At 55.9% G+C, this 228958-nt stretch carries 227 protein-coding genes, 1 tRNA gene, 1 pseudogene and 2 riboswitches (2 of these 231 cut by a window edge); of the genes and pseudogenes, 88 read left to right on the top strand and 141 right to left on the bottom strand.

Annotated features, from left to right (window positions below; translation table 11 throughout):
- The 6 genes from ACJAXR_RS00550 to ACJAXR_RS00575 all read left to right on the top strand — a co-directional run.
- On the top strand, positions 1-71 hold the end of the coding sequence (locus tag ACJAXR_RS00550; RefSeq protein WP_415056306.1) for an efflux transporter outer membrane subunit. 1312 nt of this gene lie to the left of the window's left edge; only the last 71 of its 1383 coding nucleotides appear in the window; the start codon falls outside the window, past its left edge; its stop codon occupies positions 69-71.
- 34 nt (positions 72-105) lie between these two features.
- Entirely contained in the window at positions 106-552 is a 447-nt protein-coding gene (locus tag ACJAXR_RS00555; protein WP_415056307.1) for a hypothetical protein, read from the top strand.
- A gap of 138 nt (positions 553-690) precedes the next feature.
- A complete protein-coding gene (locus ACJAXR_RS00560) occupies positions 691-1305 on the top strand; it encodes a BLUF domain-containing protein (protein WP_415056308.1) in 615 nt (204 codons plus the stop codon).
- 143 nt (positions 1306-1448) lie between these two features.
- On the top strand, positions 1449-2429 hold the full coding sequence (locus ACJAXR_RS00565; protein ID WP_415056309.1) for an alpha/beta fold hydrolase: 981 nt from the start codon (positions 1449-1451) through the stop codon (positions 2427-2429).
- Positions 2426-3106 (top strand): SDR family NAD(P)-dependent oxidoreductase, encoded by a 681-nt coding sequence (locus ACJAXR_RS00570; RefSeq protein WP_415056310.1) that lies wholly within the window; start codon positions 2426-2428, stop codon positions 3104-3106. Before ACJAXR_RS00565 ends, ACJAXR_RS00570 begins: the two co-directional genes overlap by 4 nt.
- Before the next feature lie 181 nt (positions 3107-3287).
- Positions 3288-3986: a GGDEF domain-containing protein gene (locus tag ACJAXR_RS00575; RefSeq protein WP_415056311.1), complete on the top strand. Its 699-nt coding sequence runs from the start codon at positions 3288-3290 to the stop codon at positions 3984-3986.
- 45 nt (positions 3987-4031) lie between these two features.
- Here ACJAXR_RS00575 and speA read toward each other — a convergent pair whose 3' ends face one another.
- On the bottom strand, positions 4032-5948 hold the full coding sequence (gene speA / locus ACJAXR_RS00580; RefSeq protein ID WP_415056943.1) for an arginine decarboxylase: 1917 nt from the start codon (positions 5946-5948) through the stop codon (positions 4032-4034).
- 233 nt (positions 5949-6181) lie between these two features.
- Here speA and ACJAXR_RS00585 point away from each other — a divergent pair, with 233 nt between their 5' ends.
- A complete protein-coding gene (locus ACJAXR_RS00585) occupies positions 6182-6952 on the top strand; it encodes an SDR family oxidoreductase (protein ID WP_415056312.1) in 771 nt (256 codons plus the stop codon).
- A 43-nt stretch (positions 6953-6995) separates the two neighbouring features.
- Here the strand turns inward: ACJAXR_RS00585 and ACJAXR_RS00590 are convergent, their stop codons facing one another.
- Positions 6996-7325 carry a GGDEF domain-containing protein gene (locus tag ACJAXR_RS00590; RefSeq protein ID WP_415056313.1) on the bottom strand — a complete coding sequence of 110 codons (330 nt, stop codon included), beginning with the start codon at positions 7323-7325 and terminating at the stop codon, positions 6996-6998.
- Positions 7326-7377: 52 nt separating this feature from the next.
- Between ACJAXR_RS00590 and ACJAXR_RS00595 the strand changes: the two genes are divergently transcribed.
- The gene (locus ACJAXR_RS00595; protein ID WP_415056314.1) at positions 7378-7626 is read left to right on the top strand and encodes a hypothetical protein; all 249 of its coding nucleotides are present in this window, start codon (positions 7378-7380) and stop codon (positions 7624-7626) included.
- Here the strand turns inward: ACJAXR_RS00595 and ACJAXR_RS00600 are convergent.
- Together ACJAXR_RS00600 and ACJAXR_RS00605 are read right to left on the bottom strand one after the other, a co-directional pair.
- A complete protein-coding gene (locus ACJAXR_RS00600) occupies positions 7607-7750 on the bottom strand; it encodes a hypothetical protein (protein WP_415056315.1) in 144 nt (47 codons plus the stop codon). The genes ACJAXR_RS00595 and ACJAXR_RS00600 overlap by 20 nt on opposite strands.
- Before the next feature lie 3 nt (positions 7751-7753).
- Positions 7754-7930 carry a hypothetical protein gene (locus ACJAXR_RS00605; protein WP_415056316.1) on the bottom strand — a complete coding sequence of 59 codons (177 nt, stop codon included), beginning with the start codon at positions 7928-7930 and terminating at the stop codon, positions 7754-7756.
- 288 nt (positions 7931-8218) lie between these two features.
- Between ACJAXR_RS00605 and ectA the strand changes: the two genes are divergently transcribed.
- From ectA to ACJAXR_RS00630, 5 genes are all read left to right on the top strand, one after another.
- Entirely contained in the window at positions 8219-8725 is a 507-nt protein-coding gene (gene ectA / locus ACJAXR_RS00610; protein ID WP_415056317.1) for a diaminobutyrate acetyltransferase, read from the top strand.
- A 22-nt stretch (positions 8726-8747) separates the two neighbouring features.
- Complete coding sequence (gene ectB / locus ACJAXR_RS00615) at positions 8748-10034, top strand: diaminobutyrate--2-oxoglutarate transaminase (RefSeq protein ID WP_415056318.1); 1287 nt, start codon at positions 8748-8750, stop codon at positions 10032-10034.
- Positions 10035-10045: 11 nt separating this feature from the next.
- Positions 10046-10444 (top strand): ectoine synthase, encoded by a 399-nt coding sequence (locus tag ACJAXR_RS00620; RefSeq protein WP_415056319.1) that lies wholly within the window; start codon positions 10046-10048, stop codon positions 10442-10444.
- 137 nt (positions 10445-10581) lie between these two features.
- Positions 10582-12012, top strand: coding sequence for an aspartate kinase (locus ACJAXR_RS00625; RefSeq protein WP_415056320.1), 1431 nt, complete (start codon positions 10582-10584; stop codon positions 12010-12012).
- Positions 12013-12144: 132 nt separating this feature from the next.
- Positions 12145-13719 carry a cation:proton antiporter gene (locus tag ACJAXR_RS00630; protein ID WP_415056321.1) on the top strand — a complete coding sequence of 525 codons (1575 nt, stop codon included), beginning with the start codon at positions 12145-12147 and terminating at the stop codon, positions 13717-13719.
- 1 nt (position 13720) lies between these two features.
- On the opposite strand, the gene ACJAXR_RS00635 is transcribed toward ACJAXR_RS00630, so the two are convergent.
- The 3 genes from ACJAXR_RS00635 to zigA form a co-directional block, all read right to left on the bottom strand.
- Positions 13721-14596, bottom strand: coding sequence for an alpha/beta fold hydrolase (locus ACJAXR_RS00635; protein ID WP_415056322.1), 876 nt, complete (start codon positions 14594-14596; stop codon positions 13721-13723).
- A gap of 102 nt (positions 14597-14698) precedes the next feature.
- Complete coding sequence (locus tag ACJAXR_RS00640; RefSeq protein WP_415056323.1) at positions 14699-15355, bottom strand: DUF1826 domain-containing protein; 657 nt, start codon at positions 15353-15355, stop codon at positions 14699-14701.
- A complete protein-coding gene (zigA, locus tag ACJAXR_RS00645; RefSeq protein ID WP_415056324.1) occupies positions 15355-16572 on the bottom strand; it encodes a zinc metallochaperone GTPase ZigA in 1218 nt (405 codons plus the stop codon). The genes ACJAXR_RS00640 and zigA overlap by 1 nt, the downstream gene beginning before the upstream one ends.
- A 158-nt stretch (positions 16573-16730) precedes the next feature.
- Between zigA and ACJAXR_RS00650 the strand changes: the two genes are divergently transcribed.
- On the top strand, positions 16731-17129 hold the full coding sequence (locus tag ACJAXR_RS00650; protein ID WP_415056325.1) for a hypothetical protein: 399 nt from the start codon (positions 16731-16733) through the stop codon (positions 17127-17129).
- Here ACJAXR_RS00650 and ACJAXR_RS00655 read toward each other — a convergent pair.
- The 28 genes from ACJAXR_RS00655 to ACJAXR_RS00790 all read right to left on the bottom strand — a co-directional run bounded on the left by ACJAXR_RS00655 (position 17114) and on the right by ACJAXR_RS00790 (position 42745).
- A complete protein-coding gene (locus tag ACJAXR_RS00655; RefSeq protein WP_415056326.1) occupies positions 17114-17779 on the bottom strand; it encodes an SIMPL domain-containing protein in 666 nt (221 codons plus the stop codon). The genes ACJAXR_RS00650 and ACJAXR_RS00655 overlap by 16 nt on opposite strands.
- A gap of 70 nt (positions 17780-17849) precedes the next feature.
- Complete coding sequence (gene flhB / locus ACJAXR_RS00660) at positions 17850-18989, bottom strand: flagellar biosynthesis protein FlhB (RefSeq protein WP_415056327.1); 1140 nt, start codon at positions 18987-18989, stop codon at positions 17850-17852.
- The gene (gene fliR, locus ACJAXR_RS00665) at positions 18989-19765 is read right to left on the bottom strand and encodes a flagellar biosynthetic protein FliR (RefSeq protein ID WP_415056328.1); all 777 of its coding nucleotides are present in this window, start codon (positions 19763-19765) and stop codon (positions 18989-18991) included. Before fliR ends, flhB begins: the two co-directional genes overlap by 1 nt.
- Positions 19765-20034, bottom strand: a complete 270-nt coding sequence (gene fliQ, locus ACJAXR_RS00670) for a flagellar biosynthesis protein FliQ (protein ID WP_415056329.1) — start codon at positions 20032-20034, stop codon at positions 19765-19767. The genes fliR and fliQ overlap by 1 nt, the downstream gene beginning before the upstream one ends.
- A 10-nt stretch (positions 20035-20044) precedes the next feature.
- Positions 20045-20797: a flagellar type III secretion system pore protein FliP gene (fliP, locus tag ACJAXR_RS00675; protein ID WP_415056330.1), complete on the bottom strand. Its 753-nt coding sequence runs from the start codon at positions 20795-20797 to the stop codon at positions 20045-20047.
- Positions 20794-21222, bottom strand: coding sequence for a flagellar biosynthetic protein FliO (fliO, locus tag ACJAXR_RS00680; RefSeq protein WP_415056331.1), 429 nt, complete (start codon positions 21220-21222; stop codon positions 20794-20796). Before fliO ends, fliP begins: the two co-directional genes overlap by 4 nt.
- Entirely contained in the window at positions 21222-21692 is a 471-nt protein-coding gene (gene fliN / locus ACJAXR_RS00685; protein ID WP_415056332.1) for a flagellar motor switch protein FliN, read from the bottom strand. Before fliN ends, fliO begins: the two co-directional genes overlap by 1 nt.
- Positions 21693-21750: 58 nt before the next feature.
- Positions 21751-22722: a flagellar motor switch protein FliM gene (gene fliM, locus ACJAXR_RS00690; RefSeq protein WP_415056333.1), complete on the bottom strand. Its 972-nt coding sequence runs from the start codon at positions 22720-22722 to the stop codon at positions 21751-21753.
- 9 nt (positions 22723-22731) lie between these two features.
- Positions 22732-23346 carry a flagellar basal body-associated FliL family protein gene (locus ACJAXR_RS00695; RefSeq protein ID WP_415056334.1) on the bottom strand — a complete coding sequence of 205 codons (615 nt, stop codon included), beginning with the start codon at positions 23344-23346 and terminating at the stop codon, positions 22732-22734.
- Positions 23347-23556: 210 nt separating this feature from the next.
- Positions 23557-24906 (bottom strand): flagellar hook-length control protein FliK, encoded by a 1350-nt coding sequence (locus ACJAXR_RS00700; RefSeq protein WP_415056335.1) that lies wholly within the window; start codon positions 24904-24906, stop codon positions 23557-23559.
- Between the two features lie 130 nt (positions 24907-25036).
- The gene (locus ACJAXR_RS00705; protein WP_415056336.1) at positions 25037-25375 is read right to left on the bottom strand and encodes an Hpt domain-containing protein; all 339 of its coding nucleotides are present in this window, start codon (positions 25373-25375) and stop codon (positions 25037-25039) included.
- Between the two features lie 40 nt (positions 25376-25415).
- A complete protein-coding gene (locus ACJAXR_RS00710; RefSeq protein WP_415056337.1) occupies positions 25416-27155 on the bottom strand; it encodes a SpoIIE family protein phosphatase in 1740 nt (579 codons plus the stop codon).
- Positions 27156-27158: 3 nt separating this feature from the next.
- Positions 27159-27464, bottom strand: a complete 306-nt coding sequence (locus ACJAXR_RS00715; RefSeq protein WP_415056338.1) for an STAS domain-containing protein — start codon at positions 27462-27464, stop codon at positions 27159-27161.
- A gap of 158 nt (positions 27465-27622) precedes the next feature.
- Positions 27623-28078, bottom strand: coding sequence for a flagellar export protein FliJ (gene fliJ, locus ACJAXR_RS00720; RefSeq protein ID WP_415056339.1), 456 nt, complete (start codon positions 28076-28078; stop codon positions 27623-27625).
- Positions 28071-29423: a flagellar protein export ATPase FliI gene (gene fliI / locus ACJAXR_RS00725; RefSeq protein WP_415056340.1), complete on the bottom strand. Its 1353-nt coding sequence runs from the start codon at positions 29421-29423 to the stop codon at positions 28071-28073. The genes fliJ and fliI overlap by 8 nt, the downstream gene beginning before the upstream one ends.
- Positions 29410-30231 carry a flagellar assembly protein FliH gene (gene fliH, locus ACJAXR_RS00730; RefSeq protein ID WP_415056341.1) on the bottom strand — a complete coding sequence of 274 codons (822 nt, stop codon included), beginning with the start codon at positions 30229-30231 and terminating at the stop codon, positions 29410-29412. The genes fliI and fliH overlap by 14 nt, the downstream gene beginning before the upstream one ends.
- A gap of 25 nt (positions 30232-30256) precedes the next feature.
- Positions 30257-31279 carry a flagellar motor switch protein FliG gene (fliG, locus tag ACJAXR_RS00735; RefSeq protein WP_415056342.1) on the bottom strand — a complete coding sequence of 341 codons (1023 nt, stop codon included), beginning with the start codon at positions 31277-31279 and terminating at the stop codon, positions 30257-30259.
- On the bottom strand, positions 31272-32996 hold the full coding sequence (fliF, locus tag ACJAXR_RS00740) for a flagellar basal-body MS-ring/collar protein FliF (protein WP_415056343.1): 1725 nt from the start codon (positions 32994-32996) through the stop codon (positions 31272-31274). Before fliF ends, fliG begins: the two co-directional genes overlap by 8 nt.
- Positions 32997-33023: 27 nt before the next feature.
- Positions 33024-33356, bottom strand: a complete 333-nt coding sequence (fliE, locus tag ACJAXR_RS00745; RefSeq protein ID WP_415056344.1) for a flagellar hook-basal body complex protein FliE — start codon at positions 33354-33356, stop codon at positions 33024-33026.
- A gap of 91 nt (positions 33357-33447) precedes the next feature.
- On the bottom strand, positions 33448-34935 hold the full coding sequence (locus ACJAXR_RS00750; protein WP_415056345.1) for a sigma-54-dependent transcriptional regulator: 1488 nt from the start codon (positions 34933-34935) through the stop codon (positions 33448-33450).
- The gene (locus ACJAXR_RS00755; RefSeq protein ID WP_415056346.1) at positions 34932-36179 is read right to left on the bottom strand and encodes a sensor histidine kinase; all 1248 of its coding nucleotides are present in this window, start codon (positions 36177-36179) and stop codon (positions 34932-34934) included. Before ACJAXR_RS00755 ends, ACJAXR_RS00750 begins: the two co-directional genes overlap by 4 nt.
- A 112-nt stretch (positions 36180-36291) precedes the next feature.
- On the bottom strand, positions 36292-37758 hold the full coding sequence (locus ACJAXR_RS00760) for a sigma-54 dependent transcriptional regulator (protein ID WP_415056347.1): 1467 nt from the start codon (positions 37756-37758) through the stop codon (positions 36292-36294).
- A gap of 187 nt (positions 37759-37945) precedes the next feature.
- Positions 37946-38272 (bottom strand): flagellar protein FliT, encoded by a 327-nt coding sequence (gene fliT / locus ACJAXR_RS00765; RefSeq protein WP_415056348.1) that lies wholly within the window; start codon positions 38270-38272, stop codon positions 37946-37948.
- Positions 38253-38636 carry a flagellar export chaperone FliS gene (fliS, locus tag ACJAXR_RS00770; protein ID WP_415056349.1) on the bottom strand — a complete coding sequence of 128 codons (384 nt, stop codon included), beginning with the start codon at positions 38634-38636 and terminating at the stop codon, positions 38253-38255. The genes fliT and fliS (ACJAXR_RS00770) overlap by 20 nt, the downstream gene beginning before the upstream one ends.
- Before the next feature lie 117 nt (positions 38637-38753).
- Entirely contained in the window at positions 38754-39152 is a 399-nt protein-coding gene (fliS, locus tag ACJAXR_RS00775) for a flagellar export chaperone FliS (RefSeq protein WP_415056350.1), read from the bottom strand.
- Positions 39153-40622: a flagellar filament capping protein FliD gene (fliD, locus tag ACJAXR_RS00780; protein ID WP_415056351.1), complete on the bottom strand. Its 1470-nt coding sequence runs from the start codon at positions 40620-40622 to the stop codon at positions 39153-39155.
- Positions 40623-40724: 102 nt separating this feature from the next.
- On the bottom strand, positions 40725-41096 hold the full coding sequence (locus ACJAXR_RS00785) for a flagellar protein FlaG (RefSeq protein WP_415056352.1): 372 nt from the start codon (positions 41094-41096) through the stop codon (positions 40725-40727).
- A gap of 80 nt (positions 41097-41176) precedes the next feature.
- Positions 41177-42745 (bottom strand): flagellin, encoded by a 1569-nt coding sequence (locus ACJAXR_RS00790; RefSeq protein WP_415056353.1) that lies wholly within the window; start codon positions 42743-42745, stop codon positions 41177-41179.
- 338 nt (positions 42746-43083) lie between these two features.
- Between ACJAXR_RS00790 and ACJAXR_RS00795 the strand changes: the two genes are divergently transcribed.
- Positions 43084-43950, top strand: coding sequence for an alpha/beta fold hydrolase (locus ACJAXR_RS00795; RefSeq protein WP_415056354.1), 867 nt, complete (start codon positions 43084-43086; stop codon positions 43948-43950).
- Between the two features lie 81 nt (positions 43951-44031).
- Here the strand turns inward: ACJAXR_RS00795 and ACJAXR_RS00800 are convergent, their stop codons facing one another.
- Positions 44032-44883, bottom strand: coding sequence for an SDR family NAD(P)-dependent oxidoreductase (locus ACJAXR_RS00800; RefSeq protein WP_415056355.1), 852 nt, complete (start codon positions 44881-44883; stop codon positions 44032-44034).
- A 210-nt stretch (positions 44884-45093) separates the two neighbouring features.
- On the opposite strand from ACJAXR_RS00800, the gene ACJAXR_RS00805 reads away from it, so the two are divergent.
- Both ACJAXR_RS00805 and ACJAXR_RS00810 read left to right on the top strand, forming a co-directional pair.
- Complete coding sequence (locus ACJAXR_RS00805; RefSeq protein WP_415056356.1) at positions 45094-46332, top strand: hypothetical protein; 1239 nt, start codon at positions 45094-45096, stop codon at positions 46330-46332.
- Positions 46332-46787, top strand: a complete 456-nt coding sequence (locus ACJAXR_RS00810; RefSeq protein ID WP_415056357.1) for a hypothetical protein — start codon at positions 46332-46334, stop codon at positions 46785-46787. The genes ACJAXR_RS00805 and ACJAXR_RS00810 overlap by 1 nt, the downstream gene beginning before the upstream one ends.
- Here the strand turns inward: ACJAXR_RS00810 and ACJAXR_RS00815 are convergent.
- Positions 46762-47576, bottom strand: a pseudogene (locus ACJAXR_RS00815) (hydroxypyruvate isomerase family protein). The gene ACJAXR_RS00810 and the pseudogene ACJAXR_RS00815 overlap by 26 nt on opposite strands.
- A 169-nt stretch (positions 47577-47745) precedes the next feature.
- On the opposite strand from ACJAXR_RS00815, the gene ACJAXR_RS00820 reads away from it, so the two are divergent.
- Genes ACJAXR_RS00820 through phnE form a run of 4 tightly spaced genes read left to right on the top strand, consistent with a single transcriptional unit; the run spans position 47746 to position 51031 of the window.
- Entirely contained in the window at positions 47746-48612 is an 867-nt protein-coding gene (locus tag ACJAXR_RS00820; RefSeq protein ID WP_415056944.1) for a putative selenate ABC transporter substrate-binding protein, read from the top strand.
- A 3-nt stretch (positions 48613-48615) separates the two neighbouring features.
- Positions 48616-49440 (top strand): phosphonate ABC transporter ATP-binding protein, encoded by an 825-nt coding sequence (locus tag ACJAXR_RS00825; RefSeq protein WP_415056358.1) that lies wholly within the window; start codon positions 48616-48618, stop codon positions 49438-49440.
- Positions 49431-50270 carry a PhnE/PtxC family ABC transporter permease gene (locus tag ACJAXR_RS00830; RefSeq protein ID WP_415056359.1) on the top strand — a complete coding sequence of 280 codons (840 nt, stop codon included), beginning with the start codon at positions 49431-49433 and terminating at the stop codon, positions 50268-50270. The genes ACJAXR_RS00825 and ACJAXR_RS00830 overlap by 10 nt, the downstream gene beginning before the upstream one ends.
- Positions 50267-51031 (top strand): phosphonate ABC transporter, permease protein PhnE, encoded by a 765-nt coding sequence (gene phnE / locus ACJAXR_RS00835; protein ID WP_415056360.1) that lies wholly within the window; start codon positions 50267-50269, stop codon positions 51029-51031. Before ACJAXR_RS00830 ends, phnE begins: the two co-directional genes overlap by 4 nt.
- 15 nt (positions 51032-51046) lie before the next feature.
- Here the strand turns inward: phnE and ACJAXR_RS00840 are convergent, their stop codons facing one another.
- Positions 51047-51355, bottom strand: coding sequence for a DUF2288 domain-containing protein (locus tag ACJAXR_RS00840; protein WP_415056361.1), 309 nt, complete (start codon positions 51353-51355; stop codon positions 51047-51049).
- A gap of 295 nt (positions 51356-51650) precedes the next feature.
- Here ACJAXR_RS00840 and ACJAXR_RS00845 point away from each other — a divergent pair, with 295 nt between their 5' ends.
- From ACJAXR_RS00845 to ACJAXR_RS00865, 5 genes are all read left to right on the top strand, one after another.
- Positions 51651-52772: a branched-chain amino acid ABC transporter substrate-binding protein gene (locus tag ACJAXR_RS00845; protein ID WP_415056945.1), complete on the top strand. Its 1122-nt coding sequence runs from the start codon at positions 51651-51653 to the stop codon at positions 52770-52772.
- A 110-nt stretch (positions 52773-52882) separates the two neighbouring features.
- Positions 52883-53809, top strand: coding sequence for a high-affinity branched-chain amino acid ABC transporter permease LivH (livH, locus tag ACJAXR_RS00850; RefSeq protein ID WP_415056362.1), 927 nt, complete (start codon positions 52883-52885; stop codon positions 53807-53809).
- Positions 53806-55065 (top strand): high-affinity branched-chain amino acid ABC transporter permease LivM, encoded by a 1260-nt coding sequence (locus ACJAXR_RS00855; RefSeq protein ID WP_415056363.1) that lies wholly within the window; start codon positions 53806-53808, stop codon positions 55063-55065. Before livH ends, ACJAXR_RS00855 begins: the two co-directional genes overlap by 4 nt.
- Positions 55062-55835, top strand: a complete 774-nt coding sequence (livG, locus tag ACJAXR_RS00860; RefSeq protein ID WP_415056364.1) for a high-affinity branched-chain amino acid ABC transporter ATP-binding protein LivG — start codon at positions 55062-55064, stop codon at positions 55833-55835. The genes ACJAXR_RS00855 and livG overlap by 4 nt, the downstream gene beginning before the upstream one ends.
- A gap of 12 nt (positions 55836-55847) precedes the next feature.
- Positions 55848-56549: an ABC transporter ATP-binding protein gene (locus ACJAXR_RS00865; protein ID WP_415056365.1), complete on the top strand. Its 702-nt coding sequence runs from the start codon at positions 55848-55850 to the stop codon at positions 56547-56549.
- Here ACJAXR_RS00865 and ACJAXR_RS00870 read toward each other — a convergent pair.
- Entirely contained in the window at positions 56534-57193 is a 660-nt protein-coding gene (locus tag ACJAXR_RS00870) for a hypothetical protein (protein ID WP_415056366.1), read from the bottom strand. The two genes, ACJAXR_RS00865 and ACJAXR_RS00870, sit on opposite strands and share 16 nt — an antisense overlap.
- 149 nt (positions 57194-57342) lie before the next feature.
- Between ACJAXR_RS00870 and ACJAXR_RS00875 the strand changes: the two genes are divergently transcribed.
- Entirely contained in the window at positions 57343-57900 is a 558-nt protein-coding gene (locus ACJAXR_RS00875; protein WP_415056367.1) for an OmpA family protein, read from the top strand.
- Between the two features lie 183 nt (positions 57901-58083).
- Here the strand turns inward: ACJAXR_RS00875 and ACJAXR_RS00880 are convergent, their stop codons facing one another.
- The 14 genes from ACJAXR_RS00880 to ACJAXR_RS00945 all read right to left on the bottom strand — a co-directional run bounded on the left by ACJAXR_RS00880 (position 58084) and on the right by ACJAXR_RS00945 (position 72312).
- Positions 58084-58431 (bottom strand): Na+/H+ antiporter subunit G, encoded by a 348-nt coding sequence (locus tag ACJAXR_RS00880; RefSeq protein ID WP_415056368.1) that lies wholly within the window; start codon positions 58429-58431, stop codon positions 58084-58086.
- Positions 58432-58464: 33 nt separating this feature from the next.
- On the bottom strand, positions 58465-58734 hold the full coding sequence (locus tag ACJAXR_RS00885; protein ID WP_415056369.1) for a K+/H+ antiporter subunit F: 270 nt from the start codon (positions 58732-58734) through the stop codon (positions 58465-58467).
- Positions 58719-59222: a Na+/H+ antiporter subunit E gene (locus tag ACJAXR_RS00890; RefSeq protein ID WP_415056946.1), complete on the bottom strand. Its 504-nt coding sequence runs from the start codon at positions 59220-59222 to the stop codon at positions 58719-58721. The genes ACJAXR_RS00885 and ACJAXR_RS00890 overlap by 16 nt, the downstream gene beginning before the upstream one ends.
- Positions 59222-60745, bottom strand: a complete 1524-nt coding sequence (locus tag ACJAXR_RS00895) for a monovalent cation/H+ antiporter subunit D (RefSeq protein ID WP_415056370.1) — start codon at positions 60743-60745, stop codon at positions 59222-59224. The genes ACJAXR_RS00890 and ACJAXR_RS00895 overlap by 1 nt, the downstream gene beginning before the upstream one ends.
- Positions 60745-61071, bottom strand: a complete 327-nt coding sequence (locus ACJAXR_RS00900) for a Na+/H+ antiporter subunit C (RefSeq protein ID WP_415056371.1) — start codon at positions 61069-61071, stop codon at positions 60745-60747. The genes ACJAXR_RS00895 and ACJAXR_RS00900 overlap by 1 nt, the downstream gene beginning before the upstream one ends.
- A complete protein-coding gene (locus ACJAXR_RS00905) occupies positions 61071-63863 on the bottom strand; it encodes a monovalent cation/H+ antiporter subunit A (RefSeq protein WP_415056372.1) in 2793 nt (930 codons plus the stop codon). The genes ACJAXR_RS00900 and ACJAXR_RS00905 overlap by 1 nt, the downstream gene beginning before the upstream one ends.
- 137 nt (positions 63864-64000) lie before the next feature.
- Entirely contained in the window at positions 64001-64354 is a 354-nt protein-coding gene (mnhG, locus tag ACJAXR_RS00910) for a monovalent cation/H(+) antiporter subunit G (RefSeq protein WP_415056373.1), read from the bottom strand.
- Positions 64347-64742, bottom strand: a complete 396-nt coding sequence (locus ACJAXR_RS00915) for a monovalent cation/H+ antiporter complex subunit F (RefSeq protein ID WP_415056374.1) — start codon at positions 64740-64742, stop codon at positions 64347-64349. The genes mnhG and ACJAXR_RS00915 overlap by 8 nt, the downstream gene beginning before the upstream one ends.
- Positions 64739-65236 carry a Na+/H+ antiporter subunit E gene (locus tag ACJAXR_RS00920; protein ID WP_415056375.1) on the bottom strand — a complete coding sequence of 166 codons (498 nt, stop codon included), beginning with the start codon at positions 65234-65236 and terminating at the stop codon, positions 64739-64741. Before ACJAXR_RS00920 ends, ACJAXR_RS00915 begins: the two co-directional genes overlap by 4 nt.
- Complete coding sequence (locus ACJAXR_RS00925) at positions 65236-66726, bottom strand: proton-conducting transporter membrane subunit (protein ID WP_415056376.1); 1491 nt, start codon at positions 66724-66726, stop codon at positions 65236-65238. Before ACJAXR_RS00925 ends, ACJAXR_RS00920 begins: the two co-directional genes overlap by 1 nt.
- Positions 66723-67124 (bottom strand): sodium:proton antiporter, encoded by a 402-nt coding sequence (locus ACJAXR_RS00930; protein ID WP_415056377.1) that lies wholly within the window; start codon positions 67122-67124, stop codon positions 66723-66725. The genes ACJAXR_RS00925 and ACJAXR_RS00930 overlap by 4 nt, the downstream gene beginning before the upstream one ends.
- Complete coding sequence (gene mbhE, locus ACJAXR_RS00935; RefSeq protein WP_415056378.1) at positions 67124-69847, bottom strand: hydrogen gas-evolving membrane-bound hydrogenase subunit E; 2724 nt, start codon at positions 69845-69847, stop codon at positions 67124-67126. Before mbhE ends, ACJAXR_RS00930 begins: the two co-directional genes overlap by 1 nt.
- A gap of 285 nt (positions 69848-70132) precedes the next feature.
- Positions 70133-70594, bottom strand: coding sequence for a hypothetical protein (locus ACJAXR_RS00940; RefSeq protein ID WP_415056379.1), 462 nt, complete (start codon positions 70592-70594; stop codon positions 70133-70135).
- A gap of 530 nt (positions 70595-71124) precedes the next feature.
- The gene (locus tag ACJAXR_RS00945; protein ID WP_415056380.1) at positions 71125-72312 is read right to left on the bottom strand and encodes a 1-acyl-sn-glycerol-3-phosphate acyltransferase; all 1188 of its coding nucleotides are present in this window, start codon (positions 72310-72312) and stop codon (positions 71125-71127) included.
- 113 nt (positions 72313-72425) lie between these two features.
- On the opposite strand from ACJAXR_RS00945, the gene ACJAXR_RS00950 reads away from it, so the two are divergent.
- Genes ACJAXR_RS00950 through ACJAXR_RS00960 form a run of 3 tightly spaced genes read left to right on the top strand, consistent with a single transcriptional unit; the run spans position 72426 to position 73521 of the window.
- The gene (locus tag ACJAXR_RS00950) at positions 72426-72620 is read left to right on the top strand and encodes a CPXCG motif-containing cysteine-rich protein (protein WP_415056381.1); all 195 of its coding nucleotides are present in this window, start codon (positions 72426-72428) and stop codon (positions 72618-72620) included.
- A gap of 2 nt (positions 72621-72622) precedes the next feature.
- A complete protein-coding gene (locus ACJAXR_RS00955) occupies positions 72623-72862 on the top strand; it encodes a DUF2007 domain-containing protein (protein ID WP_415056382.1) in 240 nt (79 codons plus the stop codon).
- A complete protein-coding gene (locus ACJAXR_RS00960; RefSeq protein ID WP_415056383.1) occupies positions 72859-73521 on the top strand; it encodes an SOS response-associated peptidase in 663 nt (220 codons plus the stop codon). Before ACJAXR_RS00955 ends, ACJAXR_RS00960 begins: the two co-directional genes overlap by 4 nt.
- On the opposite strand, the gene ACJAXR_RS00965 is transcribed toward ACJAXR_RS00960, so the two are convergent.
- Positions 73522-75657 carry a methyl-accepting chemotaxis protein gene (locus ACJAXR_RS00965; RefSeq protein WP_415056384.1) on the bottom strand — a complete coding sequence of 712 codons (2136 nt, stop codon included), beginning with the start codon at positions 75655-75657 and terminating at the stop codon, positions 73522-73524.
- A 186-nt stretch (positions 75658-75843) separates the two neighbouring features.
- Here ACJAXR_RS00965 and ACJAXR_RS00970 point away from each other — a divergent pair, with 186 nt between their 5' ends.
- Together ACJAXR_RS00970 and ACJAXR_RS00975 are read left to right on the top strand one after the other, a co-directional pair.
- On the top strand, positions 75844-76659 hold the full coding sequence (locus ACJAXR_RS00970) for a M48 family metallopeptidase (protein WP_415056385.1): 816 nt from the start codon (positions 75844-75846) through the stop codon (positions 76657-76659).
- 314 nt (positions 76660-76973) lie between these two features.
- Positions 76974-78287, top strand: a complete 1314-nt coding sequence (locus ACJAXR_RS00975; protein ID WP_415056386.1) for an OprD family porin — start codon at positions 76974-76976, stop codon at positions 78285-78287.
- Positions 78288-78378: 91 nt separating this feature from the next.
- On the opposite strand, the gene ACJAXR_RS00980 is transcribed toward ACJAXR_RS00975, so the two are convergent.
- The 4 genes from ACJAXR_RS00980 to hrpB form a co-directional block, all read right to left on the bottom strand.
- Positions 78379-79182 carry a class II glutamine amidotransferase gene (locus ACJAXR_RS00980; RefSeq protein WP_415056387.1) on the bottom strand — a complete coding sequence of 268 codons (804 nt, stop codon included), beginning with the start codon at positions 79180-79182 and terminating at the stop codon, positions 78379-78381.
- A 118-nt stretch (positions 79183-79300) separates the two neighbouring features.
- The gene (locus ACJAXR_RS00985; RefSeq protein WP_415056388.1) at positions 79301-79879 is read right to left on the bottom strand and encodes a TMEM165/GDT1 family protein; all 579 of its coding nucleotides are present in this window, start codon (positions 79877-79879) and stop codon (positions 79301-79303) included.
- Positions 79880-79966: 87 nt separating this feature from the next.
- A riboswitch (yybP-ykoY riboswitch) is annotated at positions 79967-80089 on the bottom strand.
- A 25-nt stretch (positions 80090-80114) separates the two neighbouring features.
- Entirely contained in the window at positions 80115-81134 is a 1020-nt protein-coding gene (locus ACJAXR_RS00990) for a methyltransferase (protein WP_415056389.1), read from the bottom strand.
- 86 nt (positions 81135-81220) lie between these two features.
- Entirely contained in the window at positions 81221-83761 is a 2541-nt protein-coding gene (gene hrpB, locus ACJAXR_RS00995) for an ATP-dependent helicase HrpB (protein WP_415056390.1), read from the bottom strand.
- A 117-nt stretch (positions 83762-83878) separates the two neighbouring features.
- On the opposite strand from hrpB, the gene ACJAXR_RS01000 reads away from it, so the two are divergent.
- The 7 genes from ACJAXR_RS01000 to ACJAXR_RS01030 all read left to right on the top strand — a co-directional run bounded on the left by ACJAXR_RS01000 (position 83879) and on the right by ACJAXR_RS01030 (position 89309).
- Positions 83879-84289, top strand: a complete 411-nt coding sequence (locus ACJAXR_RS01000) for a polyribonucleotide nucleotidyltransferase (RefSeq protein ID WP_415056391.1) — start codon at positions 83879-83881, stop codon at positions 84287-84289.
- A complete protein-coding gene (locus ACJAXR_RS01005; RefSeq protein ID WP_415056392.1) occupies positions 84289-85173 on the top strand; it encodes a cation diffusion facilitator family transporter in 885 nt (294 codons plus the stop codon). The genes ACJAXR_RS01000 and ACJAXR_RS01005 overlap by 1 nt, the downstream gene beginning before the upstream one ends.
- 317 nt (positions 85174-85490) lie before the next feature.
- The gene (locus tag ACJAXR_RS01010) at positions 85491-85979 is read left to right on the top strand and encodes an Lrp/AsnC family transcriptional regulator (RefSeq protein ID WP_415056393.1); all 489 of its coding nucleotides are present in this window, start codon (positions 85491-85493) and stop codon (positions 85977-85979) included.
- 126 nt (positions 85980-86105) lie between these two features.
- On the top strand, positions 86106-86276 hold the full coding sequence (locus tag ACJAXR_RS01015; protein ID WP_415056947.1) for a DUF2788 domain-containing protein: 171 nt from the start codon (positions 86106-86108) through the stop codon (positions 86274-86276).
- 87 nt (positions 86277-86363) lie between these two features.
- Complete coding sequence (locus tag ACJAXR_RS01020) at positions 86364-87014, top strand: TetR/AcrR family transcriptional regulator (protein WP_415056394.1); 651 nt, start codon at positions 86364-86366, stop codon at positions 87012-87014.
- Positions 87001-88677, top strand: coding sequence for an acyl-CoA dehydrogenase family protein (locus ACJAXR_RS01025; RefSeq protein WP_415056395.1), 1677 nt, complete (start codon positions 87001-87003; stop codon positions 88675-88677). The genes ACJAXR_RS01020 and ACJAXR_RS01025 overlap by 14 nt, the downstream gene beginning before the upstream one ends.
- On the top strand, positions 88674-89309 hold the full coding sequence (locus ACJAXR_RS01030; RefSeq protein WP_415056396.1) for a pseudouridine synthase: 636 nt from the start codon (positions 88674-88676) through the stop codon (positions 89307-89309). Before ACJAXR_RS01025 ends, ACJAXR_RS01030 begins: the two co-directional genes overlap by 4 nt.
- 11 nt (positions 89310-89320) lie before the next feature.
- Here ACJAXR_RS01030 and ACJAXR_RS01035 read toward each other — a convergent pair whose 3' ends face one another.
- The gene (locus ACJAXR_RS01035) at positions 89321-89743 is read right to left on the bottom strand and encodes a DUF962 domain-containing protein (protein ID WP_415056397.1); all 423 of its coding nucleotides are present in this window, start codon (positions 89741-89743) and stop codon (positions 89321-89323) included.
- A gap of 99 nt (positions 89744-89842) precedes the next feature.
- On the opposite strand from ACJAXR_RS01035, the gene ACJAXR_RS01040 reads away from it, so the two are divergent.
- The 5 genes from ACJAXR_RS01040 to ACJAXR_RS01060 are packed head-to-tail and all read left to right on the top strand — an operon-like array spanning position 89843 to position 93881.
- Positions 89843-90643 carry a hydroxymethylpyrimidine/phosphomethylpyrimidine kinase gene (locus ACJAXR_RS01040; protein WP_415056398.1) on the top strand — a complete coding sequence of 267 codons (801 nt, stop codon included), beginning with the start codon at positions 89843-89845 and terminating at the stop codon, positions 90641-90643.
- 10 nt (positions 90644-90653) lie between these two features.
- Positions 90654-91289 carry a thiamine phosphate synthase gene (thiE, locus tag ACJAXR_RS01045; RefSeq protein WP_415056399.1) on the top strand — a complete coding sequence of 212 codons (636 nt, stop codon included), beginning with the start codon at positions 90654-90656 and terminating at the stop codon, positions 91287-91289.
- An 11-nt stretch (positions 91290-91300) separates the two neighbouring features.
- Entirely contained in the window at positions 91301-92590 is a 1290-nt protein-coding gene (gene hemL / locus ACJAXR_RS01050; RefSeq protein WP_415056400.1) for a glutamate-1-semialdehyde 2,1-aminomutase, read from the top strand.
- Positions 92587-93258 (top strand): hypothetical protein, encoded by a 672-nt coding sequence (locus ACJAXR_RS01055; RefSeq protein WP_415056401.1) that lies wholly within the window; start codon positions 92587-92589, stop codon positions 93256-93258. The genes hemL and ACJAXR_RS01055 overlap by 4 nt, the downstream gene beginning before the upstream one ends.
- Positions 93255-93881 (top strand): tetratricopeptide repeat protein, encoded by a 627-nt coding sequence (locus tag ACJAXR_RS01060; protein WP_415056402.1) that lies wholly within the window; start codon positions 93255-93257, stop codon positions 93879-93881. Before ACJAXR_RS01055 ends, ACJAXR_RS01060 begins: the two co-directional genes overlap by 4 nt.
- 6 nt (positions 93882-93887) lie before the next feature.
- Here the strand turns inward: ACJAXR_RS01060 and ACJAXR_RS01065 are convergent, their stop codons facing one another.
- The gene (locus ACJAXR_RS01065) at positions 93888-94211 is read right to left on the bottom strand and encodes a DUF1820 family protein (RefSeq protein WP_415056403.1); all 324 of its coding nucleotides are present in this window, start codon (positions 94209-94211) and stop codon (positions 93888-93890) included.
- A 137-nt stretch (positions 94212-94348) separates the two neighbouring features.
- Here ACJAXR_RS01065 and miaB point away from each other — a divergent pair, with 137 nt between their 5' ends.
- From miaB to lnt, 5 genes are all read left to right on the top strand, one after another.
- Positions 94349-95689: a tRNA (N6-isopentenyl adenosine(37)-C2)-methylthiotransferase MiaB gene (gene miaB / locus ACJAXR_RS01070; protein WP_415056404.1), complete on the top strand. Its 1341-nt coding sequence runs from the start codon at positions 94349-94351 to the stop codon at positions 95687-95689.
- Positions 95690-95822: 133 nt separating this feature from the next.
- The gene (locus tag ACJAXR_RS01075; RefSeq protein WP_415056405.1) at positions 95823-96833 is read left to right on the top strand and encodes a PhoH family protein; all 1011 of its coding nucleotides are present in this window, start codon (positions 95823-95825) and stop codon (positions 96831-96833) included.
- On the top strand, positions 96823-97338 hold the full coding sequence (gene ybeY / locus ACJAXR_RS01080; RefSeq protein WP_415056406.1) for an rRNA maturation RNase YbeY: 516 nt from the start codon (positions 96823-96825) through the stop codon (positions 97336-97338). Before ACJAXR_RS01075 ends, ybeY begins: the two co-directional genes overlap by 11 nt.
- A gap of 21 nt (positions 97339-97359) precedes the next feature.
- Complete coding sequence (locus ACJAXR_RS01085) at positions 97360-98199, top strand: HlyC/CorC family transporter (protein ID WP_415056407.1); 840 nt, start codon at positions 97360-97362, stop codon at positions 98197-98199.
- Positions 98200-98206: 7 nt separating this feature from the next.
- The gene (gene lnt, locus ACJAXR_RS01090; protein ID WP_415056408.1) at positions 98207-99766 is read left to right on the top strand and encodes an apolipoprotein N-acyltransferase; all 1560 of its coding nucleotides are present in this window, start codon (positions 98207-98209) and stop codon (positions 99764-99766) included.
- On the opposite strand, the gene ACJAXR_RS01095 is transcribed toward lnt, so the two are convergent.
- Entirely contained in the window at positions 99680-99982 is a 303-nt protein-coding gene (locus ACJAXR_RS01095) for a hypothetical protein (RefSeq protein ID WP_415056409.1), read from the bottom strand. The genes lnt and ACJAXR_RS01095 overlap by 87 nt on opposite strands.
- Before the next feature lie 264 nt (positions 99983-100246).
- On the opposite strand from ACJAXR_RS01095, the gene leuS reads away from it, so the two are divergent.
- The 4 genes from leuS (at position 100247) to ACJAXR_RS01115 (ending at position 105105) form a co-directional block, all read left to right on the top strand.
- Entirely contained in the window at positions 100247-102853 is a 2607-nt protein-coding gene (gene leuS / locus ACJAXR_RS01100; RefSeq protein ID WP_415056410.1) for a leucine--tRNA ligase, read from the top strand.
- Between the two features lie 19 nt (positions 102854-102872).
- A complete protein-coding gene (gene lptE, locus ACJAXR_RS01105) occupies positions 102873-103418 on the top strand; it encodes an LPS assembly lipoprotein LptE (protein ID WP_415056411.1) in 546 nt (181 codons plus the stop codon).
- A 6-nt stretch (positions 103419-103424) separates the two neighbouring features.
- On the top strand, positions 103425-104471 hold the full coding sequence (gene holA, locus ACJAXR_RS01110; protein WP_415056412.1) for a DNA polymerase III subunit delta: 1047 nt from the start codon (positions 103425-103427) through the stop codon (positions 104469-104471).
- A 103-nt stretch (positions 104472-104574) separates the two neighbouring features.
- Positions 104575-105105, top strand: a complete 531-nt coding sequence (locus ACJAXR_RS01115) for an MFS transporter (protein ID WP_415056948.1) — start codon at positions 104575-104577, stop codon at positions 105103-105105.
- Between the two features lie 203 nt (positions 105106-105308).
- Here the strand turns inward: ACJAXR_RS01115 and ACJAXR_RS01120 are convergent, their stop codons facing one another.
- The 8 genes from ACJAXR_RS01120 to ACJAXR_RS01155 form a co-directional block, all read right to left on the bottom strand.
- The gene (locus ACJAXR_RS01120) at positions 105309-106013 is read right to left on the bottom strand and encodes a histidine phosphatase family protein (protein WP_415056413.1); all 705 of its coding nucleotides are present in this window, start codon (positions 106011-106013) and stop codon (positions 105309-105311) included.
- Between the two features lie 30 nt (positions 106014-106043).
- Positions 106044-106235 carry a TraR/DksA family transcriptional regulator gene (locus ACJAXR_RS01125; RefSeq protein WP_415056414.1) on the bottom strand — a complete coding sequence of 64 codons (192 nt, stop codon included), beginning with the start codon at positions 106233-106235 and terminating at the stop codon, positions 106044-106046.
- A complete protein-coding gene (locus ACJAXR_RS01130) occupies positions 106180-106377 on the bottom strand; it encodes a hypothetical protein (RefSeq protein WP_415056987.1) in 198 nt (65 codons plus the stop codon). Before ACJAXR_RS01130 ends, ACJAXR_RS01125 begins: the two co-directional genes overlap by 56 nt.
- Positions 106378-106389: 12 nt before the next feature.
- Positions 106390-107247 carry a universal stress protein gene (locus ACJAXR_RS01135; protein WP_415056415.1) on the bottom strand — a complete coding sequence of 286 codons (858 nt, stop codon included), beginning with the start codon at positions 107245-107247 and terminating at the stop codon, positions 106390-106392.
- 21 nt (positions 107248-107268) lie between these two features.
- On the bottom strand, positions 107269-108762 hold the full coding sequence (locus ACJAXR_RS01140; RefSeq protein WP_415056416.1) for a SulP family inorganic anion transporter: 1494 nt from the start codon (positions 108760-108762) through the stop codon (positions 107269-107271).
- A 415-nt stretch (positions 108763-109177) separates the two neighbouring features.
- Positions 109178-109771 (bottom strand): hypothetical protein, encoded by a 594-nt coding sequence (locus ACJAXR_RS01145; RefSeq protein WP_415056417.1) that lies wholly within the window; start codon positions 109769-109771, stop codon positions 109178-109180.
- Complete coding sequence (locus tag ACJAXR_RS01150) at positions 109768-111066, bottom strand: sialidase family protein (protein ID WP_415056418.1); 1299 nt, start codon at positions 111064-111066, stop codon at positions 109768-109770. Before ACJAXR_RS01150 ends, ACJAXR_RS01145 begins: the two co-directional genes overlap by 4 nt.
- Positions 111067-111203: 137 nt before the next feature.
- Entirely contained in the window at positions 111204-112010 is an 807-nt protein-coding gene (locus ACJAXR_RS01155) for an FkbM family methyltransferase (protein WP_415056419.1), read from the bottom strand.
- Positions 112011-112157: 147 nt separating this feature from the next.
- On the opposite strand from ACJAXR_RS01155, the gene ACJAXR_RS01160 reads away from it, so the two are divergent.
- Together ACJAXR_RS01160 and lipA are read left to right on the top strand one after the other, a co-directional pair.
- Entirely contained in the window at positions 112158-113477 is a 1320-nt protein-coding gene (locus tag ACJAXR_RS01160; RefSeq protein WP_415056420.1) for a lytic murein transglycosylase, read from the top strand.
- A gap of 128 nt (positions 113478-113605) precedes the next feature.
- Positions 113606-114658, top strand: coding sequence for a lipoyl synthase (lipA, locus tag ACJAXR_RS01165; RefSeq protein ID WP_415056421.1), 1053 nt, complete (start codon positions 113606-113608; stop codon positions 114656-114658).
- Here the strand turns inward: lipA and lipB are convergent.
- From lipB to ACJAXR_RS01220, 11 genes are read right to left on the bottom strand one after another with little or no spacing between them, the layout of a single operon-like run.
- Complete coding sequence (lipB, locus tag ACJAXR_RS01170) at positions 114651-115304, bottom strand: lipoyl(octanoyl) transferase LipB (protein WP_415056422.1); 654 nt, start codon at positions 115302-115304, stop codon at positions 114651-114653. The genes lipA and lipB overlap by 8 nt on opposite strands.
- Positions 115301-115576 (bottom strand): YbeD family protein, encoded by a 276-nt coding sequence (locus ACJAXR_RS01175; RefSeq protein WP_415056423.1) that lies wholly within the window; start codon positions 115574-115576, stop codon positions 115301-115303. Before ACJAXR_RS01175 ends, lipB begins: the two co-directional genes overlap by 4 nt.
- A gap of 13 nt (positions 115577-115589) precedes the next feature.
- Positions 115590-116786: a D-alanyl-D-alanine carboxypeptidase family protein gene (locus ACJAXR_RS01180; protein WP_415056424.1), complete on the bottom strand. Its 1197-nt coding sequence runs from the start codon at positions 116784-116786 to the stop codon at positions 115590-115592.
- Positions 116787-116825: 39 nt separating this feature from the next.
- On the bottom strand, positions 116826-117734 hold the full coding sequence (locus tag ACJAXR_RS01185; RefSeq protein WP_415056425.1) for a septal ring lytic transglycosylase RlpA family protein: 909 nt from the start codon (positions 117732-117734) through the stop codon (positions 116826-116828).
- Positions 117727-118701 (bottom strand): lytic murein transglycosylase B, encoded by a 975-nt coding sequence (gene mltB / locus ACJAXR_RS01190; RefSeq protein ID WP_415056426.1) that lies wholly within the window; start codon positions 118699-118701, stop codon positions 117727-117729. Before mltB ends, ACJAXR_RS01185 begins: the two co-directional genes overlap by 8 nt.
- 38 nt (positions 118702-118739) lie before the next feature.
- On the bottom strand, positions 118740-119882 hold the full coding sequence (gene rodA / locus ACJAXR_RS01195; protein ID WP_415056427.1) for a rod shape-determining protein RodA: 1143 nt from the start codon (positions 119880-119882) through the stop codon (positions 118740-118742).
- A complete protein-coding gene (gene mrdA / locus ACJAXR_RS01200; protein ID WP_415056428.1) occupies positions 119879-121747 on the bottom strand; it encodes a penicillin-binding protein 2 in 1869 nt (622 codons plus the stop codon). The genes rodA and mrdA overlap by 4 nt, the downstream gene beginning before the upstream one ends.
- 3 nt (positions 121748-121750) lie before the next feature.
- Positions 121751-122218: a 23S rRNA (pseudouridine(1915)-N(3))-methyltransferase RlmH gene (rlmH, locus tag ACJAXR_RS01205; RefSeq protein ID WP_415056429.1), complete on the bottom strand. Its 468-nt coding sequence runs from the start codon at positions 122216-122218 to the stop codon at positions 121751-121753.
- A 6-nt stretch (positions 122219-122224) separates the two neighbouring features.
- On the bottom strand, positions 122225-122584 hold the full coding sequence (gene rsfS, locus ACJAXR_RS01210; RefSeq protein ID WP_415056430.1) for a ribosome silencing factor: 360 nt from the start codon (positions 122582-122584) through the stop codon (positions 122225-122227).
- A 22-nt stretch (positions 122585-122606) separates the two neighbouring features.
- Entirely contained in the window at positions 122607-123257 is a 651-nt protein-coding gene (nadD, locus tag ACJAXR_RS01215) for a nicotinate-nucleotide adenylyltransferase (RefSeq protein ID WP_415056431.1), read from the bottom strand.
- A gap of 7 nt (positions 123258-123264) precedes the next feature.
- Positions 123265-124530 (bottom strand): glutamate-5-semialdehyde dehydrogenase, encoded by a 1266-nt coding sequence (locus tag ACJAXR_RS01220; RefSeq protein WP_415056432.1) that lies wholly within the window; start codon positions 124528-124530, stop codon positions 123265-123267.
- A 163-nt stretch (positions 124531-124693) separates the two neighbouring features.
- Between ACJAXR_RS01220 and ACJAXR_RS01225 the strand changes: the two genes are divergently transcribed.
- Entirely contained in the window at positions 124694-125941 is a 1248-nt protein-coding gene (locus ACJAXR_RS01225) for a DedA family protein (RefSeq protein WP_415056433.1), read from the top strand.
- Here ACJAXR_RS01225 and ACJAXR_RS01230 read toward each other — a convergent pair.
- Positions 125921-126505 carry an LON peptidase substrate-binding domain-containing protein gene (locus tag ACJAXR_RS01230; protein WP_415056434.1) on the bottom strand — a complete coding sequence of 195 codons (585 nt, stop codon included), beginning with the start codon at positions 126503-126505 and terminating at the stop codon, positions 125921-125923. The genes ACJAXR_RS01225 and ACJAXR_RS01230 overlap by 21 nt on opposite strands.
- A gap of 222 nt (positions 126506-126727) precedes the next feature.
- Here ACJAXR_RS01230 and ACJAXR_RS01235 point away from each other — a divergent pair, with 222 nt between their 5' ends.
- Positions 126728-127183 carry a MaoC family dehydratase gene (locus ACJAXR_RS01235; RefSeq protein ID WP_415056435.1) on the top strand — a complete coding sequence of 152 codons (456 nt, stop codon included), beginning with the start codon at positions 126728-126730 and terminating at the stop codon, positions 127181-127183.
- 43 nt (positions 127184-127226) lie between these two features.
- Here the strand turns inward: ACJAXR_RS01235 and ACJAXR_RS01240 are convergent, their stop codons facing one another.
- Both ACJAXR_RS01240 and mpl read right to left on the bottom strand, forming a co-directional pair.
- The gene (locus ACJAXR_RS01240; protein ID WP_415056436.1) at positions 127227-127832 is read right to left on the bottom strand and encodes a flavin prenyltransferase UbiX; all 606 of its coding nucleotides are present in this window, start codon (positions 127830-127832) and stop codon (positions 127227-127229) included.
- Positions 127825-129186: a UDP-N-acetylmuramate:L-alanyl-gamma-D-glutamyl-meso-diaminopimelate ligase gene (mpl, locus tag ACJAXR_RS01245; RefSeq protein ID WP_415056437.1), complete on the bottom strand. Its 1362-nt coding sequence runs from the start codon at positions 129184-129186 to the stop codon at positions 127825-127827. Before mpl ends, ACJAXR_RS01240 begins: the two co-directional genes overlap by 8 nt.
- Positions 129187-129359: 173 nt before the next feature.
- Between mpl and ACJAXR_RS01250 the strand changes: the two genes are divergently transcribed.
- From ACJAXR_RS01250 to ACJAXR_RS01265, 4 genes are all read left to right on the top strand, one after another.
- Entirely contained in the window at positions 129360-130619 is a 1260-nt protein-coding gene (locus tag ACJAXR_RS01250) for a 6-phosphofructokinase (protein WP_415056438.1), read from the top strand.
- Between the two features lie 157 nt (positions 130620-130776).
- Positions 130777-131223, top strand: coding sequence for a GNAT family N-acetyltransferase (locus tag ACJAXR_RS01255; protein ID WP_415056439.1), 447 nt, complete (start codon positions 130777-130779; stop codon positions 131221-131223).
- A 179-nt stretch (positions 131224-131402) separates the two neighbouring features.
- Positions 131403-131930 (top strand): inorganic diphosphatase, encoded by a 528-nt coding sequence (gene ppa, locus ACJAXR_RS01260; RefSeq protein WP_415056440.1) that lies wholly within the window; start codon positions 131403-131405, stop codon positions 131928-131930.
- A gap of 98 nt (positions 131931-132028) precedes the next feature.
- Positions 132029-132817: a methyltransferase domain-containing protein gene (locus ACJAXR_RS01265; protein WP_415056441.1), complete on the top strand. Its 789-nt coding sequence runs from the start codon at positions 132029-132031 to the stop codon at positions 132815-132817.
- Here the strand turns inward: ACJAXR_RS01265 and ACJAXR_RS01270 are convergent.
- The 4 genes from ACJAXR_RS01270 to ACJAXR_RS01285 form a co-directional block, all read right to left on the bottom strand.
- Positions 132814-133848 (bottom strand): diguanylate cyclase domain-containing protein, encoded by a 1035-nt coding sequence (locus ACJAXR_RS01270; RefSeq protein WP_415056442.1) that lies wholly within the window; start codon positions 133846-133848, stop codon positions 132814-132816. The genes ACJAXR_RS01265 and ACJAXR_RS01270 overlap by 4 nt on opposite strands.
- An 88-nt stretch (positions 133849-133936) precedes the next feature.
- Entirely contained in the window at positions 133937-134308 is a 372-nt protein-coding gene (locus ACJAXR_RS01275) for a translation initiation factor Sui1 (RefSeq protein ID WP_415056949.1), read from the bottom strand.
- Positions 134309-134364: 56 nt separating this feature from the next.
- On the bottom strand, positions 134365-134898 hold the full coding sequence (locus ACJAXR_RS01280; protein ID WP_415056950.1) for an NUDIX hydrolase: 534 nt from the start codon (positions 134896-134898) through the stop codon (positions 134365-134367).
- Positions 134899-134903: 5 nt separating this feature from the next.
- On the bottom strand, positions 134904-135899 hold the full coding sequence (locus ACJAXR_RS01285; protein ID WP_415056443.1) for a DUF2333 family protein: 996 nt from the start codon (positions 135897-135899) through the stop codon (positions 134904-134906).
- Between the two features lie 280 nt (positions 135900-136179).
- Here ACJAXR_RS01285 and dsbD point away from each other — a divergent pair, with 280 nt between their 5' ends.
- The 11 genes from dsbD to ACJAXR_RS01340 all read left to right on the top strand — a co-directional run bounded on the left by dsbD (position 136180) and on the right by ACJAXR_RS01340 (position 150235).
- Positions 136180-137970 carry a protein-disulfide reductase DsbD gene (gene dsbD / locus ACJAXR_RS01290; protein ID WP_415056444.1) on the top strand — a complete coding sequence of 597 codons (1791 nt, stop codon included), beginning with the start codon at positions 136180-136182 and terminating at the stop codon, positions 137968-137970.
- 135 nt (positions 137971-138105) lie between these two features.
- Entirely contained in the window at positions 138106-138558 is a 453-nt protein-coding gene (aroQ, locus tag ACJAXR_RS01295) for a type II 3-dehydroquinate dehydratase (RefSeq protein ID WP_415056445.1), read from the top strand.
- Positions 138559-138582: 24 nt separating this feature from the next.
- Positions 138583-139035, top strand: a complete 453-nt coding sequence (gene accB / locus ACJAXR_RS01300) for an acetyl-CoA carboxylase biotin carboxyl carrier protein (RefSeq protein WP_415056446.1) — start codon at positions 138583-138585, stop codon at positions 139033-139035.
- A 19-nt stretch (positions 139036-139054) separates the two neighbouring features.
- Entirely contained in the window at positions 139055-140395 is a 1341-nt protein-coding gene (accC, locus tag ACJAXR_RS01305; protein WP_415056447.1) for an acetyl-CoA carboxylase biotin carboxylase subunit, read from the top strand.
- 84 nt (positions 140396-140479) lie between these two features.
- On the top strand, positions 140480-141367 hold the full coding sequence (gene prmA / locus ACJAXR_RS01310) for a 50S ribosomal protein L11 methyltransferase (protein WP_415056448.1): 888 nt from the start codon (positions 140480-140482) through the stop codon (positions 141365-141367).
- Positions 141368-141431: 64 nt separating this feature from the next.
- Positions 141432-142820 carry a zinc-ribbon and DUF3426 domain-containing protein gene (locus ACJAXR_RS01315; RefSeq protein ID WP_415056449.1) on the top strand — a complete coding sequence of 463 codons (1389 nt, stop codon included), beginning with the start codon at positions 141432-141434 and terminating at the stop codon, positions 142818-142820.
- 162 nt (positions 142821-142982) lie between these two features.
- Positions 142983-143981 (top strand): tRNA dihydrouridine synthase DusB, encoded by a 999-nt coding sequence (gene dusB, locus ACJAXR_RS01320; protein WP_415056450.1) that lies wholly within the window; start codon positions 142983-142985, stop codon positions 143979-143981.
- On the top strand, positions 143978-144307 hold the full coding sequence (fis, locus tag ACJAXR_RS01325; protein WP_415056451.1) for a DNA-binding transcriptional regulator Fis: 330 nt from the start codon (positions 143978-143980) through the stop codon (positions 144305-144307). The genes dusB and fis overlap by 4 nt, the downstream gene beginning before the upstream one ends.
- A gap of 91 nt (positions 144308-144398) precedes the next feature.
- The gene (gene purH, locus ACJAXR_RS01330) at positions 144399-146006 is read left to right on the top strand and encodes a bifunctional phosphoribosylaminoimidazolecarboxamide formyltransferase/IMP cyclohydrolase (RefSeq protein WP_415056452.1); all 1608 of its coding nucleotides are present in this window, start codon (positions 144399-144401) and stop codon (positions 146004-146006) included.
- Positions 146007-146042: 36 nt separating this feature from the next.
- Positions 146043-147332, top strand: coding sequence for a phosphoribosylamine--glycine ligase (purD, locus tag ACJAXR_RS01335; RefSeq protein WP_415056453.1), 1290 nt, complete (start codon positions 146043-146045; stop codon positions 147330-147332).
- Between the two features lie 164 nt (positions 147333-147496).
- Complete coding sequence (locus tag ACJAXR_RS01340; protein ID WP_415056454.1) at positions 147497-150235, top strand: response regulator; 2739 nt, start codon at positions 147497-147499, stop codon at positions 150233-150235.
- 13 nt (positions 150236-150248) lie between these two features.
- On the opposite strand, the gene ACJAXR_RS01345 is transcribed toward ACJAXR_RS01340, so the two are convergent.
- The 8 genes from ACJAXR_RS01345 to rnr all read right to left on the bottom strand — a co-directional run bounded on the left by ACJAXR_RS01345 (position 150249) and on the right by rnr (position 159673).
- Positions 150249-152489, bottom strand: a complete 2241-nt coding sequence (locus ACJAXR_RS01345) for a YgiQ family radical SAM protein (protein WP_415056951.1) — start codon at positions 152487-152489, stop codon at positions 150249-150251.
- 14 nt (positions 152490-152503) lie between these two features.
- Positions 152504-153895, bottom strand: a complete 1392-nt coding sequence (gene dnaB, locus ACJAXR_RS01350) for a replicative DNA helicase (RefSeq protein WP_415056952.1) — start codon at positions 153893-153895, stop codon at positions 152504-152506.
- 202 nt (positions 153896-154097) lie between these two features.
- On the bottom strand, positions 154098-154544 hold the full coding sequence (gene rplI, locus ACJAXR_RS01355) for a 50S ribosomal protein L9 (RefSeq protein WP_415056455.1): 447 nt from the start codon (positions 154542-154544) through the stop codon (positions 154098-154100).
- An 18-nt stretch (positions 154545-154562) separates the two neighbouring features.
- Entirely contained in the window at positions 154563-155462 is a 900-nt protein-coding gene (locus tag ACJAXR_RS01360; protein WP_415056456.1) for a hypothetical protein, read from the bottom strand.
- Between the two features lie 38 nt (positions 155463-155500).
- Positions 155501-155731 (bottom strand): 30S ribosomal protein S18, encoded by a 231-nt coding sequence (rpsR, locus tag ACJAXR_RS01365; RefSeq protein ID WP_096348409.1) that lies wholly within the window; start codon positions 155729-155731, stop codon positions 155501-155503.
- A 41-nt stretch (positions 155732-155772) separates the two neighbouring features.
- The gene (gene rpsF, locus ACJAXR_RS01370) at positions 155773-156201 is read right to left on the bottom strand and encodes a 30S ribosomal protein S6 (RefSeq protein ID WP_415056457.1); all 429 of its coding nucleotides are present in this window, start codon (positions 156199-156201) and stop codon (positions 155773-155775) included.
- A 144-nt stretch (positions 156202-156345) separates the two neighbouring features.
- Entirely contained in the window at positions 156346-157092 is a 747-nt protein-coding gene (gene rlmB / locus ACJAXR_RS01375; protein ID WP_415056458.1) for a 23S rRNA (guanosine(2251)-2'-O)-methyltransferase RlmB, read from the bottom strand.
- Positions 157093-157111: 19 nt separating this feature from the next.
- Complete coding sequence (gene rnr, locus ACJAXR_RS01380; RefSeq protein WP_415056459.1) at positions 157112-159673, bottom strand: ribonuclease R; 2562 nt, start codon at positions 159671-159673, stop codon at positions 157112-157114.
- 175 nt (positions 159674-159848) lie between these two features.
- Here rnr and ACJAXR_RS01385 point away from each other — a divergent pair.
- A tRNA-Leu gene (locus tag ACJAXR_RS01385) sits at positions 159849-159935 on the top strand.
- A gap of 214 nt (positions 159936-160149) precedes the next feature.
- Here the strand turns inward: ACJAXR_RS01385 and ACJAXR_RS01390 are convergent.
- The 12 genes from ACJAXR_RS01390 to ACJAXR_RS01445 all read right to left on the bottom strand — a co-directional run bounded on the left by ACJAXR_RS01390 (position 160150) and on the right by ACJAXR_RS01445 (position 173228).
- Complete coding sequence (locus tag ACJAXR_RS01390; protein ID WP_415056460.1) at positions 160150-161445, bottom strand: adenylosuccinate synthase; 1296 nt, start codon at positions 161443-161445, stop codon at positions 160150-160152.
- 48 nt (positions 161446-161493) lie between these two features.
- On the bottom strand, positions 161494-162690 hold the full coding sequence (locus ACJAXR_RS01395) for an ATP phosphoribosyltransferase regulatory subunit (protein ID WP_415056461.1): 1197 nt from the start codon (positions 162688-162690) through the stop codon (positions 161494-161496).
- A 50-nt stretch (positions 162691-162740) separates the two neighbouring features.
- A complete protein-coding gene (locus tag ACJAXR_RS01400) occupies positions 162741-162926 on the bottom strand; it encodes a DUF2065 domain-containing protein (RefSeq protein ID WP_415056462.1) in 186 nt (61 codons plus the stop codon).
- A gap of 149 nt (positions 162927-163075) precedes the next feature.
- Positions 163076-163948 carry a protease modulator HflC gene (gene hflC, locus ACJAXR_RS01405; protein ID WP_415056463.1) on the bottom strand — a complete coding sequence of 291 codons (873 nt, stop codon included), beginning with the start codon at positions 163946-163948 and terminating at the stop codon, positions 163076-163078.
- Complete coding sequence (gene hflK, locus ACJAXR_RS01410) at positions 163948-165135, bottom strand: FtsH protease activity modulator HflK (protein WP_415056464.1); 1188 nt, start codon at positions 165133-165135, stop codon at positions 163948-163950. Before hflK ends, hflC begins: the two co-directional genes overlap by 1 nt.
- Before the next feature lie 110 nt (positions 165136-165245).
- Positions 165246-166547: a ribosome rescue GTPase HflX gene (hflX, locus tag ACJAXR_RS01415; RefSeq protein ID WP_415056465.1), complete on the bottom strand. Its 1302-nt coding sequence runs from the start codon at positions 166545-166547 to the stop codon at positions 165246-165248.
- A gap of 17 nt (positions 166548-166564) precedes the next feature.
- Positions 166565-166819, bottom strand: a complete 255-nt coding sequence (gene hfq, locus ACJAXR_RS01420) for an RNA chaperone Hfq (protein ID WP_415056466.1) — start codon at positions 166817-166819, stop codon at positions 166565-166567.
- 137 nt (positions 166820-166956) lie between these two features.
- Positions 166957-167928 carry a tRNA (adenosine(37)-N6)-dimethylallyltransferase MiaA gene (miaA, locus tag ACJAXR_RS01425; RefSeq protein WP_415056467.1) on the bottom strand — a complete coding sequence of 324 codons (972 nt, stop codon included), beginning with the start codon at positions 167926-167928 and terminating at the stop codon, positions 166957-166959.
- 21 nt (positions 167929-167949) lie between these two features.
- Positions 167950-169830, bottom strand: a complete 1881-nt coding sequence (mutL, locus tag ACJAXR_RS01430) for a DNA mismatch repair endonuclease MutL (RefSeq protein ID WP_415056468.1) — start codon at positions 169828-169830, stop codon at positions 167950-167952.
- 1 nt (position 169831) lies between these two features.
- Positions 169832-171253 (bottom strand): N-acetylmuramoyl-L-alanine amidase, encoded by a 1422-nt coding sequence (locus ACJAXR_RS01435; protein ID WP_415056953.1) that lies wholly within the window; start codon positions 171251-171253, stop codon positions 169832-169834.
- Entirely contained in the window at positions 171253-171729 is a 477-nt protein-coding gene (gene tsaE, locus ACJAXR_RS01440) for a tRNA (adenosine(37)-N6)-threonylcarbamoyltransferase complex ATPase subunit type 1 TsaE (RefSeq protein WP_415056469.1), read from the bottom strand. Before tsaE ends, ACJAXR_RS01435 begins: the two co-directional genes overlap by 1 nt.
- Positions 171726-173228, bottom strand: a complete 1503-nt coding sequence (locus ACJAXR_RS01445) for an NAD(P)H-hydrate dehydratase (protein WP_415056470.1) — start codon at positions 173226-173228, stop codon at positions 171726-171728. Before ACJAXR_RS01445 ends, tsaE begins: the two co-directional genes overlap by 4 nt.
- Positions 173229-173307: 79 nt before the next feature.
- Between ACJAXR_RS01445 and queG the strand changes: the two genes are divergently transcribed.
- Positions 173308-174375 carry a tRNA epoxyqueuosine(34) reductase QueG gene (gene queG / locus ACJAXR_RS01450; protein WP_415056471.1) on the top strand — a complete coding sequence of 356 codons (1068 nt, stop codon included), beginning with the start codon at positions 173308-173310 and terminating at the stop codon, positions 174373-174375.
- 10 nt (positions 174376-174385) lie between these two features.
- On the opposite strand, the gene orn is transcribed toward queG, so the two are convergent.
- Positions 174386-174928 carry an oligoribonuclease gene (orn, locus tag ACJAXR_RS01455; protein ID WP_415056472.1) on the bottom strand — a complete coding sequence of 181 codons (543 nt, stop codon included), beginning with the start codon at positions 174926-174928 and terminating at the stop codon, positions 174386-174388.
- Positions 174929-175011: 83 nt separating this feature from the next.
- Here orn and rsgA point away from each other — a divergent pair, with 83 nt between their 5' ends.
- Positions 175012-176043 carry a small ribosomal subunit biogenesis GTPase RsgA gene (gene rsgA, locus ACJAXR_RS01460; RefSeq protein ID WP_415056473.1) on the top strand — a complete coding sequence of 344 codons (1032 nt, stop codon included), beginning with the start codon at positions 175012-175014 and terminating at the stop codon, positions 176041-176043.
- Here rsgA and motB read toward each other — a convergent pair.
- Positions 176037-177101 (bottom strand): flagellar motor protein MotB, encoded by a 1065-nt coding sequence (motB, locus tag ACJAXR_RS01465; RefSeq protein ID WP_415056474.1) that lies wholly within the window; start codon positions 177099-177101, stop codon positions 176037-176039. The two genes, rsgA and motB, sit on opposite strands and share 7 nt — an antisense overlap.
- 3 nt (positions 177102-177104) lie before the next feature.
- On the bottom strand, positions 177105-177959 hold the full coding sequence (motA, locus tag ACJAXR_RS01470; RefSeq protein ID WP_415056954.1) for a flagellar motor stator protein MotA: 855 nt from the start codon (positions 177957-177959) through the stop codon (positions 177105-177107).
- A gap of 146 nt (positions 177960-178105) precedes the next feature.
- Here motA and ACJAXR_RS01475 point away from each other — a divergent pair, with 146 nt between their 5' ends.
- Genes ACJAXR_RS01475 through asd form a run of 3 tightly spaced genes read left to right on the top strand, consistent with a single transcriptional unit; the run spans position 178106 to position 181357 of the window.
- Positions 178106-179647 carry a hypothetical protein gene (locus tag ACJAXR_RS01475; RefSeq protein ID WP_415056475.1) on the top strand — a complete coding sequence of 514 codons (1542 nt, stop codon included), beginning with the start codon at positions 178106-178108 and terminating at the stop codon, positions 179645-179647.
- A 36-nt stretch (positions 179648-179683) separates the two neighbouring features.
- On the top strand, positions 179684-180493 hold the full coding sequence (locus ACJAXR_RS01480; RefSeq protein ID WP_415056476.1) for a rhodanese-like domain-containing protein: 810 nt from the start codon (positions 179684-179686) through the stop codon (positions 180491-180493).
- 9 nt (positions 180494-180502) lie between these two features.
- Positions 180503-181357, top strand: coding sequence for an archaetidylserine decarboxylase (asd, locus tag ACJAXR_RS01485; RefSeq protein WP_415056477.1), 855 nt, complete (start codon positions 180503-180505; stop codon positions 181355-181357).
- A gap of 23 nt (positions 181358-181380) precedes the next feature.
- Here asd and epmA read toward each other — a convergent pair whose 3' ends face one another.
- Positions 181381-182343, bottom strand: a complete 963-nt coding sequence (gene epmA, locus ACJAXR_RS01490; protein ID WP_415056478.1) for an elongation factor P--(R)-beta-lysine ligase — start codon at positions 182341-182343, stop codon at positions 181381-181383.
- Between the two features lie 109 nt (positions 182344-182452).
- Positions 182453-183019 (bottom strand): elongation factor P, encoded by a 567-nt coding sequence (gene efp / locus ACJAXR_RS01495; RefSeq protein ID WP_415056479.1) that lies wholly within the window; start codon positions 183017-183019, stop codon positions 182453-182455.
- 142 nt (positions 183020-183161) lie between these two features.
- On the opposite strand from efp, the gene epmB reads away from it, so the two are divergent.
- The 3 genes from epmB to ACJAXR_RS01510 all read left to right on the top strand — a co-directional run bounded on the left by epmB (position 183162) and on the right by ACJAXR_RS01510 (position 188284).
- A complete protein-coding gene (gene epmB / locus ACJAXR_RS01500; RefSeq protein WP_415056480.1) occupies positions 183162-184187 on the top strand; it encodes an EF-P beta-lysylation protein EpmB in 1026 nt (341 codons plus the stop codon).
- Between the two features lie 186 nt (positions 184188-184373).
- Positions 184374-186164, top strand: a complete 1791-nt coding sequence (locus ACJAXR_RS01505; protein WP_415056481.1) for a molecular chaperone — start codon at positions 184374-184376, stop codon at positions 186162-186164.
- A gap of 50 nt (positions 186165-186214) precedes the next feature.
- Positions 186215-188284, top strand: a complete 2070-nt coding sequence (locus tag ACJAXR_RS01510; RefSeq protein WP_415056482.1) for an EAL domain-containing protein — start codon at positions 186215-186217, stop codon at positions 188282-188284.
- A gap of 40 nt (positions 188285-188324) precedes the next feature.
- Here ACJAXR_RS01510 and serB read toward each other — a convergent pair whose 3' ends face one another.
- On the bottom strand, positions 188325-189536 hold the full coding sequence (gene serB / locus ACJAXR_RS01515) for a phosphoserine phosphatase SerB (RefSeq protein ID WP_415056483.1): 1212 nt from the start codon (positions 189534-189536) through the stop codon (positions 188325-188327).
- 196 nt (positions 189537-189732) lie between these two features.
- On the opposite strand from serB, the gene ACJAXR_RS01520 reads away from it, so the two are divergent.
- The gene (locus ACJAXR_RS01520; protein WP_415056484.1) at positions 189733-191286 is read left to right on the top strand and encodes a hypothetical protein; all 1554 of its coding nucleotides are present in this window, start codon (positions 189733-189735) and stop codon (positions 191284-191286) included.
- Here the strand turns inward: ACJAXR_RS01520 and parC are convergent.
- The 7 genes from parC to thiC all read right to left on the bottom strand — a co-directional run bounded on the left by parC (position 191264) and on the right by thiC (position 200142).
- Positions 191264-193549, bottom strand: a complete 2286-nt coding sequence (gene parC / locus ACJAXR_RS01525; protein WP_415056485.1) for a DNA topoisomerase IV subunit A — start codon at positions 193547-193549, stop codon at positions 191264-191266. The genes ACJAXR_RS01520 and parC overlap by 23 nt on opposite strands.
- Before the next feature lie 49 nt (positions 193550-193598).
- Positions 193599-194117, bottom strand: a complete 519-nt coding sequence (locus ACJAXR_RS01530) for a TIGR02281 family clan AA aspartic protease (RefSeq protein WP_415056486.1) — start codon at positions 194115-194117, stop codon at positions 193599-193601.
- Between the two features lie 45 nt (positions 194118-194162).
- Complete coding sequence (gene parE, locus ACJAXR_RS01535) at positions 194163-196058, bottom strand: DNA topoisomerase IV subunit B (RefSeq protein WP_415056487.1); 1896 nt, start codon at positions 196056-196058, stop codon at positions 194163-194165.
- A gap of 139 nt (positions 196059-196197) precedes the next feature.
- The gene (gene cpdA / locus ACJAXR_RS01540) at positions 196198-197010 is read right to left on the bottom strand and encodes a 3',5'-cyclic-AMP phosphodiesterase (RefSeq protein ID WP_415056488.1); all 813 of its coding nucleotides are present in this window, start codon (positions 197008-197010) and stop codon (positions 196198-196200) included.
- A gap of 106 nt (positions 197011-197116) precedes the next feature.
- Positions 197117-197572 carry a DUF1249 domain-containing protein gene (locus ACJAXR_RS01545; RefSeq protein WP_415056489.1) on the bottom strand — a complete coding sequence of 152 codons (456 nt, stop codon included), beginning with the start codon at positions 197570-197572 and terminating at the stop codon, positions 197117-197119.
- Entirely contained in the window at positions 197569-198186 is a 618-nt protein-coding gene (locus ACJAXR_RS01550; RefSeq protein ID WP_415056490.1) for an NUDIX domain-containing protein, read from the bottom strand. The genes ACJAXR_RS01545 and ACJAXR_RS01550 overlap by 4 nt, the downstream gene beginning before the upstream one ends.
- A 72-nt stretch (positions 198187-198258) precedes the next feature.
- On the bottom strand, positions 198259-200142 hold the full coding sequence (thiC, locus tag ACJAXR_RS01555; RefSeq protein WP_415056491.1) for a phosphomethylpyrimidine synthase ThiC: 1884 nt from the start codon (positions 200140-200142) through the stop codon (positions 198259-198261).
- Between the two features lie 72 nt (positions 200143-200214).
- Positions 200215-200314, bottom strand: a riboswitch (TPP riboswitch).
- A 224-nt stretch (positions 200315-200538) separates the two neighbouring features.
- On the opposite strand from thiC, the gene ACJAXR_RS01560 reads away from it, so the two are divergent.
- Positions 200539-202017 (top strand): TolC family outer membrane protein, encoded by a 1479-nt coding sequence (locus tag ACJAXR_RS01560; RefSeq protein WP_415056492.1) that lies wholly within the window; start codon positions 200539-200541, stop codon positions 202015-202017.
- 25 nt (positions 202018-202042) lie between these two features.
- Here the strand turns inward: ACJAXR_RS01560 and waaA are convergent, their stop codons facing one another.
- Positions 202043-203332 (bottom strand): lipid IV(A) 3-deoxy-D-manno-octulosonic acid transferase, encoded by a 1290-nt coding sequence (gene waaA / locus ACJAXR_RS01565; protein WP_415056493.1) that lies wholly within the window; start codon positions 203330-203332, stop codon positions 202043-202045.
- 150 nt (positions 203333-203482) lie between these two features.
- On the opposite strand from waaA, the gene ACJAXR_RS01570 reads away from it, so the two are divergent.
- From ACJAXR_RS01570 to ACJAXR_RS01580, 3 genes are read left to right on the top strand one after another with little or no spacing between them, the layout of a single operon-like run.
- The gene (locus tag ACJAXR_RS01570) at positions 203483-204658 is read left to right on the top strand and encodes an FAD-dependent oxidoreductase (RefSeq protein ID WP_415056494.1); all 1176 of its coding nucleotides are present in this window, start codon (positions 203483-203485) and stop codon (positions 204656-204658) included.
- Positions 204655-205479, top strand: a complete 825-nt coding sequence (locus ACJAXR_RS01575; protein ID WP_415056495.1) for an aldo/keto reductase — start codon at positions 204655-204657, stop codon at positions 205477-205479. Before ACJAXR_RS01570 ends, ACJAXR_RS01575 begins: the two co-directional genes overlap by 4 nt.
- Complete coding sequence (locus ACJAXR_RS01580) at positions 205464-206339, top strand: metal ABC transporter ATPase (RefSeq protein ID WP_415056496.1); 876 nt, start codon at positions 205464-205466, stop codon at positions 206337-206339. Before ACJAXR_RS01575 ends, ACJAXR_RS01580 begins: the two co-directional genes overlap by 16 nt.
- Positions 206340-206348: 9 nt before the next feature.
- Here ACJAXR_RS01580 and hldE read toward each other — a convergent pair whose 3' ends face one another.
- Complete coding sequence (hldE, locus tag ACJAXR_RS01585; protein WP_415056497.1) at positions 206349-207779, bottom strand: bifunctional D-glycero-beta-D-manno-heptose-7-phosphate kinase/D-glycero-beta-D-manno-heptose 1-phosphate adenylyltransferase HldE; 1431 nt, start codon at positions 207777-207779, stop codon at positions 206349-206351.
- Positions 207780-207823: 44 nt separating this feature from the next.
- A complete protein-coding gene (gene msbA / locus ACJAXR_RS01590; protein WP_415056498.1) occupies positions 207824-209611 on the bottom strand; it encodes a lipid A export permease/ATP-binding protein MsbA in 1788 nt (595 codons plus the stop codon).
- Between the two features lie 108 nt (positions 209612-209719).
- Between msbA and ACJAXR_RS01595 the strand changes: the two genes are divergently transcribed.
- Both ACJAXR_RS01595 and ACJAXR_RS01600 read left to right on the top strand, forming a co-directional pair.
- Positions 209720-210322: a lipopolysaccharide kinase InaA family protein gene (locus ACJAXR_RS01595; RefSeq protein ID WP_415056499.1), complete on the top strand. Its 603-nt coding sequence runs from the start codon at positions 209720-209722 to the stop codon at positions 210320-210322.
- 33 nt (positions 210323-210355) lie between these two features.
- Entirely contained in the window at positions 210356-210910 is a 555-nt protein-coding gene (locus ACJAXR_RS01600; protein WP_415056500.1) for a serine acetyltransferase, read from the top strand.
- Here the strand turns inward: ACJAXR_RS01600 and pseI are convergent.
- From pseI to glnE, 18 genes are all read right to left on the bottom strand, one after another.
- The gene (gene pseI, locus ACJAXR_RS01605; protein ID WP_415056501.1) at positions 210907-211962 is read right to left on the bottom strand and encodes a pseudaminic acid synthase; all 1056 of its coding nucleotides are present in this window, start codon (positions 211960-211962) and stop codon (positions 210907-210909) included. The two genes, ACJAXR_RS01600 and pseI, sit on opposite strands and share 4 nt — an antisense overlap.
- Positions 211959-212492: a UDP-4-amino-4,6-dideoxy-N-acetyl-beta-L-altrosamine N-acetyltransferase gene (gene pseH / locus ACJAXR_RS01610; protein WP_415056502.1), complete on the bottom strand. Its 534-nt coding sequence runs from the start codon at positions 212490-212492 to the stop codon at positions 211959-211961. Before pseH ends, pseI begins: the two co-directional genes overlap by 4 nt.
- Positions 212479-213621, bottom strand: a complete 1143-nt coding sequence (gene pseG, locus ACJAXR_RS01615) for a UDP-2,4-diacetamido-2,4,6-trideoxy-beta-L-altropyranose hydrolase (protein WP_415056503.1) — start codon at positions 213619-213621, stop codon at positions 212479-212481. Before pseG ends, pseH begins: the two co-directional genes overlap by 14 nt.
- Positions 213585-214283: a pseudaminic acid cytidylyltransferase gene (gene pseF / locus ACJAXR_RS01620; protein WP_415056504.1), complete on the bottom strand. Its 699-nt coding sequence runs from the start codon at positions 214281-214283 to the stop codon at positions 213585-213587. Before pseF ends, pseG begins: the two co-directional genes overlap by 37 nt.
- A 20-nt stretch (positions 214284-214303) precedes the next feature.
- Entirely contained in the window at positions 214304-215299 is a 996-nt protein-coding gene (locus ACJAXR_RS01625) for a glycosyltransferase family 2 protein (RefSeq protein ID WP_415056505.1), read from the bottom strand.
- A gap of 1 nt (position 215300) precedes the next feature.
- Positions 215301-216458 carry a UDP-4-amino-4,6-dideoxy-N-acetyl-beta-L-altrosamine transaminase gene (gene pseC, locus ACJAXR_RS01630; protein ID WP_415056506.1) on the bottom strand — a complete coding sequence of 386 codons (1158 nt, stop codon included), beginning with the start codon at positions 216456-216458 and terminating at the stop codon, positions 215301-215303.
- 2 nt (positions 216459-216460) lie between these two features.
- Entirely contained in the window at positions 216461-217459 is a 999-nt protein-coding gene (gene pseB, locus ACJAXR_RS01635) for a UDP-N-acetylglucosamine 4,6-dehydratase (inverting) (protein WP_415056507.1), read from the bottom strand.
- A 10-nt stretch (positions 217460-217469) separates the two neighbouring features.
- Positions 217470-218378 (bottom strand): hypothetical protein, encoded by a 909-nt coding sequence (locus ACJAXR_RS01640; RefSeq protein ID WP_415056508.1) that lies wholly within the window; start codon positions 218376-218378, stop codon positions 217470-217472.
- A gap of 191 nt (positions 218379-218569) precedes the next feature.
- The gene (locus tag ACJAXR_RS01645; RefSeq protein ID WP_415056509.1) at positions 218570-220315 is read right to left on the bottom strand and encodes a carbamoyltransferase; all 1746 of its coding nucleotides are present in this window, start codon (positions 220313-220315) and stop codon (positions 218570-218572) included.
- Positions 220316-220434: 119 nt separating this feature from the next.
- The gene (locus ACJAXR_RS01650; protein ID WP_415056510.1) at positions 220435-221823 is read right to left on the bottom strand and encodes a lipopolysaccharide kinase InaA family protein; all 1389 of its coding nucleotides are present in this window, start codon (positions 221821-221823) and stop codon (positions 220435-220437) included.
- Between the two features lie 53 nt (positions 221824-221876).
- Complete coding sequence (locus ACJAXR_RS01655; RefSeq protein WP_415056511.1) at positions 221877-222644, bottom strand: lipopolysaccharide kinase InaA family protein; 768 nt, start codon at positions 222642-222644, stop codon at positions 221877-221879.
- On the bottom strand, positions 222641-223387 hold the full coding sequence (locus tag ACJAXR_RS01660) for a lipopolysaccharide kinase InaA family protein (RefSeq protein WP_415056512.1): 747 nt from the start codon (positions 223385-223387) through the stop codon (positions 222641-222643). The genes ACJAXR_RS01655 and ACJAXR_RS01660 overlap by 4 nt, the downstream gene beginning before the upstream one ends.
- On the bottom strand, positions 223384-224199 hold the full coding sequence (rfaP, locus tag ACJAXR_RS01665) for a lipopolysaccharide core heptose(I) kinase RfaP (RefSeq protein WP_415056513.1): 816 nt from the start codon (positions 224197-224199) through the stop codon (positions 223384-223386). The genes ACJAXR_RS01660 and rfaP overlap by 4 nt, the downstream gene beginning before the upstream one ends.
- Complete coding sequence (locus tag ACJAXR_RS01670; protein ID WP_415056514.1) at positions 224196-225317, bottom strand: glycosyltransferase family 4 protein; 1122 nt, start codon at positions 225315-225317, stop codon at positions 224196-224198. The genes rfaP and ACJAXR_RS01670 overlap by 4 nt, the downstream gene beginning before the upstream one ends.
- Positions 225317-226378 (bottom strand): lipopolysaccharide heptosyltransferase I, encoded by a 1062-nt coding sequence (gene waaC, locus ACJAXR_RS01675; protein WP_415056515.1) that lies wholly within the window; start codon positions 226376-226378, stop codon positions 225317-225319. Before waaC ends, ACJAXR_RS01670 begins: the two co-directional genes overlap by 1 nt.
- Positions 226379-226381: 3 nt before the next feature.
- Positions 226382-227428 (bottom strand): lipopolysaccharide heptosyltransferase II, encoded by a 1047-nt coding sequence (gene waaF, locus ACJAXR_RS01680; protein WP_415056516.1) that lies wholly within the window; start codon positions 227426-227428, stop codon positions 226382-226384.
- Positions 227429-227446: 18 nt separating this feature from the next.
- Positions 227447-228370, bottom strand: a complete 924-nt coding sequence (locus ACJAXR_RS01685; RefSeq protein ID WP_415056517.1) for a branched-chain amino acid transaminase — start codon at positions 228368-228370, stop codon at positions 227447-227449.
- 105 nt (positions 228371-228475) lie between these two features.
- On the bottom strand, positions 228476-228958 hold the 3' end of the coding sequence (gene glnE / locus ACJAXR_RS01690) for a bifunctional [glutamate--ammonia ligase]-adenylyl-L-tyrosine phosphorylase/[glutamate--ammonia-ligase] adenylyltransferase (protein ID WP_415056518.1). It continues 2442 nt past the right edge of the window; only the last 483 of its 2925 coding nucleotides appear in the window; its start codon lies off the right edge, out of view; its stop codon occupies positions 228476-228478.

The following is a 228958-nucleotide window of genomic DNA, read 5'->3' on the forward strand; positions in this document are numbered from 1 at the left end:
TTGACCTGTTCCGCGTCCTAGGTGGCGGTTGGCGAATGCCCGAGGTTTATGGCAGCGACGGGCTGCGGTAAACTACATGGCTCGACACTTTATCCGGGAAACTCCATGCCCAACCGACTGCAGCTGACGACCCTGCAGGGCCGTCAGTTTGAACAGGCACAACAAAACCTCTGCCAGATACTCGAACACTTGCCTGCCCTGGACGAACTATGCCGCAGTCTTGGTGTAAGTCGCATCAGCGAATTTGTCGACATCAGCCTGCTGGAACTGGATGAAGCGACAACCTTGTTGTCCCGAGACACGCCAGCCGAAACAGAAGCTGATCCCGAAACCGGTATGCTGCTGGCGATTGAAGATCTAGCTTGGCATTCTGCTGCCCTTGGCCTGGCCAGCCTGGAAGCAACCGTGCAGTATCTGGAACAGGGCGTCAGTCCTGTGTTCGAAGGTGCGGATGTACCCACTCTGCTGGCAGAATTGCGAGTGTGTCAGCGCCGGCTACTGCCGCTGGAAGCACAAGGCGGACAATTTCATCTGGCAGCCCGCAACAGCTGATCATAGCCTGGCAGGTATTGACTGGTATCCAGACACGAATCGCTACTGCGGACGTTTCTTGAAATATAACTATTGCCTTTTCAACACGCTAACAGCCTATCCTTCATTAATTATAGAATAGCGCTCCTGGATGCCTGAATGACTGATTTGATCCGTATTGTCTACATAAGCCGAGCTACCTTTCCAATTTCCAGCGCTAATGACGGAATAGAACCGACAGTCGCGCGCATACTGTCGACATCGCGCACCAACAATCGCCGCAATGGACTGGTCGGCATGCTTTACTACGGCGACGGTTGTTTTTTCCAGTGTCTGGAAGGAGAAACATCCAAAGTTCAGGCGCTGTACAAGACTTTGCTCAAGGATCCACGGCACAAAGATCTGAAAATCATTGCCAGCGAGCCAATCAAACGCCTGTCCTTCCCGGATTGGTGTATGAAATACGTTCCGGTGGACCAGCACATGCTCAAGCTTCTGGAAGAACATGGTTTCGATACCTTCGATCCCTACCTCTTCGATCATCACCTGGTCGAGCGCATGATGCAATTGCTTCAGGGTGTCCCAGATCCAACGATACCCGTCGTTGAGGCACGCGCCTCAGCACCGGCACGAACTATACTGGCAGCGTCCGCACCGTTACCCGATATTCAGGATAAGCACGCCAATGGTACCGCCAGGATCAGTCTGGGTATCAGCATTACGGCTTTGATCATCAGCAGCATCGCACTGATTATTGCAATAGGTCCGTTCTGATTTTTTCTGATATCACCGACTTTATGCAAACGTGACTGCCATTGGCTGCACGCATGGTGAATCCTTCGAGTAATGAATGCAGGAGCGCGGCAGGCTGTTGTTTGCGATAGTGAACACCCTGACCTTCACGCACCGGAGCTTTCATGTTTCAACCCGACCATCAGATGCTCGACGTTAATGGGATTCGTCTGAGCCTCTATACAGCAGGGCCTGCTGATGGACTTCCGATCTGGCTGCTGCATGGATTCCCCGAATGCTGGCATTCCTGGCGACACCAGATACGGGCACTGGCAGCAGCCGGGTATCGGGTCCACGTTCCCGAGATGCGCGGCTACGGATACAGCAGCGCACCCAAGGACCCCGCCGCCTACGATCTGATCACGATTTGCGCCGACATTCAGGCTGCCATGGATGCTCTGGGACACCAGCAGGTCGCAATGATCGGACACGACTGGGGCGCGCCAGTGGCCTGGCATCTGGCGCTGCTTGAACCCCAGCGGATCAAGGTAGTTTGCGCCCTGTCGGTGCCATTCGGGGGACGCCCGAAGAGACCGGCGATAGAGGTTATGCGCGAGTTGTATCAGGATCGTTTCCACTACATTCTGTATTTTCAGAAACCGGGTCTGGCTGAAGCAGAAATGGCCGAGAACGTATCACGCACCCTGCGCATCATGATGCACGGGATGTCCGGTACCGATGGTGGCAGTACGCTGGTCCAGGACAAGCCCGCCGACGCACGTTGGCTGGATGACCGGAGCGATCCCGGGGTACCACCGCAGTGGTGCTCTGCCGAAGCCTTCCAGGTATATGTCGATACCTTCGAGCGCAGCGGCTTCCATGGCCCGGTCAACTGGTACCGCAATTTCGAACGCAACTGGGAACGTACTGCCCCTTTAGCCGGCCAGCATATCAATCAGCCCGCCTTGTTTATCATTGGCGATGCAGATCCGGTGGGCGAGCTTGAGAGTTACACCATCAAAAAAATGCCCAGCGTGGTACCGCGCGTCGAGCAACATGTTGTCGCCCATTGCGGCCATTGGATACAGTGCGAAAAACCCGAATCCGTCAATACACTGCTGCTGGAATTCCTGGCACGTGAATTCAACTCGAGTGACAGCAAATGAATGTCTGCGATCTGAGTGGCAAGCGTATTCTCCTGACCCAGGCCGACGCATTCATGGGCCCGGCATTGCACGCGGCATTGAGCAGCTGTGGCGCGCAGGTAATAGCGGATACGGGCAGTCTTGACTCTCGAGATGCCGTTGAGGAGCTGGTCAGCCGCTCCGGGCATATCGATGTGCTAGTAGCCAACCTCGGACTCCCTGCACCCTCCAGTGCCGCGACCGAGGCCAGTGACGAAGAATGGCGCAGCATGTTTACTTGCATGGTTGATCCATTACAGCAGCTCACTCGTGCCATTCTCCCCGCGATGATCGAGCGCCAGCATGGCAAGATACTCTTGATGGGCAGTGCCTCCGCTCTACGCGGCATGAAGCGCGCCTCCAGTTACAGTGCGGCACGCGGGGCACAACTGGCATATGTGCGGGCCGTAGGCGTAGAAGTCGCCAGGCACAACATCCAGGTCAACGCTATCGCGCAAAACTTCGTGGATAATCCGACCTACTTTTCTGCCGACATACAGGCCAACCCTGCATTTCAGGAACGCCTGAAACGCGAAGTACCCCTGGGGCGCCTGGTGTCAGCTGAGGAGGATGCTCAGTTCGCCGCGTATCTGTGCAGTGACGCGGCAAACTGTTTTGTCGGGCAGGTATTCCCCGTATGCGGCGGCTGGGCGGACTGATTTACTGCAATGTTCGCCGGCGGTCGGCTAGTCCATCGCCTCCCCTTGACGTATATCCTCCGACTGGCCATGTTTACAAGGTAAGCAACTTCATGCGACTGGCCTAAATTGCTCCAAACACACGTACTGAATCACGGCCACGCATGCTGCACTGTCTCACTAATCGATGAGTCCGCTGCCTATGAACGCGCAATGGCTTTTGTTATCGCCGATATTGACTCCGGTGTTGCTGGTCTGCCTGATGCTGGCCTGTGCAGGCTGCGCTGGGCTTTTTTACCGCACCCGAATGTTGGTAAACGAGCGCGACGAGGCCAACTCTGCGGCTGAAATGAGCATGATTCAGTTGCGCAAATCGATGCAAATCGATCAGTTAACCGGGCTGTTATCTCGCCAACGCCTAACAGAGATTGCCAAGATCGAAATGGCACGCTGCCGCCGTTATGGCCATCCGCTGAGTGTTGTCTGCATGGATATCGACCATTTCAACCAAATAAATCGAGACTACAGCGACACCGTCGGCGATTCCGTGCTGAACGGTCTGGCACGGATGACCCAAGCACTGATACGTCAATCCGATGTAGTCTGTCGCTGGAATGGTGGGGCCTTTCTACTACTACTGCCGCATACCGGACTCGACCAGGCGCTGGAACTAGCCGAAAAACTGCGCAGGCAGACAGGCGATTCAGCGCTTCTAGTCGACAACCACGTCAGTGTCAGCATCGGTTCCGCCTGCCTGAGCACACAGGAGAGCTTCGAGAGCATGACACGCAGGGCTGAGGACGCCCTGCATCAAGCTAAAAGTGAAGGCCGCAACCGCTCCCTCGGACACCATAGTGCAGAAGATACGATTCGCCTCGGTAGCCACACGGCTGGTAGCTGAACCACACCTCTCAGCCAGCCTGAAAGCCACTCACGAAATGACCACCTATTCGGCGGTCAGGTAGGATGACCGAGTTAGGCCCAGGCGTAACGCATCGACAAAACGCGCCCGCTCCGCTTGCGTCAGACGGGCACCGGCAACCTTGTCGCGGTAGCGGGTAACCAACTCATCAGGCTCGAAGTGGACGTAGCGCAGCATGTCCTCGATAGTGTCGTGCGTCTCAATTCCGCCATGCACGACCTTACCGTCGTTGCGCATATAGACGTTAACCGAGTCCGTGTCGCCAAAGAGGTTGTGCATGTCACCCAGGATCTCCTGATAGGCCCCCACCATGAATATGCCCAACAGATAATCTTCGCCCTCACGCAACTCGTGCACCGGCAGACTGTTCTCGATACTCTGCTCGTCAACGTAGTGCCTGATCTTGCCGTCGGAGTCGCATGTCAGATCCTGCAGAACGGCCCGGCGCATGGGCTCTTCGCCCAACCGGTTGATCGGTATGATCGGCAGCACCTGATCGATAGCCCAGGTATCGGGCAGGCTCTGGAATACCGAGAAGTTGCAGATATACTTGTCAGCCATTTTGTCATTCAGCTCGTCCAACACCTGCCGGTGCGAGCGCTGCCGGGCCTTTAATAGCGCATGCAGACGTGAGCAGAGTGCGAAATAACATTGTTCGGCCAGCGCTTTCTGCGACAGATTGAGCTTGCCTTCAGCGTACTGGGCGGCAACGTCGCTCATGTAGTGCGTAGCACGCCAATAGGTCTCGGTGACCATCTCGATGTCGTTGTGATCCAGCAATCCGACAAGATTGCGCACCACCTGCGGCAAACTGTCGAAGTCGTCAATGGGTGGCACGGTGTCGTTATGCCTTTCGACGTCGGTCACCTGCACCACCAGTACCGCGTGGTGCGCTGTCATCGCCCGGCCGCTTTCAGAAAAGATGTGCGGGTGGGGCAGATCCTGCTCCTCACAAAAATCCCGGAGCATGCTGACAATCGTATGGGCATACTCACCCACGTCGTAGTTGATCGAGCTGGCATTACGCGAATGCGTGCCATCGTAATCGACGCCCAGACCGCCACCCACATCAATGTGGTCCACTGGCAAGCCGAGCGAGCGCAGCTCACCAAAGTAGCGAATGGCTTCACGGAAGCCGTGCTGATAATCAGCCAGGTTGGCGATTTGCGAACCCATGTGAAAATGCAACAGACGCACGCCGTCCTGCAAACCGGCAGCGCGAAACTGCTCTACCACCCGCAACAGCTGCGCGGCGGACAGTCCAAACTTGGACTTCTCGCCACCGGTATCGGCCCATTTGCTGGACGCCAGCGAGGATAACCGAACGCGCAAGCCTACCTGCGGTGTGACGCCGAGCTTCGCGGCTTCCTCGATCACTAGGCCGACTTCAGATTCTTTTTCGATAACGATAAAAACGTTGTGGCCTAGTTTCTGACCGATAAGCGCCAGATTAATAAACTCACGATCTTTGTAGCCATTGCAGACAATGGTGCCGCCCTTGGGTGCCAGTGCGAGCACAGCCATCAGCTCCGGCTTAGAGCCCGCTTCCAGACCAATCGAAACGTTCTCGGTGGCAATAATGTTCTCGACCACCGCCTCCTGTTGATTGACCTTGATCGGGTACAGCGCAGTGTAACCACTGGCGTAATCAAGCTCGGCAATACTGCGGTCGAACGCGCCCGTAAGTTGACGCACTCGGTCCTGCAGAATATCCGGGAAACGTACCAAAAGAGGTAGATCCAGCCCGCTTTCACGCAGTTGCGCGACCAGCTCATGCAGGTCGATGGAACCGCCATTGCTGCCGCGCGGCATGACCTCAACGTGCCCTTGATCATTAATATTGAAATAGCCGGCACCCCAATGACGGATCCCGAAAACGCTGCGGCTGTCTGCAACCGTCCAATCTGTTGCGTCTTCCTTGCGCGAACGTCGTTGTGACACCATCTGTTCAACCTCCTGAAAAGGGCCGCTATAAACCCTGAAACCTCGAAAACAGGCTACAGGATAAAGCAAAATACTGAAGTACGCCTGTCTAGGCTGCCCCATAACCACCTATTTACCGGCTGGATGAAGCCCCGCCCCCGCTGGCCTGAGTCGGCCTCAATGGTTAATGTGCATATCAGCAACAACGGCTGAACGAGCCATCAGATCATTCATGGATAGGGAGCACTAACATGCAGCAATATTTCAGTCTTGCCGGACGCACGGCACTGGTGACAGGCGGTAGCCGTGGGATCGGACGGATGATTGCCAAAGGCTTTCTGCGCGCAGGTGCCCGCGTCATCATCTGTAGCCGCAAGCTGGACGATTGTGAGGCGACCGCAAAGGAACTGAGCGAGTACGGTGAATGCCTCGCACTCAGTGCCGATTTGTCTTCCGAGGAAGGTGCACGAAAGCTCTATCAGGACCTGCAAGCCCATTGCCAGAAACTGGACATTCTGGTGAATAATGCTGGCACAAGCTGGGGGGCGCCCCTAGAAGACTTTCCGGTCAAGGGCTGGGAAAAAGTAATGCAACTGAACGTAACGTCGGTATTCAGCTGCATCCAGCAACTGCTCCCCCTGCTGCGCCTGGCAGGCTCCGAAACCAGTCCAGCGCGGGTGATCAATATCGGTTCGGTTGCCGGCATCAGCGCCTTCGGAGAACAAGCCTATTCCTATGGACCAAGCAAGGCCGCAGTGCACCAGCTTTCACGCATGCTGGCCAAAGAGCTGGTTGGCGAGCACATCAACGTCAACGTGATCGCGCCAGGACGCTTCCCCAGCAAGATGACCAGTCATATTCAGAGCGACCCAGAGGCGCTGGCGGAAGACTGCAAATACATCCCGATGAAGCGCTGGGGCCGAGAAGATGAAATGGCAGCGCTGGCGATTATGCTGGCAAGCACCGCCGGGGCCTACATGACCGGCAATATCATCCCGATCGACGGTGGATTCACCCTCTGAATAAACCTGGGGAGCGGCCTCTGAACTTAGCCGCCGCCCCTGGTCATAGCTCCGGACTGAACACTGCCACATTCTTGCCCTTTGCCTTGGCCCGATACAGGGCCTTGTCAGCGCGCTCGAGCACTGCATCCGGCGTTCTTCCATCCTTGGGCCAGAAAGCACCGCCAATACTGCATTGCACCGGAGCCTGACCCACATCCAGTCGCACTGGCAGACTTACCGCCTTGAGCGTGCGCTTGGCCAGCTGACGGGCGATTAGTTTGATGCCCCCCGAAGCAGGTGTCAGCAGAATGACGAACTCATCACTAGTGGCATGACCCCGCTCATCATTGACCTGTTTAAAACCGTCTAGATCGAGAAACAGTAAAGTCATAGGCCGCACAATTAGCCAACCCGGTGAGGCGATCGGTGAGCGCCAGCGGCTGATGCGCCACAACGACCCATCCCAAACCTTCGTAATCATCATGGCCATCGGCAAAAGCCACGCCAGTCAGATGCTCTGCTTCCTAGGGCCAATCAATGACACGCCAGAAGCCCTCTTCATCCGGCTTGGTCAGGGGCAAAAAATCGCTGGCCGACCGCCCTGCCCGGCTGGCCGGACCCAGGAGCACGGTACCGTCCGCGGCGAGCACACCCACCAACTGACCGCCCGCATCACGAGTCGTGCCAGCTGATATCAACAAATTTCATGGTTTCGCCGGTCGGGTTGGGGAGCAACTTCTCCAACAGCACGGCTTCATGTACATCGCCGATAAACAGGCCGTTAATCGCATCGAGTATGGCCGCGCGCGAGGCCATCTCTCAATCCAGACGGTCGCCCATCTGATAGGCCAACTCAATCAGGCTGCGGCCCGACTCCTCGCGCAGGCGTCTTGATAAATCAGCATTGATAAAGGAGCCAAGTAGCCAGCTGAGCAGGACCGCTATCAACACAATCAGCGCGGCCAAGCGAGTTCGCGGGCTGGTACCAAATCCCATCACTGCATCTTCTGATTAAGGACTAAATTAAAATAAAATTATAACCATATTGCAGTGTCAAATACGACAGCAAGGGTCACCGATAAGGTCACTGAAACCGATCCGATCAATCGTCTACAGCCCTTTAGTGAAGCAGCGATCGGGCTCAATAAGATAAATCTATTTAACAGCTATAAATATTTCATGAGCAAGCAATCTGCCCTGTACGTGCCTTTAACAGTGGGTTGAGATAATTTCTCATATATGTTTATTATGGTTAAAGTATTTACACGTAAATATTGGAACCCCATGACGCAGACACCTGTGACACTCAGAAAACCAGAAGCCACTGATGGCTCCGCCTTGAACGCTTTGGTGGAACGCTGCAAGCCACTTGATACCAATTCGGTCTATTGCAACCTACTGCAGTGCAGCGATTTTAGTGATACCGCCATTGCCGCACTCACCGCAGACGAAGACCTGGTTGGCTTCATTTCGGGCTATCGCCCGCCGACCCGACCGAACACTTTATTTGTGTGGCAGGTCGCGGTAGACAGTCGGATGCGCGGACAAGGCCTGGCACTTAAAATGCTGATGACGTTAGTCCAACGCGTCGCGACTGAAGGCGTTACCCACATCGAAACCACTATTTCCCCCGGTAACGAAGGCTCCGAAGCGCTTTTCAAAAAAGCTTTCCGCGAGCTTGGCGCCGATTACGATACGCATATTCTTTTTTCCAGCGCGGAACACTTCAATGGCAAGCATGACGACGAAATGCTCTATCGCGCCGGACCTTTTACGACAATGACTGTCTAAAATATTGAAATCAGGAGATACCATGAATACTTTCGAACAGTTCGAAAAACATGAATCTGGCATTCGCAGCTACTGCCGTTCTTTCCCCGTGCTCTTTAAGCAAGCGCGCGGCGCGGAACTGATTACCAGCGAAGGCAAGCACTACATCGATTTTCTGGCAGGCGCTGGCACACTGAACTACGGTCATAACCACCCTGTACTTAAAAAGGCTTTGATCGACTATATTGCCGACGACGGCATCACCCACGGTCTGGATATGTATTCAGGCGCCAAGGAGACCTTCCTGGAGGTATTCCATCGGGTTATTCTCGAGCCTCGTGGTTTCGGTGATTACGTCACCCAGTTCAGCGGCCCTACCGGCACCAACTCGGTAGAAGCAGCCCTGAAACTGGCACGCAAGGTAACCGGCCGTAATAACATCATCAGCTTCACCAACGGCTTCCACGGCGTGACAGTAGGTGCTCTTGCGGTAACAGGTAACCAGCATCACCGGGGCGCTGCCGGCGTTCCGCTGACAGATGTCAGTCGCATGCCGTATGCCAATTATTTTGGTGAGGGCGTTAATACCATTGCAATGATGGACAAGTTGCTCAGCGACCCGAGCAGCGGTATCGACAAGCCCGCTGCGGTAATAGTCGAAGTCGTCCAGGGCGAAGGCGGACTGAACACCGCGTCCGCCGAGTGGATGCGCAAACTGCAGAAGCTGTGCAAAAAACACGAGATGCTGCTGATTGCTGATGATATTCAAGCTGGTTGCGGCCGGACAGGTACCTTCTTCAGCTTTGAAGGTATGGGCATACAACCTGACATCATTACATTGTCCAAGTCTCTTAGTGGCTACGGTCTGCCCTTCGCCGTCGTAGTCATGCGTCGCGAACTGGATCAATGGGAACCAGGCGAGCACAACGGCACCTTCCGCGGCAATAATCTGGCATTTGTGACCGCTGCTGCGGCCATGGAGCACTTCTGGACTACTGACGAATTCGCCAAGAGCGTTCAGGCCAAGGGCAAATTGGTCAAGGACCGGATGCAGAAGATTGTCAGCAAGCTAGGACCGAACTCTTTGTTCGTCAAAGGCCGAGGCATGATGGTCGGCATCAGTTGCCCCAACGGCGAGATCGCATCAGCCGTATGCCGTGAAGCTTTCGAACACGGCCTGGTCATCGAAACCAGTGGCAACCACAGCCAGGTAGTCAAATGCCTTGCACCGCTGGTTATTACCGAAGAACAAATCAATACAGCCATGACAATTCTCGACGCAGCATTCGCGAAAGTCATGAAATCACAGACTGCCGAACAGGCATCTTGAGGAGAAAAACAATGATTGTACGCACACTGAAAGAATGTGAAGCCTCGGAGCGTCGGGTCAAGAGTGACAACTGGGAAAGCACCCGTATGTTGTTGAAAGACGACAAGATGGGATTCTCTTTCCATATCACCACCATTTATGCCGGCACAGATACTCATATCTGGTACCAGAATCACCTTGAGTCAGTGTATTGCATGAGTGGCGATGGCGAAATCGAGACCAAGTCCGATGGCAAGATCTACAAGATCGAACCGGGTACGCTGTATATTCTGGACAAGCATGACGAGCACCAGCTGCGTGGCGGCAAGACCGACATGAAGATGGCATGCGTTTTCAACCCGCCACTCAGCGGCAAGGAAGTGCATGACGAGAACGGCGTGTATCCCGTCGACGACAGCGCTACTGGCTGATTGCCATTGCCGGGCCGGGTAGCCTTTCATGATTGATGAAAGGCGCTCTGCCAGCAGCGGCTTCAGCCGTTGGTAAGAAGTCATTCGCCTCCTTACAGGGGATGCGAGCAACATTCACCAACGACAAAATGAGAATTATGCATACGGTAGAAAAAATTGGTGGCACTTCAATGAGCCGCTTCGATGAAGTACTCGACACCCTGTTCATTGGTAATCGCAAGAAACACGAACTCTACAACCGTGTATTCGTCGTTTCTGCCTATGCCGGCATGACCAACCTGCTGCTGGAACACAAGAAATCCGGCGAGCCAGGTGTATATGAGCGTTTTGCCGACGCGCAAAACGAGGATGCATGGCTAGACGCACTCGATGCCGTGCTGGCTAGCATGCGTACCAAGAATGCGGAGTTGTTCAGCGGTGAATATGAGCGTCAGGCAGCCGACCGCTTTATCGAAGGCCGCATCGGTGATGTGCGCGACTGTATGCTGAGCCTGCAGCAGCTATGCACTTATGGTCACTTTCAGCTCACCGAGCACCTCATGAAGGTGCGCGAAATGCTGGCATCGCTGGGTGAAGCTCACAGTGCCTTCAATACCGTGCTGGCTCTGAAAAAACAGGGCGTGAACGCCCGCCTGGTCGACCTCACCGGCTGGAACCAAACCGAGCCCAAGCCATTTCTGGAGATGATCAAGGACAGTTTTTCCGGCATAGACCTAAGCAAGGAGCTGGTGGTTGCAACGGGTTACACCCATTGCAGCGAAGGTCAGATGAACACCTTTGACCGCGGCTACAGCGAAATTACATTCGCGCAGATCGCGGCAACAACCAGCGCTCGGGAAGCGGTAATTCATAAGGAATACCATCTTTCCAGTGCAGATCCGAATCTGGTTGGGCTGGATAACGTGGTAACCATCGGTCGCACCAATTACGACGTGGCGGATCAATTATCCAATCTGGGCATGGAGGCAATCCATCCCAAGGCTGCGCGCACCCTGCGACGCGCAGGCATCCAGCTGCGCATCAAGAATGCTTTCGAGCCCGAGCACGACGGCACCCTGATCAGTCAGGACTATTGCAGCGAAAAACCCTGTGTCGAGATTATTGCCGGACGCAAGGATGTATTCGGTCTCGAAGTCTTTGATCAGGAGATGCTCGGCGACGTCGGTTACGATATCGAGATCACCAAGCTACTCAAGCAACTGCGCATCTACGTAGTGAACAAGGATTCGGACGCCAACAGCATCACCTACTATGCCTCGGGATCACGCAAGATGATCAATCGCGCATCACGTCTGATTGAGGAAAAGTATCCGATGGCCGAGGTGCGAGTGCACAACATCGCCATTGTCTCGGCGATCGGTTCCGACCTCAAGGTCAAGGGTATTCTGGCCAAGACAGTTGCTGCGCTGGCCAAGGCAGATATCAGTATCCAGGCTATTCACCAGTCGATCCGCCAGGTTGAGATGCAATGCATCATCAATGAGGAAGATTATGCGGATGCCGTAGTGGCATTGCACCGCGCACTGATCGAACCCGAGAATCACGGGGACGTGATCGCTGTCGCCTGATATAACGGGCGTCGCGTGAGTTAAAAACTGCAAGCCAACATCTTGCAGTTTTTTTATGCCTGAATGCTGGCCGCTGTAGGCCCCCACACCTAGAATGACCCACAATAATACCAACCAATGGAGATGCCCCCCTTGATTGAAGCCGTCTGGATCGCATTTGCCTTCATTCTGGGCCTGATCATGCGCCAGATCGGCTTGCCACCCCTGATCGGTTATCTCGCCGCAGGTTTTGCATTGGCAGGCTTTGGCGACAGCTTCGGTATTGGGCCGCAGGACAGTGCTGTTTTAGCGCACATCGCCCACCTGGGCGTGCTTCTGTTGCTGTTTACCGTGGGACTAAAGCTCAAACTCAAGAATCTCATACGCCCCGAAGTGATCGGCGGCAGCCTGCTGCACTTCATACTGTCTACCGCCGTATTCCTGCCGGGCATTCTGGTGCTGCTGGATATCAGCATGCGCGAATCCATTTTGCTCGCCGTGGCGCTATCTTTCTCCAGTACGGTATTGGCGGCTAAGGTGCTGGAGGGCAAACGGGAACTTCGGGCTTTTCACGGCCGCGTCGCCATTGGCGTGCTGATCATGCAGGATCTGATCGCCCTACTGGTAATCAGTATTGCCAGCGGCACCACGCCCTCGGCCTGGGCGTTACTGGTCTTCGCTATCCCCCTGCTCAAACCCCTACTCTATCGCCTGCTGGACATGTGCGGCCATGAAGAACTGCTGGTCCTGCTTGGCCTCTTTCTGGCGCTGGTCATTGGCGGCGTAGGCTTCGAGTCTGTTGGTCTGAGCTCCGAACTGGGCGCGCTGGCCTTCGGCGCGATGCTCGCCAACCATAAACGCGCCGGAGAATTGTCCCAGTCACTCTGGAGTCTGAAAGAAGTATTTCTGGTGGGTTTTTTCCTGCAAATCGGCGTTGGCGGTCTGCCAGATACCGATGCGATTATTTTCGCCGTGGTGATGGCTGTAGTACTGCCACTCAAGGGTGTGCTCTTCTTCTTCCTCTTCCTGCTGTTCAAACTGCGTGCACGCAGCGCCTTTCTGAGCAGCGTGAGTCTCACCAACTACAGTGAATTCGGGCTGATTGTTGCCAGCGTGGTACTGCCTGAATGGCTGATCCCTCTGGCGCTAACAGTCTCGCTCTCATTTCTTGTTTCAGCTCCTATCAACCGCCTTGCTCACCCGCTCTACGAGCGCCTGGCAAACCGTTTGATTCCGTTTGAGCGAGACATTCGTCACCCTGACGAACAACCCTTGTCACTGGGCGATGCGGAGATTCTGGTGATGGGTCAGGGCCGGACTGGACGTGCCGCCTACGACAGCCTGGCTAACAAGGGCTACCGGGTAGTGGGTTTGGACTCGGACCCGGTAGCCATCGAAGCCAGCGTCAACGCGGGGCGGCATGCGCTGTTCGCCGATGCCGAAGACCAGGTATTCTGGCATAGCCTGCAGATGCCACACGTGCACTCAGTGGTGCTTGCGATGAACGACGCGGAGGCCAAGACCATCGCCGTGGAGAAGCTGCGCAGCCGCGGATTCCAGGGTTTGATTGTCTCCAATGCGATGTATGAGGACATTGCCGAGCGCATTCTGGAGGCAGGTGCAGATCTGGCCTATCTCACCATGAGCGAGGCAGGCAACGGGCTGGCCGAACAGGTTAATCGGGCTATCATCAGCCGTCAGCCAGCACCAGAAAATCAGCATAGCTGACTCAACGCTCGAGCAGAAAGTCCATCACCTGCGCCGCAGCCTGAACTGGGTGCTCCTGCATGAAACAATGTCCGCCCGGCGTCGCACGGGCGGTGACATGCTGATTATTGAGAGCCAACTTCCGCGCGGACTGCAGAACAAATGGATAAGAGCTTTCGCCGTGGATCAGCAACGTCTCGGTGCGTATCCGCTTCAGTGCCGGCCAAAGCCGTTTGGGCATACTCTCGAATACCTCCGCCTCACGGCTAGGCCTACATTTGAGCTCCACGCCCAACTCATCATGATCCCTAAGGGCGTGCTCGATATGGGCACGAAACGCCGTATCTTTCCAGCCACGAAAAATACCCCGACCATGAAGCGCGCCATAGGCTGCATCCCGATCAGGCCAGTGGTGACGTCGCGCCCGCGCGCTATCGGCCATCGGATTACGACGTACACCCAACAGACTGAGACTGGTACGCAGCCCAATCAATTTCAATGGGAACAGCACCGGATCAAGCAGAACCGCCCGCTGGAACACAGTCGGATGGCTTGCCAGAATCAAGCTGGTGAGCACGCCACCGAAACTGTGCCCGCAAGCGTACACGGGCACCTCGCCAAACGGCGCACGTCCAGCCTCGAAGGCTTCCAGCGCCAGCTCTGCGTTGCGATTCCAACCTAGAAAATGTCCTCCATGGTCGCTCTCGCCATGGCCCTGCACATCGCATAACCAAAGATCAAAATCCGCCGCCAGATGGCTGAGCATAGGTTCGTAGCTGCGTGTGCAAAAACCATTGCCGTGGAGGAAATGCAGCAATGGCTTGCCGGTTGGCGGCGTATACCAGCCGCGCGAGACGAATCCCGCGCTATTTAGGTGGGTCCAGGGTAGCAACTGCATAGAGAGCGCTCGGTAAATAAAACGCTATTCTAAAGACCCTGCCCAGCGCTGTCAGTGATTAAAACAGAGACTTGAAGGCACTCCTCCGGGGGATCTGCAATCTCAATTAAGCCAATCCAGGGTTAGCAGCAGACGCCGCTCGCCAGCGACAAGCGGCGGCGAGCGATGAACCAGGCCACGGCCTTCATTTCCCTGCCAGCGTTCGCCCTTGAGCAACGCAACCTGTCCTGCCTGCAAAGATTGCGGTTCGACATTCAAGGGCTGCAGATCAATCGGCGGGCCACCAAGGTATTGGCGTGGCAGCTGATGCTCGTTGAGCCATTGTGAACCCGGACCAGCATAGCTGGTAATCAGTCGCACCGGCACACGATCAACATGCCAGCGAGGGCACATACCAATGTCTAGGGTACGCAGACGCAGACCCACCAAACGCACATTGAATAGACATACAAAGGCGTTGACCAGGTAGGTTACGTCATCGATGAACTCAGCATAGCCTTCAAGGCCGGCAGCGGCGAGTGCCAGCGGTGGCAAGATAACTGCCTGGGGTACAGACTCATCCTGCACAGCTTCAATCGTGAGAGTCTCAGCCAATTGATGGCCCTGATCAAGCAGCAGCCGGGCAAAGTGCTGCACTGAGCCTTCCAGACTACGTTGCCAAACGGCCAGGTTGACATCGTCCCGTAGGATATCGGCCAGTATCGTCACATCCTTGGTCTGCACCTTAGCCGTCATGCAAGTCAGAGATTGCGCCAGCATCAGGCGGCTTCCTCTTCGACCCAAGACCCAAAAGGGTCGTTGAAATGGCGCCAAGCGTCCTTGCCCAGTGCCATTTCCTGCTCTGTGAGCAAGCAGCTGTCCAGCTCCCTGCCAAGAAGCTCGAAATCAATATGCTGGCCGATAAACACCAGCTCTTGCCGACAGTCACCCACCTGGCCATCCCAGTTAGCCGCGATTTCATCAAGCTCCTGAGAGCCCGTCGGCCATTCATGCCGGGGTACCGACTGCCACCAGCGGCCAGCATAGCTATAACGCATCACTCCACCAGCCTGGGACCAGTTACCCGCCTCCTCGATTTTGTTGGCAAGCCAGAAGTAGCCCTTCGAGCGCAGCAGACGTCCGTTCTCCCAAGTGCGGTCAAGGAAACGATAGAATCGCTCGGGATGAAAAGGTTTGCGCGCCCGGTAGCTGCCCGAAGCTATCCCGTATTCTTCTGTTTCGGGTCTGTGCTCACCGCGCAACTCCTTCAACCAGCCCGCTGCCAGCGAGGCACGCTCGAAACTGAAACGTCCCGTATTGAGTACCTTTGCCAGCGGCACCTGACCCATGACCATCGGGAGAATCTCTGCTTCGTTGTTCAGGCTACGCAGAATTGCTAGGAGCTCCTCGCGCTGCTCCGAGGAAATCAAATCGATCTTGCTCAACAAGATTACATCGGCAAACTCCACCTGCTCGATCAGCAGGTCGGTAATACTCCGTTCGTCGTCCTCACCCAGAGTTTCGCCGCGACTGACCAGACTGTCTGCGGTCTGAAAATCAGTGAGGAAATTCATTCCGTCAACCACAGTAACCATGGTGTCCAGGCGAGCCAGATCAGAGAGGCTGTGACCGTCTTTGTCGCGGAAGGTAAAGGTTTCCGCAACCGGCAATGGCTCGGATATACCCGTGGACTCGATCAGCAAATAATCAAAGCGGCCCTCTGTGGCGAGTCGGGCCACTTCTTCGAGCAGGTCTTCACGCAAGGTGCAGCATATGCAGCCATTACTCATCTCGATCAGTTTTTCATCCGCACGATTGAGCGTCACATTGCGCTGCACCTCGCTGGCATCAATATTGATATCGCTCATGTCGTTAACGATCACCGCGACGCGAAGGTTGTCCCGGTTACGTAAAATCTGATTGAGCAAAGTGCTTTTGCCCGCACCCAGAAACCCTGACAAGACACTGACGGAGAGACGAGAATCGCTAAATTTCATAGCTTGTTCCTATACAGATAAGAAGATCTTCACTATATTGATATAACATAACATTATCAATAAAGAGACAACTTCCCCCCGAATATAGTTTGCCAGCGACACTCCCAGCGCACATCAAACTGCTAAAATATCAATACATCCAGCTGCCACGGCGCCCCATGAATCCAGACTTAGGCTTGATCTACCAACAGCAATCACTGATCGACGACCAGCCTGTCGAGTTTTTGCAGATACGCTTCAGTGAAATTGATTTCGTCAGCCACGAACTCTGCACTACCCTGTTCGAGGTTCCGTGGGGTGAAGACGCCAAATTGCATGCGCTGTCACTCGATTTCGGCCAGGACATTCTGCTCGAACTACTCGCTCGTCTCGAGCCTGAGGCGCAGCAAGCTTTTTTAACGCAAGTGAATGGTCAACTGCCGCCCTTTCACGTCAGTCTCCCGGAGCCGGTGCTGGTCGAGCGTGTCTGGTGTGCGCTAGGAGAGGAACAGGAGGTCGAAGGGGAAAGCTTCATCCCCTTCGTCATTCAGAGCCTGGATGATCAACGCAGTATGTAGTCGATACTGGTAACCACCCTTACCCGCTTGGTCTCAGGGGTAAAGGGGTCAACATCCTCGATCGAGAAATACCCCTGGGATGCCCGCCGTATGCTACCGACACTCGCTTCAGCATCCCGCGCGAACTGATCCGCTGCAGCACGTGCGTCGCGGGTAGCGTCCGCGATCATCTCCGGCTTGATTGATTCCAGACCGGTAAATACAAAACTGGGCTGAAATTCATAGCTCTGGGTCAGAGCCACACCGGACTTGACCAGCTCGCCCACCGATTGCATCGTCGTCTTAACCCGCTCTACATCCTGAGTGCGGACCAACACAGTTACCTCCGCCCGGTAACGATCCGCCGGCAATACCGAGCCATACACATTGGCGTGCTGATCGGTAATCTTGGGCATGGACAACTGGATGTCAGCCTCACTGAAGCCTTTGAGTAACAGGAAGGATCGAATCAGACTCTGTTGCAATTCGATATCGTTTTGCAGCGGATCCAGTTCATTGCCGAATACCGAAAAATTGATCGGCCACAGCGCCAGGTCAGCATCGCGAAACTGCAGCATGCCGCTTTTGATATTGATTGCCATGAAGGCCAGCGCAAGCGCAATGAATGCTCCTGCCACCATCTGCCATAGTGCGCCAGACTTGCCCGTCATTGTGAGAATCTCTATTTAGTGTAAAAGCCCACATTAGCCGAAAAACCTGAAACGAAATATCCAGATCGCATTAATCGTCTTTTCGCAGGTCTTGCGGAATATCCGGCGTCGGCATGGGGCCCGGCCGCTTGCCCTGACCCGCGCGGTATTGCCGCAACTGGAATACATACGCAAGCACCTGCGCTACGGCCAGGTAGAGTCCGGCGGGGATCTGCTGATCCAGGTCGGTACTGTAAAACACTGCTCGTGCAAGGGGCGGCGACTCGAGAATGATCACTTCATTTTCGGCCGCCACTTCACGAATACGCTGGGCAAGGAAATCGGCACCCTTGGCAACCAATATCGGCGCGCCGGAGTTCAACGGGTCGTACTTCAAGGCCACCGCAAAATGAGTCGGGTTAGTGATCACCACGTCCGCCTGGGGCACCTCGCCCATCATCCGCCGCTCGGCCATTTCCCGCTGCAGTTGACGAATTCGGCCCTTTACCTCTGGCTTGCCTTCGGAATCCTTGAATTCATCACGGATTTCCTGCTTGGTCATCTTCAGCTTCTGCGCGTTGTCCCATATCTGAAACGGAATATCGACTGCTGCGATTAGAATCAGCGAACACGCCAGGAAAAATAACGCCCTACCGAGAATCCAGATGCTATGACTGATGGCATCTGGCAAGGGTTCCGAGTTCAACGCGCGCAGCTCATTCTGAAAGAGCGACAGCACCAGCAGTGCCATCGCCAGCACCACCAGAAACTTGGCCAACGCCTTGAGCAGCTCGACCAAGGCCTTGATGGAAAACATTCTTTTCAACCCTGCACCCGGGTTCATCCGGCTTACTTTCGGCGCCAAAGCCTTGCCACTGAACAGCCAACCGCCCAGCAAAATGGGGCCCACAATGGAGGCGACGAACAGCACAAAAAACAGCGGAGCGAGAATCTTCAGGCCGATATTGACCGATTCAAGCAGATGCAATCCCATGCTATCGGTTGCATAGAGCGCATCGCGTTCCAACGAAAAATTATAGGCCATCAGATCCAGCAACAGATCCACCATGGCCGGGCCAAAAAAAATCAGCCCGGCGGCTGAACACATCACCACTGCAAGAGTATTGAGCTCCTTAGAGCGCGCGATCTGGCCCTTGTCGCGGGACTCTTTAAGCCGTTTCTCCGTGGGGTCTTCGGATTTTTCCTGACCGCTGTCCGGTTGCTCTGACATTACTGGGCTCTCACCAGCCCGCGCAGCCAGATCAAGGTATCGGTAGTAACCATTTGATAATGCTCGCCGACGCTGGCGAGCAAAGCCCAGATGATGAATAGACCAAACACCAGGGTAAGGGGGAAACCAATCGAGAAAATGTTCAACTGCGGCGCGGCCCGCATCATCACACCAAAAGACAGGTTGACAATCAATAAAGCAGTAATCGCTGGCAAGCCGATCAGCACGGCTGCCGCCATCACCCAGGAGAAACGCAGAACAACTGCCTGAAAATCCGACACCAGGAAAAATTCGCCCAGTGGCAAGGTCGTAAAGCTTTCAACCAGCACCTCAATGACTACCAGATGACCATCGATGGAGAGAAACAAAAGGGTCACCAACATGGTAAAGACCTGGGCAACCACTGCCACGGAAATGCCCAAGCTTGGATCGTTCATCGAGGCAAAACCCAGACCCATCTGCATCGCTACGATCTGACCGGCCAACACGTGAATCTGAAACAGCAGCTGCAGCACGAAACCCATGGTGGCACCGATCAGGATTTGCTCGGCGATGATTGCCCAGGTGGCCAGCTCCAGGGGATCCATGGAAGGCGGTGCAGGAATATGCGGCACCACCAGCAAAGTCAACGCCACCGTCAAAAACAGCCGTATACGCGCTGGGACCAGCTGGGTACCGATCACCGGCATGGTCATCATAAGGCTGGCAATGCGGAAAAATACCCACATGTAACTGGATATCCAGCGGCTGATGTCGGCACCGGTCAGTTCCAGCATCAGCCGATCAGGCTCGGAATATTGCGATACAGGGTGTCGGTATAATCGATAAGTTGTGTCACTAGCCAAGGGCCGAGCACAATCAACGTTAGGAAAGTGAACAGCAGACGCGGCAAAAAGCTGAGCGTCTGCTCGTTGATTTGCGTGGCCGCCTGAAACATCGCAACGATCAGGCCGACAAAAAGACTGGGCAGCACGATGACAGCCACCATTACGGTGGTCAGCCAGAGCGCCTGGCGAAATAACTCAACTGCGATCTCGGGGGTCATCGCCGGGCTCCTATGTCACTGCAAAACTGGCAGCAAGGGTACCGATAATCAGCGCCCAGCCATCAACCAGTACAAACAGCATGATTTTGAATGGTAGGGAAATAATCAAAGGCGAGAGCATCATCATACCCATGGCCATCAATACGCTGGCCACGACCAGATCGATCACCAGAAAGGGTATAAAGATCATGAAACCGATTTGAAACGCCGTCTTCAACTCCGAGGTGACGAATGCCGGCACCAGAATATGAAAAGGCACGTCCTCGGGTCGAGTCAGATCATCGCGCCGGGCAAGACGCACGAATAGCTCAAGGTCGGTCTCACGGGTCTGCGCCAGCATAAAACCACGAAGCGGGATACTTCCACGCTCCAGCGCCTGCTGGGGCGAAAGCTCCTCGTTCAAATAAGGCTGCAGGGCCGTTTCGTTTATCTTTTCGTATACCGGCGCCATGATGAAAATCGACAAGAAAATTGCCAATCCAACCATGATCTGGCTCGAAGGCGTCTGCTGCAGGCCTAATGCCTGACGGAGAATCGCAAAAACAATAATGATTCGGGTGAAGCTGGTCATCATCATGACGAAAGCCGGGATGAACGACAGTGCTGACATGAGCAGCAGAATCTGCAGACTGACCCCGTAGGTCTGTCCACCGTCTTCGTCCGTACTCAGGGTGATCGCTTTCATGGTCAGCAGATCGCCTGCTTCCTGAGCAATCGCGGTGGGTATCAGAAACATCAACAACAAGGGTATCCAACGCTTCATGTGCGCGGCTCCCGCTTGATCAGAGTGCGCAGGGTTTTCGCAAAATCGCTGTTGATGCCCGCAGCAACAGGTAGTTCCGCCACCGGCTCATCAAACGTATGCAAGGTGGTTATCCGGCCGGGGGAAGCTCCTAGGAGAAGTTGCTTGCCCCCGACATCGACCAGGACCAGGCGATCCCGGGGCCCCAGAGCCAGGCTGCCGATCATCTTGATGTGCTGCCCACCCCGCGGGGCCAACGGGCCAACCCGACGCATCAGATAACCAATCAGGAATATGAGACCCACGACCAGCACCAGGCCCAACCCAAGCTGCCCCAGTTGTGCAGCAATGTTGATCGGATTACCGCTTTCAGGTTGCTGCGCATTTGCAGCAGCTGACAGCAGAAGCACCGGCGCGCCCCCCAGACGCAAGGATCTGGCCCGCATCAGCGCAGCTTCTTGATTCGTTCAGAGGGACTGATCACGTCGGTCAGGCGGATGCCGAACTTCTCGTTCACCACCACCACTTCGCCATGGGCGATCAGAGTACCGTTGACCATCACATCAAGCGGCTCGCCGGCCAGACGGTCTAGCTCGACCACCGATCCCTGGTTAAGCTGCAGCAAATTGCGAATAGTGATATCCGTGTTGCCCACTTCCATCGAGATAGTCACCGGGATGTCCAAAATGACGTCCAGATTCGGTGTATCACCTCCGGTCTCAAACGACTCACCGGTCTTGATACTCGGCGCGTTGAATTCTTCCATCGCCATGCGTGGCGACTTGTCGTTTTCAGCGAGCATAGCGTCGATATCGTCCTGACTGGCGTCGCCCGACTCGTCCAGTGCCGCAGCCCATTCGTCTGCAAGCGCCTGCTCTTCGGGGGTTACATCGGCGGACGTATTGTCATCGGCCATCTTGTTATTCCTCGGTACTGTTGATTGGCATAGTGTTTATTAGAATTCGGGGATATCGTCAACGCGGCCGGATGACTGGCCCCAGTATCTGCAGTGCCAGATTGCCCTTTACAGAGCCGATCTTGGCCTTGAATGTGGGCACACCGTTGGCGCACAGGATCATATGGTCCGGCAGCTCAACTGGAATCACATCTCCAGCCTGCATACTCAATAGATCCCTGAGCTTCAGTTGACGCCGCACTACGGTGGCACTCAGTGGCACGCGGGCGGCAGTAATTTCTTCGCGCAAGGCGCGTATCCAGCGCTCATCGTGGTCATCTATATCAGACTGTACGCCCGAATCGAGGACTTCACGCAGCGGCTCTATCATCGAATAGGGGAACGTGATGTGCATATCGCCACCGCCGCCATCCAGCTCAATATGGAATGTCGACACAACCACCACCTCGCTGGGACTGACAATATTGGCCAGCGCCGGATTCACCTCCGAGTTGACGTACTCGAAATTCACATCCTGCACCGCTTGCCAGGCTTCCTTGAGGTCAAGAAACGTCTGATCCAGCACCATGCGCACAACACGCAGCTCGGTGGGGGTAAATTCTCGACCTTCGATCTTGGCATGGCGGCCGTCGCCGCCAAAAAAATTATCAACCAGCTTGAACACCAGCTTGGCGTCGAGAATGAACAGAGCGGTACCGCGCAACGGTTTCATCTTGACCAGGTTAAGGCTAGTTGGCACATAGAGGGAATGAATGTATTCGCCAAATTTCATCACCTGCACGCCGCCCACCGCCACATCGGCTGATCGACGCAACAAGTTGAACATGCTGATACGGGTGTAGCGCGCGAAGCGTTCGTTGATCATCTCGAGGGTCGGCATGCGCCCACGGACAATACGATCCTGGCTGGTCAGGTCATAACTTTTAACCGAGCCGGGTGCAGCATCGACCTCGGTATCGACTGCGCCGTCATCGACACCATGCAACAGCGCATCGATTTCGTCCTGTGACAGCAGATCCTGAACGGCCATGGGTGCTTCCTATTGCAAGACTATGTTGGTGAACAATACGGTTTCGATTACCGGGTTGCCCAGTTCCTTCTCGAGCATCGACTTAACAGCCAATGTCGCGCGTTCACGCAATGCTTCCTTTCCCTCAGGGGTAAGCAGAGTCGAAAACTCCTCGCTGCTCAACTGCAGAACCAGCTCATTGCGCAATAACGGCAGATGCTGGACCAATGCCGTCATCGCTTCCGGATCGCGCCCCATCAATACCACGTTCACCTGCAAATAGCGGCGCCTGCCTTCGTGGGTAAAATTGACAACGAACGCCGGATCCATTGATTGATATATCGCCTGTTGACGCACTGGCGCGGCATCAACTACCGGCTCTGCGGGTTCTTCTCCGCCGCCCATGAAGAAAAAAGCTGCGCCGCCGGCCGAGACCAACACTGCCAGAAAAGCGGCGCCAATCAGAACAAAGAGTTTTTTCCGACTCTTGACCGGGACGCCCTCGCCATCAACTAAGAGCTGTTTTTCTGGTTTCAGCACTGCCAGAAAAGCGGCGCCAATCAGAACAAAGAGTTTTTTCCGGCTCTTGACCGGGACGCCCTCGCCATCAGCTGAGGGCTGTTCTTCTGGTTCTTGCTTCGCCATGACAAAATACCGTCACTTATGCCGAGAAAAGCCTGTTTCACGGGCTGGTGAATAGGGTTCTGCATCGTCCGTGCCAGCTTCCACGCAGCATGCAGAATCGAGCCTTCAAGGATAAAGCTAAGTGCAGCAAATGTCTTTGTTTGAAAGTTCCCGGACGCAGACAAAAAAACCGGGCCCCGGCCCGGTTTTCGAAGAGTACTGACAATGCGATCAGGCGTAGTAATCAACCAGCCGTCTGGACTGGGCCTGCGTTATCGCTGCCGTGGCAAGCATCATCCCGGCCTCGTCAGCTTCCAGCGTCTGCGATCCGGTCACGGGGCCGCGCCGCTGACCCTCTCTGGCGCCCTCCTCATTATGATGCGCCTGCTGATCGACTGCGGAATCACCCACAGACACGTCTACCAGATTCATTCCCTGCTGGCTGAACGCTTCACGCAGACGGAACATCTGGGCTTCAAGCGCTTCCCGCACCGACGGATTCTGCGTAACGAACTGGACCTGATGCTCCTGCCCACGGGTCTGGATATTAATTTCCAGCGGACCCAAGTCCGCAGGGTCCAGACGGATATTCACGCTGCGCAGATTCTGGCTGGACATCCACATCATCTTGTCCATGACTGCGTCGCCCCAACCAGCCTGACCAAAAGGTACGTTCAACGTCTGACTCGCAGCCAGGACTGGGCGTGCAGCCAGCGCCCCCTGAGCTGCAGCCTGAGTCTGTGCGCCGGGACGCAACAGCCCTTCACCTGAGTCCTTGTCCGCGCCGGGCTGCCGTCCGCTCAGGGCTTCGAGGGTTTCTGCCAGCTTACCAGCAAACGCGGTCTTGCCTTCGGCCGCGGCCGGCGTCATCTCAAGATTACGCTGTACGGGCTGCTGACCGTCAATCTGTGTGCTTCTTTCGGTCATGGCCCGCGTACCCATCTGGCCGAACTGCTCCTGACGCAGGTCACGCTCACCCTTACCTAGTTGATCCTGCGTCAACTGGAGGCTCGCAGCCCCAGCGTCGGGTTTGACTTTGCTCCCCAAGGAATCAAGTGTGCCATCAGCCATGGCAAAGGGGCCTACAACCGGCGTTAATGTTGCCCCCGGCAGCGGAGCTGCTAACGCCGTTCCACCTTGCGCATCAACAATGGCTTCGTCAACATCACCAAGAAACTGTCGGGCCTGATCCAGCCACTGGGACCATTCTTCTGCCAGACCAGTCAGCTCTTGCTGCTGATCCGCCGACGTGCCTTCAGCGTACAATAAGGTTGTCTGTTCGCCCGTCTCAATGCGCAACTCATCAAGTTGAGTCAGCCACGCCTCCATACCCGCCGGCAAGTTTTTGCCATCGGCGGCAAGTTCGGCAACCTCCAGCAGCTTGTCCGCAGCGTCACTTTCAGCTTCGCCGAGCAATTGAATCAGGGCTTCTACATCATCGGGCTGTTGCTTCGATAGGATATCGGCGAAACTCGCACCCGGGGCCTGGCCTGACTCGGCGGGGCCTCCCTGCGTAGGCTGGGCTTTACCTGGTAACGATCCGGTGCTGATAAACGCCAGCAGATTCTGACTGACTGACATCGCAAATTCTCCATTGCAGGTAACGGGATTGTGCCTGGCGACTAACCATGCAACCAATGCAAAAGGATGATGCAAACGGCGAGCCAGATTCGGATAAAAGCATTAAATAACAAAAGGGCTTAATGATGCTTTAAATAACCAATTGCGGTGCGAGACGTTGAAAGCCTTGCCTGATTTTATCGAAGCTGCGATGGGCCGCTTGAACATCCTTGACCAACGCTGCACATTCGGCCTCTTCACAGGCTTGGTGCAAGGCCAGGGCTCCCATATTGCCGCAACTGCCCTTGAAACTATGGGCTGTCTGGCGGAAGTCATCCCAGTCTTGGGTGTCCAGGCTGGTGCGTAGCCGGCTCAATCGCGCCACGGCATCCTTGCTGAAGGTCTCTAGTAGCAAGGGATAGTCTTCCTGCATCAACTCGCGCAATGCGTTTTGTACCGTGGGGTCTACATCCATAAGCCGTTCGGGCATGCAATCCGTGTCTCCTGAGTTCCCGTAAACTGAAGTACATTCAACTGAAATCAGTATGCCCAAGCTGCCAGACAAAGACTACTGTGACTTTATTGCCCTTGACATTGAAACGCAGTTCTTCAGACAGCGCCCTAACCAGCGCCAGCCCACGTCCGGCGTAGCCTTCATGCACCCTGCTGGCACTGTGCTCGACGAACCCCTCACCGCTGTCTTCCATCTCTATCGCCAGCGTACCGCCAGCCACATCAGGCCGATGATCCAGTACAACCCGTACCCAGCCATCCTGCAGCGCCGCCAAGCGCCGGTTACGCTCCAGGTAATAACGGGTAAAACCGCGCGAATCAAGCTTGATCGACGAGTCAAGCTGCAACAAACCATGCTCCAAAGCATTACTGTAAAGTTCGCTTAGGATAATGAACAGACGCCCGGCGTGGTAGCGTAGGCCCGGTACCTCCATCAGTACCTTGATCAGAAATGGCAAAGGATTGTGCTCGCGAATCGAAGCCGCGCGAAAGGTGTATGCCAACTGCCAGTCCTGCGCGTCCAGGTGCCTGACATCCTCATGCAATAGTGTTGCTGGCGGTGCCTTGAGCGGCTGCATAACGACCTCAAGCAAACTGATATCGTCTTCTGGACTGCCATGAAAGGCTTCTAGCTCCTCCAGCAGTCCGTCAAAAATCGCTTGCGGGTGCCTTTCGAAACGACTGATGAACTCTGCAAGGCGCCCCTCGCCAAACTCTTCGCCAGCCTGGTTACGGCTCTCGATGACTCCGTCCGTCCAACACAGTAGTCGCTCCCCCGGCGCCATCGGTAGCACTGTTGGGATGGGATCAAACCGCTCCGGCGACGCCACTGCCAACGGCAGATGAGTAGACGGCACGCGATGCAGTAATTGGCCCTGCTGGCCCAGCAACAGCACTTCCGGCAAACCACCGTTCCAGACCTCGATCAGCCCCTTGTCCGGATTCACTTCAATCAGCACCGCACAACAGAAGATGCCCACAGGAAGAATCCGTCTGAGCTTGTTGTTCGCCTCCAGCAGTATGTCACGCAGATTGAAGCCGCGGGCCGTCATCGAATAAAACACTTCCGCCAACGGCATCGCACCAATCGCGGCGGAAAGACCATGTCCAGTGAAATCGCCAAGCAGAACATGCATACCACCGGAAGGCTTGTAGGCTGCCAGCAGAATGTCACCGTTGAACATGGCAAAAGCCGTCTGGACGTAACGCACATTGCTTGCATCGAGACTACCGGCATGGGCAACCCGGTCGAAGATGATCTTCGCCAGCTCCTGTTCGCGCAACAAACGCTCATGTTGTTGACTGAGCAGGTCGCGCTGATCCTGCAGCGTCTGATGCATATCCTGCATGCGATTGAACGCCTGGATCTTGGCCTGCAGAATAACCGGGTTGTAGGGTTTGGTGAGAAAATCATCACCCCCGGCCTCGAGGCACTTCACCAGCGCGCCGGTTTCGGTCAGGCTGGTTAAGAAGATGATCGGGATCAGATTTTCGCCCGACTGCAGCTTCATTCGCCGAGCTGCTTCGAAGCCGTCCATGACGGGCATCAAGGCGTCCAGCAGAACCAGATCGGGCTGGTGCGCACTGAACTGTACCAGCGCTTCCAGACCATTCTCGGCACTGAACACCTGGTGGCCCAAACGAGCGACAAGACGCCCAAGGATCATCCGGTCGGTCGGATTATCGTCCGCTATGAGGATTTTCAGCGGCGAACTCTGTTGATCTGACACCAGACCCTGAGGACGATGAACGGCCATGGCCTATTCGATACTGAAAAGCTGTTCGAAGTTGGAAATACTCAACACTTTGCGCACGTTCTGATTGCAGTGGATGATACGGATATCCGCAACATCACCACCCGCGTGATCTCTTAGCAGCAGGAGCATACCCAATGCAGAGCTGTCGATATAATCCGTGTCGTTTAGATCCACCACAAAACGCTGGGGCGTAAGTCCGCCCCGCTCATACGCTTCCCGGAAATCCTGATGCGCACCGAAATCGAACCGACCGGACACCTTGATAGTCAACTCCTGGCCGTCGGGGGATAAAGTGGCCTTGATGGGCATGCGACTTCCTTATTAATGGCTGCAGCTATGCCGCTGCTGGGGCTGCGACACTACCGTCGCTAAAATAAATGCCAGATTGGCAGTCGCATCAAGACAATAGTATGGCTGCTTGGGGCTCTTGCGTGTGAATTAAGTACTAGCACAGGGCCAAGGGCCTGTCAGGGATTATTTGAACTGCGGCCAAAGGCCCTCTGGGATAATTCGTCGAGCAACTTCTGTTCCTGCCGGTCAGCCCTGAAACGTGCCTCTTCATGGTAGCGTTCTACCAATTTGCGCAGTCCCTCAAGACGCTGATAACGCTGACGCCAGTGCTCCCGAGCCTTTTCCAGGCTCTGGCCATTCCATATCACTGTTTGCTGTTGCTGCTCGATTGCGGTCTGCATCTGCGCAAGAAAGCGCTGATAGTTGATTAACCAGTCGCGCCCCACTCCTTGCTGACCCCGCTGCACCCAGCCGTTCTGATACTCGTTGCAATAAAATTCCAGGTCCTGCAAACGAGCCTGGGCACTGTCGAGTTGTTGTTGCGCCTCCCCCAGTCTACCCGCCGCCTTGCGCTCTTCTTCCAGTGCCATATCCAGTACCGGCGCCAGGCGCTGGGCCCGGTTTTCACTCATGGCTGATCAACTGTTGCAGTGCGGTGCGGCTGTCAGCCAGATCGACCTTGACCTGCAGCCCCTGACGCAGGAAAGCCTGCATATCAGGCATCTTTACCATGGCCATATCGGTCAAAGGATCGGAGCCGGCCGAATAGGCGCCGACGCTGATCAGGTCACGACTCTGTTGGTAACGCGCGTATATCTGTTTGAAGCGCTGGGCGCTTTGCATCTGTGTTTCATTGACAATCTGTGGCATGGCCCGACTGATTGAGGCTTCGATATCGATCGCCGGGTAATGACCTTCTTCTGCAAGACGGCGCGACAACACCACGTGACCGTCTAAAATAGCGCGCGAGGCGTCCGCAATGGGATCCTGCTGGTCATCTCCCTCGGACAGCACAGTATAAAATGCCGTAATTGAACCGCCGCCCTGTTCAGCGTTGCCTGCCCGTTCGACCAGTTGCGGTAACTTGGCAAATACCGATGGAGGGTAACCCTTGGTTGCCGGCGGCTCACCAATCGCCAGGGCGATTTCCCGCTGGGCCTGGGCAAAACGCGTCAGAGAATCCATCAGCAATAGAACGTTCTTACCCTGATCGCGAAAATATTCGGCAATACGCGTGCAATACATCGCAGCGCGCAAGCGCATCAGCGGTGCATCGTCCGCCGGCGACGCGACGACGACCGAGCGTGCCATGCCTTTTTCGCCCAGAATCTGTTCGATGAATTCCTTGACCTCCCGCCCCCGCTCCCCGACCAGACCAACAATGGTGATATCGGCATCGGTAAAGCGCGTCATCATGCCCAGCAACATACTCTTGCCCACGCCACTTCCGGCGAACAAACCCAGTCGCTGGCCGCGGCCCACAGTCAGCAGGCTGTTGATTGCACGAATACCCACGTCCAGCGGTTCTTCGATCGGGTGGCGCTTGAGCGGATTGATAGTCGGGCCATTGAGATCTACCCAGTCATCGGCCTTGAAATCGCCCTTGCCGTCCAGCGGCCGACCAATACCGTCGAGTACCCGTCCCAGCATCGCAGTACCCATGGGCAGTTTTCCGCTACCCTTGGATGGCACCACACGGGCACCTGGCTGCACACCCTGCAGGCTGTCTACCGGCATCAGATAAATCTTGCTGCCGGAAAAGCCCATGACTTCCGCTTCGATCTTGCTGCTGCCATGAGCCGTATCACTGATAACCATGCAGCGGCTGCCCACCGGCGCCTTGCAGCCTTCGGCCTCAAGGGTCAGGCCAACCATGCGTATAAGGCGCCCCTCAACCACGGGCTCATCAGGCAGGCTCAGGGCCGGCTCGTAGGCGGCAAGACGCCGGGCAAAGCTGATCCGTTCAGGATTGTCCATCAGCCGGCTCCCGATCATTCTCCGGTTGCACGATAATATCGGGCTCCGGTGGATGGGCGCGCAGCTCGCGCTGCTGCTCGAAAAGCTGCTCGGTTATCTGTTGTAGGCGGGTTTCCAGCGTGGCATCGAGCTGGCTGTGTTCGGTTTCCAGTCGGCAACCGCCAGGCAATAACTGATCATCTTCCAACAACCGCCATTTTTCCTCGTGACGTTCGCGTAACACCTTGGCCGCGTCGAAATCCACCGGATTGAGATAGATACGGATATTCTCAGCGCCCATGGGCAGGGCTTTCAGTGCGCCCTTTAACACGCGGGTGATCTGGCTGGAATCGGTGGTGAGCTCACGCTGCACAACCTGACGAACCATGGTTTCGACCAGTTTGAGCAGCATATCTTCAATCTGATCGTCTTGATCCTGCATGGGCTCCATCAGCTGGGCCATCAAAGCTTCCAGTTCAGCCATCCGAGCCTCGAGCTTGGTCCTGGCGTCCTGCTGGCCCTTGAGCTGTCCGGAATGAAATCCATCCTTCTCCCCTGTCGCAAAGCCTTCGTTGTAGGCCTCTTCGCGAATCTGCTCGAGCTCTTCAACGGTAAATGGCTTGGGTGCCTCTTCCTGGGGCTCCGCCTCGACCTCAGCTTTGGCAGCTTCAGCCGCTGCGTCAGCTTTCGACTGGTCACGGTCCAGGGGCACCTGATGCGGCTCAGAGTCAAAACTCGGCAGATCCCAGCGCGCGAAGGCTGATTGTTCGCCACCACGCAGCAGTTCGCTGTCTTCGGTCCTGGCGGCGGTTGTGCCTGGATTTTTCATCTACAGCGCTCCCCTTGCCAGCATGTCAGATCATTTCCTCGCCACCCTTGCCGCCGAGAACGATCTCTCCGGCATCGGCCATGCGGCGAGCAATGGTAAGGATTTCCTTCTGCGCCGCTTCCACCTCACTGATACGTACCGGACCCTTGGCTTCAAGATCATCCTGCAGCAGTTCGGAGGCTCGCTTGGACATGTTCTTGAGGATCTTGTCCTTGATCGCCTCATCAGCGCCCTTGAGGGCAATAATAAGCACTTCGGAAGAGATTTCGCGCAGCAAGGACTGAATGCCGCGGTCGTCAACGTCGGCCAGATTGTCGAACACGAACATCAAGTCTTCGATTTTGCTGGAAAGATCTTCATCCATATCGCGAATCGCTTCTATAAGTTGCGATTCGGTACCTGAATCAAGGAAGTTCATGATGTCCGCGGTGCGCTTGATACCGCCCATATTGGCGCGGGTAGTATTGGAATTACCAGCAAATTGTTTCTCGAGAACCTCGTTGAGTTCTTTCAGCGCTGATGGCTGCACTGCATTCAGCGCAGCCACGCGCAGCAACACGTCCAGACGCACCTTGTGAACAAAATAGCCGATGACTTCGGCCGCCATGTCCGGATCAAGGTAAGCCACAACAATAGCCTGAATCTGCGGATGCTCGAAGCGGATTACATCAGCCACTGCGCGCGGCTCCATCCATTTGAGACTGTCCAGACCAGAGGTACTGCCGCCCAGCAGGATACGATCAACCAGGCCATTGGCCTTCTCCTCGCCCAACGCCTGGGTAAGCATGGTGCGAATGTAGGTATCCGCACCGACACCCAGTCCTGTCTGCTCGCTCACAGTTTCGATGAAATCGCCCATGACCTGCTGGACGTGCTCGCGGTTCACGGTACGCAGGCCGGCCATGGCACTGCCGACGCGCTGCACTTCCTTAGGGCCCAAGTGCTTGAGGATGGCAGCGGCATCCGACTCGCCCAGACTCAATAGAAAGATGGCGGCCTTGTCGAGTTTCGACAATTTAAGGACGCGCTTGGCGGCTTCTTCACTCATCGGCATTGATCCATTCTTTGACGACCTGGGCCACACGGCCGGTATCTTCGGCCAACAGCCCCTTGATCGCGTTCAACTGCTGTTCATAACCGGAGCCAGGGGGTGGCAGCAACATCGCCGCGCCGGCCCCACCAGCCACGCCGGACAGGCTGACCTGATCATCGCGTAAATCCCCGCCAAACCCGCCGGCTCCACCCAACTCCGCGGGGTAGCCGCCGGCGGCGGAACCACGACCCGCTGTAGTCAAATTCTTCAACACCGGACGCAGCACACCGAAAACCAGAACAAGAATGAACAGCACCCCAAGAATCTGCTTGGCCACATCCCAGAACCAGGGCTGCGACCAGAAAGCGATAGCCGGCAGCGGCTCAAGTTCGGCTTGCGCTACAAAAGGACTGTTAATCACGCTGACACTATCACCACGGGTGACATCGTAGCCTACCGCATCCTGCACCAGCCGGGTCAGACGGGCAATATCGGCCTCGGTCATCGGCGTACGTGTGGACTCACCTGTTTCAGCGTTAACCGCGACCGAATCATCCACCACAACGGCGACCGAGAGGCGTTCGAGACGCCCTTGCTGCTGTCGGGTATAACTGATCTGACGGTCGAGTTCAAAATTACGCGTGGACTGTTCCCGGGTATCAACCGGCGCTGCGGACACAGCGCCACCTTCGCCAGCAGGATCAGCCGCCTGCTCGGGCACCTGAGTGGCGCCGGGGGGCTGATTGGTCAACGCGCCAGGAATACCGCGCGCTTCCTGCCCGGCGCCGCGGGCTTCGGTCATTACCTGCTCGCTGCGCAGTGCGGACTCGGGGCTGAACATCTCTGCAGTGGATTCGACGGAGCTGAAATCCACCTCGGCGGAGACCTCTGCCCGGTAGCGGCCCGCGCCGACAATCGGCTGCAAGATACTGTTGACCCGGCGCGTGTAGCTTTCTTCCATGCGTCGGGTGTAGTCAAACTGACGGCCAGCCACAGTCAATTCACTGAGCTCACTCTGATCGGACAACAGGGTGCCGCTCTGGTCAACGACGGTTACCTCATCCTTGCCCAGTTCAGGAACGCTGGTCGCTACCAGATTGACGATTGCCATTACCTGGGAAGGCTCCAGCGCACGGCCGGAGTACATTTCCAGCAGTACCGAGGCGCTGGGCTTGCGATCATCTCTAACGAAGACAGTTGAGCGCGGCATGGCGATGTGAACACGGGCCGACTTGATGTTGTACATACTGGAAATAGTCCGGGCAATCTCACCTTCCAGACCGCGCCGATAGGTGGCCGCCTCCATGAACTGGCTGGTGCCTAGACCGCGTTCGCGATCAAGTATCTCAAAACCCAGATTATCATCGCGCGGGGAGACCCCGGCACCGGCCAGGCGCATGCGCGCGTCGGTAATATCTTCGCTGGCCACCAGCAAGGCGCCCGTATTGGGGTCAACGCGGTAGTCGATCCGGCTGGTCTGCAGAATTTCAGTCACCTGCGCTGAATCATAGCGATTCATGTCGTTATACAGGATCTGGTAATCCGGCTGCTGAGACCAGAGCACCACAGCGAAGCCAATAGCAACACTGGCCGCCAGCCCCACAAGCAGGCCGAACTGGCGCAACATCGGCAGCTGCGCCAGATTGTCCAGAGAGTTCATACCCAGGAACGGCTTGCCCTCGTTGCCCGAAGACGCCTGGGGCCGGGTGGCTGGTGTATTGGCGGAATCCATTGTCTACCCTCGGTCAATCACAGCGAATCAGATGGGCATGTTCATGATGCTTTCGTAGGCAGACACCATCTTGTTCCGCACTTGCAAAGCTGCCTGGAACGCAACGCTGGATTTCTGCGACGCAATCATCACTTCAGTAAGGTCAATGCCGGGGTCCCCGCGTTCGTAACCGGTCTGCAGTTCGGAAGTAGTCTTCTGCATTTCGCTTACGCGGTCCACCGCATTCTTCAGCAAATCATCAAAAGCCGGGGCGCTGACGTTCTGCTCCATGGGCGTGGGCGCTTGCGGACGGCCCATGGCTTCCATTTGCATGGAGCGCATTTGCAACATCAAGCGATTAAATTCGACACCCTGGGTCATACCAACCTCCAAGCCGTGACTTTTTTGACGGCGACTGTAGCTTTAGAATTGATAAAGCAAGAAGAGTGCCAACGATTAAAGAAAGGGGATTTTACAGGCGGACGTCAACATCCAGCCCAGCATCACGCATTTGCGCCAGCTTGTAGCGCAAGGTCCGCGGGCTGATACCCAGCTTGTCAGCCGCCTCTTTACGGCGGCCCCGCTCAGCGCGCAATACATCCAGAATCAACTGATACTCGCGCTGGCGAACGCCGACACCGAGGTCAGTCGTCAGATTGCTGGCAGTATGGGGCAGCTGCATGGCGCCCTCGCGCATGGGTGGCGACGGATTGCCGGCATCCATCAACACGCTATGCGCATAGCCTGTGGCGGCCTGCGCGGCAGGAGCAACAAAAGCTTGCCTATCCAGCGCTCCAGTCGCAGCGGGCGTGACCGGACTACCCGGCAATACTGACAGGCAAAGGTCCTGCGCGTGAATGACGCCACCATGCTGCAATATCAACGCACGCTGAACCGCATTATCGAGTTCGCGCACATTACCCGGCCACGCATGCTGCTGCATGGCCTGGCAAGCATCCATTGCAAAGCGCACCGGGGCCTGATTCATTTTACGGATATGCTTGTCCAGCAAGCGCTGGGCAATCGGAACGATGTCGCCGACCCGGCCCCGCAGCGGCTGCCATTGCAACGGAAATACGCCGAGACGGTAGTAAAGATCCTCGCGAAAACGCCCGGCAGCCACTTCCGCCGGCAGATCCCGGTTGGTGGTGGCAATCACTCGAATATCCAGCTGAATCAGCTTGCGTCCACCCACGCGCTCCACTTCTCGCTCCTGCAAAACGCGCAGCAGCTTGGCTTGCAGAGCAAGGGGCATCTCAGAAATTTCATCCAGCAACAGCGTGCCGCCATTGGCCTGTTCGAACTTGCCCGACTGAGCGGCCACAGCACCGGTAAAGGCGCCCTTTTCGTGGCCAAACAGGGTCGCTTCCAACATGTTGTCCGGTATTGCCGCGCAATTGATGGCAATGAACGGCTGCTGCGCCCGGGTTGAGGCCTGGTGAATATATCGCGCCAGCACTTCTTTACCGGTGCCGGATTCGCCAGAAATCAATACGGTCGACTCGCTCGCGGCTACCCGGTTAGCCAGCTGCAAAAGCTGCTGACTGCTCGGTTCGACCGCTACGGGTCCATCCAGGTCACCTTTCTGCAGTCGACCCAGCGCGTACTGGCCCAGCAGGTCAAGCAACGCCTTGGGCTCGAAAGGCTTGACCAGGTAATCCACTGCACCGTCACGCATCGCCCCGACCGCGTTCTGCACGGTGCCGTAGGCCGTCATCAGCAGCACTGGCAACTGGGGGTACTCCTTGCGCAGGACCCGCAGCAGACCGTGACCATCCATGCCTGGCATATTCACGTCACTCACCACCATGCAGACAGCCTCGCGCTGCAGCAGTGCCAAGGCCGACTCACCGTCGCCAGCCTCGAAAAAATCATAGCCACCCAGTGTCAGCGTATCGGCCAGCGCTTCGCGCAAAGCTCGATCGTCCTCTACCAGCAAAATACGTGGCCGCTTGCTCATGACAGAGCTTCCCGACCATTGTGCAAGGCATCAGCCGACTGAAGCGGCAGCAGTAATTCAGCGCAAGTACCCCATCCCGCTTTGCTGCGCAAGTAAAAGGCGCCGCCGTGGGCCTTCAACACCGACTTGACCACCGACACACCAAGACCCGTACCTTGCGAGCGCGTGGTGAAGAAGGGCTCACCAATCTGAGCCCGCTGCTTAGCATTCATCCCACAGCCGATATCAACCACCGTAAGGCTCAGCTGTCCTTCAATCAACCGCGCGCACACCTTGAGTTGGGGGTAATGTCCGCCCGCCTGAATTCCATTGTCGATCAAATTGGTCACCGCGCCAATCAGGGTGTCACTGTTACAGCGCAGCACCGAATCGGTGGCACAACGGTTGTCCCAGCGGCACATAGCACCTGCCTGACCAAGCATGGGCTCTGCCTGCTGACGCAGCGCGCTGAATAATTCAGCCACGGTCATACGCTCAGTCAGTGGCAGATCGCCCTTGGCAAACAGCAACATGTCGCGTACCTGATGCTCTATGGTCTGCAATCTGCTGGTCAGACGCTCGCCAAAACGCTGACGGTGGATCAGCGGCAGGCTGGTGTCATTTAAATGGCTGGCATAGAGCATTGCGGTAGAAAGCGGTGTGCGGATTTGGTGGGCAAGAGAGGCAATCATCCGCCCCAGAGCAGACAACCGCTCGTGGCGTGCCAACTGGCTTTGCAATTGACGCGTCTCGGTCTGATCGTTGACCAGAATGATCTGCCCCGGCTCGCCATTGAGTGACCGCGTCGCCAGAGACACCCTCCGGCCGCTGCGCAGAGAGACCTCGTGGTAGTCGTCATCCTGGGGTGCAAAGCGCTCACGAATCAGGTCCCGCCACAACTGCCCTTCCAGCGGCTCACCGAGCAATTCCCTGGCGGCGGGATTAGCTTCACGCACCCGGCCATGGCCATCAAGCACCACTACACCCCCGGGCAGCAGATCCAGCAAATTCTGCAAGCGCGAGGTCAGGCAGGCTTTTTCCGCCAGCTCCTGATCGCGCTGCACACGCGTCTGGTCTAGCTGGTTTTGCAGTGATGAAACCTGCTCCTGCATAAGGCCATAGGAGGAAGCCAGTCTGGCAGACATATCCTCAAACAGCGCGTGTGCACGTTCTAGCTGTGCCTCAGTGCGTTGCGGGCGTTCAACAGGCGTTACGATCGGCTGATCGGTCTCGGTGTGTGGCAGGTCTTGGGCGGTCAGAACCATTGGGTATCCCCTGATTACAATACGTCTCGTCAGGGGTTACAAAGCAAAGCTTGTGCCATCAATAATATTTTTATTAAAATCAATTGCTTGCGATATTTACAACCTATCTGCGTCAGTCTTCTGACAGCTCGGCGCCGCGATTGATTCCGTACTTGCGCATCTTCTCCACCAGGGTCGTACGCCTGATGCGTAGCCGCTCCGCCGCCCGAGCAACAACGCTGCTGCAGTCATCGAGCGCCTGCTGAATCAGCGTCTGTTCCAGACCACCCAGGTACTCCTTGAGGTCCAGACCCTCCGGTGGGAGGTAGGCAGGGCTATCCAAGCCGACCAGACCGTTAAACGCCTCATCGCGCTCATCACCGTCGAGCTTCATATTACGCAGATCTTCCTGATCATCTTCCACGTAGCGGAATTTGCGTGGCAACTCACCCACACCAATCACCCCGTGAGGATGCATGATCGCCATGCGTTCAACCAGATTGGCCAACTCACGGACGTTGCCCGGCCAGTCGTGCTGACACAGAGACATGATCGCTGAAGTACTGAAGCGAATCGATCCACGCTTTTCCTTTTCAAGGCGTGTAATCAGCTCGTTCAGCAGTACCGGCAGATCCTCTATGCGTTCACGCATGGCCGGCATCTCGATCGGAAACACATTCAAGCGATAATACAAGTCTTCGCGAAAACCACCCTCCACGATCATGGTTTCGAGATTTTTGTGCGTGGCGGCTATTACGCGTACATCAGCTATCTGCACCTTGTTGCTACCGACGCGTTCAAAAGTTCTTTCCTGCAGGACGCGCAGCAACTTGACCTGCATGGGCAGCGGCATGTCGCCGATTTCGTCGAGAAACAGGGTGCCACCCTGGGCAAGCTCAAACCGACCCGCGCGGGTCGTAATAGCCCCGGTAAAAGCGCCTTTCTCGTGACCGAAGAGTTCGCTTTCCAGCAACTCAGCCGGGATCGCACCACAGTTGACCGGCACAAACGGCTGGTCCTTACGTTTGGAGTGGTAATGCAGATTACGCGCGACCACTTCCTTGCCGGTGCCTGACTCGCCCAAGACCAGCACCGTGGCCTCGGTATCGGCGACCTGCTGCATCATCTGCCGCACGGTCTGGATGCTACGGCTGGTACCGACCAGACTACGAAACAGATTGGGCTCGCGCTGACGCTGACGGCTACGCTCGTCGAATACCTCGCGGTACACCTGGGCACGGTGCAGGGCGTCTATTAGCTGGTTGTAACCCAGGGGCGGGGTCAATACCGCCAACAAGCGCTGGCGCAAATGCTCGGGCCAACGCGAAGCCTGCTCATCGTCCTGCAGGATAGCGGGCAGATTCTCGTCCCACTTGTCCAGTTGGCCAAGCAGCCCCTGCACCCCACTGGGATGATCACAGGCGCCAAGAATCACGCATTTGAACGTACCAGGGCAGTCTGTGTATTCTTCCACAGCCTTCTGCCAGTCAGCAGAGGTGGTCAAGATAACGTCTTCGCCCAGAAAGGCCAGAATGACACTCAGGTCCTGACTACTGTGTGGCGCATCATCGATCAGCAGGATATGGCTGTTGGGCAACATAGGGGGGGCGGGTGTCCTGTAAATGCACAATAACGGCACAAGGCTTTGGTAGCGTTTTGCCACACCGACAAGCGTTGATCAAAGGTAGTCAGATTTGCTGCGGGAGTCAAATACTTGGCGCGAATTTATGACGCAATGAAGGATGCAACTCAGAGTGCCTGGTAAAACGGATAACCTGGAAGGCTTATCAGCCAAACATCTGGTACACCTTGGCACCCTGCTTGCTCCGCTGAAGATCCTGGAGCTCTTCAGCCAGCTTGCCCTGCACCGCCTGGCACAGCGCAACCACTTCACGGTAGGTCACCAACAGATTATCCAACGCATCGGCCAATGCCTGATCGTCGCGATTCTCCTGCGCCATGGCCTGAGCCACGAGCTCACGGCAGACGCCATCCAGACTACTGACCTGCTGCCAGTCGCCCGAGTGAACTGCTTCAACCAAAGCGCGATGGGTATCTTCCAATTGCTTGACTGCAACCGTCATGATCTTTTCCTCAGTGTTGGCCAATGCCATCCCAGCCTTCCTTCACATCACGTAGCAAAGCCGCCACCTCATCCAGCATCGCTGGATCGTTTTTCAGGTTGGCCGTAGTCAGACGCTGCAGCATATAAGCATAAAGGCTATCCAGATTCGCCGCCACCTCGCCGCCCTTCTCGGTATCCAACGCGCCACGCAGACCAGACACGATACCCATGCTTTTGCCGATCAGCTCGCCCTTGAGAGGAATATTCTTGTACTGCATCGCACCCTTGGCCTGCGCAATACGCTGCAAGCCACCCTCAAGGAGCATCTGAATCAAACGATGGGGATTTGCCTCGCTGACCTGGGCATTGACGTTCACGGTCTGGTACTGCTTCATCGCTGCGTAGGCATTCATGGGGATATCCTGAGGTTAATAACACATACCCCTGTATCGGCGAACGTAGCAAAACTTTAGAGGGTTCTTGAGATAAAAGATAAAACATTGTGCGGGGTGCGATGCACCCCGCAGCCATCAAGCGCGGGGGGACTCTTGCGCAACACTTAGGTCCGGCCCGATTGCATCCCAGCCACCCTTGATCTCTTCGAGGAGACCCTGAACCTCATCCAGGCTGCGCGGCGTGTCATCCAGCGCAACGCCGGCGAGTTTGCGCGTCATATAATCGTACAAGGCATCCAGATTCTCGGCGATCTCGCCACCCAGATCCTTGTCCAGGGCAGCCTGCAACGCACCTATGATGCTCAGCGTACTACTCACCGCCAGCCCCCGACGCTCGGGATTACCAATTGCCTGGGCATGACGGGCAAGCTTGACACGCTCAATGGCACCATTGAGCAGAAGCTGCACAGCGCTGTACTGGGAGACTTCCTGGAAAATGCTGACTTTCTTGTAGGTATCGATCGGGCTTTTCATTTATCTACGGTCCTGTCTGACGACGCCGGGAAGGTTATCTAGCGCGCCAACGAGGTAATCGCTGGTACCGGACAGCTGGGCAACAAGAGCGTCCATCGCATTAAACTGGGAAAAAAGCCGCGCTTCAAGCTTATCCATGCGCCGCACCTGCTGCTCGCGCTGATCGTCTACGCTGGAAAGGGTGTTCTGTAGCGCACTTGTACGGCTTTCCAGAATACCACCGGCCCCTGCGTAGGGCTTGACCCTGCCTTCCAATCGCGCCATCAAACCGTCTGCGCCGGTAAGAAAGCCACCCAACTGGTCAAAATTATTGTTCAACGCCGCGGTCAGGCGGGTGTCGTCCACCGCTAGCGAACCATCGCGCTGTGTGGAGATGCCCAGGTCGGCAAGAATTTTGAAGGCCCCATCGCCGCTGGCAGGGGTACTCAGTTCGTTACGCATTGAAGACAAAAATGAGCGCACGGAGGCATCGCCTACCAGGGCCGCTGCCAGAGGCTGACCGTCATCTCCACCTACAGGTGTCACCTTGGTCAACGAGTCAATAGTGCTGGTGAGTTTGTTATAGGCATCAACGAAATTGGTAACGGTTGATCGAACACCCGCACGATCCTCACCCACATTGAGATTAATACTGGATGCCGCGGTCAGGTCTTCGGCGGTCTGAGCCTTTTTCAACGTGACAGTTACACCCTGTATGGCATCCTTGATCTCATTGCTGGCACTGCTGATGGTAATGCCGTCGATTGCCACCTTGGCATCACGCGCATAACTGATCACACGGGGCTCAAGGGGATTAGCGGGATCGGCCGCCGGGGCGGCAAAGTCTGTTGTCGGAGGAGGGCTAAAATCAAGGACAGACAAATCGCCCGAACTGGAAGTCGAACTGACGCTGATATCCTTGCCCGTACCAAAGTCAGAAGAGCCCAACACCAATCGCGCCCCACCGTCGCCGCTGGGATCGTTGACGATCGTGGCGCTGATACCCGAAGACTTGCCTGCGGCATTGATGGCGTCACGAATACCGGTGAGGCTGTTGTTGGCCGCCGACACGTTAACATTCAATGTCTTGTCGCCCGCGCTAACGGTCAGGTTGCCGGTACCAATCTCTGCCGTCGGGCTGGCTACACCGCGCAAGGCGACCTTGCTGGTTTGAGCAAGATTGAACACTTGGACGCTGTAATTACCGGCATTGGCTGTTACGTCCGCCTTGACAGTAAACACATCGGCTTTACCCGAGGACGCAGTGCGCTTCTCGAACAGTGCAGGGTTATTCAGGTCTTTGAGCGTGGACTGAAACTCGGAGAGCGCGCTGCGAAATTGACCCAGCCCCGAAAACGTCGAAGTGGTCGAACGCTCCAAACGATTGAGCTGGGCAGTCTTGGGTGCGCTTTCAGCGTTAACCAGCGCCTTGACGATGCTGTTAATGTCCAGACCAGACCCTATGCCCAGACCAAGTCCCTGAATAGCCATATACCTTGCCTCTTCGACCGAAAATTGACGGTCTGCTTACCGAATAGAATGTTCCGGTTTAGCAAGCAAATTATGCGCCAGCCAAACCGGCCAGCAGAGCCCTCAGGCTTCTGCCTTGAATAAAAGGCTGCGGATTTCGGAGAGATTCTCCAAGAGCCGTAGCGCTTCCTCCGAGGGAATCTGACGAATCACATCGCCACTCACCGCCTCGGTCACATTAATCACCACCCGGCCGCTGCTGTCATCTACATTGAAGTTGATATCACGCCGGACCGACTGGACGAAATTTTGCATATCGGACACTGCCGCTTGAAGTGTTTCACGACTGGTCTCGACTGCTGGCTCTACAGCATTCCGGCTTAGCACTTCAGCCGTTTGCCCACCAATTGCTAAATTAGCTTTAGCCGCTCCAACCGAAACACCGGTGCGCACACTACTAGTGATTTCAAAGGGTTTGAGAACGCCCATTTCCATGATACTTACCTCATAAAGAAAATAGCAGGGGGAAGCGTTAGCTCACTCCCCCCCACCCGCAGTCTAGCTCCGTTTCGAACTTAGCCCAAGAGGCTAAGAACAGCCTGTGGCAGCTGGTTAGCCTGTGCCAGGATCGCAGTACCAGCCTGCTGGAGGATCTGGTTCTTGGTCAGAGCAGCAGTTTCTGCAGCAAAGTCAGTATCCTGGATACGGCCGCGGGCAGCGGACGCATTCTCGGATACGTTTTGCAGGTTACTGATGGTCGATTCAAAGCGATTCTGAATCGCACCCAGTGAGGCGCGTGTTACGTCTACTTCTTTCAACGCGGCGTCGATGGTAGCGATGGCAGACTGAGCACCGGCCGACGTGGTGATGTCAATTTTCTCCACTGAGTTAGCCGCTTGAGCACCTTCAGCAACACCAGCAGCAGTTGCGCCTGTAGTGAAGCCAAGGTTTGCCAAACCACCTACGTTACCAGCGGTATCCGTAAGAGTGATATCAGCAGCCGCACCCGTGTCAGTCGTTACAAACTGCAACTTGCCCTGGTCAACCGTAGCGCGAACCTCACCAACCAGCGTTGCGTTATTAGCAATCTGCTGGTTAATGTTGTCAGCCAGCGACTCCAGGGTAGTGTAGGAGTTAGCGTCGATAGAGATGGTCTGAGCTGCACCAGCATTTACGGCTATGTCGAAGGCGTTGTTACCAACTAAAGGAGCCACTGTAGCAGTACCCGCCACGTTGGAACCACCAACAGCGGCGGCACTACCCGCGGTACCATTCACCACATTCAACGGCAGGGCACTGAAGTTACCGCCCACCGCATTTTCAGTCAGAATCAGGAAACCAGACGAATCAAACGTAGCTGTCGCATTGATGTTCGCCGTACTTAGAGCGTTATTAACAGTAGTCAGGTTGGTCGCACTAGAGGCGCTGTTAAGGGTGATGTCAGCTGTAAGATTAGTTCCGTCTTCGATGGCAAAAGTAACCGCAGCAGCACCGGACAAGTCACCGCTCAGATCCACTGCACCAGTGAAGATCGAAGCTGAGCCCGCTGTGCCAGCAGAACCCGCAGCGATAGCCAGAGTGGTCGGCGCAGCACCAGACGACAATGAAGCAATCGTTGCGTCACGGCTAGCATTCGTACCCAGATCGGTCGTACGGAAACTGTCGATTTTAACGCTGATGGTCTGGTTAGCCTGGGCACCGACCTGGATGTTCTCGGCGAAGTTACCATCAAGCAACGATTTGCTTCCGAACTGGGTAGTGGTAGAGATACGATCCAGCTCGTTCTTCAACTGCACTACTTCCTCATTCAACGCTTTGCGTTCAGAGTCACCAATACCGCCGTTAGCCGACTGAAGAGCCAAGTCGCGCATGCGCTGCAGAATGTTGGTCGACTCCTGCAAAGAGCCTTCAGCTGTCTGAGACAGAGAAATACCGTCATTGGCGTTACGTACTGCCACACCCAGACCGTTGATCTGACTGGTCAGGCGGTTGGCGATCTGTAGGCCGGCTGCGTCGTCTTTGGCGCTGTTGATGCGCGAACCCGAAGACAAACGCTCGAGGGAAGTCTGCAAGTTGCTGGAAGAAGTACCCAGGTTACGCTGGGCGTTGAGTGATGCTACGTTCGTGTTGACTGTAAGAGCCATGATGTATTACCTCGTAAACCTAGTTTGTTTGCCTGAGCTTGCGACTCGCGGGCCGGCTTTGCCCAGGCACCCATTGAGTTCGCATTCAAGTACTGTATCGGCGTAATGGCTCTTAGCTTTAGGTTTTTTTCGAAAAAAGTTTTTGTTTTCTTGTCAACCAGTTAGCTCACTAAAAACTCTTCTCACAACCTTTGGCAGCATTTTGACGCCATTCGTGCGCCAGTCCGATGATTTTTTATCGGCGTGGGTGAGAAATACTTTAGTGGGCTGCTGCAATGTCCCTGTCATCCCCATGGGGTTAGCTATGGCACATGCCGAGTAACTCCATGAGGTGAACCATGTATGCCGAAAAATCCGTTGTTCGCGTGCATCGCGATCTGAAAGTCCATACCACCCTGTACCCCAATTCGCGCACCAGTGAGACTATTATCCTGGTCAATGGATCGCTGGCAACCAGCGCATCATTTAGCAAGTCAGCGCGCTATTTGCAGCCACTGTTCAATGTGGTGCTGTTCGATCAGCCCTATCAGGGTCTGTCACGGCAGCACAACCCGGGCATGGCAATGATCGACAAGCAGGATGAGGCATTAATATTGCTCGATCTCATTGAGCTATTTCGCGCTGATCATCTATTGTCATTTTCCTGGGGCAGTGTCGCCACCTTGCTGGCATTGGCCCGCCGTCCCGCGCGGATTCGTAGCGCAGTGGTGAGCTCCTTTTCACCGACTCTCAATACAGCCATGCAAGGCTATCTGGACCGTGCACAGCACTGCCTTGGCGAGTGCGATCGTCGAGCGATTGGCGAACTGATCAACGAGACCATCGGCGAACACCTGCCTTCCCTGTTTAAGCGCTGCAACTTTCGTCATGTGAGTTCGCTGGAGGCGTTCGAGTACGCGCAGATGTTGATGCATGTGCGGCAGGTACGGGATCTGGATTCGGCGCAGTACATGAGCTGTGTCAGCCATATTGATGTACCGCTGTTGTTTGTGAATGGCGCTTGGGACCGCTATGCGCCACCGGAGGACGCCAGGCAGTTTGCTGGGTTGGCGCCACAATCGGAGTTTGCGGCGATTGCGCATACGGGACACTTTCTGGAGCTTGAGCACAAGACGGCGCTGCAGGAGGTGAGGTCGGCGGTTGAGGGGTTCTTGTTACGTGGCCGTGTAGGTGTGTGTGACAGGCGGTTAGCGATGGCTGGGTAAAAATAAATGGGTTCCCGCGGCCGCAGGAGTATCGAGGTTTTGGCGTGGCCGGATTTCATCCCGGCCACGGGGGTCCGAGTTTTACGGATTCATTGAGTCGAAAACGGTTTTTTCTGCATCCGCTGCTGCTGCGCGCATGGCGATCAATTGTTTGATCTTGCGGTGCGGGAAGACGTAGAACTGATCGTCTTCGACGGCTTTGAGGGTCATTTCGGCTACGTCGGCGGCTTTGACTCGGCCTTTTTCTACGGCTGTTTTCAGCGCTGCGGCGCGTTCCTGGTCGATTGCGCTCGGGGCGAGGGTATCGGCCATATCTGCGGGGCGGTTGCGGGCTGAGTCGTGGATGCCGGTGGGAAAGAAAGCCGGACAGAGCACGGTCACACCGACGTTATTGGCGCCGACGTCACGCAGGTCCAGCGCCAGTGTTTCGGAGATGGCCACGACCGAATGCTTGGTCGCGTTATAGATGGCCATGCTCGGACCATTGATCCAACCTGCGGCAGAGGCAACATTGACCACATGACCTTCGCCCTGCTCGATCATCATCGGGATAAACGCTTTCAGGCCCCAGGCAACGCCGTACACATTCACGCCGACAACCCACTCCCAATCAGCCTGGGTATTCATCCATACGGGCCCGCCGACGCTGACACCGGCGTTATTAAATAACAGATGCGCGCCACCGAAACGGCTTTTGGCTAGCTCGGCAAAAGCCTGAACCTGCTCCAACTTGGAGACGTCCAGGCGCATGGTGACGGATTCAATACCGGCGTCCAGCGCTTTGATCTGATTCAGGGTTTCCTGCATGCCGGCTTCGTCGACATCCCCCAGCACCAGCTTCATGCCCCGTGCGGCGCAACGCAGGGCGAACTCACGACCCAGACCACTGCCACCACCGGTTATGACTGCGACTTTACCTTTCAGATCCTGCATAGATTTTCTCCTGATGCGCGCCGCTGGTTATCTTTGCGGCATAATTATAGATTTGATGAATAGCATGCGCGCAATCGCCCATTCAGACCAGATTCATCATTCAGGTTGATCAGCGTTTATCACTTAGTGTCGACCAAAACAGTGCCCGGCCCCACGTTGATCATCGGCTATAATCGAGCCATATGTTTAGACAGCAGGACGAATCTACCGATGGATACAATGCGCTGCTTTACCCTCTGGATTTCTTTGTTTGTGACGCTGAGTGCTCAGGCGACACCCATCGTACTCAACACCGATCTATTTCCACCCTACCAGGTGAGCACCGAGAATGGCCTGCAAGGCTCTTCGGTGCGAGCACTGGCCTGCGTATTCGACGCGATGCAGCAACCTTACACAATCAAAGTCATGCCATGGGAGCGCGCCATGTATGAAGTCGAGTATAAGCGCGCCGATGGATTCTTTTCCGCAACCAAAATGATCGACGCAGACTCATACGCTACGCTCTCTGCGCCTCTGGCTCTGGAAAAATGGTATTGGTACAGCAACATGGAGGCAACCAGACCCAATGCAGCGCTTTCAGCACCGCGTACCGGCGCTATACGGGGTAGTAATCAACTGATCTGGCTAGAGCAGCAGGGGGTAAAGGTTGATCAGTTAGCCGGATCCACCGAGCAACTTCTTAAACTGCTAGCGCGCGGACGTATCGACCGTTTCATGGCCGATCACCGCACTCTCCGCACAGAGCTGATTCGACAGCACGTTGATCTGCGACCGCAATACGAGCATTTCTACAAATATGCCACCCTCGGCGTGTACTTCTCGAACCGCTTGCTAGCAAGAAAACCAGAACTGCTCAAACGATTCAATCAGCACGTATTCTATTGCTTGGATGAAACACCGTCATTGGACAACGGCGAGAAGTCGACACTGCTTAAACTGCATAAGCGACTCTACGCGCACTGGGCTTCGCGAGCAGAGCTGCTTAGCGCAGTAAAAAAGCAGAACCAACACCATAACCAGCTTTCGATAGCGAACATTGTGACACTCGATGGGCAATGGATGCGTGAAATAGCCGACGGCACAACACCTATGGTAGATGCCTTGCTGGCTCGGGACACCTCTCGATGGCTCAAGATCCAGCAGAACCAGAGCGACGGTTTGATAACAGAGATTATGCTGACAGATCGCCTTGGCCTGCTGGTCGCGGCAAGCGAACGCACTACGGATTACTGGCAGGGCGATGAAGCCAAATTCTCCGAAGCTTTTTTCGCCTTGGGAACGACACCTTTCATCAGCGAACTAACCTATGATCAATCAACCGAGGCGTATCAGGTGCATATAAGTATCCCCGTACGCGAACCAGAACACAGCGAGATCATTGGCACACTTATCATTGGGCTCAACATAGAACGTGCCTTGCGCAAAGCTGATACAGGAGACACCTTGTGATGCAGGCAATACCCCGCAACTCAGTAATGCTGGGCGTTCTGCTAGCGGCATCAGTTCTACTAGGCGCCTGCTCTACGTCCAGCCCCAAAAGGGAAATGTCGACTGGCCAAGCCAGAGTAAGCCTAGAGACGCTTGTTAGCGACCGGATTGAAGCCTATCGGCTCGATAGCGAGCTGGTAGACGGCTTGCGCTTTGATGATCTGACACCCGGCACTCACACATTGCAGGTACGCCACCACTTTGAAATGCCCGGCTCGACAGTCGGCGCGGGCATGCTCGGCGAGCCCCAATGGGAACGCTGTATTGTTGGCGTACGCTATGCCAACTTTACGGCCGGTGGGCGCTATACCTTCGAGGTGCAGCGCAGGGGCTTTCGATCGGTGGGTTGGCTGCGTTCGGAGGACGGTGAAAAGCTTGCCGACGCCGAGGTTATTCGGTGTGGCCCGGCGGTTTGATATAACCCGCTTGCAACCATTCGTCCAGCCACAGCAGATCATCGGGCGTCTGCGCTGCTGATCGGTATTCGGCGCCAATCCAGCCTGTATAGCCACTGCGATCCAGCGCCGCAAAGGCCTGGGCAAAATTGATCACACCGCTACCCGGCGCGCCCCGTGCGGGCGAGTCGGCAAATTGAACATGGCCAATCAGGCCCTGCAGCCGCTCGATCACCTGCGGTAAAGACTCATCCATTCGCTGCATATGATAAAAATCAAGCTGAGCCGAGAGGTTGGGATGCCCTACGCGCTCGATCATCTGCGCCAGCTCTTCGCCGGTAGCCAGCAGGAAACCTGGCATATCAATCCGATTAATCGCCTCGCAGACTACCTCGACACCGACCGACGAAAAGGCATCCGCCGCGACCGCAGGTTGCTGTGCAAGGTGCTCAGGGCCGTCTCCTGTGACACGCCATCGACCCATCGTCCAGGTAGCACATTGACCCGCTGCGGCCTGGCTATGGCTACATACGCCAACGCCTGATCCAGCGCCCGGGCAAATTCCTGCTCCCGCCCCGGAACACCAGCCAACCCGGCGCCCCCGTCCAATAAATCGCCGGCCGGCAGGTTGAACAACACCAACGGCATCCGGGCGCGCTGCATGGCGTCGCGCAATTGCGTTGCGGGTGTTGTGTAGGGGAACTGGATCTCGACGCCGCCAAATCCCGCTTGCGCGGCAGCCTCAATACGCTCAAGTACCGGCAGAGAGGTAAACAGCATGGACACGTTGGCTGACAGGGGCCATGACATAGAGCGGCAATCCTCTGGGTATGGGTCAGTCGATTATAATCCGGACACCCGTGCAGAGCCAGGCAAGCAGCCGGACATCCATTGCCCATGCTACACTCGCGCCATGCCCCGGTCGGATTCGACACCTGATTGGTAGTCTTCCGCTATTGAACCGGAGAAATACATGTCGATTACTCAACGTCCCCTGGCCGTCCTAGCTGGTGTGTGCCTATCTGTTGCTACCCTGTTTGCTCCCCTGCCCCTGGCTGCTGAAACTCAGACTTTACGTGTGTCAGCGATTCCTGACGAAGCGCCAACTGAACTGCTGCGCAAGTTCGAGCCCCTGGGCAAATATCTCGAGCAGGAACTGGGTATGCCCGTGACCTTTCAGCCGGTGTCAGATTATGCCGGTGTGGTCGAAGCGCTGGGCGCTGGGCGCCTGGATATGGCCTGGCTCGGCGGCTTTACCTTCGTTCAGGCGCGCCTGCGCAGTGGTAATGCGATACCCGTGGTTCAGCGCGAGCAGGACGCGGTTTTTACCAGCACCTTTATTACCGCCAATCCAGATGTACACCAGCACAGCGACCTTAAAGGCAAAAGCTTCGCCTTCGGTTCGGTCTCCTCGACCTCAGGCCATCTGATGCCGCGCTACTTCCTGCAGCAGGAAGGCATTGATGCGGACAGTTTCTTCAACCGTATCGCGTATTCCGGCGCCCACGACGCCACAGCCGCCTGGGTCGAATCCGGCCGAGTGGATGCAGGCGTGCTGAATGCGTCGGTCTGGGACAAGCTGGTTGCCGAGGGCAAGGTAGATACTGACAAGGTACGGGTTTATCAGCGCACACCGACCTATTTTGACTACAACTGGACAGTGCGCGGCGATCTCGATCCCGCCCTGGTCGAGAATATCCGCCAGGCATTTCTCAAGCTTGACCCCGAGAACCCCGAGCACAAAGCCATTCTTGATCTGCAGCGCGCCAGCCGCTTTATTGACACCAGCCCGGAAAACTATGCTGGCATCGAGCAGGCCGCACGCGCTGCCGGCCTGCTGCAGTAAGTCATGGGTGTCGCACTCCAGGGGGTGGGCCTGATTCATCCCGGCGGTTTGGCCGCACTAGAGGGTCTGGACCTGCGTATCGAAGCGGGTGAGCGGGTGGCCATCATTGGCTCATCCGGCGCTGGCAAGACCACGCTGCTGCGTCTGCTCGCTACGGGGCTGATGCCCACCAGCGGGCAATTGACCCTGCTCGGCGAAGCCCCCACAGAGCTACGCGCCGGGGCCCTGAAACACCTGCGCAGCCGCATCGGTCTAATTCACCAGAGCCCGCCTTTGCCTCCGCGCCAGCGGGTGGTAACCGCGGTGCAGGCCGGGCGACTGGGCCAATGGTCGTTGCCCAGGGCTCTGCTCTCCCTATGCTATCCACTGGATATTGACGGCGTCGAGCAGGCACTGGCGCCGCTGGATCTGGCCGAAAAGCTGTTCAACCGATGCGATCAGCTATCGGGTGGCCAATTGCAACGCGTCGGCATCGCCAGGGTACTCTACCAGCGCGCCGAACTGGTGCTCGCCGACGAGCCTGTTGCAGCAATGGATCCGATACTGGCAGACCATACCCTGGCCCTGCTCAATCATCTGGCCGCCCAACGGCAGGTAACCCTAGTGGCCAGCCTACATGCGGTTGATCTGGCCTTGAAGCATTTTCCGCGGGTCATCGGTTTGCGTAAGGGCCGGCTGCATTTCGACTGCCCCGCCGCGCAGGTCACCCAATCGCTCCTGGATTCGCTCTACGCCAACGATGGGCTGGATTCGCGGCCATCGGATGCCATGGGGTCTGCGATCGACGTTGAGGCTACCACTCCCTGGGCAGCCCAACAATGTCTCTAAACGCAGCGTCCTACGCAGCACGCCGAGATCCCGCCACCCTGCCCCGCCTGTTCATGACTATTGCCGCCCTGGTGATTCTCTGGCCCGGCCTGGTGCTGACCGAGTTCAATCCGGCATTGCTGATTGATCCTGACAACGCGGCTATTTTTGGGCGTTTTCTCGCGGGCTTCTGGCCGCCGGAGCTCTCTAGTGACTTTTTAGCGTTGCTCGCTACTGCGACACTGGAAACACTGGCCATGGCGACCGCCGGACTGACCCTGGCATTACTGCTAGCCGTGCCCTTGAGTCTGCTGGCGACCCGCGCGCTGTCGATTTCGGCCCTGCTGGGTAAGCATGCGGCACGGTGGTCCGGGGTAGCGCGCTACCCGATACGGCTGGTTCTGGTCTTGCTGCGCAGCATTCCGGAAATAGTCTGGGCATTATTATTCGTCCGTGCGGTCGGCCTGGGCCCCACCGCCGGGGTTCTGGCCATCGCCATCACTTACAGCGGCATGCTGGGCAAGGTCTACGCCGAAATCTATGAATCGGTAGATCAGGCTCCCGCCCGAGCACTACTGCAAAGTGGCAGTTCGCGCTTGGGCGCGTTCTTTTACGGCATCCTGCCCGGCGCGGCGCAGGAGTTGACCTCTTATACGCTCTACCGCTGGGAATGCGCGATTCGAGCGTCGGTGATCATGGGCTTTGTCGGTGCCGGTGGGCTGGGCCAGATGATCGACCTGTCGATTCGCATGTTTGCCGGCGGCGAAGTCGTGACTATCCTGATCAGCTTTCTGTTGCTGGTGCTGCTGGCCGACCAACTGAGTGCTCTACTGCGCCGGAGGCTGGCATGAGCAGACGCTGGCAGACACTGCTTTTGCTCGGCGCTCTGGCGGCAACGGTCATCGCCTCGTTTCTGTATCTGGACCTGGATCTGGGCGCGCTGACCCGGGGGGATGGCCCTGCCCAGATGACTGCCTATGCGCAGTCATTTTTCCCACCCGACAGCTCCGCGCCATGGCTGCGCAAGATCGGCTGGGGCGCGCTCGAAACCCTGGCGATCTCGGCTATAGGTACCTTACTGGCGATCGGCGCTGGTGCCATTTTGAGCCTGCTGGCCGCGGGCCGGATGGGCGCTGCAGGCCGCAGCCTGTCCAGGCTGCTGCTCAACGCGCTGCGCTCGGTGCCAGAACTGGTCTGGGCGGCCTTGATGGTACTGGCGGCGGGCCTTGGACCGTTTGCCGGCACGCTGGCTATCGCCCTGCACACCACCGGTGTTCTGGGCAGGCTGTTTGCCGAAGCGCTGGAGAACAGTCCGCGGCAGCCTGCACGGGCATTGCAGGACAGCGGCGCGGGCGCTACAGCCGCTTTTTTTTACGGCACACTGCCCAATGTCCTACCGCAATGGCTGGCATACAGTTTGTACCGCTGGGAAAACAATATCCGCATGGCTGCCGTACTCGGCTTTGTCGGCGCCGGCGGTCTAGGGCAAATGCTCTACGTCACCCTGAGCCTGTTCCAGCAATCCCAGGCCATGACGGTAATACTGGCGATGTTGCTGCTGGTGCTGGCAGTGGATGCTCTGAGCGGATGGCTGAGAACGCGATTGGTCTGACGTCCCTGACACGCCTCAATGGGTACTTGCGCGGTCCTGCACCAGCACCCATGGACGTACCACTACCGCCCATAAGGTATCGGGATCCCGTGTACTCCAATCCGCCGCTTCGGCGTCCGAAGCCAGGCCCAACTGCTTGCTTTCCATCCATTGGCGGACCTGCTCCGTATCGTCCCGGGTAAAGGCCTCCGCCACGGTCAACAGGTCCAGTCCCTGACTGACCGAGAGTAGGTTTCCGGCCGCAAAGTGCCGCTCCAACGCGCTCCATTCGATTCGCGAAGTCGCACCAAGAATGGCAGCGTAGGTTTCACTGGGACCTGTCATGGGGCTACATCCTCTGCAATATTGAATCTGCGCATAGTAACCATCAGTCACCGACTTGCAACAATTGGTCGGCAAGTGCGTTAAAAAAAGCCTATTCTGATCAGGTCTTGTCGACTTTCAGACATAATGTTGCAGCAAGAGGACATTAACTCACAAATTGCTAACAGCTGATTCCCTGCGCACACGCACATTGCTAAGCTGCGCCATTACCGTTCCGGGAGGGGACAGATCGCGGGACATTAGATACCGCCAACTCTTCGATCTATCGAATATCAAGCGAGAAAATAAAATGAAAATGGTACAGAAGAAAGCTGTCTCCCTGTTTATAGCCGCTGCCGCCGTTGCCGGCGCGAGCAACTTTGCAGTCGCTGCAGATACGATCAAGATCGCTCTCGCCGGCCCGGTCACTGGCCCCGTTGCACAGTACGGTGACATGCAGTTCATTGGCGCCAAAATGGCCATTGAGCAGATTAACAAAGCTGGCGGCGTGAATGGCAGCCAACTCGAAGGCGTGGTGTTCGATGACGCCTGTGATCCCAAGCAGGCCGTGGCCGTTGCCAACCGTATCGTCAACGAAGAAATCCAGTTCGTCGTCGGCCACCTGTGCTCCAGCTCTACTCAGCCCGCGTCCGACATCTATGAAGATGAAGGCATCCTGATGGTCACCGCGGCGTCTACCAGCCCGGAAATTACCGAGCGCGGCTATGAGCTGGTGTTCCGCACCATCGGTCTGGACAGCCTGCAGGGTCCGACCGCCGGCAAATACATCGTCGAGCAAGTCAAGCCGAACAAAGTCGCCGTCATCCATGACAAGCAGCAGTATGGTGAAGGCATTGCCACCGCCGTGCGCGACGTACTGGTTGAAGGCGGCGTTGCTGTGCCGGTATTTGAAGGTATCACCGCTGGCGACAAGGATTTCTCTGCATTGATCGCCAAGCTGCGCCAGGAAGAAGTTGACTTTATCTACTACGGCGGCTACCACCCAGAACTGGGCCTGATACTCCGTCAATCGGCCGAACAAGGGCTGGATGTGGGCTTCATGGGTCCTGAGGGTGTGGGCAACCCGGATATTTCAGCCATTGCCGGCGAAGCCTCCGAAGGCCTGCTGGTTACCCTGCCGAAAGCCTTTGACGAAGATCCCCGCAACGCCGAACTGGTCGCTGCATTCAAGGCCAAGAATGAGGATTCCTCCGGACCCTTCGTCTTCCCAGCCTACGCAGCAGTGCAAATCATCGCCGACGGTATCAAGTTGGCCGGCAGCACCGACACCTTCGAAGTCGCCAAGGCGCTGCGCAGCAATGTATTCGATACGCCTACCGGCAACTTGAGCTTCGATGAAAAAGGCGATCTGCAGGACTTCAACTTTGTTGTCTACAAATGGCACGCTGATGCGACCAAGACCGCTCTGACCGAGTAACACCCATGTTCGGGCTCCGGGGCAGACAAAACCTTCCCGGGGCCTGTTTTTTTTGATGCCCGTCTGCTCTGACCCGCATTGATCATCCTGTTATCCCAGGTGCCGTGACCATGCCCGAGTCACTCTATTATTTCCTACAACAGATACTCAACGGCCTCACCGTCGGCAGTACCTACGCACTGATTGCGATCGGCTATACCATGGTGTATGGCATCATTGGCATGATCAACTTCGCCCATGGCGAGGTGTATATGATCGGTAGCTACATCGCTTTTATTACCATTGCCACACTCGCTTTGTTCGGCATCGAATATCTCCCATTGCTGATCATCGGCGCCTTTGTGGTCAGCATGATTGTCACCAGTGCCTATGGCTATAGCATCGAGCGTGTCGCCTACCGTCCGTTGCGTGGCGGCAACCGCCTGATCCCGCTGATCTCGGCGATCGGTATGTCTATCTTTCTGCAGAATTTGGTGCGCCTGGCGCAGGGCTCTCGGGACATCGCAATGCCGAGTATGATTACCGGCGGCATTACCATTGGGCCAGACGATGGCTTCGCCGCTAGCCTGTCCTATATGCAAATGATCATCTTTGCAGTCACGCTGATCACCATGTTCGGACTGACCTTCTTTATCACCAAGTCGCGCATGGGGCGTGCCTGCCGCGCCTGCGCCGAAGACCTGAAGATGACCAATCTGCTGGGCATCAATACCAATGGCATAATTGCTCTGACCTTCATCATCGGTGCGGCGCTGGCTGCGGTTGCCGGCGTACTCCTGGGTATGTATTACGGCGTGATCAACCCCTACATCGGCTTCATGGCCGGACTAAAGGCGTTTACCGCTGCCGTACTCGGCGGTATTGGCAGTATTCCGGGGGCTGTGCTCGGCGGCCTACTGCTGGGTATCACTGAAGCCATAACGGCCGGCTATTTCAGCAGTGAGTACAAGGATGTGGTGGCCTTCAGTCTGCTTATTCTAATTCTGCTCTTTCGCCCCAGCGGTATTCTTGGCCGTCCGGAGGTAGAAAAGGTATGAGGTCACTCAATTTCAAGGCGGCGATCATATCCGCCGTGGTGGTGGTAGTCCTGACCGCGCTGCTGATGGGCGTGCGCCTGGAACAGAGCGGCGCCGGACTGACCGTCACCGGCGCTGGTGAAGATGTTATCTGGAAGATCGTCGCCGCAGCGGCCTTTCTGTTCTTCTTCAATCTGTTTCGCGAGCAGATCAACGCGCTCTGGCGTGCAATACCCAACGTACCCAAAACCTCACCCAAGTTGTCTGACCTGCGCGACAAGCCGGCGGTACAACGGCTGTTATGGTGCTTTTTGATCGCTGCCGCCGTGGTCTGGCCGTTCATGGCCAACCGCGGCGGCATCGACCTGGCGACGCTGGTGCTGATCTACATCATGCTCGGCCTGGGCCTGAATATCGTGGTTGGTCTGGCCGGTCTGCTGGATCTCGGCTATGTCGGTTTTTACGCCGTAGGTGCATACACCTACGCCCTGTTGGCCATGTACTTTGGGTTGGGATTCTGGACCGGATTGGTCGTGGCTGGCGCCATGGCAGCGCTATTCGGCTTTTTGCTGGGATTTCCGGTGTTACGCCTGCGGGGGGATTACCTGGCTATCGTCACGCTGGGTTTTGGCGAGATCATTCGCATCCTGCTGAACAATATGACCTGGCTGACCAATGGCCCGAACGGTATCGGCAGCATACCCAAGCCAACCCTCTTCGGCCTGGAGTTCAGCCGACGCGCCAGCGAAGGCATGCAGACCTTTCACGAGTTCTTCGGGATTGCCTATGATTCCAGCCACCGGGTGATATTCCTCTATTTGCTGGCCCTGATACTGGTGCTGATTACGCTTTACGTGATCAATCGCCTGTTGCGAATGCCAATTGGCCGGGCGTGGGAAGCCCTGCGCGAAGACGAGATCGCCTGCCGTTCGCTGGGCATCAATCCCACTGCCATTAAACTCAACGCCTTCACCATTGGCGCGACCTTTGCCGGATTTGCCGGCTGTTTCTTTGCCGCACGCCAGGGCTTTATCAGCCCCGAGTCGTTCACCTTCATCGAGTCGGCGATCATTCTGGCCATCGTGGTCTTGGGCGGCATGGGTTCCCAGCTCGGCGTTATTCTGGCCGCGATCACCATGACCATCCTGCCGGAACTGGCCCGTGAATTTAACGAGTACCGCATGCTGCTGTTCGGTTTGATGATGGTCTTGATGATGATTTGGCGACCCCAGGGCCTGCTACCAATGAAACGCCCGCACATGGAGCTCAAAACATGAATGCACTGACTCCACTGCTCGATGTATCCGGTTTGACTATGCGTTTTGGCGGTCTGCTGGCAGTCGACGGCGTTGCCCTGCAGGTTTACGAGAAGCAGATCGTGTCGATGATTGGCCCTAACGGCGCGGGCAAGACCACTGTATTCAACTGCCTGACCGGCTTTTACAAACCCAGTGGCGGCAAGATCGTGTTTCATGGGGAAGAAATTCAGGGGTTGCCAGGCTTCAAGGTCGCACGCAAGGGCATGATCCGTACGTTCCAGCATGTGCGCCTGTTCAAGGAAATGACCGTTGTCGAGAACCTGATGGTCGCGCAGCATCAGAACATGAATACCAGCATGCTCGCCGGTCTGTTCAAGACGCCGAGCTACCAACGCAGCGAGAAGGAAGCACTGGACCGTGCCGCTTTTTGGCTCGAGCGAGTCAGTCTGCATGAATTTGCCAACCGCACAGCCAGCACCCTGGCTTACGGTCAGCAACGTCGGCTGGAGATCGCCCGCTGCATGGTGACCCAGCCCAGCCTGCTGATGCTCGATGAGCCAGCCGCCGGACTCAATCCGCGGGAAACCGAGGACCTCAAATCACTGATCGCTGAACTGCGCGATGATCATGGGCTGACCGTACTGCTGATTGAGCACGATATGAAACTGGTGATGGATATCTCCGATCACATCGTGGTGATCAACCAGGGCTGTCCGCTGGCTGAAGGCACACCCGATCAGGTGCGCCAGAATCCAGACGTGATCAAAGCTTATCTTGGCGAAACCTGAGGGTTAATCTGCATGCTGTACATGAAGAATGTATCGACCCACTACGACAAGATTCAGGCCCTGCATGACGTCAGTCTGGAAGTGCAACGTGGTGAGATCGTGACCCTGATCGGCGCCAACGGCGCCGGCAAAACTACGTTACTGATGACCCTGTGCGGTGACCCGAGAGCGACAACCGGCAGCATCCGCTACAACGGCGAAGAGCTGACTGGACTAACTACCGCCGAGATCATGCGCAAGGACATCGCCATTGTCCCAGAAGGGCGACGAGTTTTTTCACGTCTGACGGTGGAAGAAAATCTAAGTATGGGTGGATTTTTTACTCACAAGGATGAATTTCAGGAACAGATGGATACTACTCTGACGCTGTTTCCGCGTCTGAAGGAACGTTTCCAGCAACGTGCCGGCACCATGTCCGGTGGCGAGCAGCAGATGCTTGCTATCGGCCGTGCCCTAATGAGCAAACCCAAGCTCTTGCTGCTTGACGAGCCCTCTCTGGGCCTGGCACCGATCATCATCCAGCAGATTTTCGGGATTATCGAGCAACTGCGTACCCAGGGTGTGACCATCTTTCTGGTCGAGCAGAATGCCAACCAGGCATTGAAACTGGCAGATCGCGGCTACGTGATGGAGCACGGGCATATTGTTACCCAGGATACCGGCGAAGCATTGCTCCGCGATCCGCAGGTGCGCAGTGCCTACCTAGGCGGCTGATGGTCACCCAGCATACCGCGGTAGGCGCAGCCAATAAGGCTCTTGCCGGCATAGAGTAGACGTGCGGTACGTTCATGGTAATCGCCGCTGCGCGGGGCAAAACAGGGCTGTGGATAAATCCACAACTCTACCGATTCGCCCTCTCGGGTACGAAAGCTGCGAACGCTATCGGGTAACTGCTCGGCAATAAAAGCGCTCTGAGTGCCTGTATCAGGCCCCATCTGCACCTGCATACCCAATGGCTCTATCAACACCTGCCAGACAGGCTGCTCACCCAGCGCAAGCCACTGGCTTGACTGCCTGTACAGGTCTGAACAGCCGCGTCCGGTGGAGCCCATACGGATGACCGTTTCCGGCTGAATGCTGTCATCAGCCAGCAGTGTTGCATTCAGGTCAACAAACACCGTTGTCTGGCCGGGCGGCGCAACCTGGCCAAACAACGCCCTGAGTGCCGCGTCCGTTCGCATCTCATAGATCGGCCCAGCACAGGCTTCTAGCCGCGCACCCTCGGCGGTGAGTTGCATCAGACCCTGAATACGCGATGACTCCGGAGCACCCGACAGCGGCAGCCAGGCGCAGCCCGACAGAACGGCAAACGCCAGTATGGTGATGAGTCTTGTCGCCGCACGACAGAGAACAGGCATGATGAAGTCTCGGGAATTGTTAATGTGAAGAAATACTTACAGGTAATTGATCACAAAAAGATCAACTGGTGCTAGCCTATCAGGAGTAACAGAACTACCCTAGCAGCGCTAGCCACCCATTACATCTCAGGCATGATCCCCAGGGCACTATGAAAAAACTAACGATGCTTTCCGCCGTCACATTATCACTGGCCTTGGCCGCCTGCTCCAGCACCCCCGAGGCGCCCGTCGTCGTTGCTCCGCCGTCCTGGGCCGAGCCTCGAATCGCCGGCATCACCGCCGTTGCGCAAGCACAGGGCTATGAAGTGAAGCGAGAAGGCGAAAGAATCCGGTTGATCATTCCGGTTGATGGCACCTTTCACCCGCAGCGTACCTTATTGCTACCCGCCGGTCTGGGGCCGCTCAGCAAGATGGCAAACGCGCTCAAGGGCGATCTGGACAGCCAGTATGCCGTCATCGGGCACAGCAGCAGTGATGGTGACCAGGAACTCAACCGTCGGCTCAGCATGGAGCGTGCCCAGGCTGTTGCGAGCATCTTGATGCTGGGCGGCGTCAGCAGCAAACAGATGAGTCTGCATACCATGGGCGAAGACAAACCCATGGCAGACAATTCCACTTCAGTAGGTCGCGATCTGAATCGCAGAGTCGAAATATTGTTGACCCCATCCCCAGCGCGCATTGCTCTGGCGAACCAGACTGTCCGTTAACACCCACGGGCAACCTGAAGTACAAAAAGCCCCCGACGGCAATATCCGGCGGGGGCTTTTTATTGCCCGCGGGGCAGTGACCTCTTAGCCGAAGATCCTTACATACAGCACCGTGACATGCATCACATTAATATGCTCAATCCCTTACGCAGTGCTGCGCAGAAAGCTGCTCATACTGAACAGCTATTCCCAGGGTTTACCCCGTGTTCTGTCGAGCTTATCCAGCCGACCATGCATGGCAGCCTTGGCCAGCATGTAAGCACTGACTGGAGCGGTCATGAACAAAAAGAGGGTAATCAGTAATTCATGCAGGCTGATCCCCTCGTCTCGCGCAGTGAAGTAAATCAGCGACCCTATCACCAAGGCGCCCACACCCAAGGTGGTGGCCTTGGTTGGGCCGTGCAGACGCATGAAGAAGTCTGGCAGTTTCCACAAGCCAATTGAGCCGATCAAAGCGAAGAGGCTACCAATGACAATCAGCCCGGCGACGATCCATTCGACCAGAGTGGCACTCTGTATGGCCTCTAGCATGTCCGCTCCCTATGCAGCGCTATATTCAGAATTTCACTCAATTATGTCACCCCGCAGCAGATGCTGGGCAATCGCAACCGTTCCAACGAAACCCATGACCGCTATCAACAAAGCCACCTCGAAAAACAGGTCCGAGTCCAAGTACAGCCCGAGTAACATGATGATCGCGATCGCATTGATGTAAAGGGTATCCAGCGCCAGTATTCGATCCGGCAAGCTCGGACCCTTGAGCAGGCGCATAACATTCAGAATGACCGCTGCCGACATAATACCCAGGCAAAGCAGAATTACATTATGGAGCATTGAAATACCTCCATCAGAGGGCGTTCATAGCGCTGTTTGATAGTCTCGATCAGCACTTGCTCATCGTCCACGTCCAGCGCGTGAATCAGCAGGATCCGTCGATCAATACTGATGTCCGAGGACACCGTCCCCGGCGTCAACGAAATGGTACTGGCCAACATGCTGATCGCGAAGTCATGGGTCAACTCAAGCGGATACTCGATAAAGGCGGGTCGCAGATTACGATTAGGGCCCAGCACCAGTCTGGCCACATCCATGTTAGCAATGCCTATATCGACCAATACCCGCAGGGCAAAACGCAACAATACCAACGGCCGATGCAGAACCGGCGGATCCGGCCAGAATACCTTGGTCAGCTGCGGAATACCCCAGGCAAGGAACAGTCCAAGCAGCCAGGTCCCGGCGGAAAAGCTGTTCATGATCAGTAGCCAAATCAATAACAACACTAGGCTCAACCAGGGGTGAGGCAAAACGGATCTGCGCGACATCATGGCCGACCTCCGTTGACTACCGGTACCGTCGACATGACCTGCTCGATGTAGTCTGCCGGGGTAAGCAGTTGCGCCGCTGCGGCATTCAGATAGTCCAGTACCGGGCTGGCAAAGATCACCATGAGCGGGCTACCCGCCAGCAGCACCATTGCCGCCAACAGGCGCGCCCAGTCCAGCGGCTCCACCACTGCAGGGACCGCATCATAGCGCCAGAACAGGGTGGTGCCGGCGCGGCTCATGGCCACCAGCACAACAAGACTGCTACCCATCAGCGCCGGGTAAAGCAATGCCGCCTGGGTGCCAGTACCCGCAGACACCAGCAACATGACTTTGCCGAGAAAGCCCGACAGCGGTGGCATACCGATGACCGCGATTGCGGCGATAAAGAACAGGCCGCTGAGCAGCGTGCCATGCTCCATTTGTGGCCCGGCAATCAGCCGAGATCCGAAACGCGGCCCCCGGAGCCGGCTGATGATACCTGCAATCAGAAACAGTGCCGCACTGATCCATGTGGTATGAATCAGGTAGTACAGACTCGCGGCAATGGCCTCTTGGGTTCCGATGGCAAAGCCCGCCAGCAGCGTGCCCACCGATACCACGATCAGATAGGACACCAGTCCGCCCAGGCTGGCCGCGGCCAGCGTACCAATAGTGCCAAGCGCAATAGTGATCAGGGCAACGGGCCAAAGCCAGTCACTTGCAAGATGAGCAAGCACACCGGCTTCTGCGCCGAAAATCAACGTATATACCCGCAGAATCGAGTAGAGACCGACCTTGGTCATGATGGCAAACAGTGCCGCCACAGGTGCCGTTGCCGAGGAATAGGCCTTGGGCAACCAGAAGTACAAAGGGAAGATCGCTGACTTGAGCCCGAACACAATCAAAAGCAACATTCCAGCAGCACCGGCCAGCGGCGCATCCGCAGGTGACAGCGCCGCTACTCTGAGCGCCATATCGGCCATATTCAGTGTGCCGGTAATACCATACAAGGTACCAACAGCAATCAGAAAGAGTGCAGAGCCAAATAGATTGAGTACGACATAGTGCAGTCCGGCGCGCACGCGGGCGGAGCCGGCGCCATGCAGGAGTAACGCATAGGACGCGATCAGCAGGATCTCGAAGAACACGAACAAATTGAACAGATCGCCGGTCAAAAAGGCACCGGTAATGCCCATCAATTGGAACTGGAATATCGCGTGGAAATTGCGACCCATTCCATCGTCACCGCGGCAGGCATAGAGGATCACGCAAGCAGCCAGCACCGCAGTGACGCCTAGCATCAGGGCGGCCAGCCGATCCACTACCAGCACGATTCCGAATGGCGGTGCCCAGTTACCCAGAGCATATACCGTCGTAGCGCTGTCCGCCTGACTGATCAACATCAATGCCAGCGGCAATTGCGCCAGGGTAGCTAGCAATGACAGGCCACGCTTGAGCGACATGCTGCTGCGCGCCATGAGCAGTAACAGAGCACCGGCGAACATCGGCAACAGAATCGGCAATATTGGCAAGTGGTTCATCAACGGTCTCCCTTGCCGTCGACATGGTCACTCTCGAGCTCACCCTGGGCCCGCAGGGCCAGAACCAGCACATAAGCCGTCATGGCGAATCCGATAACAATCGCAGTCAATACCAATGCCTGAGGCAAGGGATCAGCGTATTCCTGAGAGCTGCCGATGATCGCGGGCAACCCGGTAGCCAGCCGTCCCATCGCAAACAGAAACAGATTCACAGCATAACTGAGCAGTGTCAGCCCCACGACGACCGGGAAGGTGCGGGCACGTAACAGGAGATAGACAGCGCAGCTGGTCAGTACTCCCAGCACCAGGGCATAAAGCAATTCCATCAGCTCATCTCCTCAAGGGTGCGTCCACTGTTCAATTTGCCGGCGTTGGTCAATATCATCAGCGTTGCGCCAACCACGGTGAGATAGACCCCCAGATCAAATAGCAGTGCGGTAGCGAGTTCCACCTTGCCCACCAGCGGAATGGCAAAGTACTCATAGGTGCTGGTCAGGAAGGGATAGCCGAATGTCAGGCTACCCAGACCGGTCAGACCGGCGATGATGACGCCGATCCCCGCCAGGTGGTGATAGTCGACGCGCCAACGCGCGCGCGTCCACTGCACACCGCTGGCGACATATTGCAGAATAATAGCAACCGAGGTTATCAGGCCGGCAATGAAGCCACCGCCCGGCAGATTGTGGCCGCGCAAAAAGATATACACCGAGACCATCAGCGCCAGCGGCAAAATAACCTGAGACAGATTTACCAGCATCAACGGATGGGAGTCGATTGCCCATGGTCGACCCTGGGCATCGGTCTCGGGCATCTGCAGACGCAAACCATCGATAAGGGCATAGATCGCAATGCCGGCAATGGCCAGCACGGTCACCTCGCCCATTGTGTCAAATCCACGGAAATCGACCAGAATCACATTGACCACGTTGGTGCCGCCGCCGCCCGATACGCTGTTGGCCAGAAAGAAGCTGGCAATCGTCTCATACGGTCGGGTCAGGACAGCAATCGCCAACCCGGCAACCAGCAGTCCGGCGAGCAGTGCGAGACCGATGTCGCGACACCGGCGCAGGCCTGATGATTCCGCTGGTGTGCGCCGCGGCAAAAAAAACAGCGCGAGCATCAGCAGGACAATGGTCACTACCTCTACTGATAACTGTGTCAGCGCCAGATCCGGTGCCGAGAAGCGTGCAAACGTCAGTGCGACAAACAGGCCGACCACACTGAGCATGATCAACGCAATCAGACGGTGCCGATGCCAATAGACCGTCGCCAGGGATGAAGCAATCAGTGCCAGCGCACCGACCAGAGTAACTCCGTCGACTGCACTCAAAGCCATTTCGCCGCGCAACTGAGGCAAGCGCAGCAGCCAAAAACCACTGGTCACCAGAGCAGCGGTCAACATCCAGGCCAAGTAGCGCTGCAGTGAAGCGTTTTCCAGCAACAGAGTGAACTGCCCCGCGCCGCGAACCAATCCCTGAACCGCTTTCTCGAACACCCGGTTCCCATCAAACTCGGGCAGCCCATCGTACCAGTCGAAAAGACGACGGCGCCGGGCATAGACTACTACTCCACCAACCAGCGCAACGACGCTCATGATCAAAGGCAGGTTCAGGCCATGCCAGATCGCCAGACTGTAATAGGGCAACTCGCCGCCCACTGTTGCGCTCGCAGCCACTGCCAGCAGGCCAGCAATCGTAAACGCAGGCGCCAGACCGACCAACAGGCAGAGCGCCACTAGTACCTCGACCGGCACCTTCATGTAGCGAGGCGGTTCATGGGGCGGATACTTGGGTAGATTGAAAGGCTTACCATTAAAGAAAACGTCATGGATGAAGCGCAGCGAGTACGCAACTGAAAACAGCCCCGCGAGGGTAGCGACCAGCGGAATAATCCAACTTACATCGCCGAATTGAGTCAGATGCAGGGTCTCGGTAAAAAACATTTCCTTGCTCAAAAATCCATTGAGCAGAGGCACACCCGCCATGGCTGAGGCCGCCACCATCGCCAGGGTCGCGGTGTGCGGCATGAAGCGCCATAAGCCGTTGATACGGCGCATATCCCGTGTGCCGGTTTCATGATCAATGATACCGGCAGCCATAAACAACGAGGCCTTGAAGGTGGCGTGGTTGATGATATGGAATACACCCGCAACCGCTGCCAGTTTGCTGTCCAGGCCGAACAGCAGAGTAATCAAACCCAGATGACTGATCGTCGAATACGCCAGCAGTTCTTTCAGATCGTGCTTGAACAGCGCGGTAACCGCGCCGAGCAGCATAGTAATCATGCCGGTAATACTGACCATAAAGAACCACAGATCGGTATCCGACAAGGCCGGATACAGGCGGGCTAGCAGGAAGACCCCCGCCTTCACCATGGTGGCCGAGTGCAGATAGGCTGACACCGGGGTCGGCGCGGCCATCGCGTGGGGCAGCCAGAAGTGGAATGGGAACTGCGCCGACTTAGTAAATACACCCAGCAATACCAGCACAAGAATCACCGGATACAAACTGTGCGCACGAATCAGATCCCCTGCCGCCAGCACCGCTGACAACTCATAGCTACCGACTACATGCCCGAGCAACAACACGCCCGCAAGCAGCGCCAAGCCTCCACCGCCAGTGACTGCCAGCGCCATGCGAGCACCCTTGCGAGCATCGGTGGAGTGCGACCAATAGCCAATCAGAAGGAAGGATGACAGGCTAGTAAGCTCCCAGAAAAACATCATCAGCAGCAGGTTTTCCGACAGCACTACCCCAAGCATGGCTGACATGAAGAGCAGCAAATAGGCAAAGAATCGACCCATCGGATCATTTTTGGAGAGGTAGTAACGGGCGTACAAAATGACCAGAAGGCCAATACCCTGAATCAACAGCGCGAAGAGAAAACCGAGACCATCAAGTCGGAAGCTCAGGTTGAGGCCCATCTGACTGAGCCAGGGCCAACTCTGGACCAATACCTTGCCGGCAAAGACATCTCCGGATAGCCGCCACAGTAGAAAAAGACCAATCGCAGGGGCCAGCATGGTTGCCGACGCGCACAAAGAGCGGCCATAGCGCACCGTCAGCAAGGGCAGCAGGCAGCCCAGCAGGGGCATCAGTACAATCAGTGCCAGGGTCATGCAGGACTTACTCCATCATTGGCCTTTCAGGCTTCTGTCATCTTGTAGTGCGGACCTTTGGTCCGAGCAGGACACCCATTATCCACACACAGCCTCGCACTGTCATGAATTCGGTTTATCTATCAAAGGAGAACGCCCTATTTCTGGGAATCCATGGCCCGCTTGTCGGAGCCTTCCATGGCATCGCCCAAAGGCCCGACCACAGGTTTCACGCCGGCCATGTATCCCGCACGGGAAATCGCATGGGCTGCCATCGGCGCAGTAACCAGCAATACGGCAATCGACAGCAGGATGCCAGGCCATGCTGCTCCTGCGGTAGCGAACAGTACGCCGACCATTATCAGGATCGCGCCCAAAGCCCCTGCTTTGCTGGCAGAGTGCATGCGTGTGTAGGCGTCAGGCAGGCGCCAGACGCCGAGCGCGCCAAGCAGAGTAAAAAGCGCTCCTGATAATACAAATACCGAGCCCGCTATCGCGACAATGTCAGTCATGTTTCACTTCCAGGCTCTGTTCATCTATCGTCGAACCCTCCCGCGGCAAAGAGTCCTTTAGCACCCGATCCCGCGAACCGTGGGACAATTGTCCATGGGGGTTGTCGCTACTGTGCGTTCCCTTGAACAGGAGTGCAAAGGCAACGCTGCCAAGAAAACTGACGATCGCCAGTACAATGGCGACATCCAGCAGCACGGCCTGCTCGCGCATCATCGCCAGTACTGCGACCCCGGCCACACCGATCATGGTCAGGGCATCCACCGCCACTGCGCGGTCTGGCCTGCTCGGCCCCAGCAACAGACGTCCCATTATTACGCAGATACTGATCATCAGTATGCCGCCAGTCAGCGGCAGAACCCAGGACGCACCCGCCAGTGCAACATTCATTCTCCACCTCCCAACGGTTGGACCCAACGCATCAGGCGCCGCTCGATATCGCCTATAGCCTTGACGACCGACTCGACCGAGCGCGTATCCAGTACATGCACATACATGTCTCCGGTGCGTGAGCGGAAGTCCAGTGCCAGCGTACCCGGAGTCAGCGTCAGCAGGCAGCCGAGCAGCGTAATCAAACGTTTATCGCGGGTGTGGAGCGGAACCCGAACCACCGCCGATTCAATCTGATAGCGCGGACTCAGAACAATTTTTGCGACACCAAACGAGGCGCTAAAAACCTGCCAGGTAAACCAGGGTACAAATATCAGCCCGGCTTCGATACGCAACGCGTACAGGCGGCTGGCGCGATGGAACAGCCCAAAGAGCCTGAACAACGGGTACAGCGCAGCGAATGCAGCCAGCCAATACAGGGGGCTAAGAACCGCCAGCGCAGTGGCCAGTAGCGTGGCCAGTAGCGTGGCCAGCAGCACATGCAAGTACACCATCATTGGCTCCTTCCGTTCAGCAGTTGCAGATAAGCCGGCGCCTCAATCAACTGCTCAGAGGCTGCCATGGCATACTCCATCACCGGCCCCGCTCCCAGACCGATCGCCACAGTAATCACCGCCAGAACGCTGACCGAGATCCAAGCGCCGCGAGGACCATTGCCCGCTGCCCCGAGCAGTTCCGGTTGCGGATGCGCCTTGAGAAAACTCTCATTCCATATCTTGCTCATCGACAGCAAGGTGAACACGCCGGTAAACAGAATGAAAAACGCAGCAATCCATACCCCGGCATCCAGACTCGCCTTGACCAGGACGAACTTGGCCCAGAAGCCTGATAACGGGGGTATACCTGCCAGTGACAGCGCCGGAATGGCAAACAGAATTGCCAGCAGCGGCGCACGCGCATAGAGCCCGCCCATTGCGGCCAGCCGCTCGGACCCAGTGAGTCGCGCGGCAATACCGCCGACGAAGAACAGGTTGGCCTTGACCACAATATGGTGGATCAAATAGAACACCGCACCGGCCAGTGCCAAGGGCGTCGCCAACGCCAGACCCAGCACCATGTAACCGACCTGACTAACAATATGGAAAGACAATATACGCCGCACCTCAGTCTGCGCAGCGGCGCCCAACACCCCGATAATCATGGTCGCGCAAGCCACCCACAGCAGGACGGAATGGACTACACCAGGCTCCGGCCAGAGCAGCGTGACCAGACGAATCAGGGCATATACCCCGACTTTCGTCAGTAGGCCGGCAAAGAGTGCAGAAACTGGCGTCCAGGCTATGTGATAACTGGCCGGCAGCCACCCAAACAGCGGGAACAAGGCTGCCTTGATGGAAAAGGAAAGCAGCATCAGAATAACGCCCAGCCAGGCGCCATCACTGGCCTCTTCGGCGCGAAAAAGCAGGGCCAGCTCGCCCATGTTCAGGGTACCGGTAGCCCCGTAGACTAAGCCCGCAGCGAGCAGGAACAGCAGCGTGGCCAGCATATTCAGCACAAGATAGGTCATGGCACCCGATAGCCTCCGCTCTCCTCCACCTAGAGCAATCAGCGCGAAAGAGCCAATCAGTAGCACTTCAAACCAGACATACAAATTGAATATATCTGCGGTGATGAATGCCCCACAAATACCGGCAAGCAGGCCGTGCACAAACAGATGTGTGTCGCGCAGAAAATCTGCTGGTATCGGCTGGCGCAAACAGTAAACCAGAGTAGCAAAGCCGATAATCCCGGTAATGGCAACCATCACCGCTGACAACCGGTCAATTACCAAGCTGATGCCATAAGGGGCAGCCCAGCCGCCCATCTGAGCGGTCAACACCGTGCCCTGAGCAGCCAGCATTACCAGATAGAGACCGGTGAGCAGCAGGAGCACAGCACCCACCAGGCTGAGGGCTGTAACCCAGGCGTGATGGCGCTTGACCAGCAGAGCCAGAAGCAGCGTGGTGAGTGGAACAAGAATCGGCAGGACGATAAGCGTGTTCATGCCTTACCCTGACCGGTCGGCCGTTGCACCGGCTCTTCAGCGTCGTCCGGGGCGGGTTGCTCGGTTACCTGGCTGACGCGGTCAGTGTCCTTGTCGCCGTGCAGCTCATGGGTCCGTTTGAGTACCGCAAGAGCAAACACGAACAGGGCAAAGCCAATGACAATGGCGGTCAAGACCAATGCTTGAGGCAAGGGATTGGCTGCGTCCAGACCCGTCTGGCCGGCGAAAGTGAAGGCCGCTTCAGTGCCCGAGAACCGACCTGCGGTCAGCACCCCTAGGTTGATGGCATTACCCAGCACGGCGATACCCAGTACCACCCGCATCAAGTGACGGTCCAGCATCATCCACACACCCAGTGCGGCCATGATGCCAGCAGTAATAGCACCCAACCATTCCATCAGGCAGTCCTCCCGACCAGATTACGCACCATATGCATCACCGACCCGAACACAGTCAAAAAGACCCCCACATCAAATAATAAGGGCGTACCCAACTTCACCCCGAACGGCTCAATCCAGAAGCCGGTCATAAATGGCACCTGTGATACCAGTCCAAATAGCCCGGCGCCCACTGCGCAAGCCAGGCCCAACCCGATAATGGTCGGCGGCGCGATGCGCGCCAGGCCGCGCTGAATCCCCCGCCCAAACGTCAACACCATCAGGGTGAATCCGGTCGCTGCCACCAGGCCGCCAATAAAGCCGCCCCCGGGTAAATTGTGACCGCGCCAGAGAATCGCTAGGGACACGACCAGCAAAATAGTGGCTAGCGGCCGCATGCCCTGGCGCAGCATCATTGAACCGAACTCGGGCAAACCCCGCGGCTTCTCGTCCAGCAGTTGCCCGGCCCCTAACAGCGTCGAGGCGGCCAGCGCAGCAATCGCCACAACCAGAATTTCGCCCAGGGTATCGACCGCACGAAAATCCACCAGAATCACGTTGACCACGTTACTGCCGTAACCGCCCGGCAGACTGTTGGCCAGAAACCAGTCAGCCAGATCACCGGGCAGTGGTTGGCTGACCGCCGTCATGATCAACAGGCTGACAGCCAGACCAAAGAGCATGGCCACGCCGGCGTGCCAGACATTCACGCCAATACCTGCGCCACCCGTGGCAGGCACCATTGGCATACGCCGCAGCACCATGGCCAGAAAAACCACGGTCAAGGTCTCTACCATTAACTGCGTCAAGGCCACGTCCGGTGCATTGATCGAGACAAAAAACAACGCCAGGCCCAGGCCGCTGGCCCCCAGTGAAGCCACTAATGCCAGGCGCCCCGCCATGAAAGCGGCTCCGGCTGCGCCGCCTAACGCCAGCAGGCAGCCAATAACGCCCGATAACGTCACCTCGGATAATCCGTGACCCACAAAGGGCTGGGCGTTCATCAACAACAGACCGCCCAGTACACTGAGACTTACAACTAACGTCATCAGCGCCATGTGCAAGCGTAACGAGCCATGCTGGAACAACCCAGCCACTGCACTCGCGAACTGAAACAGGCGTTTGAGCAACTTATCCCACAGCAGATCCCCACTGAACACCCAGACACTGTCCAGACGATTGGCCAGGCTACGTACCGCGCTAACGTTGAAGTAGAACAGGGTGCCCAGCCCCAGGGTCAGGACGCTCGCCAGAACCGCAGGGGTAATACCACCCCACAGATACAGACTCACATCCACCTCACCACTAGCCACCGCTTGCACGGCCGTATTGACCAACCAGGTTTCCGGCCACTGATTCCATGCACCCAGACCGAAACCACCGAGCGCCAATAAAAGAGGACCTGCCCACATAAAGGGGCTGACTTCGTGCGCCTGCCTATCCCAGGTGCCGCGAGCGCCAAAGAATGTTTTAAAGAAAATCATCCCGGCGGCGGCCACCAGCAGGGCATTGGTCAGGATCATGACCAGCGTCACCGTCCAGCCAATGGTGCCCATTTCGATCAGACCTGCGTACTTGAATTCCTTGGCGATAAAACCGAAAAACGGCGGCAATCCCGCATTGGAGAAAGCCGCCAGTCCCACGGCAATGCCGGTGAGCGGCATGAGCGAGAACAGCCCGCCAAGCCGACGGATGTCTCGAGTACCGGTCGAATGATCAATTGCACCCACGGCCATGAACAACGCGCCCTTGTAAAACGAGTGCGCCACCAGGTAAAGCACGAAAGCCTGCAGACCATAGCTGGTATTGGTGCCTATGAGCATGGTCAGTTGGCCAAGAACGGTCACCGTGGTGTAGGCCAGCATGCGTTTGAGATCATATTGGCGAATGGCCAGAACAGCCCCCAGCAACGCGGTAAGCGCTCCCAGTGTAATCAGCACCGTACTCCAGCCGACCCCTCCTCCCAAGGTCGGATTAAGACGGGCTAGCAGATAAATACCGGCCTTGACCATGGTCGCCGAATGCAGATACGCCGATACCGGCGTGGGCGCATTCATCGCATTGGGCAACCAGAGGTGAAAAGGGAACTGCGCGGACTTGGTAAAGCAGCCAATCAACACCAACACCATGATGGCCGGAAATAACGCATGCGCCTGCACCAGCTCTGCCTGCAACTGAGAAAACTGCCAGGTATCCGCCGCAATGCCCAACAGCACCAGTCCGGCCAGCAGCGCCAAGCCACCCCCGCCGGTGATCAATAGCGCTTGCAGAGCTGCCCGGCGTGACTCAGGCTTTTCATGATTGAAACTGATCAGCAGATAACTCGCGACGCTGGTCAGCTCCCAGAACACGAACATCGCAATTAAATTGTCAGCCAGCACCAGTCCAAGCATGGCCATCATGAAAATCAGTAGATACGCATAAAATCGGCCAAGCTGAGGATGGCCGTGCAAGTAGACACCGGAATACACAACGATAAGGGCGCCAATGCCGGTGATCAGCAACGCAAAGACCAGAGCCAGTCCGTCCAGGCGCAACCCTAACGCGACATCCAGCATAGGCACCCAGGCAACACTTTCAAACAGCACGCCGCCGCCGGCGATCTCGGTTATCTGCAAGCTAAACCAGACAAAGCATGCCGCGGGCACAATGGCCAGCAACAGGCCTGTGTGGCGCTTTGAAAAGCGCCACACAAACGGGGCGAAAAGCCCGATAAAGGTCAGAGCTAACAGACTGAACAACATATCCTAATGATCCCTTCAGGCCAGCAATGGACATTCTAAAAAGCATTTTGCCGCGTCATCTGAGCTAAAATCTACACAGTTAGTGCGCACAGGAATACGTCGTCAGACCGGCATGTCCTGAGCGCATTGACCTGCTGAATGAAATGGATAAATAAGAAGGGTTGATGGCACGACCCGTAGCATTTTGAATTAAAATGATCTGGCAGCCTGGCATTCGAAGAGGTGTTGGCTGCGGCAGATGGGCAACCAAGATCACCTGCCACAACCATCACTGCCTATTACGCGCTATTTAACGACTCTCGAACGACCGTTAATCGACTGAACCCGAACCCGATCACCCGTATTAAACGTCACGTCAGGAGATGCCTCCTGCACATAGGCACGCATGCTGCCATCGTCTTCGCGGACAGTGATTTCAACGCCTTGGGTGCGAGTAATACCTTCCTCTGCTGCAGCACCAGCCATGCCCCCGGCCAATGCACCAACTACGGCGGCAATAGCGCTACCGCGGCCGCCGCCGACGCCACTGCCGGCAACACCACCAATGACTGCACCGGCGGCCGGACCGATAATTGTTTTGGTGCCTTCGAGCTTGACCGGTCGCACAGACTCCACCACGCCAGTGCGGACGATCTGCGGTGTTCTTGCCTCCTCACGGCTGTAGGTCTCACCCGTCAGTGACGAAGCACAACCAGCCAGTGCGAGCACACTACCAAGTATAAAAGCCAATCCAAACTGTCTAGTCATTGGGTACTCCGAAAAAGATTGAAGGTGGTCGTTGGGCGCCGCAAGATCCCTAATATTGCGGCGCGGCCAAAGTTGGTAGCCGGGGCAAACACAGCGCGTAATCGATTTGGCACGTCCAAATATCGAAATAAGCAGCTCGGCGCGGTATACTCATGGCGGTTTTTATCAGGCCACTCGCTTTGCGGCGACTCGGTAAGTATCAGCGTTTCGATGTAGCCAAGCCAGCACAATAACAACTCCGGGTAGGTTGCCGAACATCATGTCCGGAGGTTTTTCGTATGTCCCTGTTTCAGACAGTCTGGCTGTATTGTCTCAACCAACCAGCGCTGGTAGTAAATGGCTTGGCCCTATTTTATGCCCTGTCCGGCAGCTGGTTAGTTTTTGCCGCCCAATGGCAATCAGGGCAAGGAAGGTCACAGATAACGGCAGGAGGAATGGGCAGCCTCGATACGCAAGACGCAGTGCCAGGCTGCCACGTCTATCGTATGTTTAGCCGTATCGGCCTGGGCTGCCTCGCTTTGGCTGTGCTGTTAAGCCTGCTCAGCACCCTCGTATGAGAGCGCCGCACTGGCCGCCACACTGACAACCGGATTTGCGTATTGCAGCAGCCAGCTGTCACGTTCAGCCGCAGGGCAATCACCCAGACGCTGATCGAAACGCGCCTGCTCTGCTACAAGCTGTCCGGGCTCGAATCTGGAGCGCCAGTTCTCAATAATGGCGCTGCCAGCTAGACAGGCTTGCGCGTGGCTGAGTTGCTCGACGGCTAGGTAGTTACTCGGCTGGAGCCTGTAGTTCAGAAGTATCTGGCGGTCTGCTTCCCGCGCAACGGCCTTGGCATCAGGAAAATCCCCCGTCAAGGGCTCTCCGAAAGCAACGTGTACGTGCCCCTTGTACCCTGTCAAGCCTTTGGCAATCGAACGGTCGTCCTCCCCGGGCTCTTTCACATAAGTACCGGTACGGGCGCGCTGCTCCAGCTCTCTGGCCTTCCTGTGATCGCAGGGGTCCCATTCGTAGGCTATAGATACCGGCACGATATTCAGGCTGCGGATGATGTCCGCAAAACCCTCACCCTTGCGACTCATGCATAACATTTTGACGATTGCCGTATCGGTCTCATCCTTGCCATCTTTTGCGCGTCCCTCGGCCTGAGCTATCCAGATCGAGTGTCCAGTGGTGATCGAATGACTGATATATGCCGACAAGGTTTGATAGACCTGGAGCTTTTCCCGGCGCACGGTCACTGAGCGATGAACAATAAAACTCTTGTTCAAGCGCATCAAATCACTGACAAAGGGGCGTTGCAGCAAATTGTCGCCAATAGCGATACGCGGGGTGGGATAGCCAGCGTGATAGAGGGCATAGTTGACGAAGGCCGGGTCCATCACGATATCCCGGTGGTTGGCCAGAAACAGGTAGGACTTATCCGTGGACAGACGATCAAGCCCGCTGTAGGTGACATCGGCGACGCTGCGCTCGATCAGACGATCCAGATAGGGTTCGACACGCTGCTGAAATCCCTCCACGCTATTGATCTGTCGCGCTTCGCGACGCAATCCTGCGCTCACCAAACGTTTAACCAGCCCCGGCATCCAGCGATTCAACCGCGCGAAGTGATAACCGGCTAGGATGCTTAGCAGCTCCTGATCCTGTATCAGGCGGCGAAGCACCGCCGGTACCTCGGCATCGTTGTAAGGTCTTATCGCGTCGAACTCAACCATGTAATCCTCATTTAAGCTAGGTACAGCCGAGTATTATGCGGCCCGACGGCCGGTTTCGCCAGAATGACGATAGGGCTACACTGCAATGAGAATTCTCAGCCGGAGTAAACCCCATGCAGGCGATCGAAGAAGCCGCCGTTCAGTGTCCTCACTGTGACGAACCCATCAGCCTCCTGCTAGACCTGACCGGCGGCTCGCAAACCTATGTGGAGGATTGCCAGGTCTGCTGCCAACCCATCCTCGTCAGTCTATGGATTGATGAAGCCAACGACGACTACCAGGTCGACCTGCGCCGGGAGCAGGACTGAATATGCTCTGCGCCTATCGACCTCAGGACATGTCTGAAGCGCAGCTACTGCGCCAGATTCTTGCCGACAGTCACGTCAATTGCTACGTCAGTGGTGAGTATCTCCAGGGCGGCATCGGCGAACTCCCCGCTGCCGACCTTCTCGGTCTGTGGGTGTCTGCACAGGATCTGGGCCTCGCGCGGGAGCTGATCAGCGATTGGCAGCAGGCAACGCCGATCATGCCGGAAATGGACGATTTGTGAGCGGACGGCTCGCGCAGTTTTCCCCGCCAGCCAAGGATGTGCCTGTCGATTGGAGGCCACAATGGAACCTCGCGCCCGGGCAACGAGTGCTTATACTGCGCAAACTTGCAGGCAAGGTCGAATGTACCAGCGTCCTGTGGAATCTTACGCCGACCTGGCTGCGCCAGCTTGATCGCGCAGCCTTCAGCGCCCAAGCCGAATATCTGCATGAAAAGCCCATGTTCGGACAGGCGCTGGCACAGCGCCGCTGCATCATTCCGGTGGACGGGTTTTTCAGTTGGCACGCCCAGGGCACGCGCAAGCAACCCTGGTATCTGCGCCGCCACCAGGGTGGGCTCACATTGGCGGGATTATGGGAACGCTACAGTCTGGAGGACGGGAGTTTCTGGGATAGCTGCGCCCTGATAACCGCTCCAGCAAAAGGCTTGCCCGCACGTCTGTCGCCGCGCATGCCGGTCATGCTCAACAGTGCTGAACAGGCTATCTGGCTTGCGTCAGCGACCGCAGTCAGCAGCCTGCAGCCATTACTGCTCAATGCGGCCTCCCTGATCACGATGATGCATCCGGTCAGCCCGACAATGAGCAGCCCGACCACTCTGGGTGCCCAATGCTGCGCACCCAGCGGCCGAGCAGTTACTCTTGACCCGGCGCTGGACTGATCAGACCTTGAACTGGTTGATCAGACGCCGCTGTTGTTCGGCCAGCCGGGTCAACCCGGCACTGGCTTCTGACGCCTCCTGAGCACCACCAGCGACAGCTTTGGCGACCTGATCGATAGTGGCCACATTGCGATTGACGTCTTCGGCTACCGCACTCTGCTCTTCAGCGGCACTGGCAATCTGCGTGTTCATCTCGGTGATAACAGACACCGCCTGGGTAATCGATGTCAGCGCAGCATCAGCCTCTTCTGACTGCAACACACTTTCCTCAGTTCGAGTCCGACTCTGCTCCATAACCTTGACCGTATCGCGGGTGCCTTTTTGCAACTGCTCGATCATGGCTTGAATTTCTTCGGTCGAGGTCTGCGTCTTCTGCGCCAGATTACGCACCTCGTCAGCCACCACGGCAAAACCGCGGCCCTGCTCGCCGGCGCGGGCCGCCTCAATAGCCGCATTCAACGCCAGTAGATTGGTTTGCTCTGCTATGCCGCGAATCGTGGCCAGAATACCGGTAATGTTTTCACTATCGCGCGCCAGCGATTGCACACTGGCAACCGCCTTGTTTATGTCCTCGGCCAAGCTCAGTGTTGCCGCGGCGCTGGCCTTGACCACGTCTCGACCATGACTCGCCGAGCCATCGGCATTGCGAGCCGCTTCGGCCGCCTGGGCGGCGTTGCGCGCAACGTCCTGGGCAGTAGCGGTCATTTCGGTCACCGCTGTTGCCACCTGATCGATCTCGCTCAGCTGCCGCTGGATGCCATCGTTGGTGCGCATGGCTATATCTGCGGTGTTCTCGGAGGCATCCGTCACCTGTGCAACCGAGGCCACTACCTCACGAATCATCGCCTGCAACTTGTCCAAAAAGCTATTGAAACCCTTGGCTACAGCCCCGAGCTCGTCGCCGCGATCCACGACCAGTCGTTTGGTCAAATCACCGTCACCTTGGGCAATATCATCGAGCATGGCAACCAGGCGTCGGGCAGGGCGAGACAGACTCAAACCCAGCAGCACCATGATTACCAGACCAGCCAGGGCGATCACTACACCAATACCGATCAACGTCAACGCATCCTTTGCCTGACGCGCGTCAAGCTCGTCGCCCAGGGCGGTAACGTCGCTCATCACGACATCCAGGGGAAGCGTAATCAACAACATCCAGCGCGTACCGGTGTCGCCTATCGGAATCGGCATAACCAACTGTATAACGCCGCTCGCCTCGTCCAAGGTGTAAACCAGCTTATCGCCCAAGGCGGCCAGGTGCGCAAGCTCACCCGCATCCAGTACACGATCTGCCGCATCACCCGGCTGGGCGCCCTCACCCGTAAATGCGACCAGGCGGCCATTAGAACTCACCAGGGCCTGTTCGCCGCTGCCGTCAAACAGCGTTGCATTACTCTCTTTAAGCGCCTGCTGGATGAAATCCAACGACAGATCCACACCGACAATACCGCGGAACTCATCCTCCGATACTATGGGTACCGTGAACGAGGAAAGCATTACCTGAGTACCGCCCAGATCATAGGGTGCAGGATCAGTTACACAGGGTTTCAGGCTGTCACGCGGACACAGATAATACTCACCTTGGCGCACACCGGTGGAGGTCACCGTTTCGCTTTCCAGATCAGCCAACGGAGCCAGCTCTATTTCCCCCTGTGCATTCCGAAACCACCAGGGCATAAAGCGCCCGGTGCCGTCATAACCATCGGTCTTGACACCCTCAAAATATTGATCAAGGTCATCGAAGGCGTTGGGCTCCCAACCAACATAAACACCCAACAGATCCGAGTTCTGCTCTAATGAGTTGCGCAGTACCCGCACCATTTCCTCACGACTCATCATCAGCGTCGGCAAACCATCTCCTTCCAGCCCGCCCAACAGGCGGTTGAGCTCAGCCAATTGACCCGCCACTATAAACGGATCGCTCAACCGTCTGCGTATACGTTGGCTCTGAGCCGCAGCAACAGCAGTCAATCGCTCCTCTACTTGGCGTTCGATCAGCGCCCGACTGCTATCATGCACAAAACGCTGACTGCGATCCGCCGAACTGATGCTATACAGTGTCACCAATCCCACGGCTACAAACAGACAGGCCCCTGCAAGCACGACAATGGCAGACTGGATGGATTTGAATTGCATTCTCTACTCCGGCTAGATAAATCCTATAGTGTCGTATCGGCGGACTGATACAAATCTTCATTATCATTTTTGATCGACTGAACGTTTTAGTCGTTTGGCGAGTCTCAAGGTAATGCACACTGAGCCGTATGCAAACCGATTATGGCGATCCATCCAGGACGCCCCAACACCAAGGATTATCCCGAAATGCGTAGTCGTCTCATACTGATTTTACTGCCACTGCTGTTCTTGACCGGTTGCCAGGCTGTGCAGACAACTCAGGGAGGTGCAGTCGGCGTGGATCGTAAACAGTACATGTTCGGCGGACTCTCGAGCGCGGAGGTGGATCAAATGGCTGCGCAATCATACGCCAAACAGCTGGCTGAAGCCCGCTCCAAGGGTGTACTGAACACCGACAAGGCCATGCTCAACCGCTTGCGCCGGATCTCCGGTCACCTGATTCCCCAGGTCAGTTACTTTCGACCCGAAGCAAGCAACTGGAAATGGGAAGTCAATCTGATCAAGAGCGATCAGATAAATGCCAGCGCTGCCCCGGGTGGCAAGATCCTGTTCTACAGCGGCATTATCACCCAGCTCAAGCTGTCGGATGCTGAAATCGCCCAGATCATGGGACACGAAATCGCCCACGCTCTGCGCGAACACGGACGCGAGGCCATTTCCAGAGCCTATACATCCCAGATGGGTACCCAGATAGCAGGTGCCTTATTGGGTCTAGGGGAAGGCAGTATGCAGGTAGCCGATGCGGCCGTTCAGTACGGCCTGATGCTGCCCAATAGCCGATCCAATGAAACAGAAGCAGACCTGATCGGAATGGAGCTTGCCGCGCGTGCCGGCTATGCGCCAGAGGCTGCGGTCAGCCTCTGGCAGAAGATGGCCGCCGCATCCCAGGGCGCACCGCCTGAATTCCTCAGCACCCACCCCTCAAATAGTGGACGTATAGAAACCCTGCGGGCAACTATTCCGCGGGTACAGCCCCTATACAACGCGTCCACTAAACACTGAAACACCCCAAACGCGAATCACGATACTGGAAGCTGCCGTCAGGCTCTTCCGGTGTTTTATTTCAGGCTACCAGGCAGTCTGCCGGTGCCAAATCTGCAAGTCCAACCCGCCCAAACCAGCCTTCAGGTCTTTGTGCTCAGCCCAGCCCGCCTTCGTATATTCTAAAAAAGAATATTAAAATTTCTTTTTAGTCTTTTTTATAATCTAATAAGTCATTTATGTTACATTCATCAACTGTGACGCCATCTGGTGCCACTCGACAACGCAGCGATTTTCGCGGACGGCGTGTCTATAAAAATATCTGGAGCTTGGACATGAAGAAATCCCTGATCGCTGGCGCAGTGGCTGCTGGCATCGCTGCAGTAACGTTACCGGGTCTGGCCAATGCCAATGACGGCTTTATCGGAGGCAGCAAAGCCAACCTAGGCGTGCGTAACTTCTACTTCAATCAGGACGAGCGTAACGGTGTAGCAGCCCCATCCAAATCCGAAGAATGGGGCCAGGGTTTCGTGCTCAACTTTCAGTCTGGCTTCAGCCAGGGCCGAATAGGATTGGGTCTGGACGCTCTGGGCCAGGTTGGCGTTCGCCTGGACTCTGGCGGACGGACCGACAAAGCCGGTCGCAGCCGCAACCCAGGCGTCCTCTTTCCGCTTGAAGATGACAACAGTGCAGTCAATCACTTCGGCCGCTTTGATCTGACAGCGAAAGCCAAGATATCGCAAACCGAACTGAAATACGGCGCACTGGTGCCCAGACTACCGGTAATAGTACAAAGTGACGGACGTCTGCTGCCGCAAACTTTTCGCGGCACTCAGATCACCTCCAACGACATCAACGATCTGACGCTGCAACTGGGCCAAATTGGCAAAGCCAGCGGTCGGGCGTCCAGCGATTATGAGGAATTGCGCATTTCAGGCGGCACTAAGCGTGTCGACCAGTTCCGCTTTGCCGGTGGCGATTACAAGGTTACAGACAACCTTACTGCCAGCTACTATCTTGCAGAACTAAGTGATTATTACCGCCAGCACTATGTTGGCGCCGTACATAACGCCAATCTGGGCAACGGCAAGTTAAACACCGACCTGCGCTACTTTGACAGCAATGCCCAAGGTGCCAACAAAGACCGGCAAACAGGCTACGGTGCTAGCGGATTCAACAATGGAGGAAGGGTAGACAATACTGCCGCCAGCGCACTGTTCACCTTCAGTCAGAGCGGTCACGCTGCCGGGCTGGGTTATCAGCATCTCAGCGGCAGCAGCCATTTTCCGTTCATCAATAATGGTGATGGCGCTAGCGCTTATCTGATTACTGATTCGCAAATCGGCAAGTTCCAACGCGCAGGTCAGCGAACCTGGCTGGCCAGCTACGGCTACGACTTCAGCCAGGCAGGCATTGCCGGGCTGCGTGCCAACCTGATCTACCTGCGGGGCGCTGACGTCGATGCCGCCGTTTCAGGCAAAGACAAGGAGTGGGAGCGCAATATTCGTGTGGATTACACCATCCAGAAAGGGCTTCTGAAGAACGTCGGCTTCTCTCTGCGCAGCGCAGCATTGCGTAGCAGCGTGGCTGGCCAGCGCGACACGGATCAGACACGCTTTATCGTCAATTACAACATCGCTCTACTCTAGGGTTCTGACGCATTTATCCTGCAGCGCCTGCGGCTCGCGTGCCAACGCACGTGGGCCTTTACCCTGGCAACTCAGTTACCCATGGATAAGCTCATTTCTCAGCACCAGGGCCGTCTGTCAGTCCCAGTCTACCCTCCAGTATCACGTTCCCACCTTGCCATAGCCGCCATTCACCGGGGGCATAGGTGTGCCACGACTCATTGCTGGTCAGCGGTTCGGTGGCAATCACCGTGACTACATCGTTGGGTGTGGTGTGCTGCTGAAAATCCACCGAAAGCTCGACGTCACTCAATTGTGCAGGCCCGAACGGCGCTCGTCGGGTGATCCAGGCCAACTTGCTGGTACACAGGGTAAACAGCCAATCGCCGTTACTGATCAGCAGATTGCAGACACCTTGACTGGCGTATTCGGCGCAGGCATCGGCCATGCACGCCATCAAAGCCTCCAACGGCGGGCGCTGCTCGAACTGTGCGCGCAATCGATTGAGCAGATCACAGAAGATGGCTTCGCTGTCTGTGCTTCCCACCGACTGAAAGGGCCCTTGCATAGGGACGAATGACTGCATTTGCCCGTTATGCGCAAAAGTCCAATACTGCCCCCAAAGCTCACGACTGAATGGATGCGTGTTGGCCAGGCTTACCTGGCCAACATTGGCCTGGCGGATATGGCAGATGACGTTCTCGGACTTGATTGGATAGGTTTCGATCAGTTGCGCAATGGCCGAACTGTGGCAGGGCTGCGGATCATGAAAACAACGCAATCCACCGCCTTCATAAAAAGCTACACCCCAGCCGTCACAGTGCGGACCCGTGCGACCGCCCCGCTGCATCAACCCCGAAAAACTGAAGCAGATATCCGTTGGCACGTTGGCACTCATGCCCATCAACTCACACATAGAACGTCACTTTCCCGTGAATAAAATGGCTATCTGAATGCCTTTCTGGCAAGTCAACAAAGACCGCAGCATAACCCTGCACTCCTTTCGGCGATATGGTTTCAGGCTGATTTTACACTCAACCCTGAAAGGCTTGAATGGCCAACCAGCTTGCGTAGAGTCCCATCAACAGAAAAGCACTCGAGGCAACACGCCGGATAAGATCCAGCGGAAGTTTGGCAGCCACTGCATTGCCCATAAACACTACCGGTACGTTGGCCAGCAGCATCCCTAGGGTAGTGCCCATCACCACCCAGAAATAGGCGTCAAACTGAGCTGCCAGCACCACCGTTGCGATCTGGGTCTTGTCGCCCATTTCCGCGACGAAGAACGCCACTAGCGTGGTGATAAAGGCACCATAGCGGCTGATGGAAGGAGCTTCATCGTCATCGAGCTTGTCTGGCACCAGTGTCCAGGCAGCAACAGCGATAAAGGAGACGGCCAACAACGTGTATAGCCATGCGTCGCTGAAGACATTACTGACCAACTGACCCAGAGCGCCTGCTAGCGCATGATTGGCTAGGGTCGCAACAAGAATACCCAGCACAATAGGACCGGGTTGACGGAAACGCAGTACGAGTAATAACGCAAGAAGTTGGGTTTTGTCGCCGATCTCGGCCAGCGCAACAATCCCGGTTGAAACGAAGAAAGCGTCCAAAGAGGTTCCATAGGAGGGCGGATCAAAACCAATGACATACGTCCACCTCCGCCCTCGGCTGGTGTGCGTATGTCATAGGTCTCGTCAAACCGGAGCCGCTGGCGCGGCCGCAGGTTGCAAACGCCATGGTCTGCGGACCAAGTATGTTGACGTTTACCAATGCAGGCAGCAATGGCCTGCACAGTGAGACTACTCCCCTAAGACGGGTGGAATTTAACCCATACACTGCGTCTGGTCAACCGGGGGCGACTGCCGAATAGACCTTGAAGCGATTGTTCTCACGCAGTACCTGACAGGGTCCTATGTGCGTTTCAATCAGGGCCGGATAACGCAGGAAGCCGTTCGCCACAATACGCATCTCACCCCCAGGCAGCAGATTGCGGGTAATTTGCTCAAAAAACAGTTCGGCGATACTCGTGTCATGTTTGATGCCGGTATGAAACGGCGGGTTGCTGATCACTGCGACAAGCCGACCATGCACATCGCTGAGGCCGTCAGAGGGATAGATCTCCGCCTCTACCCCATTACGCGCCAGCGTCTGATGCGCGCAATACAGCGCCAGCGCATCCACATCCACCATTTCGAAGCGACTTTCGGGATTGCGTCTGGCCAGCGCAGTGGTCAGCACACCAGCGCCACAGCCAAAATCCAGCACCTTGCCGGCAGGCAAGAGAGCGGGCTCTTCGAGTAACAACTGACTGCCCTCATCCAGGCGGCCGTGACTGAATACGCCGGGCAGACTCACCAGCTTGATGGTCTGATCTGCCAGTTCGATATCAAACTCTCGCTGCCAATCCATCAGATCAAAGGGCGCCGCACTGCCGTTTACTGCCATACGCCAAAGCTGGCAATGCCGCGCCGAGTCGAGTTTCTCCGCGCCGCTGCCATAAGGTTGCATGAGCTTCTCGGCGCGGCTGATACCGCCTTTCTTCTCGCCTACCAGATACAACGGGCATCCGGCAGGCAGCTGGGGCACGATCTGCGCCAGCGCATATTCAGCCCGCTCGAGGGCTTTGGGCACCACCAGAATGGCTGCATCCAGGCCATCAAACTGCGGACACAGGTGGGAAAAGCTCAACCGTTCTTCGCCAAGCTGAGTCGCCAGACTGCGCTGGACCGACCAGTCCCAGGTCCATACCTGCCAATCCGCTTGTACGCTGCTGGTGAGATTGTCAGCTGGCGGATTGACCAGCAACACACGCCGGCCGGAAAAAAGCTCAGGGCTGCGTTCAAGAATCTGGCTGGTGTTGTCCAAAAAAACGCTCCGCTAATGGGTCAAGGTTCCGAGGCAGGGATTGTAAACGCGGCCCGCGCAGACGCAAAGCGCCTGTGCTCACTGCGTCAGTGTTTGCGCGGTTTTGCACGGCTGGTCGGCTCGGCTTGCAGGGGGTCGTCGGGCCAGTAATGCTTGGGATACCGGCCCTTCATATCCTTTTTGACCTCCAGATAGCTTCCCGTCCAGAAGCCCGCCAGATCCTGTGTTACCTGCACCGGGCGACGGGCCGGTGACAGCAGGTGAAGCTTGAGTGCGACCCGGCCGCCAGCAATACGCGGCGTATCCACACTGCCGAACATTTCCTGCAGACGCACGGCAAGCACCGGCGGGGTTTCACTGTAATCAATACGCATATTTGAACCGGTGGGTACCGTCCAATGCGTCGGCGCCTGTTCATCCAGTTCGCGTGGTAACGGCCAGGGCAGCAGACCCGCCAGAATGGCTGCCAGATCCAGATTACCGAAGTGAGCAAGACGGCTGACCTTACCGAGCCAAGGCGCCAACCACTGTTCCAGACTGTCGAGTAACTGCTGATCCGATAGATCGGGCCAGCGGCTGGCTTCAGCAGACTGCCCATCCACCGTTCTCAGCAGCGCGATACGAGCCTGCCACTGACGCAGGGCAGGCGTCCAGGGCAGCAGCGCCAAACCCTGTTTGCGCACTACCTGGCATAGGGCCTCGCTGCGCTGACCCGGATCGATCCGGGTCAGAGGCTCGCGGCTGAACACCAGTGAACCGAGCATACTCTGCCGTTCGGCCAGCAAAGTCTCACTGCGCGGATCCCACTCCAGGGTATCGCGACTGACCAGTAACTCTGGCAGATACCGTTCTATTAAGTCCGGATCCAGCGCTGCAGCGAGAAAGAGGCGCACGCTACTTTGCCCGGCGTGACCACCCAAACTGGCTACTGCGAGCCATTGCCGACTTTGCAGACTGTCGACATTGCCAAATGCAGCCGAGCGACCATTGGCCAGGCGATATTCACTGCCCGCCTGACCACGGCGACAGGCGATACGGTCCGGATAGGCCATCGCCAGGAGCAGGCCAATCCATTGTTCTGCATTGCTATCGGGCACCTCCCTTGACACCGGACGGCGTTCGATGAACCGACGCCACTGCTTCGCCAACGTCTGCGCACGCTGCAACGCACCCCGGTCTACTGCCGATTCGGCGCGAGAATCAGCGAACACAGCCAGACGCCTTGCCAAGTCCGCATCGTCCACACCTCGCAGCAGATCCCGCTCACTGACAATCGCCGCCACCCGACAAGCCATTACGCCCAGACCCAGACTCTGACCGCGCAGCAGCATATGCGCCAGTCGTGGATGCATGGGCAATTCCGCCATGGCGTGGCCGTGGGATGTCTGCAGCCAGCCGCCACCCACCTGTTGCAATGCACCCAGACGCTCCAGCAACTCGCGACCTTGCTGCAGAGCAGCAGAGGGCGGTGGATCGAGCCAGGCCAGTTCACTTGCCTCCTGGATACCCCAGCCAGCCAACTGCAAGGCCAAAGGGGCGAGATCAGCCTGTAATATTTCTGGTTCGCTGCGCGCAGCCAGTTGATCCTGCTGAGTCACCGACCACAGCCGATAGGCCACACCTGGTTCCAGCCGGCCAGCCCGACCAGCGCGTTGGTCGGCGGCCGCGCGGGACACCCGCAAGGTGTGCAAACGGGTCATACCCGATACGGGGTCGAACGCCGGCTGACGGGACAGTCCGCAGTCAATAACGATCCGCACCCCCTCGATAGTCAGGCTGGTCTCGGCAATCGAAGTGGCCAGCACAACCTTGCGCAGACCAGAAGTTATCGGCGCTACGGCCAGGCGCTGGCTGGCAAAATCCAGCTCACCGTGCAACGGCATGATCTGGACAGCGGACTGGCTGCCCAGGGCCTCGTTAAGCTGTCTCTCTACTCTGCGGATCTCGCCGACACCGGGCAGAAAAACCAGAATACTACCGGCCTCCTCGGCCAGTGCCTGGAGCACGCATTGCAGCACTAAAGGCTCTATTGGTTGGCCTGGACGGACCGAATTGCCATAACGCACATCCACCGGATACTGACGACCCTGGCTGCTGACAAGGGGTGCGCCATCAAGCAGTTCGCATACCGCTCCGGCATCCAGCGTCGCAGACATCACCAGCAGCTTGAGGGGTGGATCATCGCGCAGGTACTGCTGTGTCTGCAAACACAACGCCAGGCCCAGATCAGCATCCAGGCTACGCTCATGGAATTCATCGAAGATGACCAGGCCTACGCCGGGCAATTCCGGATCGGCCTGCAGCAGACGCTGCAATATACCCTCGGTAACTACCTCGATACGCGTGGCCGCACTGACCCGACTTTCCAGTCGAATACGGTACCCCACCGTCTGACCCACCGGCTCGCCAAGCAATTGCGCCAGCCGCTCGGCCGCTGCACGCGCAGCAAGTCTGCGCGGCTCAAGCATGATGATCTTTTGTCCCTGCAGCCAGGGACTGTCCAGTAGTGCAAGGGGCACCATGGTCGTCTTGCCGGCGCCTGGTGGTGCCTGCAATACAGCGGCAGGATGATCAGCCAACGCGCTTTTCAGCTCCGGCAGTATCAGGGTAACGGGCAAATCATTCATTCGAGTACGGCGCCAGACATAAAAGAAGCTATTATACCTGCTATAGGACACCGCCTGCGGCACGCTTCGCTGCACGTTATCGAGAACTTCTGCTGTTCAATGCCAAGAGAGCCAACCATGAGAATGAAACCTGTTGCCTGCGCCCTACTAACTGTCGTGCTCACCAGCCAACTGGCCGCGTGCGGTACTGTTTTCTACCCCGAGCGCCGGGGGCAGATCAGTGGCCAGATCGACTCAGGCGTAGCGGTCCTTAATGGCATCGGATTGTTGTTTTATCTGGTGCCCGGAGTCATAGCCTTCGCCGTAGACTTTGCTACCGGCGCCATCTACCTGCCCGATTCACGCTACAGCGTGGCACCGGAAAAGTTGAACAATGCCGTCGGTGCAGATGGCCAGGTTGACCCGCTAAAACTCAAGGCCATCCTGCAGCAGGAGCTCGATCTAGATCTGCCGCTGGAGCATGCCCAGCAAATGGATCGCCCAGGCGCTGCCCAGCTGACAGCGCTAGGCATGCCACCACGCGCCTGATGAATACATCTGAATATCTTGAACCGACAGAACGTGAGCGACTGCTCAAGCTCGCGACCTATGCCTCGGTGGGGGTTGCATTCGGGCTGATAGCATTGAAGGGTGGCGTCTGGTTCGCTTCCGGATCAGTCAGCATACTGGCCTCGCTGATCGACTCGCTGATGGACAGTGCCGCATCGGTTATCAATCTGTTCGCCGTGCGCTATGCGCTCAAGCCCGCGGATCGCGAACACCGATTCGGCCATGGGAAGGCCGAGGCTCTGGCAGGTCTGGCGCAGGCTGCTTTCATTGTCGGCTCTGCGGTCCTGGTGCTGCTGCAGGGCGTCGGGCGGCTGCTTGATCCGCAGCCCATCAATGCCACCTGGCTGGGTATCAGCGTAATGGTATTGTCGATTATCGCTACGCTGGGCCTACTAGCTGTCCAGCGACATGTGATAAAGCGTACTGGCTCGACTGCGATCAACGCGGACTCGATTCATTACCGCTCCGACCTGCTGCTCAACGCCAGCGTGATAGTCGCGCTATTACTGGCCGCCTACGGTATCCAACGTGCCGACGCCCTGATGGGACTGGGTATCGCACTGTATATAGGCTATAGCGCACTGCGCATTGGTCTTGATGCCATTCAGATTTTGATGGATCACGAACTGCCTGAAGAGGTGCGTACCGAAGCCCTGGCTTTGGCCCGGGGTGTCGCAGGGGTAATCGATGTGCATGACTTTCGCAGCCGTCAATCCGGGCATCATTGGTTCATGCAGATGCATGTGGAATTGCCCGCGCAGATGTCGCTGCTGGAAGCCCACGATCTGGGTGAGGCTGTGCGCAGCGTGTTGGAGCAGCGCTTTCCCCAAGTCGATGTGTTGGTGCACACAGACCCGGTCTAAGAACAGCTGGCACAAAAACGGCCGGTTCCGTGGGATACCGGCCGTTCTCGTAGCGCCCTTATCACTCCAGGGTTGGAGGCTGCCTGAGTCCCGAACCTTGTGGGCCGGGGGGCCGGAGGGTAAGCATCCTGTAGGATGCTTACCGCCCGCTCCCCTTATGGGGGAGCGGAGTGGACGAGCCGGCCTTGGCTTCGAACTTGGGACCATGATACCCGTAGCATCGCAGCATTAATGACCTAATATTGCCGAAATTAAATAATAATTGGCAATAATAATTATTCATATCGTAAATTACAGCAATTTTGAGCTACTAAATCATGAATGAACACAATCTGGATCGTTATGACCTGAAAATTCTTGCCGCACTGCAGCACGATGCTCGCATCAGCAATCAGGAGCTTGCGGAGCGTATTGGTCTTTCTCCCTCGCCGTGCTCAAGGCGGGTAAAGCAGCTGGAAGACAGCGGCTTTATAAGAAGCCAGGTTGCGCTGCTCGACCCTCGACGACTCGGCCTGACACTCACCGCGTTCGTGATGATTGGTATGGATCGCCATACCCCTGAGCGCTTTGCCGGATTTGAAAGTGCCATACGCGACTGCCCCGAGGTGCTCGATTGCTGCTTGGTGACAGGTATGGACGCCGATTACCATTTGCGCGTCGTGGTACCCGACATGGAACACTATCAGCAGCTCCTGCTTGGCCGTCTGACCCGCATTGAAGGCGTATCGAGCGTGCGCTCCAGCTTCGTCCTCACCCAGATCGTCGGCAGTACCGAACTGCCACTAAGTCACCTGCAAAAAGGGTAAATGCTGCGGACCTGCGACGACCCGCCACAGGCCCGAACGGCTGAAACCGTTATAATGACTTTAGTGCTTTAGGTACATATTCAACGGGAGACTACTGTGGCATATCAACAGTTCGAAGCCATCGCCATGCCTCTGATGATCTTTGCCCTGGTCGCGTTCATGGGTTACATCGTCTGGGACTTGGCAAAAAAGTCCAAGGCAGGCCGCTTCGGAACAGCGATACTTTTTTTTGGCCTCGGGCTAGGGGTCTTGGGCTTTGTCATCAAGGCCGTTGTCATTGGCCAACTGGGCGGCTGAATTACCCGCGCGACTGTCGCTATACCCTCCTGCGTCAAAATCTGAACACTGTTTTACTTGATAAAAATATAAACCTGGATTCAGATTATGGCGTACCGCACTAGCGAATCCCGTATCGAGCGCGACCAGGCTCTGCGTGAGCATATTCTTGACTGCGCGCTGCATCAGGTTGCAGATGGCGGCTTTTCCGCATTAACCATGACGTCTCTGGCTAGCAGCGCAGGAATTGCGACCGGAAGCCTTTATCGCCACTTCCCTGGTAAGGCAGCGCTGGCCTGTGAGGTCTTTGCCCGCGCCACACGAGTCGAGATCGACAGCTTGAAAACAGCGTTTTTTGGTCAGGGCGATGCTGCACAACGATTATCTCGTGGACTTACTCAATTCGCCGCCCGCGCCTGGCAGAGCCGCCAGTTGGCGTACGCTTTGATAGCCGAACCAGTAGAATCCGAAGTTGATGCCCAGCGCCTGCGTTATCGCGAAGCCTATGCGGAGCTCTTTATCCGGCTTATCCGTCAGGGTAACGAGGATGGCAGCTTTACTGTGTACAACATTCCAGTGACAGCTGCCTTTATGGTCGGCACCGTAGCCGAGTCGCTTATCGGGCCACTATCGCCGCAGGCCCGCGCACTGCGCGCTAGCGGCCTGCCCAGCGAAAGTCTGGAAAGCGTCACCCGAGCCCTTACTCTTTTTTGTTTGCGCGCCTTGGGCGCCAAGGAGCCTGATCATGCACCCCTATAGTCACGCCGAGCTGTATGCCGAAACCCATGAGGTTACCAATCAAGTCCCGGACCTGAAAGGTGTCAACCTGTACCGTGCCGACTTGCCGCTGCAGGAGTGGTTGCACCGTTTCGGCGGTAGTTGGGCTGACCCGGACCTGGCTGCTTTCGGCCAGCTCACGGGCGATCCGCTCATGCACGCCGGTTTTCTGGCCAACGAAAACAAACCCGTATTTAAAAGCCATGATCGCTTCGGCAACCGTGTCGATATCGTTGAATTTCATCCGGCGTATCATCAGCTGATGAGCGCCGGCATCGCCCAGGGCATCACTTCTGCCCCCTGGACGGATCCGCGCCCTGGCGCCCATGTTGCACGCGCGGCGAGCATGTATCTACACAACCAGATCGAGTCCGGTACCTGTTGTCCGATGACCATGACTTATGCATGCATTCCCACCCTGCGGTTACAACTGGATCTCGCAGAGGTTTGGCTGCCGAAGATCCTCTCGCGCCAATACGATCCGCGTAACCTGCCAATAGAACAGAAAACCGGCGCTACGATCGGCATGGCGATGACCGAGAAACAGGGAGGCACCGACCTGCGCTCAAACTCTACCCGCGCCTATCCTGTCAGCATTGGCGGCCCCGGCCAGGCCTACGAGCTGGTCGGGCACAAATGGTTTTGCTCGGCCCCGATGTGTGACGCCTTCCTGACGCTAGCGCAGACCGAAAAAGGCTTGAGCTGCTTCCTGCTGCCCCGTCACCGACCTGATGGCAGCCGCAATCAATTCTATATTCAGCGGCTCAAGAACAAACTAGGCAACTGGGCCAACGCTTCGAGCGAAGTCGAATATCGTGGCGCACTGGCATGGATGGTGGGTGAAGAAGGCAGGGGTATTCCGACTATTATCGAAATGGTCTCGCTAACCCGCTTTGATTGCATGATCGGCTCCAGCTCACTGATGCGTCAGGGCCTCACTCAGGCCACACATCACTGCGCAAACCGCTCGGTGGGTGGACGCCTGCTGGCCGAACAACCCCTGATGCAAAATGTGCTGGCTGATCTGGCACTCGAAAGCGAGGCGGCATTGGCTTTGACAATGCGCATGGGCAAAGCGATAGACGCCAGTCACGACGAACATGAAAAAAAGTTTGCCCGTCTGGTCACCGCGATTGGCAAGTACTGGATATGTAAACGCGCACCGGGAATGATCAATGAAGCGCAGGAATGTCTCGGCGGCGCCGGCTATGTGGAAGAGAGCATCATGCCGCGGCTGTATCGCGAGGCACCAGTCAACTCGATATGGGAAGGCTCCGGGAATGTGCAATGCCTGGACGTCTTGCGGGCACTGTCCAAAGAGCCGGGCGTACTTGAAGTATTATTCAGCGAACTGGGCGACGGCCACGGTGACGCACATCTGGCGCGGCATATCGAGCAGATCAAGACGGATTTCCGTGACACCGACGACATACAGTACCGCGCCCGCCAACTGACAGAAGATGTGGCCGTGGCGCTGCAGGCAAAACTGTTGATCGAAGCAGGTAATCAAGTGGTATCCGACGCGTTCATCACCAGCCGACTGGCTGGTCACGGCCGCGCCTACGGTACTCTGCCCAGAGGCACTGACGTCGCGGCGCTAGTGGCCCGGGCATCATCTACCAGTTACATTTCAGGTCCGACATGAGCAGCAAAAAACCCATAAATCCTGCCGCTCCCGCGCCTGGCAAGCCGCAAAAACCACGCAGACAGGCAGCACCCCGGCCAGACGTCCCAATGCTTGTGGCCTTGAACAAGCCCTTTGATGTTCTGACCCAATTCACCGACGGCCAGGGGCGGCAGACGCTCAAGGACTATGTTGATATCGCCGGAATCTATACAGCCGGGCGCCTCGATCGCGACAGCGAGGGGCTGCTGCTACTGACCAATGACGGTCAACTGCAGGCACGCATTACCGATCCGACACACAAGCTGGCAAAAACCTACTGGGTACAGGTAGAGGGCCTACCCTCGCAAGCGCAACTGGAGCAACTACGAAACGGCTTACAGCTCAATGATGGCCCTACACGTGCAGCCGAGGTCGAACACATAGCCGAACCCCTGCAGCTATGGCCGCGCCATCCGCCTGTGCGTTATCGCGCCAGCATACCGACCAGCTGGCTAAGCATGACCATACGCGAGGGGCGCAACCGACAGGTGCGCAGGATGACTGCGGCAGTGGGTTTGCCTACGCTGCGGCTGGTCAGGGTGCAGATAGGCGACTGGACCCTGGGTGATTTACAGCCGGGCCAATGGCAGAAGCTGACCATTTCCGGGTAAGGCGGCGCTGACTAGTAGCGCAGACCGAACGAACGAAACAGTGCTCCAATCAGCCAGATAGGACCAATCAACAAAAACTGCACGTCCTTGAAAAACGATGGCTTTTTACCTTCTAGATGGTGGCCAATGAACTGACCTATCCAGGCCAGCACGAAGATCGCGATGCTCGGCACCAGAACGTAATTCATGCTGGCCAGAATCAACAGCATCAACACACTGAATGCCAGCATGACGGCGGCTATACGCCAGGACAGCATGACATAAAAAGCCATTGCCCCCGCTACTGCGATCACCGATGCCCAGGGGTGTATAGCCCAGAGTATGCCCAACACACTGAAAGTGATTAGCGGCACACATATCCAGTGCAATACCTTATTAATCGGATTGCGGTGACTCTCGCCGTATTCGTCAAACCACTGATCTATTGCTCGCATAATAAAGTTCCGTTGTTGATACGTTCGGTGATCATTTTCGGGCGCAAAAGGCGGTTCGCTCCCCTGCCGATGCCCGACGCATAATGATAAGCTTAGTCTATGAAAACATTACTTCCTTTCCGTCCTGTTGTTCTTTGTCTCTCCGGTCATGATCCCAGCGGCGGTGCAGGCCTGCAAGCCGACATTGAAGCACTGATAGCACAGGGCTGCCATGCAGCTCCCACCATTACTGCGCTAACGGTGCAAAACACCGTAAACGTCACCGACTTCAGAGTACTCGATCGTGAGTGGGTGCTAGCACAGGCTAACGCCGTGTTGGCCGATATGCCGGTATCAGCGGTCAAGCTCGGAATGCTGGGTAACCTCAGCATGGTCGAAACAATCGTCGAACTGATGCAAGACCATCGGGATTTGCCACTGGTCTGTGATCCGGTCTTGCGCGCCGGCGGTGGCGGTTCTCTGGGCAAGGACGAAGTGGGCTATGCATTGCGTGAGCAGCTGCTACCTATCGCACTGATCGCGACGCCTAACCTGCCCGAGGCGCGCATTCTCGCGGAGCTGCCAGCTGGCACAGCAGACGAATGCGCAGCCAAGCTGCTGCCCTTTTGTCGCAACCTGCTGATAACCGGAGGCCACGGCGACGAAAGGGAGATTCACAACCGGTTATATTGCCGTGACGGCACCCAGCACACGTTTACCTGCCAACGCCTGCCCGGCAGTTACCATGGCTCAGGCTGCACGCTGGCCAGCGCGCTGGCGGGTCGACTGGCACTCGGTGAAGAGTTGGTCAGCGCCGTTCGCTCGGCTCTTGATTATACCTGGCGCACGCTGCGCGATGCGGAACAGCCTGGCATGGGACAGTACGTTCCACGGCGATTGCCTCTGGACTTCTGTTCATGAGCAACCAGCGATGAGCAGGCAGCTCAGAGGTCTGTATGCGATTACCGACAGCATGTTGCTGGCCGGAGGCAAATTGATACCTTGGGTAGATGCAGCGCTGGCTGGTGGCGCAAGAATAGTGCAGTACCGGGACAAATCCGGCGATTCGATGCGCCGTCTTGACGAGGCACGCGAGCTGAACCAACTGTGTCAGCACTACGGTGCAACGCTTATCATCAACGATGATTTACCGCTCGCCACCGAACTGGGTGTGGGCTTGCATCTAGGCCGTGAAGATGGCTGCCTGCGCACCGCACGCGAGCAATTGGGCCCACATGCCATCATTGGCGCGACCTGTCATGCCGACTTGAATTTTGCGGCAGAGGCGGAGGCTGCCGGTGCCAACTATATTGCCTTTGGCCGTTTTTTCCAGTCGGTCACCAAGCCGGGCACGCCACAGGCAACGCCGGTCCTGCTCGAACAGGCACGGCAACGTTTCAAGTTGCCTGTTGTAGCGATCGGCGGCATCACACTCAACAATGCGCCACACCTCATCGGCGCCGGCGCCAGCATGCTTGCCGTGATAAACGGCCTCTTTGCAGCGTCCAGCGCAAACGAAGTCGAGCATCGTGCCCGCGGCTTCACCGAACTCTTCCAGTCCAATTGAGAGAATTGTCTATGTCCCGCTCTGCTCGCTCAGAAACCCTCTTTGCCAATGCCCAGAAACACATACCCGGCGGTGTCAATTCACCGGTGCGCGCATTCAAGAGCGTCGGCGGTACGCCGCTGTTTTTCAAACATGCGGAAGGTCCCTACGTTATCGACGAAGATGACAATCGTTATGTCGACTATGTTGGTTCCTGGGGGCCAATGATCCTCGGGCACAGCCACCCCGCCGTCCTCGATGCGGTACGCGAGCAACTGCAGCATGGACTGTCTTTTGGCGCGCCGACGGCGATGGAAACCGAGATGGCCGAACTGGTCTGCAACCTGGTGCCTTCCATGGAGATGGTACGCATGACCAGTTCCGGTACCGAAGCCACCATGAGCGCTATCCGCCTGGCCCGAGGATTTACCGGTCGAGACGACATCATCAAATTCGAGGGCTGCTACCACGGTCATTCCGATAGTCTGCTGGTCAAGGCAGGCTCAGGAGCACTCACCCAGGGTGTACCCAACTCAGCCGGCGTGCCTGCCGATTTCGCCAAACATACCCTGACCCTGCCGTTCAATGACATTGACGCCGTCGAAACCATGCTCGCTGACGCAGGCACCCGCGTCGCCTGCATCATTGTCGAGCCAGTTGCCGGCAATATGAACTGTGTGCCCCCGGTGCCCGGCTTTCTTGAGGGTCTGCGCACCCTGTGCGACCAGTATGGCGTGGTGCTGATCTTTGATGAGGTCATGACCGGTTTTCGCGTCGCCTTGGGCGGTGCCCAGGCCCTCTATGGCGTCACGCCAGACCTCACTACTTTCGGTAAGATTATTGGCGGCGGCATGCCCGTTGGGTGCTTTGGCGGCAAGCGCGACATCATGGAAGTGATTGCACCCCTGGGCCCGGTCTACCAGGCGGGCACCTTGTCGGGCAATCCGCTGGCTATGGCGGCGGGTCTGACCACCTTGAAACTGCTCAATCGCCCAGGGTTTCATTCTGAGCTAAGCGACTATACCAGCCGCATGCTGACTGGACTTAAGGAGCGTGCGCAAGCCGCCTCGATCCCGTTCGTCACCACCCAGGCCGGCGGCATGTTCGGACTGTATTTTTCCGACGCTGATGACATCCTCAGCTTTGAGGATGTCATGGCGGGTGATATTGAACGCTTCAAACGCTTCTTTCACTTGATGCTCGCCGGTGGCGTTTACCTTGCGCCAAGTGCTTTCGAGGCAGGCTTCACCTCAATCGCCCATGGCGAAACGGAACTCAAGCTGACACTGGATGCCGCGGAAAAGGCGTTCGCCGCCCTATGACAGCCTTCGTTTACCTGTGTTTGACAGCCAGCGCTATGTTCTTGTGTCTGTGGCTGTGGCGCCGCCGGGCTGACAGACGAGAGGGTGCACGGGGCGCAATCACTGCTAGCCTGGTCGCACTGGTACTCATCGCCAGTACTGCATTACCCCTCGCTCTGGCCCAGTGGGGCATTACCAATGCAGACTTGACGCACGCCCAGCGCATCATGGGTCTTGCCGCGCAACACATGAGCCTGCCGCTGCTGGGGCTGGCATGTCTGTATCTGGCCAGTGGCTGGCGCTGGAAACCGATGAACTGGAGCCGAGTCATTCTCGGTATTCTTGCCTTCTACGAATTATCCCGCTATCTGGAATGGCAAAGCGGCTATCTTTGGCTGTTGACCCTCGCTGGCGTTATCAGCCTGGGCATCAGCGGGCTGCTCAACGCCGGGCGCGACCGCCGGCTGGGCATACTCTGTCTGGTCGCAATTGTCTGCATACTGGCACCAACACTGTTGGGCGGCTTGAACGATCAGCTGCCTTTGCTGAGCCTGCTGGATGCCAAGACTCAGGCCAGCTGGCTGGTGCCGGGTTTTGTTGCTGCCGGACTGGCTGTTGGCGTGGTTGCCGAACAGGCGCACAATGATAATCATAACCAAACCGAACCAGAGGCCCCTTCAGAGTCATGAGCATCTCGCTGCGACACCCGTTTCTGTTGGTCTGTATGCTAACTGGCCTCGCCAGCCCGGCCATCAGTGCACAAGAGCAAAACGGTAATCCGTTATTGATCAGCACCGATGAACGTTGCGCCTTCAATCGGGTGGACGATGAGAGCTTGGAGCTGGCGATCGAGGCCTGTCGCACCGCTGCCGAGGAAGGCGATTTACAGGCGCAGTTCGAGATCGGCGAATTCTATTATCAGGGCGAACGGGTCGAGCGCGACATCGAAAAAGCCCTTGAATGGTTCGAGCAGGCATCAATACAGGGCCATCCCGGGGCACAGTATCAACTCGGTCTGATGCATTTTCAGGGCGAAGGTGTCACTCGCAACTTACCCCAGGCCTACATCATTCTGAAAATGGCCGCAGTCAACGGAGAGGAAGCAGCGATGGATGCCAGCGACCGCGTTGCACTGCAAATGAACGAGAATGAGTTGACAGTGGCGACCCACGTTCTGGGAACCTTGTTTCGTGATTATCTGACCCAGCTTCGTGAAGAACAACTCCAGGAACTGCAGAACAGCCCCGCAGCGCCCACGGGTCTCCCTTACCCGGAGACCGAATCCGGCGCCATTATGACTGAGCCGCGCTAGAGAGGATCAGGTGGTGGGCGGCATGGGAAAACTCATGACATTGCCGCCGCCTTTAGCTTCACTGATCCGTGCCTGACCAATACGTTCTACTTCGTCGATACGCACGATCGATTGCAGCGGTATGAAACTGCGGGCCACACCCTCAAACTGAGTCTTTAACTTTTCTTCCGCTGGATCGACCAGCATTTGCGAACGCTCTCCGAATAACAATTCCTCGACTTCCAGGAAGCCCCAAAGATCGCTTTGGAAGATGTTGCGTGCATACAGCTCGAAGACCTGCCCCTGATTGAGGAAAATCACGCGAAATATCGGTTGTTTGTCTTTGCTCATAGCTGAACTGTAAAAACCTGTGGCAAGCGAGCCGTATCGGTACGTGCGGCAGGCGCGGATGATACCACAGCGCAGGACATCGACTCGCTCATCAGTGTATAATTTCGCTTTTGACGAGGCTACGCACAGCACATCCCATGGCCAAGAAACTCTTTATTCAGACCCACGGTTGCCAAATGAACGAGTATGACAGCTCGCGCATGGCTGACCTGCTCGGCGAAAATCAGGCGATGGAAATGACCGATCGCCCCGATGAAGCCGACATTATCCTGCTCAATACCTGCTCAATTCGCGAAAAAGCCCAGGAAAAGGTTTTTTCCGAGCTGGGCCGGTGGCGGCCACTCAAGGAAAAGAACCCAAATCTGATTATCGGGGTGGGTGGCTGCGTAGCCAGCCAGGAGGGCGCCGCTATTCGTGATCGGGCACCCTATGTGGACGTAGTTTTTGGCCCCCAGACCTTGCATCGATTACCCGAGATGATCAATGCCGTGCGAACCACTCATAAGCCTCAGGTGGATGTCTCGTTTCCGGAAATTGAAAAATTCGATCGCCTGCCTGAGCCCCGAGTGGACGGTCCAACCGCGTTCGTATCGATCATGGAAGGCTGCAGCAAGTACTGCAGCTTTTGCGTCGTTCCCTATACGCGGGGCGAAGAAGTCAGTAGGCCTTTTGATGACGTGCTGGCCGAATGCATTCACCTGGCCGAGAACGGCGTGCGCGAAATCACACTGCTGGGACAGAACGTCAATGGCTATCGAGGTCCGACCCACGACGGCACCATTGCCGACCTAGCGGATATGATCCGGGTGATTGCCGAGATCGAAGGTATCGATCGCATCCGCTATACCACCTCGCATCCGCTGGAGTTCTCCGACAGCCTGATACGCGCCCATGCCGAGGTGCCGGAGCTGGTTAAATACCTTCACCTGCCGGTACAGTCCGGTTCCGATCGCGTGCTGGCGGGCATGAAGCGCAACCATACCGCGCTGGAATATAAATCCCGGGTGCGCAAGTTGCGCGCAGCAGTACCGGACATGATTCTCAGCTCGGACTTCATCATCGGCTTTCCCGGGGAAACCGAGAAGGACTTCGAACAGACGATGAAACTGGTAGAGGATGTCGGTTTCGACTTCTCCTACTCCTTCATCTACAGCGCCAGACCGGGCACTCCAGCCTCCGACCTGCCAGATACAACGCCAACCGAGGTCAAAAAGCAACGTCTGCAGATCCTGCAGAATCGGCTGAACCAACAGGGCTTCGAGAATAGTCGCCGCATGGTTGGAAGTGTGCAACGCATCCTGGTCAGCGACTACTCGAAGAAGGACCCGGGAATGCTGCAGGGCCGTACCGAGCACAACCGCATCGTCAACTTCCGTTGCGACAATCCGCGTCTGATCGGACAATTTGTCGATGTAGTGATAGACGAGGCGCTCCCGCACTCTCTGCGCGGCACCCTCGTGGCCGAGACTGTGCACTGAACGCTCCCATTAAGCCTCTCCTGTGCGCGCACGTCCTGTGTGCGCACCTAGCTGATCACGGCATCTTTGCATCGCGCCTGCAGCGCGCTATGCTGTCGAATCCGAATTCTCACGAGGTTACTGGCAGATCATTTTGAACGCTCCCCTGCACATTCATCATTTCAGCATCGAACCGGTTGATCCCCGCCGCCTGGCCATCTTATGCGGGCAATTCGATGAACATCTCCTGCTTATAGAGCAGCGTCTTGGCATCGAAGTGCGCAACCGCGGCAATCAGTTCGAGCTGATCGGCGTTGCAGAACTTGCTCGCTCTGCCGAAGCGGTGCTGCGACAGCTTTACCGAGAAACCCGTGATAACGCTGAGCTGACCCCGGACACCGTCCACCTGTTCCTTCAGGAATCGGGACTGGAAAGCCTCAGCGACACTTTGCACAGCAATGCCGGTGGCCCGGTCGTGCTGCGCACACGGCGCATGGCGATTCAGCCACGGGGACCCAACCAGCAGAATTACGTGCGGTCGATTCAGGAATACGATATCAATTTCGGTATCGGTCCGGCTGGCACCGGCAAGACCTATCTGGCAGTTGCTTGCGCAGTCGACGCCCTGGAGCGCGAGCAGGTTCGCCGGATCATGCTGGTCCGCCCGGCTGTAGAGGCTGGTGAAAAACTGGGCTTTCTGCCTGGTGACCTGGCTCAGAAAATCGATCCCTATCTGCGCCCTCTGTATGACGCGCTCTACGAGATGATCGGCTTCGAAAACGTTGCTAAATTGATCGAAAAACAGGTTATTGAGGTCGCTCCGCTGGCGTACATGCGCGGACGCACCTTAAATAACAGCTTCATTATTCTGGATGAAAGCCAGAACACCACGCTGGAACAGATGAAAATGTTCCTGACGCGCATCGGTTTCGGCTCTACTGCGGTCATAACCGGGGACGTCACTCAGGTCGACCTGCCGCGCGGCACAAAATCCGGACTGGCCCATGTAACTGAAGTATTAAAGGACGTCAAAGGTATTGGCTTCACCCATTTCAAGTCAAAGGATGTAGTGCGTCACCCACTGGTCCAACGCATTGTCGAAGCGTACGACCGCTTTGAGCTCCGAGAAGAAGGCGAGCGCAAGGAGCGCACTCATGAGTCCTGATCCTGCAAATCCCAACCCGGCTGCCCTTGAACTCGACATCCAGCGTGCGTCTGCCAGCTCCGGACTGCCCGATGACGACAGTTTCAGGCGCTGGGCCGAACTGGCATTGCAGGATCGCCCCGGACATGAATTGACTATCCGCGTGGTAGACGAAGAAGAAAGCCAGAGCCTGAATCGTGACTACCGGCACAAGGATTATCCTACCAATGTGCTGTCGTTTCCGGCTGATCTTCCCCCCGAACTAAACATACCTTTATTGGGTGACCTGGTGATCTGTGCGCCGGTGGTCGAACGCGAAGCACTGGAACAGCATAAAACGTCGCAGGCGCACTGGGCACACATGGTGATCCACGGATGCCTACACCTGACCGGTTACGATCATCTGGATGATGCCGAAGCCGAAGAAATGGAGTCGCTTGAGCGTCAGTTACTGGCACAACTGGGGATCGCCGATCCCTACGAGAGCGATTCCCTGCCAGTCGACTCCACCCGTCTTACCCCTTAACGCAACGAGTAGAAAGGAACCATGAGCGAAGATCGATCTACCAATGGACACAAGACCTGGCTGGACAAACTGGTCCAGGCTTTTGTCCATGAACCCAAGAACCGCCAGGAACTCTTGGAGTTATTGCGCGAAGCGCATGCCAACGAAGTACTGGATATCGAAGCTCTATCGATTATCGAGGGCGCACTGCAGGTCTCCGATATGCAAGTGCGCGATATCATGATCCCCCGCTCGCAAATGATCACAATCAGATCAAGCCAGGCCCCACGAGAGTTCCTGCCCGAGGTTATTGAAGCTGCGCACTCGCGTTTTCCAGTCACAGGTGAAAGTCTGGATGACGTTCTGGGTATTCTTTTGGCCAAGGATCTGTTGCCGCTGCTGCTAGAGGACAATACCGATCGGTTTAACATCAAGGAAATCCTCCGCCCAGCCACCTGCGTACCCGAATCCAAGCGCCTCAATGTGCTGCTCAAGGAGTTTCGTGCCACGCGCAATCACATGGCGATCGTAATTGATGAATACGGCGGCGTCTCTGGCCTGGTGACCATTGAGGACGTGCTCGAACAGATCGTCGGCGATATCGAGGATGAGCACGATATTGATGAGGACAGCCAGATTAAGCCACTGCACAGCGGCGACTTCCTGGTCAAGGGGCTTACCCCCATCGAGGACTTCAATGAACATTTCGGCACCGAGTTTCCCGATGAGGAGTTCGATACCGTGGGTGGCTTGGTAATGAATGCGTTTGGCCACCTCCCGCGGCGCAACGAGGTAGTCGAGCTGGATGGTTTCCGCGTCCGGGTGCTCAATGCCGACAGCCGCAGAGTCCACCTGCTGCGGGTCACTCTAGTCGAGTCCTGAGAAACCCATGCCCTTGCTGAACACCCTCTTTTACTGGCTTCGTGCGCCTGGCTGGCGAGGCAATTTGGTGGCTTTGCTTGCGGGCGGCTTGAGCACGCTGGCACTCAGCCCTTTCGGTATCTGGCCTCTCGGCCTGCTTTCTGTGGGTCTTCTGTATCAAGGGCTCAAACAGCCAACCGGAGCCCAGGCAGCACTGCGCGGCTGGCTCTGGGGGCTTGGACTCTTTGCCAGCGGCGTGTCATGGGTCTATATCAGTATCCATACACACGGCTCGGCCTCCCCCGGTCTCGCGGGACTCCTGACCGCCTGCTTCGTCGCCGGGCTGGCGCTGATCATTGCATTGATGGCCTGGCTGTGGGCCGGCTGGCTTCGGCCCAGTGCTGACATCTGGATAAGCTGCGTCGGCTTTGCGGCACTCTGGGTCGCCCAGGAAGTGTTCCGTGGCTGGTTCCTGACCGGATTTCCCTGGCTATACCATGGCTACTCATATACCGATACCTGGTTAGCTGGCTGGGCACCCATAGGCGGCGTATGGCTAGTCGGTTTTACCAGCGTGTTCACCGCCTGTCTGCTCAGCGAGCTTTTCCTTTGGCGTCATCGGCGTCCCGCTGCAGTCGGAGTAGCCTTGCTGCTGGCTATATGGCTTGGTGGCAAGGCCCTGACGGGCGTAGAGTGGACAAATCCCACTGGATCACCCCTGTCGGTAGCGCTGATTCAGGCGGATATTGCCCAGTCGCGCAAGTGGGACCCGGATCATATCAACCAAACATTGACCCTCTACCGCGATCTCAGCGTCGCTCAGGGGCCAGTCGACCTGATTGTCTGGCCGGAAACCGCTGTTCCGGTACTGCAGAGCCAGGCCCGCGCCTTCACTGATGGCATGGCCGCGCGCCTCGCCAAACAAGGTACAGCGCTGATCACGGGCATCCCCGTGGATACCTACAAAGACGGCGAACTGCATATCTACAATGCGATCACGGTTGCCGGGGAGGAAGGCCAGCAGTATCTAAAGCACAAACTCGTGCCCTTTGGTGAGTACGTGCCCCTGCAGGATCTGCTCCGCGGCCTGATTGCCTTTTTTGACCTACCGATGTCGAGCTTTTCACGTGGGCCTTCGGATCAGCCGCCCTTGGAAGCGGCAGGCTACAGGCTCGCACCTCTCATCTGCTATGAAGCGGTCTACCCTGATTTTGCCGCCCGTATGGCCGCACAAAGCGAACTACTTATCACCATCAGCAACGACAGCTGGTTCGGTCATTCTATCGGCCCTCTGCAGCATTTACAGATGGCCCGTATGCGAGCGATTGAAAGTGACCGCTGGATGATCCGCAGCACCAATAATGGCGTCACTGCATTGATCGATAATCGCGGCCGGATCTCCCAACGCATTGCGCAATTCGAGCAGGCCGTGCTCAGGGGTCAAGTACAACCTCGCACTGGTCTAACGCCCTATTTGCGTTGGCGTAACTGGCCTCTGGCTTTAGTGGTGATGGCCTGTCTCATAGCCTGCGTTGTAAAACGTCGCAGAACCGGCGGGCGCCACCACAGCACTGGAGCCGCGGGGTAATGACATACTGGTTTCCAGAGCCTGAAGAATGCGCCAGAGAAGACGCTGGTCTTCCTGGGTCAGTCCGCTGAGCTCCAGTTCGGTCAATGCCGGTGGAATTCCCTCCATCCATTGGCGCGTGCACGCTACATCCATTGCCTGATCCAGACGGCGTAACAGCCGTCCGTAGGAGGAATCCCGGCTCCGGTCTTGCGATTCGGGTACCGTCCCGTTCATGAAAGACATCTCCTCTGGTGTTGGACAAACAGCGCTTTAACGCTGGCCTGATACCCTGAGCATAGTTGTCTTCACGGATGATGCGTTCCTCCAGCGACGAATGGCATGGGCTACCTGCACGCTGTCCGGTGGTGTATCCTGCGCTATCAATTTATGCAGTTACTCGGCCAGTGCCGAGCGAAGGCGCAGAGGCGCCCTCGGCAAAGCGTCCCGTTCGCGCTGCATAATTATCCGATAGCCAGACGAGTCCAGACAGCCCACACCATGCAAGAACAGTATTCTCCCCGCGACATAGAAAGCACAGCCCGTACCGAATGGGATAGCAGCGAAGTATTCAAGGTCTCCGAGACACCGGACCAGGACACTTTCTACTGCCTGTCAATGTTCCCGTATCCCAGCGGCAAGTTGCACATGGGTCACGTGCGCAACTACACCATCGGCGACGTCATCAGCCGCTATCAGCGCATGCAGGGCAAAAACGTTCTGCAGCCAATGGGTTGGGATGCGTTCGGAATGCCGGCAGAAAATGCCGCGATGAACAACAATGTCGCGCCGGCCAAGTGGACCTACGACAATATCGATTACATGCGAACCCAGCTAAAGAGTCTGGGGCTGGCAATGGACTGGTCTCGCGAGTTTGCCACCTGTACGCCCCAGTACTACCGTTGGGAGCAGTGGCTGTTTACCCGATTGTTCGAAAAGGGCGTGATCTACCGCAAGAATGGCAGTGTCAACTGGGACCCCGTCGATCAAACCGTACTCGCCAACGAACAGGTGATCGATGGCAAGGGCTGGCGCAGCGGCGCGGTAATCGAGAAGCGCGACATACCGATGTATTATTTCCGCATTACCGACTACGCCGAAGAATTGCTCAGCTCACTCGACGACCTGCCTGGCTGGCCAGAGCAGGTCAAGACCATGCAGCGTAACTGGATCGGCAAGTCTGTTGGTATGGAAGTTCACTTCCCCTATAACCAGTCGAGCATCGGTGAGCCGGGTAAACTCAAGGTATTCACCACCCGTCCCGATACCCTCATGGGCGTTACCTACATGGCGGTCGCCGCTGAGCACCCTCTCGCCACTATCGCCGCCCAGGGCAACGCGCCGCTAAAAAGCTTCATCGACGAGTGCAAGCGTGGTGGCGTGGCTGAGGCCGACATCGCCACACAGGAAAAGAAAGGGATGGCCACCAGCCTGCTGGTCGAGCACCCTCTGACCGGTGAAAAGTTGCCGGTATGGGTCGCCAACTATGTACTGATGACCTATGGTGAAGGCGCGGTAATGGCCGTTCCAGCTCACGACGAACGGGATTTCCACTTTGCCACCCAGTACGGATTACCAATCAAGCCTGTCGTACGCACCAGTGCCGGCGACACCACGCCAGCGCCTTGGCAGGACGCCTACGGTGAAAAGGGTGAACTGATCAACTCCGAGGAGTTCGACGGACTTGACTTCGTCAGCGCACTGACGGCCATTGGTGACGTTCTTGCCCAGAACGATCTTGGCGCAGCTCGCACTCAATACCGTTTACGTGACTGGGGCATCAGTCGACAACGCTTCTGGGGTTGCCCGATTCCAATCATTCATTGTGACCAATGTGGCGACGTGTCTGTCCCGGAAGATCAATTGCCCGTGATATTGCCCGAAGATGTGGTCCCAGACGGCAATGGCAGTCCCCTTGCCAGGATGCCCGCATTCTACGAATGCACCTGCCCCAGTTGCGGTGCGCCGGCCAAACGTGAAACCGATACCATGGATACCTTCGTCGAAAGCTCCTGGTATTTTGCCCGCTACGCCTCACCGCACTTCGACCAGGGCATGGTTGATCCCACTGCCGCCAACTACTGGCTGCCGGTCGATCAATACATTGGCGGCATCGAACATGCCATTTTGCACCTGCTCTACGCTCGTTTTTTCCACAAACTGATGCGTGATGAGGGATTACTCGACTCCAACGAGCCATTCAAGAACCTGCTTACCCAGGGCATGGTAATCGCCGACACCTATTATCGTCTGGCAGAAAACGGCTCCAAGATTTGGTTCAACCCGGCTGATGTGCAGGTCGAGCGTGACGTCAAAGGCAAGATCATTGCAGCCCGCTTGGCCAGCGACGGCCAGTCAGTCGAGATCGGCGGCGTTGAAAAAATGTCGAAATCGAAGAATAACGGTGTCGATCCTCAGTCCATGATCGATCAGTACGGTGCGGATACCTGCCGTCTGTTCATGATGTTTGCCTCACCTCCGGACATGAGTTTGGAATGGTCGGATGCGGGAGTAGAAGGAGCGCATCGCTTCCTGCGCCGGGTCTGGCGTCTGGGGCATCAGCATGTAGCTGCCGGCCCGACCGGCACCCTGGAAAAATCCCGCCTGGGTGACGATCAAAAAGCGGTACGCCGGGCGATCCACCTAGCTATACGCCAGGCGAGTCAGGATATCGGTCAGAATCACAAGTTCAACACCGCTATTGCCGCAATCATGACGTTGATGAATGTGTTGGAAAAAGCGCCTCAAGCAAGCAAGCAGGATCGAGCCCTGTTACAGGAAGGGTTGGAAGCGGTCGTGCTACTCCTTGCTCCGATTACGCCCCACATCAGTCATGCTCTTTGGCAAGCACTCGGACACGACGAGATGGCAGTAAAAGCGCAATGGCCGGTACTGGACGAATCAGCTCTGATACAGGACACCCTGCAACTGGTCATACAAGTCAATGGCAAGTTACGTGGCCATATCGAAGTCGCCGCCGAAGCCACGCGAGATCACGTCGAAGAGGTCGCACGCGCGAACGAGAACGTACACCGTTTTACCGAGGGCCTGACTATCCGCAAGGTAATCGTGGTGCCCGGCAAACTGGTCAATATTGTCGCTAACTGACATGCAACGGAGAGACACGATGTTACCCAATAATCCCCGCCAGTTTATCGGCTGCCTCATGGTCGGTTTCAGTCTAGTGCTCAGCGGCTGTGGTTTTCACTTACGTGGCACCGGAGTAGACAATGTCGAACTTGACGAACTACAACTCAGTGCACGCAACAGTTACGGTCAGCTATACCGTGATATCCGTCAGGCACTGATAGTTGACGGGGTCGAGATCACCGATACGGCGCCCTTCCAGCTCCAGCTTCTCGACGAAAAGGAAAACAAGACCGCAGTGACTTACACCAGTAGGGCAACCCCGGCCGAGTTCGAGCTCGAGACCAGCCTGACCTTCCAAATAAGTGATAACAGTGACCGCCGATTGGTGGGGCCCGTCACGCTCACAACCCAGCGTATATTCGTCAATGACGCAGACAATCTGACGGGCACCAGCGAAGAAGAAGAGTTATTGCGCAAAGAAATGCATGAGGATCTGACCCGTCAGCTTTTGTTCCGGTTGTCCAGCCTTAGTGAGAGCGAACTATCAGCGCGCGGGCAGGCACTGGATCGCCAGAATCCCTGAGGCCGCATGAAACTCAATGCTGCCCAGCTGACCCGCCAGCTCAAGGATACTCTTGCCCCCGTCTATGTAATCAGTGGCGATGAACCCCTTCTGGGCGGCGAAGCCGCAGATCAGATTCGGGCTGCATGTCGCCTCGATGGAAGTGAAGAACGATTGGTTTTTCATGTCGACCGGTCTTTCGACTGGGGACAGTTGCACGACACCAGTCATAGTCTTTCGCTTTTCGCGCAAAAACGTCTAGTCGAGCTAAGAGTTCCCGGGGGCAAACCTGGGGACGAGGGTGCTAAGGCGATCATCGCCTGGCTGGACAGCCCGCCCCCCGACACCACACTGTTGGTCAGCCTGCCAAAGCTTGACGGCAGTACGCAGCGCACAAAATGGGCCAAGGCCCTAACTGAACACACCAATAGCCGTTTTATTCAGATATGGCCGGTAGATGCTCAACAGTTGCCGGGCTGGATGCGCGAACGCCTCGCTGCGGTGGGCATCACACCCAGCGCAGACGCCCTTGATTTGTTAAGTACCCGGGTGGAAGGCAACCTTCTCGCAGCAGCTCAGGAAATTCAGAAACTCACACTCCACTGTGACGCCGGCCAGCTCGATCTGCAAACGGTACAACGCGTGGTTGCCGACAGCGCCCGTTTCGATGTGTTTTCCCTGGTCGACACTATGCTGATGGGTCAGGCAGAGCAGGCACTGCGAATACTCCAAGGACTGCGGGGCGAAGGGGTCGAGGCCCCCGTTGTACTTTGGGCTCTAGCACGAGAAATTCGCAGCCTGGCCAGCATGGCCCATGACCTGCAACAACATATACCGCTAGAAAGGGTGTTCGCTAGTCAGCGCCCTCCCGTATGGGACAAACGCAAGTCGGTACTCGGCCAGGCTCTGCAACGCCATCCAAAACCGGCCTGGGATGCATGGCTACAGGCCGCTCAGCGGGTGGACGAGCAGATAAAGGGCCAGCGTCCCGGCTCGCCATGGGACGGTCTTGCTGCCATAGTACTAGTTGTCGCGGGCATCCGCTTGCCGCTACTGGCAACAACCGCTCACTGATTCAGGCGCAGCCCACAATCACGTTGCTTAAACGTCTTTTGCTGTTTCTGCAGGAAAATCCTTCCCTGGCGCTATTCGTCTTACTAGCTACAGCTTCTTCGGGATTAGGCCAGACCTTTCTGACCGGACTCATTGCGTAGTGCCTCACTCGGCCTACGGTGTGCTCTATAGTCTGGCAACGCTGTGCTCTGCGGCCTTGCTACTCAGTTTTGGGTTTCTACTTGACCATTGGTCACTGCGCCGCGTCACCCTTCTGGCTATCAGAATACTCAGTGCTGGCTACCTGATGCTGGGCCTAGGGGAGTACCTATGGGTGCTGGCTTTGGGATTTCTGTTGGTGCGCTTCGGCGGCCAGGCCATGCTGTCCCACATTGGCATGACCACGGCGGATCGTTATTTCAGCCTGCGCCGTGGCAAGGCGGTCGGGTTCGGTGCTGGCGGTTTTCCGCTGTCCGAGCCATTGCTGCCATTTTTAATATCAATGCTGATAGCCTTTGTAGGCTGGCGTGGCAGCTGGATCGGCTCGGCGGTGATTCTGCTCGGCATTCTGCTGCCGCTCATGCTCTGGTTCAGCCGCAATGCCGCGCACCCCAGCGCCAGTGGGCCTAATACTCCGCAAGCAATGGCGGGCTAGACGCCCTGGTTTTTCCTTGGTCTGCTTGGTCTTAGCCAGGGGCTATGAATGCGATACTTGGAGCCCTCTGACCTGAGCGCTATGGCATCCGGCATATAGGCGCCATTCGCTTGGTCATGGTGTTCTCCACCGCGCTTGCGCTGGTCATGCTGGGGTTGCTGGCCGGCGTGGCGCGCTAACCGATGCAACAGATCCGCCGGGCGCTAGTCCATTTCCGGAATCAGCAGCAACCCGGCGTCACCGTGTAGCGTCTCCCAGTCTTCTGCATCGAGAAAACCGAGGACCTGTGGCCGCTGCAACCCGGCGTGCAGATGCAGAAAAATCACCGTTCCATAATCCGGAGTGTCACTGGAAAAGCCCAGCGATTGCTCGAAGCGCGCGATGCAGGTGCTATGCGTAACCAGCACCAGGTTCGTTCCCGGTTGCTTGAAGTGCATTATGTCATTGAGCAACGTGTCATTCTTGCGGCAGTGGTATAGCCAGTCACGATCGCTGCTATAGCCTCCAAACAGGACATCAGCCGTCTGATCGGTACGCGCCAGAGGGCTGTTATAAACCACCGCGCGGCCAAGGCCCAATTGCAGGAAGTCCTCGCCGAGCGCTATTCCGACGCCCACTGATCGGGCCGTAATACCATCCTCGCCATCCAGACAAGGCGCGTCAGAACGGTCACATCGTTCCAGATGGCGGACCAGGACGATGGCAGTGCCCAGCTGCCAACTGTCGCGCACATCGCCTATGGTATCAGGCCTGCCCTCTGACAGGTCGGGCAATTCAGGCGGGTCAAATACCACTACAGCCAGAACAACCGCTGCAATCAGAAGCAAAACAAAGCTTAGCGGGAGGAGGTATCGCTTCACATTCATTTCTACGACCTTTTCATCGGACAACTTGTTGCCCTGGCTCACACATCTCCATTGAGAACATGAGTAGACATCTCAGGTTCTGCCGGCACAACCTATGCAGAGACTGACGGCTGGATCGATCCGCAGTCGGCCCGGAGCAACAGGCTCACCACATGCGTCACAATAACCATAGTCGTCCCCAAGCCAGTGCCCGCTGCAACCGCGCCAGTTATCGCTCGTTAGGTATTCTGGTCGCGTCGAGCATGGCCTGTTGCTGCATCGCATCCATGCGTGCCAATCGGCCAACCCAGACCTGGTCCTGCTCAATCGCCTCGCAGCGCCCGACATCGGATAAAGAACCACCTGCAAGTTGAACAATGTACCACTGCCGCAGCTCGCGTAGCTCGACTCTTAGCGTCTGATTCATGCCACCGGTTACTCAGCGCAGCAATAACACAGGGCGAGAGGTATTCTGCAAGATGGTCGTGGTCGTGCTACCCACAAAAAACTGCCGTATGCGTGAGTGACCATAGGCGCCCATCACCAGCAAGTCGATATCATGCTCTTGCTCATACTCTATAAGCACCTCCTCGACGTCACCCGCTCGGATGCTGGCCTGAACCTGAAAGCCCCCTTTTTCCAGCCGCAGCCTGGCCGCGTTAATCGCTTCCCAGGCATCGTTGGTGTCAGCACCGACCATCACCAGATGAATTGGCAAGCCGACAAACAGCGGGCTATCAGCGAGCATCTCGACACCTTTGCGCGTGGTCGCACTGTTATCGAATGCGAGCATAACGCTGCCCGGTTTGCGGAATTCACCCGCGGTCACCAGTATCGGCCGGTGCGTGGTGCGGATGACGCTTTCCAGATGACTACCCACATGCTGGCCTACGGAATCACCTACCTCACCCTGGCGGCCAATCACCAACAGGCGAATTTCATCCTCAAGCGCATTCAGCGTTTCCACTAGATCGCCATTGCGTTGCCTGCTTAAGGGCTCATCGACACCATCAGCCCGGGCACGCTCGATGGCGGCTTCCAGCATTAGCCGACCCTGCTCGCGCATCAGCTTGCCGCGTTTTTCGTCCAGCTCGGCCAGTTCGGCGAGCAAATGCTCTCGACTGCCAAGTCCAATATTACCCGACAGATCACCACGTGGCTGAGCATGCTGTTGATCCAGCACGTGAATGAACACGAGCGGCGCATCCAGACGCAGGCTGGCCCATGCCGCGTAGTCACATACACCGGACGAAGAGAGAGACCCGTCGATGCAGGCCAATACGGTGTTCCTGGTCATCCGTTTATTCTCCTTGCTGATTTAATGACCCATCAACTGATCAACAGCATCGGGCTTGTCGTGCACCCCGAAACGATCAACAATGGTAGCGCTGGCTTCATTCAAACCGATGATCTCGACCTCGGTCCCTTCGCGGCGGAACTTGATCACTACCTTATCCAGAGCAGCAACGGCAGTGATGTCCCAAAAATGCGCTCGTGACAAATCGATCACCACCTTATCAAGGGCCTCCTTGAAGTCAAAGGCACTAATGAACTTGTCGCTGGAGCTGAAGAAAACTTGGCCTACCACGCTGTAACGACGTTCCATGCCATCGATCATCGCTTCACTGCCTATATGCAGATAATGACCCATCTTGTTGGCGAAGAACATCGCGGCCAACAACACACCAACGAACACTCCATAAGCCAAGTTATGCGTCACAACAACCACGGCGACAGTAGCGACCATGACAACGTTAGTCGACAGCGGATGCTTTCTGAGATTACGCAGAGAATCCCAGCTGAAAGTGCCGATCGATACCATGATCATCACCGCGACCAGCGCAGCCATCGGAATCAAAGAAAGATAATCACCGAGAAACACCACCATCAAAAGTAATAGAACGCCTGCGCAAAAACAGGAAAGCCGTGTGCGGCCGCCTGATTTAATATTGATAATCGACTGCCCTATCATTGCGCAACCGGCCATGCCACCGAGCAGGCCTGCCCCAATATTGGCGATGCCCTGACCCTTGCACTCGCGGTTCTTGTCACTGCCCGTATCGGTAAGGTCGTCGACGATAGTCGCTGTCATCATGGACTCCAGCAAGCCAACCACTGCGAGCGCTGCTGAATAGGGGAAAATGATCATCAGGGTTTCAATATTGAGCGGCACCTGTGGCCATAGGAAGATCGGCAGGGTATCGGGGAGATCCCCCATATCGCCAACAGTGCGAATGTCTAGGCCAAGATAAATAGCCAGTGCGGTCAGCACCAGGATGCATACCAGAGGCGATGGAATTAATTTGCCGACCTTGGGGACGTAGGGGAACAGGTAAATAATCCCCAGACCGCCGGCCGTCATGGCATATACATGCCAGGTAACGTTGGTCAGCTCCGGCAATTGTGCCATGAAGATCAGGATAGCCAACGCGTTAACAAACCCCGTTACCACCGAGCGCGACACGAAGCGCATCAGCGAACCCAGCTTCAGGTAGCCCGCCCCGATCTGCAAAAAACCGCAGAGTATGGTCGCGGCCAACAAATATTCCAGCCCGTGCTCGCGAACGAGGGTCACCATCAACAGAGCCATGGCACCCGTCGCCGCCGAAATCATCCCGGGGCGCCCACCGGTAAAGGCAATAACCACGGCAATACAGAATGACGCGTACAGCCCAACCTTTGGATCCACCCCGGCTATGATCGAGAACGCAATCGCCTCCGGAATAAGGGCTAGGGCTACCACGACACCAGCGAGAATATCGCCACGAATATTGGAGAACCATTCTTGTCTTACTGATTGAATCAGGGTCATACAATTCATCCACTTCAAAAAATGACTACTCGGCACGCCAGGCCATGTTTGCCGAGCTCGCAACAGGAGACAGTCGGCGTATAGCAGGCAGCGGCAAGGCGAAAAGAGCCGGCCGGGTATGACGGGGTTTAATATATATCCAGGCAAGGCCTGAAAATCCAACACGATCCGGATAACTAAAGCCCAGCGCGCGGCTCGGCGAAGCAACTCAGACAAGGACACACAAGCGCAATATTAACTTGTGGATGACAATAGTCATCTGGGGGAATAGAACCTATGGTGGCGTAGCGCCAGTGGAGATGTTCATCGGTATATCCGGTCAGGGGTCCGCTTAAGGCGGAGTACCTTATCACACGGGAATAACTTCGGGCTATCAGCGCAACTCATCCCATTGATCAAACCCACCCATCGACACTTACGTTTCGACCGCTCCGGTGCGGCGCTCGCGCAACAACGCAATCACCGGCGCCACAAAACAGAAAATCACGATAAACGGATCAAGCAGGTAGTCCCAATAGTTAGCCGAGGGCTTCAGATCGACCATAAAGGCTAGAGTAGACAGTGTCAGCATCATCACGCCAAGCGTGTTGCGCATCAGGCAAAACACCACTGTCAGACTAGCCATTACTATTAGGAGTACACGCGGGCTATAACCCCAGCGGTACGTATCAATCATGCCCAGACCCAACGCCGCTGGATAAAGTACGAGTCCCAGCGTGGCGAAACCTAACCACAACGGCCATTTTATCGTGAAGGATATCGGCGGCAGATAACCCAGTTTTATAGAAGCTGCCGCCGCCAGCCAGATAAGCGTAGTTATCGCCAGGTCATCGGTCAGCCCGCGTAATTGACCCGCCAGCGTCAAACCGGTGGACATGGGTATCAACGCGACCAGTAACATACCTAGCAGAACGACCAGCCTGTAAGCCGTTGACAACCTGTCCATGGGAACCAACAAAAAAATAATCAGCGCAAAAGAAAGGACAGCCTGCCAGTTGGCAATAATCATTTCTGCGCTTCCAGCCAGGCTCGATTGAAAGTTACATGTTTGATGAAGCTGTTGTTCCAGGAATAAACCATGTGAAAGTTGCCATTGTCAGATCTGATCATGTAAGGGTATTCGTAATCAAAGTTACACATACCCGCCCGGCAAACACGACCTTCCATCAATAGCATGTACTCGTCCAATAGCACATGCCGCTTCGGTCCGCTGGCCGCCAGAAACTTTTCGCGCATCATCGGCTCGTAAGCCTCTATCGGAATGGGTTCACCTTCAGCATCGGTCGACTCGTCGATAGTGTTAATCAGAGACCACTTGCTGAGGTTGAAACTCGCCTCATCCAGCGTCAGGCGAAACCGCCCGTCGGCCAGATTATTCTGAGCAACCAAAAGTGTATCCCGATGGGAACGTATCGCCGCCAGCGAGGAATTTGGATTCAATGGTTCGATAAAGCGTTCTTCACTCCATGTCTGGCCTGCATCGGTCGTCATCGTGGCCAATACATGGCCTTCTTTCTCGCCGGCATAACGCAACAAGGCGATTGCTCGGCGATCGTCAAGGGGAACGACTGTTGGCTGCAGTGAATTGGTACCATCGGCCATGCGGAACTTATCCACCACGCGACCATTACCATCGAGATAAAGGTATTCAGGAAATTTGCCAAGAAACTCATGGTATACAGGCAGTCCAATGGAGCCATCCTTATGGAAAACCGGAGCACTGCGCACCAGGGTGCTGATATTGATAAACGGCGAGGTGATCAATTGACGGGGCTTAGACCATGTGAAGCCCTGATCTTCGGATACCATTACATTGATTGCACTACCAGCCCAGCCTCCAAGCGACACAGACACATAAAACAACCAGAGGCGATCGTCCGGTGCAAACGCGATCACCGGATTACCTAGTTTACGGATTGGCTTGCCGACAGCGGCGCGGGTCATTTCTCGGGTGGCCAACACTTGCTCATCACCCCATTGGTTGCTCGCGGCGTCAAAGCGGGCAGCACGAATCTGCACATCTGCCGCACCTTCGCGGGAGCCCGCAAACCACACACTGAGCAGATCGCCCCCGGGCAATGCGGCAATAGAAGATGAGTGCACGAAATCATCCAGATCGCTCGACACGAACAGACGTTGCATCACCGGTTCAGCGGCAATTACGCTGCTATCATCCCAGTCTGTAGCCGTGGAAAAACCAGACATCTCGTAAGGCTGATGCTGCCACCACGCCAGCGCAAAGACTAACCCCACCACCCCAATCGCGGGAACGCGGTAGCCGAGAGACCACGAACTAAAAATCATACTGCTCCTATTATTATACGATCCACTTATTATACGACCCTCTGGTCACATCGCCTTTCTTAGGAGGGCAAGTACGTCTTTGTGGCCAGGAAGCCATCGCGCCTTACAAAACGACTCTCGTTATTTACACTACACAGTCATGCTCTGGTGAACACCCAGGTTTGCGCGAGAAGACGGCGCAACCTGAAGCCCTGGTCCTGAATCTGATTCACTAGCTCTACCGTTGCAGCTTCACCGATATTCGGCGTGTGAATCTCGGTCATTATCATACGCAGGGAGGCTGGAAGCCGCGCGGGAAACAAACCGCATTCACCACCCTCGATATCCAGAATCAGCACGCTAGGTTGATATTCAGCAAGCAGCGAAGAGATGCCCTTCGCTCGAACATTTACCACTCGATCGGCGGTGCTCGGCGTCAACGCACTACTCCACCAATATTCATCACAGACTCCCAGTGCAATATGATCGCCGGCGAAATTGTCCGGAACCACAGCCGCCTCAACCAGCCGCACGTGCTGACTATTCACCGCGAAGGTCTGACGAATCTGCTCATACATTAGTTGATTGGGCTCTACTACTACAACGGGCCGGTTTGATCGTATTGCAGCAAATGATCCGGTAACACCTGCGCCGGCGCCGCACTCCATAACAAGGTCAGCGGGTTCGATCATTTCCTCGATCAGCTGGAGATCGGCCTGCTCATAATCACCAATAGCAAAGTAATAAGCCATACGGGCACTGAAACCGGATTCAACCGGCAAAACCAGCGGGTAAAATGGGTGCGTGAGAAGAGCCTGACCTTGCAGTGCATCTAACCATGTCTGATAACGATGAATCTGGGAGTGATCACCAGACTCTTCCTGCGGCCATTGATTCAATCCCCTGGCGCGCACTTTTATTTGCCTGCTCTCGATCGTGCTCTGTTCAAGTCCTGGGGTCGACATCGACTGGTCCTTGATGTGGTCAATCATCGAATAATAGCACTCAGCCAACTTGGATTTCCACGACGACAGATACGTCCATAAGCAGTCACAGGCTGGCCATTGGGCATGGTAGAGTTGTGCTGGATACAATACTTTCGGGAATATTCAATGCCAATCAAGACCCAGCGCCCCGTCAACAACCGTCATCATCTTGCTATCGCCGCACTGACTGTACTTCTGGCTGCTTGCGCCGACACGCCAATTCAGAAAGCACACGCCGAAAATCCTGGTCAGTCATCTGCGCCCGCTATTACCCAAAGCGCACCCGCAGAAGTCGCAGTCGACCTAGCGACGCAGGGACACACTTTCGTCCAATGGCAACGTAGCTTCCGCGAGCAGGCCCTGGCAGCCGGCATCGAGCAGACACTTTTCGATCAGGCTTTTGCCGGCGTGGTACCGGACCCGAGCATCTTACGCGCCGATAATAGCCAGCCTGAGTTCACCCGCCCAGTTTGGGAGTATCTGGACAGCGCACTGTCGGCCCAGCGTCTGGCCAGTGCGCAGCGTTTGCTGATCGAGCACGCGGCCATACTGAACACAATCGAACAGAGATACGGCGTCGACAGGCATATCTTGGTCGCCATCTGGGGGCTGGAAAGCAATTTCGGCAACAACATGGGCAAAAATTATGTCATCCGCGCGCTGGCCACACTGGCCCACGAAGGACGCCGGCCTGATTTTGCCCATGCCCAACTACTGGCTGCGCTGGAAATCCTCCAGCGCGGTGACATACAACCGGCCGGTATGCTCGGATCCTGGGCGGGAGCAATGGGGCAAACACAATTTATTCCGACCACTTACAACAGCCATGCGGTGGATTTCGACGGCGACCAAAAGCGCGACATCTGGAACTCATCCGCAGATGCCCTCGCCTCAGCGGCAAATTACCTGCGCGTGTCCAAATGGCAAAACGGCCAACCATGGGGCGCGGAGGTATCGCTGATTAGAGATTTCGACTACGCCTTGGCCGACATGTCGATTCGCAAACCTCTATCCGAATGGGCTGCCCTGGGCGTAAGAGATATGCAGGGCAACTCATTGGCGCTCACCGATGGCGAACAAGCGGCTTCTCTGCTGCTACCGGCGGGTCATACCGGTCCGGCGTTTCTAGTACGTGACAATTTTCGCAGCATTTTGCGCTACAACAATTCAACCAGCTATGCCCTTGCCATCGGCCTTATGGCCAAACGGATGCAAGGCGAAGGCGAGATTATCGCTACCTGGCCAACCGGCGACAAACCCCTTTCGCGTAGCGAGCGCCTGGAGTTGCAGCAGCGCCTGCTGGACGTGGGTTTCGACCCGGGTGGTGCAGACGGTATTATTGGCGCAAACACCCGTCAGGCATTGCGGCATTTCCAAATTGCCCTGGGTTTGCCGGCCGATGGCTATCCGTCTCACGCCCTACTGGAAAAACTACGTACCTTTTAATCTGCGCGTACACACAGCCTAAGTTTTTGGCGCCTGTGATAAACTGAGTGCTACCAATCAGCCGGCAGTCGCAGTACAGACAGTGCGACTACATACGCACGAACGCTACACAGGAGCAGCCACGTTCCATGAGTGACCACCTCTCGAAACGCATCGGTAGCGGTGAAAAATTTCGTACAGCCCAAGGTATTGCAGCCATTAAGGATGGGCAGAAACGCCGCGCCACAAGCGCTGACGGCGGCGTAGTCGGGCCCAAACCAAAGTGGCTGCGGGCACGCATACCCACTGGCGAGCGTTTTGAGGCAGTGAAGCAGAACGTCGCCTCTCACAAGCTGAGTACGGTGTGCGAAGAATCCCATTGTCCAAATATGGGCGAATGCTGGTCCAACGGCACGGCCACAATCATGCTGATGGGCTCAGTTTGCACTCGAGCCTGCCGCTTCTGCGCGGTTGATACGGGCAACCCTAACGGTTGGCTGGACGTCGAAGAACCGGAGAACACTGCCAAATCAGTTGAACTGATGGGGTTGCGCTATATAGTGCTCACCTCAGTAGACCGTGATGATCTATCTGACGGTGGCGCCCGCCACTACGCGGCTTCTGTACGTGCAATCAAACAACGCACCCCCCATGTGGTCGTAGAAGCGTTGACGCCGGATTTCGACGGTGTACATTCCGCAATTGAGGCCGTGGTTGACTCGGGCCTAGAGGTTTTTGCCCAGAATGTTGAAACGGTCGAGCGCCTGACCCGCGAAGTGCGTGATCCGCGCGCGGGGTACGCCAAGACTCTGAAGGTACTTGAGCACGCAAAACGCCATCGCCCCGATGTCATCACCAAGACCAGTCTGATGCTAGGACTCGGGGAAACCGAGGAAGAGATTCTGGCTACTTTTGACGACTTGCTGGCAATCGGCGTGGATATCGTCACCCTGGGTCAGTATTTGCAGCCGACCAAGAACCATCTCACGGTAAAGCGCTGGGTCACACCCGAAGAGTTCAACCGTTATAGGGAGATAGGTTTAGCCAAGGGATTCATGGAAGTGCCCTCAGGACCGCTGGTGCGCTCGAGCTATAGAGCAGATCGGGTATTCGAGAAAAACAACCTTGGTCTCGCCGCGCCCGCCGCTGTTCCCGGGCAAGCACAAACGCCTCAATTGATACCCACGCGCTCGGTCAACTAAAGCGCACAACTGACCCTGCAGGGGTTTGGGCATAGCCCAACTCCTGCAGAAGAATCTGTTCAAGACGCTGACCAACTTCCAACATAACAGGCGCTCCGGTCATGTGATCACGCAGCTGCGTCATCGCCAGGCCTGCGTAACCGCACGGGTTGATTCTTTGAAAGGGCTGCATGTCCATGTCTACGTTGAGCGCAAGTCCGTGAAATGAGCAGCCGCGACGGATACGCAAACCCAGAGAAGCAATCTTTGAACTGCCTACGTACACGCCCGGAGCGTCGGCTCGCGGAGCTGCTACGATACCGTAACTGGCCAACAGTCCCACCAGACTGCGTTCCATCGTGCTGACCAGCTCTCGCACGCCCAAATCCAGACGACGAATATCGAGCATCAGGTAGACAACCAGTTGACCCGGACCATGATATGTCACCTGCCCGCCCCGCTCTACCTGAACCACCGGAATATCTCCTGCGGCCAACACATGTTCAGGCTTACCTGCCTGGCCTTGAGTAAAGACCGGCGGGTGCTCCAGCAGCCAGATTTCGTCCGCTGTCGCCACATCGCGTGCGGCTGTAAAATCGCGCATCGCCTTGAGGGTCGGAAGATAGTCGACCTGCCCAAGATAACGAACCACCACCGGCACGCTCACAGAACCATCTGCACCCTGCCAGTGGCCTTGAGTTCCGCATGCATTGCCTCAAGCTGATCAGGGCCGGTCGCCGTAATCTGCATACGGACAGACAGGAATCGCCCGTTCTTGCTCTCTTTAACATCAATCGCAGAGGCATCCAGACCTGGCGCGTGACGTTCGACAATCCCGGTCACTAATGCGACGAAGCCTTCGCCAGCATTGCCAATCACCTTGATCGGATATTGGCAGGGAAACTCGATGCGCGGCGAATCATTGGCGGTCTCGTTCATGCGGGCCTCCGGTTCAGTTGAACAGTCCGTAGAAGAACAATCGAATATTGTCCCACAAACGACCAAAAATACCCGCCTGCTCCACCGCTACCAATGCGACCAGCGGGGCACTATGCATAACCTTATCTCCAAGTTTGACCTCCACCCGTCCGAGTACGTCCCCCGCAGCTATCGGTGCTTTGATCGGCGAGTCCATGGTAATTCCGGCTTCCAGCTTTTCCGCCTGACCTTTTGGCAGGGTCATCACCAGACCGTCTGCCAGCCCGAGCGCCACCTGGTTTTCGGCGCCCGCCCAAACCCGGGCTTGCGAGAGCACCTGGTTTGGCTGATAAAACACCTTGGTTTCGAAGAAACGGAAACCCCAGGTCAACATCTTTTGCGTTTCAGCCGCCCGCGCCTGCTCGCTGCTCGTGCCCATGACTACGGAGATCAGTCGCATCTCATCACGCTCGGCTGACGCTACCAGACAATAACCAGCTTCTTCGGTATGGCCGGTTTTCAAACCGTCTACTGTGCTATCGCGCCATAGCATCAGATTTCGATTAGGCTGGCGTATGCCGTTCCAAAAGAACTCCTTTTCCTTGTAAAGCTTATAATGATCCGGGTCGTCCCGAATGATCGCGTGCGCCATAACAGCCATGTCCCGTGCGCTGGAAAGATGGTTTTCCGCCGGCCAGCCAGTCGCATTTTCAAAATACGTGGTTGTCATACCAAGCCGCTTGGCATGGCTGTTCATCAAATCCGCAAAAGCATCTTCGCTACCGGCAATGTGCTCAGCCATCGCGATACTGGCATCATTGCCTGACTGGATAATGATCCCTCGCAGCAAATCGATTACGGAAACTTGATTACCCACTTCGATAAACATTTTCGAACCGCCCTTGCGCCAAGCCTTTTCGCTGACCAGCACCAGGTCGTCTTCCTTAATCTGTCCGCGCATGATTTCCAGGCTGGCAATATAGCTGGTCATCATTTTTGTCAAGCTGGCGGGAGGTAAAGCTTCATCCGCATTATGCTCCATCAACACTTCGCCACTGCGTGCATCCATCAGAATATAGCTGCTTGCAGCCAGCTGCGGGGCAGACGGAACGATGGTCGCTTGCGCCGTAATACTTGGCGTCGCATTGGGGGTCGGTACTTGGGCGTAAGCCAGACCGGAAAGAGCAAGCGAGCTGGAAATCAGTAGCAGATGGGTCAATTTTCTAAACATGTTACTCACTATTAAGAGGTTGAAACTGTTGATTGAATGTCAGTTGCCGGAAATCAGCGCTGGCGTGCCCAGATTGGCACGCCGCAAGGTGTCCACCAACTGCTGGGCCTTATCCTGTGAATCGAGCGGCCCAACCCTGACGCGATGAAACGTTCGGGCATTAATTTCCGTCGTACTGAGAAATACCTTGCTGGCTGTTTTCTCCTGAAGCTGGCGGCGTAACTGTTCAGCAGCCTCGGCAGAGGAAAAGGCGCCAACCTGAAGAAACCATTCTGCGACGGGAGCCGCCACTGACCCTGTCGGACCCGCAGCATACGCAGGCATCGGCTCGGGCTCTGCTGCTTGCGCGGTTACCAGGTAGCCGGGGTTTCTTTGCTGATGCCACACCACTGGATCGATCCCCTCGACCAGTACCCGTGCGGTGCCAGATTCGGCGAACCCCAGTTTCTTAGCTGCCGCATAGGACAAGTCAATGATCCTCGATGAATAAAATGGACCCCGGTCGTTGACTCGTACCACTACCTTGCGATTATTAGCCAGATTGGTGACCTGAACATAGGTAGGTAGCGGCAGCGTCTTATGCGCTGCAGTCATGCCGTAAAGATCGTAAAGCTCGCCATTGGCCGTGTGCTGACCATGAAATTTAGTACCGTACCATGAGGCTTCACCCTCCTCCCGATACCGACGCCCGTCTTGCATGGGCGTGTAATGCTTACCTAGCACCCGATAGGGTGCTGCCTTGTACGGCCCATCGTGCAATATCGGTACTGCGTCCGGGATTGCTGACACATCCATCAGGTAATCCGGCGCACCATCCACCAACGGCCTTAAAGCTGGTACCGGCGCTGTATCTGAAGATATTTGTGGCGCACTTGAACATGCCACCAATAAAGCCAGAAAGCAGACTGGTCCGGCACCACAAGCAAACCGTTTAAAAACATTAGCCATTTTCCGCTGCCTCTTTGACCAGCTCGGACAACTGATGAACCACCATCGCATACATCACGCTTCTATTGTAACGGGTAATGACGTAAAGGTTATCCAGTCCGATCCAGTACTCCTTCTGCGCACCAGCGTCGAACTCATAGGCCATGACCTCGCGTTCGGACACGAGATCACGCTTCGGCTGCCATCCCAGATTCTGCAGTTCACCCACGGTGCGGCGGGCTTCAAGACCTTGCTCAAGTGTCATCCCTTTAGCAAAGTTATCGCCTTTGACGCTCGCCGGGATTGCCACGTCAGCACCCAGCATCCAGTTATGCTCCTTGAAGTAATTCGCTACGCTGCCGATCGCATCAACCGGGTTGTTCCAGATATCGACGGTGCCATCACCATCGAAGTCCACCGCAAACGCCTGGTAACTACTAGGAATGAATTGCGGAAATCCCATCGCCCCCGCGTAGGAACCCGTTAGCGTGAGCGGGTCCATCTGCTGCTCCCGGGTCAGCACCAGAAACGCCTTGAGCTGGCGCCTGAAGAACTCGGCGCGTGGCGGATAATCGAAACCCAGGGTAGTCAGCGCATCGATCACCCGGTGACTACCTTTATTACCACCATAAGAGGTTTCCACACCGATGATCGCCGTGATGACTTCAGCTTCGACCCCATACTCTTTTTCTGCCCTCGCCAGTGCTTCGGCGTAAGTTTTCATGAACTCGACACCACCGGAAATACGTTTGTCGGTAATGAAAATCGCACGATACTCGTGCCAGGGTCTGACACGCTCTGCAGGCCTGGAAATGGCCTCGAGTATGGATTCTTTGCGCTCGGCGTTGGCCAGCAAACCGCTGACATAACCGGGTGCAAAGCCATATTCAACCTGCATTTCCTGAACAAAAGGCACTACTGCCGGGTGTTTGGTCGAATAATCGGCAGCCAGTGCGGCCATACTGGCCGAAGTCAGTACGAGAGCCATGACGGAGGAATTTAGACAACGGAATATTCTTGCCTGCATTACTGAACCATCCATTTTCGATGCGTGTGAATCGACATGAGGATGCCGAAACCAGATAACAGCGTTACCAGCGACGTACCGCCATAACTAATGAGCGGCAAGGGTACCCCGACCACCGGCAACAGGCCACTGACCATGCCGATATTGACCAGAACATAGATAAAGAAGGTAAGGGTGATACTTCCTGCCAAAAGTTTGCTGAACGTATCCTGAGCCTGCAACGTGATGAACAGACCCCGGGCAATAATTAGCAGATACACCATCAGTAACAAACACACACCCACCATGCCGAATTCTTCAGCCAATACCGCAATAATGAAGTCTGTGTGCCCCTCCGGCAAGAAATCAAGGTGCGATTGGGTTCCCTGCAACCAACCCTTGCCGAAAACACCACCTGATCCAATGGCCGCCTTTGACTGGATAATATTCCAGCCAGCCCCTAACGGATCGCTCTCGGGATTGAGAAAGGTGAGTACACGACGTTGCTGGTATTCATGCAGAACAAAAAACCACATGGCCATCGCTATTGGCACCAGAAGCACCGCCGCACCAATGATATAACGCCAGCGCAGGCCAGCGAGCAACAGGACAAACAACCCTGACAACCCCACCAGCAAAGAGGTGCCCAAATCAGGCTGTTTGAGAATCAGCACCATGGGCAGCAGAATGATGACCAGGGTGCCGCAGATATATTTGAAGCCCGGGGGCAGATTGCGCCGCGCCAAGTACCAGGCAACCGCCATTGGCATAACCAGCTTCATGATCTCCGAAGGCTGAAAGCGCATGACTCCGGGGATCGTTAACCAACGCTGAGCACCCTTCGCCTCCGTGCCGACTAGCAGCACTGCGGCCAGCAAAAGCAAACACCCCACGTAAGCAGCCGGCACCCAACGCTCCATGAAGCGGGGTCTGAATTGCGCGATCGCCAACATGACCGCAAGGCCTACACAATAGGCTGCTCCTTGTCGATAAAGGGTCGCCATGCTCTTGCTGCTCGCGGAATACAGGACGAAGCCAGCGACTGTGGCCAGAATCAATACGAGCACCAAAAGCCAGGGATCAACGTGAATTCGCTGCCAGAAGGGATCTCGCCGCGGGAGGCCACTCCGGCCCGGCCTCCCTGCTAAAGGAAACGATTTCATTCTGTCGCCTCGTCGGTGAAGCTGTCTGGTTCGAAGTCGGGCAGTAACCAGGCATCAAACAGCGCCCGGGCTACCGGCGCCGCTACTCGGCCTCCGGATTCGCCATTCTCAACCATTACGGCCACGGCGATCTGCGGGGCTTCTGCCGGTGCAAAACCGACAAAGAGGGCGTGATCGCGGTGACGCTCCTGCAACGCTGCGGAGTCATATTTTTCGCCCTGGGCGATTGCCACTACCTGCGCTGTTCCGGTTTTCCCGGCCATACGATACGGCGCATCCTGCGCGGCGCTGCGCGAGGTACCATAGGGCGCATGCATCACATCTTGCAGTGCCTGAATGATGAAGTCCCAGTCAGCGGGGTTATTCAACTCGATATTGGCTGGGATGTTCTCTTCCACAGGGGGCTCTCCCTCGGCTTGCAGCAACAACCGCGGGCGGCGCCAGACGCCACGATTGGCAATCAATGCAATCGATTGGGCAAGCTGGAGCGGCGTCGCCAGCATATAACCCTGGCCAATACCAGTGATCAGCGTCTCGCCGGGATACCAGGGCTGGCGGCGCGACTCGCGCTTCCAGTCTCTCGATGGCATGAGTCCGGCAGATTCCTCGAACATGTCCAGCGATACCCTGGTACCCAAGCCAAAACGGGTCATGTAATCATGCATGCGATCAATCCCGAGCTTGTGCGCCAGATCGTAGAAATAGGTATCGTTGGAGCGGGCAATGGCATAGTTCATCGCCACCCAGCCATCACCCTGGCGATTCCAGTTACGGTACTTGTGACTGTGATTGGGTAATTGATAAAACCCCGGATCATAGACGCGGCTCTCCCGCGTTGTCGCCCCGCTGTCCAGTCCAGCTAAAGCGATCATTGGCTTTATAGTCGAACCTGGGGGGTACAAACCACGCAAAACGCGATTGAACAAAGGCTGATCAAGAGAGTCACGCAGCGCACCGTAATCAGCGTGGCTAATGCCCGTAACAAACAAATTGGGATTGAAGCCGGGCTGACTGACAAATGCCAGTACGCCGCCGGTTTTCGGCTCGATCGCAATCACCGCGCCGCGCCTGTTACCCAGGGCCCTTTCAGCAACCGCCTGCAAGCGGCTATCCAGATGCAGTGTAATATCCTTGCCGGGTAGCGGATCGGTTCGCTTGAGTACGCGCAGCACCCTGCCCCTGGCATTGGTCTCGACTTCTTCGTAACCCACGGTGCCATGCAGTATTGGTTCATAGAACCGCTCGATCCCGGTCTTGCCAATATAGTGAGTGCCCGCATAAGCCACTTCGTCGATGGTGGCCATTTCTTTTTCATTTATACGACCGACATAGCCTACTGCGTGGGCAAAATGCTCGGCGAACGGATAATGGCGCACAAAACTCGTCTGCACCTCTACCCCCGGCAATCGAAATTGATTGATCGCTATCTGGGCGATCTGCTCCTCTGTCAGCCCAAACATGACCGGGACGGACTCAAACGGCCGACGCCCCTGGGTCAACTTGCGCTCTGCACGCTCCAGATCTTCGGCGGTCAATTGCAACAATGACCCAAGAAGCATGAAAGTCTGTTCCAGATCAGGCACCCGCTCTCGGGTGATACTGAGACTGAAGCTGGGGCGGTTTTCCGCTAGCGCTATCCCGTTTCGGTCGTATATACGGCCACGGCTGGGCGGCACAGGCTGTATATGCACGCGATTGTTTTCTGATAAAGTCGAATGATGCTCGTACTGCGTGACCTGAAGAAAGTACATGCGCCCGACCAGCGTCATCGTCAATAAAGCGATGAACAAGCAGGCGAGCACTACCCGACGCTGAACAACACTGGCGTCACTGGAATGATCTTTCAGGTGAATAGGTCTGGCCATGTATCACTTGTGGTAAGGGTGGCGATTGAGAATAGTCCAGGCACGGTACAGCTGTTCCGCCAATAGTATTCTTACCAGGGGATGAGGCAATGTCAGGGCCGAGAGAGACCAGCGCTGTTCGCTACGCTCCGCCACTTCTGCCGCGAGACCCTCCGGCCCACCGACCATCAGATTCACGTTGCGCGCATCCAGACGCCAGTTTTCCAAGTGGCTTGCCAACTCTTCGGTGCTCCAGCTACGGCCAGTCACCTCGAGTGTGACGATCCGCTCACCTGCCTGCGTGGCAGCGAGCATCTGCTCGCCTTCGCGGCGCATCAACCGGGCTATGTCGGCATTCTTGCCCCGGGTTGCCAGCGGCACTTCCACCAAATCCAACGGCAGATCAGTGGGCAGGCGCTTGGCATACTCGTGATATCCCTGCTCTACCCAGCGTGGCATGCGCGACGCCACGCTGATCAACCGGATACGCACGACGGTTTACTCTGACGGCTGTTGTTGCTGAGCCCGGCGTGACTCCGCACTTTGCCAGAGCCGTTCCAAATCATAGAACTGACGAGTAGCCGGCTGCATGACATGCACTACGATGTCGCCAAGATCTACCAGCACCCACTCTCCAGACTCTTTACCCTCAACACCCAGGGGTCGGTTACCCGCTGCTTTGGCTTTTTCCAGCACGTTATCGCTGAGCGAGCTGACGTGTCGATTGGAAGTACCGCTGGCGATAATCATATAGTCGGTGACGCTGGTGAGCTCGCGGACATCGATGCGCATCACATCCTTGGCCTTGAGTTCGTCCAGCGCATCCTCTATCACTTTAAGCATTTCGTCGATCTGCATAGGGTGTTCGTGTCCTTCGGTATCAGGGCTGATACAGCCCGTTGGTTTCAATGTAATCACGTACAGCGTCAGGTAACAGAAAGCGTGGCGAGCGACCCGCCGCCACCAGTTCGCGTATATGGGTAGCGGAAATGGCCAAGGGCGTCTGCGACAGACAAATAATCTGTCCATAATGAGCGTTGGCATCTGCCGGATCACTGACGCAACGAGCGGCCAGAAGATCCTTCAGCACTTCAGGTAACTCCGGATTGAAGTCCGGCCGTTGCAGCACAACCAGATTGCACAATCCCAGTAATTCTTCCCAACGATGCCAGCCGGGCAGGCCACCAAAGGCATCCCACCCGAGAATCATGTACAGGGTAACAGCATCGCCAAGATCGCTGCGCAGGGATTCGAGTGTTTCCACGCTATATGACGGACGGTCGCGGGACAACTCCCGATCGTCAACCCGTATGTCGTTGCGCCCAGTATTGCCTGCATCGAGCGCGAGTCGCACCATATCAAGACGCTGCTGAGCGGTCGCGCCGGGTAATCCCCGGTGTGGCGGTCGAGCATTCGGGATCAGCCGAAGCTCGTCCAGACCCAAACATTCACCCGCTTCCAGTGCGCCACGTAAATGTCCAAAGTGGATTGGATCAAAGGTGCCACCCAGCAGCCCAAGGCGCTTATTCATCCGCACATCACTGGCGGATATGCCCGTCACCAAATACCACGTATTTTTCGCTGGTCAGCCCTTCCAGCCCGACGGGCCCGCGGGCGTGTATCTTGTCAGTGGAAATACCGATCTCCGCACCCAGACCGTACTCGAAGCCGTCCGCAAAGCGGGTCGATGCATTGATCATGACTGAACTAGAGTCGACCTCGGCAAGAAACCGTCGTGCCCGGCTAAAGTCTTCGGAGACCATCGCATCGGTATGCTGTGAGCTGTAGTTATTGATGTGTTCGATAGCTGCATCCATATCGGTTACGACGCGTATCGACAGAATAGGCGCCAGATATTCGGTACCCCAGTCCTCTTCCGTGGCCGCTATCGCCTCTGGCAGGATAGCTAGGGTCACCTTGCAGCCGCGCAATTCTACGTGTTTTTCGGCATATACGCGTGCAACGCGGGGCAAAAAAACCTCAGCAACATCCTGATGAACCAGCAGGGTTTCCATCGCATTGCAGACCCCATATCGGTGGGTCTTGGCGTTCACTGCTATGGCCTCGGCCTTGTCCATATCCGCACGGTCATCAATATAAACATGACAAATACCGTCCAGATGCTTGATGACCGGGACTCGCGCATCGCGACTTATCCGCTCAATCAGGCCCTTGCCTCCGCGTGGAACGATCACATCAACAAACTCAGGCATGGTTATCAGCGCACCAACTGCCGCTCGGTCGGTGGTCTCCACCACCTGCACTACCTCGGGTGGCAGCCCAGCCGCATCGAGACCCTGACGCAGGCAAATGGCAATGGCGCGATTGGAGTGAATCGATTCGGAGCCGCCGCGTAAAATGCAGGCGTTGCCGGATTTCAGGCAGAGGCTAGCGGCCTCGACAGTCACATTGGGTCGCGATTCATAGATAATGCCTATGACGCCCAATGGCACGCGCATCCGACCCACCTGGATACCTGACGGGAGAAATTTCATATCACGAATGGCACCGATCGGATCATCCAGCGCGGCGACTTGCCGCAAGCCTTCGAGCATGCCCTGAATGCCTGCAGGAGTCAGTGCCAGACGATCGAGCATCGCCGCATCAAGACCGCTTTCCCGCCCTGCTTGCAAATCCAGCTCGTTAGCTTCAATTAGCTGAGGCGTTGCCGCTTCTATTGCGTCCGCAGTCGCACGCAGCGCATGATTTTTCACCGTTGTGGTGGCGCGACCAATCACTCGAGACGCCTGCCGGGCCCTGAGGCCAAGCCCCTGCATGTACTCTGACACCTGTTCCGCGCTCATGCCTGTCACCGATTGCCCGTTGCTTAGATCAAGGCCCGTATTATAGCTGTCTGCCACGGCACTGGACAGGGCAGAGCTGCTATGATCTTAAATATGATTCGATCACGCGCCGACACGCACTCTTGGGCCCAAAAACCGATACTGCCATGCAGGTACACTGCCTATGGATAATCTGCTGGCAGGAAGTATGCTTGATTGGCTAGGCGGTCATCAGCAATGGCTGGGCCTGGCGATTTTACTTATAGCCATGCTCGAGTCGCTCGCATTGGCGGGATTGGTGGTGCCGGGAGTAGTACTCCTGCTCGCGGTAACGGCCATGGCCGGTGGCGGTGGAATGTCGTTTGCTGCCGCCCTCGCCTGGGCCTTCAGCGGCGCAGTCATTGGTGACATGCTCAGCTTTGCCCTGGGCCGCTTTTTTCATCAGGATATTCGGCGCATCGGCCTTTTCCAGCGCCATCCCCGGTGGATTGGGCGCGCGGAAGACTTTTTCCGACGCTATGGCTTGTTGAGTATTTTCATTGGCCGTTTTGTGGGACCAATCAGACCCATCATACCGATGGTCGCTGGCATGCTCGACATGCCAGTTCTGCGGTTCGTCGGCATCAACCTGCTATCGGCCCTGGCCTGGGCACCGGTTTACGTCACGCCCGGCTTCATCGCAGGCCGAGCAGTCAAGTGGCCGGTTCCCGCATTTTTCTGGCACCAGGCGCTGACATTAATCGCCCTACTGGCGGGCCTGATCCTCCTGGTTATACTGATACTCAAGACTCAGGCGCGCTGGAGTAATCTGATAGCAGGATTATTGTGTTTGCTTGCGCTCGGAGTCCTCTCCATAGGCCGCGTTAACCTCGACATATTGGAGCAAAGCGTCACCCTGTGGCTGATGCAACCACACGACAACCCAAGCATAACGGCGCTGGCGGCAATGGCACCCCTGGCCGGATGGGTATATCCGCTGGCGCTGATAGGACCAATAGCAACAATTCTGGCGGCGACGCGCGCCTGGCAGCCTCTGGCCCTGATCATTCTCGGCGTGTGCCTGTGCACAGGACTGGCATTCATCACCGGCGAGTCATCTCAGACGTCTGCATTGGCGATGAGCATGCTGCTGATCGCCATGACAGCACTGCTTAAAAATCGACCTCACTCATTTTGGACCCGGGCAGCCTTTATGTCAGGCGTCACTCCTGCGGCCATGTTGTTAGGCGCAGTCAGCCTGGTATCGATGCAGACGTCCTTGGTGTCACTGGTGAACGCCGGCCTATTGGCTGCAGTCGGAATGCTGTTTGCGCTGTGGATAGTTGAGCGAGCGGGGCCCATCACCACCCCAGCTCGACCGGCAAGCTATCTTCTTCTATGGATACCCTTGATCTCAGCCATTGGCGTACTGTCAAGCCTGCATTACTTCTAGCCAATCGCTGATCTGACGCAACCGTGCCTGATGGTTGTCGATGTTAAGCAGCGCCACTTTCTGATCCAGGGAAAACGGCAGTAGGAAAGCCAACTGATAACTCAGGCGCTGCTGACTTGCTGCAACCTCCGGCAGGCCCAGGCCCTCCGCCAAAGGATGTTCCATGAGCGCTTGATGCAAAACAGACAGATCACTATGTTCTTCAAGCTGAGGGCTGTCGTGGTGCTCCAGCAACCAGTCGACTTCACCTGTCACTAGGCCATCAGCAGCCACCTCCGCCCCCGATATGCGCCCACGACGGCGACCCTCCACACGAATTCCAAGCAATCCATTATCCCGCTGCTGCCAGTCGGCAATATGTGCCTCGCAACCCAATGCATTAAAGCGCAAATCACCGAAGCCGCTTTCCGGTCCGGATTCGAGCGCAACAATCAAAAAGCTCTCGCCCCTCTTAAAACAACGACTCAGCATATCCAAATAACGCGGTTCAAATATTTGCAAATCCATTACGCAACCGGGCAATAAAATACTTTTGAGTGGAAATAAAGCGTGTTTCTCGGTCATGCCCGCCTCGCGCTGTAAAAAAAGGATTACCTTGGTGGTCCGTGCGGCGGTTGGGGCATTCAGCAAACCTATTCAAGCGCTTGCACATTGACCCCATCACCTACCCTTGCAACCATGGCAAAAGACTTGAACTTGTGTCTATAGTTCTACCCGCACTCATTGCAAGCGTCTGTTTCAAACCGCTCCGCACGGGGCAATACAACAACAGCCATGGAGAACGCCATGACCGCCGTACCCGTTTCCGAACTGACCTCTTACATTGGCAAGGATCTAGGCCATTCAGAATGGATGACCATTGATCAGGAGCGCGTCAATCAATTCGCCGAATGCACTGGTGATCATCAATTTATTCATATTGATGAAGAAAAAGCCAAGCAGACCCCATTCGGCGGCACCATCGCCCATGGATTCCTGTCACTCTCGCTACTGCCAGCCCTGTCGGCCGGGTTAGTGATCAGCCCTGTCGGCCTGAAGATGGCCGTCAACTACGGCCTTGATAGCCTGCGTTTCATTCAGCCTGTGCGCGTCGGCTCCCGCGTCCGGCTGCAGAGCACCGTTATCGATGTGACCGAGAAAAAACCCGGCCAATGGTTGATCAAGGCACGCTCCACACTGGAAATCGAAGGCAGTGAGAAGCCCGCATTCATCGCTGAAGGCCTGTCACTCTACTTCGTTTAAGACATGTAAAAGACGATCATTGCCGGCTTTGCGCCGGCAATGCTCATTCTCCCCATCGCGCTAGCAGATCCTGCTCTATCCCCAGCTGATTGAGGATACGTGCAACGACAAAGTCCACCATGTCGTCAACCGACTCAGGCTTGTGATAGAAACCCGGACTCGCCGGCAGTATCACCGCTCCCATCTGACTCAGCTTCAGCATATTTTCCAGATGCACTGTCGAGTAAGGCGCTTCACGCGGTACCAGAATAAGCTGGCGGCGCTCCTTCAGCGCGACGTCGGCAGCACGCTCGATCAAATTATTGCTGGCACCCGTGGCAATGGCTGACAGGCAACCGGTTGAACAGGGGCAAACGACCATTGCACTGGGCGCTCCAGAACCCGATGCCACCGGCGCCATCCAGTCCTGTTTGCCAAATACTCGGATCTGGCCCTCGCGCGCAGAAAAAAGCGCGGTCAGAAACGCTTCCAGTGCCTGGGGTTTTGGTGGCAATTTCAGATCCGTTTCGGTGGCTGCAACCAACTGAGCTGCCTGTGAAATCAAAAAATAGACATCGACATCCGCTTTAACCAGACACTCAAGCAATCGCAGCGCATATTGCGAGCCGGACGCGCCGGTTACCGCCAGGGTCACCCGACGATTATCCATGGGTCACCTCCAGCAGATTGAGCATCCGTTGATGAATGCCGGCGAAACCGCCATTACTCATGATTACGATACGCGTTCCGGCAGATGCCTTGGCCAGCACCGTTTCTATAATCCGGTCGATATCAGTTTCAATCCGCGCCGGCACAGGGCTAGCGTCCACGACAGACTGCAATGACCAGTCCAGCCCCGGGGGTTGAAACCAGATAACCTCAGTTGCACTGGCGACGCTGGCCGCCAGTGCTGACGCATGGCTACCCAGACGCATGGTATTGGAACGCGGCTCGATGATGGCAATCAGTGGCGCCTCACCAATGCCGGCGCGTAAACCGGCGAGCGTGGTAGCAATAGCCGTGGGATGATGGGCGAAATCGTCATAGAGACTCACCCCCCCCAGGGTACCGAGCAACTCCATTCTCCGCTTGGCATTGCGAAACTCAGCAAGCGCAGCAATGCCTATACTCGGAACAACACCCACATGCCTCGCCGCTGCTAACGCTGACAAGGCGTTGGCCACACTATGCGCGCCAGTCTGCGACCACTGCGCCACGCCCTGCAGCACACCACCCAGCCAGACTTCAAACCGGGAGCCGTCTGCTGCCAGCAATCGTGCCTGCCAATCGCCCTCACCGCCAGTGGTTTGCCGAGGGGTCCAGCAACCCATGTTAATGACGCGTTGCAAAGCCGCATCGCCTTGGGGATGAACGATCAGACCGCTGGACGGAATGGTGCGGACCAGATGGTGAAACTGCCTCTCTATGGCCGCCAGATCAGGGAATATGTCGGCATGATCATATTCCAGATTATTCAGAATCGCGGTACGTGGACGGTAGTGCACAAATTTGGAGCGTTTATCGAAAAAGGCACTGTCATATTCGTCGGCCTCGACCACAAAAAAAGGGGTGTCGCCAAGTCGTGCGGAAATACCGAAGTTCTGTGGCACACCACCAATAAGAAATCCGGGCGCCATGCCGGCATACTCGAGTATCCAGGCCAGCAGGCTGGACGTTGTGGTCTTGCCATGGGTGCCAGCAACGGCCAGCACCCAGCGATCCGGGAGCACATGGCTCGCTAGCCATTCAGGGCCGGAGACATAGGGCAGACCCTGATCCAGAACGTATTCCACCGCGGGATTGCCCCGCGACATCGCGTTACCGACTATGACCAGGTCGGGCACGGGCTGCAGATGCTCGGGGCTATAGCCTTCGAGAAGTTTGATGCCCTGCGCCTCCAACTGGGTGCTCATCGGCGGATAGACATTGGCGTCGCTGCCAGTGACCTGATGGCCAAGCTCGCGTGCCAGCAGCGCCAGAGAACCCATAAACGTGCCGCAAATACCAAGAATATGCAGATGCATTGTAGCGCCCTGATCCAAGCTGAAATGAATTCGAGGATGGTATCACGCGCTATTGTCCTGCGCTGCCATCCGCCGGCCGGCGATGCAAACAGACATACTTTCAGCTACTATTGCGCGCCACATGATGCCGCGCGCATCCATTTCAGGCCATCATCTTAATCCACGGAGTCTGCATGACCGTCAAGAATGCCTTCTACGCACAATCCGGCGGCGTAACCGCCGTTATCAACGCCTCCGCCGCAGGTGTTATCGAAACGGCCCGCCAGCACCCGGATCGAATCGGAAAGGTATTCGCCGGCCATAACGGCATCATTGGCGCACTGACCGAAGATCTCATCGACACCAGCCTCGAATCTGCCGAGCACATTTCTGCGTTGCGTCACACTCCCTCTGGCGCTTTCGGCTCCTGCCGCTACAAGCTCAAGAGTCTGGAGGCCAACCGCGCCGAGTATGAGCGCCTGATCGAAGTCTTCCGTGCCCACGATATTGGCTACTTCTTCTATAACGGCGGCGGCGACTCAGCAGATACCTGCCTCAAGGTATCTCAACTTGCTGAAACCATGGGTTATCCGATTCAGGCCATTCACGTACCCAAAACGGTCGATAACGACTTACCTATCACCGATTGCTGCCCAGGCTTCGGCTCTGTCGCCAAGTACGTCGCCACCTCTATCCGCGAAGCAGGATTTGACGTTGCATCCATGGCCGCGACCTCGACCAAGGTATTCATTCTCGAGGTCATGGGCCGTCACGCCGGCTGGATCACCGCCGCCTGCGGACTAGCTAGCGAAAGCGAAGGACAGCCACCGCATATCCTTTTGTTCCCGGAGATTCGCTTCGACCAGGAAGTTTTCCTCGCACGGGTCGAAGAATGTGTAGGGACTTACGGATACTGCGTTATTGGTGTATCCGAGGGTATCAAAAATAGTGATGGCAAATTCCTCTCCGAGACAGGGCTCACCGATGCCTTCGGACATGCTCAACTTGGCGGCGTTGCGCCAACCGTGGCTAATCTGGTGAAAGACCGGCTGGGCTATAAATACCATTGGGCAGTCGCCGACTACCTGCAGCGCTCGGCGCGCCACCTCGCCTCAGCGGTCGATGTCGAGCAAGCCTATGCATTGGGTCAGGCGGCCGTGCGCATAGCCCTTGAGGGCAAGAACGCCATCATGCCAGCCATTCGCCGGCTTCAGGACACCCCTTACAAGTGGGACATCATTGAGGCTCCCTTAAAGGATGTGGCCAACGTCGAGAAGTTCATGCCGCGCGAATTCATTACGGCTGACGGATTCCATATCACTGACGAATGCCGTCGGTATCTGTCGCCGCTAATCCAGGGTGAGGATTACCCGCCGTTCGCCAATGGCCTGCCTTCCTACGTCCAACTGAACAACCACAAAGTCGAACGCAAATTACCGGAATTCAAGATCTAGCAACACGACTGCCCCGTTAACGTCATCCTGCAAGGGCCCGACCCTGTCAAAATGGCATTGATATCCGATTGAAGATTCCCGGACTTTGGGGCAGGATATTCGCAACCGACTCGTTGGCAGCGATGAGCCACAAATTGACACATTATGGAAACCACGTATGCGCATAGTGCAGGCAGATACCAGCCGGCTGGACGAAATCACGCCGCTGTTCATCAAGTACCGCGAATTCTATGGCCAACTGCCCAAGCCCGAAGCATCCCGACGTTTCCTGGAAGACCGCCTGAAAAACGATCAGGCGATCATTCTCTTGGGCGAAGACGAGGAAACCAGAAAAGTAATGGGATTTTGCCAGTTCATTCCCAGTTTCTCAGCACTTACTCTGTCACCTACCTGGGTTCTCAAGGGCGTCTATGTGGTCGAAGAGGCCCGTCGCCAGCTAGTGGCCGACAAGCTGATCAACCATGCCAAGTCCATGGCGCGGGCTCAGGGAATCAAGCGCATGACGGTCATGACCGGCGAAAGCAATCACACCGCACATGGTCTGTATCGGTCTCTGGGTTTCTCCGCAGACTCGGAATTTAACTACTTCGCTCTCAAGCTCTGATCCAGACGAGGCTTGCTTTTATTCTCGCCGACGCCCGTGGAGGGCAGGCAGCGAGGATCGCCAACTTGCTTATAAGACTATCGTTTTAGATGTTTTCTGCGCTTATTGCTTGGTATCCCCTGACGCAGCCTCTATAATCTCGCCCAGAATTTTTCAATCATGCCCGAATCAGGTAACCCATGAGCTACGACCAGATCCCCGCAGGCAAAGATATTCCCAACGACATATATGTCGTCATCGAAATCCCGGCTAATCATGCGCCGATCAAGTACGAGATCGACAAGGACAGCAATACCCTGTTCGTTGACCGCTTCATGGCGACCCCGATGTTCTATCCGGCCAACTATGGGTTTATCCCCAACACCCTGGCCGACGACGGCGACCCGCTGGATGTGCTGGTGGTAACGCCCCATCCAGTATCACCCGGGGCAGTGATTCGCTGCCGCCCGGTGGGCGTGTTGCACATGACAGACGACGGTGGCGGTGACGCCAAGCTGATAGCGGTGCCTCACGACAAGCTAAGCGCAATGTATCGCGACATTAAAGAACACACGGATCTGCCGGAGCTGCTTATGCAGCAGATCCAGCATTTCTTCGAGAATTACAAGGATCTGGAACCCGGTAAATGGGTCAAGATCGACCGCTGGGGTGACTCTGATGAAGCCCGCGCGGAAATAGTTAAGGCAGTAAACGCTTACCAAAAATAAGTGTTTTGCCCCATTAAAAGCCGGCCACAAGCTGGCTTTTTTAATGCCTGAAATTTAGATCTTCTGGCAGAATGCGACAACCAAGGAGCAATTCCGGCATGGCAGATCGCTACTTCGACGAGATGGGCGCACATTTTGCCCGCAAGATTTACGCCGGCCCCAAAGGCGCCGTGCGGTTGGCCGTGCTGACACGCGACCTTGAAGAGTGGCTGCCGACAATCTGTCATGCAGACCAGTCGTTGCGTGTACTCGACGCTGGAGCGGGCCTGGGTCACATGAGTGAGTGGCTGATAGGCCAAGGCCATAGACTGACCCTGGCGGACCCGTCTGCAGAGATGATTGATGCCGCCAAGGAGCGCCTGGATGCAAGACCCTCCGCGTATCCAGTCACTTATTTGCAAAGCCCGCTCCAGGCGCTGCCCGCTCTTGGCGAGACGTACGACCTGGTGATTTGTCATGCTGTGCTGGAGTGGCTAGAGGATCCCGCAGAGGCCATTGGCGTTCTGCGTAAACTCTGCAATCCTGGCGCAGGCGTCTCACTGGCGTTCTACAATCGTGATGCGCTGGTTTACAAAAACCTGATCAAAGGCCAATTCCGCAAACTGGCAAAAAACCAGTTGGCCGGCAGCAAGCGCAGTCTGACGCCACAGCAGCCGCTCGATCCTGCGCTCGTCGCCAAGTGGGTTATGCACAGTGGCTTTGAGTGTCACGGCAAAAGTGGGATACGCGTTTTCTACGATTACATGCCGCCTGAATTCCAGTCCCAGGTTCAGCCCGAGGAAGTAATAGAGCAAGAACTGCTATACAGCCGCCACCCGGCGTATCTGAATCTGGGCCGCTACCTGCATTGGTGGTTGCGGTTAGAGGATACTCACGACTCGCCCTAACCACGAACCACGCAGTTACGCCCGCTCTGCTTGGCCATGTACAAAGCGCGGTCAGCTTGGTCAATCAGGTGCAGGCCGGTATCGATCTCATCTGGCTTGGCAAGCGCCGTACCGAGACTGATAGTGACGTTCAGCTGCCCCGCAACCAGATCGAAAGGCTTGCTGGCTATAGCCTCGCGCACCCGCTCACCGATTGCATCCAGCTGATCGTGAGAGCTCACCAGCGCCAATACCCCCAACTCTTCACCGCCCATGCGCAATGCCAGATCATCTGGTCGGATGGCCGCAACCAGTCGTTGCCCGACCTCGACGAGCACCTCATCACCGACACCGTGACCATGCTCATCGTTGATTTTCTTAAAGTAATCCAGATCGCCATATATAAATCCGACAAGCAGACCATCACGCTCGGCCCGGCCGATGTAAGCGTGCAGCATCTGCTGTAAACCTTCGCGATTGATAAGTTGGGTCAAGGGATCCAGCAAGGCGCGTCGCTGAGCCCAATCAAGTTGAATCAACAGTTGTTTGTGCTGCAGGCGTAACATATGGGCCTCAAAGAGCCCTTCAATAAGACGGGCAAAGTCCTGCATACTCTGTCGGTGCTCGACGGACAGGGTGTTAGGCTGGTCATCGAACATGCAGAAAGTGCCGATTCGACTGCCACCCGGTGCATGCAAAGCTATACCAGCATAAAAACGGACCTGAAGATCTCCCGTCACCAGCGGATTATCCGCAAAGCGCTCATCAGTCTGGGTATTGGGTACTTCCAGAATAGCGTCACTGTGGATCACATGACCGCAGAAGGAAGTATTTCGCTGCAATTCCGGCATGGTGATCCCTCTGCGACCTTTAAACCAATTCCGTTGATTGTCAATCAGGGTCACCAGAACAACGCGGGTACCGAAGAGTTTTTGCGCCAAACGCAACAGCCCATCTATCTGCGGATCAGGACCGGTATCGAGCAGATTCAGCGCCTCAAGATCAGACTGGCGTTGCACTTCATCCAAAGGTAAGGTCGGCTCTAGCATCATGGTCCTCCCACAAAAAAGTTAAGCAAAAAGTAACAGTCCGGAATTACTCTTTGTGCATACCGGCGGAAATCTGTGGTCATATGGCCCATCAGCCACCCCCGCCTTTCACCTTGTAACCCTGTTCAATAAGCCAATCGCAGATTAGCTCTCGATGATCACCCTGGATCTCGATCACGCCTTCCTTTACTGCACCACCACAGCCACAGCGATTCTTGAGGCTTTTTGCCACAACCTTCAACTCTTCAGCAGAAATCTGCAGTCCGCCAACCGTGGTCACTGTCTTGCCTCCACGCCCCTTGGTTTCACGCCGCACGCGTGCAATACCGTCACCCTCGGGGGGCGCAGGCGATCTGCATGTACAGGCCGATATGGACTGACGACATACAGGGCAGGTGCGTCCGGTTTCAGTTGAATAGACTAGGCCGCCCAGAGTGGCCATGCCTTTGGCTGATTTGGCCATCATGAGTCCGTCAGTAAATTGGTGTTTCGGAGGCTTTGGGGGCGGTAAATGCACTATCAATCACTGGCACAATCCGACAACAGCATCCCGAGAGCCTGGAGAGAATCCGGCGCGTAGCACTCGTCCTCTCGCTGCCATGGCTGGTGCGGGTCTACCCAGCGTACCGCAACGACCTCTTCTGGCTGAAGGCTGAGAAGACCATCCCAGGTGCAACTGAATACGCTCCCCCAAAGCCGGCTTTCGGAAGACTGATAAAAAAAGCGGAAGTGCGATTTCAGTTCAACGCCGTTCACCCCCAGCTCTTCCCACAGCTCACGAGTCGCACCTTCAAGATAGGTCTCTCCTGCCGCCACCACACCGCCAGCTGCAACATCCCAAGCGCCAGGGTAAAGACGCTTGTGCGCAGCGCGCTGGTGTACGCAAAGCTGGCCTGTACTATTGAAAACAAAGATGAACGAGCAACGAGGGATGAGTCTTTGGCGCTGCATGCTGCCTCGCGCAGTAACCCCCAGCGGCTGGTCAGCTTCGTCCACATAGATAACCAGCTCCGCCGCGGACGCTGCCAGATAGGCTTCTATTTCCGGCCCCATCAATCTCAACCCTGCTCCATAAGGCGCCGGAGATCAATAAGCGCGGCATTGGCCCGCGACAGGTAGTTGGCCATGACCAGCGAGTGATTGGCCAACAGACCAAACCCACCGCCGTTTAGAACCATGGGGCTCCACAAAGGCTCCTGAGTTGCTTCAAGCTCACGAATGATCTGCTGGAGGCTCGCCTGCGCGTTCTTCTTGGCAATAATATCGGCAAAATCCACTTCTACCGCCCTGAGTAAGTACACCAGAGCCCAAGCGCTGCCTCGAGCTTCGTAGAATACGTCGTCAATTTCAAGCCAAGGGGTCTGCTCACGGGGCCGGCTACCGTCTGTCACCGGTGCCTGCCCAACACTGGCAGACAACCCTTGAGACAAGGACCCCAGCCGAGTACTGACATCTCCGAGCCAACTGCCAAGATTATCGGCACGCGCATAAAAATCGGCGTCCCCGGTACGCAAGCGGCCAGCATAGGCGTTAAGCGCCTTTAACCCGTCACTGTACTCGCTCTCTGTGGCTGGCATGATCCAGCTTTTGTTATCAAAGTGGAAAAGTGGCTCGGCTCGAGCCAGGTCCTCATCCTCGGCGGATTGGGACTGCGAGCGCGCCATATCCCGTCGCATCGCCCGGGTGATGTCGCGAATCTGCACCAGCACACCAAACTCCCAGTGCGGCATATTGTCCAGCCAGACTCCGGGCGGCATTACGTCGTTGCTCAAATAACCACCGGGTTTGTTCAGTAGGGTCGACATCAGCGATTCGACCGTCGCCACGGTCGCCGCACCTTCGACCGCTTCTGACTGGGACAATACGGCTGGAGCCAAGGGCGTGATACCTGGCGCTCGGCTCCAGTACCACCCAACGAGCACGCACAGCACCAGATAGACCAATAGCAAGCCTAGCAGGGTCTTGGCTAACACAGTTTTACCCGGCCCTTCACTCAACCTGCTCCCGGAGGCTGCAGTGGATTTGGTGCCGAACGCGCCCTTTCCAAACTTCATGTATTGACTCCTATAAACGACTCAACTTTGAGCATACCACTCCCATCAGCCAAGCACACTTTGCCGCAGCTCGCCGAGAGTTTCAAAAAACACCCTGCTGCGCTTGCGGAGAACCTACGCATCCTCGAAGAAGGCCTGACCACGGCGCCTCAGTGCGACATAAAGAAACAGCGCGTTGCAAAACCACGAATACCACGTGCCTTTAAGGCATTTTGTCACTCGGCAATCGATGATTCAGCGTTTATGATGGTCTTTTCACTATTGGCTCGGATCATTCATTTTGCTGTCACGCCTACTCCTGATGCTTTGCTTGCTCACTCCTGGTCTGGTCTCGGGAGGGCTACTCGACAACTCGACCTCAGCGCCCGACATGCTTCAGGGCAGCGCCGGACAAACCAATTTTCTGCCTGTAAACGAAGCATTCAGACCCGGCGTAGTTGGGCTAGCCGGACAGGAAATTCGTATACGATTCGAGATAACCCCTGAGTATTATCTTTATCGTCATCGACTCGGCTTCGCCCTGACCGGCAAGGGTGCCTCAGTAGCTGACTTCCCACTGCCCGACGGGCAGGATCGGCATGATGAATTCTTCGGCGACGTAGAGGTGTATTACGACAGCCTAGAGGTCGCCATCAATCTGAGTGGAACTCTAGAGCCAGAGCAGCAGCTGAAAGTGGATTTTCAGGGCTGTGCCGACGCAGGTCTGTGTTACCCGCCGGAAACTGTCACCCTGGCCTTGCCTGGAAACCCTGCGGCAGCAACCGGCATCCAGAATACCGACAGGGGCGCCGACACTTCCAGAAGCACGATCGCTCTGGCGCTGCTGCTTTTTTTTCTTGCCGGCCTTGGGCTGACCTTTACCCCCTGCGTACTGCCCATGCTGCCCATCCTCAGCAGCCTAGTGGTTGGCCGCTCCGATATAGACAGGCCGCGGGCAGTCATACTTGCTGGCAGCTATGTGCTGGGCATGGCGCTGACCTTTGCTACCGTAGGGGCGCTGATCGGCCTGTTCGGTGCCGCGATGAACATCCAGGCACGCCTGCAGTCACCCTGGGTTTTGATTACCTTCGCTCTGTTCTTTGCCTTTTTCGCTCTGGCCATGTTCGGCCTGTTCGACTTGCGCCTGCCCGCCTTTCTGCGCGAACCGCTGGAACGACTGGGTAGTCGCACCCGGGGAGGGTCAATATCGGGCGCCGCGGTAATGGGCTCACTTTCATCGCTGGTTGTCTCTCCCTGCATTTCGGCCCCCCTGGCCGGCGCCTTGGTATATATCAGTACCACCGGTGATGCTGTTGGCGGAGCGGCGCGACTGTTCGCACTGGCTATGGGCATGGGCGTACCCCTGTTGCTAATCGCTGTATTTGGCAACGCATTTCTGCCGCGCTCGGGCCCCTGGCTTGAAAAAGTTAAGCAACTCTTCGGTTTCGGCCTGCTCGGGGTAGCCATTTGGCTACTTGAACGACTGCTCCCAGGCCCCGTCAGTCTCGCCATGTGGGCAGCTCTGGCCGCGGGCCTGGCAGTTCAGATGGGGCTGTTCCAAGCGTCCGGACAAAACGCAGCCAGTAAACTAGCCCGTGTAGTGGCCTTGCTCGCAGCCATCTACTCAGCAGCTGCCCTGATCGGCGCCTTGGCCGGCGGCGCTGACCCGCTGCGCCCGCTGGCCCCGCTGACGGCCTCAGTGCAAAACCAGAGAATCTCTGACGGAGATTTTTTTACTCAGGTCGATAATCAGTCCGCAATCAATACGCGGTTGGCCCGCGCAAAAACATTAAACCGGCCAGCGATAATCGAGCTGTATGCCGATTGGTGCATAAGTTGCAAGGTCATCGAACGTCAGGTTTTGAGTAATGATCGCGTGCGCCAGGAGCTAGAAGGCTTTGAGCGGATCAAGCTGGACGTAACAGATAACACACCTGATCAGCGCCAGTGGCTGACGGACAAAGGTCTGTTCGGCCCTCCCGCTTTCCTGTTCTTCTCTGCTGAGGGAGCAGAGCTTGAGAATCTTCGCATTCAAGGAGAAATCGACCTCGAAGGATTTATGCAGCGCGTATCAGAAATTGTCATCGAGTAATCTATACTCATCTGCAGCAATCATGCTGGCATCTGGTGGCAACCGAGCGATTCTGGACAGCCTGCGCAGTTTCCGGCAGACTTCTACTCATGACCTGCTGGTCAGCTTCTATTAACTGCCCGTGGATCAATAATAATGGCGAGCATTCTGGTACTCAATGGCCCCAATCTGAATCTTCTCGGCACCCGAGAGCCAGGGGTCTATGGCGTCGCCACGCTTGAGCAAATAGTGCATACACTGCGCGAGCATGCCGAAAGCAGAGGCCATCATCTGCTAAGCCTGCAAAGCAATGCCGAGCACGAATTGATCGAACGTATTCATGGGGCCAGGGATGAAGCGATCGATTTTATTCTGATCAATCCTGCTGCATTTACTCACACCAGTGTCGCAATACGTGACGCATTGCTGGCTGTGTGCATCCCATTTATAGAAGTGCATCTATCGAACGTGCATAAACGAGAGCCCTTCCGTCACCATTCCTACTTCTCTGACGTAGCGGTGGGCGTGATTTGTGGGCTTGGCGCAAAGGGCTATGAACTGGCTCTCGATGCCGCGATAGACCTGATAGAAAAAACCGAACAAGACTAAAACTGCTCTGGAGTGCAAGCACCAATGGATATCCGCAAAGTAAAAAAACTGATCGAGCTTCTGGAAGAATCCGGTATCGACGAGCTGGAAATACATGAAGGCGAAGAATCGGTAAGGATCAGCCGCCACAGCAAACAAATTGCCCAACCCCAATATTATCCTCAGCCAGCACCTGCGCCCGTAACAGCTGCTGCACCTGTTGCGCCTGCCTCGCTAGTCGAAGCACCTGTGGCTGAGCCCTCCGGCCATTTGGTCCGCTCGCCTATGGTCGGCACTTTCTACCGTTCGCCCTCACCTGCAGCCGGACCCTTCGTCGAAGTAGGGCACAGCGTTAAGGTCGGTGATGTGTTGTGCATTGTCGAAGCAATGAAGATGATGAATCATATCGAAGCTGACAAGAGTGGTGTAGTTCAAGCGATCCTGGCAGATGATGGCCAGCCTGTGGAATTCGATCAACCCATGTTCAGCATCTCCTGAGCCCGAACCGGAGCCATCGATGCAAAAAGTCCTTATAGCTAACCGCGGTGAAATTGCCCTGCGTGTCATTCGCGCCTGCAAGGAACTGGGGTTGAAGACCGTCGCCGTGCACTCCACTGCAGACCGTGAACTCATGCACCTGGCGCTGGCCGACGAGACCGTCTGTATTGGTCCAGCCAACGCCACGGAATCCTACCTGAACATACCGGCGATTATCAGCGCGGCCGAAGTGACAGGCGCGGATGGAATCCATCCCGGCTATGGATTTCTGGCAGAGAACGCCGACTTTGCCGAACAAATTGAACGGTCCGGCTTCACCTTCATTGGGCCCAGCGCCGATGTAATTCGACTAATGGGCGACAAGGTCTCGGCTATTGCCGCGATGGTTGCGGCTGGTGTACCCACAGTGCCCGGCTCCGACGGCCCTCTGCCCGAAGACGAAACCGAGTGCCTGACCATCGGCCGACGCGTCGGTTATCCGGTGATTATCAAGGCCTCAGGTGGCGGCGGCGGACGAGGCATGCGCGTTGTGCATGAAGAGTCCGAGCTGATCAAGTCAATCGCCCTGACCCGCACGGAAGCCGGCGCTGCGTTCGGCAACCCGGTCGTCTACCTGGAAAAGTTTCTAACCAATCCGCGACACGTTGAAGTTCAGATACTCTCCGATGGCCAAGGTCATGCGGTTCACCTTGGCGATCGCGACTGCTCACTGCAGCGTCGTCACCAAAAAATTATTGAGGAAGCGCCTGCGCCAGGCATCGACGAGAAAGCCCGTGCCATGGTTCAGGCTCGCTGCGTCAAAGCCTGTATCGAAATGGGATATCGCGGGGCTGGCACCTTCGAATTTCTCTACGAGAATGGCGAATTCTTCTTCATTGAAATGAACACCCGGGTACAGGTCGAGCACCCAGTTTCCGAGATGGTCACCGGAATCGATATCGTCAAGGAGCAGATTCTAGTCGCATCTGGTCAGCCCCTGAGCATCACTCAGGACGATGTAGTCATACGCGGTCATGCCATCGAGTGCCGGATTAACGCAGAAGACCCAAAAACTTTCATGCCCAGCCCTGGCACCGTTACCTTTTTCCATGCACCGGGCGGCAACGGGGTACGCGTCGATTCGCATCTGTACAGTGGTTACAAAGTGCCACCGAACTATGATTCGCTGGTTGGCAAGCTGATCACTTACGGTGCCACCCGCGATGAAGCTCTGGCACGCATGCGCAATGCACTGGATGAACTGGTGGTGGACGGCATAAAAACCAATACCCCACTACACCGCGAACTCGTGCGCGATGAGGGTTTCTGCAAAGGGGGCGTGAACATTCATTACCTTGAGCACAAACTGGGAATCAAATAGCCCAACGCCACCGGTACTTTGATCAAGGGAGCGGCTAGGCCGCTCCTTCTTTTTTGTCGTCCGACGCTTTCTGAAGGAATTCCCATGCCCTGGCTACAACTGCGCCTTGCCATCACTCCCGAGCAAGCCGACCCGCTGGAAGACACACTACTAGCGCTCGGAGCGGTATCAGTTACCTTCATGGATGCCGAAGACCAGCCGATTTTTGAACCCGACCTGGGCACCACTCCACTCTGGTCACATACCCATCTGCTTGCATTGTTTGAAGCCGATACAAACCAAACCGAGCTGCTCGCCTCACTAAAATATCAATGGCCGGGGGAATTGCCGAAGCACGAAATCGAAGAGATTGCCGATCAGGATTGGGAGCGCAGCTGGATGGAGCACTTTCAGCCAATGCGCTTTGGCCAACGATTGTGGATTGTTCCGAGCTGGCATATCGCTCCCGAACCCGATGCAGTCAATCTGCTGCTTGATCCCGGGCTGGCATTTGGTACTGGAACGCATCCCACCACGGCTCTGTGTCTGGAATGGTTAGATGGTCAAGCATTACAGGGGCAGCAATTGATCGACTTCGGTTGTGGCTCGGGCATTCTGGCGATCGCTGCATTACTGCTTGGCGCCCAGCAAGTCGTCGGCACTGATATCGATACTCAAGCGCTCGAAGCCTCCCGCGATAACGCCCAACGCAACCAGGTCGCGGACACACGTTTTGCCCTTTATCTGCCTGAGGATATGCCGCAACAGCCGGCTGATGTGTTGGTCGCCAATATACTGGCCGGCCCTTTGGTCAAGCTGGCACCGCAATTAACTGCCCTGGTGAAACCCGGCGGCCTGATTGCGCTTTCAGGCATACTGGCAGAACAGGCCGATGAGGTATTGGCTGCCTACAGCGAGGATTTTCTGCTCGATCCAGTGATCGAGCGCGATGGTTGGATTCGAATCAGTGGAAGACGATGCTTGGCGGCCTGATCCGCTTCACGGCACAATATAGCCCTTTGCGGCTTTCATGACGGCACAGGATTACCGGTTACCCATGAGCGAATTGCTGGTAGCACAATGCCCTTTCTGCCAGACGCGTTTCCGTCTGTCGCAGGAGCATCTGCAGGCAGCAGCTGGCAACGTCCGTTGTGGCGCCTGCCTGAAAGTATTCAATGCCACCCTGACGGTGAACTCCGCCGCGGAACCTAGCGACGCACAGCCTACTCAACCGACGATACCGCCGCTTACGCAACCTGCATATGCATTAGCAGATAGCCAGAGTACCTTGTGGATTCACGACGATCTGGAACTCGATAACCTAGATCTCGAAGCGCTCGGACTGGATGAGTCAATTCTTGAAGAAATCAATCCGACCGTTCGTTTGAACGACGTACTCCCTGACCCACCGACGCAGGTTAATACCACACCCAGTTCAACTTTAGCGTCTGAATCGCGGGATAGCACCGGAGCGGCAGAATGGCCTGATTTCGAAGCGCAAGACCCGGATAATCAGCTCAGTCAAACCGATGACGGAGCAGGCAGCGATCCGTGGGGGCTGCTTGATAATGCACCCACTGAGCCCCAGCCGGAAAAAGCACACCAAGCGCCAGATACTCACCCAATCGAAAGCGAGAGCAGTGAGAACGTGGTTGACGACCTGGACCTTCACGAAGATTTCCTGACTTCACCCATCGCACGCGATTTCAAAATCATAGAGTCCCAGGAACAAAACCAGTCAAAGGACACGGATGCCCATACCGCTCACTCCGCTAGGGACAACAACATCTTTCTGCAGGGTCGTCCCCCCGGTGCGCCGTGGGTCACCCCTTTCACCGCGGAGGAGCGCCCGCGCAAGGCAAACATTGATGCACCTGAACGTCCGGAACCCCAGATCGGTGAGCGGGTGGAGCTTCCTGACCTGATAGCCGAGCCAGTTGTTTTGTACAGACAACCCCGAATTCGACGCAGCCGTTATGGGCCACTGTGGATACTACTAAGCGTCATCGCGTTGTTGGGACTGCCGGCACAGGCGCTGTATTATAATTTCAGCACCCTGGCCCATAACGAGAATAGCCGACCCTATCTGGAGAATCTGTGTTTGCTGACAGGGTGTGCGTTACCACCCAGGGTCAATATCGAGCTGATACGCAGCAGTAACTTGATGGTAAGAGCCCACCAGGAATATCCCAACGCCCTGGCCATTGACGTTATTTTGTATAACCGCGCCGAGTTTGCCCAGCCCTTTCCGGTCTTACGCATGACCTTCAATGACACCCGTGGACGGGAATTACTCAACAAGCATTTCCGGCCTGATGAGTATTTAGGTGGTGAGCTGGCGGGTGCTACTTTGATGCCACCACAGACACCTGTGCATGTAGCCCTCGACATGCTGGACCCCGGGCCGGAGGCAGCAGGGTACCAGTTGGATTTTCTCAGCCCCTGACGCCAAGAGTACATCTGTTCAAAATTCATCCAATCCAGTCTTTATATGGTCATCTGGAGCGGGTATCATTAGTGCCCTTTTCGCGCAAAATGAACAGTGCCGCGACAAGTCAGCCTCCAGGGCAGGTCCCAGGCACACCATCAATGAGCCGACAGTACAGGGATGGATACAGCTTTGATCCAAATCGGGCCTTACCGACTGGCCAACCAAGTGATACTCGCGCCGATGGCGGGCGTCACCGATCTTCCCTTCCGGCAATTATGCAGGACCCTGGGGGCGGGTCTGGTTGTATCCGAGATGGTAACCAGTGATATTCGTCTGTGGAACAGCCGCAAATCACGCAACCGTCTCGACCACCGAGGGGAAGGCGAACCACGCTCGGTCCAGATTGCCGGCGGCGACCCCCAGATGATGGCTGAAGCAGCCCGTATGAATGAGCAACTTGGGGCCCAGATCATTGACATTAATATGGGTTGTCCAGCAAAGAAGGTGTGTAACAAGGCTGCCGGTTCGGCCCTGATGCGCGACGAGATGCTGGTCGCTGAGATTCTGGAGGCCGTCGTCAGCGCAGTGACGCTGCCAGTCACGCTAAAAATCCGCACTGGCTGGTGTGCAGAATCACGCAACGGATTGAAGATAGCCCGCATCGCCGAAGAATCAGGCATTCAGGCTCTTGCCGTGCATGGGCGTACACGCAACCAGCTGTATACCGGCCACGCCGAATACGACACCATCGCCGCCATCAAGCAGCAGGCAGGCATTCCAATTTTCGCCAATGGTGATATCAATACGCCCCAGAAAGCCCGGACAGTTCTCGATTACACGGGAGCAGATGCAGTAATGATCGGTCGCGCAGCACAGGGTCGACCCTGGATATTTCGCGAGATAGACCATTATCTTCAACATGGCGAAGTGCTGGCACCGCCACCACTGGAGTGGCAGCAGGAAACGCTGCTCACGCATCTGGATGCGCTGCACCATTTTTACGGCGAACATCAGGGCGTGCGCATAGCGCGCAAGCACGTGGGATGGTATTTACAGACCTTGCCCGGTGCTGATGATTTTCGTCGTACTTTCAACCGAATAGAATGTCCGGCGCAACAGCGCCAGAATATCCGAACTTTTTTTACCCGCTTGCTGGAAGGAGACCTTGCGGCATGAGCCTAGTGAATGCATTAGCGATAAATGGACTGGAAACCGTGAGCGACACCCCTCAAGAAAGTGCCTTTATCGAACCCCCGGATAAGCTCAGTCAGAGCAGCCGAACCTTGCGCAACAGCGTTGAACAGGCGCTGAAGAATTATTTCGAACATCTCGATGGCCAGGACGTCACTGATGTATACGACATGGTACTTTGCGAAGTGGAAGCGCCTCTGCTCGAAAGTGTGATGCAACACGTGAAAGGTAATCAGACTCGGGCCTCCGAGATACTGGGCCTTAATCGCGGCACCTTGCGCAAAAAACTCAAGCAGTACGGGCTTCTATAAAGCAACCGGCTGCTGCTCGAGGCGACATCCCGGCCTGCACTGCTGTTTATCGGGCGTCGCTGTTTCTCAATTGACCATGACTGGAAGCCCCATGACCGACCACACCATCCGCCTGCCAATTCGTCGCGCGCTTATCAGCGTTTCCGACAAGACCGGAATCGTCGATTTTGCCCGCGAACTGAGCGTCCGGGGCATCGAAATTCTGTCCACTGGCGGCACCTTCAAACTCCTGCGTGATGAGGGTCTGGCTGCCGTCGAGGTGGCTGACTACACCGGCTTTCCGGAGATGATGGACGGCCGGGTCAAAACACTGCACCCAAAGATCCATGGCGGCATCCTCGGCCGTCGGGCCATTGATGGCGACGTTATGGAGAAACATGGCATCCAGCCGATCGACATGGTTGTGGTCAACCTGTATCCCTTCGCGGCCACCGTTGCCAAGCCCGGATGCACCCTCCCCGATGCGATCGAGAACATCGATATCGGTGGCCCAACAATGGTCCGCTCAGCGGCAAAAAATCACAAGGATGTTACTATTGTTGTCAACACATCCGATTACGCCAAGGTCATCGAGGCGCTGCAAGCAGGCGGCCTGACCTATGCCCAGCGCTTTGATCTGGCGCTGAAGGCTTTTGAGCATACCGCTGCCTATGACGGCATGATTGCCAATTATCTGGGCACCATTGATCAGCGGCGCGACACCTTGAGCACTGACAACCGCACCAGTTTTCCCCGCACATTCAACAGCCAGTTTATTAAGGCCCAGGACATGCGCTACGGTGAAAATCCCCATCAGGCCGCCGCCTTCTATCGCGAAGCAGCACCGGCGGATGCCTGCATTGCCACTGCAGTGCAGTTGCAGGGCAAGGCCCTGTCGTACAACAACGTCGCCGACACCGACGCCGCACTGGAGTGCGTCAAGAGTTTCAGCAAGCCAGCCTGCGTTATCGTCAAACATGCCAACCCCTGCGGCGTCGCCGTCGTACCTGACGCCGAGGGTGGTATCCGCCAGGCCTACGAACTTGCCTATGCCACTGACTCGGAATCCGCCTTCGGTGGCATCATCGCTTTTAACCGCGAGCTAGATGCAGAAACCGCCAAAGCGATCGTCGAGCGGCAGTTCGTTGAGGTCATAATTGCGCCGCGCATCAGCGCCGAGGCGCGGGATATCGTCAGTGCCAAAGCCAATGTGCGCTTGCTGGAATGTGGCAACTGGACTACCGGGTCTGTGGCTGACTGGGACTTCAAGCGCGTCAATGGCGGCCTGCTGGTCCAAAGCCGCGACATCGGCATGATCAGCTCCGACGAGCTGAAAGTGGTGACGCAGCGTGCGCCGACCGAGCAGGAAATAAACGATCTGATTTTTGCCTGGAAAGTTGCCAAATACGTCAAGTCCAACGCCATTGTCTATGCCAGCCAGCGCCAGACAGTAGGCATCGGTGCCGGCCAGATGAGCCGGGTCAATTCCGCCCGCATAGCTGCAATCAAGGCTGAGCACGCGGGACTGCAAGTTAAGGGTGCAGTCATGGCGTCGGATGCGTTTTTTCCATTCCGGGACGGCATCGACAATGCAGCAGCAAATGGGATCAGCGCAGTGATCCAGCCCGGCGGATCAATGCGAGATGCTGAGGTGATCGCCGCCGCAGACGAAGCCGGCATGGCGATGGTCTTCACTGGCATGCGGCACTTCCGGCATTGAAGCCAACCACTACCCACATTTGACGAGAGAACTCCCATGAATGTACTTATTATCGGTAGTGGCGGACGCGAACATGCCTTGGCCTGGAAGGTAGCCCAGGACTCAAGAATAGACCGGGTATTCGTCGCGCCTGGCAATGCCGGTACGGCCACCGAAGCAAAATGCGAGAACGTCAACCTCGATGTTCTGGAACTGGATCGACTTGCCCATTTCGCAGAGCATAATGTTGAACTCACTATTGTCGGACCAGAAGCACCGCTGGTCGCCGGGATAGTCGATCTATTCCGTGAGCGGGGCCTCAAGTGCTTCGGTCCCAGCGCCGGCGCTGCTCAGCTGGAAGGGTCCAAAGCTTTCACCAAGGATTTTCTGGCGCGTCACCAGATTCCCACGGCGGATTATGAAACCTTCACCGAGGTCACCGCCGCGCTGGAATATCTGCGTCGCAAAGGTGCTCCGATCGTGGTCAAGGCCGATGGTCTGGCTGCAGGCAAAGGGGTCATCGTCGCAATGACGCTTGCCGAAGCAGAGGACGCCGTACGGGATATGCTTTCAGGCAACGCCTTTGGCGAGGCGGGTTCACGGGTTGTCATTGAGGAGTTTCTGCAAGGCGAAGAAGCTAGCTTTATTGTGATGGTAGATGGCGAACATGTACTACCGATGGCCACCAGCCAGGATCACAAACGGGTTGGCGACGGCGACACTGGTCCGAATACCGGTGGGATGGGCGCCTACTCACCGGCTCCCGTGGTCACTGCTGACGTTCATCAACGGGTCATGGACGAAGTGATCTGGCCAACCGTTCGAGGCATGGCGGCCGAAGGTAATGTCTATACCGGTTTCCTGTACGCAGGCCTGATGATCGACCCCGAAGGATCACCTCGAGTAATCGAGTTCAACTGCAGGTTCGGCGACCCTGAAACACAGCCGATCATGCTGCGCTTGCAATCCAGCCTGGTTGAACTGACCGAAGCGGCTCTGGCCGGTCGACTGGACGAAGTACAAGCTGCGTGGGATTCACGGCCCAGCCTCGGCGTAGTGCTTGCTGCGGGTGGCTACCCGGGAGACTATGCCAAGGGAGCTGTGATTCATGGTCTTGAGCCGTTAGGAAATGCAGAAGCTAAAATATTTCATGCCGGCACTTCGCTCGTTGATGGACAGGTCTTGACCAGCGGCGGCAGGGTACTGTGCGCGACTGCGCTGGGCGATAGCGTGCAGCAGGCGCAGAAAAATGCATATGCGCTGGCTCGCCAGGCAAACTGGGAAGGCAGCTTCTACCGCACGGATATCGGCTATCGCGCCATAGTACGAGAGCCCCGCGAAGAGTGAAAATCATGATCGATGGTGGCGTATCGCTACTGTCGGCGGCCCTTGGCACAGCTGGACATGCGCAGGGCTGACCCGCCCATACCGGCGTGCCTGGGCTTGGGTTATACTTTAATGTCGCAGATATCAACTGCCTTCCGATCGCCCATGGACAGGACGTAACCATTTTGAAGCAGACGAGTTGGTTCCTTGCCATCCTCGCAAGTCTGGCCATGGCCATGGCAAGCTGGGTTTCTGCGTCCGAAAGCAATGCCCCTGCCTACAGCACCTTCCTCGACACCCAAGGCGAGCTCTCACTTGAGGACGTCACTTCCAGCCTGTATGTCCATCGCTTCACCCCAAGTGCTACGGGACCGCTGCGGATCCCCGGCGACGGAGCCATGTGGATACAGATCTCGTTGCAGGGCGGCACAGTCCGGCAATTATTCCTTGAAAATCCATTGATTTACCGCGCAGAACTTTATCTGCTGCGCGACGCGAACCTTGTAGCTGAGTATCGTGCAGGTGCTGGTGTATCCGATCCCAAAGGGGTGATTCCCCACACGGGCTACGCGTTCACACTGGATACAGGTACAAGCGGTCAATATTTTGCCTACCTTCGCTTACTGAGCGAACGTCCTCTGGTTAGCTCGATAAACGTTGCTACCGTACAGGAAGCAGCAATGATGCTCAGTACCAGTCAGGCCTTGCGGGGCATCTTGGTCGGCCTGATACTGGCTTTGGTGCTACATGGACTCCTGCACGGCGTCGTCAGCCGCGACCCATTCCATCTGCTGATTGCACTGGCCGGACTCACGTTGTGCGCAAGCGCACTCAGTGGCATCAGCTGGATTGTTAGCGAATTTCCTGTATTGCGTGGTCGTAGCTCCATTCTCCTGCAACTCACAACCTATCCTCTCATGGCCCTCGTGCTTCTGAGTCTGCTGCCCCGGGGCAGCGTGCATATTCGAAGCGGCTTATCCCAGAGTATTGTCTTGGCTGCCTGCATGATGGGGCTGCTCATCATCATCGCCATACTTGACCCTGACAGACTTAGCCTGACCAATACCACACTGCGCCTCGGCTTACCCATGCTGACAGCCGTAGTCATGCTGTTTCTCTGGTTGCGTCATCAGCCATTCGAGAGATCATTCCTAGCTTCTATTGTCTTCATGCTAGGCAGCCTTATCGTCGAGATCCGCCCCACCGCTCACGCAATGGGTGACAGCGCCGTCATCTTTTTGCTCTGGCTTGCCCTTGTCGGCTTTGCTTGGGGCCTGCACAAACGCTTGCAGCGCCGCATTACCCAGCGTTTCGATCGCAAGCGAAACAGTGCAGCAAGCCAGGCCGAACGCCGAACCAAAGCAGAGTTTCTCGCTCGCATAAGTCATGAAATTCGTACGCCCATGAATGGCGTACTGGGCATGTCCGAACTCTTGCTCGACACCGCATTGTCAGCAAAACAGCGCGATTACGTGCAAACGATTCACGGCTCGGGTAGCGACTTGCTGAACCTGATAAACGAAATACTGGATATGTCCCGACTCGAGTCCGGTGACATGACCCTGGAGTCAGTCCAGTTTGATCTGCATGCCTTGATCAATGACTGTATGGAGACAGTGCGCAGCCGTGCTGGCAACAATACAGTCGAGCTCATCAGCTATCTCCACCCGGATGTCCCGCGTACCATTGAGAGCGATCCAACCCGACTTCGTCAGATATTGACCAACCTGCTTAACAGTTCCATGCGCTTTACTGCCCAAGGCGAGATTATGCTGGTCGTCGGGCTGGAGCATATCGGCAGCGCCACCCTGCTGCAATTTGCCGTACAGGATACTGGTAGCGCAATTCCTGACCAAGCACGCGAATCACTGCTGCGCAGCACCCTAGATACCTCTCGCCTGCTGGCACAGGTGGATCATGGAGGACACTTGGGACTGATTGTAGCCAGTCAGCTGGTACGTATGATGGGTGGCAAAATAGGGATCAAGTACGCGTCGGAGCAAGGCAACTCGATCTGGTTTGCACTTGCTGTTGAGCATCCTGGTTCCAACTCCGGGCTTGATGCTGAAGGCCGTTGCCTAGCGGAGCGACGTACGCTTATCGTCGATGACAATGCGACCTGCCGCAAGGTACTGCAAAACCAGTGCAGTGCTTGGGGTATGCACGCCGAGACGGTCGCTAGCGGCAAGGAAGCGCTTGCTCTGTTAAGAACCCGGGCGCACCTGGGCAACCCCTTCGAGATTCTACTGATCGACCATGCTATGCCCGGTATGAGCGGTTTGGAACTGGCGAGTCGGATCAAGGACGACTCCACGCTACGCGATAGATTACTGATTATCATGCTCACTGGTGTTAGCCAAGCTCCAAACCGGGTGATTGCCCGCGCCGCAGGTGTGCGCCGCATACTCAACAAACCCGTGGCTGGATACACACTGCGTACGACAATGGCTGACGAGTGGCAGCAGCATCTTGGCATCCTCGCAAATATGTCTGAAGACGATCCTGTGGACACCGCTGGGCCACTCATCGGCGCATTCAAGGTGCTGGTCGCCGAAGATAACGCTATATCTACAAAAGTCATCAAGGGAATGTTGAGCAAGCTGGGTCTTCAGGCAACCGCGGTACAAAACGGACACCAGGCAGTCAAAGCGGTCAAAAGCGGTCAATATGATCTAGTTCTGATGGACTGCGAAATGCCAGAACTGGATGGGTTCAGTGCAACGCAACAAATACGCGAATGGGAAAAGAACCAAGGACGCCCAGCTCTCCCCATTATCGCACTAACTGCTCACATTCTACCGGAGCATCGAGAGCGTTCGCGCCGGGCAGGTATGAACGCGCATATTGCCAAACCTGTCGACCTGTCCCAATTGCGCGAGCAGATCGACTACTGGGTAGAGCGCAAACAAGACAAAGAGTCCTGATCAATCCTATCGATCAGGACTGGCGCGAGGAGCTTCGTGAGGCTGGGCGCCCGACCTTCTTTTCCGCCGGCTTTTTCCTGGCTCCGCTATCGCGGGGCGGCAACCCAGAATGCTGAGTCAGTAATACGCCAGGCTTGGCTTTGGCACCCTGGGGCGTGGAGTTCTTGCGTCTGGCACTGGAATAACCTTCAACAGCCGGCTGAAAGGTCGGAATTAAGTGCTGCTTGCTATTACCAATCAAGTCCGCGCGACCCATCTCTTTCAAAGCTTCACGCAGTAATGGCCAGTTCTTAGAATCGTGGTAACGCAGAAACGCCTTATGTAGCCGACGCTGACGCTCGCCCTTGACGCTTGCAACGCCGTCGCTCTTGTAGGTGACCTTGCGCAATGGATTCTTGCCCGAATGATACATTGCCGTCGCGGTCGCCATGGGAGACGGATAGAAGGCCTGCACCTGATCTGCGCGAAAGTCATTAGTCTTGAGCCACAGCGCCAGGTTCATCATGTCTTCATCCGAAGTACCCGGATGCGCAGCGATAAAGTATGGGATCAGGTACTGCTTTTTACCTGCTTCCTTGGTGTATTTTTCGAACAGCCGCTTAAAGGTGTCGTAAGTACCGATTCCAGGCTTCATCATCCGGCTAAGCGGACCCTGCTCCGTATGCTCAGGTGCAATCTTCAGATAACCGCCAACGTGATGCGTTACCAGTTCCTTGACGTACTCTGGCGACTCGACTGCCAGGTCGTAGCGCAACCCGGAGGCGATCAGCACTTTTTTCACACCCGGCAATTCACGAGCCTTGCGGTACAAGCCGATCAGTGACGAGTGATCGGTATTCAAATTTTCACAAATACCCGGATAGACACAAGAAGGCTTCCTGCAGGCCGCTTCAATTTCAGGACTTTTACAGGCTATGCGATACATGTTGGCGGTTGGCCCGCCCAGATCAGAAATTATTCCTGTAAACCCAGGAACCTTGTCACGAATCTCTTCGATTTCGCGGATAATCGATTCATGGGAGCGATTCTGAATAATCCGCCCCTCGTGCTCAGTGATGGAGCAAAAAGTACAGCCGCCGAAGCAACCGCGCATGATGTTCACTGAAAAGCGGATCATCTCGTAGGCAGGAATCTTCGCATCCCCGTAAGCCGGATGCGGGACGCGGGCATAAGGCAAACCAAACACGTAGTCCATCTCTTCCGTGGTCAAGGGTATTGGCGGCGGATTGAACCACACATCCTTTTCCCCATGACGCTGCACCAGCGCGCGGGCGTTACCCGGGTTGGTTTCCAGATGGAGTACCCTATTTGCGTGGGCGTAGAGGACAGAGTCGCTCTTGACCTTCTCATAGGAAGGCAGGCGAATGACGGTCTTGTCCCGCTCAAGACGCGGATGCGGCAATAACTGAAGAACCTGCACACCTTGCTGCGCGGCTTCCAGTACATCCTCTGGCGTCGGGCCCTTGGCCTGCTCCACCGCGCAGGCACTAGTATCCTGGGTGTTCACGTAGGGATTGATGATTTTGTCGACTTTACCGGGGCGGTCTATGCGTGTGGAATCGAGTTCAAACCAACCCAGTGGTGTGTCGCGTCGCATAAAGGCAGTGCCGCGAATATCCGTGATAGCCTGAATTTCTTCACCGCGGCTCAGCCGCTGAGCAATCTCGACGACAGCTCGTTCGGCGTTGCCATACAACAGAATATCCGCTTTCGCGTCAAGCAGCAGAGAGTGACGCACCTTGTCCTGCCAGTAATCATAGTGCGCAATCCGCCGCAGCGATGCCTCTATCCCGCCCAGCACAATCGGGATGTCCTTGTAAGCTTCACGGCAGCGCTGACTGTAGACCAGGCTAGCACGATCTGGTCGGCTACCAGCCTTGCCTCCAGGCGTATATGCGTCATCCGAGCGAATCTTGCGATCAGCCGTATAGCGATTGATCATCGAATCCATGTTGCCAGCAGCAACACCAAAAAATAGATTCGGCTTGCCCAGCTGCTTGAAGGCTTCCTTGCTCTGCCAGTCAGGTTGACTGATGATACCTACACGAAAGCCTTGAGCTTCGAGCAGCCGGCCAATAATCGCCATACCGAAGGACGGATGATCAACATAGGCGTCACCTGTGACTACGATGATGTCACAGCTATCCCAGCCCAGCAGATCCATCTCGGCTCGGCTCATAGGCAGGAAGGGCGCCGCGCCGAAGCACTCGGCCCAGTACTTTGGATAATCGAAAAGTGGCCTGGCGGCCGGCATGCTGGCGGACATCTTTACTCCATGTCCCCGTACCCAGCGTATGAGCCGGGGGCGAGGTTCTCGAAACGGGTGAACTTGCCCAGAAAGGCTAATCGGATATTACCGATCGGACCGTTCCGCTGCTTGCCGATAATAATTTCGGCGATACCCTGATCCTGAGTATCTGCATTATAAACTTCGTCACGATAGACAAACATAATAACGTCGGCGTCCTGCTCGATCGCCCCGGATTCTCGCAAATCAGAGTTGATTGGCCGCTTGTTTGGCCGTTGTTCAAGTGAACGATTGAGCTGTGACAGCGCTACTACCGGGGCGTTGAATTCTTTGGCCAGCGCTTTTAGCGAACGGGAGATTTCGGAAATTTCATTGGTACGGTTTTCTGAAGTGCCGCCGATCTGCATAAGCTGGAGGTAATCGATCATGATCATTCCGATCTCGCCATGCTCGCGTACTACTCGTCGCGCCCGAGCACGCATTTCCATCGGGGACAATCCCGCCGTATCATCGATGAACAGTTTCCGGTCATTGAGCAGATTGACCGCCGAGGTCAAACGGGGCCAATCATCATCATCCAGCCGACCAGCACGAACCTTGCTTTGATCAATACGCCCAAGCGAAGACAACATACGCATTACCAGGGAATCACCAGGCATCTCCAGCGAAAATACCAATACCGCCTTGTCATAGCGCAGCACCACATTCTCGACCAGGTTCATTGCGAAGGTCGTTTTGCCCATGGACGGTCGACCCGCGATGATGACCAGATCAGCCGGCTGTAGGCCTGAAGTCATTTCGTCCAGGTCGGTAAACCCAGTGGACAGGCCCGTGATGGCTCCATCACTGTTAAACAGCGTATCGATCTTGTCGATAGCCTTGGTAAGCAGATTGGTCACCGACTCCGGTCCGCCGGTTTTGGGCCGACTCTCGGCGATCGCGAAAATTTGTCGCTCAGCCTCATCGAGGATCGCATTGGCCTGCTTGCCCTTGGGATTGAAGGCGCTATCGGCGATGTTTGAGCTGGTACTGATCAATTTACGCAGCGTCGAGCGCTCACGGATGATATGCGTGTACGCGCTGATGTTGGCAACCGAGGGTGTGTTTTTAGCTAACTGGCCCAAATAGGCCAGCCCGCCCACTTGGTCGATCAAGCCCTCGCGATCAAGCTCTTCAGCCAAGGTCACCACATCGAAGGGCTGGTTACGTGCAGCTAGACTCGCCAGCGCCCGAAAAATCAGCCGATGATCATGCCGATAGAAATCCGGCTCGCTAAGGAGTTCTACCACCCTCTCCCATGTGGTATTTTCCAGCATTACGCCGCCCAGCACAGCTTGCTCGGCTTCTATCGAATGTGGCGGAATTTTCAGTGCAGAAGCCTGCAGATCAAGTTCCGTATTGTCGGTGTACATGGTTTCGTTCATCGGCACAGGCTCGGCACTTGCTGACTACTCGATCAGGACTACCCAGGATGGAAATAACCGGGGTACTAAAACAGCAACACGGCGCCTGTCAAAGACAGGCGCCGTGTTGAACAGTCTAACCCTAATGGCTATCGAACTCACCCTGCAACGCCGCTGGCGTACCAGTGCAAGTCACTTCAAGCCGGTCGACTCAGCCGTTAACCACGACCAGCTTAACGCTGGCTTCAACATCTGTGTGCAGTTGCAGAGCAACTTCATACTCGCCGACGTTGCGCAGCGGGCCTTCAGGCAAACGCACTTCGCTCTTTTCGAGAGCAACACCAGCTGCAGTGACTGCATCGGCGATATCGCGGGTACCGATGGAACCAAACAACTTGCCCTCTTCGCCAGCGTTGGCTGCGATTGTCACAGTCAATTCGACCAACTGAGCGGCGCGAGCCTCAGCATGACCCTTCTTCTCATCGGCAATGCGCTCAAGTTCGGCGCGGCGTGCCTCAAAGGCTTCCAGGTTAGAAGCGGTGGCCGGAGTGGCCTTGCCGAAAGGCAGCAAAAAATTGCGTGCATAACCGGCACTCACAGCAACCTTGTCACCAAGGCTACCCAGATTCGCGATCTTTTCGAGCAGGATAACTTCCATTGCAATAACCTCTTGTATTCAGTCTTGGCCTTTCGGATCGTTATCGTCACGGGGGCCCGAGGCCGGCGCAAGACGGGAACGAAAGTCGAACAGGCTATCTATAAATGCTAAAAACATAATCAGGGGATACACGAACTGAGCGGCTAGAACAAATATCACATAGAGCATTACTAGCCACACTGAACCAAACTTCTTTATCCCGACAACTCCGTGCAACAGTGCCAATCCAGCAATAACCAATGGCAAGCTGGTTATCGGTGCCAATAACGCGAATTGCCCAAACTGCGGGCCAAATAGCGTTATCAGCAACAACATGCCAGCAACCAGCGGTGACAGCCGCAAGCGGTGGAACTCTTCACGAAATCCACCCGGATTATAAAGCCGGGCTTGCCATGAACGACCCACCATCACACTGACTAGGACCATCAGCGAGTGCACAGCCCCCATCAGCCCCGCAATAACCGGGACCAATAAAGCCTGGATCCGCACCATGCCGGCTTCATCAACCGACCCGCCCATATCAGCAAGCAACTGAGGCAGGCGCTCTTGAATTTGCGCGGCAAGTACTAGCAGCTGCTCATTAAGAACCGTTAACAGCAAGAGGGCATAACCCACGCCTAACGGAACCGCCACCAGCAACGCGGCTGCCCAGTCATTACGACTGTGCAGCAGGGATGCCAGTGCAAAACTGCCACCAATAACCAGCAACGGAGTCAGATCGCCAACCCAAGCCCATGCAATCGCCGGCAGAATACCCCAGCCCAACACCGGCAGAGCCTCACTAAGACCGCGCCGCAGCACGATCAAAGCCAAGGCAGCAGCGCTGACCCAGAATAACAGCGGTACGGCCGCGGCGATGGCGACTACTAGAGTAGCCTGCCTGCGACCGCGCATGATGTATTCTGCCAACCCACGCATGCCGGTAAGATTTCCCTGATTACGTAATTAGGTGCTTTTTAACGACCGTGGCTGTCCGTGAAGGGCAGCAGAGCCAGATAACGAGCACGCTTGATAGCGACGCCCAGCTGACGCTGGTAACGGGCCTTGGTACCGGTAATGCGGCTAGGAACAATCTTGCCGGTCTCGGTGATGTACGCTTTCAGGGTGTTGAGATCCTTATAATCGATCTCTTTAACGCCTTCAGCGGTGAAACGGCAGAACTTTCTGCGACGGAAAAAACGTGCCATGGCAGCGTCTCCTTAAATACTGGAAATGGGACCGGGATGACTTACTCGTCGTCACCGTCGTTGTCGTTCGAGCTTTCGCTGTCACTGTCGGAATCGTTATCGTCACCTTCAGTGCGCTCGCGACGCTCGCGACGCTCACCACGGCCGGTATCTTCAGGCTTCATCATGTCAGACTGCTCAGTGACAGCTTCGTCACGACGAATAACCATGTTGCGAATAACGGCATCGTTGTAACGGAAGTTATCAGTCAACTCTGCCAGTGCCTTAGCGCTGCACTCGACGTTGATCATGATGTAGTGGGCTTTATGGATCTTGTCAATCGGGTAAGCCAGTTGGCGGCGACCCCAATCTTCGAGGCGGTGAATCTTGCCGCCGTCTTCTTCGATAAGCTTGGTGTAGCGCTCGATCATGCCACCGACCTGCTCACTCTGATCCGGGTGAACCAAAAATACGATTTCGTAATGACGCATAAGTGCTCCTTACGGGTTTAAGCCAGCCACCCAACATGGTCTGGCAAGGAGTAGAACTCTAGTTTGGGGCGCACATTCTATGGGAGAGCCGTGTCACTGGCAAGGTAAATGCGCAATTAGAGCAACTACCGAAATCTCAAGTCTTCAGTTGCGCTGATGGCGCTGCCGAACAGCTTCAAAAAGACAGATACCGCTTGCTACTGAGACATTCAGACTACTGACGCTACCGGCCATCGGCAACTTCGCCAGATAATCACAATGCTCTCGGGTAAGCCGCCGCATGCCGCTTCCTTCGGCGCCCATGACTATGACACTGGGAACCTTGAGATCAACTTGATAGATAAGCTGCTCCGCCTCACCTGCCGTACCCACCACCCAGAGCCCACGCTGCTGTAATTGCTTGAGGGTGCGAGCAAGATTGGTCACCGCTACTAGCGGGACCGTTTCTGCTGCCCCACAGGCCACCTTGCGCACAACCGGAGTCAAACTGGCGGAGCGATCCCGCGGGATCACTACCGCATGCGCGCCCGCTGCATCAGCACTGCGCAGACAGGCTCCAAGGTTATGCGGGTCGGTGACACCATCAAGCACCAGCAGCAAAGCGGGCTCTTCCAAGCCGTCGAGCAAACGATCAAGCATATCCTCCGACCACATCTGGCTCGGGGATACCTCAACTACTGCGCCTTGATGAACTCCCTCGACCAATTTGTCGATTTCCTCCGGCAGCAATCTTTGGATACCCACGCCGATGCGTTCGGCCAGATCGGAGAGGGTCTGAGCGCGAGCATCAAGACGCCCACGAGGCAGAACTAGCCTTTTGACCCGCTTGGGCGAGCGCTCAAGCATCGCTTGTACGGCGTGAACGCCAAATACATATTCACTATCACTCATGATTGGTCAGCCACTCGTCTCATGTCTTACGCTTGCGTGGGGCGCGTGGGGCGCGTGGAGCCCGAGGCGCCCTTGGGCCGGAACCAGGACCAGCAGGGACCTGGTCAGCAGACTTCTTGGCACCTGCAGCCTTGGCCGAGGACGGAGAGCGTGGCGCCCTGCCCTGCTTGGAAACAACCGCCCCAGCCTTTTTGGAGCCCTCGACCAGATTCTTGCGTGCGGCCTGACTGGCTTCAACATCAGTATTCTGGGTCCGCGGCTGATTCTTGTCCATTTCAAAATCGATCTTGCGTTCATCAAGATCGACCCTGGCTACAATCACCCGCACCGTATCGCCCAGCCGGAAACTCCTACCAGAACGCTCTCCGGTGAGACGGTGATGCACCTGGTCGAAGTTATAGTAATCCGCAGGCAGCGCCGTGATGTGTACCAGACCTTCAACATAGATATCAGTCAGCTCTATGAACAGGCCAAATCCTGTCACTGCAGTCACCAGGCCATCAAAACTTTCGCCAACACGGTCCTGCATGAACTCGCATTTGAGCCAGCTGACCACATCTCGTGTGGCCTCATCAGCACGACGTTCATTCTGCGAGCATTGCTCACCTAGACGCTCGAGCGCGGCCAGATCGTAAGGGTAAATATCGGCCTTGGGTATCGTGCCAGCCCCGGCGCGCTGAACCAGGTCAGTTTTGCGTCGTGAGCGAATGACGCTACGGATAGCCCGATGCGTAAGCAGATCGGGATAACGGCGAATCGGTGACGTGAAGTGCGTGTAAGCTTCGTAATTCAAACCAAAGTGGCCAGCATTATGCGGGCTGTAAACCGCTTGGCTCAGCGAGCGCAACATAACCGTCTGGATCAATTGGGCATCAGGACGTCCCTGCACTTTCTGCAGCACCTCAGCGTAATCTTCAGGCGTCGGGTCACCTTTTTTGCGCGTCAGCGAAATACCCATTGCGTTAAGGAACTCACGCAAACGCTCAACTTTTGCCGGCTTAGGGCCATCATGGACGCGGTACAGACCTGGTAGTTCGAGGTCACCAAGAAAGCGTGCTGTCGCTACGTTCGCAGCCAGCATGCATTCTTCCACTATCTTGTGGGCATCATTGCGCTTGGTTGGACGAATCTGCGCAATCTTGCGATTTTCACCAAAGATAATACGCGTTTCCGTCGTTTCAAAATCGATCGCACCACGGCCTTGACGGGCTTTGGCAAGCGCTTTGTAGAGATCATATAGATCCTTCAAAGCAGGTAGAACCTCGGCATATTGCTTTGACAGCGCAAGACCTTCCTGACTTCGCGGATGCTCAAGCATATTCGACACTTGGGTGTAAGTCAGGCGCGCATGGGAATGAATGACTCCCTCGCAAAACTCATACGCTGTTAGCTCACCGCTCTTCGACAGGGTCATCTCACATACCAGCGCCAGGCGATCAACCTCAGGCATCAGCGAACACAAGCCATTGGAAATAGCTTCAGGAAGCATGGGTACCACTTCGCTAGGGAAGTACACCGATGTACCACGCAGTTCAGCCTCTTCGTCCAACGCCGATCCAACAGGCACATAATGCGAAACGTCAGCGATTGCCACATACAGCTTCCAGCCGCCAGCGAACAAACGCCAGCCGCTGGCTTTCTGAGGCTCGCAGTAGAGCGCATCGTCAAAATCTCTGGCATCTTCACCGTCGATCGTTACGAGCGGCAGATGTCTGAGATCAACCCGCTTGAGCTTGTCTTTTTCCTCGACCTGATCCTTGAGCCTGGACGCCTCATCCAGAACTGCCTGCGGCCAAACGCTGGGGATGTCATAGCTACGCAACGCAACTTCGATCTCAACACCAGCGGCCATGTAGTCACCAACCACTTCGACGACTTCACCCTGAGCCTGACGGTGGATATTGGGCCACTGAGTGATCTTCACCTCAACATACTGACCTGGCTCAGCGCCATGTTCGCAGCCAGGCTGAATCAATACTTCATGGTTTATCTTGGCGTTGTCGGCAGCCACGTAAGCAATACCGTTCTCACGATAATAGCGACCTACCAACATTTCGTGTGCGCGCTCGAGCACTTCAACAATGGTGCCTTCGCTGCGGCCTCGACGATCCACACCCGTTACGCGCCCAAGGACACGATCGCCATCAAACACCAGGCGCATCTGCGCCGGACTGAGAAACAGATCGTCGCCGCCACCATCTGGCACCAAAAAGCCAAAACCGTCACGATGACCCTGTACACGCCCCTTGATAAGATCAAGTTTGTCTACCGGGGCGTATGCACCACGACGGGTGTAAATTAACTGACCATCGCGCTCCATCGCGCGAAGCCGGCGACGCAGCGCCTCGATACCTTCTTCGCCAGAGATACCCAACTCGTCCTGCAGTTGTGCTCGGTTAGCTGGAGCGCCACGATCTTCGAGCAGCTTCAGGATAAGCTCACGACTGGGAATGGGGTTTTCGTAATTCTGGGCTTCGCGTGTCGCTTCTGGATCGATAGCTGCCCAGTCGACTGATGATGCGGAAGTACGTTCGGAGTTGCTCGGCAGGGCCGAGTCTTTTGATATTGATTTTTTCGTCATAGTTATCTATTGAACCGCGAATTGGCTTCAAGTGCACCTGTTTCCGTTGAATACCGATTATTTTTTGCCGAGGGGTTTACAAGGCCATAGGCGCTACGTATTATTCGCGCCGTCAACACAACAACGGTTGCAACGCGAAACCTTGTTTCAGCATAGCATCCAGATTGACTGATTTGCCCAGGTGGTGAAATTGGTAGACACGCCAGCTTCAGGTGCTGGTGGCCGCAAGGCCGTGGAAGTTCGAGTCTTCTCCTGGGCACCATTTATAAGTTGCTGATACCCCGATCGGCAACGTCATATCACCCTACCCAGTATCTGCTGAACATATCTTCAGCTTATAATCCGCAAAGCTCTTATATTTCAATTTACTCAAGTTAAGACGTCCGCCTTGTCATCCTATGGCAACGCTAATAACACCCATTACAACGCACGTTTATTGAATAGAGTAAAAGGCGCCTAAAAGGCGCCTTTTTAGTTCAATCCTGGAAAATTTTCCGGAGAATAATCGTTTCGTTCCTATCCGGGCCGGTCGAAATTATATCTACAGGTGCCCCTACCAACTCTTCGATACGGCTAATGTAATCGCGCGCGTTATCCGGTAACTGTGCCAACGTCTGAGCGCCTAGGGTTGATTCACTCCAACCTGGAACTTCCTCATATACCGGCTCCAATCCCAGGTAACTGTCGGCATCGGTCGGCACCGTAATAACGTTTCCAGCCTCGTTACGATAACCTACACAGATACGGATGACATCCAGACCATCCAGCACGTCGAGCTTGGTCAAGCACAGTCCACTTATACTATTGACCTCCATTGCCCGCCGCAGAATTACCGCATCAAACCAGCCACACCGTCGTGCACGACCAGTCGTTGAACCAAACTCGTGACCCCGCTCGGCAAGACGAGCACCAACCTCATCGAACAGCTCGGTAGGAAAGGGCCCCGAACCGACCCGAGTGGTGTACGCCTTGGTTATGCCCAGCACATAATCCAGATACAAGGGACCAAAACCCGATCCCGTAGCCGTACCGCCAGCGGTGGTATTGGAGCTGGTAACGTAAGGATAGGTACCGTGATCAATATCCAGCAAAGAGCCTTGAGCACCCTCAAACATGATGTTGGCGCCCTCGCGTCGCAGCTCGTGTAATCGCGCTGTAACATCCGTCATCAACGGTCTCAGCCATTCAGCGTAGACCATTGCCTCATCGAAGGTCTTCTGGAAGTCAACCGGCTCGACTTTGTAATAATGCTCCAGAGAGAAGTTGTGATACTCCAGAACCTCCGCCAGCTTGACTGCAAAGCGCTCGGCATTAAACAAGTCTGCCACGCGCAGACCGCGCCGCGAGACTTTGTCTTCATAGGCCGGACCAATACCTCGACCGGTTGTACCGATCTTGGCTTCGCCACGCGCTTTTTCCCGTGCCTGGTCCAACGCCACGTGATAAGGCAGGATAAGCGGACAAGCGGGACTGATACGCAGACGCTCGCGGACAGGTACACCTTTGGCCTCAAGCTCCTTCAGCTCCTTCATCAGCGCTTCGGGCGACAAGACCACGCCATTACCGATAAAGCACATGACATTGTCACGCAGGATTCCTGAGGGGATCAGGTGCAATACGGTTTTCTCACCGTCGATGACCAATGTATGGCCTGCGTTATGACCGCCCTGATAGCGCACAACCGCAGCTACCTGATCCGTCAAGAGGTCCACAATCTTGCCTTTGCCTTCGTCGCCCCACTGGGTACCGAGGATGACTACATTCTTACCCATTTCAGCTATTGCCTCATTCGAGTTTAAACGGCCTGCACGGCCGTTGAATCAATAATCCAGCGTGTTGACCTGCCAAGCGCCAGCCTGCCAGAGCAAAATACGATCACAACCGTGTTTCACGGCCTCAGAGTCCATCTGGCCAGGCAGAGCAACAATTACCCGCTCGCCTTTTCGGCGCAGCGCCATCACCTCGGTTTGCAATCCGGGCACATTGGCATACGCCGCCCAAATACCCCTGGACCGTTCCGCACCAATAATCACGCCGCGCTCAACCAACAAACGCAGATCCGTTGAAAATCCTGTTGCTGGACGCGCACGACCAAAATCCAGCCCTATGTCATCGTATCGACCACCCTGAGCGATACTCTGGCCCATGCCAGGAATATAGGCTGAGAACACCGCGCCGGTGTGATAGTGATAGCCACGCAACTCACCGAGATCAAAATAAAGCGGGACATCAGGATAATGACGAGCAAGGGTCTGTGCTATCTCGGCAAGATCATCAAGCGCTGCCATAACCGATTCGGGCGCACCATCCAGTAGCACATGCGCACGCTCGAGTACTTCCACACCGCCTGACAACTCGGCCAGACTGCATAGCATAGCAGCGAGGGATGACTGGTTTTGCCCGAGAGGCTCAGCAATCGCTCTTACTTCATCGACAGCTTTGCGCTGCAGCGCGTCAAATAGACGCTGCTCAACCTTTTCATCGAGGCCGGCGGCCTGTGCCAAGCCCCGGTAAATACCAACATGGCCGATATCCAGATGCACTCCGTTAACACCGCAACTGGCGAGCGTTTCGAGCATCAGAGTAATTATTTCAATGTCGCTAGCGCTGGAAGCATCTCCATAAAGCTCTGCGCCAAGTTGAATAACACTGCGAGCCGTGGACAATGTCCGCGGTCGAGTGTGCATCACACTACCGCAGTAACACAGTCTACTTGGCCCTTCTGCTCCCAGCGTATGAGCGTCAATTCGCGCGACCTGCGGAGTAATATCGGCCCGCACGCCCAGCATACGTCCAGAAAGCTGATCGACCATCTTAAAGGTCTGCAGCTCCAGATCGTGGCCTGCTCCAGTCAACAAGGATTCCAGATATTCGATGTGAGGGGTAATGACCAGGTCATATCCCCAGGAAGAAAACAGATCCAGCAATTGTCGACGTGCGGCTTCGATAAGCGCAGCCTCTGTGGGCAGGACCTCTTCGATACCTTCAGGCAACAGCCAGCTATCAACAGTCGGCATTTTCACAACCTTTCATACGCAGTGAATACAATTGGCCCGTCTGAGCACCGTCAGCGCACCAGATACAGTAGCAACGTACCGGCCACCATACTGCCCAACCCCACCAAACGCAGCTGACGATCGCTTATCAGCGTAAGACCAGCCAGCGTGCGCTTCCAGAGACTTGGCGCCAAAAAAGGCATCAATCCTTCCAGAACCAATACCAGACAGAGCGCAGTTGCCAGACTTTGCCACATTGACTGCAATCTCCGTCCAGTGCAGACCGCATCTAGTCCGTATTAGGCAGACGCCGGTCACAAAAAAGCCGGGATATCCCGGCTGCGCGATTGTAACACGTTTTTCCGAGGTCACACCTGCAAAGGCTGCAGGTGCGACTCGCAGTGATTTAGCGAGCGCTACCGTCCTGAAGGTACCGAAAGAAATCACTTTTTGGATCCAGCACAAGAATATCGGACTTGCTCGAAAAGCTTTCGCGATAAGCCTGGAGGCTACGATAGAAGGAGTAGAACTCACTATCCTTGTTATACGCGTCAGCATAAATTGCCGCTGCTTGGGCATCCCCGTCACCGCGTATCTGCTCAGCTTCCCGGAACGCCTCAGCCAGGAGTACGCGCTGCTGACGGTCAGCATCGGCACGAATACCTTCGGCCAGCTCATTACCCTTGGCGCGGTGTTCACGTGCTTCGCGCTCACGCTCACTGCTCATGCGCTCAAATACGCTGCGATTCACTTCGCTTGGCAGATCGATTCCCTTGACACGTACGTCCAACACTTCAATACCCAACTCACGACGAGCGCTTTCATCAAGCACGGTGGTGATGTCGGCCATCAGTTGGTCGCGCTCACCAGAAACAACTTCGTTCAGGGTGCGTCGAGCAACTTCGTTGCGTAGTCCGGACTCCAGCTGACGTGACAGGCGATCTTCAGCCAGTGCACGCAGTCCTGATGTGGCAGTGTAAAACCGTTCAACGTCAGCAATGCGCCATTTTGCATAGGAATCGACCATCAGCGCCTTCTTCTCAAGCGTCAAATAACGCTGCGTATCGGTATCGAGGGTCAACAAACGACCGTCGAAAAGGCGCGCCTCCTGGACAAAAGGTAATTTCAAGTGCAAGCCCGGCTGAACATCCGTCTTAACCACCTTACCGAACTGCAATACGATGCCACGCTGGATCTCGCTGACTACGAAAAAACTCTGCCAGCCAACTGTGGCGACGACCAAGACCAGTATCAGGCCAAAAATTGTCTTATTACTCATCAACGAGTCTCCCTTGAGCGCACATCACGCTGCTGTTTCTGGGGCTGGCGCGAAGTGGAATCGCCCGCCATGGACCCTGCGGACGCGGAAGATGAACCCGATCCGGAACCTCCCCCCTGCTGCATTAGCTTGTCGAGTGGCAGATAAAGCAGATTATTGTTGCCATCACCACCCGATACCAGAATCTTGCTGGTATTGGTCATGACATCCTGCAAGGTTTCGATGTACATGCGCTCACGCATGACCTCAGGAGACAAGCGGTACTGCTCAAACAGCTGGTTAAAGCGCTGGGCCTCACCATCCGCACGGGCAACCACTTCGTCACGATAACCGTTAGCCTCTTCCAGCAACCGCTGAGCTCTACCCCGGGCCTCTGGAATGACGCCGTTAGCATAGGACTCGGCTTGGTTACGAACGCGCACCTCATCTTCGCGAGCACGGATAACATCGTCAAACGCATCCTGAACCGCTTCGGGTGCCTGGGCACTTTCAATGTTAACCTGTACTACTGTGATGCCCGTGTTGTAGGTGTCGAGATAGCGCTGCAAACGTTGCGTTGTTTCCACACCCATCAGCTCACGACCCTCGGTCAGCACCTGGTGCATCGGGGTCGAACCCACTACATGACGCAGTGCACTTTCAGTAGCGTGACGCAGACTGACTTCCGGATCCTCGACCTTGAGAATGAAATTCTCCAGATTGGAAATACGATACTGAATAGCAACGGGTACCTCGACGATGTTCTCGTCTTGAGTAAGCATCTGCCCCTGCTGGCGATACGAGCGAACCTGGGTCACGTTACGCTGAAACTTTTTTTCGATTGGCGGGAAATACAGATGCAGGCCCGACTCGACGGTGCGATTGTATTCACCAAAGCGCAAAACAATTGCCTGCTCCTGTTCGTCTACCGTGTAAACAGCCGCAAACAGCCAAATAGCAACAATGACCAGCGCAACAATACCGAATACAGCTTTAGGGAACCCCTGGCCTGATCCTGTGCCACTACCGCCACTCTTGTCTCCACCGCCTTTTTTACCGCCAAACATGCCGTTAAGGCTGTCCTGCAGCTTGCGCAATGCTTCATCTAGGTCTGGGGGACCCTGCTTGCCGCCACGGTTACCATTATTGTTACCACCGCCACCCCAAGGATCTTGATTCTTGCCACCACCAGGCTCATTCCAGGCCATAGCTTTCTCCGTTTTTCGTAAACTGGTCTGCAAAGCCAGCATCAAGCTGATTTGCGTATGTAAGTGATCGTACAGCATACCGCGCACCGCGAGCGAATCGGACGTCGCAATTATTGCAGCGCGTGTTGCTGGATAAAGGCGTCCATTTGCCAACCTTCGCGTTTGAGCAAACGATTTAAATCGCTACGTTGAAGCCGAATATCAAGCTGCTGGCGACCATCCTCAGCTATATGCTCGTTAACCACTGCGCCGAGCTCATAGAGCTGAGCACGCAGTCGCGCTTGTGTCGGCAGAAGAACCAGCGATTCCTGAATCACATCAACCGCCAAACGCTCTGCCATAGCCTGCGCTAGCAGCTCGAGACCCGCGCCACTCTGAGCGGAGACCCAAACGCGCAGTGGCAAACCTTGCTCGTCGCGCTGGATATGGGGTTCCACACCTTCGAGCAGGTCCGTCTTGTTGTATATCTCGAGCATGGGCAAACCCGCCGCACCAATTTCACTCAGGACCTTGGTCACTTGCTCAATGTGGGATGTTCGGTCAGGGTCAGCTGCATCAATCACATGCAGCAACAGATCGGCCTGGCTGGATTCTTCAAGGGTAGCGCGGAAAGCTTCTACCAACTTGTGCGGCAGATGACGAATGAATCCGACGGTGTCGGCCAGGATGGTGGGGCCAATATCCTCAAGTTCGATTCGCCGTAAGGTTGGATCCAGCGTGGCAAACAGCTGGTCTGCCGCATATACCTCGGAAGACGTCATTGTATTGAAAAGAGTGGATTTGCCAGCGTTGGTATAGCCTACGAGTGACACCACAGGAATCTCTGCACGCCGCCGGGCTCTGCGGGCCTGTTCGCGCTGGCTACGTACTTTTTCCAAGCGTCGGGTGATCTGTTTAATTCGCTCTCGAAGCAAGCGGCGATCTGTTTCCAGCTGGGTTTCACCAGGCCCGCGCAGACCGATACCACCTTTCTGGCGCTCAAGATGAGTCCATCCACGAACCAAGCGGGTACTGAGATGATCAAGCTGAGCCAACTCAACTTGCAGCTTGCCTTCGTGGGTGCGCGCTCGCTGGGCAAAAATGTCGAGAATCAGACCCGTACGGTCAATCACACGACACTTGAGCTCACGCTCGAGATTACGTTCCTGACTGGGTGTGAGCACGTGGTTGAATATGACCAGGTCACCCTGATGAGACTCAACCAGCGCTTGAAGCTCTTCAACCTTGCCACTGCCGATCAGAAACCGGGGACTGGGCTTATGCCTGTTGACGGTCAGAAAGGCAGCAATCTCGGCTCCAGCCGAATTGGCCAGCTCAATAAATTCCTGCGGATCTTCCCGGGTGCGCTCTTCTGCGCCTTCAAGGTGAACAAGCAAGGCCCGCTCACCGCCTTCATGACGTTCAAAGAACAATCAAGCCTCCGGACAAATCAAGGGTTTTCCAACTCTTCCTCTTCACTGCTGCCCTGAACTGGCAGGCGTACCGGTCGACCCGGAACAACAGTGGAGATAGCGTGTTTGTACACCATCTGGCTAACCGTATTTTTCAGCAAGATGACAAATTGGTCGAAGGATTCGATCTGGCCCTGCAATTTGATGCCGTTGACCAGATAGATGGATACCGGAACACGTTCCTTGCGCAGAACGTTCAGGTAAGGGTCTTGTAATGAATGCCCTTTTGACATTGCCTTACTCCTTATGGGAACCGTATTTATATGCATTTAAACAATGCGTTATCGTCAACCCGTCGATTGTTCATCTAGCCGGGCGACGCAATTATCAACATGACCAACCAAAGCAAGACCAGCAAATCACCTGAACACTATATGGTGGTACGATCCAGGCGTTTCAAGGCCAGGTCAAATCTGTTCGGATCTAGGCTGTCAAACCAGTCAATTTCTTCCCGCCAACCGCGTAACCAGGTCATTTGACGCTTGGCCAGCTGCCTGGTTGCTATGACTCCCCTTTCGACAGCCGCTTCAAGCGAGAGTTTCCCATCGCAATAATCCCACAACTGCCGATATCCCACCGCCCGCACCGAGGGCAGAGCGCAATGCAGGTCTGAACGAGCATGTAAGGCTTGCACTTCATCCAGGAAGCCTTGCTGCATCATCGCACTGAACCGGGAAGCTATCCGCTCATGCAACACATGACGCTCGAGCGGAGCGATACACAAGTTATACATAGTATAGGGTAAAAATGCTGCGCCGCGCCTTACAGACGCGGCTTTTTCTGCGGATTGCTTAAGGTGCCATTCAGTTAGACTGATCCCGCTAAGAAGGTACACCTCATACGCCCTTTGCAACCGCTGTGGATCGTTACGATGAATCCGCAGTGCTGCTGCAGGATCAACCTCTGCCAGGCGCGCATGCACGCCCTCCCAACCCTCGCTCGCTGCTACCTGCTCAATCAGCCGGCGCGTATCCAGATCGGCTGCGGGCATCTGCGCTAAGCCTTCGGCCAGTGACCGAAAATACAGCATAGTACCGCCTACCAGCAGCGGTATGCGGCCGCGAGCGGTGATATCAGCCATAAGACGTAACGCGTCGGCACGAAACAAGGCAGCGGAATAGCTTTCAGCCGGATCAAGGATATTGACCAGGTGGTGGGGGAAACGGGCGAGGATTGCCTCGTCCGGCTTGGCGGTCCCAATATCCATGCCCCGGTAGACCAGGGCCGAATCTACGCTGATCAACTCGCATGGAAGACGGTCTGCCAGATGCAGTGCAAGCTCTGTCTTACCTGAGGCAGTCGGCCCCATCAGGCAGATAACGGGCGGTAAAGAGGACGTCATCAGGCAACAGCCTGAAACAGATTAACGGCCACGCAAAAAGAGCTTATCGAGCTCAGGCATGGTCATGACCGTCCAGGTCGGACGCCCGTGATTACATTGACCACTGCGTTCGGTCCGCTCCATGTCGCGGAGCAGGGCATTCATTTCGGTCAGGGTAAGACGCCTATTGGCTCGTATCGAGCCGTGGCAAGCCATCGTCGATAGGAGCTCGTTACGATGCGCTTCAATACGATCACTGGTACCGTACTCAAGCAGATCACTGAGCACATCACGCACCAGCTGTGCAGCGTCGGCCTGACGCAAAAGCGCAGGAATCTCGCGTATTCCCAGCGTCTCGGGACCCAGCCGCTGGACTTCAAACCCCAGCTGAGAAAACCATTTAGCGTGCTCTTCGGCGCAATCCACTTCCCGCTGACTCAGCGCCACTGATTCGGGCACCAGTAACGGCTGACCCCGTAGGCCTTCGTCGTCCATTGCCTGCTTGAGCCGTTCATAGGTGATGCGCTCGTGGGCGGCGTGCATGTCGACAACAACCAAACCTTTGGCATTTTCAGCCAGGATATAGACGCCGTGCAGTTGCGCCAAGGCATAACCCAGCGGAGGCACATCCTGTTCGGCAATATCCTCCACGATCGATGCGAAGGGATCATCGACTGCCCCCGACACTTCGTCACCCCTGCTCTTTACTCCATATAAACCAGGATAGGCAAGGAGACTCCCAGCGACGACCTGGACTGAAGGACGGTCCGTAAGCGATCCGGGTATCGACCAGCCAGCGGCAGGCTCGTTCAACGACATGCTCTCCTGTCCGGAGAAGACCCCGGCCGACTGGCCAGTGGCCTCGGGTGCACTCATATAAGGGGCATCGACCAGCCCATGCGTAACCGCCTTGTCGCCCGGCCGCTGATCAGCCAACGCCCTATGCAGAGTACTAAAAAGGAAATCGTGCACCATACGGCCATCACGAAACCGCACCTCATGCTTGGTCGGATGCACATTGACGTCAACCACTGCCGGATCGACCTCGAGAAACAGCACGAAAGTCGGATGGCGTCCGTGGAACAGGACATCGCGGTAGGCTTGGCGCACCGCATGCACAACTAGCTTATCCCTGATCATGCGGCCATTGACGAAAAAATACTGCAGATCGGCCTGACTGCGCGAAAAAGTAGGCAAGCCCACCCAGCCCCAGAGCCGCAAGCCACTGCGCTCGCTATCAATTGACAACGACTGTTCGACAAACGCAGGTCCACACACGCTGCCGACTCGACGCCTGAATTCCATTTCACCATGGGCCGGACGCAAACTGAACACAGTGCGACCGTTGTGACGGAGGGTAAAAGCTACATCGAATCGTGAGAGCGTTAGACGCTTGACCACTTCTTCAAGATGACTGAACTCGGTTTTCTCGGTTCGCAGAAACTTGCGTCTAGCCGGGGTATTGAAAAACAGGTCGCGGACTTCGACGGTAGTCCCCTGGGGGTGCGCGGCGGGCTGCATGACCGGCGCCATGTCCCGCCCCTCGGTCTCCACCGACCATGCCTGATCAGAACCCTCCGGGCAGGAGGTCAGTGTCAATCTAGATACCGAACTCACCGACGCCAGAGCCTCGCCACGAAAGCCCAGAGTAACTACTTTTTCCAAGTCATCCAGGTCGCGAATCTTACTCGTAGCGTGTCTTGAGAGCGCCAGGGGCAAATCATCAGGAAGAATTCCGACGCCATCGTCGCGAACCCTGAGCAGCTTGACGCCCCCCTGCTCCACCTCGATGTCGATACGCTTGGCACCTGCATCGAGGCTGTTCTCCAGCAGCTCCTTGATAACCGAAGCGGGTCTTTCAACCACTTCTCCTGCGGCAATTTGGTTGGCCAGACGAGGGCTGAGTAGCTCTATTCTCGACATATCACGGCTCGTTCTTGACCAGCATACTGCCGGCCGGAACTTTGAGTATCTGGCCGACGCGGATTTGATCGTTACCCAGACCGTTGGACTGGCGCAGGTTGCTCAGGCTGACATCAAAGCGAGTCGCAATCAAAGACAACGTATCGCCCCGCACAACCTGGTATTCACGTGGGCGCTGGGCCTGTAATTGGCCATTGGATTTCATCGCAGCGATACGCGTGCCAGGCGGTGGATTACGGTGAAAATAATCACGTATCCCGGTGTGCATCGCCCGGGCAAGAGCCTGCTGATGACTCGAAGTGACAAGCTTACGTGCTTCCCCAGGATTGGAGATAAACCCGGTCTCTACCAGAATTGACGGTATGTCCGGAGACTTGAGCACCATAAAACCGGCCTGCTCTACCCGGCGTTTGTGCAAGGGTGTAATACCTCCTACAGCGGACAGCACCTGCTGCCCCACATCCAGGCTGGCCGACAAGGTTGCCGTCATGGACAGATCAAGCAACACACTGGCCAGTACTTGGTCCCTGTTACCCAAATTGACACCCCCTACGCCGCCAATGAGGTCTGACCGGTTCTCCCGGTCTGCCAGCAAACGGGCCGTCTCAGAGGTGGCGCCACTGTCCGAGAGAGCGAACACCGAAGCGCCGAAAGCACTCGCCCGGGTAAAGGCGTCCGCATGCACAGAAACAAAGAGATCAGCACCATGCTTGCGCGCGATATCGGTGCGCTTACGCAAGGGAATAAAGTAATCACCCGTGCGGACCAGCACCGCCTCAAAACCTGGCTCGGCATCCATTAACTTTTTCAGCTCACGGGAAATCGCCAGTACGACTTCCTTCTCACGGACCCCCCCGGGACCTAGTGCACCGGGGTCTTCTCCTCCGTGACCAGCGTCAACTGCAATCAGAATTTTGCGCTCACCTCCCAAACTACCACCTCGGCTCGGTGTCTGCGGCAACGGTGAGGCACTGGGCCGAGCAGGCGCCGAGATTGTTTCGCGTGGCTCTTCGTGGTCGTAGAGATCAATAACCAGGCGGTGGCCGTATTGCTGGTTGGGTGGCAAAGCAAAGCTTTTGGGATTGACCTGCCGAGAGAGGTCAAGCACCACCCGCAAATCTGTTTTGTCTCTGGGCGCGGAACGCACTCCGGTCAGTGGCGTATCACTCAGCGGCAGGCCGGACACATCAGCAGAAAAACTCGCTCCAGTGATGTCGATAACCAGCCGTTCCGGATTGGACAGAGTAAACAAGCTATGATCGGCTGGGCCAGAAAGGTCAAACACCAGTCGCGTATTATCCGGCGCCCTCCACAGTCTTACGCTCTGGATATCAGCAGCATTTACCAGACCGGAGAGGACCAGTAACACGCCCGCTATCAACCAGCTCAATGCAACCCGACCTGTTATACCGCCATTCAAGATCACGTTTGTGCATCATCCCGTGTGTGTAGTTGTTGGCACGCAGCTTCACCATGCGCGCTATGACTTTCGACCACTAATCTACGCCCAGTGCCACTCACTGCAATAGTAATGATCATATCCGGGCTTGGCAAAACCCCTTCACCCTTCTCCGGCCACTCGACCAGACACAGGCTATCAGCCGAAAAATAATCGCGAACTCCAAGAAACTCCAGCTCTTCCGGGTCCAGCAAACGATACAGATCGAAATGATAAATAGCCCGGTCACTCAGCTCATAGGGCTCGACCAGAGTAAAAGTGGGGCTTTTGACTGCACCTGCGTATCCCTGGGCTCGAATCAGACCACGACTGAGGGTGGTTTTTCCCGCACCAAGGTCGCCGCGCAAATAGATCACCCCATGGGCCCGCATCGCGCGGCCAATAGCTGCCCCAACAGCCTCCATGGCCTGCTCACCCTCGGCAAGTATCACTTCTATCATTTAAGATCCTGTATGTTCAGCAATCGGCGGATGGGCATCATCAGGTCGGTAGCAAGCAAGCCCCGCTCGCCCAAGACAGCGGCGGCGTCGCCCGCCATGCCGTGGATCAACACCGCATAGCGCGCTGCCGTGCCCGCTTGCAGGCCCTGACCCAACATGGCACCACATAGCCCTGAAAGAACGTCACCCATGCCCGCCGTTGCCATGCCTGGATTACCAGCAATACAGAGTGCGACGGGCTCAGCATTCGGTTCTCCGCCACCAATAAGGCTACCAACACCCTTGAGTACCACGGCGCAGCCGTAGCGCTGAACCAGAAGCTCGAGCGCTCTGAGCCGGTCAGATTGAACCTCAGCGGTAGAACAACCCAGAAGCCGACCTGCCTCGGCAGGATGCGGCGTGATGATACAGTTGTTGCCCAGGTCTGTACCATGGGCAAAACGACCGGCAATGATATTCAACGCATCGGCATCCAGCACCTTGGGAGCAGCACTTCGCAGAACGCTGTCCATGATCCGCTGACCCCATTCCCCGGCACCCAGGCCCGGACCAACCACCAGCACATCGGCCTTCGAGATCAATGTGTCAACGTTCTCTGGAGCGTCCGCGCCATGCACCATGACTTCCGGACAACGGGCAAGCAAAGGCGCAATGTGCGCGCTGCGAGTTGCTGCACTCACCCTGCCAGCCCCGCTTCGCAAGGCAGCCTCAGCAGCAAGTAACGCCGCACCGCCCATACCCAGATCACCACCGATAACCAGCACATGCCCGAACATCCCTTTATGCGCGCCACGCGGTCGCCTCTCTAGGGTAGCGCGCCAGTCCCGCAAATCCAGACGCTGTGCTACGGGTTCAGGCATCCGGTGCGGCAGGTCAGCTAATGCGGCGAAGTGTAATTCACCCGAATGATCAGGTCCCTGGGCGGTCAACAGTCCCAGCTTGAGCGTAATAAAGGTTACTGTCAGGTCAGCGAACACGGCCTCTCCCATTACCACGCCGCGGTCAGCATGAAGACCGCTGGGCAAATCAACCGACACCACGGGCAAACCGCTATTATTAATGGCCCTGATGGCCCCAGCGTAAGGCTCGCGAACGTTACCGCCGGTACCTGTTCCGAGCATCGCATCAAGTACGATGCCGCGCAGGGGTTGCCCCACCTGCCAGGGTTCGATATCCACACCCGCCGCCTTGGCGGCCCTGCAGGCCTGCGCAGCATCACCCTGCAAACTGTCTGGCGATGCCAGCGACAACACGCGCACTGACCACCCCGCCAAGCGGGCAAGCCGCGCGACCAGATAACCGTCGCCACCGTTATTACCCCCTCCGCACAGCGCCGTAAGCTCCGCCCCCTCGGGCCAGCGTCGCTCGAGACGCTGCCACAATGACTGCGCTGCGCGCTGCATCAATTCGCTTCCGGGTATTGCGCCCTGGATAATGGCTTCATCGATCTGGCGACTTTGTGCAGCAGTGTAAATATTGATCGGCAATGGCGTGGTCATGGGCATGCTACCTCGGGCGATGTCTGGCACAATTGTAGGGGCTATTTCACCCCTTCCCAAATTTTAAGACCGGAACAGCATGACCGACGTCAGCGCGGACCCTCAAGAACTAGCCGAGCAGATTCGCTCGCTGGGCCAGGAACTGGGGTTTCAACAGGTGGGAATCAGTACAGCGCAGATTGGCGAGCATGAGGGGCGCTTGCATGCCTGGCTGGATGCTGGCTACCAGGGCGAGATGACGTGGATGGCAAGCCACGGTAGCAAACGGACCCGCCCAGATGAACTCGTCCCCGGCACCTGCCGCGTCATTTCCGTGCGCATGGATTATCTACCCGCCGACACGGCCATGGCCAAGCGCTTGAAACAATCAGATCATGCCTATATTTCACGCTACGCCCTGGGGCGCGACTATCATAAGCTCATGCGCCGGCGCCTGCAGCATTTGGCTGAGCGCATCCAGGCTCTTATCGGGCCCTTTGGCTACCGTGCTTTCGTAGACAGCGCGCCGGTAATGGAGCGCGCCCTCGCCACCCGGGCCGGGCTTGGCTGGATAGGCAAGAACACCATGTTGATCCACCCCAGGGCAGGCAGTTATTTCTTTCTCGGCGAATTGTTTACCGATTTACCGCTACCCGTGGATGCAGCCCAGGAAACCGAACACTGCGGCAGTTGCACTGCTTGCCTGGACACTTGCCCAACCGGAGCCTTTGTCGGCGCTCATGTGCTGGATGCCAGACGCTGCATCTCCTACCTGACCATCGAACTGAAAGGGGCAATACCGCTGGAATTACGGCCGTTGATGGGCAATCGCGTTTTTGGCTGTGACGATTGCCAGATGGTCTGCCCCTGGAACAAGTTTGCCAAACCGACAGCAGAAACCGATTTCAATCCCCGCCATCAGTTGGACCAAGCCACCCTGGCCAGTCTTTTCCTGTGGGATGAGGCCACCTTCCTGAGCCATACCGAGGGTTCTGCAATACGCCGTATAGGACATGAACGCTGGCTACGTAATCTAGCAGTAGGGCTCGGCAACGCCTCGACCAGCATACCCGTGATCGAGGCGCTCAAAGCGCGACGCGAACATTCCTCCGAATTGGTCAGGGAGCATGTGATCTGGGCCTTGCAGCGCCATGGCCAGATGCCCTGAACCTGTCGGGTCAGTACTTGATGAAATGCTCTCGGTAGTATTTAAGCTCGGCAATGGAGTCATAAATATCGTCGAGCGCCAAATGGCTGCTCGCCTTTTTGAAGCCACCCTTGAGGTCCGGCGCCCAACGCGAGGCCAGCTCTTTCAGAGTAGACACATCAAGGTTGCGATAGTGGAAATACTGTTCCAGCTCAGGCATGCCCCGGTGTAAAAAGCGCCGATCCTGGCAGATGCTATTACCGCACATTGGTGACTTACGCGCGGGCACCCACAGCCGCAGAAAATCTAGCGTCTGTTGTTGCGCCTCGACAGCGCTGATCTGGCTCTCACGAACCCGCTGAGTAAGCCCTGATCCACCATGCTGCCGGGTATTCCAATCGTCCATGGCGTCCAGCATCGAATCCGGTTGCTTCACTGCCATGACGGGCCCTTCGGCCAGCACATTAAGTTGCGCATCGGTTACTACCGTGGCGATCTCGATGATCACATCATTATCCGTATCCAGACCGGTCATCTCCAGATCGATCCAGATGAGGTTGTCGTCGTTAGCCATGTGGGCTCCTGCTGTCAGATGGTGGTGATCGAGTATACGCGGCGCATGCTACACTGGCGCAACTTCCGGAATCAGTGCACCACATGGCCAAGCGACACCTCACCAGACGCCAGAACTGGCGTATTCAGAAAATTCAGGACGAGCGCACCGTCCGCGCCAGTCGCCGGGCCGATATGGCCGAAGAAAGCCTGATCGGCGGCGATCTGGGCCCCGAACAACAAGGCCTGGTGATTGCCCACTTTGGCGTACAGGTAGACGTCGAAGCGACCGAGGGGTCCCACGCCGGACAAATTCGTCGCTGCCACCTGCGGGCCAATTTGCCCGCAATGGTCACCGGCGACCGCGTCATATGGCGGGCCGACAATCAGTCCGGCGGCGTGATCGTGGCGCAATTGCCCCGTGTGTCGGAACTCAATCGGCCCGACCACCGTGGTCAACTGAAGCCAGTAGCGGCTAACGTTGATCGCCTGGTCATTGTCTTCGCCCCACTGCCTACCCCGTACACCACCTTGATTGACCGTTATCTGGTCGCCGCAGAACAGTCAGGTCTCAGTCCCTTGTTGGTATTGAACAAGGCAGACCTGTTGCTGGGCGGCGAATTTGCGGATATTCGCGCATGGCTCGATGTGTATGCACAGCTCGGCTATCAAGTGCTCGAGCTGTCCGCCAGCTCAGGTGCCGGCCTGGACGAGCTACAGGCCTCATTGAAGGACCATGTCAGTGTATTTGTCGGCCAGTCCGGTGTAGGCAAATCTTCTCTGATAAACGCGCTGCTACCCGGTATCGATCTGCGCGTGGGCGCGCTGTCGGAGTCTAGCGGACAGGGAACGCACACCACGACAACAGCCAAACTGTTCCATTTTCCCGAGGGCGGTGATCTGATCGACTCGCCAGGTATCCGTGAGTTCGGTCTGACCCACATCAGTCACGAAGACCTGCTGGAAGGGTTTATCGAGTTCAGACCTTTTCTTGGCTATTGCAAATTCCGCGATTGCGCCCATTTGCATGAACCCGGATGCGCGCTACTCAATGCCGTCGCACGTGGCGATATATCAGCCAGCCGAATCAGCAGCTACCGGCAGATACTCTCCAGTATCGGCCCGCAGAGCTATTGATCCAGCGGCTGAGCCGTCCCGCCGTCATCGAAAAAATTGGGCGACCGCGTCGCTGGGGGCTCAGATTCGACCGGTTGCTGATCCAATGGTGAAGCCTCCGGCTCCAGCTCGGGAGCGAAATCCGCTTCCGCTGCGGGATTCTGGTTTAGCTCAGAGCCGACAGGTACTACTTCAGCATCAGGACGCTCTACACGCTCGCCAAAGCCATCCAGAATCTGGTCTTCAGCGCGCTTTTTCAACACCACGATATCGATCCGCCGATTAGTCGGACTGAGCGGGTCTGTGCGATCAAAATGCGCCGAATCAGCGAAACCAACAACTCGCGCCAATTGACTCTCCGGGTAGCCTGCGACCAGCAGGGTGCGCCGCGCAGCGTTGGCTCTTTCGGTAGACAACTCCCAGTTACCATAGCCGCGACGACCTGCAAAAGGGGCCGCATCGGTATGTCCTCCGATACTGATTTTTTTCGGCACTACGGCAATCGTATCACTGAGTGCGAGTAAAATTTCTTCAAAGTAGGGTTGCAGTTGAGGACTGCCGCTGGCGAACATGGGCCGGTTTTCCGCATCCACAATCTGGATGCGCAGTCCGTCCTGAGTGATCTCGAGCAGGATTTGATCCTTGAATCGCTGCAGAACGGGCTCGACGTCTATCTTGTTTTGCAGCTCCTGCAACAACATTTCCAGCTCAAGATTCTCAACGCGCTCCTGAGCAGCGTCTTCGGCCTGCTGCGCTGCGGAGTTGGATTCTTGATCATCGGGTATGGGGACTTCTTCCTCGTCAACGTCACTGAGCGTTCTCTTCGGTGCAACGGTGGGCGTACCACCCAGGTCAATGGCAAAGGGACTACCCCCCTCAGCGAATCCAATTGGGTCGTTAAAATAACCGGAGATTTTTTTGAGCTCTTCAGGCGTCGCAGTGGTCAGCAGCCACATCACCAGGAAGAACGCCATCATAGCAACAGCGAAGTCAGCAAAAGCAATTTTCCAGGCACCACCATGGTGCCCACCGCCCTTACGAGTAATGCGTTTAACAATGATTGGTTGATTATTGTCCACCGATCAGCGCCCCTTCACCGACTCTTCCAACTCAAGGAAGCTGGGGCGGTGCTCTGGCAAAAGCGCCTTGCGACCGAATTCAACCGCAAGAGCCGGCGGCAGACCCTGGGCGCTCGCCACCAGACACATCTTGATCGCCTCATAGGTGTTGATCTCTTCATGCGCCTCGTGCTCCATTGCCGCCGCGAAAGGACCCACAAACCCGTAAGCCGCCCAGATACCCAAGAAGGTACCCACTAGTGCCGTCGCGACTTTTTCACCGATCATCTTATTGTCGGCTTCACCCAAGACGCTCATGGTAATGACGATACCCAGAACGGCGGCAACAATACCGAATGCCGGCAAACCATCAGCCACCCGCGTTACCGCGTGGCTCGGGCCTTCGAGTTCTTCGGTGAGGCTGGATATCTCCACATCGAACAGCGCCTCAAGCTCGTGCGGTGCCATATTGCCGGTCGACATGATCCGAAGGTAATCACAGATAAATTCAGTCATGTGCTTATCTTTAAGAACCGCCGGATATTTGCTGAAGATAGGACTTTCTGCGGGCTCTTCGATATCGGCTTCGATCGACATCATGCCTTCGCGACGACTCTTGTTCAGGACTTCGTAAAGCACTCCGAGCACGTCAAGATAGAAAGGCTTACCAAAGCGATGGCCGAAGATAATCACAGGAACCTTGGCGAATACTTTCTTGATTGTAGCCATGTTATTGGCGACCAAAAATGCACCAAAGGCAGCCCCACCAATAATCAGGATTTCAAAGGGGTGCCACAGTGCAGCAAGCTTTCCGCCGGAGGCCATGAAGCCACCTAACACGCTGCAGAGAACTACCAGATAACCGCCGATTTTCAACATAGACCCATCAAATTCCCTGAAAGACACGAAACCACTGCGCAGCGGCAGCAAAACCAGCTTGTTCACGTTATAGTCATGTGAGAAATCATATAAGCTATTGTAAAGCCCCAAACACCATGAGCACAGAACAACCCAAAATAACTGACATGGCACAAGATGATATCGGCATACTGCGCCAAAATCTGAACGCCTTTGTGCTGCCAATTGAAAAAAAACAACAATTGGCGCTTTGCAGCTACCTAGAACGGGAGATGTTAAATTTTTCCGAACTGGTCGCTGAACTGCTGCGCGTTCCGGCTGCCGCGCTGCAGGTCTGTCGCGTGGCTGGCGACTTAGCACGGCGCAGAGACATCGACATCCTTACTCTTGAACAAGCCTGTAATCTGCTGGGCACACATCGCCTAAACGACATTATAAAGGATTTGCCTGTTCTAGAAGCGAGTGAAATGCCTGATGCCTACCGCCAAATCCTGAGTATCAGCGAGCATGCGTTAGCGCAATCTCAGGGCCTGTTCGCCCATCGCATGGCGCGTCTATGGCATGAAGTATCTCTGGCCAGCCTACTGTTTCTCTCACCCTGCTGGGTACTAGTCTACCTGCGCCCCGAGATCTTCGAAGAGTGGGACGCACATCATCTGGACAAAGCGCAACAGGGCGCCGAGCTAAGCCTCTGGCTGCTCAATAGCGAACGGGTGCTGGGGCTAGCACAGAAAATTGCCCGGGATTGGTGGCTGCCACCTTGGATTATGCAAGGCTACCGCTCGCTGAGTACCAGCCGTAAAACAATAGTCAAGGCTTTGCATATCGCCCGCGACAGCCAACATCCTCAGGAACAGCAAGCTGCACTGGATGCCGATCGAAACCTGTCGCGCTGGCTGACACTGCCTGCCAACAGCCTGGTGATGGCAAACGGCTTGGCGCTAGGTGCGTACCATGATTGGGATGCGCGGCACACCCGCCGCTGGCAACAGCTAACGGCCCTATATCTTGGCCAAAGCGTGGCCGAAGTCCAAGCCGCCAGTCATGTCAACGCAGTAAACAGTGCACGAAACCTGCATCATCATCACGGATCAACTCTTTGGTTACCCGCAGAAGCGCTTATATGGCCGGGCGGGTCTCGCAGGCACCTTGGCATGGCTGCTGTCGCAACAACCACCGCCACAGCGCCCGGAGCCGACTCAGCGCTATGGCGACAAGCCTGTACGATGCTCGCCAGCCAGCATAGCCCGTTCGCCAATTTGAATGATCTGATCGAAACCGCGCTACACGCCACAACGCGTGGGCTGGGCGCAGAGCAAAGCTGGGTCGCACTGTATAATTCACGCAAACACGAGTTGATTGTATTGGCAGAGCATGGCTTCGCTAAAACAAAAAGCCCTGTGGGGCTTTCTTTGGGTGAAGGTCGCGGCAATGCCTGGGGCCAATGGCTACAGAGTGATGCGTGCCATGAAGTGAACTCGGCGCTAATCGCTCTGGATACTGAACCCTTTCCACACAGCCTCTTTCACATCGCGACCGAGGGCACAACCCGGCTACTTCCACTGTTTTACAAAAAACAACTAATAGGCCTTCTGGGGACACAAGGTGAGACAGCGTTAAGCCTGACAGTCGACAAACAGCGCCTCGCCTTGATCAAAACAGCAGAGTGTCTTAATCGGGCGCTGGTCAGCTTCAAGCAAAAGACCTGAGCCATTATCATAGAGCCTTAACCGATGGAGACGCTTATGCTCGACCCCCTATTCCCGCTTCTGATCGAACCCGAGGACCTCCCTCCCGATCTCGATCCGAACTGTGTCCGTCTGGTGGACCTTTCTACCGCCGAACAATACGCCCAAGCGCATATTCCAGGAGCAGTGCATCTGACACCCGCGCGTATCACGTCGGGCCTACCAGTGCCGGGGCTGTTGCCGGATCGTGAAGCGCTGCAGCACTTGCTCGGAGAGCTCGGACACCATGGTGGCCTGCACTATATCGTCTACGATGACGAAGGCGGAGGCTGGGCTGGTAGATTCATTTGGCTACTCGATGCGGTTAGCCATCCCCATTACAGTTACATTAACGGCGGCCTGAAGGCATGGCTGGAGGATGGCCATCCCACGGAGCAAAACCCTTCCACCGTCGAACCCACCACACCGGAACTACAAATCGACCCAGGCCCAAGCATCACTTTGCAAGCGCTTCAGACAGAACTGAGCAACCCCGAACTCGTCGTATGGGATGCAAGATCGCCGGCAGAGTATCGTGGCGAAAAAGCCTTTTCTAAAAAAGGCGGACATATTCCCGGTGCTATCAACTTTGAATGGACCGAGGGCATGGATCCTCAGCGCGGACTGCGGCTGCGCAGTGACCTGGCAGAGCGACTCAAAAGCCAGGGCATTACCCAGGACAAGCAGATTATCACCCATTGTCAGACACACCATCGTTCCGGCTTTACCTATCTGGCAGCAAAGATTCTTGGCTTCCCCCGCGTCAGGGCCTATCCCGGGTCCTGGTCTGAATGGGGCAACCATCCAAACACACCCGTCGAATCCTGAGGACACTCCATGCGCGATCGTTTATTTATCATCATGCAGTACCTGCTTCCCCAGCACTTGCTATCGAGACTCGCCGGGGCAGTAGCTGATTGCCACTGGCCCTGGTTGAAAAATGCCTTCATCAACTGGTTCGTCGATCGTTATCAGGTAGACATGTCCGAGGCGGTTGAGGAAGATCCCACAGCTTTTAGCTGCTTCAACGATTTTTTCACTCGCGCCCTGAAAAAAGGAGCACGCCCGCTTCATGATGAGCCCAACTCCATTCTGTGCCCTGCCGACGGTGCGATAAGTCAGCTGGGTGCAATAGAGCACGGCCGGATATTCCAGGCGAAAGGTCAGAGCTTCAGCGCTCTGGAGTTATTGGGCGGCAATCCCGAGCACGCAGCTCTATTTCAAGGTGGACAATTCGCCACCGTTTATCTTTCCCCGCGGGATTACCATAGGGTGCACATGCCACTGGGTGGCGAGCTGCGGGAAATGATCTACGTGCCTGGCAAATTATTCTCCGTCAACCGCAATACTGCTGAAAATGTACCTGAACTGTTCGCGCGCAACGAGCGGGTAGTCTGTCTTTTCGACACTGAAGCAGGCCCGATGGCCGTGGTGCTGGTCGGGGCGATGATCGTCGCATCAGTGGAAACACCTTGGGCTGGGCTGGTGGCACCACCCAAACGCCAGCTAAAAATCGAGCAGTATGGCCAGGCCGCTCCGGCACTGGACCGTGGCACCGAGATGGGCCGCTTCAAGCTCGGCTCAACGGCTATTATCCTTTTCGGTCCGGGACGCGCCCAGTGGACCGAATCATTAAAAGCGGGCGACGCTGTGCGCATGGGGCAACGCATGGGGGATCTGATTACGTCTTGAGCTGCAGCGCCTGCGGCGTTAGTTCAGGCGCGATCAAAGCCGAACGCGATAACCTCATCAATGCGTTTGGCGTCTAGCGCCAACATAATCAGACGGTCAACACCCAAAGCAACGCCAGCACAGGATGGCATCCCCGTTCGCAAGGCATCGATCAATAACGCGTCGACGGGCAGCACCGACCGCCCCAGCTCCCGACGCTGGTCCTGATCGAGCTCGAAACGTCTGGTCTGCTCCTGCGAGTCCGTGAGTTCAAAGTAACCATTGGCCAGCTCCATGCCTCGAATAAATAACTCAAAGCGGGCAGCGCTCGGCACATGATCATCCCCCTCCAATACTTGCGCCAAAGCTGCCTGCGAAGCAGGAAAGGCGTAGACCATCGTCGGTTCCACTAGTAGCGGCTCGATGCAATGGGAGAAAAGCAGCTCTAACCAACCATCACGGCTCAGTTCTCCCTTGAAACCACAGCGCAGACGCGATTCCTCAGCCAGCTGGGCGTCGGAGCAGCGATGGATATCCAGGCTTAACAAATCAGCAAAAAGCGTTGCGTAGGTCACCCTTCGTGCCGGAGCAACACTCAAAATTGCGCATACAAGCTCGTCTACTTCGTCCATCAGGCGATGATGATCAAACCCCGGGCGATACCACTCCAACATGCTGAACTCGGGATTATGACGACTGCCGCTTTCGCCGTTGCGAAACACCTTAGCCAGCTGCCAGATAGAACCACTGCCTGCCGCAAGCAGGCGTTTCATCGGATATTCAGGAGACGTTTGCAGATAATAGCAAGATGATTCACCACCGCCGTCAGGCACAAAGACAGTCGCAAAAGGAAAAAGATGGGGATCGCTCACCGCCGCACTCGACAATGCTGGCGTGTCGACCTCCAGCACATCCCGATCAGCGAAGAATGCCCGTATTTTAGCGATCACCGCCGCGCGAGCGCGCAACGCGGACATTGATGCCGACGGTTGCCACTGGTGCGTCATATAGTCTCCTGAAAGAAGCGTTTTGTAGAAATAAAAAACCGGGGCAAGGCCCCGGTTTTCGCATCACGTATAAAAATGCAAACCATCAATGCGGCAGAGAATCCGTCACTCAGGCACGGCCGACATAGTCGCCACTGCGTGTATCGACCTTGAGAACATCGCCCACGTTAATGAACAGAGGCACCTTGACCACGGCGCCCGTAAGCAGCTTGGCCGGCTTGGTACCGCCGCCAGAGGTATCGCCGCGAACGCCTGGATCAGTCTCGACTACTTCCAGCTCAACAAAATTGGGTGGCGTAACGGCAATCGGTGCACCGTTATATAACGTCACCTGGTAGATCACTTGCTCCTTGAGCCAGTTACTGGCATCGCTGATAGCTTTTTCATCGGCCGCAACCTGCTCGAAAGAACCGTCCGTCGCCATAAAATGCCAGAATTCGCTATCGGTATACAGATACTCCATTTCACGATCCATGACGTCTGCGCCCTCCAGACTGTCGCCGGACTTGAAAGTACGCTCGTTGACACGGCCCGTTTTCAGATTGCGGACCTTGACGCGGTTGAATGCCTGCCCCTTGCCCGGTTTGACAAACTCGTTCTCGAGAATCGCACAAGGATCGCCATCGAGCATCACTTTAAGACCCGACTTGAATTCGTTGGTAGAATAGTTAGCCATATATTTCCCACTGACAGTTTGAACGGAATGTCCGGTATCGCGCAGAGCACAAGCACAGCTCCAGCCAGCAAGCCCGGACTGCGACCGACGTGGTGAGCCAACGTCAGACGGATGCCCAGCTACCCATGCGCCGAAAAACACAATGATACATGTATCTTCCACAGCTGTTGAGCCTGCGACCTGGCAAAATCTTCTTGCCACCAGTATTACCGACCCGAATGTGCTGCTGCGACGGCTGAATCTCGACCCTTCGTTGCTCGAGTCAGCATACGCTGCCAGCCGCGAATTTGCTTTGCGAGTGCCAGAACCTTACCTTGCACGCATGGTACCAGGCGACCCCCACGACCCTCTGCTCAGGCAGGTTTTACCCATCGGTGAGGAACTGCATCAACAAAACGGTTACGTGCTCGATCCGCTGGGTGAGCAGCACGCCAACGCCTTACCTGGCGTGATACATAAGTACCACGGCCGACTTCTTTTAGTGGTTAGCGGCGGATGCGCTATAAACTGCCGCTATTGCTTCCGCCGCCACTTTCCATATGAAGAAAACAACCTCGGTACCGCCCAGTGGCAAGATGCGCTTGATTATATCCGCCGGGACCCAAGCGTGCGTGAGGTGATCTTCAGCGGTGGCGACCCGTTGGCGGCCAATGACCGAAGACTCGCCTGGCTTACCCGGGAGATCGCCTCTATCGATCATGTCAGGCGCTTGCGGGTGCATACTCGGTTGCCTGTGGTAATTCCGCAACGGGTCACTCCTACGTTGATTGAAGCCCTGTGCGGCACCCGCCTTCCTGTAACCATGGTGCTGCACTGCAACCACGCCAACGAAATCGATCAGAGCGTTGCGGAGGCTATAAGCAAAATGCGGGCGGCGGGAATGATGCTCCTGAACCAGTCTGTATTGCTGCGAGGCGTCAACCATAAACTTGAACAACTTATTGATCTGAGCGAAGCGCTGGGCGATCACGGCGTTATGCCTTATTATCTGCATGTGCTTGATCGAGTAAGGGGTGCTCAACATTTTAATGTGGAAGATGAAGAAGCCCAACAGCTGGTGGGTCGCATGCTCACCCGCCTGCCAGGTTTTCTCGTGCCCAAGCTAGTCAGGGAAGTCGCTGGAAAAGCGGCTAAAGTGCCACTTCCAGTAGAGTTGGCCGCCGATTGAAAATGGAACCACCTGCGTCAATTTAGTGTCTGCCGTCCGCAGCTATATATTACAGGACTTAGCGCGCACACTTATTAACTGATAAAGTATTGAACAAAGCCGGTTCCGTCTTAGCGCATCTTCTTCGGAACCCGCCCACACCGCGTCGGGACTCGGATTGACCCGTTTGAAATGGACAGGACTCTTATGGAAAGCACAGCCCAAAGGCTGAGTTTGCGGATACCCCAGCAACATCTCAAAACATTGAGTTTTGCTGAGGGTAGCGAGAAAGGTATTGTCAACTGGATTGCTAACCTGCCCAAAGCCAACATTGGGGAAACGGCAAGACAACTGTACCAGGGGCTGATTGAAATCAATCAACTGGAGATTGCTCCGGACAAACGGCTGGCGATTCTGGAGCAAATACGACCCGAGGTTTATTACGTTTGCAGTGCGCTATCAAAGTATTATCTAGGTCAATCAATCGTCCTGGAAGACAAGCCACGCAAGGTTGCCAATCTTTCCCAGTCGTTACAGAACCATCTGGCCAACGGCTACAAGATTGTGGTCGCCCAAGAGCGTCAGATCCGTTCACGCGATCATTCTGCTCTTATTGGACTCGCTATCCAACGTGCCATGCGAGGCCTATGTGGCCCCCTGTTACGAGCCTTTCAACTTTATTGTCCCGTAGCCGACGGTGTTTGGCTGGAGCTGCACCAGCTGTATCAGCTCGCGCGCAAGCGCAATTTACATCAGCAGCCGATTAACGATAGCGAAAGTCTTGAAGGCAAGCCCCTGAGCATAGAGCAGTGCTACCTGATAGCGTTGCTTATGGGATCCGCTCGACCGAACCAGATGCGCCAAAGTGCCATGGGTAGGCTCTTTGTAATACTCGAGGACTGGTCGCGGCTTGCTAACCTGCTTCCACCAGAAGATCCCAAAGCCCTTTTCATCGTCAATCCAGCAATGGATTGTCCGCCCCGTTACCGCTCGCTGATTCTTGAAGAAGATCCATCCAATAGCCTTGGGTTGAGCACCGATCGACTGGTCGACTCTATCAAGGAATACATGCTCAACGGTGGCGAAAACCATTCCGGCTTGCGTGTACCTGAGGGACTCGGCATCGAGATGCTGCAACATGTAAGTCAATCCTGGGGAGACTTGGCCGAACGCACGTTCAACCGCGTGCCCGGCCGGGGTGTATTGAAAATCAGCATTGGCATGAGCGCAACGCATTTCCGTATCGCTCAGACCACTTTTGCCCATTTTATGAGCGCCGACGAACACGAAATCAATCCTTTCACCGATGCTGCTCAGCGGTCGCGTCAGGAGGGCTGGAACTCAGCGTTCGACTCAGGTCAACCGGTAGACTGGCAGCCAGGCGGCGTCGAGCAGATCAATTACAAGGACCTAGGCGATAACAGCGGCAATGAGGAAGGCGAAGAGCACTATCCGATACACGCCCTGCCCATCGTTAACCACAGCCCGGGTGGATTCTGCCTGACCTGGCCACGCGACGTCCCCAAGCAGTTGCAAGCAGGTGAGCTGCTTGGCATTCAGGAAGAAAGCGATCAGGACTGGAGCCTGGCCGTTGTGCGCTGGATACGCCAGGTGAGAGGTGGTGGTACGCAGATGGGTGTTGAGCTGGTGGCGCCGCACTGCACACCATGTGCGCTCAAACTGATCCGCAAGACTGAACAGCCAAGTCAATACCTGCGAGCACTGATACTACCCGAGGTAACCGCTATTGACCGCCCCTCCACTATTATCACACCGCGCATGCCGTTCAGCGTGAACAGTAAAGTTATGATCCTTCAGGGTAACCGGGAAGTGCGCGCTCATCTGACTGACCGCATCGCTGCCAGTGGTAGCTTCAGCCAGTTTGAATACCATTTATTGGAAGAAACTGGAGAGAAACAAGTCAAACCACAGACGGCTGGCTCTGCGTTAACCGTTAGTACTGACGATGACTTTGACTCCCTCTGGAAGTCTCTGTAAATTCAGATTCCAAAACCGGGCCCTATCGGCCCGATCTAGTCTGGAAGATCATGGGCAAAGATACTCACGCCATTAGATTACTGATTCTGGACGACTCGCAAAATAATGCCGAGCGTCTGGTCAGCATCCTGCGAAATGCGGGCCACGCGACCCGCGCCCATCGGATCACCTCCGTCGAAGATCTGCAGGAATCGCTCCAGCAGAACTGGGACCTCTGTCTCGCCGTAAGCCAGACCAGCTTCATGAGTGCGAATGACGCCAGCGCCATGATTCTCAGGCATTCTCGCGACATCCCTTTTGTGCTTGTTGCCAAGGAATTGAACGAAAACGTGCGTACCGAAGCCTTGATGCACGGAATGCACGATGCCGTATCCGAATCCACCGACTCATTGCTGGCTCTGGTAGTCAAACGGGAACTGCTGAGCTTGACTGCACGACGCCAACAGCGCATCGCGGAACAATCATTACGCGAAACAGAAAAACGCTGTCAACTACTCCTAAGCAGCTCGGTCGATGCCATAGCCTATGTGCATGACGGGATGCATATTTATGCGAACCGCTCATATATCCATCTATTCGGTTACGATGATGCCGACGACCTTGCGGCGGAACCCATGGTGGGTTTAATAGCTACCAAGGACCAAGCCACCTTTAAGACGTTTCTACGTCATTACATCGATCAGGGCGATCAGAATGAAATGCGCTGCAGCGGCGTGGGTGTCGATGGCAAGGAGTTCCCGATCACCTTGAGCTTTTCATCCGCGAGCTACGATAGCGAGCCCTGCACTCAGGTCGTTATTCGTGCAGAAACCGCCAGTGCCGACTTTGAACTGAAGCTCAAAGCACTTGCCAGCAAAGACCTTGTCACCGGACTATTCAACCGCGCCTACTTCCAAGAGCAGCTCGAAGCGATCAGCGAGAAAGTAGTCCAGGGAGGGCTGGCCAGCTCACTGATCTACATGAGTATTGACAGTTTCAACGGGGTTCAGACTGACATCGGTATTGGTGGTGCGGATCTGATGCTGGCGGACCTGGCTCAACTACTACGTGAAGCTTTCCCGGAATCCACACTGATCTCACGTTTCAGCGATGATGCTTTTTGCATTTTGCTAAACGGGGGAGAGCCAGAAGCTATCTTAGCCTCGCTTGACAACTTGCGTGGCAAGGTTGAAGCAAATCTGTTCGAGGCCAGTGGCCGAACCATACAGATCACTGTCAGCATGGGCGTGTCTTCAATCAGCGAAACAAGTCCTAAACCCGAAGAAGCGATTGACCGTGCTCATCGTCTGGCAGAACAAGTCACCCAAGCCGGCGGCAATGCAATCAAGGTATTCAATCCGCTGGAAGAGCTGGCTAATCAGGCTAATCGCGGCAATCTGATCGCCCTGGTGACGCACGCTCTTGAAACCAACGGGTTCAAATTGTTGTTCCAGCCGGTGATTAGCCTGCGTGGGGACAATCATGAGCATTACGAGACTTATCTGCGACTGCTCAACTCCCAGGGTGAGGAAGTATCCGCCGCAGAGTTCATGCCGGCCATCAGCGACGCTGGACTAGCAGTAGAGATTGATCGTTGGGTAATCAGCCGGTCCATCAGGCTGCTTGCTGGTCAGCGCGGCAAAGGATCGGACACGCGCCTTTTGATCAATCTCAGTAGTGCCAGCTTGCAGGAGCCTCAACTTGCCCATTGGGTTTCGGGCTTGCTGAAGGAAAACCGTCTGCCTTCTGACAGCATCATATTCCAGTTTAATGATGCCGACGCCAATACGTATATGAAGCAAGCAAAAGTACTCACAGAGTCGTTACGCTCCATGCACTGCAAGGTGTCCTTGAGCCACTTCGGTTGCGCCTTGAATCCCTACGCATCGCTCAAGCACCTTCACGTCGACTTTATCAAGATTGACGGCTCATTTACCCGGGAACTCGCCGATCCAGAATCAGCAAATGCACTCAAAGAGATAGTCGCGACACTGCACGGCATGGGCAAACTGACGATAGTGCCCTATGTAGACAGCGCCACGATGATGCCAACACTCTGGCAGGCCGGGGTGAACTACATTCAGGGACATTACTTACAATCGCCCACTGACGGAATGAATTACGACTTTTCAGCTGAGTAAACACTGGCCTGGAGACAGTTATTTGCTCCGGGCCAGCGGTTCAGACACCCTCTCTGTCGCGAAATCCAAGCAGATACAGGATGCCATCCAAACCCAGGGTCGAAATGGCCTGCTTGGCTGATTGTTTGACCAGTGGCTTGGCTCGAAAGGCGACGCCCAACCCGGCTATAGCCAGCATGGGTAAATCGTTGGCTCCATCGCCCACCGCAATAGTCTGCTCTAGACTGATGCCTTCCCGTTGCGCCAATTCGCGCAGCAGATCCGCCTTACGCTGCCCATCAACAATCGGTTCTTTTACGCCTCCGGTCACTAGGCCATTTTCGACCGGCAGGGCATTGGCATAGACGTAATCGATCCCTAGACGCTCTTGCAAGCGCTCAGCGAAATAACTGAAACCACCCGACAGGATTGCCGTTTTGTAGCCCAGGCGGCGCAGCTGACTGATCAATGTCTCTGCGCCTTCGGTCAGGCGCAGAGAATCAGCAACTTCTTCCAGTACGCTTTCCGGCAACCCTTTGAGTAACGCCATGCGTTCACGGAAACTCGCTTTGAAGTCCAGCTCGCCGCGCATGGCTCGCTCGGTTATGGCTGATACCTGCTCGCCGACGCCCGCAGCCTTGGCCAGCTCGTCGATCACCTCAGCATCGATCAGTGTGGAATCCATATCGAAAACCACCAGACGCCGATTACGTCTAAATATACTGTCTTGCTGGAAAGCGATATCCACATTAAGTTGTTGGGCGATGGTGAGAAACTCGGCCCGCAGCTGCGCGGGATCGTCAGGCTCACCGCGAACCGAAAACTCGATACAACCCTTGCCCTGATCCGCTGGAAGCCCCTCGGGTATTCGGCCGGACAAGCGGTCGATCTGATCGATGTTCAACCCGTAACGCGCGGTAATGTCACTGACAAGAGCGATGTGCTCGGCCGTGACACGGCGAGCGAGTAACGTGACAATATGTCTAGGCTTTCCCTGTCCGGTGACCCAGCGGCTATACTCCTCAGCGCTCACAGGCGTGAAGCGCACCTGCTGGTCAAGCTCATAGCCCCGAAACAGAACATCCTTGAGTACATCAGCCATCGTTTCGCCACCGGCCATCTCAACCAATATTCCGAACGACAACGTATCGTGAATCACGGCCTGGCCTATATCCAGAATATTCACTTCAGCTCGCGCAAGGATGCCGGTGATAGCCGCGGTAAGTCCTGGCCGGTCCGGTCCGGTGATATTGATCAGCACGATTTCCTTCAAGGTACCCGCTCCAGTCTCAAGTTAATATGGAAGGCTATTCTACCTGCAATTGCCTATCAGCTCACACATACAGCCTTTTGCCGTCCGACTGGAATCGCTATACTTTACCCAATCAGTCTTTCAGCTCTCGATTTTGCGGGAACTGTGTTTACTTGAAAGCGTCCCACCTACACTTTTCCACTGACAGAGCCTTACCTTGAATCAGATACCCCCTGCTTCCGACAACCTGTTTCTGCGGAGCTACGCCGCTTGGCGTGCACACAGTGTGAAGCTGACCGGCAAGCTGCTCCTCATGGTCCTTATTCCTCTTGCAGCCCTACTCCTGTTACTAGGCGTCGCAAAATTACAACTGAATAGTGAAGTCGCCCGGCAGGCTGATGGCGCGGGCACCGAGCTGGCAAGACAAATCGCAGCATCGCTAGCCGAGCCACTGTCCGCCGATGACCAGCTGAGTCTCAATATTCAACTCGCACAATGGAAGCGTAACCCGCTGATAAGCCATGTCCGCCTTTATACCGCTGAGAACCGGCTGATCGCCGAGGCCGGTGACGAACCGGGACGCCGGGGTATAGCGCCCGGCCAGGGTCAGTTTAATGCTGTGGTGCATTTTCAGGAGACGATCGTTGGTCAGGTACAGCTCTATCTGGCGGCAGAGCCCTTTGTTGGACCAGCAAATACCCTGCTTTGGCGCTTAGTGTGGGGCACTATGCTGCTTGCCCTGATTGCTGGCCTGGTCGCTTGGCGAGTCGCCCGCAGCATGCGCCTGAGCCTGCTAGGACTGGGTCTCTGGTATGGCGACTCCGGGCAAGCAGTTCCGGGCTTTGCCCGGCGCGATGAGTTGGGCGATCTGGCTAGGCAATTAGGTGAACGCCAGATTATTGATATGCCTCCGGAACCTGAACCCGAGCCTGTACCCGAAGCTGCAACTACCGATCATTTAGCACAGTCTATGATCGCTGGAGAAGAAACATCAGACCCTGGCGAAGCTGATGGCAGATCCGTTTCTCCCGATGACCTGCTTGAGCCGAAGATGGATATCGCTGATGCAATCGACAAGACTGGGGGCGAGGAAAAACAGAATATCGTGGAGCAAAACATTGCGCCAGAACCGACATCTGGGTTTGAGTCAGACCCGCAAGCACCCCCGACAGCGGATCCGCTCACGATCCAACAACCGCCAGAAACAGCTATTCTGGCAGTCAGGCTAGGCAATCAAGACGCGCTCAGACGTCTGCCAAGACCGCGCTTAATGGCGCTGCTGGACCGTTACCGCGAGCAGCTTCAGCGTGCCTGCGAGCTATACAGCGGCCGCCTGCAGACGTTCCACGACGGTACCAGCCTGGTTGTTTTTCATGCGCGAGAGTGCAGACACGACGAGTTGACTCACGCACTGTGCTGCGGTGAGCTTTTGCGCGTGCTGGGCCATGAGCTCCAAGTAGAGATTGCCGACACGGGCATCACTCTGCACCTGCAGCTCGCCATTGGACATGTCTCTGACCTCAAGGACATACCGACAGACGCACTAGCCGAGCGACCAGAGTGCCAAGCGGTCATAGGACCCGTTCAGTTCAGTCGCAACCTGCTCTTGCTAGATGCAACACTGGCCGATAGTGCTTCTTTGAAAGAACGTGCTGTAGTCCGCCGCCTGGCAAGCCAACCCGGCATCTACTGCATCGAACGATTGCACGTCCCCTACCAGGCGATGCTGGAGCAACAGCTCCGACACTTCAACCAGCAACGTCCGGGTTGACACTGGCTTTAGCTTTCTCCACCGTGACCTGATCAACTTTCTGGAAGCCCCGGGGCAATTTGTTGCCCCGCCGGCCACGCTCACCTCGGTAATGCTCCAGATCACTTGGCCGTAAGGTCAGAGTTCGCTTGCCCGCAGTCAGCACCAGATTGGCATCAAGCGGCAACACGGCAATGTCCAACACAAACTCCTCGCGGACTCTAACCCTGGCCGCAGGCACCGACAGAATTTTGTTACCCTTACCCTTGGCCAGCCGCGGCAGTTCTGACAAGGGGAAAACCAGAAGCCTACCCTCATTCGACACAGCGACCACCTGATCGTCCTTGTCCTTGCCTACGGCTAAAGGCGACATCACTTTGCCGCCCTCGGGGATGGATAGCAGCGCCTTGCCATTTTTGTTTTTGGCCAGCAGATCGGAGCCTTGGGCGACAAATCCGTAACCCGCGTCGGATGCCAACAAATAGAGTGACTGATCATCCGGCATCATCACGCACTCGAAGCGAGCACCTGGCACTGGGCTTAATCTACCTGTTAACGGCTCACCCTGGCCCCTCGCCGACGGCAAGGTGTGCGCCAGGAGGGAGTAACTGCGTCCGGTCGTGTCGATGAAAACGACTTGCTGATTGGAACGTCCGCTGGCCTGAGCCTGAAATGCGTCCCCTGGTTTATAAGTGAGACTGGCACCCGCCACATCATGACCTTTGGCGCATCGCACCCAGCCTTTTTCCGACAGCACAACAGTGACTGGCTCAGATGGCAATAGCTCGGTTTCCGATAACGCCTTTGCTTCCCGCCGCTCCACCAGTGGCGAGCGACGCTCATCACCGTAGGTCTCGCCATCGGCTATCAGTTCGTCACGCACCAGATTGCGCAACAGCTTGTCGCTGCCCAGCAGCGCCTGCAGCTTGTCACGTTCATCGGCCAAAGCATACTGCTCGCCGCGGATCTTCATTTCTTCCAGTCGAGCCAACTGACGCAGGCGAGTATCAAGAATGTAGTCAGCCTGCAGTTCGCTCAAGGCGAAGCGACTCATCAGCTCCGCACGCGGATGCTCCTCGGTACGGATGATGTGAATCACCTCGTCGAGATTGAGCATCGCGATCATCAAACCTTCCAACAGATGCAGGCGCGACAGTACCTTGTCCAATCGGAACTGCAGACGCCGACGCACAGTAGAGATACGAAATCCGAGCCATTCGCCGATCAGTCCCCGCAGATCCTTGACTGCAGGACGTCCATCGGTACCGATGACGTTCATGTTGACGCGATAACTGTGCTCGAGTTCGGTAGTGGCGAAGAGATGCTGCATCAGTTCTTCGGCATCCACGCGGTTGGAGCGCGGCACAATAACGATACGGGTCGGATTCTCGTGATCGGATTCATCACGCAGGTCAGCGACCATTGGCAACTTTTTCGCCTGCATCTGTGCGGCGATTTGCTCCAGTACCTTGGAGCCGGATACTTGGTGAGGCAAGGCCGTTATGACAATATCGCCCTCTTCCCGAGTCCAGATGGCGCGGGCCTTGACTGATCCGCGGCCTGAAGCATACATCTTCAACAGTTCACTGCGTGGCGTAATGATTTCAGCTTCAGTGGGATAATCAGGCCCTTGAATGTGCTCCATCAGCTCATCAAGGCCAGCACCGGGATCATCTAGCAAACGCACACAGGCAGCTGCAACCTCACGCAGGTTGTGCGGCGGCACGTCGGTGGCCATCCCTACGGCAATACCCGTGGTGCCATTGAGCAAAAGATTGGGTAGCCTTGCGGGCAGCACCATGGGTTCATCCATGGTGCCGTCGAAGTTCGGTTGCCAGTCAACAGTGCCCTGTCCGACTTCCGTCAGCAATATCTCACTGTAGCGCGCCAGCCGTGCTTCGGTATAACGCATAGCAGCAAAGGACTTGGGGTCGTCCGGCGCACCCCAGTTGCCCTGGCCATCGACCAGCGTATAGCGATAGGAAAACGGTTGAGCCATCAGCACCATGGCCTCGTAACAAGCCGAGTCGCCGTGAGGATGATATTTACCCAATACATCACCGATCGTGCGTGCTGACTTTTTATGCTTGGAGGTTGCGCTGAGCCCCAGCTCGCTCATTGCGTAGATGATGCGGCGCTGAACCGGCTTGAGACCGTCGCCAATATGCGGCAAGGCGCGATCCATGATCACGTACATGGAGTAATTGAGATAAGCTTCTTCGGTGAAGGCAGACATCGCCCGACGCTCAACTCCGTCCATACTCAGATCCAGACTGTCACTCATACATTCCCTCTGTTTGGCAAAGCTGTCGGGCTGTCCCCGCCAACCTGTGTCAACGATACTGACGTAATATCAATTCCCCACCGCGCTGGCTGAAGTCCAGCTGACGTAGCGCGCTCATGCCGAGCAATATTTCTTCGCCGTCCATGCCCGGCACAATACCCGCATTGACGTTTACCAGGCCGATCGCACCCAAGCGCAGCGAATCGATACGGGTGGTATAGCTGTCCGCCATCCCGTTGGCTGTATTGACGGCTATGCGCCGACCACGGGGAAGACCGAGACGATCAGCCACCCCCGCTGGAATCGCCACAAAGGTCGCACCGGTATCCAACAGGAAGGTGACATCACGACCATTGATCTGGCCACCCAACAGATAGTGTCCCTGAGCGTTGGATTGCAGTCGCACTTCAATTGCGCGGTCGGTTGTAATCGACTCGGGCGTTTGGTTCGGGTTGATCCGGCGCTCTTCCAATCCGGAAAACCACATGGCCGCCAGACTCAACCCCGCGACCCAGGCGAGAATCATCATTATCTTGCCGATGCGCTGTGTAGAACCGGTCTCGCTCAAACGTCTAGCTCCTCCGATGAGCAGCGGCGGCGTAAGCGGCAGAACTCACAGCAATACTTCCGCAATATCGCCCTTACTTTCCAGCCAGCGCTTGCGGTCCGGGGCGCGTTTTTTTGCCAGCAACATATCCATCAGTGCTTCGGTACCTGGCATATCATCAATCGTCAGCTGCACCAACCGCCGTGTATCCGGCGCCATGGTAGTTTCGCGCAACTGCAGCGGGTTCATTTCACCTAGTCCCTTGAACCGTGTCACCTGAATCTTGCCACGCTTGCCTTCAGCCTCGATGCGATCAAGGATGCCCTGCTTCTCCGCATCATCCAGTGCGTAGAACAGCTCCTTGCCGATATCAATACGGTATAGCGGTGGCATCGCTACAAATACATGCCCCGCAGCGACCAAGGGTTGGAAGTGCTTGACGAAGAGCGCGCACAGCAATGTTGCAATATGTAGACCGTCAGAATCGGCGTCAGCCAGAATACATATTTTGCCATAGCGTAGCTGCAAGAGGTCCGGAGAACCGGGATCTACTCCAATCGCCACGGCGATGTCGTGCACCTCCTGGGAAGCCAGAACCTCGCTGGAATCCACCTCCCAGGTATTGAGAATCTTACCTCGCAGCGGCATCACCGCCTGAAACTCCTTATCACGCGCCTGCTTGGCGCTGCCGCCAGCCGAATCGCCTTCGACCAGAAACAACTCCGAGCGCCGGCTATCCTGCCCCGCGCAATCGGCCAGCTTACCCGGCAGAGCGGGACCCTGGGTGATGCGCTTTCGCTCGATTTTCTTGCCGGCTTTCAGGCGCCGTCCGGCGTGATTGATCGCTAGCTCGGCGATCTGCATGCCAATATCCGCATGCTGATTCAACCAAAGACTAAAGGCATCCTTAACCACACCGGAGACAAAAGCCGCCGATTCGCGAGAAGACAGTCGTTCCTTGGTCTGACCGGAGAATTGCGCTTCAGCCATCTTCAACGAGAGCACGTAACTGACCCGCTCCCAGACATCCTCGGGAGCCAGCTTGACGCCGCGTGGCAGCAGATTACGGAACTCGCAAAACTCGCGAATAGCCTCCAACAGGCCGGCTCGCAAGCCGTTCACGTGGGTACCGCCCTGAGCGGTGGGAATCAGGTTGACGTAACTTTCCTGCACCAGATCACCGCCTTCGGGCAACCAGAGTACCGCCCAGTCCACCGTTTCCTGGCGCGCCTTAAGGCTACCAGTGAAAGGCTCCTCCGGCATTTTAGGCCACTCTGCACAGGCATCCATAAGATAATCACGCAGGCCATCCTCGTAATACCAGGTGTTCTGCTCGCCGGATTGGCGGTCGTCAAACTCGACAGTTAAACCGGGGCACAACACCGCCTTAGCCTTGAGCAGATGTTTCAACCGACTGACGCTGAATTTCGGCGAATCAAAATAATCTGCATTGGGCCAGAAGGTCACTGTGGTACCGGTATTGCGCTTGCCAACGGCACCAACCACTTTCAATTCGCTAACCTTCTCACCATGCTCGAAGGCCATCGCGTATTCCTGTCCGTCGCGGCGCACCCGCACATCAACACGCAGAGACAGCGCGTTAACCACAGAAATGCCTACACCATGCAGACCGCCGGAAAACAGGTAGTTTTTACTGGAGAATTTGCCACCGGCATGCAACCGAGTAAAGATCAACTCGACACCCGACACGCCTTCCTCGGCATGCATATCGACGGGCATGCCACGTCCGTCATCGGAAACTTCCAGAGCGTTGTCCGCATGCAGGATCACCGATAGTCGGCGCGCGTGTCCGGCCAGAGCCTCATCGACGCTGTTATCGATGACTTCCTGAGCCAGGTGATTAGGCCGTGTTGTATCCGTGTACATGCCAGGGCGGCGACGCACCGGATCCAGACCGGTGAGCACTTCCAGCGCATCGGCGTTGTAGGTCGATTGAGACATAGGCTGCCTGGTTATCCTTGATTCTTCTAATGCGGGGGAGAATAACACTCACTGGCCGATGCCGCGCAATCCACCGAAGCGGCCCCCATAACGCTTCGATGCCAGACTGGCGGACCGCTTGTTTTGATCGCGGGCGCGTTCAGTATCCTACCGCGCCCGGTTCTGGCAGAAAAAGTCCGGCCTCCAGGCGCGATACCCGTGTTTCGATAGACCCGTCGGGCAGCAAGGCAAAGCGACGGTAGCCTGGGGCCTGGGTATCAGTCGCAAAGTCCACGCTATGCCTAGCGAACTGCACGCAGGTTGATGGCGTAGCCAGCAGTCGAAGTCCATCAAGCTGCTCGTCTAGTTCTTGGTGAACGTGCCCCCACAGAACCACCTTGACTCGGTTATCCAAACGCAGGCGAGGCAAAAGGTCATCCACATTCAACAGCCCCAGAGGATCCATCCAGTCGCAGCCGATTGGAACGGGATGATGATGCAGACACACCATAATGAAACGTTCACCCGCACTGTCCAGAGCCCGTTCCAGTAGTTCAAGCTGATCGGGGGCAAGATAACCGGCCACCGAGCCAGCAACACTGGAGTCCAATAGAACGATTCGCCAGTTTCCAGCATCTACCCACTCTTGGGTGAATCCGACATCCGACCCTATCCGGCCCATAAGCGCCGCATCATCGTGGTTGCCAGGAATCCAGTGGCAGGGAGCTGGCAAGGTCGCCACGGCAGCAATAAAGCGCCGGTATGCAGACTCGCTGGCATCTTGGGCGATATCGCCGGTAGCCAGAATCAGATCGATATCCGGAACTTCACTGCGAACCAATTCAATCACCGCATTCAGGCTAGCCGATGTGTCCAGACCCAACAGGTCGGCATGGCCTAGCGCATACAAATGGCTGTCCGTCAGCTGCACCAGACATACTGCCTCTGATGGATTTCCTATCGGTGATGGCATGGATCACCTGCTCCTGATCACTGTCCGGCGCCTATAATGGCAAGTAGATGACGCTGAATCCAGCGACTGGTTCGGAGCATTGGCCTGAGCAATGATTGGCCTTGCCTCATTGTCGAATGATAACAGGCTGGTCGCTCCGGCCATACCGCTGGCAGTAGCCTAGCCACTCGCCAAGAAACTGATTCAGCTGATACTTTTCATCCGGCTGCAACATTTGTTCGTTCGGGTATGGATACACTCCGCGAAAGCGCCGACGGTTATACGCTGCAACCACTTCAGCCATGGCAGCGTCGTGATACAAACGCACTTCCATGCTAGGAGGAATCAGCCACTCGTGATCACGCTGATGGGTTAGCCGCAGGGTCGTGGTATAGCGGCAGCGTTCGAGCACATGAAGGCTCAGACTTTGCGGCTGCCCGTCTTCCGCTTCTACCAACAATCGCAGATAGTCACTGCCGGCCATGTCCGGCATTAACCTCACCAGTCTCCAATAGTTCGCTTCACAAGACGCCTGCAGACCTGCCAAATCGACCTTGTAGCGCGGTTTGCGCAGTGCATTCATGGACGCACCCCCGCCTCTTCACGAAGCCTTGTAGCGTGCATCGCCAACCACTGCAGTGCAATGATACTGGCGGCGTTATCTATGCGGCCGCTTTCCATAGCGGCGATGGCATCGGCCCGTGGCCAGACACCCACTCTAATGTCCTCACCTTCGTGATCCAGTCCATGAACACCACCAGCTTCCCGGCTATCTACAAAAGCGCAGTACAGGTGAACCTGCTCGTCGCTTCCTCCAGGCGATGGAAAGTAACGCATGATAGGCATTAGTTGCAGCAGGCTCAGATCCGCCTCTTCCCGCGCTTCGCGGTGGGCGACTTCTTCAGGACTTTCGCCGCTGTCAAACAGGCCAGCGACCAGTTCAATAAGCCAAGGACGCTCACTCTTATCCAGCGCGCCAACGCGCACCTGCTCTAGCAGCACGACGCTATCTTCCCAAGGATCATAGGGCAGCACACAGACGGCATCGCGCCGCACAAAAAGTTCGCGGCGCAACTCCGGCCCCCATCCGCCACCAAACAGGCGATGGCGCAGGGTAAGAATATCCAGCTGGTAAAACCCACTGAAAGCGGTTTCCCGGCGGATGATGTCCACGTCAGCGCGGGTGAAAGTGTCCAACCAGAAGCCCCCAAGGCAGTCGATGTGTTTAGCTGCCTAAGCTCGCACACCTAACGGGGCTTCGGCAAGGCTTCAGACCTTTTGATACAACTGCGAGCCACTGGATCTAAATTCCTCGGCTTTGGCTTTCATGCCTTCTTCGACCTCCAAATCAACTGTCTCAATCCGCTGTCCGGCGGCATATTCGCGCACCTCTTGGGTAATCTTCATCGAACAGAACTTAGGCCCGCACATGGAACAGAAATGTGCGACCTTTGCAGAGTCCTTGGGCAGGGTTTCGTCGTGATAACTGCGAGCCGTATCTGGATCCAGCCCCAGATTAAACTGGTCCTCCCAACGGAACTCGAATCGTGCCTTTGACAGCGCATTGTCGCGTATCTGGGCACCGGGATGCCCCTTGGCCAGATCCGCAGCATGGGCGGCAATCTTGTAGGTAATAATGCCTGTTTTAACGTCATCTCGATTGGGCAGACCCAAATGCTCCTTGGGTGTGACATAGCAAAGCATCGCACAGCCGAACCAACCAATCATCGCCGCGCCAATCCCTGAGGTTATATGGTCGTAACCCGGCGCAATGTCCGTGGTCAGTGGGCCCAGCGTATAAAATGGCGCCTCATCGCAGCATTCCAGTTGCTTATCCATATTCTCCTTGATCAGTTGCATCGGCACGTGACCCGGGCCCTCGATCATCACCTGTACATCGTGCTTCCAAGCAATTTTGGTCAGCTCACCCAGGGTTTCAAGCTCGCCAAACTGGGCCTCGTCGTTAGCATCGGCAATAGAGCCCGGACGCAAACCGTCGCCCATGGAAAACGAGACGTCATAGGCCTTCATGATCTCGCAGATATCTTCAAAATGAGTATAGAGAAAACTCTCCTGATGGTGAGCCAGACACCACTTGGCCATGATCGAGCCACCGCGTGAAACGATGCCGGTGACCCGATTTGCGGTCATGGGCACATAGCGCAGCAACACACCCGCATGAATGGTGAAATAATCCACGCCCTGTTCGGCTTGTTCAATCAAGGTGTCACGGAAGATCTCCCAGGTCAGGTCCTCGGCAACCCCGTCAACCTTCTCCAGCGCTTGATAAATGGGTACGGTACCAATTGGTACCGGCGAGTTGCGGATGATCCACTCGCGGGTTTCGTGAATATTCTTGCCGGTGGACAGGTCCATGACCGTATCGGATCCCCAGCGGATGCCCCAGGTCATCTTCTCCACTTCCTCTTCAATCGAAGAGCCCAATGCGGAGTTACCAATATTGCCATTGATCTTCACCAGGAAGTTGCGACCAATGATCATCGGCTCGAGTTCTGGATGATTGATGTTAGCGGGAATGATCGCCCTACCGCGCGCGACTTCTTCCCGAACGAACTCAGCGGTTATCTCTTTCGGGAGCGAGGCACCAAAGCTCTGGCCCGGATGCTGATTGGCCAGCAGACCGGCGGCTCGCGCCTCCTGCAGTTTCATGTTTTCGCGTATCGCGATGTATTCCATCTCCGGCGTGATAATACCTTTGCGTGCGTAATGCATCTGCGACACGTTGCAGCCGGCTTTAGCTCGGCGAGGATGGCGCACATGGGCAAAGCGCATACCGTCCAAGGCTGAATCAGCAAGGCGCTGATTACCGAATTCAGAGCTGAGCCCGGATAATATTTCTGTGTCCTGGCGCTCTGCTATCCAGACGCTGCGCACATCGGCCAGGCCTAAGCGCAGATCGATTGCCACCGCCGGATCAGTATAAGGTCCGGAGGTATCGTAAACAGTCACCGGGGCATTTTTCTCGCCACCCAGCTCAGTCGGCGTATCCGCCAGACTGATCTCTCGCATCGGGACACGAATATCAGGGCGCGAGCCGGTTACGTATATTTTGCGCGACCGAGGAAAAGGCTGGGCGGCGGCGCCGTCGGCACCCGAGGAAACAAGAGATGTTTGGGATTGTTTGCTGGTCATTGCTGTGCTCCGCTGCGTCAATGGTTCGCAGGGAACCGAAACGGCAGGCAGCATGGGCTGGAACAGCCGGCAGCAAGCACGCATCTCGATTCCTACGCCGGTGCTAACCGGATCAGGTTCAACGGGTATTATCTCAGCCTGTGCAACACCGCAGGCACCCCGTCAAGATGAGTTGAGAGCATACCACCAGCAGCTCGGCTGCGGCTACAATCCGCTGTGTGGCCCACCATCTAACGCTTTTCCCTGCGTGGTGGAAACAGGTGACAGTAACGAGCCGCTGCTGGCGAAAGAACGGGAGAAACACTTTGTTCCGTCTGCAGCCCCAAGCATTGCTTGACCACCAGCCTACATCTCCTTAGCCTTAGCTGATTATTCCCCCCATGCAAGGATTTATGCATGCTGCGTCCTCTATACGTTGCCATTCTGCTAGCAGTTGCCTCCGGCCAGGTTGCGGCCCAGGCCGACCTAATGACTGTCTATCAGGAAGCCCTTCTCCAAAGCGCCGATCTGGCGGCAGCTCAGGCTGACTCACTGGCTCGTCAGGAAGCCTTGCCCCAAGCCAGATCACTACTGCTGCCTAATATCGCAGTCGGCGCCGGCATAGCCCGTGAGCGGTTTGAAGTCGAAGGACGGGGCAGCGATACCTACAACACTAACTACTACCAGGCCAACCTCACTCAGCCCCTATTTCAAGCCGAGCGCTGGTTTAACTATCAGGCCGCCAAATCGATCAGCGCACAGGCTCAAGTCGAGTTTTCTGCGACGCAGCAGGCGCTGATTATCGAAGTGGCTGACGCTTACTTCAACGTCCTTCGCGCCTCGGACAATTTGGCAACTGCTCGCGCAGAAGAGGACGCGTTCGAGCGTCAACTTGACCAGGCGCGGGAACGCTTCGAGGTCGGCCTGTCTGCCCGTACAGATGTACTGGAAGCACTTGCCGGTTATGATACTGCCCGCGCAACGCGGCTGACCGCAGAGACCAATCTGACCGTCAGCTATCAGGCTCTGACCCGTCTGACCCTGACTGATTACGACAGTCTGGCTGGCATACGTCATGAGATGCCCATCATGCCACCGCTGCCAGCCAACCTGCAGGAGTGGGTCGACACCGCAGCGATGCAGAACCTCAGTCTGCAAGCAAGCCGACTGGCAGTGGAAACTGCAGGCGATACCTTGCGCAGCAGCAGGTCAACTTACCTGCCTGTAGTGGATGCGTTCGCACGATTCAATAACGGCAGTGGCGGCGCAGATCTGGGTGGCGCACTCAGTGCGACCAACAGCAGCGGCGATACCGAGCAAGCCAGCATTGGCATTGAAGTCACCGTGCCGCTATTTACCGGCGGTGCCAGAAGCTCACAGGTACGTGAATCCATTTACCGGCTTACCCAAAGCGAGCGATTGAGCGAGGCCAGGCTGCGTGAAGTGGTTGAATCAACACGTAACCTGTTTCGCACCGTGACCTCCAGCGTTGAAGAAGTGGAAGCCCGTCGGCAGGCTATTATCTCAGCGAAGGCCGCGCGGGACGCTACCCAGACCGGGTACGAAGTCGGCACACGCAATGTGGTGGATGTATTGGAATCCGAGCGAAACCTGTTTCGGGCAGTCCGTGACTACAACACTACTCGCTACAATTACATCATCGACAACCTTCGCTTGAAGCAAGCCGCCGGGACACTAAGCCCACAGGATTTGATGGAGTTGTCCGAGTGGCTTGATCCCAATTACGATCCGGATCGTGATTTCATTCCGCCATTTGACGAAGAAGAAGTTCAGCGCATGACCATGCGCCGACCATCCATGAATCGAATGGAAATGGATAGTAACGAATCCAGCGTGCCTGATGCAGACACCCAGCGCATTCGTAACTCGTTCTAAACGGACTTTATCGCCTTCAGGCACTCTACTCGGTAGCGGGGACTTTAAAGTCTCCGACACCGATTTCAGTATCAATGCCCTGAAGGAGCCGCTCAAGAGCACCCTGATTATCTTTCACAACGGCCAGTCCAGCGGTGCCAGCCTGACGCGCCGCTGTTGGCTCGCTGATCAGACGAATAACCGCTGTTGCCAGCTCACGCTGATCCGCCACCCGTTGCAACGCACCAGATCCCTGAAGTAGTTCACTGATTTCAGTAAAATTGAACGAATGGGGCCCGGAAATGATCGGCAGGCCCAAAGCTGCCGGCTCCAGATAGTTGTGCCCTCCGTGCGCCACTAACGACCCCCCAACGAAAGCGATATCTGCGCAGGCATACAACATCATCAACTCACCCATAGTGTCACCGAGCAGAACCTGATCGGCTCGCATCGGCGTCTTCCCACTGCTGCGCAGAACAGCATTCATATTCGCCCCCGCAATCAGTTTAGCAACATCACCGAATCGTTCAGGGTGTCGCGGCACCAGAATCAGCAGTGCATCAGAGTGCGACTCCAGCACCTGTCGGTGCGCCGCCAGGATGTGTTCATCTTCACCAGCATGAGTGCTCGCAGCAATCCAGACCGGACGCCCGCTCCACTGGCCCCTCAGCTGAGCCGCCTGTTCCAACACATCAGAATCGGGCTGCAAATCAAACTTGATACTGCCAGTAATGCTCATCGACTCCTGAGCAACCCCGAGCCGAGCAAAACGTTGGGCCTCAGCTTCCGTCTGCACAGCCACCCAGTCGAGGGCCGCAAACATCGGACGCACCAGCCAGCCCACGCGGCGGTAACCACGGGCCGAACGCTCCGACAACCGGGCATTGGCCAGTATCAGGGGCACCTCTGCGGCTTTTGCTTCGTGCACCATATTTGGCCATAGCTCGGTTTCCATGATGACACCAACACGCGGCCGTAAACGTCGGATGAACCGGCGCTGCAACCAGGGCAGGTCATAAGGCAGATAGGTATGACCAACCCGGTCGCCAAACATCTTACGGATCTGCTCGGAACCAGTAGGTGTCATACACGTAATGGTGACAGGAAGTTGCGGATAGCGTTCCAGCAACTGGCGCACCATCGGAGCAGCTGCAATGGCTTCGCCGACCGATACCGCGTGTACCCAGATACCGTCGGGACGTAAATCGCCACCCAGTGCCAGACGCTCATGCCACCGACGCGCGTAAGCAGGCGCCTTGCGCGCGCGAAGCAGCAACCGAAAAAGGACAAGGGGCATGCACAGAGTAAACACAAGACTGTAAAGGGTTCGCGTCATAGAAGCTCCTTGGTGGGCTTATCGCACAAGCATCAGGGCATAACAGTAAGGATTTGGAGCGAGACTCATATTAGCAGATGTGACCGCGAGCACCGGCAGTGTCTATAATAGTGCCCTTTACCCACAACTGAAGCGCAAGCGCTGGAGCCAATGAGTAAAACCCTCGAAACCGACATCTGTATTCTTGGCGGCGGGATCGCCGGATTATGGCTCAATGCGCGTTTACGCGGTCTGGGCTATAGCACCCTTTTGATTGAGCGTGGAGCCCTAGGCGGCGGGCAAAGTGGTAAGTCTCAGGGCATTATCCACGGCGGTACCAAATACGCTCTGCACGGCAAGTTGACCGCCGCAGCAGAATCCATTGCCGGCATGCCCAAGCGTTGGCGTTCGTGTCTGGAAGGGGACGGCGAACTGGACCTGCGCGGAGTACGCCTGCTATCGGACTATCACTACCTCTGGTCTCCAGGGAGCCTGATCAGCAATCTCGCCGGTTTTTTTGCCAGCAAAGCCCTGCGCGGTAAGGTAGACGCGGTCAAGGGCAAGAACCTGCCCGCGGTATTTGCCAACCCGGCCTTCAAAGGCAAGGTATATAGGCTGGCAGAGTTGGTAATCGACGTTCCTGACGCGGTTCGGCGCTTGAGCGAGCTCGCCGGCGACAGCCTGATTGCCGACAGCGCTCCGCAGATCGAACGTCGCGAGGATGGTAGCATTGACGCCGTGCGCATCAACGGCTATCAGATTAAGGCGCAGCGTTATGTAATGACTGCCGGAGAAGGCAACGAGGCGCTGTTGCAGGACTGGGGCGTCAGCCAACCCGCCATGCAGCGCCGACCCCTGCAAATGGTATTGGTCAAGGGCCCGGACCTTCCCCCGCTTTATGCACATTGCCTAGGCAGCAGTCCCAAGCCGCGGATGACAGTCACAACCCACCCCTGCGCCGATGGCCAGTGGTGCTGGTATCTGGGTGGAGAGCTCGCCGAGCAAGGCGTACAACTCACCCCTGACGCACTGGTAAGCAAAGCCCAGCACGAACTCGCCGAGCTTTTGCCCTGGATTGATCTGTCCAAATGCCAATGGACCACTTTGCCGGTCAATCGAGCAGAGCCCGCACAAAGCGGTCTGGTACGACCCGATACCGCCTATCTGCAACCGGTACAGAACGTTCTGGTCAGCTGGCCTACCAAACTCGCCCTGGCACCAGACCTCAGCGATCAGGCGCTGGCTCAGCTAGAACTACAGGGTATCCGACCAAACACCTCGGACGACTACTCACAGCTGCCTCGTCCCCAGTTGGCAGCTCCAGCCTGGGACATCTGCTTTCGATGAATAGCCTGCAACCCTTTCATCGTTCACTGGGTGACTCAGGCCTGCGGATTTCTCCCTTGGGGCTAGGCACGGTCAAGTTCGGGCGTAATCAGGGAGTCAAATATCCTGCGAGTTTCGAGCTACCCGATGACCGTCAAGCGCTGGATATTCTCGCTCAGGCGCAGGAACTGGGCATCAACCTGCTGGATACTGCACCCGCTTATGGCTCCAGCGAGGAACGCCTGGGCGAACTGCTTAAAAATCAACGGAAACAATGGATTATCTGTACCAAGGTCGGCGAGGAGTTTGAGGAGGGTAAGTCGTATTTCGATTTCAGCGCAGCGCATACCCTTCTCTCGGTCGAACGTTCACTGCGTCGGTTAAAAACCGATTATCTTGACCTGGTACTCGTCCATTCCGATGGCAACGACCTGAGCGTATTGAACGAAGGCGTATATCCAACGCTTGCCAAGCTCAAACAGGCTGGTGTCATCAGGGCATTTGGCTTCTCAGGAAAAACAACAGAAGGGGGGATTGGCGCACTGGAACAAGGAGACTGTGCGATGGTGACCTACAACCTTCATGAGCAGAGAGAACTACCTGTGCTCGATTACGCGCTGTCACACAACAAGGGGATATTGGTAAAAAAAGCCCTGGCCAGCGGACACATCTGCCTGCAGGATGAGGATCCCCTATTAGCCAGCCTGAAGCTGATCTACAGCCATCCTGCCGTAGCAAGCGCTATCATTGGCACTATCAACCCGGCCCACCTGCGCGAGAACGTCGCTACAGCGCTCAGAGTACTACAACCTTCAGAGGCAAGCGCATGTCACGCATCATAGCCCGCAAGGATCCGGGGGTGTTCAGAACCCAGGCCATCGAAGTGAAAGCCAGCCCCGAGGTACTCTGCTATACGCCTGTCGGCAACCCTCTTGGTTTCGCACAAATGCAGGCCATGCGTCAACCCATCGAAATAGATAACCCCGAGCGATTTGACATCGTCGCCGCCAACCTAGGTGTGTCGGTCGATTTGAGCCTCACCTGGCAACAACGGCAGTTTCGCGTCCTGATTCGCCAGAAGCGTATTGATCAGAGTGACAGCGTTCTCAAGCTAATTTCCGGTTATGTGCCAGCCCACGAATTACGTGTCCCACTATTACCAGTGATGACGGAGCTAGCAGAGGAATTATTGATTGAAGGCAGTCATGGCTGGCTGCAGGGTAGCTATCTGGACACCTGGCTACCAACGCCCTACGCCCCCGGCCTGCCCAGATGTAAACGCTATTCCTTCAAGCTGTCGCCCAGACACTGTGGCACTCGACCGGTACTGTGCCGAGAACTGCACCTGATCGAGCGTCCACGCGCCTATGTGCACCTGCCAACCAACTCCCTGCAACTGGTGTATGCGATGCAGCTCGAATTGCCCGAGAACTGTGCCAACATGACACTGCTTCACGCGGATGAGCGGCTCAATGGGAGCAGTGGCGAATTGATCGTAGAAATGGATTATCAGAAGCCGGAAATCTTTCTTGCCGAGCTGCGTGATGGCAAGGCAACCGGTGAGCTGTTCAGCCTGGTAGGCGGAGAGTTGCAACTTCGCCGCCCCAAAAATCCATGGCTCAGCGAATCGCTGGCAGCACAGGACGGATGGGTCGTATCAGCTCAGCGCTGCGACTGGAGCGAGGGCCTGACACGACTCTGAGCGACCGATTCAATCCGTGCTTCGCTCCCGGATACGTTCAACTATCGCAGTGGTCGAGCAGCTTTCGACGAAGTTTAGAACCTTTACCTCTCCACCCCAGCTGTGCACCAGTGGCGCGCCAACAACCTGATCGACACTATAGTCTCCGCCCTTGACCAGAATGTCGGGCTTGAGTGCCTTCAGTAGCGCCTCCGGTGTATCCTCGGCAAAACTGATCACCCAGTCGACCGCCCCCAGGCCAGCAAGTACAGTCATACGCCGTTCAACACTGTTGATCGGCCTGCCCGGCCCCTTGAGCCTGCTGACGGAGGCATCGTCATTGATGGCGACGATCAGCCGGTCACCCAGACTCCGCGCCTCTTCCAGATAGCCCACATGACCCGCATGGATGATATCGAAACAACCGTTGGTAAAAACAATACGCTCGCCATGGGCACGCGCGTCCTCAACTGCCTGAACGAGCTGCTCTAATCCAACCACTCCGCGCTCGCTACCCTGCTCTCGCTGCACCGCACGACGTAGCTCCGGGGCGCTGATCGCGGCCGTGCCAAGCTTACCGATAACGATACCGGCCGCAAGATTCGATAGACCCACGGCATTGGGCATCTCTTCGCCGGCCGCCAACGCCGCGGCCAGGGTAGAGATCACCGTATCCCCTGCCCCGGTCACATCGAACACTTCCCGTGCCCGCGCCGGCATGTGCAGCGCAGACTCGCCCCTGCGCAGGAGTGTCATGCCCTGTTCACTACGGGTCACCAGCATAGCTTCTAGCTGCAATTCCTCAACCAGCGCCATGCCCTTTTCGACCAACATCTGTTCGCTAGTGCAGTGCCCAACAACCGCTTCAAACTCAGTCAAATTCGGCGTTATCAGTGTCGCCCCACGATAAATACTGAAATCCTTACCCTTGGGATCGGCCAAGACCGGCACGCCCTGCTCGCGAGCAAGCGCAATCAGAGCCTGATGGTTGACCAATGCGCCCTTGCCATAATCTGACAGAATCATGACCTTTACCTTCCCCAGTAAACCTCGGACAGCAGCCAGTATTGCCTCGCCGTCAGTTGCGAAAGGCTCTTCGAAGTCAAGACGGATCAATTGCTGGTGGCGGCTCATTACCCGCAATTTAGTAATGGTTGGACGATCGGCATGGGTCTGGAAATCGCAGTAAACGCCAGCGGCGTTAAGCCGCTGGCGGAGACTCAACGCTGCCTCGTCTTCACCGGTCACCCCGACCAGCCAGGCCGGAGCACCCAAAGCAGCAATATTAAGCGCCACGTTGCCTGCACCGCCGGGCCTATCTTCGATCTGTTCGACCTTCACCACCGGCACAGGCGCCTCGGGTGAAATCCGGTGCGTAGGTCCATGCCAGTAACGATCAAGCATCACATCGCCCACTATTAGAACCGGCGCCGAATCAAAACGTGGCATGGTCAGTTTCATTGTCTATACCTGTGGTCAATCAGCCCCGCAGGGCAATAAGAGTTTTAGGCCCGGGCTGGTGGCTCATCCCGGAACTGCATGCTGTGCAGGCGGGCATAATAGCCATTTTGCGCTATCAATTCGGCATGGCTTCCACGCTCGACGATCCGCCCCTGGTCCATCACCATGATGATGTCGGCCTTCTCGATAGTCGACAACCTGTGGGCGATCACCAGAGTGGTGCGACCCTGCATAACGCGGTCGAGGGCCTTCTGGATATGCCTTTCTGACTCGGTGTCCAGCGCGGAAGTAGCTTCGTCGAGAATCAACACAGGCGCGTCTTTCAGCAACGCTCTGGCGATCGCCAGACGCTGGCGCTGACCGCCAGAGAGCAGCACACCATTCTCGCCGACCATGGTATCCAGGCCTTGCGGTAACTTGTCGATGAATTCCTTGGCATAGGCTGCCTCGGCCGCCTGCTCAATCGCCTCACGCGGTGCCCCAGCGAGATCACCATAGGCGATATTGTTGGCGATCGTATCGTTGAAAAGTGTCACATGCTGGGTAACAAGAGCAATGTGCCGACGGAGATTGCGCAAGCGATAGTCCTCAACGTCTACCTCATCAATCAGGATGTGACCCTCATTATGATGGTAAAAACGCGGAATCAGACTGACAAGAGTCGACTTGCCACTACCAGAACGACCAACCAGCGCTACCATCTGCCCTGGCTCAACAGAGAAATTGATGCCCTCAAGCACATTCTTCTCGGTATTGGGGTAACAAAAATCAAGATCGCGCACTTCAATTCGACCGGACACCCGGTCGCGTTCTACCGTCCCAGCGTCTGTTTCAGACTCTTCGTCCAGCTGATCGAAAATGCTCTCAGCCGCAGCGATACCCTTCTGGATATTTGCACTCACCTCGGATAACTGTCGGATCGGCTTGGGCAGCAATGCGGCGGCGGTGATATAAGACACCAGATCACCCACGGTAGAGTCGCCACGCAGAAACAACACCAAAAACATTACGGTGGCCATCGCGCTAAAGGTTACAAGCTGCAGCATGGGGGTAAATACCGCACCGGTTCGGGTCATTTTCAACCCACGCTGCCGATTGGCTTCACTAGCTTGATAAAAACGTCGGGCTTCGTACTCTTCGCCGCCAAAACTGCGAACAACGCGATAGCCGGAAATGGTTTCAGATGTTACGTGAGTAACATCCCCCATCGCTGCCTGAATCTTATGGCTCTGCTTGCGAAATTTTCTGCTGGTGCTATTAACCATCAACCCAATCACCGGCAGAATCGCCATCAGCACCAACGTCAGTTGCCAGTTCATCCAGAGTAAATACGCAAACAGGAATATCACGGTCATTCCTTCTCGAAACACGACCTTGATCGCGTCCGTTGCCGCTCCGGTAACCATAGCGACATTGTAGGTGATACGCGACACCAGATGACCCGAGTTGTGGTTGTCCAGGTAGCGGTTAGGCAGCGTGAGCAAGTTGTTGAATAGTGATGTTCGTAAATCGTGAACCACGCCAAGCGACACCTTGGCGATGTAGTAGTTGCCAAGAAAGGAGCCAGCTCCCTGATAGAGCGCTACCAGGATAATAAATAATGGGAAACCCCAAATAAGAGGTACACCCAGAAACATTCCACCTGCGCCCTGGGTCAAGCCATCGACAAAATACTTAAGCATCCAGGCCATAGCCGGCTGACTGGAGGCAAAAATCATAAAACCCACAATACTGATAGCAAAAGGCAGCCAGTAGGGCTTCACGTATCCCAGTAGACGCGCGTAAATCCGCGCACTAGATCGGGCGAAACTTTCTTTCTCGGAATCAGACATGAGCACTTCGCGATAATGGACCGGAACCAGAGTTTAACACAGCAATCCGGGGGCGCAGCGAGCGCTGCTAAAGTACGGTAAACTGCCGTTTTAGTTCAGGAAAGCCCCATGCAGTCAATGAGTAGCGAGCAGTTCGCAGCCATGCGCAGAGATGCCGAGGTTGTTGAAAAGGATGGCCATGGCGAGAAGGTTCTGCGACTGGCAGACGGTTCCTACCTCAAATTGTTCCGCCGCAAGAGCTGGTTCTCAAAAACAGTGCTCTTTCCACCCGCGACGCGCTTTGCAAAAAATGCAGAGGAGCTGGAACGCCTAGGCATTGCCTGTCCTCATATTATCAAGCTGTACAAACTGACCAACCCCTACCGCTCGGTGGTCCATTATGAACCGCTGGAAGGCACCACACTGCGGCAGATACTTAACCAGCAGCCCAGTCTTGAACAGCTCGAACTGTTTGGCATGCTGGCCGAATTCATTACTCATTTGCACGAAATTGGAGTCTATTTTCGCTCGTTGCACTTGGGTAATATTGTATTGACGCCAGGTGGCGAACTTGGTTTGATCGATATCTCCGACATGCGCTGTCTGGGTAAGCCTTTACCCATACGAATGCGTAATCGGAACTACAGACATTTGCTGCGTTACCAGAGCGACTGGGCGCTGGTTAATCCCGGCGCTCGAAGTGTAATTGACCCATACAGCAGAAAAACCTGATCAGATTCTGCTGTCATTTTTCCAGGATATGACATGCCTTCCACTTTCGCCCAATTAAAGCAATTCTGGCATGTCGAGATACTCGACTCGAAAAAACGGTTTTCTTGGTGGCGCCTGATTCGCAGGGCCCGCCGCAGCAACTCGTCTAAGTGTCTTTTCTGGCTAAGGCTTTCCCAATATCTCTACAGCCTGCCTTATCGTAGTACCCGCTCGGTAGGCAAACAGATAAACAAGTCACTGACCCGGACGTTCGGAGTCGAGATCATGCTGGGTGCCTGCATTGACGAGGGGCTGTCACTCGGACACCCCACTACGATCATCATCTACTCGGGTGTTCGGATTGGTAAAAACTGCTGTATCCGCCAGTGCACCACGATCGGTTCGATCGAAGTGGGCAACAAGGCGATAACCCTGGGAGACAATGTCGATATTGGTGCACATACTTGCATCATTGGCTCCGGGCCGACCATTGGGAGCAACGTACGTATTGGCGCCATGAGTTTCGTGAACAAAGATATCCCCGACGACGTCACCTACATAACACGCAAGGAAAGCTTCACCCGCCCAAACAAGACTTCCGGAACTTAAGCCAGAAGCGCTTCGCTCAGGGGTGTGCCTCGTTTTATCGGCTGGGAAGAGTGTTTGCCCAACACCCGCTCCAGATGTTTCGGAGCAAGGCCATACCCGGGCCGAATACTTCGAATATTTTCAAGGGTGAAAGCCTCTCCCGCGTCCATATCCCTGACAACATAGAGGGACCGACGAAACTGTGCGTTGCCCTGCTCACTGGATTTCCTGCCGTAATCGACTTGCCCAAGCGCTGACCAGGCTGTTTTGCTATCTCGACAGAGCGCCATTAACTCTGCGGGCTGAAGCGAAAAGCTGTCATCAGGCCCGCCGCCACTACGATCCAGCGTGAAGTGTTTCTCGATTATCGAGGCGCCCAACACAACACTGGCGATAGCCGTCGTGTTGTCCAGCGTGTGGTCCGACAGACCGGTTACCAGTCCATGCCGACGCATCATGTCAGGGATGGTCAGCAGGTTGTAATCTGCAGCCGGTGCGGGATACCCGCTCACGCAATGCAGTATCGCCAGCTCCTGACAGCCGCCCGAGCGAGCAGCCTCGACGGCCTCCTCGATTTCCTCCGCATCGGCCATACCAGTGGAAATGATCATCGGTTTGCCGGTCCGCGCGACATACCGAATCAGTGGCAGATCAACCGCCTCGAAGGAGGCAATCTTGTAGGCAGGTGTATTTAGATCCTCGAGCAGATCTACCGCAGTAATGTCGAAGGGCGAGCTGAATATAGTGATACCCAGCTCGCGGGCACGGGCGAACAGCGGCGCATGCCACTCCCAGGGCATGTGGGCTTCTTGGTACAGCTTGTAAAGCGTCTTCCCATCCCACAGCCCGCCATGAATTTGGAACTCTTCGGAGTCGCAGTCAAGCGTAATGGTGTCAGCTGTGTATGTCTGCAGCTTGACCGCATCGGCACCTGCGATCTTTGCCTCCTCGATTATTTTCAACGCAGTATCAAGGCTACCGTTATGGTTAGCAGATAGCTCGGCGATGATGTAGGGCGACTCGTCTGCCGCGATGCGGCGGCCGGCAATGTGGATGCTGGGTGTCGTTTTCATGATGTACTCTTATACGCTTGTACAGTGCGCCATTCCTCGGCCAGCAGGCCGAAGCAGACAATGGCATGATAATCTTTTCCATCAAAGTGCTGATCGCGTAGCACTCCTTCTCGGATGAAGCCAAGACGCTCGTGAAACCGGATGGAGCGTTCATTGTAGCCCAGCGCCTGCCCACAAATCTTGTGCAGGCCCAGCACAACAAAGGCATGGCGCATGCCGGCTGTACCCAGTGCCTGACCAGTACCCGGCTGCGCATCCGGTGCAATATAGAAGCCCCAGTCGGCAACGGTGTCGCTGCTCGTCAGATTGATTGCCAAAAACGCCCTCGGAGTATCATCTACCTCGAAAACCAGCAGGTGGCGCCTAGGGTCCAGGGAGGCGCGCTCGAACCACGCCCGATGCTCCTGCGTACCAATCTCATGTTGGGTGTACATGAAACGCCGTACATCCTCATGATTGCGCCAGGCTAGCACCCGCTCGAGATCAGCCTCCGTCATCGGGCGAATCCGTTGAGAATCAGGTATTTCCATCAATCGACTCCAGAAAACCGGCGACTAGGCGTGTACCCGTGCCGTCCGTTACCCTCGCTGCCGCTTTACTCATCGCGTGAAGCTGGTCGGCTGGCTTAAGCAGGCCACTCAACAATGCCGGTAGCGTCCAGGGTATGTCCTGTAGGCATTCGATCACTTTCACGGCATGGACCGCCTCCAAACTCTCAGCGACCAGGTGCTGATTATCTGCTAGCACCACCATGATAGCTGGCAATCCGAGACAACAACGTTCCCAAGAGGTGGCGCCCGCCGCCCCTATCGCCAAATCGCTATCGGCCATCAGCTGGGCCATATTACTTACATTAGATCTGACGGTTGTCGACACTGGCATGCCAGCTGCCTGCTCTCTTACCATGTCAATCCAAGGCGCCGTTTGGCCCATCACAACAGTTATGGCAAGATCCGCAGGTAACTGGGCACACTTCAGTGCCGTCAGGATCTGTCCAGTTGCATTGTCCTTGTCGACGCCCCCCATGCTGACGAGCAGATGGTGAAAAGGTGCTGACGCTCGGCGCTGGAGACTATGTTGGCGCGCCTCAGCGAACTCAGGACGCAATAAGGCATAATTCGCTCCGCACAAAAGCATGCAATCCTCGGGTATCCATTTGTGATAATCCAACGGAGCTCGCCCTAGGGTCTGATCCAGCAGCACATCGCAAAGATGCGAACGGTCAGCCAGATCGTCGATTACCAACAGATGTTGATAGCACGATTCAAGTGCGCTTTCCCAGCGCGCATCCAGTGCATAATGGTCCACTACCAGCCACTGAGGCTGTATTCCAGAGAGAAGCTCCACGCAAAGCATTGCATCCTGTTCCTGGGTTGCGCCGAGCCACGACGTATGGGCTAGCCCGCCGACGCACGGTGCTAGTGGAGCGTATGCCAACGGGTAGACTTTGTGGCCCTGCTGACGTACGTAGTCAATAAGATGGCCTGGATGCTCTCGGCAGATGAAATGACATTCGTATCCCGATTCCTGCAGCGCATCGGCCAATGTTAGACATCGCATGAGGTGGCCTATGCCCATCTCCAACGACGCATCAACCCGGAAAGCAACCGTACGGTTATATGTCATTCGTCTTGAGCATGCAGAGCTTTGAACATCCATTCTGCACGCTCCCAGTCTTCCGGTGTATCGATATCCTGCACTCGATAACGGGGCAGGAGCACCGGAGCAGAATCCTGACCAAATATCGTCTTGCTGTGCAGCCAGGCGTCGGCGCGCCCCCAGTAAAACTGGCCTGCGTCATGATAGGCTTCTTCTAGATCCTGCGACCGGGTGTTGAAGTGTTGAGGATTGAACATAGCCACTCGGCCCTCGGGTGTCCGCCGAATAGCTCGCTGAATAGGGAAGGCATAACTGGTGACCGAAAAGGCGAAGTCGCTGCCGGTGCCCATCAATACCGACAACCCCTCTTGGATGTCGCAGGCTCGGACGAATGGAGCTGTGGCGTACAGGCAACACGCCTGCTCAACCTGAACCTCATCGCGCTCATTAACCCACCCCACAGCGTGCCGTATCACCGAAATAGTGCCTGTGTGATCATCAGATAATTCAGGCGGACGCTCAAACGGTGCCACCGCTCCATATTTCTGAGCGACCTCGGCAATCTCTTGGTCGTCGGTTGAGACTAGTACCTGATCGAAACAGCCGCTCTCAAGCGCTGCCTCAATAGACCAGGCGATCATGGGTTTGCCACAGAACATCTTGATGTTCTTGCGCGGGATGCGTTTGCTACCGCCCCGCGCTGGTATTATTGCAATACGCATCCCATTCATCCCCAGACGTTTCATTTACCCCACGCAGCGGCTCGACTATCTTCAAAAAACTGACGCTGGTCGGGCAAGAGACCTGATGCATGCCATAAGAGAAAGAATATCAGCTCACGCCTGAGGCTACCTTTAAAGTAGCTCGTCGGATTGAAATCGACCTCTAGTCGTGCTGCGTCAGCCCTGTATTGGCGCATAACTCGGGCAACCAAACGCCAGCTCACGCCACTTTTACGATTGATCATTTTTCTGGCCGTGCTCAATAAGTACAACCGTAGAAACTTCCTCTTCAATAAATCTAGCTCTTGCGGACCTGCAAGCTCTTGCGCCCTAGAAAGGCCGAATACCGCCGTATACATCCTGTCCAGATAACGTGTCGAGAAACCTGAGCGAGTGACGGATTCATAATCTTCGCAATGTATGTACCCCACCAGATCGCTTTTGTAGAGACTCTTAACGTAGAAAGGATAAATAAACAACAAGGCGTTATCTTCGTAAATGCAATGCTCTGGATACCGTATGTCGTTATCCAGAATAAGCCGACGACTGATAATTTTGGTACAAATCCTTCCAAAGTTAACCAACAACGTAGACTGGACCTGCCCTGCGTCCTTATAGCCGCCAGGCGCGAGGCCCATGGTGTTGACCTTCTTGCCGCGGGACAGGTAATCGAAATCAATCAGGTCAAATTCTTCTTCACAAAGCGAAGCCAACGAGCCAATGACGGAGGGATTGATATCGTCATCCGAGTCGACAAACCATACATAGGCGCCTGCAGCGGATGCCAAACCAGCATTTCTGGCGCCCCCCGGACCGCGATTTTCCTGGTGAATCACCCGGCACTGCAGTTGGCTCCTAGCAACAAATTGATCCAATAGAGCCGGCGTCTCATCGGAAGAACCGTCATTGATGAGGACTAATTCCACCCGGGCGTCTTCAAGGTCTCCCAGCGTCTTCAAAAGACGCTCGCATTTCCGGCCTGAGTTGTAGAACGGCACAATAATCGAGAGCAGCATTTTATAGTATCGACGCTTTCAGCGCGCCGATCACCTCGTCTTGCTGAGCGTCTGTCAAACCTTGAAACATCGGCAAACTGATAGCTTCGGCGTAATATTGTTCTGCGTCCGGGAAAGTTCCCATCTTGAACCCCATCTTGCGATAGTAAGGCTGTGTATGAACAGGAATATAATGCACGTTAACCCCTATCCCCTGCTCGCGAAGGGACTCGAACACCTGACGATGCGTGTGACAGATCTGGTCGAGTTGCAAGCGAATAACATACAGGTGCAAGCCGGAATAACTATCCGGATGCTGCCATGGAGTTGTGAGCGGTAGATCCTTGAGAAGACTGTCGTAGCGACGTGCCAGCTCATGCCTGCGCGCCACAAACTGATCAAGGCGATCCATTTGACTCACGCCCAGCGCCGCCTGCAAGTCGGTCATACGGTAATTGAACCCGAGATCCACCTGCTGATAATACCAAGGGCCGTCTGCAGCATGGGTCATCAAATCCGGATCCCGGGTAATACCGTGGCTGCGCAGAAGGTTCATGCGGCTAGCCAACTCTTCATCGTTGGTTAACGCCATACCCCCTTCTGCAGTGGTAATGATCTTAACCGGGTGAAAGCTGAATACGGTAATGTCGCTGTAACAGCCATTACCGATGTATTCATTCTTGTATTTTCCGCCAATAGCGTGAGAAGCATCTTCAATGATGCGAAAACCGTAGCGTTGCGAGAGAGCGTGAATACGGGCCATGTCACAGGGCTGACCGCATAGATGCACTGCCACTACCACCTTCGGGAGCCGGCCAGCCTGTTCAGCTCGCTCAAGCTTGCTTTCCAGCGCAACCGGGCAGAGGTTATAGGTGCGCGGATCGATATCAACAAAATCCACATCGGCACCACAATACAGTCCGCAGTTGGCCGACGCGACGAAGGTTATCGGGGAGGTCCACAGCAAGTCGCCCGGGCCCAGATCAAGGGCAAGGCAGGCGATATGCAGGGCCGAAGTCGCACTGTTGACAGCTAAGGCATGCCCCGCCCCTACATGGCTGGCGACCGACTGTTCGAAACGGGGCACCATCGGCCCCTGGGTTAGAAAGTCGGATCGCAGCACCGCCACCACGGACTCAATATCCTCTTCGGTAATTTCCTGCCGACCATAAGGAATCATTATCAGATGCTCCCAATTTTTTCGCGGTTGTCGTCAATCCACTTCTGCAGATCAGCGCCAGTCATCCACACGGTATTATTGTCGCTGGAGTAGACGAAACCTTCGGCCACTTTCTTGCCGTCCTTGATCCGTTCTGGCGAGTTGCTCCAATTATTGATTACCGGCAGTATCTTAAAATGTTCTGGATACTCGTAGGTATAATAAGCATCTTCGGCGCTGATCATCTGTTCGTGCAGCTTTTCGCCTGCCCTGATCCCTACTATTTCCTGCCTGGCCTCCGGTGCGACTGTGCGGGCCAGGTCAGTCACCTTCATGGAGGGAATCTTCTTCACGTAGATTTCTCCCCCTTCCATGTCCTCAAAAGCATGCCACACGAGTTCTACGCCCTCTTCCAACGAAATCATGAAGCGGGTCATCCGATCGTCGGTGATCGGCAGTACACCCTTGTCCTTGATCGACATGAAAAAAGGAATCACTGAACCGCGGGAACCCATCACGTTACCGTAACGCACCACTGAGAAGCGCGTACCGTGCTCACCCGCGTAAGAATTACCGGAAACAAATAACTTGTCCGACGTGAGCTTGGTCGCACCATAAAGATTGATTGGGCTGCTGGCCTTGTCTGTCGACAGAGCGACCACGCCCTGAACGCCCTTGTCGATACAGGCATCAATCAGATTCATTGCCCCAAGAACATTAGTCTTGATGCACTCGAAGGGATTGTACTCGGCGGTGGGTACGATCTTGGTAGCTGCTGCGTGAACCACATAATCCACACCATCCAAGGCGCGATAAAGACGATCTTTATCGCGCACATCGCCGATAAAAAATCGGATTCGAGGATCGTCTCCAAATTTTTTCGCCATATCCCATTGTTTCATCTCGTCACGCGAGAAAACAATAATCTTCTTTGGGTTGTACTTGGCAAGGGTCATGGGCACGAAAGTGTTGCCAAAGGAGCCAGTGCCGCCAGTAATGAGAATAGTCTTGTTGTTGAACATATACAGGGCCCTATACGAGCAAATGAGTTTGAATAGCTTCAGCTACACGCCGGTTGGCATCGCGGTCACGCACGCCAAACACCCAAGAGAAATAAGCTTGGCGCTGCTCCGCATACCCGGCAGATTCGTCGATCGCTTTATCAAGAGAGTTGGAAAAATCACAATGGTTTTCAACAAATTCAGACACACCGCAGTCATATAGCCCCAGTAACCGTTCGAGGTCCTCAGGATGCATATTCTCCAGCTGACCCAGCTTCGCTACGTATCCGCGCGAGTATTCCGGTGTTTCAATAAAGTACTGTGGCAAGTCGTAAAATAACGACTCCTCCGCTGGAGAATTAGCATCCGATACAACCAGGTCTGCTACCGCCATGACGGTCGGAAGAGATAAGGACGTCAAGTCGAGTATCGCATTCTTGCGCTGGAGGATAAGCGTTTGGATTCGCTTGAAGCTTGCCCGATCACGCGAGCGAGACGTCAGACTCTGGCTTGGATGTGGCCTTAAGATCAAATTGAAATGCAATGGCGCGGTTCTCACAAGCTGCTCCGCTACGCGCTCCCAGGAGCCAATGCCTCGTCGACTAGGCGTGTACACGATCGTTCGATTGCCAGGATCGAGATTCAGTCTCGACATAAAAACGTTGCGGTATGATTCAGAGCGCTCGGGATACTCGCAAAATGGCAAAAACCCTGTTGCTACCGCATTTAACGCAACTTCGGGAGCGAAACGCTCAATCATGCCTTGCATGCGAGGCCCTATCACACAGAGCAAGTCAAAATGGCTATTTTTCAATAATGCATCGCGGCTCAACATCATGTACGTGCCGTGAAATACCGTGCACTTCTTAGCACGTGTATAAGGCGCAAGGAATGATCCGTATGGCGAACCCGTAACAATCACATCGGCTTTTTTGAGCACGCGATTGCCTTCGGAAAATTGCCCCAGATACCGCGAGTGCCGGGCTGTCTTGAGTTGAGGATAAAGACTGTTTGCTGCCTTTAGCGTAGTGCGCCTGCTGGACACGAAGATACCCGGTAGCTCCGCCGCTACCTGCGCCAGATGAGGAACCGCCTGGAACATCTTCGAGAAATAAACTACTCCGCTGGAGCTCATAGCTCGACCTCCGCCTTTTTCACCACCAACACATCCTCCATGATCAAATACTCCAGATCCGATCCGAAGAACATGTCCAGCGCATCCTTGGGTGAGCAAACCATTGGCTCGCCCCGGCGATTGAGCGAAGTATTAAGCACCACACCATTGCCAGTGACTCGCTCGAGTTCCTTCATCAAATCATAGTAACGCGGATTGTATTCGCGCTTAAGCACCTGGGCCCGAGCCGTACCATCTTCGTGCACGACCTCATGTACTCGGCTCTTCCACTCATCATTCACTTCGAAGGTAAAGGTCATAAAGGGGGACGGGTGATCCATGCCAAGCATTTTCGGGGCGACAGTATCCAGCATCGACGGGCAGAACGGGCGCCAGCGCTCGCGGAACTTGATCTGGGCGTTTATGCGGTCCGCCACGCCCTTTACGCTCGGACAGCCAATGATAGAGCGACCACCTAGTGCACGCGGACCAAATTCCATCCGGCCCTGGAACCAGGCTACCGGATTGCCTTCGTGCAACACCTTGGCGATCTCGCCAGTCACGTCGTCGAGCTTTTCCCATTGGGGGTTGCCCGTATGGCGGGCGCAAGCAGCGATAATATCTTCGTTACTGTAAGAAGGGCCAAGATAAACGTGTTCCATTGTCTCGACCGGCACACCGTTTTGCTCGGAGATATACGCCGCGGCGCCAACAGCCGTACCGGCATCACCTGATGCAGGCTGCACAAATAGTTCTTTCACTTCGGGTCGGGCGATGATGCGTTGATTGAGTTTGACATTCAGCGCGCACCCTCCTGCAAACGCAATCTTGCCGGTTTCACGGAGGATGTCGCCCAAGTAATACTCCATCATCTCCAGCGCTAACTTCTCGAACAGCGCCTGAATGCTGGCGGCGTAGTGGATATAAGGATCATCAGCGATGTCACCCTCGCGCCGCGGACCCAGCCATTCGATCAGCTTGGGCGAGAAGTAGTACCCCTTGCCCTTCTCTTTGTAACGACGGAAACCGATCACGTTGGCGTAGTCGGTATTGATGATCAGCTCGCCGTTCTCGAATTTGGCCAGGCGCGAAAAATCATATTTGCTCGCATCACCGTAGGGCGCCATACCCATGACCTTGAACTCGCCATCGAGCATTTCAAAGCCCAGGTATTCAGTTAGCGCACCGTAGAGGCCACCCAGGGAATCAGGATCGTAGAACTCCTTGATCTTGTGGATCTTGCCATTCTCGCCGTAGCCGAAAAAAGTGGTCGCGTACTCGCCCTTGCCATCAATACCCATGATGGCCGTCTTTTCCTTGAAACCCGAGCAGTGGTAGGCGCTGGAGGCGTGCGCCAGGTGGTGTTCGACTGGCTCAAGACGCACTTTCTTGGCATCGAAACCCAGCTGCTCCAGGCACCAGAGGATCTTCTTGCGATAGCGATTGAAACGGCGATTGCCCATCAGGATGGCATCGAGCGCCCTGTCCGGCGCGTACCAGTAACGTTTGGCGTAGTGCCAGCGGGCCTTGCCGAAGATACTGATGGGTGCAAAGGGAATGGTAACTATGTCGACATCCGCCGGCGTGATGCCCGCCTGCTCGAGACAAAACTTGGCTGACTCGTAGGGCATGCGGTTTTTGGCATGCTTATCCCTCACAAAGCGCTCCTCTTCTACCGCAGCAATCAATTTTCCGTCGATATACAGGGCCGCAGAAGGGTCATGGCTCAATGCGCCGGAGAGTCCGAGAATAATCAGTGCCACAGGTTTCCTCGCTAAAACAGCTGTCATTTACAGAATGATTTTACACGGATCAGGACGCCGTTGCGCCTGTTAGCCGCGCCCAAGAAGAAACACAGGAAACGCCACCATAATCAATCTGCTCAGTGGGGCAGATGCGTTTCCAACCAGGCAGTCAAAGCACTCCCCTGCGGCCAGTTACGCACAAACCTGGCTCGGTCTTTCATCCAGGCCCGATGGTAATCCGCTTCAGCTTTATGGAACTGCATACTGTCCAGATCAATCAACCATACATGCTCCGCGTGCCAGAGCAAATTGGTTGCCTTGAAGTCGCCATGAGTGATGCGCGCCTGGTGCAATCGCGCCAACATGCCCAGGAGCGCATCGCTTTGCTCCGAAGTGGGAACTGATTTGCCGTCAGGACCCAACAGGTCCAGCAAATTCGGTCCGCTACAAAATTCAGTTACCAACCAGGCACGTCGACGCATCCAGCCAAAACGGCTTTCGATCATAGCCAGGGGCGCGGGCGTAGCAATACCCAGAAAGTGCAGCTGGTGCCCAGCGAGCCACGAATGCCAGGCCCTGCTCGGGCGCCAGAAACGGCTCAACCAATGTCCTAGCCCCTTGATGTTGTAACGCTTTATAACTAGCGCACGGCCGCCGGCCTCGACCTGCGTCACGCTGCTGCTGCCACCATCCTTCAGCATCGGAGCCGCCGAAAACGGCTGATCAGGCGCAGCGAGAAGAGGACCCAGGACCGCTGCATGCTCGCGAACGACCGAACTGAATTGCCACCAGGTCATGTGTACCATGAAGTGGCTGCAGTCACGCACCGCCTTGGTCAACCAATCACGTAGTCGGTTTGCCCTTATCCGCTTTACCTGTGCCTGTAGCCGATCCGGATTGAGTGCGCGTTCGGTGTTCACTTGCAGGTATTCAATGAGTAGCAGTTCAATCTTCGCGTCCCAGTGGGAATCAAGCTGGGCAAAAAATATGGACAGATTATCTTCTGCTTCCCGACCGCTAACCGCATAACCAGGGCTTGAAGCCTTGATCGCATCCCCGTCAATGACATACAGCTCATCACCGTAAACGAGAAAATTACCCATATGCAGGTCTAGCTGGGTCAGCCCCGCACGATGCAACAAAGCTATACTGCGCAATGCACGTTTCAACAGAACTATCGCTTCAGGATCCCATGCAACCAGTCGTGATTGACTTTTATCAGCCGGTAATGCCTTCCAGTATTGTTGCAGCGTCTCAGCGCCGGCAAGGTAGTCGGTACACAGAAAATAACCACCACCATCCAGCTCACCGGATGCAACTACCTTGGGAGTGAGAATATGCGCCTGCTCAAGCAGCATCAGGCCATCGACCTCTCGCTGCCAATGCCGCATGGCACGGGGAGCAATAAACAACTTCACCAATACAGGCCGACCGAGAAGCTCGCCAGCTCCTACCAGGCGCTGTCGAGGCAGCACACGCAGCCAGTCGAAAATAATAAGATCGCCCGATGAAGTAACTATTTTCATCGGTAGTGGAGGCTCTCGTCCACTGCGTCTTAAAGTATGGATGCTCACAGGCATCACGCTTTGCCCTTTTTTCGATCAGTGATCTGAACAAGCAACTGGCGTGAGCGCGAGCTAGGCTGTTGCTTTCCCAGGTAGGCGAGCAAAAACCGCAGCTTCTGGCCACGAGTAGCGACCGGGCTTCGACGCAGAAGACTGCGAAGATCTCTGATCTTGTCGCGCTCACCAAACCAGGCTGGACGGGTCTCGACCAGATCAATCAGTCTTGCTCCGGCCCCGTCGTCGTCAAGTTTGAGAAAAAGGTGCTTTGGATAAAGATTATTGTGCATACGCTCAGCGTTATGCAGCGCCCGCACCAACGCTGCGGCAGCCAGAATCAGATCCTGTCTGTCACGCCATGCCAACGTCTCCCATTGATCAAACCAGTAAGTAAGTGGCTTGTATATGTCCAGAGCACGGGTAAGAAGAATGGCCTGCTGATGACCCTGCTGCCTGCGTTGGTCAAAAAAAGCCGTTTCCAGCGCGGGAATGCCCAAATGTGCGAAAAGTTGAATGGCACGGAACTCACGGGCGAAAGTCGGTTCTCCCAACGGATGTCTGAGGCTTCGAACCAGTTGATGGTTCTGCCGTTTGAGGTAAAAGCTTTGTGATTCACCGTTGGCGTCTTCGAGGTCAATCCGAATAACTTTTTTCCAGCCCTTGTCACGTTTTGCAATATCGGTACCGTCGGAGGTGCTGTAACACCAGAGAGCCTCGAAGCTATCCAGCCCATGGCGGGCGAGAACATCCCGTGCATTGACTGCAATAAATGCGGATTCGATCATTCTCTACCCCTGAAAAAACCGACTACCGCCCTGATACGTTTTCTGTCCGCAGCATTCAGACAGTCTCGCTGGGAATAATCATGGTAAAAACGCAATCGCTGGGTTCGCGACAGTACCTGTTTGCCCAGCTTGTCCAGGCAGGCCAGATCCTTGACGATACGGTATTCGAGCAGCGGCCCCCACCAGAAACTACCACTGGGGCAATCGATCATGAATACATCCGGGTAAGGTTTTTCATCGACCAGAATATTGCGCCACTTGAGATCGTTATGCGCAAACCCCTGATCATGCATCATCCGTGTCGCATGGGCGATCTGGCGTGAAACGTGGTTAACCCACGCGCGAATATGAAAACGGGGGTCGGCGCTTTTGGCGATATTAGCCAAATCAGCCGTATCCGCCAGATCCTGAGTAACCAAGGCCCCTCGATAGAACGCGCCGTTGCGACGCTCCAGCCCGAAGCCGACAATAATGGCAGACGGGATACCCCAAGCCTGGAAGTGCTGAAGATTCTCCCACTCGGCCTGAATACGCGCCCTGCCAACATAACGCCGAAGGTTCTTGCCCGCTCCCGTGTAGCGTTTAACGTAGTAAAAACGACCACCCACCCATACCTTGTGGACCGTGCTGATCAAGTCGCTGGTGATGTGTTCGCCTTCTAGGGCAAAGACCGTATCAAGATCGGCAAACAGCTGACCGCTGACGCCCGTTGCATACTCGGGATTAAGCGTCCAGCCAGTCATGCAGCCCCATCCTTGGCATACTTGCGCTCGAACCGAGACTGGAGCTGATCAGCTTTTTTGTCCAGCTTTGCCAACAGTGTGGCTTCTTCGGCCAGCACCTGTCGAAGCGGTCGATCAAAATAGGTCTGCAGAAACCGCAGCTTGTCCCGCCGGGTCAGACCAATGTTCAGCGCCGAGAAGTACAGACCGGCCAGATCCTTGTCACGCCAACGGCGAGGAACCCGTGGACGAATCTGGGCCCGATGCAGATCAATAAGCGATAGCCGGAAATTGTCCGCGGTGGGTGGCTGATCGATATGCAACAAGAAATGGCAGATATAACAATCACGGTGGTTCACGCCCGCCTGATGCATGCGACGGGTCATACGGGCCACTTCAGTGATCAGCGCCCACTTAAGGGTGACCAGCGGGGCGACAAAACGCCAGTCAAGGCTGAAGTCCTCGAGACTGATGGTCGGCGCCAGCTCTTCAGTAATAATGAATGAGTGTCGGGTCGCCGGGTTGGCGCCGCGCTCGCCGAAGGCAACGGCCGTCATGGTTTCAACACCGGCGTTAGTCAATGCGTGGATCGCTTGCCATTCCTGCTCAGCGCCCAGCACCGGACGTTTTAGCGTAGACAAGTTCTTCAGGATCTCGGCCCAGCCGACACCCCGATGAATCTTGACAAAATACCCCTGCCCTTCAACTTCTGTACGCAAGGTCCTGCGGGCCTCCAGCTCACGAAAAATATCACCTTGGAGACATTCGACCTGGATAAAGGGATCCTTACCCGCCCAAAGCGTAATAAAAGGTTCGGACAAGTGAAGAGTCAAACCATCTCTCCCAATATCACATCCGCTGCCCGTTCCGGCAGACTGTAAAGATCCGCACGTGCGGCAAACGCCAACGCATTATCATGCCAGCGAAGGCGAACCTCTGTGTCTTCAAGAACCTGCCGCACCGTTTCGTTAAAGTGCCGCTGCTGAAAAGGAGTGGGAATCACACGGCCACAATCGGCCTCTTCGATATAATGCGCGTACCCACACACGTCTGTAACCAACACTGGTAGCCCTGCTACCAGTGCTTCCAGTAAAACGGTGCCGGTATTTTCATTGTAGGCTGGATGCAACAGCAGGTCCGCCCCCAGGAGAAACCTCGGCACATCATCGCGGCCACTCAGAAAGCTAATCTGATCGCTTACCCCCGCCGACCGAGCCTGTATCTGGAAAGCTCTGGCATCGTCCTGGCCGATGATCATCAATCGCGTTCGCTTGCGCAAAGCATCAGGCAGGCTGGCGAGCGCTGCGATGGAGCGATCCAGACCCTTGGTCTTAAAGCCGGAGCCAACCTGAAGCAATAACAGGTCGTCCACCGACAGGCCATATTCGGCGCGGAAAGCCGCGCGCTGAATTACGGCATCGGGTGGAGCCCGACGATCGGGCGCTATACCCGGCGGTAACAGATGGAACCGATCCTCGGGGGTACGGTAGTGCTTCATGAACAAAGGTTTTTGTACCTCTGAAATCATCAGAATCTCGGTACCACGCTCCGGGGCAAATACAGCCTTCTCGTACTCGGCAAAATGCCGGTACCTGGCCCAGTAGCGGTAAAGCGGATTACGCAGGGTTTGCGCTTTATGCTCGAAACAGGGGTCTGCAGCATAGTAAACATCCAGTCCCGGCATCTTGTTGAAACCCACAACACGATCAACTGGATGCTTTGCCAGATGACTCTGCACCCAGGTGGTAAATTTTTCGTTACGACGATGGTTGGAAAATGCCTTCACTGGGACGACCAGCACCTCAAACCCCTCGGGCACATCACCTTCCCAGATCAACGTGTACACCCTAATCCGGTGACCCCGATCCTGGCAAACACGAGCAATACGCATGAAATCACGCTGCAGGCCACCGAAGGGAAAATATTTGTACAGCACAAAAGCCAATTGCATCAGAGCACTCTCTCAGGAGACAGCAAACCTTCAAGACGAATCATCACTCGCTCGGGCGGCAGTCGGGTAAAGCATAGCGGTTGCTCACGGCGCAGGTCGAACTGGCGCGCATCATCAGGCGTAGGTGCATAGACGCAACGCTTCTGCATGCAGGGAGCGCAAGGGAAGTCGCTGCTCATATGAACCTGAGAATGGCCATAGGCCCCAGTAAAGCCAGCGTTAGTCGGACCGAAAAGAGAGATGCCGGGCACATCAAGTGCCGCAGCCAAATGACCCAGTCCGGTATCAACCGCCACGCAGGCATTCGCTCCGGCAATGATACGAGCCACTCCAGCCAACTGCATTGGCGGCAATACCTGCACACCATCGAGATCCACAGCAATTCGCTCAGCGCGTGCTTTTTCCGCGGGGTTACCCCAGGGCAGACGTACCTCGAGGTTACGTTCTATAGCCAGCTCGGCCAACCTTCGCCAATACAGTTCAGGCCAGTGCTTGGATGCCCAAGTAGTACCATGTAAAAACAATACATAGGGCGCCGCGCCCGGAGCACCAATAAAGTAGGTGCGATCCAGGCCATAGTCACCGATAACCGCGGGCACCCGATAACCCAGCGCCGTTGCGAAGAGCTGGCGCACTCTCTCCACCGCATGTTGCCCCCAAGGTACATCTATACCGCGATCATAAAAGCGGCTGGCCAGGGGTTCGCGGGCCGAAATGCGATCCAGCCCAACAACAGGGCCTTGCGCATAACGAGTCAGCAGCGCGCTCTTAAGCAACCCCTGCGCATCGATAACGAGGTCGTAGGGCGTGCTTTTCAGACGCTGACGGAGGTTCTTCCACTCTCCGCTGCGCAGGGTTTTCCAAGGGTTCTTTCGCCAACGGCGAATGGCGACAGGAATGACTTGAGCCACTGCGGGATGCCAGGCTGGAATTTCAGCGAAGCCTTCTTCCACTACCCAGTCAAACTCGATATCGGGAATAGCCCGGCGCGCATCAGTCAGTGCCGGCAATGTATGAATCACATCACCCATCGAAGAGGTCTTGATCACCAGCACGCGCACGAGTCAGGGATCCTGCGGATCGGCGAGTGGGTCGCCGACTAAACGATCCAACCCGGCAACCACCCGATCGGGGCGTAGATCACGCAGGCAATTATAGTGGCCAAAACGACAAGTCCGATCGAAGCACGGACTGCACTCAAGCCCAAGCTGCAGGGTCTCTACATCAGTAGCCAACGGTGGCGTGAAAGCCGGAGATGTGGAGCCATAGACGGCCACTAGTGGCTTGTCCAGAGCCGCTGCCACGTGCATCAGGCCCGAGTCATTGCTGACCACCGCGCTCGCGCAAGACAGTAGATCGATCGCCTCAGCCAGACTGGTATCGCCCGACAGATTGACTGATTCCTCGCGCAGCCCGGGTATAAGCCGCTGCCGGATGTCCTCGCCAACCGGATGGTCCTTCTTCGATCCAAATAACCATACCTGCCAGCCCTGACGAATCTTTTCATCCGCTACAGCGGCATAGTGCTCTGAAGGCCAGCGCTTGGATTCGCCAAACTCCGCACCAGGGCATAGCGCGAGCACAGGTCTGTCCAGCGCGAGTCCAAAACGCATCAGCGCAGCATCACGGCTGACATTCTCGATTTGCAGCGCAGGTCGAGGATAGGGCTCGGTCAAAGCAGCGTTCGGCATGAACGCCAACGCCATAAATCGCTCGATCATCAGCGGGTATCGCGTCTTGTCGAGCACGCGCAGATCGTTCAGCAGGCCATAACGCATTTCGCCACGCCAACCCGTGCGTTTGGGAATACCTGCGAAGAACGGCACCAGCGCAGACTTCAGCGAATTGGGTAATACGATAGCCTGATCGTAGCGCCCAGCCAGCTGCTTCCCTATACGACGCCGGGTTCCGAGCTCCAGCGCGCCATGGCCAAGAGGGAAGCTCAGTGCCTGATGCACTTCAGGCATCCGCTCGAGAATCGGCCGGCTCCACTCGGGAGCCAGCACGTCGATCTGACAATCCGGACCATGCTGCGACTTCAGACAGGCGAACAGTGTCTGTGCCATGACCATGTCGCCCACCCAGCTGGGTCCTACGATAAGAATATTCACCGGCGCGTAACTAGCCACTTATCCGACAAGCGTCCGCCACTCAGGATGCGCGGTGCTCTTACCGTTGACCAGATCAAAGTAGCCTTTTTGCAGCTTCTCGGTAATTGGGCCACGATGACCGGCACCGATCTGACGACAATCGAGCTCACGGATTGGGGTTACTTCAGCAGCTGTACCGGTAAAAAAGGCTTCATCAGCAATATAAACCTCATCGCGGGTAATGCGCTTTTCAACGATTGGAATATCCAACTCGCGCGCAAGAGTGAGAACTGTGCTGCGAGTGATACCGTTCAGGCAGGCAGTCACCTCGGGGGTATAGATCACACCTGCCTTGATGATGAAGATGTTCTCGCCAGAACCTTCCGCCACATAGCCTTCGGGATCAAGCAACAATGCTTCGTCGGCGCCCGCGGAAACCGCTTCCTGCAGCGCGAGCATGGAGTTCATGTAGGCGCCGCTGGCCTTGGCCCGGGTCATCGTGATGTTCACATGATGGCGGGTAAAGGAGCTGGTACGTATCTTAATACCTTGCTCCAGCGCTTCTTCGCCCATGTATGCGCCCCAATGCCAGGCAGCAACCGTGACATGAACCTTGAGATTGTCAGCGCGGATACCCATGCCTTCCGAGCCGTAGAAGGCCAACGGGCGAATGTAGGCCGTTTCAAGATTATTGTCGCGGACCGAGGCAATCATCGCTTGCTTGATCTGCTCCTTGGTAAAAGGAATCTTCATACCCATGATATGGGCCGAGTCAAACAGCCGATCAGCATGCGCATCCAGACGAAATATCGCCGTACCATTGGGCGTCTTGTAGGCACGCACACCTTCGAATACAGCCATGCCGTAGTGCAGCGAATGCGTCAGCACATGAATATTGGCTTCGCGCCAAGGCACCATTTCACCGTCAAACCAGATAAAACCATCACGATCGGCCATCGACATTGCAGCCCGCTCCATAATATTGGGTTGTTCTAAATTCGTTTTTCTTGATTCGAACGTATTAGCGCACTCTCCCTTGCCGGGAGACGCAGCCAAGCCTTACCGTCTCTAGTCGGGCAGCCACTGTTGCCAGAGAGCCATGACGGCGCGGCGGAAATCATGAAACTGGTCGCCACTCACTTTACCTGGCTGCTTTTGCAATGCCAGGCGGTGGGCTGCTGCGCGATAGGCTTTGTAAGCCTCCTGCAGACGCTGTACGTCTTCACCGGACACTAGTCCGGCATCCCGCAGCCCATCGAGTATTCGGATGTTGTCGGTATACCGCAGCAATTCGGGGTGCTGGCACGACCAAACCAGGACGGCATATTGCACCATAAATTCGATGTCGACGATACCTCCAGCGTCCTGCTTGAGATCAAACAGCACATCTTCAGTAAAAGCGGACGGGTCAAACCCCGCTTTGGTGCCCTTGGTACCCAGATTATCGCGCATTTTCTGCCGCATCCCGGCGACCTCGGCTCGCAGTGCTGCCTCGTCACGAGGCTTACCTAGCACTTCGGCGCGCAGCACATGAAAACGATGACTGAGCCG

Origin of the sequence: Halopseudomonas sp. (genome assembly GCF_047631575.1) — a bacterium.
Classification (GTDB): domain Bacteria; phylum Pseudomonadota; class Gammaproteobacteria; order Pseudomonadales; family Pseudomonadaceae; genus Halopseudomonas.

Excerpts from the sequence above, each read along its gene's own strand:
- ACJAXR_RS00555 (WP_415056307.1), top strand. The coding sequence starts at position 106 with ATGCCCAACCGACTGCAGCTGACGACCCTGCAGGGCCGTCAGTTTGAA.
- ACJAXR_RS00560 (WP_415056308.1), top strand. The coding sequence starts at position 691 with ATGACTGATTTGATCCGTATTGTCTACATAAGCCGAGCTACCTTTCCA.
- ACJAXR_RS00565 (WP_415056309.1), top strand. The coding sequence starts at position 1,449 with ATGTTTCAACCCGACCATCAGATGCTCGACGTTAATGGGATTCGTCTG.
- ACJAXR_RS00570 (WP_415056310.1), top strand. The coding sequence starts at position 2,426 with ATGAATGTCTGCGATCTGAGTGGCAAGCGTATTCTCCTGACCCAGGCC.
- ACJAXR_RS00575 (WP_415056311.1), top strand. The coding sequence starts at position 3,288 with ATGAACGCGCAATGGCTTTTGTTATCGCCGATATTGACTCCGGTGTTG.
- ACJAXR_RS00585 (WP_415056312.1), top strand. The coding sequence starts at position 6,182 with ATGCAGCAATATTTCAGTCTTGCCGGACGCACGGCACTGGTGACAGGC.
- ACJAXR_RS00590 (WP_415056313.1), bottom strand. The coding sequence starts at position 7,325 with ATGACTTTACTGTTTCTCGATCTAGACGGTTTTAAACAGGTCAATGAT.
- ACJAXR_RS00595 (WP_415056314.1), top strand. The coding sequence starts at position 7,378 with ATGCGCCACAACGACCCATCCCAAACCTTCGTAATCATCATGGCCATC.
- ACJAXR_RS00600 (WP_415056315.1), bottom strand. The coding sequence starts at position 7,750 with ATGGCCTCGCGCGCGGCCATACTCGATGCGATTAACGGCCTGTTTATC.
- ACJAXR_RS00605 (WP_415056316.1), bottom strand. The coding sequence starts at position 7,930 with ATGGGATTTGGTACCAGCCCGCGAACTCGCTTGGCCGCGCTGATTGTG.
- ectA (WP_415056317.1), top strand. The coding sequence starts at position 8,219 with ATGACGCAGACACCTGTGACACTCAGAAAACCAGAAGCCACTGATGGC.
- ectB (WP_415056318.1), top strand. The coding sequence starts at position 8,748 with ATGAATACTTTCGAACAGTTCGAAAAACATGAATCTGGCATTCGCAGC.
- ACJAXR_RS00620 (WP_415056319.1), top strand. The coding sequence starts at position 10,046 with ATGATTGTACGCACACTGAAAGAATGTGAAGCCTCGGAGCGTCGGGTC.
- ACJAXR_RS00625 (WP_415056320.1), top strand. The coding sequence starts at position 10,582 with ATGCATACGGTAGAAAAAATTGGTGGCACTTCAATGAGCCGCTTCGAT.
- ACJAXR_RS00635 (WP_415056322.1), bottom strand. The coding sequence starts at position 14,596 with ATGCAGTTGCTACCCTGGACCCACCTAAATAGCGCGGGATTCGTCTCG.
- ACJAXR_RS00640 (WP_415056323.1), bottom strand. The coding sequence starts at position 15,355 with ATGCTGGCGCAATCTCTGACTTGCATGACGGCTAAGGTGCAGACCAAG.
- zigA (WP_415056324.1), bottom strand. The coding sequence starts at position 16,572 with ATGAAATTTAGCGATTCTCGTCTCTCCGTCAGTGTCTTGTCAGGGTTT.
- ACJAXR_RS00650 (WP_415056325.1), top strand. The coding sequence starts at position 16,731 with ATGAATCCAGACTTAGGCTTGATCTACCAACAGCAATCACTGATCGAC.
- ACJAXR_RS00655 (WP_415056326.1), bottom strand. The coding sequence starts at position 17,779 with ATGACGGGCAAGTCTGGCGCACTATGGCAGATGGTGGCAGGAGCATTC.
- flhB (WP_415056327.1), bottom strand. The coding sequence starts at position 18,989 with ATGTCAGAGCAACCGGACAGCGGTCAGGAAAAATCCGAAGACCCCACG.
- fliR (WP_415056328.1), bottom strand. The coding sequence starts at position 19,765 with ATGCTGGAACTGACCGGTGCCGACATCAGCCGCTGGATATCCAGTTAC.
- fliQ (WP_415056329.1), bottom strand. The coding sequence starts at position 20,034 with ATGACCCCCGAGATCGCAGTTGAGTTATTTCGCCAGGCGCTCTGGCTG.
- fliP (WP_415056330.1), bottom strand. The coding sequence starts at position 20,797 with ATGAAGCGTTGGATACCCTTGTTGTTGATGTTTCTGATACCCACCGCG.
- fliO (WP_415056331.1), bottom strand. The coding sequence starts at position 21,222 with ATGCGGGCCAGATCCTTGCGTCTGGGGGGCGCGCCGGTGCTTCTGCTG.
- fliN (WP_415056332.1), bottom strand. The coding sequence starts at position 21,692 with ATGGCCGATGACAATACGTCCGCCGATGTAACCCCCGAAGAGCAGGCG.
- fliM (WP_415056333.1), bottom strand. The coding sequence starts at position 22,722 with ATGGCCGTTCAGGATCTGCTGTCACAGGACGAAATCGATGCGCTGTTG.
- ACJAXR_RS00695 (WP_415056334.1), bottom strand. The coding sequence starts at position 23,346 with ATGGCGAAGCAAGAACCAGAAGAACAGCCCTCAGCTGATGGCGAGGGC.
- ACJAXR_RS00700 (WP_415056335.1), bottom strand. The coding sequence starts at position 24,906 with ATGTCAGTCAGTCAGAATCTGCTGGCGTTTATCAGCACCGGATCGTTA.
- ACJAXR_RS00705 (WP_415056336.1), bottom strand. The coding sequence starts at position 25,375 with ATGCCCGAACGGCTTATGGATGTAGACCCCACGGTACAAAACGCATTG.
- ACJAXR_RS00710 (WP_415056337.1), bottom strand. The coding sequence starts at position 27,155 with ATGGCCGTTCATCGTCCTCAGGGTCTGGTGTCAGATCAACAGAGTTCG.
- ACJAXR_RS00715 (WP_415056338.1), bottom strand. The coding sequence starts at position 27,464 with ATGCCCATCAAGGCCACTTTATCCCCCGACGGCCAGGAGTTGACTATC.
- fliJ (WP_415056339.1), bottom strand. The coding sequence starts at position 28,078 with ATGAGTGAAAACCGGGCCCAGCGCCTGGCGCCGGTACTGGATATGGCA.
- fliI (WP_415056340.1), bottom strand. The coding sequence starts at position 29,423 with ATGGACAATCCTGAACGGATCAGCTTTGCCCGGCGTCTTGCCGCCTAC.
- fliH (WP_415056341.1), bottom strand. The coding sequence starts at position 30,231 with ATGAAAAATCCAGGCACAACCGCCGCCAGGACCGAAGACAGCGAACTG.
- fliG (WP_415056342.1), bottom strand. The coding sequence starts at position 31,279 with ATGAGTGAAGAAGCCGCCAAGCGCGTCCTTAAATTGTCGAAACTCGAC.
- fliF (WP_415056343.1), bottom strand. The coding sequence starts at position 32,996 with ATGGATTCCGCCAATACACCAGCCACCCGGCCCCAGGCGTCTTCGGGC.
- fliE (WP_415056344.1), bottom strand. The coding sequence starts at position 33,356 with ATGACCCAGGGTGTCGAATTTAATCGCTTGATGTTGCAAATGCGCTCC.
- ACJAXR_RS00750 (WP_415056345.1), bottom strand. The coding sequence starts at position 34,935 with ATGAGCAAGCGGCCACGTATTTTGCTGGTAGAGGACGATCGAGCTTTG.
- ACJAXR_RS00755 (WP_415056346.1), bottom strand. The coding sequence starts at position 36,179 with ATGGTTCTGACCGCCCAAGACCTGCCACACACCGAGACCGATCAGCCG.
- ACJAXR_RS00760 (WP_415056347.1), bottom strand. The coding sequence starts at position 37,758 with ATGTTGCCCAACAGCCATATCCTGCTGATCGATGATGCGCCACACAGT.
- fliT (WP_415056348.1), bottom strand. The coding sequence starts at position 38,272 with ATGGCATTGGCCAACACTGAGGAAAAGATCATGACGGTTGCAGTCAAG.
- fliS (WP_415056349.1), bottom strand. The coding sequence starts at position 38,636 with ATGAATGCCTACGCAGCGATGAAGCAGTACCAGACCGTGAACGTCAAT.
- fliS (WP_415056350.1), bottom strand. The coding sequence starts at position 39,152 with ATGAAAAGCCCGATCGATACCTACAAGAAAGTCAGCATTTTCCAGGAA.
- fliD (WP_415056351.1), bottom strand. The coding sequence starts at position 40,622 with ATGGCTATTCAGGGACTTGGTCTGGGCATAGGGTCTGGTCTGGACATT.
- ACJAXR_RS00785 (WP_415056352.1), bottom strand. The coding sequence starts at position 41,096 with ATGGAAATGGGCGTTCTCAAACCCTTTGAAATCACTAGTAGTGTGCGC.
- ACJAXR_RS00790 (WP_415056353.1), bottom strand. The coding sequence starts at position 42,745 with ATGGCTCTTACAGTCAACACGAACGTAGCATCACTCAACGCCCAGCGT.
- ACJAXR_RS00795 (WP_415056354.1), top strand. The coding sequence starts at position 43,084 with ATGTATGCCGAAAAATCCGTTGTTCGCGTGCATCGCGATCTGAAAGTC.
- ACJAXR_RS00800 (WP_415056355.1), bottom strand. The coding sequence starts at position 44,883 with ATGCAGGATCTGAAAGGTAAAGTCGCAGTCATAACCGGTGGTGGCAGT.
- ACJAXR_RS00805 (WP_415056356.1), top strand. The coding sequence starts at position 45,094 with ATGGATACAATGCGCTGCTTTACCCTCTGGATTTCTTTGTTTGTGACG.
- ACJAXR_RS00810 (WP_415056357.1), top strand. The coding sequence starts at position 46,332 with ATGCAGGCAATACCCCGCAACTCAGTAATGCTGGGCGTTCTGCTAGCG.
- ACJAXR_RS00825 (WP_415056358.1), top strand. The coding sequence starts at position 48,616 with ATGGGTGTCGCACTCCAGGGGGTGGGCCTGATTCATCCCGGCGGTTTG.
- ACJAXR_RS00830 (WP_415056359.1), top strand. The coding sequence starts at position 49,431 with ATGTCTCTAAACGCAGCGTCCTACGCAGCACGCCGAGATCCCGCCACC.
- phnE (WP_415056360.1), top strand. The coding sequence starts at position 50,267 with ATGAGCAGACGCTGGCAGACACTGCTTTTGCTCGGCGCTCTGGCGGCA.
- ACJAXR_RS00840 (WP_415056361.1), bottom strand. The coding sequence starts at position 51,355 with ATGACAGGTCCCAGTGAAACCTACGCTGCCATTCTTGGTGCGACTTCG.
- ACJAXR_RS00845 (WP_415056945.1), top strand. The coding sequence starts at position 51,651 with ATGGTACAGAAGAAAGCTGTCTCCCTGTTTATAGCCGCTGCCGCCGTT.
- livH (WP_415056362.1), top strand. The coding sequence starts at position 52,883 with ATGCCCGAGTCACTCTATTATTTCCTACAACAGATACTCAACGGCCTC.
- ACJAXR_RS00855 (WP_415056363.1), top strand. The coding sequence starts at position 53,806 with ATGAGGTCACTCAATTTCAAGGCGGCGATCATATCCGCCGTGGTGGTG.
- livG (WP_415056364.1), top strand. The coding sequence starts at position 55,062 with ATGAATGCACTGACTCCACTGCTCGATGTATCCGGTTTGACTATGCGT.
- ACJAXR_RS00865 (WP_415056365.1), top strand. The coding sequence starts at position 55,848 with ATGCTGTACATGAAGAATGTATCGACCCACTACGACAAGATTCAGGCC.
- ACJAXR_RS00870 (WP_415056366.1), bottom strand. The coding sequence starts at position 57,193 with ATGCCTGTTCTCTGTCGTGCGGCGACAAGACTCATCACCATACTGGCG.
- ACJAXR_RS00875 (WP_415056367.1), top strand. The coding sequence starts at position 57,343 with ATGAAAAAACTAACGATGCTTTCCGCCGTCACATTATCACTGGCCTTG.
- ACJAXR_RS00880 (WP_415056368.1), bottom strand. The coding sequence starts at position 58,431 with ATGCTAGAGGCCATACAGAGTGCCACTCTGGTCGAATGGATCGTCGCC.
- ACJAXR_RS00885 (WP_415056369.1), bottom strand. The coding sequence starts at position 58,734 with ATGCTCCATAATGTAATTCTGCTTTGCCTGGGTATTATGTCGGCAGCG.
- ACJAXR_RS00890 (WP_415056946.1), bottom strand. The coding sequence starts at position 59,222 with ATGTCGCGCAGATCCGTTTTGCCTCACCCCTGGTTGAGCCTAGTGTTG.
- ACJAXR_RS00895 (WP_415056370.1), bottom strand. The coding sequence starts at position 60,745 with ATGAACCACTTGCCAATATTGCCGATTCTGTTGCCGATGTTCGCCGGT.
- ACJAXR_RS00900 (WP_415056371.1), bottom strand. The coding sequence starts at position 61,071 with ATGGAATTGCTTTATGCCCTGGTGCTGGGAGTACTGACCAGCTGCGCT.
- ACJAXR_RS00905 (WP_415056372.1), bottom strand. The coding sequence starts at position 63,863 with ATGACCCTGGCACTGATTGTACTGATGCCCCTGCTGGGCTGCCTGCTG.
- mnhG (WP_415056373.1), bottom strand. The coding sequence starts at position 64,354 with ATGACTGACATTGTCGCGATAGCGGGCTCGGTATTTGTATTATCAGGA.
- ACJAXR_RS00915 (WP_415056374.1), bottom strand. The coding sequence starts at position 64,742 with ATGAATGTTGCACTGGCGGGTGCGTCCTGGGTTCTGCCGCTGACTGGC.
- ACJAXR_RS00920 (WP_415056375.1), bottom strand. The coding sequence starts at position 65,236 with ATGGTGTACTTGCATGTGCTGCTGGCCACGCTACTGGCCACGCTACTG.
- ACJAXR_RS00925 (WP_415056376.1), bottom strand. The coding sequence starts at position 66,726 with ATGAACACGCTTATCGTCCTGCCGATTCTTGTTCCACTCACCACGCTG.
- ACJAXR_RS00930 (WP_415056377.1), bottom strand. The coding sequence starts at position 67,124 with ATGGAATGGTTGGGTGCTATTACTGCTGGCATCATGGCCGCACTGGGT.
- mbhE (WP_415056378.1), bottom strand. The coding sequence starts at position 69,847 with ATGTTGTTCAGTCTGTTAGCTCTGACCTTTATCGGGCTTTTCGCCCCG.
- ACJAXR_RS00940 (WP_415056379.1), bottom strand. The coding sequence starts at position 70,594 with ATGACTAGACAGTTTGGATTGGCTTTTATACTTGGTAGTGTGCTCGCA.
- ACJAXR_RS00945 (WP_415056380.1), bottom strand. The coding sequence starts at position 72,312 with ATGGTTGAGTTCGACGCGATAAGACCTTACAACGATGCCGAGGTACCG.
- ACJAXR_RS00950 (WP_415056381.1), top strand. The coding sequence starts at position 72,426 with ATGCAGGCGATCGAAGAAGCCGCCGTTCAGTGTCCTCACTGTGACGAA.
- ACJAXR_RS00955 (WP_415056382.1), top strand. The coding sequence starts at position 72,623 with ATGCTCTGCGCCTATCGACCTCAGGACATGTCTGAAGCGCAGCTACTG.
- ACJAXR_RS00965 (WP_415056384.1), bottom strand. The coding sequence starts at position 75,657 with ATGCAATTCAAATCCATCCAGTCTGCCATTGTCGTGCTTGCAGGGGCC.
- ACJAXR_RS00970 (WP_415056385.1), top strand. The coding sequence starts at position 75,844 with ATGCGTAGTCGTCTCATACTGATTTTACTGCCACTGCTGTTCTTGACC.
- ACJAXR_RS00975 (WP_415056386.1), top strand. The coding sequence starts at position 76,974 with ATGAAGAAATCCCTGATCGCTGGCGCAGTGGCTGCTGGCATCGCTGCA.
- ACJAXR_RS00980 (WP_415056387.1), bottom strand. The coding sequence starts at position 79,182 with ATGTGTGAGTTGATGGGCATGAGTGCCAACGTGCCAACGGATATCTGC.
- hrpB (WP_415056390.1), bottom strand. The coding sequence starts at position 83,761 with ATGAATGATTTGCCCGTTACCCTGATACTGCCGGAGCTGAAAAGCGCG.
- ACJAXR_RS01000 (WP_415056391.1), top strand. The coding sequence starts at position 83,879 with ATGAGAATGAAACCTGTTGCCTGCGCCCTACTAACTGTCGTGCTCACC.
- ACJAXR_RS01005 (WP_415056392.1), top strand. The coding sequence starts at position 84,289 with ATGAATACATCTGAATATCTTGAACCGACAGAACGTGAGCGACTGCTC.
- ACJAXR_RS01010 (WP_415056393.1), top strand. The coding sequence starts at position 85,491 with ATGAATGAACACAATCTGGATCGTTATGACCTGAAAATTCTTGCCGCA.
- ACJAXR_RS01015 (WP_415056947.1), top strand. The coding sequence starts at position 86,106 with ATGCCTCTGATGATCTTTGCCCTGGTCGCGTTCATGGGTTACATCGTC.
- ACJAXR_RS01020 (WP_415056394.1), top strand. The coding sequence starts at position 86,364 with ATGGCGTACCGCACTAGCGAATCCCGTATCGAGCGCGACCAGGCTCTG.
- ACJAXR_RS01025 (WP_415056395.1), top strand. The coding sequence starts at position 87,001 with ATGCACCCCTATAGTCACGCCGAGCTGTATGCCGAAACCCATGAGGTT.
- ACJAXR_RS01030 (WP_415056396.1), top strand. The coding sequence starts at position 88,674 with ATGAGCAGCAAAAAACCCATAAATCCTGCCGCTCCCGCGCCTGGCAAG.
- ACJAXR_RS01035 (WP_415056397.1), bottom strand. The coding sequence starts at position 89,743 with ATGCGAGCAATAGATCAGTGGTTTGACGAATACGGCGAGAGTCACCGC.
- ACJAXR_RS01040 (WP_415056398.1), top strand. The coding sequence starts at position 89,843 with ATGAAAACATTACTTCCTTTCCGTCCTGTTGTTCTTTGTCTCTCCGGT.
- thiE (WP_415056399.1), top strand. The coding sequence starts at position 90,654 with ATGAGCAGGCAGCTCAGAGGTCTGTATGCGATTACCGACAGCATGTTG.
- hemL (WP_415056400.1), top strand. The coding sequence starts at position 91,301 with ATGTCCCGCTCTGCTCGCTCAGAAACCCTCTTTGCCAATGCCCAGAAA.
- ACJAXR_RS01055 (WP_415056401.1), top strand. The coding sequence starts at position 92,587 with ATGACAGCCTTCGTTTACCTGTGTTTGACAGCCAGCGCTATGTTCTTG.
- ACJAXR_RS01060 (WP_415056402.1), top strand. The coding sequence starts at position 93,255 with ATGAGCATCTCGCTGCGACACCCGTTTCTGTTGGTCTGTATGCTAACT.
- ACJAXR_RS01065 (WP_415056403.1), bottom strand. The coding sequence starts at position 94,211 with ATGAGCAAAGACAAACAACCGATATTTCGCGTGATTTTCCTCAATCAG.
- miaB (WP_415056404.1), top strand. The coding sequence starts at position 94,349 with ATGGCCAAGAAACTCTTTATTCAGACCCACGGTTGCCAAATGAACGAG.
- ybeY (WP_415056406.1), top strand. The coding sequence starts at position 96,823 with ATGAGTCCTGATCCTGCAAATCCCAACCCGGCTGCCCTTGAACTCGAC.
- ACJAXR_RS01085 (WP_415056407.1), top strand. The coding sequence starts at position 97,360 with ATGAGCGAAGATCGATCTACCAATGGACACAAGACCTGGCTGGACAAA.
- lnt (WP_415056408.1), top strand. The coding sequence starts at position 98,207 with ATGCCCTTGCTGAACACCCTCTTTTACTGGCTTCGTGCGCCTGGCTGG.
- ACJAXR_RS01095 (WP_415056409.1), bottom strand. The coding sequence starts at position 99,982 with ATGAACGGGACGGTACCCGAATCGCAAGACCGGAGCCGGGATTCCTCC.
- leuS (WP_415056410.1), top strand. The coding sequence starts at position 100,247 with ATGCAAGAACAGTATTCTCCCCGCGACATAGAAAGCACAGCCCGTACC.
- lptE (WP_415056411.1), top strand. The coding sequence starts at position 102,873 with ATGTTACCCAATAATCCCCGCCAGTTTATCGGCTGCCTCATGGTCGGT.
- holA (WP_415056412.1), top strand. The coding sequence starts at position 103,425 with ATGAAACTCAATGCTGCCCAGCTGACCCGCCAGCTCAAGGATACTCTT.
- ACJAXR_RS01125 (WP_415056414.1), bottom strand. The coding sequence starts at position 106,235 with ATGCGATGCAGCAACAGGCCATGCTCGACGCGACCAGAATACCTAACG.
- ACJAXR_RS01130 (WP_415056987.1), bottom strand. The coding sequence starts at position 106,377 with ATGAATCAGACGCTAAGAGTCGAGCTACGCGAGCTGCGGCAGTGGTAC.
- ACJAXR_RS01135 (WP_415056415.1), bottom strand. The coding sequence starts at position 107,247 with ATGACCAGGAACACCGTATTGGCCTGCATCGACGGGTCTCTCTCTTCG.
- ACJAXR_RS01140 (WP_415056416.1), bottom strand. The coding sequence starts at position 108,762 with ATGACCCTGATTCAATCAGTAAGACAAGAATGGTTCTCCAATATTCGT.
- ACJAXR_RS01145 (WP_415056417.1), bottom strand. The coding sequence starts at position 109,771 with ATGATTATTGCCAACTGGCAGGCTGTCCTTTCTTTTGCGCTGATTATT.
- ACJAXR_RS01150 (WP_415056418.1), bottom strand. The coding sequence starts at position 111,066 with ATGATTTTTAGTTCGTGGTCTCTCGGCTACCGCGTTCCCGCGATTGGG.
- ACJAXR_RS01155 (WP_415056419.1), bottom strand. The coding sequence starts at position 112,010 with ATGTCGACCCCAGGACTTGAACAGAGCACGATCGAGAGCAGGCAAATA.
- ACJAXR_RS01160 (WP_415056420.1), top strand. The coding sequence starts at position 112,158 with ATGCCAATCAAGACCCAGCGCCCCGTCAACAACCGTCATCATCTTGCT.
- lipA (WP_415056421.1), top strand. The coding sequence starts at position 113,606 with ATGAGTGACCACCTCTCGAAACGCATCGGTAGCGGTGAAAAATTTCGT.
- ACJAXR_RS01175 (WP_415056423.1), bottom strand. The coding sequence starts at position 115,576 with ATGAACGAGACCGCCAATGATTCGCCGCGCATCGAGTTTCCCTGCCAA.
- ACJAXR_RS01180 (WP_415056424.1), bottom strand. The coding sequence starts at position 116,786 with ATGTTTAGAAAATTGACCCATCTGCTACTGATTTCCAGCTCGCTTGCT.
- ACJAXR_RS01185 (WP_415056425.1), bottom strand. The coding sequence starts at position 117,734 with ATGGCTAATGTTTTTAAACGGTTTGCTTGTGGTGCCGGACCAGTCTGC.
- mltB (WP_415056426.1), bottom strand. The coding sequence starts at position 118,701 with ATGGCTCTCGTACTGACTTCGGCCAGTATGGCCGCACTGGCTGCCGAT.
- rodA (WP_415056427.1), bottom strand. The coding sequence starts at position 119,882 with ATGAAATCGTTTCCTTTAGCAGGGAGGCCGGGCCGGAGTGGCCTCCCG.
- mrdA (WP_415056428.1), bottom strand. The coding sequence starts at position 121,747 with ATGGCCAGACCTATTCACCTGAAAGATCATTCCAGTGACGCCAGTGTT.
- rsfS (WP_415056430.1), bottom strand. The coding sequence starts at position 122,584 with ATGCAGATCGACGAAATGCTTAAAGTGATAGAGGATGCGCTGGACGAA.
- nadD (WP_415056431.1), bottom strand. The coding sequence starts at position 123,257 with ATGAATAAGCGCCTTGGGCTGCTGGGTGGCACCTTTGATCCAATCCAC.
- ACJAXR_RS01220 (WP_415056432.1), bottom strand. The coding sequence starts at position 124,530 with ATGAGCGCGGAACAGGTGTCAGAGTACATGCAGGGGCTTGGCCTCAGG.
- ACJAXR_RS01225 (WP_415056433.1), top strand. The coding sequence starts at position 124,694 with ATGGATAATCTGCTGGCAGGAAGTATGCTTGATTGGCTAGGCGGTCAT.
- ACJAXR_RS01230 (WP_415056434.1), bottom strand. The coding sequence starts at position 126,505 with ATGACCGAGAAACACGCTTTATTTCCACTCAAAAGTATTTTATTGCCC.
- ACJAXR_RS01235 (WP_415056435.1), top strand. The coding sequence starts at position 126,728 with ATGACCGCCGTACCCGTTTCCGAACTGACCTCTTACATTGGCAAGGAT.
- ACJAXR_RS01240 (WP_415056436.1), bottom strand. The coding sequence starts at position 127,832 with ATGGATAATCGTCGGGTGACCCTGGCGGTAACCGGCGCGTCCGGCTCG.
- mpl (WP_415056437.1), bottom strand. The coding sequence starts at position 129,186 with ATGCATCTGCATATTCTTGGTATTTGCGGCACGTTTATGGGTTCTCTG.
- ACJAXR_RS01250 (WP_415056438.1), top strand. The coding sequence starts at position 129,360 with ATGACCGTCAAGAATGCCTTCTACGCACAATCCGGCGGCGTAACCGCC.
- ACJAXR_RS01255 (WP_415056439.1), top strand. The coding sequence starts at position 130,777 with ATGCGCATAGTGCAGGCAGATACCAGCCGGCTGGACGAAATCACGCCG.
- ppa (WP_415056440.1), top strand. The coding sequence starts at position 131,403 with ATGAGCTACGACCAGATCCCCGCAGGCAAAGATATTCCCAACGACATA.
- ACJAXR_RS01265 (WP_415056441.1), top strand. The coding sequence starts at position 132,029 with ATGGCAGATCGCTACTTCGACGAGATGGGCGCACATTTTGCCCGCAAG.
- ACJAXR_RS01270 (WP_415056442.1), bottom strand. The coding sequence starts at position 133,848 with ATGATGCTAGAGCCGACCTTACCTTTGGATGAAGTGCAACGCCAGTCT.
- ACJAXR_RS01275 (WP_415056949.1), bottom strand. The coding sequence starts at position 134,308 with ATGGCCAAATCAGCCAAAGGCATGGCCACTCTGGGCGGCCTAGTCTAT.
- ACJAXR_RS01280 (WP_415056950.1), bottom strand. The coding sequence starts at position 134,898 with ATGGGGCCGGAAATAGAAGCCTATCTGGCAGCGTCCGCGGCGGAGCTG.
- ACJAXR_RS01285 (WP_415056443.1), bottom strand. The coding sequence starts at position 135,899 with ATGAAGTTTGGAAAGGGCGCGTTCGGCACCAAATCCACTGCAGCCTCC.
- aroQ (WP_415056445.1), top strand. The coding sequence starts at position 138,106 with ATGGCGAGCATTCTGGTACTCAATGGCCCCAATCTGAATCTTCTCGGC.
- accB (WP_415056446.1), top strand. The coding sequence starts at position 138,583 with ATGGATATCCGCAAAGTAAAAAAACTGATCGAGCTTCTGGAAGAATCC.
- accC (WP_415056447.1), top strand. The coding sequence starts at position 139,055 with ATGCAAAAAGTCCTTATAGCTAACCGCGGTGAAATTGCCCTGCGTGTC.
- prmA (WP_415056448.1), top strand. The coding sequence starts at position 140,480 with ATGCCCTGGCTACAACTGCGCCTTGCCATCACTCCCGAGCAAGCCGAC.
- ACJAXR_RS01315 (WP_415056449.1), top strand. The coding sequence starts at position 141,432 with ATGAGCGAATTGCTGGTAGCACAATGCCCTTTCTGCCAGACGCGTTTC.
- dusB (WP_415056450.1), top strand. The coding sequence starts at position 142,983 with ATGGATACAGCTTTGATCCAAATCGGGCCTTACCGACTGGCCAACCAA.
- fis (WP_415056451.1), top strand. The coding sequence starts at position 143,978 with ATGAGCCTAGTGAATGCATTAGCGATAAATGGACTGGAAACCGTGAGC.
- purH (WP_415056452.1), top strand. The coding sequence starts at position 144,399 with ATGACCGACCACACCATCCGCCTGCCAATTCGTCGCGCGCTTATCAGC.
- purD (WP_415056453.1), top strand. The coding sequence starts at position 146,043 with ATGAATGTACTTATTATCGGTAGTGGCGGACGCGAACATGCCTTGGCC.
- ACJAXR_RS01345 (WP_415056951.1), bottom strand. The coding sequence starts at position 152,489 with ATGCCGGCCGCCAGGCCACTTTTCGATTATCCAAAGTACTGGGCCGAG.
- dnaB (WP_415056952.1), bottom strand. The coding sequence starts at position 153,895 with ATGTACACCGACAATACGGAACTTGATCTGCAGGCTTCTGCACTGAAA.
- rplI (WP_415056455.1), bottom strand. The coding sequence starts at position 154,544 with ATGGAAGTTATCCTGCTCGAAAAGATCGCGAATCTGGGTAGCCTTGGT.
- ACJAXR_RS01360 (WP_415056456.1), bottom strand. The coding sequence starts at position 155,462 with ATGCGTGGGTTGGCAGAATACATCATGCGCGGTCGCAGGCAGGCTACT.
- rpsR (WP_096348409.1), bottom strand. The coding sequence starts at position 155,731 with ATGGCACGTTTTTTCCGTCGCAGAAAGTTCTGCCGTTTCACCGCTGAA.
- rpsF (WP_415056457.1), bottom strand. The coding sequence starts at position 156,201 with ATGCGTCATTACGAAATCGTATTTTTGGTTCACCCGGATCAGAGTGAG.
- rlmB (WP_415056458.1), bottom strand. The coding sequence starts at position 157,092 with ATGAGTGATAGTGAATATGTATTTGGCGTTCACGCCGTACAAGCGATG.
- rnr (WP_415056459.1), bottom strand. The coding sequence starts at position 159,673 with ATGACGAAAAAATCAATATCAAAAGACTCGGCCCTGCCGAGCAACTCC.
- ACJAXR_RS01390 (WP_415056460.1), bottom strand. The coding sequence starts at position 161,445 with ATGGGTAAGAATGTAGTCATCCTCGGTACCCAGTGGGGCGACGAAGGC.
- ACJAXR_RS01395 (WP_415056461.1), bottom strand. The coding sequence starts at position 162,690 with ATGCCGACTGTTGATAGCTGGCTGTTGCCTGAAGGTATCGAAGAGGTC.
- ACJAXR_RS01400 (WP_415056462.1), bottom strand. The coding sequence starts at position 162,926 with ATGTGGCAAAGTCTGGCAACTGCGCTCTGTCTGGTATTGGTTCTGGAA.
- hflC (WP_415056463.1), bottom strand. The coding sequence starts at position 163,948 with ATGAGTAATAAGACAATTTTTGGCCTGATACTGGTCTTGGTCGTCGCC.
- hflK (WP_415056464.1), bottom strand. The coding sequence starts at position 165,135 with ATGGCCTGGAATGAGCCTGGTGGTGGCAAGAATCAAGATCCTTGGGGT.
- hfq (WP_415056466.1), bottom strand. The coding sequence starts at position 166,819 with ATGTCAAAAGGGCATTCATTACAAGACCCTTACCTGAACGTTCTGCGC.
- miaA (WP_415056467.1), bottom strand. The coding sequence starts at position 167,928 with ATGACGTCCTCTTTACCGCCCGTTATCTGCCTGATGGGGCCGACTGCC.
- mutL (WP_415056468.1), bottom strand. The coding sequence starts at position 169,830 with ATGTCGAGAATAGAGCTACTCAGCCCTCGTCTGGCCAACCAAATTGCC.
- tsaE (WP_415056469.1), bottom strand. The coding sequence starts at position 171,729 with ATGATAGAAGTGATACTTGCCGAGGGTGAGCAGGCCATGGAGGCTGTT.
- ACJAXR_RS01445 (WP_415056470.1), bottom strand. The coding sequence starts at position 173,228 with ATGACCACGCCATTGCCGATCAATATTTACACTGCTGCACAAAGTCGC.
- queG (WP_415056471.1), top strand. The coding sequence starts at position 173,308 with ATGACCGACGTCAGCGCGGACCCTCAAGAACTAGCCGAGCAGATTCGC.
- orn (WP_415056472.1), bottom strand. The coding sequence starts at position 174,928 with ATGGCTAACGACGACAACCTCATCTGGATCGATCTGGAGATGACCGGT.
- rsgA (WP_415056473.1), top strand. The coding sequence starts at position 175,012 with ATGGCCAAGCGACACCTCACCAGACGCCAGAACTGGCGTATTCAGAAA.
- motA (WP_415056954.1), bottom strand. The coding sequence starts at position 177,959 with ATGTTGAAAATCGGCGGTTATCTGGTAGTTCTCTGCAGCGTGTTAGGT.
- ACJAXR_RS01475 (WP_415056475.1), top strand. The coding sequence starts at position 178,106 with ATGGCACAAGATGATATCGGCATACTGCGCCAAAATCTGAACGCCTTT.
- ACJAXR_RS01480 (WP_415056476.1), top strand. The coding sequence starts at position 179,684 with ATGCTCGACCCCCTATTCCCGCTTCTGATCGAACCCGAGGACCTCCCT.
- asd (WP_415056477.1), top strand. The coding sequence starts at position 180,503 with ATGCGCGATCGTTTATTTATCATCATGCAGTACCTGCTTCCCCAGCAC.
- epmA (WP_415056478.1), bottom strand. The coding sequence starts at position 182,343 with ATGACGCACCAGTGGCAACCGTCGGCATCAATGTCCGCGTTGCGCGCT.
- efp (WP_415056479.1), bottom strand. The coding sequence starts at position 183,019 with ATGGCTAACTATTCTACCAACGAATTCAAGTCGGGTCTTAAAGTGATG.
- epmB (WP_415056480.1), top strand. The coding sequence starts at position 183,162 with ATGATACATGTATCTTCCACAGCTGTTGAGCCTGCGACCTGGCAAAAT.
- ACJAXR_RS01505 (WP_415056481.1), top strand. The coding sequence starts at position 184,374 with ATGGAAAGCACAGCCCAAAGGCTGAGTTTGCGGATACCCCAGCAACAT.
- ACJAXR_RS01510 (WP_415056482.1), top strand. The coding sequence starts at position 186,215 with ATGGGCAAAGATACTCACGCCATTAGATTACTGATTCTGGACGACTCG.
- parC (WP_415056485.1), bottom strand. The coding sequence starts at position 193,549 with ATGAGTGACAGTCTGGATCTGAGTATGGACGGAGTTGAGCGTCGGGCG.
- parE (WP_415056487.1), bottom strand. The coding sequence starts at position 196,058 with ATGTCTCAATCGACCTACAACGCCGATGCGCTGGAAGTGCTCACCGGT.
- cpdA (WP_415056488.1), bottom strand. The coding sequence starts at position 197,010 with ATGCCATCACCGATAGGAAATCCATCAGAGGCAGTATGTCTGGTGCAG.
- ACJAXR_RS01545 (WP_415056489.1), bottom strand. The coding sequence starts at position 197,572 with ATGAATGCACTGCGCAAACCGCGCTACAAGGTCGATTTGGCAGGTCTG.
- thiC (WP_415056491.1), bottom strand. The coding sequence starts at position 200,142 with ATGACCAGCAAACAATCCCAAACATCTCTTGTTTCCTCGGGTGCCGAC.
- ACJAXR_RS01560 (WP_415056492.1), top strand. The coding sequence starts at position 200,539 with ATGCTGCGTCCTCTATACGTTGCCATTCTGCTAGCAGTTGCCTCCGGC.
- waaA (WP_415056493.1), bottom strand. The coding sequence starts at position 203,332 with ATGACGCGAACCCTTTACAGTCTTGTGTTTACTCTGTGCATGCCCCTT.
- ACJAXR_RS01570 (WP_415056494.1), top strand. The coding sequence starts at position 203,483 with ATGAGTAAAACCCTCGAAACCGACATCTGTATTCTTGGCGGCGGGATC.
- ACJAXR_RS01575 (WP_415056495.1), top strand. The coding sequence starts at position 204,655 with ATGAATAGCCTGCAACCCTTTCATCGTTCACTGGGTGACTCAGGCCTG.
- ACJAXR_RS01580 (WP_415056496.1), top strand. The coding sequence starts at position 205,464 with ATGTCACGCATCATAGCCCGCAAGGATCCGGGGGTGTTCAGAACCCAG.
- hldE (WP_415056497.1), bottom strand. The coding sequence starts at position 207,779 with ATGAAACTGACCATGCCACGTTTTGATTCGGCGCCGGTTCTAATAGTG.
- msbA (WP_415056498.1), bottom strand. The coding sequence starts at position 209,611 with ATGTCTGATTCCGAGAAAGAAAGTTTCGCCCGATCTAGTGCGCGGATT.
- ACJAXR_RS01595 (WP_415056499.1), top strand. The coding sequence starts at position 209,720 with ATGCAGTCAATGAGTAGCGAGCAGTTCGCAGCCATGCGCAGAGATGCC.
- ACJAXR_RS01600 (WP_415056500.1), top strand. The coding sequence starts at position 210,356 with ATGCCTTCCACTTTCGCCCAATTAAAGCAATTCTGGCATGTCGAGATA.
- pseI (WP_415056501.1), bottom strand. The coding sequence starts at position 211,962 with ATGAAAACGACACCCAGCATCCACATTGCCGGCCGCCGCATCGCGGCA.
- pseH (WP_415056502.1), bottom strand. The coding sequence starts at position 212,492 with ATGGAAATACCTGATTCTCAACGGATTCGCCCGATGACGGAGGCTGAT.
- pseG (WP_415056503.1), bottom strand. The coding sequence starts at position 213,621 with ATGGATGTTCAAAGCTCTGCATGCTCAAGACGAATGACATATAACCGT.
- pseF (WP_415056504.1), bottom strand. The coding sequence starts at position 214,283 with ATGCGTATTGCAATAATACCAGCGCGGGGCGGTAGCAAACGCATCCCG.
- ACJAXR_RS01625 (WP_415056505.1), bottom strand. The coding sequence starts at position 215,299 with ATGCTGCTCTCGATTATTGTGCCGTTCTACAACTCAGGCCGGAAATGC.
- pseC (WP_415056506.1), bottom strand. The coding sequence starts at position 216,458 with ATGATTCCTTATGGTCGGCAGGAAATTACCGAAGAGGATATTGAGTCC.
- pseB (WP_415056507.1), bottom strand. The coding sequence starts at position 217,459 with ATGTTCAACAACAAGACTATTCTCATTACTGGCGGCACTGGCTCCTTT.
- ACJAXR_RS01650 (WP_415056510.1), bottom strand. The coding sequence starts at position 221,823 with ATGAAAATAGTTACTTCATCGGGCGATCTTATTATTTTCGACTGGCTG.
- ACJAXR_RS01655 (WP_415056511.1), bottom strand. The coding sequence starts at position 222,644 with ATGATCGAATCCGCATTTATTGCAGTCAATGCACGGGATGTTCTCGCC.
- ACJAXR_RS01660 (WP_415056512.1), bottom strand. The coding sequence starts at position 223,387 with ATGACTGGCTGGACGCTTAATCCCGAGTATGCAACGGGCGTCAGCGGT.
- ACJAXR_RS01670 (WP_415056514.1), bottom strand. The coding sequence starts at position 225,317 with ATGCAATTGGCTTTTGTGCTGTACAAATATTTTCCCTTCGGTGGCCTG.
- ACJAXR_RS01685 (WP_415056517.1), bottom strand. The coding sequence starts at position 228,370 with ATGTCGATGGCCGATCGTGATGGTTTTATCTGGTTTGACGGTGAAATG.